This window comes from Aurantimonas sp. DM33-3 (genome assembly GCF_014334315.1).
GTDB classification, from domain to species: Bacteria; Pseudomonadota; Alphaproteobacteria; order Rhizobiales; family Rhizobiaceae; genus Aurantimonas; species Aurantimonas coralicida.
The window spans coordinates 1-205,296 of record NZ_JACSGS010000008.1 but is presented as its reverse complement, the minus strand read 5'-3'; the positions used below and the strand labels follow the sequence as shown (position 1 = coordinate 205,296).

Sequence of the window (205,296 nt, the reverse complement as noted above, 5' to 3'; positions counted from 1 at the left end):
ACTTCGCCCGGCGCCTCAAGACCCTGAAGGGCCTCACGCCCTACGAGTTCATCTGCAAACGATGGACTTCAGAACCAGAACGATTCACGCTCGATCCAATCCACCAAATGCCGGGACTAAACACCTAAGGGGAGCCAAAGGCAAACGTGAAGACTGATTGAACGTTCGAAATTGGCTTGAAGCCGCCCCCTGTCCCGGGCCGTCCCATCCCCTATGATGTCGCGAAACCGGAGACATCATGGTCAAGCTGAACAAGATCTACACGCGCACCGGCGATGCCGGGGAGACGGGGCTCGGCAGTGGCGAGCGGCGGTTGAAGAGTGATCTGCGGGTCGAGACCTACGGCACGATCGACGAGCTCAACGCCGTTCTCGGGCTGGTGCGGCTGCATGCCGAGGGCGAGCTCGACGCCATGCTGGCGCGCATCCAGAACGAGCTGTTCGATCTCGGCGCGGAACTGGCGACGCCGGAGACCGGCGAGCCCTTGCCCTACGAGCCGCTGAAGATCGTCGCCTCGCAGGTCGACGCGCTGGAGCGCGAGATCGACGCCATGAACGCGCGGCTGGAGCCGCTGAAGAGCTTCACCCTGCCGGCCGGCTCGCCCGCCGCCACCCATCTGCACCATGCCCGCACAGTGGCGCGGCGGGCCGAGCGGCTGATGGTCGCCCTGGCGAAGAAGGACGGCGAGTCGGTCGCCGACGTCGCGCTGCGCTACGTCAACCGCCTGTCCGACCATCTGTTCGTCGCCGGCCGAATTGCCAATGACGACGGCAAAGCGGATGTTCTGTGGGTGCCCGGCGCCAGCCGCTGAGGCGGCGGGATCGCCGACGCGGGGCGCACGGCCGGGACGGTTCGCGGCCCGGCGGCGTCTCCGGGTGAGGGGCGGCGTGGCGCGGCGGACCGGGCGCCGGCCGTGACAGGGGGTCGCAGACAGTCGCGGGGGCAGGGGTTTCGGCTCACGCTTTGGCCGGGAGCCTCGGTCAGGAGCCCTCCGGTCGAAAGCCGTTGGCCAAAAGCCTTTGGTCAAGAGCCCGGCCAGAAGTCCACGGCCAGAAGTCCGGCCGAAAGCCTCCGGCCAGGAGAGCCCCCGGCCAAAAGCCTGAAAGGTCTGCCGTGTTCGTCCCCTTCTACGACGCCAACCGCCTGCGTCATATCCGCTTCCAGTATGTGACGGTGGGGCTGATCGCGGCCAATGCGCTGGTCTATCTGTTCGCCAAGGCGAGCGGCGAGACCGGGGCGTTCCTGTCGGCCTTCGAGATCTCCTACGGCTTCATCCCGGCGGTGGTGAACGGCTATGCCGAGCTGCCGCCGGCCTATGTGGCTGTGCCGGGCTGGCTGAACTTCCTGACCTATTCCTTCCTGCATCTCGACATCTGGCATATCGGCGGCAACATGCTGTTCCTCTGGGTGTTCGGCGACAATGTCGAGGACGCCTTCGGCCATGTGAAGTTCCTGGTCTTCTACCTGGCCTGCGCGGCGGCGGGGGCGGGGCTGCATGCGCTGATGTTCCCGGGCTCGGAGGCGACGCTGATCGGCGCGTCCGGCGCGGTGTCGGGTGTCGCGGCGGCCTATCTGATGCTGCATCCCAGGGTGTGGGTCTGGGTGCTGGCCTTCGGGCGCATCCCCCTGAACCTGCCGGCCTGGCTGCTGCTGATCGTGTGGATCGGCCTGCAGTTCGTGCTGTTCGCGTCGGGCGCCGAGGACGTGTCCTATGCCGCCCATGCCGGCGGCATCCTGGCCGGGGCGGCGCTGACGCTGGTCCTGCGCCGGCGCGGCGTGGTGCTGTTCGACCGGCAGATCCAGACGCCGCGGGCGGTGGAGCTGGAGCCGGGCGACACCGGGCGATCGTGACCCGGCACTTGCAAGATCGGCGCGGGAACCGCACAAGGCCGCTACGAGACCGCGAAATTTTGACCATTACGTAAAAGTCAGATATCGCTCGCGGCCAATCGGCTCCGGTCGCCTGCGCGGATATCGCGAGGGCGACGCCGGGCCGGGCAGGACATGAGGCTTTCGGGCGCTCGGCGCCCAAAAAGGGAGAGACACGACCGATGAAGGTTCTCGTCGCAGTCAAGCGCGTCGTCGACTACAACGTGAAGATCCGGGTCAAGCCGGACGGCACGGGCGTCGACCTCGCCAACGTCAAGATGAGCATGAACCCCTTCGACGAGATCGCCGTCGAGGAGGCGATCCGCCTGAAGGAAGCCGGCACGGTGACGGAGATCGTCGCGGTGTCCGTCGGCCCGCAGCAGGCGCAGGAGACGATCCGCACGGCGCTCGCCATGGGCGCCGACCGCGGCATCCTGGTCAAGACCGACCAGCCGACCGAGCCGCTGGCCGTCGCCAAGATCCTCAAGGGCGTCGTCGAGGCCGAGAGCCCGGACCTCGTCATCCTCGGCAAGCAGGCGATCGACGACGATTGCAACCAGACCGGCCAGATGCTGGCGGCGCTGCTCGGCTGGAGCCAGGGCACCTTCGCCAACAAGATCGAGCTGACCGACGGCAAGGCGACCGTGACCCGCGAGGTCGATGGCGGCCTGCAGACCGTGGCGCTCAAGATGCCGGCGATCGTGACGACGGATCTGCGCCTCAACGAGCCGCGCTACGCCTCGCTGCCGAACATCATGAAGGCCAAGAAGAAGCCGCTCGAGGAGAAGTCGCCGGACGATTTCGGCGTCGACATCGCGCCGCGGCTGGAAATCCTGAAGACCGCCGAGCCGGGCAAGCGCGAGGCCGGCATCAAGGTCGAGAGCGTCGACGTGCTGGTCGACAAGCTGAAGAACGAAGCCGGCGTGCTCTGAGCACGCGCCTTGAAGGATTGGATGCCCGCCGGCCGCGCGCGTGACGCGCAGGCGACCGCCGGATGCCAGGGAGACCCGCGATCATGACCACGCTTCTCATCGCCGAACACGACAACCAGACCCTGTCCGAGCAGACCGCCAAGGCGCTGACCGCCGCCGCCCAGATGGGCGGTGACGTGCATGTGCTCGTCGCCGGCTCGGGCGCTTCCGCCGTCGCCGAGGCCGCCGGCCAGCTGGGCGGCGTCGCCAAGGTGCTGCATGCCGATGCCGAGGCCTATGCCCACGGCCTCGCCGAGCCTCTGGCCGACCTCGTCGTCAGGCTCGCCGAGGGCTATGACGCCATCGTCGCGCCGGCCACCACCGCCGGCAAGAATGTCGCGCCGCGCATCGCCGCGCTGCTCGACGTGATGCAGATCTCCGACGTCGTCGTCGTCGAGGGCGCCGACACCTTCCAGCGGCCGATCTATGCCGGCAACGCCATCCAGACGGTGAAGTCGACCGACGCCAAGAAGGTGATTACCGTGCGCACCTCCGGCTTCCAGGCCGCCGGCACCGGCGGTTCGGCAACTGTCGAGGCGGTGGACGCGGCCGGCGATCCGGGCCTGTCGACCTTCGTCGAGGAAAAGCTCGCCCACAGCGAGCGGCCGGAACTGACCAGCGCCAAGATCATCCTGTCGGGTGGCCGCGCGCTGGGCTCCAAGGAGAAGTTCGACGAGGTGCTCCTGCCCGTCGCCGACAAGCTGGGCGCGGCGATCGGCGCCTCGCGGGCGGCGGTCGATGCCGGCTACGCCCCGAACGACTGGCAGGTCGGCCAGACCGGCAAGGTCGTGGCGCCCGATCTCTACATCGCCGTCGGCATCTCCGGCGCCATCCAGCATCTGGCCGGCATGAAGGATTCCAAGATCATCGTCGCCATCAACAAGGACGAGGAGGCGCCGATCTTCCAGGTCGCCGATTACGGCCTCGTCGGCGATCTGTTCCAGATCCTGCCCGAGCTGAAGGACAAGCTCTGAGCGTCCGGCGCGCGGCTTTGACGAAGCCGCGCGCCGCCGCTAGGTTCGCGACGCAACATCCAAGGTGAGCGAAGGCGCGATGGCGGACAGTATCAAGCACGTTGGCATCGTCGGCGCGGGGCAGATGGGCTCCGGCATTGCCCATGTCTCGGCCCTCGCCGGCTACGGCGTGACGCTCTACGACATCGCCGAGGACCGCACGAGCGCCGGCCGCGACAAGATCGCCGCCACCCTCGACCGCCAGCTCGCCTCCCAGAAGATCACACCGGCCGACCGCGACGCGGCGATGGCGCGGATCGCCACCACCACCGACACGGCGGCGCTCGGCACCGCCGACCTCGTCATCGAGGCGGCGACCGAGGACGAGACGGTCAAGCGCAAGATCTACCGCGAGATCTGCCCGCATCTGGCGCCCGGCGCGATTCTGGCCACCAACACCTCATCGATCTCCATCACCCGGCTGGCCTCGGCCACCGACCGGCCCGAGCGGTTCATGGGCATCCACTTCATGAACCCGGTGCCGGTGATGAAGCTGGTCGAGCTGGTGCGCGGCATCGCCACCGAGGACGCGACCTTCGAATCGGCGCGCCACTACGTCACCGCCCTCGACAAGACGATCAGCGTCTCGGAGGATTTTCCGGCCTTTATCGTCAACCGCATCCTGTTGCCGATGATCAACGAGGCGATCTACGTCCTTTACGAGGGCGTCGGCTCGGTCGAATCCATCGACACCGCCATGAAGCTGGGCGCCAACCATCCGATGGGCCCGCTGCAACTGGCCGACTTCATCGGCCTCGATACCTGCCTGTCGATCATGCAGGTGCTGCATGACGGGCTGGCCGATTCCAAATACCGCCCCTGTCCGCTGCTGGTGAAATATGTCGAAGCCGGCTGGCTCGGCCGCAAGGCCGGCCGCGGCTTCTACGACTATCGCGGCGAGATGCCGGTCCCGACGCGGTAGGACTGCGGAAACAGGACTGACTAGGCCGCTAGCCGTCGGAATTCGGTTACAGAGGCTGACAAATCGATGAGTTTGGCTGTCCGATTGAGGATTGCAATCTGATCGGCTTTGAACGCATTCCGTCGCGCGAGGGCCGCGACGGTCCGAGGAGGAGCGTCAAGCCTGCGAATATCATCCAACTTAACGTATGTTGATGAGATGGACGCAGGTACAGGATTGACGACCGAGACGGCAATATCAGCTCGATCGGATGCGACCAGTGCATCAACCGTCCAAGCATGAGTGGACGCACCTGAAAGTGAAACGTCAGCCGCCACTTTCCCGCTGCCAAAGGCCTCGACCAGCAGATCGAACACTGAGGCCTTCGTATCGCTATGGAGCCGGTCTGCGAGCCGCTCGGTTGTGACTTCGATCGATCGCCGCGCAGCATCAGCCACGATAGCGATCAGACCAGATGCGGTGTCCGGACTGGCGTCGATTTCGAAAATCTCAAAATCGTTGAAACGAATGCCGGCAGCCTCCGCAACACGTCGGGCGGCTCTGCGGAATATTGGGAGAGCGCCCATCATATCAGCTTCCGCATAAGCTGCGCCATCATCAGTAATGAGGCATCGATCTCCATCGAACGTAATCCGGACGGTGACGCTTGATCCTGAGGGAAAGAGGACTGGCGTCGAGATCAATCCTCCATTCACGAGCGGGCGGACGCGCACGAGATCGTCCGCGATACGCTCAAGGAGGGTATCGGGCGATTCGGTGCTAGTTAGAAGAGTTGCGGCGACCATGGCGGGACAGGGATCTCGGTGGCATTGTCAAGCCTGAACGTATCACGAAGGTAGGTTAAGACCTCAGTAAATTCGCTCGGCTCAGACTCAATCGGTTTCGCTACCGCTAGATTTCTGAGTTGCATCTCTCCCAGCCCGAGAGCCGCATTCTCCGGGAAATCATGAATGCTCGTCAAGACCGTGCGCCCACGAAGACTGGGCGGCCCAAACTTGTTGATGTGCGGTTGACGGGGCCGCCAATCGATCCGCGCAACTCGGAAATCAGTTCCTCCGATATCAATCTTGAGCTGGAAGGATACACGTTTCTCAGGTTCATCCGCCCAAGCTGTGCCTTCAATCGATACGCCGATCACATCCGGCGCGTCGCAGTCGCATACTATGGGGATTCGCAAATACTGTCTTCGTTGTATGTCAGGTCGCCAATCTAAAGGGGGAACCGCACGTTTCCTCGCTTCATAGGCGCGGGCCATCTGGCGGAGTATTTGTTCATCCCTTGGCACAAAATCTCACATCATCACTCCGACCCTGCTTATTGATGCCGTGGTCGTCAGTAGCGTCAGTTGAGGAAGCGTACGAAGTAGCGCGCTTGTCGACAAGTCGTGTTGTCGAACGATTTGCGTCTCACGCCCCCGTATTCGTCCGATTTGTCGATCTCAGGGATCTTTCCTTCGCGGACGTTACGTCTATCGTTCCGAAGACAGTCGAACTAGCGGGCGGCGCCGGCAGGATAGCGGCGCCAATGATAATCGAGCGGATGCCGTCAGTTGACCTGGATCTGCAGTCCGCCGATTGGGTCAGCCGTTCGGCTGAGTTCAAGGCGACGATCTCTTAGCAGCTCAGCCGATACTGATCCCGATCTGCGGGCCGTTCATCGCACGGGCATAGCCCGAACGGTTCCCGCTGGCGGCCGCGGCGGCGCCGCTCACCGCCGTCCGGCTGGGCCAAGCGGCGCCGGAGCAGCCGGCGCAGATGGGATATGCCGGCTGAGGCGCTGGCCGACACCTTCCGGAAGGGCCGTCGCGCCGGTCACACCGTCCCACCGCTGGCCCCTTCACAGCGTCGATCAGGCGGATGGCATCGGGGCTGGCCCATGCGGCCAGGCCGTTGATCGCGGCGCGGGCGCGGTCGTCGGGGCCGACGACGAGGGAGATCGGCAGGCCTAAGGCGAAGCTGGCGCGCTACAGTTCGTTGAGCACACCTGGGCATCCCGGTGAGGCCGCCTCCGCGCGCCAGTCGCTCGCCGCTCAGCTGACCTGTCCGTGTTCGGCGAGGAAGTCGAGCAGGGCGCGGGCGCGGGCGGGGAGGCTGGCGGACTGGCCGATGAAGACGGCGTGAAACGCCTCCTCGTCGCCCGGATTGGCGTCTTCCAGGAGCGGCACCAGCCGGCCTTCGGCGATGTCGGCGCGGATGGCGAAGGCCGCGAGCCGCGCCGGTCCGACGCCGGCGAGCGCCAGGCGCCGCAGGCCTTCGCCGTCATTGATCTGGACGCGCCCGACCGTCGGCAGGGTGACGTCCTCGCCGGCGCCGCTCCTGAGCGGCCAGCCCTTCATCGCCCGCGCATAGCCGAAGCCCAGCCGTTCATGCGCTTCCAGATCCGCGATCGTGCGCGGCAGGCCGTGCCGGGCCACCCAGCCGGGCGCGGCGACGATCATCATGCGCGTCTGGCCGAGCTTGCGCGCCATCAGGTTGGAGCTCGGCATGGGGCCGGCGCGAATGGCGATGTCGGTGCGCTCGGCGACGAGGTCGACGACCTGATCGGTCTGCACGATGTCGAGGCCGATCTCGGGATAGCGGGCGAGGAAATCCGGCAGGATCGGCGCCAGGACATGGCTGATATAGGAGGCGCTGGAATTGAGCCGCACGCGGCCGGCGGGCCGTTCGCCGGCTCCTGCCGCCCGTTCGGCGTCGGAGAGATCGGCGAGGATCGCCACGGCCCGCTCGTAGAAGCCCTGGCCCTCCGGCGTGAGCTGGAAACGCCGGGTGGTGCGATGGACGAGCCGCGTGCCGAGCCGCGCTTCCAGGCGCGCGACGAGCTTGGAGACCGCCGAGGCCGACATGCCGGAAACCCGCGCCGCCGCCGAGAAGCCGCCGCGCTCGACCACCGTGGCGAACACCTCCATCTCGGCAAAGCGATTGGCGTCGGGGCGCGGCATTTGTGACCTGAAGTCCTGAATGTTGTTCCTGGCGGCAGTCTACTTCATCAAAGCACAAGCTGTCATCTGACGGCCCTGTTCATCATCAGGGATTTCGTCATGCCTCTTGCTCTCTACGCGTTGACCGCCGGTGCCTTCGGCATCGGGGTCACCGAATTCGTCATCATGGGCCTGCTGCTCGATGTCGGCGCCGATCTCGGCGTCTCGACCAGCGCCGCCGGCTTCCTGATCTCCGGCTATGCCATCGGCGTCGTCGTCGGCGCGCCGCTCCTGACCATCCTGACCAGCCGCTGGCCGCGCAAGACCGTGCTCCTGGCGCTGATGGCGATCTTCATCGCCGGCAATGTCGCCTGTGCGCTGGCGCCCACCTACGGCCTCCTCATGGCCGCACGGGTGCTGACGGCCTTTGCCCACGGCACCTTCTTCGGCGTCGGCTCGGTCGTCGCCACGAAGCTGGTGCCCGCCGACAAGCGCGCCTCGGCCATTGCGCTGATGTTCACGGGCCTGACCGTGGCCAATATCCTCGGCGTGCCGCTGGGCACCTGGCTCGGGCAGGCGGCCGGCTGGCGCGCCACCTTCTGGGCCGTCGCCATCGTCGGCATTCTCGCCGCGGCCGTCATCGCCTGGGCCGTGCCCCGGGACGGCAAGCCGGAGACCGCCGACGACTGGCGCGCCGACCTCAAGGCGCTGGGCCGTCGCCCCGTGCTGCTCGGTCTCCTGACGACGGTTCTCGGCTATGCCGGCGTCTTCGCGGTCTTCACCTATATCGCACCGCTCCTGACCGGCATCACCGGCTTCGGCGAGGCGGCGATCTCGCCGATCCTGCTGCTGTTCGGCGGCGGGCTGGTGGCCGGCAACCTGCTCGGCGGTCGTCTGGCCGACAGGGCACTGGTGCCCGCGATGGTCGGCAGCCTCGTCGTTCTGTTTGTGGTGCTCGTTCTGATGGGGCCGGCGCTGCAGGGCACGGTGACCGCGCTCGTCGCCGTGACGCTCCTCGGGGCGGCGGCCTTTGCCACCGTGCCGCCGCTGCAGATGTGGGTGCTGTCCAAGGCGGACGGCGCCGGCGAAAGCCTCGCCTCGTCCTTCAACATCGCCGCCTTCAATCTCGGCAATGCCGTGGGTGCCTTCGCCGGTGGCCTGGTCATCGATTCCGGTCCGGGCCTCGGCTACGTCACCTGGACCGCGGCGCTGTTCCCGCTGGCGGCCCTGGCGGTGGCGCTCACCGCCGTCCGGCTGGACCGGGCGGCCCCGGAGCCGCAGCCGGCACAGATGGGCTATGCCGGCTGAGCCGCTGGCCGACTGTCGGAAGGGACGTCGTGCCGGTCAGGCCGACGTCCCGCTCGCCTTCACCGCTTCGATCAGGCGGATGGCGTCGGGGCTGGCCCATTCGGCCGGCCCGTTGATCGCGGCGCGGGCGCAGCCGTCGGGGCCGACGACGAGGGAGATCGGCAGGCCGAAGGCGACGCCGGCGCGCTTCAGGTCGTTGAACACGCCCATGGTCTCGTCGCGATAGAAGGGCAGGGCGGTCAGATCGGTCTCGGCGTAGAAAGTCTTCGGCTTCTCGATGTCGCCCATGTCGACATTGATCGGCACCACGGCGAAGTCGTCGCCGCCTTCCTGGCGCTCCAGCTCGTCCAGCGCCGGCATTTCCTGGCGGCACGGCACGCACCAGGTGGCCCACAGATTGACCAGCAGCGTCCTGCCGGAGAAGTCGGCGAGGGTCACGGCGGCGCCGTCACCATCCGAAAAGGCGATGGCCGAGACGTCGAAGGGCGTTTCCAGCGCCTGCACCGCGGCGACCTCGCCGCGCGCCTCGGCATCCACCGCCGCGGTGATCGCCGCATCGGCCGGACAGGCGCTGGCGGTTTCGTTGCCAGACCCGCTCTCGCTCACGTATAGGACGACACCACCCGCCGCGATGCCGCAGACCAGTGCGACCGCGGCGATGAGACCGAGCCGCCGCCCGTTCGAAGTCGATCGTTTTGCTTCGGACATGTCGTCAAGAGCCCTTTCGAGTGTCCATGAGCCAGAATCCCGACAACGTCCCCGGTGCCGCCAACGCGATGTGGGGCGGACGCTTCGCCTCGGGTCCCGACGCGATCATGGAAGAAATCAACGCGTCGATCGATTTCGATCGCCGGCTTTATGAAGAGGATATCGCCGGTTCGAAAGCCCATGCCGCCATGCTGGCGCAACAGGGCATCATCACGGCGGATGACGCAGAGAGTATCATTGCGGGTCTGGAGGAGATCCGCGGCGAGATACAGGCCGGCCGGTTCAATTTCTCGCGAGAGCGCGAGGACATTCACATGAACATCGAGGCGCGGCTGGCCGAACTGATCGGCCCCGCCGCCGGCCGCCTGCACACGGCGCGCTCGCGCAACGACCAGGTGGCGCTGGACTTCCGCCTGCACGTCAAGACCGCGTTCCTCTCCCTCGACCGGGCGCTGACCGGCTTCATCGAGGCGCTGCTCGCCAAGGCCGAGGCACACGCCGACACGGTGATGCCGGGCTTCACCCATCTGCAGGTCGCCCAGCCGGTGACCTTCGGCCATCACTGCCTCGCCTATGTGGAGATGGCGGCCCGCGACCTGTCGCGCTGCCGCGACGCGGTGAACCGGCTGGACGAATGCCCGCTGGGCGCCGCCGCTCTGGCCGGCACCGGCTTCGACATCGACCGCCACATGACGGCGAAGGCTCTCGGTTTTCGCGAGCCGACCCGCAATTCGCTGGATTCGGTGTCGGACCGCGACTTCGCGCTGGAGTTCCTGTCGGTGGCGGCGATCTGCGGCACCCATCTGTCGCGGCTGGCCGAGGAGATCGTCATCTGGTCGACGCCGCAATTCGGCTTCGTGCGCCTGTCCGACGCCTTCTCCACCGGCTCGTCGATCATGCCGCAGAAGAAGAACCCGGACGCCGCCGAACTGGTGCGCGCCAAGCCGGGCCGCATCAACGGCGCGCTGATCTCGCTGCTGACCGTGATGAAGGGCCTGCCGCTGAGCTATTCCAAAGACATGCAGGAAGACAAGGAACAGGTCTTCGACGCCATCGATTCGCTGGCCCTGGCGCTGGCGGCGGCCACCGGCATGGTGCGCGACATGACCATCCAGACCGAGGCGATGCGCAAGGCGGCCGGCCACGGCTTCTCCACCGCGACGGACCTGGCCGACTGGCTGGTGCGCGAGCTCGGCATGCCGTTCCGCGAGGCCCATCACGTCACCGGCCGGGCAGTTGCCCTTGCTGAAGCGCGCGGCGTCGGGCTGGAGGAACTGCCGCTGGACAGCCTGCGGGAGCTGGATGCGCGGATCGGCGAGGCGGTGTTCTCGGTGCTCGGCGTCGACGCCTCGGTCAACAGCCGCACCAGCTTCGGCGGTACCGCGCCGGCGAATGTGCGGGCGCAGGTCGCCTATTGGCGCGAGCGGATGGCAAGCGACGCGCGATGACGATCGCGGCGGTGGTGATTTTCCGCCGGGAAATCGCTATGACCGCTGACGGGGAAGCTGACGCCGGGACGCGGCGAGGGGTGACGACATGACCATTCGATCGAGCCGGACCTATCTGCCGCTGCTGCTCGCCGCCGCAACGGCGATGCTGGCGGGCTGCGGCATCAAGAACAATCCGGTGGCGCCGTCCTCGGGGCAGACCGGGGCCTCGGCCGGTGCCGACGCGGTCGCCGCCAACAACGCCAGCAGCGGCTTCGGCACGGCGGGCTCGGCGGCGGGCGCCGTGCGCGTCTCGCGCATCCAGGACGACACCGCCATCGGACCGGCCGAGGTGAGCCGCAACAAGGGCGCCACCAGCAGCGGCTTCATCCTCGATCCGCTGCTGAACTGAGCCGTTTCCGCCCCTCTACCGAGTGCCGTCTGACCTGCCATGAACCATTTCGAAATCCGCGACGGCGTCCTGCATGCCGAGGACGTCTCCGTCGAAACGATCGCCCATGACGTGGGCACGCCCTTCTATTGCTATTCGACCGCGACGCTGACGCGCCACTACACGGTGTTCGCCGAGGCCTTCGCTGATATCGACGCGCTGGTCTGCTACGCCATGAAGGCGAATTCCAACCAGGCGGTGCTGAAGACGCTGGCGGCGCTCGGCGCCGGCGCCGACGTCGTGTCGGGCGGCGAATTGCTGCGGGCGCTGCGCGCCGGCATCCCGGCCGAGAAGATCATGTTCTCGGGCGTCGGCAAGAGCGTGCCGGAGATCGACCTGGCGCTCGCCTCGGGCATCTTCTGCTTCAACATCGAATCGGAGCCGGAGCTCGAGATGATCTCGGCCCGGGCCGTGGCGGCCGGGCGCACGGCGCATGTCTCGTTCCGCATCAATCCCGACGTCGATGCGCGCACCCACGCCAAGATCTCCACCGGCAAGAAGTCCGACAAGTTCGGCATCGCCTATGAGCGGGCCGAGGCGGTGTACGATAGGGCCCGCGCCCTGCCGGGCATCGCGGTGTCGGGCATCGATATGCATATCGGCAGCCAGATCGTCGAGCTGGAGCCCTTCGACCAGGCCTTCGAGCGGCTGGCGGGCCTGGTGCGGCGGCTGCGCGGCGCCGGCCACGACATCGCTCATGTCGATCTCGGCGGCGGCCTCGGCGTGCCCTACAGCCGCACCAACACCCCGCCGCCGGCGCCGCCGGCCTATGCCGAGATCGTCAAGCGCCATGTCCGCGACCTCGACTGCAAGGTGGTGTTCGAGCCCGGCCGGCTGATCGCCGCCAATGCCGGCATCCTGGTCACCCGGGTGGTCTATGTGAAGGAAGCCGAGGGCAAGACCTTCGTCATCGTCGATGCGGGCATGAACGACCTGATCCGCCCGACCCTGTACGACGCCTGGCACGACATCCATCCGGTGCTCGACGACCCGGACGCGCCGCGCCTCGTCGCCGACGTGGTCGGCCCGGTCTGCGAGAGCGGCGACTATTTCGCCCGCGCCCGCGACATTCCGGCGGTGAAGGCCGGCGACCTCGTCTACCTGTCGTCGGCCGGCGCCTACGGGGCGGTCCAGTCGGGCACCTACAATTCCCGGCCGCTGATCGCCGAGGTGCTGGTCAAGGGCGATGCCTTCCACGCCATCCGGCCGCGCCAGACCATCGACGAGATGATTGCGCTGGACCGTCTGCCCCCCTGGCTGGGCGGCGACGACTGAGGCCATTGGCCGCTTCACAGCTGCGTCACCCGCCTCGTCTTCGCCGCAAAAACTGTTACGCTCCCTGAAACTTGCGACGAACGAGGCTGGCCCCATGGCGCGACACGAGCGGCAGAGCGACTGGACCGCGTCCGGGCGTGTCGCGGCGACGCGGCGCCTGGCCTGGGCGGCGCTCCTGATCGAGCGCGCTTGGCCGCTGGTGCTGGCGCTCGCCTGCCTCGTCGCGGTGTTCCTGATCCTCGCCTGGTTCGGCCTATTCGCCGCGCTGCCCTTCTTGGCCCGCGTCGCGGTGATCGCGATTCTCGCCGGGCTCGGCCTTGCGGCACTGTGGCGCAACCGCGGCCTGCGGCTGCCGAGCGCGGCCGCAGTGGATGCGCGCATCGAGGGGGCGAGCCGGCTGGACCACCAGCCGCTGCAGGCGCAGGACCAGCGCGCCGTCGGCGCCGACCCGTTTGCCGCCGCGCTCTGGCGCGCCCATCAGCGCCGCATGGCCGAGCGGCTGCGCGATCTCAGCGGCGGGGCGCCCGCCACCCGCACCGAACGGATCGACCCCTATGGCCTGCGCGCGCTGGTGGCGCTGCTGCTGGTCACTGCCTTCGCCTTTTCCTTTGGTCCCGGCGGCGGCCGCGTCGTCGATGCGCTGGCGCCGGACGCGGCCGACAGCGTCGCCTCGGCGCGGGTCGACGCCTGGGTGACGCCGCCGGCCTATACCGGCCGCGCGCCGATCTTCCTGACCGATGTCGGCGCCTCGGACGCGCCCGTCACCGTGCCCGAGGGCAGCGAGCTGGAGGTGCGGATTTCCGACGGCTCCAACGCCGAACTGAGCTTCACCCCGGCCGGCGCCGAGCCGATCGCGATCGCACCGGTCACCGAGAACGAGGGCGAGGTCGCCGACGCCGCGGCCGGCGATGCGGAGACAGAGGCCGACGCCCCTGCCGGCCCGCGCGAATATGCCTATGCCCTTGACATGCCGGGCGAGGCGGCGCTGACCACCACTTTCACCACCCTCGGTCGCTGGCGCTTCGACGTCACACCCGATCTCGACCCGGAGATCGCCTTCGAGGGCGAGCCGGGCGTCGCACGCAACGGCGCGCTGCAGCTGACCTACAAGGTCACCGACGATTACGGCGTGCGGCAGGCCAATGCCGCGATCGCCGTCACCGACGACATCGTGCCGGCCGATGCGCGGCCGCTGATCGCGCCGCCGGAGATCCGGCTGGCGTTGCCGCGCCGCACCAAGGGCACGGCCGAGGGCCGCACCAGCGCCGACCTGACCGAGAGCCCCTATGCCGGGGCCGAGGTGGCGATGACCCTCGTCGCGGTGGACGATGCCGGGCAGGAGGGCCGCTCCGAGGCGCTGACCCTGACGCTGCCCGAGCGGCGCTTCTCCAACCCGCTGGCCCGCGCCGTGGTCGAGCAGCGGCGCATCCTGGCGCTGGACGCCGACAGCACGACCCGCGTCGTCCAGATGCTCGACGCGGTGACCCTGCGCGGCGACGAATTCATCGAGAGCCCGGCGACCTATCTGGCGCTGAAGGCCGTGCGCACCCGCATCGCCACAGCCTATGACGACGCCGCGCTGGTCTCGGCGGTGGACTTCATGTGGGAGATCGCGCTGGGCATCGAGGACGGCAATCTGTCGCTCGCCGAACGGCGGCTGCGCGATGCCCGCGAGCAGCTCTCCGAGGCGCTGGAGAACGGCGCGTCGGATGCCGAGATCGACCAGCTGATGCAGGAACTGCGCGAGGCGATGCAGGAATACATGCAGGCGCTGGCCGAGGCGATGCGCAACCAGCCGCCGATGAACCAGGACCAGATGCAGGCCGGCGACATGCAGGAGCTGCGGCCGCAGGACCTGCAGCGCATGATGGACCGCATCGAGGATCTGGCGAAGTCCGGCTCCAAGGAGGCGGCCCAGCAGCTTCTCTCGGAACTGCAGCAGATGATGGACAATCTGCAGGCCATGCGCCCCGGCCAGCAGCCGCAGAATGGCGAACAGAACGCCATGCAGCAGCAGATGAACAAGATGGGCGAATTGCTGCAGCGCCAGCAGCAGCTCATGGACGAGACCTTCGATCTCGGCCGCCGCCAGATCGAGCGCGAGCAGCAGCAGGGGCAGCAGGGCGAACAGGGGCAGCAAGGCCAGCAGGGCGAACAGGGCGAGCCGCTGACGGCCGAACAGCTGCGCGAGATGATGAAGCAGCTGCAGGAGCAGCAGGGCCAGCTTCAGGAAGAGCTGCAGGCGCTGCAGGAGCAGATGCAGGGCATGGGCATGGAGCCTTCCGAGGGCTTCGGTGAGGCCGGCGAGGCGATGGGCAAGGCCGAGGGCGCGCTGGGCGAGGGCGAGGACGGGGAGGCGGTCGGCCAGCAGGGCCGCGCCATGGAAGCCATGCGCCGCGGCGCCCAGGACATGATGCAGCAGATGCAGGAGGCCATGCAGCAGGGGCAGGGCCAGCCGGGCATGCAGGGACAGGGCGGCCAGATGGGGCAGGGCTTCAACGGCGCCCAGCAGCGTTCCGGCCGCGACCCGCTGGGCCGCCAGCGCCAGACCCAGGGTCCCGATTTCGGGCAGGATGTCGGCGTGCCGGACGAGATAGACACCGAACGGGCCCGCGAGATCCTTGACGCGATCCGCAACCGGCTCGGCGACGCGCTGTCGCCGCAGATGGAGCGGGACTATCTGGAGCGGCTGCTCGAGACGCCCTGAGGCGGACCGGCCGTCAGGCGACATCGCCGCTGCGACGCCTCAGCGTCGCGGCGGTGTTTTTTCATCGAATGTCAGGGATAGAGCCCGGCTGTATTCGCGGCGGCGTCAGGCGCAGCGGCGGATATGCGGTGCGGTGGGGGCGTCGGTGGCGTCGCCCTTTTGGGCGCGCTCGGCCAGGATGCGGGCGACCTCGCGGCGCAGTTCGGCGATCGAGAACGGCTTTTCCACCACGCCCTCGATGATCGCGGTCAGATCCTCGGCCGCTTCCATCTGTTCGGCATAGCCAGTCATCAGGAGCACCGGCAGATGCGGCCAGGAGGCGGCGATCTCGTGGGCGAGTTCGATGCCGGTGAGGCAGGGCATGCGGATGTCGGACAGCACGAAATCGAAGGCGCCGTCCCGTTCGACCAGGACGTCCAGCGCCATTTCGCCGTCTTCGGCGACGGTCACCTCGTGACCTTCCAGCCCGAGCGCCCGCGAAACCAGGAGGCGAACGCCGGCGTCGTCTTCCGCGATCAGAATCCTCGCCAAGAGGGGCCTCCCATCGTCTGCCTACGCAACACCAAATTGCGCTTCTAAGGCACAATCCTTGCGCAAAGCTTGCGTGTCGAGGCTTGCGATCGTCGCAGCCCGAGGGCGGCGGTCGCTGGGGCGGTCGTCCGGCAGGCGAGAACGGGCGTCGTCAGTCGACGACGCGGCCGACGAAAGGCAGTTCGCGAAAGGCGTGGCCGACATCCATGCCGTAGCCGACGACGAACTGGTCGGGGCAGGAAAAGCCGACATAATCGGCCTCGATATCCGCCTTGCGGCGCATCGGCTTGTCGAGCAGGACGGCGATCGGCACCTCGGCGGCGCCGCGCGACAGCATCAGGTCGCGGGCGAATTTCACCGTGCGGCCCGATTCCAGAATGTCGTCGATGAGCAGCACCGTGCGGCCGGCGACCTCGCTCTCCACGTCGCGCAGGACGCGGATCTCGCCGGGTTCGGTGCCGGCGCCGTAGCTCGACAGGGAGATAAACTCGACCTCGGGCGCGAGCCCGGCATGGTGCAGGGCGCGGATCAGGTCGGCGGCGAAGACGAAGGAGCCCTTCAGCACCGAGATGACCAGAAGGTCCTTGGCCGGCACGGCTGCGATCTCGCCGGCGACTCGGTCGACGGTCTTCGCGATCTCCTCGACGCTGTAGAGCGGCTCGATCTGTTTGCCGCGGACGGTAATCACCGGTCAGCCGCTCCTGTGTCTTCGAATTCGACGCTGATGTCGCCCGCTGTATCATCCGCGACCGCCAGTGCCGAGAGGAATCGCACCGATTGTCCGGCCGGCAGGGCGGAAATCTGCGCGTTCAGCGGCTTGCTGCGGGTGATGCCGCCGGCATCGGTCAGGGCGATGCGGAGCGTCGGGACGGTCAGCGGGTCGGCGGTGTCGTTGGCGATGACGCCGGCGACCGACAGGACGGCGCCGCTGCCGCGCGGCACGACGCTGGCATCGACATTGCGCAGGACGAGGCCCGAGGCACTGGTGACCGCATAGGGCGCGGCGACCGGCGAATCGGGCATCGACAGGAGGAGGACCGGCGCGGCGAGAAGGCCGACCAGGAAGCCGCCGACGACGAGGACGGCGCGGCCGGGACTGAGCCGCCGGGCGCGCGCGGCAAGCGAGGAGCGGGCCGGGGCCTCCTGCGCGGGCCGCGAGGCGTGGCGCGACAAAAGGAACGCCTGGCGCAGCAGGTCGCGCTCCTCGGCGGCGGCGTCGGGAAAGCTGCCATGGCCATGGCCGCTCGCCCGGCGTCCGAAGGGCCGTCCGCCTGGTGCGGGCATCGGCTCGCCTACCGTCGGCTCGTGGGCGATCTGGCGGAGCGTCGAGGCATGGCGCGGCAGCGCCTGGCGGCCGACGATCTCGGCCTCGCCGTCGATGGTGATGACGCGGCGGGGAGCCCGGCGCGTGTCAGCGTTGGTGCGAAAGTCGGTCATCGCATCCTCTGTGCTTCGGCGTTCAGCAATCGGTAAGGATTTATGCTTAACAAACCGTGAATCCGGCTGCGGGGTGGCCGTCGCGGCGCTTGCCGGTTAGGACGGCCAACATTCACCACAAGTCCGGTGCATCTGGACGATCGAGGGCGACAAGACGGGGGCTTTGCGCAGTGATTCGGTTCGAGAATGTCGGGCTTCGATACGACATGGGGCCGGAAGTGCTGCGCGATCTGTCCTTCGAGGTGAAGCGCCAGTCCTTTCAGTTCCTGACCGGCCCGTCGGGCGCCGGCAAGACCAGCTTGCTGCGCATGCTGTTCCTGGCGCTGAAGCCGACCCGCGGCCTGATCACGGTTCTCGGCCGCGACGCCTCGACCCTGTCGCGCACCGACCTGCCCTCGATCCGCCGGCGCATCGGCGTCGTCTTCCAGGATTTCCGCCTGCTGGAACATCTGTCGACCTACGAGAACGTCGCGCTGCCGCTGCGGGTGCGCGGCCGCGAGGAAGCCTCCTACCGGCAGGATGTGATCGACCTGATCAAATGGGTCGGGCTGGGCGAACGGCTGCATGCCTCGCCGGTGGTGCTGTCGGGCGGCGAGAAGCAGCGCGCCGCCATCGCCCGGGCGCTGATCGACCAGCCGGACATCCTTCTGGCCGACGAGCCGACCGGCAATGTCGATCCGCCGCTCGCCCGCCGGCTGCTGCGACTGTTCATGGAGCTCAACCGCACCGGCACCGCGGTGGTCATCGCCACCCACGATCTCGACCTGATGGAGCAGGTGGCCGCGCGCCGCCTGGTCCTCTCGGACGGACGCCTCGACATCTATGATTGATCTCGCCGACCACTGGATCGACCTGCGCGAATATGTGCTGCGGCTCGTCGGCCGGACCGGCGAGGACAGGCCGGCGCCGATCGTGCCGCGCGCCAATGTCGCAGGCCGCGCGCTGATGACGGTGATCGCCATCATGACCTTCCTGGCGAGCCTGACCGTCGGCGCGGTGACGCTGGTCTCCGACACGGCGTCCCAGTGGCAGAACGACATCTCCCGCGAGATCACCGTGCAGGTGCTGCCCGACGACGGCGTCGACATGGCCGCAGCGCTGGCCGACGTGCGGCGCATCGCGCTGACGACGCCCGGGGTCACCGGCGCGACCATTCTCGACGACGCGGCCACCGGCCGGCTGCTGGAGCCCTGGCTCGGCGACGGGCTCAATCTCGACGATCTGCCGGTGCCGCGGCTGGTGATCATCTCCATCGACCAGGATTCGCCGCCCGACTTCGTCGCCCTCGTGGCACGCCTGCAGAGCGAGGTGCCGGCCTCCGAGCTCGACGATCACCGCGCCTGGGTGTCGCGGCTGGTGACCATGGCGCGGGCGACGGTGCTGGTCGGCGTCGGCGTCCTGACGCTGGTGCTGGTGGCCACGACCCTGACCGTGGTCTTCGCCACGCGCGGTGCGATGTCCGGCAACCGCCACATCATCGAGGTGCTGCATTTCGTCGGCGCCCGCTCGTCCTTCATCGCCCGCGAGTTCGAGCGGCATTTCCTGCGGCTCGGCCTCGTCGGCGCGGTGATCGGCGGCGCGACGGCATTGGTCCTCTTCGCGATGATGGGGTTCTGGACGGCCAGCAACACCGCGACGCCCGAGGCCGACCAGATCAGCGCCCTGTTCGGGTCCTTCTCGATCGGCTGGATCGGCTATGTCGGCGTCGTCGCCCTGGTTGCAACCGTAGGAGGGCTGACGGCGTTTACATCTCGCCTTACTGTGGTCCGTCATCTCGCGGAGATCGACATGATCTCGCCGGTCGAGCGGTAAGGTCCGGTTAACCCTGGACTGGAAAGACTGCGTCTGAGGACGAGGACACGGACAAAGCGATGTCGCATTCCGAGAGGAACATGATCCGATGATCCTAGCGTCATCGGCCCACCCCCATTCTTCCGGCCCCGGCCGCGACGCGCCCGGCGACAAACCGGTGCGCCGGTCGCATCGCTGGATGCCGAGGGGCGTACGGCGGCTGTGCCTTGCGGCAATCCTCGTCGGCGTGCTTCTGGGCGGCTATCTGGCCGGCGGCTTCGTGCGCTTTGCCGAGGAGGTGAGCCTCTTGGCCAAGCCGGCGCCGATCGGCGCGGCGGACGGCATCGTCGTTTTGACCGGCGGCGCGCTGCGCATCGACCAGGCGATCGACCTGTTGAAGGAGGGCCGTGGCCGGCGGCTCCTGATCAGCGGCGTCAATCCGGGCACCAGCGCCGCGACCCTGGCCCGCATGACCGACACCGACCGCGATCTCTTCGCCTGCTGCGTCGATCTCGACTATGCCGCGCTGAACACGGTGGGCAATGCCGAGATCGCCCGCAACTGGGCGCGCGAGCAGGGCTTTCGCGACCTCATCCTGGTGACCAGCGACTATCACATGCCGCGCTCGCTGCGCGAGTTCGACCGCATCGGCGAGCTGCGCTCCGTGACCCCCTATGCCGTGCGCCGCGACGACCTCTGGTCGGCCGAGCTGATGCCCAACACCGCCGGGCTGCGCGTGCTCCTGACCGAATATGCCAAGCTGATCGCTGCCCGGGTGCGGCTGGTCTTCGGCGTCGCCCAGACCGACAGCGTCGCCACCGAACTCGCCGGTCTCGATCCCTGAGGCCGGCCGCCGACCAGCCCCTCGATTCTCGCCGCCCGACGTCGTATGGCGTCGGCACGTCGCCGGCCTGCCATCCTGTCCGTCCCTGCCGCGCCGACCCATGCCGGAGGCGCTTCCAGCCATGATCTTCGTCCGCTCGCTCGCCTTCAACGTCTTGTTCTACGTCAATCTGATCGTCCAGATGATCGTGCTCGGGCCGCTGATGTTCTTCGGCTCGGAGGCGACGGGCTGGTGGGTCGTCAAGAACTGGGCCCGCTCCAGCGTCTGGCTGCTGGAGCATGTCGGTGGCGTGCGCTCGAAGATCACCGGCACCGAGCATGTGCCGGCGGGCCCGTCGATCATCGCCGCCAAGCACCAGTCCTTCTGGGACGTCTTCGCCATCATTCCCGATCTCGACCGGCCGACCTTCATCCTGAAGAAGGAGCTGATGCGCATTCCGCTGTTCGGCTGGCTGGCCGGCCATATGGGCATGATCCCGGTGGACCGGGCCAAGCGCGGCGGCGCCGTCGCCTCGATGATCGAGGGCGCCCGCAAGGCCGTCGCCGAGGGCCGGCAGATCGTCATCTTCCCGGAAGGCACGCGCACCGCGCCCGGCGCGATCGCCGATTATCGCCAGGGCGTGTTCCGGCTGTACGAGGATGTCGGCGTGCCGGTCGTGCCGGTGGCGCTGAATTCCGGCCTGTACTGGCCGCGCCACGCCTTCCTGCGCCGTCCCGGCACGATCCGGGCCGACTATCTGCCGATCATTGAACCGGGGCTGAACCGCTCCGATTTCCTGTCGCATCTGCGCGATTCCATCGAGACGCGGTCCGCCGACCTGATGGCCGAGGCCTATGCCAGCGACGGCCATCTGCCGGCGTCGCAGGGCCCGCGCGACGTCTGAGGCGCGTGTGGCGGAGCTAGCGGTGGAGGTGCGCGACCACCTGTTCGAGCCAGGAATCCCGCAAGCCCATCTCGTGGATGTGGTCGAGGGCGCTGGTCACATAGTCGACATTGGCGCCGGACTGGCCGTGCGAGCGCTGCACAACCGTGGCGGCATGCTCCACCGTGACCCGGCCGGCATACTGGCTGTGGCCGCGATCGACCACATAGGTCAGGGCCCGCACGCTGCGGCCGTCGGTGAGGCGGACCGGCAGGGTCATCTCGCGATAGACATGGGTGACGAGCTCGCGCTCGCGCAGATAGGCGATGGTCGGGTCCCGCTCGGCGGCCGGCACCCGGAACGCCATGCCGACGCAGGAGCCGCCCCGGTCGAGGCCGAAGACCAGCCCCGGCTTTTCCGGCGTGCCGCGATGGACGTGGGAGCGCACGCACAGGGCCCGGTGGTAGCCGCCGAGCCGCGCCTGCAGGCGTTCGGTGAAGTCGAAGCCCGGCCGCCAGATCAGCGAGCCGTAGCCAAATACCCACAAATCGTCCATTGCCCTCGAAATGCCCCGCCCGTCCGCGATATCGGTCGGGCCCTCAAAGGATAACGCCATGGCGACGTCAAGCGGCGGACCCGGGAAAGCCGGTCGCGCCTATCTCTGGATCATCGCGATCGTCGTGCTTCTGGCGGCGGGCCTGTCGGGCGCCTGGTACTATCTGGCGAACCAGCTCGACACGCGCGTCGCCCGGGTGATCGAGGATGCGCGGGCGCGCGGCACCGCGATCGACTGCGCCAATCAGGCGGTCTTCGGCTATCCGTTCCGGCTCGGCCTGCGCTGCGACGCGGTGACGCTGGATGCGCCGCGCGACGGCGTGCGGGCGACGTCCGGCGCGCTGCGCACCGCCGCCCAGATCTACCAGCCCAACCGCGTCGTCGCCGAACTCGACGCGCCGCTGATCGTCGATACGGCGGACGCGCCGCCGCTGGAGCTGCGCTGGCAATTGGCGCAGGCGAGCGCGTCCTTCTGGACCGAGGGGCTGGACCGGGCGGCGCTGACGATCGAGGCGCCGGTGGTGGCGCTCACCCAGCCGGCCGCCGACCGCCTGCCGCTGGCCGAGGCCGTGCAGGTCGAGGCGCATCTGCGCCGACGCGACGGCGATCTCGACGTCGCCCTGTCGAGCCGCGACACCCGCAGCCTGGCACCGCAATTGTCCGAGGTGCCGCCTGCGACGGCCGGGCTCGACCTGACGATCCGCGGCGCGGCGGACTGGCTCGGCGGGCGGGCCGCCGGGGCGACACTGGGCGAACTCATGGCCGGCCGCGAGGGCGCGCTGCGGATGCTGTCGATCGATTTCGGCGACGCGGAAATGGCGCTGTCGGGCGAGTTCTCGGTGGGCGTCGACGGCCTCCTGAGCGGTGATTTCGAGCTCGCGGTCCAGGACCCCGCGCGCATCGCGGCGCTGGTCGCGGCGGCCGCGCCGGATTTGGCATCGCCGGCCCAGACCATCGCCACGGCACTGTCCTTTGCCGGTCGCAGCGAGAACGGCCGCAGCGTCATCGGCCTCAATGTGCGCAACGGCAATGTCGCCGCCGGCGTCGTTCCGCTCGGCCGGATCCCGCCGCTGCGGTGATCAGTCCTTCGGCGTCTGGGTGGGCGCTGCTGTCGGGGCAGCAGAATGGTCGCGGCCGAAATCGGGCTTGGCGGTGTCCTGGCCGGCCTCGATGACGCCGCGCCGGATCGCCCGGGTGCGGGTGAACAGGTCGAACAGCGTCTCGCCGTCGCCCCAGCGGATCGCCCGCTGCAGGGAGGCGAGATCCTCGGAAAACCGCGCCAGCATCTCCAGCACCGCGTCGCGATTGGTCAGGAAGACGTCGCGCCACATGGTCGGGTCGGAGGCGGCGATGCGGGTGAAGTCGCGAAAGCCCGAGGCCGAGAACTTCACCACTTCCGACTGGGTCACCGTCTCCAGATCGGCGGCGGTGCCGACGATGTTGTAGGCGATGAGATGCGGCACGTGGCTGACGATCGCCAGCACCAGATCGTGGTGCTCCGGCGTCATGATCTCGACGTCCGAACCGCAGGCCTCCCAGAAGGCGCGCAGCCTGGCGACGGCGTCCGCGTCGGTGCCCTCGACCGGGGTGAGGATGCACCAGCGATTGTCGAACAGTTCGAGGAAGCCGGCATCCGGTCCCGACTGCTCAGTGCCGGCGATCGGATGCGCCGGGACGAAATGCACATGATCGGGCAGATGCGGCTGCATCTGCTGGACGATGGCGCCCTTCACCGAGCCGACATCGCTGACGATGGCGCCGGGCTTCAGCGCGCCGGCGATCTCCTTGGTGACCGCGCCGCAGGAGCCGACGGGCACGCACAGGATGACGAGGTCGGCATCGCGGACCGCGTCCGAGGCGTCGAGATGGTAGCTGTCGCCCAGCCCCAGTTCCTCGGCCCGCGTGAGCGTCGCGGCGCGGCGGGTGGTGATGGCGACATGGCCGGCGAGCTTGCGGGCGCGGATATTGTGCGCCAGCGACGAGCCGATCAGGCCGATACCGATCAGCGCGACGCGCTGAAACAGCGGCTCGCTCATGGCTGCCCCCGGCCGAGGAAATCTGCAAGGGCGGCGACGGCGCCGCGATTGGCCTCTTCGGTGCCGATGGTCATGCGCAGCGCATTGGGAAAGCCGTAGCCGGCAACGCGGCGCAGGATGAAGCCCTTCGACGTCAGGAAGGCGTCGGCGTCGGCAGCGGTGCGGCCGGGCTCGTCGGGGAAATGCACGAGAACGAAATTGCCGACGCTCGGCGTCACGGTGAGGCCGAGACCTTCCAGCGCGCCGGTCGTCCATTCCAGCCAGCGGGCATTGTGGTCGACGGCGCTTTCGACGAAGGCGCGCTCGCGGATGGCGGCGGCGCCCGCGGCGATGGCGGCGGCGTTGAGGTTGAAGGGTCCACGCACCCGGTCGAGGGCGTCGACGATCGCCTCCGGCCCGTACATCCAGCCGATCCGCAGACCCGCAAGGCCGTAGATCTTGGAGAAGGTGCGGGTCATCACGACGTTTTCGGACGACGAGACCAGTTCGATACCGGCGCCGTAGTCATTGCGCCGGACATATTCGGCATAGGCCGCGTCGAGGACGAGGATGACGTTGCCGGGCAGGCCGGCATGCAGCCGCCGCACCTCGTCGAAGGGCAGATAGGTGCCGGTCGGATTGTTCGGATTGGCGAGGAAGACCAGCTTCGTCTTCTCGGTGACAGCGGCGAGGATCGCGTCGACATCGGCGGTGGCGTCGGTCTCCTTCACCGCGACCGGCGTCGCGCCGCGCGCCAGGATCTGGATGCGGTAGACCAGGAAGCCGTGCTCGGTGTGGATCGCCTCGTCGCCGGGCGCCAGATAGCACTGGCACAGAAGCCCCAGCAGCTCGTCCGAACCGTTGCCGCACAGGATATGGCGGCCGTCGAGACCGTGCACCTCGGCGATGGCGTCCTTGAGGGCGGAGGACTGGCCGTCGGGATAGACCTCGAGCTGCGTCAGCGCGGACACGGCCGCCTCGCGCGCCGCCGGCGGCGGTCCGAGCGGCGTCTCGTTCGACGACAGCTTGTGCAGCGTCACGCCGGCCGGCGCCTTGCTCTTGCCGGGGACATAGGCCTCGATGTCGAGGACGCCCTTGGTCGGAACGGGTCTCATCGTCCGCACTCTTTCGCTGCGGCGTCGGCCCCTGGCGCCGGATCAGCTCCGGCGGGCCCGACGCGTCAATTCAACGACCCGGAGGACGCCCCGTCAGGAGGCGCCGCGATCCGGGGATCGGTCCGGCCGTCCCGGGCGGCCCGGGCGCGTGGGCGCGATGGTCGTCAGGATGGCAGCCGGAAAGGAGCCGCATAGCCCCCGACCGGCCGGATGTCGAGACCGTCGCCCATCGCCGCCTTCACCGCTTCCTCGCCGCCGGTCGTGGCGACCAGCGCGCTGAAGCGGTCGGCGCCGTAGGGCGCCTCGGCGATCACCGTCACCCCGTCGCCGGGCGTCGCCATGCCGGTCAGGCCGTCGACGCAGTAACAGGCGATTTCCGGCTGCACCGGATCGGCCAGCGGCGGCGCGACGACGAGGCAGGGCGTGCCGGCGGGACGGCCCGGCGCGTCGAAGAAGGGCAGCCGTGCGACGATCTGCGCCGAGCGGAAGCCCTGCCACCAGGGCCGGCCGGCCGCGCCGATCGGCACGATGCCGAGACGGTCGCCGCCGTCCTCGATCGCCGCGATCACGTCCTGGCTGGAGCCGTCGATGGTCATCGGCACGGAGAAGCCGAAATAGAAGCGCGCCGTCTCGACCGCCGCGACCAGATCGCCCTCGTCGGCGACATGCACGGCGAACGGCGCCTGCAGGGCGGTGAAGGTGGAGATGATCTCGCGCCACAGATGCTCGATGGCGGTCAGCGGCAGATGGCCCTGGTGGCGGCCGGCCAGCCGGCGCATCATCTCGGCCTCGCGGCCGGGCCGGAAGGCGGCGCCGTTGCGGGCCGTGCCCTTCACCTCGATCAGCTCGTCGATGACGGTCGCACGCTGCATCAGAAGCCGGTGCACGGACTCGTCGATGGCGTCGATCTTGGCTCTCAGTTCGGCAAGCCGCGACGGGTCGGCCTTGGCGGGTCCGTTCATCTGTTTGGCACTCCCCTCCGGCGCCCCTCGCGCGCCATTCTTCACGATCTGCCGGCTTGTATCGGGCCGCCGCGCACTTGGCAAAGTCATCCCGCGACGGGCTAACGGGCACGGCCGCCGCGTCGCCGCGATTGCCGCGACGCCTCCCAGTGCGTATCTGTGGCAGCGAACGACGCGCCGGCACCACGAGACGTGCCGGACAGCCCGCCCTTTCGCGCCAGCGATCAAGCAGCCGGTAAGACCCATGAGCGCCGAACCTTCCCGCGAACAGCTCGACTATTCCCTCGGCAGCCGCGAGGCCAACGAACCCTCGAGCCCGGTCGCCCGTTTCGGCCCCGACGAGCCGCTGCATCTGGACGCCGGCCGCGATCTGTCGCCCTTCCAGATCGCCTACAACACCTACGGCACGCTGAACGCCGACAAGTCGAACGCCATCCTTGTCTGCCACGCTTTGACCGGCGACCATTATCCGGCCAGCCGCTCGCCGGTGACCGGCAAGCCCGGCTGGTGGTCCTCGATCATCGGCGAGGGCAAGCCGATCGACACGTCGAAATACTTCGTCATCTGCTCCAACGTGATCGGCGGCTGCATGGGCTCGACCGGCCCGGCCTCGATCGACCCGGCGACGGGCAAGCCCTACGGCCTCGGCCTGCCGGTGATCACCATTCGCGACATGGTGCGGGCGCAGGCGATGCTGGTGACGCGGCTGGGCATCGACACGCTGTTCGCCGTCATCGGCGGCTCGATGGGCGGCATGCAGGTGCTGCAATGGACGGTGAGCTACCCGGAGCGGGTCTTCGCCGCTTTGCCGATCGCCACCGGCGCCCGCCATTCGTCGCAGAACATCGCCTTCCACGAGGTTGGCCGGCAGGCGGTGATGGCCGACCCGGACTGGCAGGGCGGGCGCTATTTCGAGTTCGGCAAGCGGCCCCACAAGGGGCTCGCCGTGGCGCGCATGACCGCCCATGTCACCTATCTGTCGGAGATGGCCCTGCAGCGGAAATTCGGCCGCAACCTGCAGGACCGCGACCAGCTCGGCTTCGGCTTCGACGCCGACTTCCAGATCGAGAGCTATCTGCGCCACCAGGGCATGACCTTCGTCGACCGCTTCGACGCCAATTCCTATCTCTACATGACCCGCGCCATGGATTATTTCGACATTGCCGGAGACTATGAGGGCCGGCTGGCCAATGCCTTCCGCGGGTCGAAGACAAGGTTCTGCATGGTCTCCTTCTCGTCCGACTGGCTGTTTCCGACCGAGGAGAACCGCGCCGTGGTGCATGCCCTGAACGCCGCCGCCGCCTCGGTCTCCTTCGTCGAGATCGACACCGACCGCGGCCACGACGCGTTCCTTTTGGACGAGCCGGAATTCTTCGCGGCCATCGACGGCTTCGTGTCGTCGGCCGCAACGGCGCGGGGGCTTTGACCATGGCGCTTGCCGACGCACCCCTGCCGACCAGCGAGAGCGTGTCGAAGGACGCCGCGACCCGCGTCGACCTGGAGATCATCGCCGACCTCGTCACGCCGGGCAGCCGGGTGCTCGACATCGGCTGCGGCGACGGCGCGCTGCTGGCGCTCCTGGAGCAACGCCGGCAGGTCGACGGCCGCGGCATGGAGCTGAGCCAGCCCGGCGTCAACGAATGCGTCGCGCGCGGCCTGTCGGTGATCCAGGGCGACGCCGACCGCGATCTCGTCCACTATCCGGACGACGCCTTCGACTATGTCATCCTGTCCCAGACCATCCAGGCGACGCGCAATCCCAAGCTCGTCCTGTCGGAGCTCCTGCGCATCGGCAACCGGGCGATCGTCTCCTTCCCGAATTTCGGCCATTGGTCGATCCGCTACTGGGTGGCGCTGCGCGGCCGCATGCCGGTGACCCGCAATCTGCACCAGGCCTGGTACGACACCTCCAACATCCATTTCTGCACCATCCGCGACTTCGTCGCTTTGGCCGAGGAGGTCGGCGCGACGGTGGAGACGGCGATGGCGCTGAACTCCACCGGCCAGCGCATCGGCATGAAGCTGCCCTGGGCGTTCTGGAACCTGTTCGGCCAGCAGGCAGTGTTCGTCCTGAAGCGCTAGGGTGAGAATGGGGGCCGGTCGATGGTGAGGCGGGGACAGGCAGGCGCATGACCCGTTACGATTCGCGCCGCTGGTTCCTGGCCGCCTGCCTTGCGGCGCTCGCCGGCTATGTCGACGCGATCGGCTTTTTAAAGCTCGGCGGGCTGTTCGTCTCCTTCATGAGCGGCAATTCGACCCGGCTGGCGGTGGGGCTCGCCGAGCTCTCCGGCATTGCCGGGCTGGCGCTGGCGATCGTCGCGGCCTTTGTCGGCGGCGTGGTCGCCGGCTCGCTGACGGCGCATATGGCGGGGACCGCGCGCAAGGCCGCCGTGCTGATCCAGGTGGCGGTGCTCCTGGCGGTGGCCGCCGGCCTCGACGCGACCGTCGGGCGGCCCTACGCCTCGCTGACGCTGGCGGCGGCGATGGGCACGGTGAACTGCGTCTTCCAGCGCAATGGCGAGGTCAGCATCGGCGTCAGCTACATGACCGGCACGCTGGTCAAGCTGGGCCAGCACATCGCCAATGCCTGCCTCGGCGGCAAACGCTTCGGCTGGGTGCCGTATCTCCTGCTGTGGACCGGACTTCTGGCAGGCGCCACGCTGGGCGCGCTGGCGCATGGCGCCTTCGAGGCGGTCAGCCTCGTCCCGGCCGTCGCCGTCGCCGCACTCCTCGCCTGGCTCGCCCATCGCATGGGGCCGGCCGAGCCGCTGCGCGACATGATCCGGCCGGCCGGCTGAGCGGCATTGCCGCGACGGCCGGAACCGGGGCGTCGCCCCGGTTCCTGTGTCCTTGTGAAGGCTGCTTCAGTTCGTGATGGCCGGCGGCGTGTCGGCGTCGAGACCCAGGAAGCCCGCGATGAGGGCGGCGATCTCGGCATGGGCACGGGCCCGGTCGGTGCTGGCGGGTTCGTCGCAGATCGGGTCCTCGCCCTCGGCGATGAGCAGGGCCGGCGCCTCCGGCTTGCATTCGGCGAGGAAGGTGAAGTGGTTGCCCGGCGCGACCGCCGCATAGCTGGCGTCGGGCAGGCGAGCGACGAGGTCGCTGCCCGCGGCGCTGACGTCGATGGCGGGCCAGCGGGTCTCGTCGCCGAGATTGACCAGCAGCACCGGCAGGGTCATCGCCGCGATGCTGTCGGGCGTGATCGCATAGCTCATGCCCGGATCGACAGCGACCGCCGCGGCGATCCGCGCGTCGCGCATGTCGCGCTCCCAGTCCTCGGGCAGGGCGGCGAGATCCACCCCGCCTTTGGCGAAGAACACGCAATCGGCCGCGCGGTCGCCGAGCCGGGCGCAATAGTCGCGATAGGCCTGGCGATCGAGCCGCGCGCCGGCAAGGTTCAGCGCCGTCGCGCCGCCGAGGGAAAAGCCCAGCGAGGCGATCCGCGCCGCGTCGACATGCGGTGCGAAGGCCGGGTCGGCGAGGATGGCGTCGAGCGCGGCCGTCAGATCGGCGGCGCGCTCGCTGAGCCGGATCGACCGGCGCGGCGAGGAATCGCCGGTGGTGCTGCCGGGATGGTTGACCGCCAGCACCATGGCGCCGCGGGCGGCGAGCTGCGCCGACAGCCAGGACAGATTGTCCATGTTGCCGCCCGATCCGTGCGACAGGAGGACGAGGGGGAAGCGGCCCTTGGCGATGGCCGCGCCGACATAGGCTTCGGTGCCCTCGAACACCGCGTTCTCGCCGACGATGCCGCGATAGGTCGGGGTGCCGAGCGGGTACCAGAGCGAGGCGGCGAGCGGGGCCGGGCGATGCGGCGCCGCGACGGTCAGCCGGTCGTAGCCGGCCAGCGGTTCGGCGATGGCGGAAGCGGTGAGGCCGGCGAGGAGGGCGGCGGCGACGAGTGAGCGGGACATGGGGTGATCCTTTCGGGGTGGAACTGACCCGTTCTGCATGGACGGCGCGCCCCCGATCGGCGTCCGAAAACCGGTTTCAGGTCGAGCCGAACCGGTTTTTGGTCTAGGTCGCGGTGAACCGAGGTCGTTTCGCCATGCTCGTTCTGCCGATCCCGCTGATCGTTTCCCTGATCCTGGGCTTCCTGCTGCTGCACGCCGCCCTGAAGAAGGACCGGCCGTGGCTGTTCCTGCTGCTTTTGGCCGCCTGCGCGCTGCAGGGCGTGGTGATCTCGCTGGCGCAATATTACGGGCTGACGGGTCTGCGCCTCGTCCAGCCGGTGACCGCGACGATCATTCCGCCGCTGGCCTTCGCCACCTTCCAGGCGACGGCGGTGCGGCGCTTCGATCCAAGGCGCGCGCTGCCGCATCTGGCCGGGCCGGTCTTCACCGCCTTCTGCGTCGCCTTTGCGCCCGTCCTCCTCGACCTGGTCGTGCCGGGGCTCTTCCTGGCCTATGGCGCCGCGATCCTCGTCGCGGTGCGGGCCGGCGCCGACAGCCTGCCGCTGACCCGGCTGGAGACCGCCGACCGGCCGGGCCGCGTGTGGAGCGTCATCGCCCTGGCGCTGATCCTGTCCGCCGTCAGCGACGGGCTGATCGGGATGCTGCAATTCTCGGGCGCCGGATGGGCGCAGCCGCTGATCATCAGCCTGTTCTCCTCGCTCTCGCTCGGCCTCGTCGGCGCCCTGTGCCTGTCGCAGAGCCTTGCGGGCGGCGAGGCGTCGGCAGCGACGGAAGAGAAGCCGGTGGCCGGCCCGACATCGGAGGATGTCCGGCAGGATGCCGAGATCATGGCGCGGCTCGACGCGCTGGTCGCCGAGGGGGCGCTCTATCTCGACGCCGATCTCACCCTCGAGCGCCTGTCGCGGCGGCTGCTGGTGCCGGCCAAGCGGCTGTCGACGGCGATCAACCGGACCACCGGTGAGAATGTCTCGCGCTACGTCAACGGCTTCCGCATCCGCCATGCCTGCGCGCGCCTGACGGCCGGGGAGAGCGTGACCGCCGCCATGCTGGACAGCGGCTTCAACACCAAGTCGAACTTCAACCGCGAGTTCCTGCGGGTGACCGGGATGGCGCCGGGGGCGTGGCAGGCAGCCAACGCGCCGGACGCGCCACGGCGGGTGACGGCGCCGGCCTGAGAGCGCGCGGCGTGGTGCCTAGCGGAACAGCCGGGCGCCCGCGCCGGCGCCGGCCGGCACCAGCACCGGCTTGATCGCCCGGCGGCGTTCTCTCGCCATCGAGGTCACCGGCACGCCGCGATAGAGCTGCTTGGTCGCCTCGATGATCACCGCGCCGGCAAAGACCGGCCACAGATCGCGGCCGATCCGCTCCAGCGGGGTGGCGAAGCCCAGCATGGACCGGCGCTGGAAGGGCGGGAAGAGCAGCGCCTGCGACCAGGCGGTGGGCGTGAACATGGTGGCACGCAGAAGGCGGGTGAGCTGGCCGCGCGACCACGGCCGGCCCGAGCCGAAGGGCGTATGCTCGAAGCGCGCCCAGATGCCGCGGCGGTGGGGGGCGACGATGACGATGCGCCCGCCCGGCGCCAGCACCCGCCAGGCCTCGGCCAGCATCGCCTCGGGGCTTTCGGCGAATTCCAGCGCATGGACGATGAGGACCCGGTCGACCGAAGCGTCGCCCAGCGGCAGATCCTCGATGCCGATCAGCGCGGTGAGCGACGCGGCGCCGGCCGGCCAGACCTGTGCCCCCTGGGCCCCCGGCATGAAGGCCAGCGCCCGCTCGGCATCGGCGGCGAAGCGGTCGATATAGGGCACCGCATAGCCGAGGCCGACCAGCCGCTCCTGCGAGATTGGCCGCCACAAGGGCGTCAGCGCCAGCGAGACGGCCCGCGCAGCCGCTGCGCCCAGGGGCGAGGCGTAGAAGTCGCGCAGGTCGACGATGTCGGCATTGGTCGTCAGTGTGTGCTCTCCGGTTCGGCGTCCGTCCCGCCAGCGATCCAGCGATCCTTACATAGAACGATTGCAAGCTGGCTCGAAACTCCCGTCGCGCGATCGGCGCGTGGGAGCGACGCCGGATGGCGGCTGACATCGCGCTATGCTGCCCTAACTCGCAGGGCAGCATCAATCAGAGGGGGACGAGTGCTTATGGCTTCGATCGAGATCCGCCAGTTCGGCTGCCGGAGCGACAATTTCGGCGTGCTGGTGCACGACGGGGACACCGGCACCACGATCGCCATCGACGCGCCGGAGGAACAGCCGATCCTCGATGCGCTGGAGGCGGCCGGCTGGACGCTGACCCACATCCTGACGACCCATCATCACGGCGACCATGTCGAGGCGAATCAGGCGCTGAAGGCGCGCTTCCAGGTCGAGATCATCGGCCCGGCCAAGGAGCGCGACCGCATTCCCGGCATCGACCGCACGGCCTCGGGCGGCGACTCGCTCGATGTCGGCGGTATCCGCGTCGAGGCGATCGACACGCCGGGCCACACGCTGGGCGAGGTCTCCTACTACATGCCCGACGCCAAGGCGCTGTTTGCCGCCGACGCGCTGTTCTCGCTCGGCTGCGGCCGCCTGTTCGAGGGCGATGCCGCGATGATGTGGGACTCGCTGCAGCGGCTGCGCGCCCTGCCGGACGACACGATGCTCTATTGCGGCCACGAATACACCGCCACCAACGCCCGCTGCGCCATCGACATCGATCCGCAGAACCTGGCGCTGCAGGAGCGGGTAAAGGAGGTCGAGCATCTGCGGGTCGAGGGCAAGCCGACCCTGCCGGTGTCGCTCGGACGCGAGAAGAAGACCAATCCGTTCCTGCGGGCCGACGATCCGGAGCTGAAGGCGGCCATGGGCATGGAAGACGCACAACCGGCGGAGGTCTTCGCGGCCATCCGCAAGAAGCGGGATGGTTACTGATGAGCCTGAAAGCGCTGCACCTGGTCCGCACGCTCGACCTGAAGCCGCATCCCGAGGGCGGCTGGTATCGCGAGACCTTTCGCGACGAGGCCACCGGGGAGGGCGGCCGCGCCGCCTCCACGGCGATCTACTATCTCCTGGAAGCCGGCGAGACCTCGGAATGGCACCGGGTGACCGACGCCGCCGAGGTCTGGCACTGGTATGGCGGCGCGCCGCTGGTGATCACCATCTCGCAGAACGGCCACGACGCCTCGGCGCACCGGCTGGGCCCCGATGTCGAGGCCGGCGAGCGGCCGCAATTCGTCGTGCCGGCCGGCTGCTGGCAGACCGCGACGAGCCTTGGCGAATACACCCTCGTCGGCTGCACCGTGGCGCCGGGCTTCGATTTCGCCTCCTTCGAGATGGCGCCGGAGAACTGGCGGCCGACGCCGCGCAAGCCCTCCGGGAACTAGCGCACTACCGCTTCGCCGCGCCGTAGCAGCCGCCGGAACAGCGGCAGCGCGGCAAGGCAGGCCCCCAGGGTGATCAGGATCGCCGAGACGACGATGGTGCCCGACAGCGCCGCCTCGCCCGCCGCGATCAGCACCAGCGTCGACAGGAGCGGCGCGGCATAGCTCGCCGCGCCGATCACCTGAATGTCGCCGTGCTTGACCCCGTAGTCCCAGACATAGAAGGCGCCGCCGACCGGCAGCAGGCCAAGCAGCAGCACCGCGATCCACTCGCCGCCCGTCTGCGGCCAGACCGTGGTCTCGAAGGCGAGATGGGCGAGGAGCGACAGCACCGCCGTCACCGCGCAGAAGCCGGTGACCACGTCGCTGGGCACGTCGCCGAAGCGCCGCGACAGGAGCGAGTAGCTGGACCATGTGAGGGCGCAGAGGCCGGCAAGGCCGTAGCCCAGCGCATAGTCGGGGGAGAAGGCCAGCGCCCCGCCGCCGGTGACAATCAGCGCCGCGCCGGCAAGGCCGCAGAGGGCGCCGAGGATGTGGAACCAGCGCAGGCGTTCGCCGGGCAGGGCGGCCGATCCGAGCACGATCAGCAGCGGCCAGAGATAGGCGATCAGGCCGGCCTGGGCCGCCGGCGCGTTGCGCAGGGCGGCGAAGTACAGGGCGTGGTAGCCGAACAGGCCGCCGACCCCGAGGAGCCACACGGCCGGCCGCTGGCGGAAGACGGCGAGGCTGCCGCCGCGCAGCTTGAGGGCGACGACGCCGATCACGGCGGCGATGGGGAAGGTCATGGCCGCCAGCTGGAACGGCGGGACGGCGCCGCTGCGCGCCGTCAGAAGCGCCAGGACGGCCCACATCAGCACCGCCGCAAAACCCAGTATCGTGCCCATGTCCCGCTCCCGCTTGCCGCGGCGATCTATGCTCGCCCCGTGCGTGGCGGGTCAATGGCGCGGACGCGAATCCGACCGGCCGAATGGCGCGGCGGGGCCGCGCCCCGGACGCCTCAATCGACGGAGACCGACAGGGCGGAGAGGGTCAGCGGGCCGACGGTGGTGGGGATATGGGCATAGACCGGGACGTAGACGTCCTCGCGGGCGATCGGCGCGAACCACAGTTCCAGCGTCTGGCCTTTCAGGAACTTCAGCCCCTTGGAGGATTTGTCGTAGCCGCTGACCGGGTCGATCCGTAGCTTGCAGACCGCGGCATTGCCCGAAAAGCCCGGCATGTCGAAGCGTCGGGTGCCGGCCGGCGACAGCTTCAGGTCGAGGCGCGACCAGCCGTCATAGAGCGGCAGGGTCCGGCGGCACACCGAGGCGGCATCGCCGGTCTTGATCATCAGCCCGCTCAGGGGATCGACCACCGAGCGAAGCTGGGCGCGCTGCACCGGCACGTAGTCGGGCTTGGCCTTGGCGCGCTTCGGGCCGACCTTAGCCGAGGTCACGCGGCCGCCGCTGAAGGCGACGTCGCTCGACCAGCGCTTGGCGTCGCTGGTATAGTCGAGGCCGTAGCTTTCGGCCGCAAAGCCGCGGCTGGTGACCTTGCCGGCGACCCGGCTGGTGCCGCGGGTGTTGGAGACGAGGCTGCCGAGCCCGGCCGAGGACAGGGTGCCCTTCACCGAGAATCGGCTGCCGTCGATGGTGGTGTCGAAGCTCGCCTTGCCGACCGGCAGGCCGATGATCGAGACGCCGTAGCGCGTCGTGACCGTCTGCTCGGCCCGGGCCGGAGCGAGGCCGGCGGCGAGCGTTGCCGCGACGGCGACAAGGGCGAGAATCGGTCTGGACATCATGGGGCGAAGGCCTCTCGCGGCGAAGGGGAACGGGCAGCTTTCGGGCAGACGGGACAAACGGCGCGAATTTGTGGCGATCGGACGGGCACGTCGCCGCGCCGCGCGGCTTGACGCATCGTCCCGCCCGGACTATAGACCCGTTCGAATTTCCGGTCATACCCGATGTCGATGATCGCGCCTGTTGCGGTGGCGCGTCTCGGTCGGGCGTTACGTTAATCTGAAAGGTGATCCGATGTCACGCGCCTGCGAACTCACTGGCAAGGCTGTCCAGTCCGGCAACAATGTCAGCCACGCGAACAACAGGACGCGTCGCAAGTTTCTGCCGAATCTGTGCCAGGTCACGCTGATCTCCGACGCGATGGGCCAGCGCTATCGTCTGCGCATCTCGGCGCATGCGCTGCGTTCGGTCGAGCACCGCGGTGGTCTCGACGCGTTTCTGGCGAAGGCCGACGCGGCCGAGCTGTCGCAGCGCGCCCGCCTGCTGAAGCGCCAGATCGCCAAGAAGATCGCCGAGACGGCAGCCGCCTGATCAGGCCGTGCTGACGGGGGCGCGCAAGCGCCCCTGATATCCGACATATCCGGGCCGGTCGCCTTCCGGCGTCCGGCACAAACTGGTTCCATCACCCAGGTTAAAAAAATGCAGCTCCTGCGTATCTATCTGCTTCCCGTCATCGCCATGACGGCAATCGTGCTCGCGTCGAACGTCGCGGTGCAGTTCCCGGTCTTCGCCCAGATCGGCTCGCTGCAGCTGGCCGACATCCTGACCTACGGCGCCTTCACCTACGCCTTCGCGTTTCTCGTTACCGACCTGACCAACCGTCGCTATGGCCCGGCCATCGCCCGGCGCGTGGTCTATATCGGCTTTGCCGCCGCGGTCGCCTGCTCGATCGTCGTGCCGCCGGTGCTCTACGATCTCGGCTTCCTGGAATATGCGACGGCTGCCGAGCGGCTGCTGCGAATCGCCATCGCCTCGGGCGGGGCGTTCCTCGCCGCGCAACTCCTCGACATCGCGGTGTTCAACCGCCTGCGCCAGGAAAGCTGGTGGCGGGCGCCGGCGGCGTCGTCGCTGTCGGGCTCGGTGGTCGACACGATCACCTTCTTCACCGTCGCCTTCGCGCCGTTCTTCCTGTTCCTCGGCCCCAATGACGGCTTCGCGCTGGAAAGCGCGCCGCTGCTCGGCCTGATGGCCGTGGAGGCCCCGCGCTGGGTGTCCTGGGCGATCGGCGATTTCACGGTGAAGCTGTTCATCGCGGTGTTCGCGCTGGTGCCCTACCGGATCATCATGCAGCATTTCATGCCAGCCCGGCCGGTGGCGGCCGCCGGCATCTGACACCCCCTCAGTGGGTGCGCGCCTCGTCGTCGGCGAGGCGGAATTCCAGCACCATGTTGCGCTGGAAATACGAGCCGTTGTCGTCCGACATGAGCGTCAGCCGGGTCGCGCCGGTATCGTCGGTCCAGGCGTCGATCGCTTCCATGTTGTCGATCTCCTGGCCGAGATCGAAGGACGCGATCACCGGCCCGTCGACGAGGGCGCCGGGACGGATGCCTTCCGACGCCACCCGCCGGATCCGGATGCCCAGCCCGCCGACCCAGCCATTGTAGCGCCGCTCCAGGAGCAGGAGGTCGCCGCCGGCGAGGAACGTGCCGTCCGAGACCTCCCAGTCGGTATCCTTGCGCACGGTGAAGAGGCCCGATCGCGGGCCGTCGAGAACGGCGGCGAAGAGATTGCCGGCGCGGTCGATGGAATGCTCGCTCACCGTCACCAGTGCGCCGGCGAGCGGCCCCAAGGCCGGTGCGGCCGCCAGCATCTCCAGCCCCTTGTTGCTGCGCAATTCGCGCCGCGGGATCGGCAAGGCGAGCGGCGCAGGCCGGCTTGCCGCCATGCTGGGAGCCGCAGCGAAGGCGGCGATGCGGTGATCGCTCTCGAAGGACACCACGACCCTGTCGCCATCGATCGCCAGCCCTTCGGCGTCGGCATCGCCCTTGCGGCGATGGGCCTGGCCGTCGGAGGCGAGGATCGGGTCGAGCGTCGCCTCGGCGATCCCCACCGGCCGGCCGTCGGCGTCGCGTGCGATGCGCCCGCCCAGCCAGTAGCCGGTGTCGGAGACCGCAAGGAAGCGGCTGCCGCCGTCGCGGAAGCGGAAGGCGGAGAGGCCCATCAGGCGGCTGTCATCGGACCAGAAGGAAAAGCCGCCGACGAAGTCGAGGGCGCCGAAGCGGATGCGGTCGGAGTTCTTGTCGAACTGCGCGACGGGCCTGGCGGCGATGTCGAGGCCGCTGCCCGCGGCGACGGGTGCGGTGGTGGCCAGGAGGAGGGCGCAGAGCGCCGTGGCACCGAAGCGCCGGCTGCGCCCGCCCATCAGCGTCCGGCGCCGCCTGCGCGGCGTCGCTGTCCGCGCCGGCCGCCGGCCTTCTCGTCCTCGAAGAGATCGGCGAGTTGCTCGGTCATGGCGCCGGCCAGTTCCTCGGCATCGACGATGGTCACGGCGCGCCGGTAGTAGCGGGTGACGTCGTGGCCGATGCCGATGGCGAGGAGTTCGACCGGCGAGCGGGTCTCGATCTGCTCGATGACTGCCCGCAGATGGCGTTCGAGATAATTGCCAGGATTCACCGACAGGGTCGAATCGTCCACCGGCGCGCCGTCGGAGATCATCATCAGGATGCGGCGCTGCTCGGGCCGGGCGAGAAGCCGGTTGTGGGCCCAGATCAGCGCCTCGCCGTCGATGTTTTCCTTCAGCAGGCCCTCGCGCATCATCAGGCCGAGATTGCGCCGCGAGCGGCGCCACGGCGAATCGGCGGATTTGTAGATGATGTGGCGCAGATCGTTGAGGCGGCCGGGCTTCTGCGGCTTGCCGGCCTTCAACCAGGCCTCGCGCGCCTGCCCGCCCTTCCAGGCGCGGGTGGTGAAGCCCAGCACCTCGACCTTGACCCCGCAGCGCTCCAGCGTGCGCGCTAGGATGTCGGCGCAGGTGGCCGCGACGGTGATCGGGCGGCCGCGCATGGAGCCGGAATTGTCGATCACCAGCGTCACGATCGTGTCGCGGAAATCGGTGTCGCGCTCCATCTTGAAGGACAAAGGCTGCATCGGGTCAATGACCATCCGGCTGAGCCGGGCGGGATCGAGATAGCCTTCCTCCAGGTCGAAGTCCCAGGAACGGTTCTGCTGGGCCATCAGGCGGCGCTGCAGCCGGTTGGCAAGGCGACCGACGACGCCCTGCAGGGTCGAGAGCTGCTTGTCGAGAAAGGCGCGCAGCCGGTCGAGCTCGGCCTCGTCGCACAGTTCCTCGGCGCCGATGGTCTCGTCGAAGGCCTGGGTGAAGACCTTGTAGTCGCTGTCGAGATTGAAGCCGTGCTGCGACTGGTTGGGGCGGCGCGACTCGCCCGTCGTCTCGGTGTCCTGGCTGTCCTCGTCGGACGGATCGTCGGCGGTCGCCTCGGAGGATTCGGCCTCGGCCGCCTCCTGATTCTCGCCTTCGCTCTCGTTCTCCTGGGCCTCGGCCTCGTCGGTGCCGCTCTCCTTCTCGGAGCCGCCCTCGTCGGAATCGCGGGTCTGGTTGTCGCCCTGCTCTTCCTCGCTGTCGGTGTCGTCGCTCTCGTCCTCGTCGCCGAGGCTCTCGGCCATCTCCAGCGAGACCAGCATGTCGCGCATCGCCCGCGCAAAGGCCTGCTGGTCGCCGACGGTCTCGCTGAGGCGGTCGAACTTCGCGCCGGCCTTCTCGTCGATGAAGTCGCGCCACACGTCGACCAGCGCCTCGGCGCTGGGCGGGATCGGGCGGCCGGTCAGCTTCTCGCGCACCATCAGCGCCACCGCGTCCTCGATCGGCGCCTCGGCGCGGTCGGTGACGTCAGCGAGGTTGGAGCGGAAATACTTGTCCTCGAGCATCGTCGCGAGATTGTCGCCGACGCCGCGCATGGCATTGGCGCCGATCGCCTCGCAGCGGGCCTGCTCGACGGCGTCGTAGACGGCGCGGGCGCTGCGGCCGTCGGGCGACAGGCTGGAATGCAGGCGCGAATCGTGGCGCGCCTTGCGCAGCGCCATGGCGTCGGACAGGCCGCGGGTGACGCCGAGATCGGTCCTGGAGACGCGCTTGGGCAGGTCGGGCAGGCGGGCGCGCTGGCCGCTGAGGCCCGGACGCTCGGAGGCGTAGGTGACCTCGAGCTCGGCATCGCCGGCGATCGCCCGCAGGCAGCCGGCGACGGCGCGCCGGAACGGCTCGCTGTCGGCCGGCTTGCGGTCCGCGGGACGCGTATTGTCGCCGATCTTGGCCATGGCCGCCTAGTCCAGAACGAGGTTGGCGGCGCTCTCCGGCAGTTCCTCGCCAAAGGCGCGCTGGTAGAACTCGGCGACGAGCGGGCGCTCCAGATCATCGCACTTGTTCAGGAAGGTGAGCCGGAAGGCAAAGCCCAGATCGCCGAAGATCTCGGCGTTCTCGGCCCACGTGATCACCGTGCGCGGGCTCATCACAGTCGACAGGTCGCCATTGACGAAGGCCGAGCGGGTGAGATCGGCAACGCGCACCATCTGGGAGACGGTCTCGCGGCCTTCCTTGGTGGCGTAGGTCTTGGCCTTGGACACGACGATCCCGACCTCGTGGTCGTGGGGCAGATAGTTCAGCGTCGTGACGATGGACCAGCGGTCCATCTGCGCCTGGTTGATCTGCTGGGTGCCGTGATAGAGGCCGGTCGTGTCGCCGAGGCCGACGGTGTTGGCCGTGGCGAACAGGCGGAAGGCCGGATGCGGGCGGATGACGCGGCTCTGGTCGAGCAGGGTCAGCCGGCCGGAGGATTCCAGCACGCGCTGGATGACGAACATCACGTCCGGGCGACCGGCGTCGTATTCGTCGAACACCAGCGCGACGTTGTTCTGGTAGGCCCAGGGCAGGATGCCGTCCTTGAACTCGGTGACCTGCATGCCGTCGCGCACGACGATGGCATCCTTGCCGACGAGGTCGATGCGGCTGACATGGCTGTCGAGATTGACGCGCACGCAGGGCCAGTTGAGGCGGGCCGCGACCTGCTCGATGTGGGTCGACTTGCCGGTGCCGTGATAGCCCGAGACCATGACGCGCCGGTTCTTGGCGAAGCCGGCGAGGATCGCCAGCGTCGTCGGCTTGTCGAACAGATAGTCCGGGTCGATCTCGGGAACGTGCGGGTCGGACGCGGAAAAGGCCGGGACCGTCAGGTCGCTGTCGAACCCGAAGGTGTCACGCACCGAGACCGTGGTATCGGGCAGGGGGGCCACGTGATGTTCCGCTGCACTCATACTACCTCCAACGGTCCGGCGGCTCTCCGGCGAGCCTCGGGGACCAAGTCATCACTGTCGGTTTGCAGGCGAGAGGGCGGGGCCTCGACGGGCTCCGCGATCATCGCCGCATGGCGTTTGCGCACGCTGGTTTTCGGGGTGGCCGGCGCGTTCCCCTCGCGCTTAGCAAAAACCTGACTGTTTCAAAAGTTTGTAGGCCTGGATCACTTCGCGCAGCTTGTCCTCGGTGCCGCGGTCGCCGCCATTGGCATCGGGATGCAGTTGCTTGACGAGTTGTTTGTAGCGCGTGCGGATCGCTTCGCCACTCGCCTCGTCGGTGAGGTCCAGCGTCTCGAACGCCTTGTGCTCCAGCGACCGGACCTTGGGGCGCCGCGGCTGCGGGCGCCCGCCGCCCTCCTCCGGGAACAGGTCGAACGGGTCGCGCATGCGGCTGTTCCAGCGCTTGGCCCGCGCGGCGCTGGCCGCCTTGGCGCCGTTGCCGGCGGCCGTGCCATTATGCCCCATGGTCCATGTCGGCCGGTGGCCGGTCATGGAATCCTTGAGGTGCTGCTGGATGTCCTTGTCGTTCAGGCCGGAGAAATAATTGTAGGACTTGTTGTACTGGCGCACGTGATCGACGCAGAAATGCAGGTACTGCCCTTCGTGATCACGCCCCATCGGCGCCTTGTAGGAGCCCGGCTCGTTACAGCCTTCCCACGCGCAGACTTCGGCCCGGCGTGGCTCCGCCTTGCCCTTGGTCTTGCGCTTCCCCTTGACGCGGATCGCATCGAAATATTCGGAGTCGAGTTTCATCGCGTCCAATAATGGTGCCCGGGACCGGTGCGGACAAGAATTGACATCCCGGAAAAAGCCCGAAAATGCAGAGGGTCCGCCTGCTTCGCGCAAGCTTCGCTTGGCGCGGTGCGGCGACCGCTACTACAGGAGAGTGACTGCCATGAACACCAGGGCGACAATCGAGACCAAGCTGGCCGAGGCGTTTGCGCCGGAGCATCTGGAGATCATCGACGAGAGCCATCTGCATGCCGGTCACCACCACGCCGACAGCGACCATCACGCGACATTCGACGGATCGGGCGAGACCCATTTCCGGGTGCGACTCGTGAGCGCGGCCTTTGCCGGCCAGAGCCGGGTGGCGCGCCACCGCGCGATCAACCGGGTGCTGCAGGACGAACTGGACGCCGGCGTCCATGCCCTTGCCATCGAGGTTTCGGCGCCGGGCGAGGCGCGTCGCCGCTAGCGCGCGTCGGCAAAGCAGAAAGCGCGACGCCTGACGGGACACCCGCCGCCGGGCGCGCCCGCCTGATACCGGAAGGCTGCGCCGCTCAGTCGCGGCGCGTCGTCCCGGGGTCGGAGACCGTATCGGCGGTGTCGGACGATGCGGGCATGTCGTCGGTGTTCGTCAGGTCGGTGTCGACCGGGCGCGGACCGGGCGACCATTCGTCCCGATCCGCCGTTTCGGACCCGACCTCGCCGGTCTCGAAATCGGTCGCGTCCGGCTCGATCGTCTCGATGCCGTAGTCGTAATCGTCGATCTCCGGCTCCAGCACGGGCGCGACCTCGCCGCTCGCCAGGGCATGATGGCCGCCCTTCTTGGGCGGAACCAGGATCGTGGCCGGCCGGATGCGCAGCTTGGCGATGCGGTTCTTCTCGCGCTTCAGGACGGTGAAGCGTTTGTGGAAGAAGGTGAAGGCCTGCCGCTCTTCCGGGATCGTCTGGGTCTCGTGGATGACCAGCCCGGCGATCGTCACGGCTTCCTCGTCCGGCAGGTTCCAGTCCAGCGCCCGGTTGAGGTCGCGGATCGGCACCTGACCGTCGACGATGACCGAGCCGTCCGCCTCGATCTTGACGCCCTGCATGTCGACATCGTGCTCGTCGGCGATGTTGCCGACGATCTCCTCGAGAATGTCCTCCAGGGTGATCAGGCCTTCGACCTCGCCATATTCGTCGACGACGATGGCGAAGTGGGTCTTTCGGCGCAGGAAGGCGTTGAGCTGGTCCTGCAGCGTCGTCGTCTCGGGCACGAACCAGGGCTGGGCGCAGATCTTGAGGATGTCGACCTTGGCCGGGTCGTTGTCGACCTCGTGCAGCGCCCGCAGGATGTCCTTGGCATGCACCACGCCGACGATGTTGTCGTAATGGGTCCGCCAGACCGGCATGCGGGTATAGGGGCTTTCCAGGATCTGCCGCACCACCTCGATCGGCCCGTCATCGACATTGACCTGCCGCATGGCGGTGCGGTGGACCATGACGTCGGAGACCTCCAGCTCGTGCAGGTCGAGCAGGCCGCCGAGCCGGTTGCGGTCGGCATTGACCAGCGAACCCTCGCGGTGGAGCACCTCGACGGCGCCGCGCAGTTCCTCGTGGGCGGTCAGGAGCGAGGCGCCGGATTCGAGACTCACCCCGAACAGCGCCAGGATGCGGCGGACGATCCAGTTGACCACCCGGGTCAGCGGGCCGAGCAGCGCCACCACCCAGCTCACCGGCCGCGAGACGGCCAGCGAGAAGCCGTCGGGCCGGGCGATCGCCGCGGACTTCGGCAGCACCTCGCCGAAGATGACCACGATCACCGTCATGCCGATCGTCGCGTAGACGACGCCGGCCTGGCCGAACAGGCCGAGAAAGGCCGTGGTCGCCAGCGACGAGGCGAGGATGTTGACGAGGTTGTTGCCGATGAGAAGGGCGCCGATCAGCCGGTCCTTCTTCTCGATCAGCGTCTGGACGAGCGTGGCGCGGGCGTCGCCATTCTTCTCGTAGCTCATCAGCCGGGCCCGCGAGACCGCCGTCAGCGCCGTCTCCGAGCCCGAGAAGAAGGCGGAGATGGAGACGAGGACCAGGACGATGCCGAGGAGAATCCAGAGGGTCACGCTCATCGGGTCAACTCTTCAGTCAGGAAGGCCTCGACGGCGGCCGGGTCGACGTCGTTAGCGATGAAGGCCTGGCCGATGCCGCGGGTGAGGATGAAGGTGAGGCTGCCGCGCCGGACCTTCTTGTCCTGACCTATGCCGGCCATCAGCGTCGCCACGTCGAGCGGCGCGCCGGGGATCTCGGAAATGCGTGTGGGCAGGCCGACGGCGGCGAAATGCGCTTCGCAGCGCTCGGCATCGGCGGGCGGGCAGAGGCCGAGCCGGGCCGAGAACCGATGCGCAAGGACGGTGCCGATGGCGACGCCCTCGCCATGGACGAGGCGCTGCGCGTCGTAGCCGACCGCTGCTTCCAGCGCGTGGCCGAAGGTGTGTCCGAGATTGAGCAGCGCGCGGCTGCCTTCCTCGCGCTCGTCGGCGGCGACGACGGCGGCCTTGGCGATGCAGCTCTGGCGCACCGATTCGACCCGCTCGGGCCCGCCGGTGAAGATCGCCTCGCGGTTGGCGTCGAGCCAGTCGAAGAAGTCCGGCCGGTCGATCAGCGCCATCTTGGCGATCTCCGCGTAGCCGGCGGCGAATTCGCGCGGGCGCAGCGTGTCGAGGAGGGCGGTGTCGGAGAGGACGAGGGCCGGCTGGTGGAAGGCGCCGATCAGGTTCTTGCCGCGCGGCGAATTGATGCCGGTCTTGCCGCCGACGGAGGAATCCACCTGCGCCAGCAGCGTCGTCGGCATCTGCACGAAGCCCATGCCGCGGCGCACGATGGCGCTGGCGAAACCGGCAAGGTCGCCGATCACGCCGCCGCCGAGCGCGATGACCACGTCGCCGCGCTCGAGGCGGGCGCCGATGATCTGGTCGACGACATCGGTGAGCTGCGCGAAGGACTTGGACGTTTCGCCGGGCGGCACGACGATCTGCACATGGTCGATGCCGGCGGCCCTGAGCGCGATGGACAGCCGCTCGTAATGCAGGCCGGCGACCGTCGCGTCAGTGAGGACGGCGGCACGCACGCCGGGCAGGCGCCGGGCGATCTCCTCGCCGGCCGCATCGATCAGGCCGGGGCCGATGACGATGTCGTAGCCGCGGTCGCCGAGCTCGACCCTGACGTGGCTGCGCGGTGCGGCCGGCGTATCGGCGGTGGCAGGGGCGGCGGGAACACTGCTCATCGGTCGGTCTCCGTGGCGAGGTGGCGGTCCAGCGCCTCGATGATTTCCTGGGCGATCACGTCCCGCTTCACGTTGCGCGTCGGGATGGTGATGTCGGCTTCGGCATAGATGGGATAGCGCTGCTCGATCAGGCCGCGCATCACCGCGCGCGGATCGTCCTGCTTGAGCAGCGGGCGGTTGGCCCGGCGCCGGACGCGATCCATCAGCGTGTCGAGATCGGCCTTCAGCCAGACGGTGATCGCCGACTGCTTGAGAAGGCTGCGGGTCTCCTCGTGCATGTAGGCGCCGCCGCCGGTGGCCACGACCTGCGGGCCTTCGCCGGTGAGGCGGCCGACGACGCGGGCCTCCAGCGCCCGGAACTCCGGCTCGCCATAGGCCTCGAACAGCTCCGGGATCGACATGCGCGAAACCAGCTCGATCTCGTGGTCGGTGTCGTGGAAGGGCAGGTCGAGAAGCGCCGCGACCCGGCGTCCGACCGTGGTCTTGCCGGCGCCCATCAGGCCGACGAGGGTGACGGAACGCGTGCCCAGGCGGTCCTGGATGGTGTCGGTTCCGCCCGATGGCAATTCGCTTCTCATTGCGCCTTTCGCAGCCGTCCCACCCTTGCCGTATGCAAACATGAGGAAATCTTAAAGTTCGCCGTTTACCCCGTCAGGGGCTGCCCGTCTCGCTTGCGTTGCGTCCCGTTCGCGTTAGAAGCGGGCGATTGCAAGGGACGCCCACACCAAGGTGAGTTCGCCAGACCGCGATGCCGACACTCGTCCGCCTCCTGACGACGCTCCTGATCCTTGCGGCCATCATCTACGGCATCATGGCGGCGCTCGTCTACTTCGTCGATCCGACCCGCCGGGAAACCACCGTCGAGATTCCGATGCCGTCCACCGAGCCCGCCGGCACGGGCGGCGGCGCGCGGCCATGAGCCCGGCGCCGGCCCCCGGCGCGCCCGCCGCCACGGGGCTTTCGGCCCGCGAGGGCGCGGACATCGAGACCTTCCTGGAGATGATGGCGGTCGAGCGCGGCGCGGCCAACAACACCGTCGCCGCCTATCGCCGCGATCTGGAGGACGCCAGCGGCTTCATGGCCGGGCAGGGCGGCTCGCTGATGACCGCCACCACCGAGGACATCCGCGCCTATGTCGGCCGGCTCGCCGCCCGCGGCTTTGCCGAGACCAGCCGCTCGCGCCGGCTGTCGGCGCTGCGCCAGTACTACCGCTTCCTCTATGTGGAGGGCCGGCGCGGCGACGATCCGACCGGTCCGATCGAGGGCGCCCGCCGCAAGCGGCCGCTGCCCAAGGTGATGAGCGAGGACGAGGTCGACCGGCTGCTCGACCGGGCCGCCGCCGAGGCGGTCGATCCCGAACAGTCGCCCGCCCGGCTGGTGCGGGCCGCGCGCATGCATGCGCTGGTCGAACTGCTCTACGCCACCGGCATGCGCGTCTCCGAACTGGTCAGCCTGCCGCGGGCCGTGCTGCGCGGCCGCCAGCGCATGATCGTCGTGCGCGGCAAGGGCGACAAGGAGCGCATGGTGCCGATCGGCGAGGCCGCTCGCGATGCGCTGACCCGCTTTGCCGAGGCGATGAAACTTGCCGGCGTCTCCGAAGAGGGGCGCTGGCTGTTCCCGGCCCTGTCGGAGACCGGCCATCTGACCCGCCAGGCCTTCGCCCGCGACCTGAAGGCGCTGGCCGCCCGCGTCGGCATTCCCGCCGAACGGATCTCGCCGCATGTGCTGCGCCACGCCTTCGCCAGCCATCTCCTGCAGAACGGCGCCGATCTGCGGGCGGTGCAGGAGCTGCTCGGCCATGCCGACATCTCGACCACACAGATCTACACCCATGTGCTGGAAGAGCGGCTGATCCGGCTGGTCACCGACCATCATCCCCTGTCGGACGAGAGCCGGCATTGATGCGCCGCACGGTTTTCTTGACAAGGGTGCGGCGCATGGCCAGTTTCCGCCGCAACACAGACGTTGCGCCGCGGGCGGGGCGCATGCGGGCCAGACCCTCGTGCGCCGCGCGCCCTGCGGTCAGTCGGCCGTCGCGTCCGGTCGCCAAAATCTCGAAGGACGGCTCGACGCCGCGCACCCATGCATAATTATCTCGATTTCGAAAAACCGGTCGCCGATCTCGAAGGCCAGATCCTGGAACTCAAGAAGATCGAGGGCAAGGACGCCGTCGACGTCACCGACGAGATCCAGCGGCTGGAGAAGCGCTCCCGCGAGGCGCTGGCGGATCTCTATCGCAAGCTGACGCCGTGGCAGAAGACCCAGGTGGCGCGCCATCCCGACCGGCCGCACTGCCTCGACTACATCGCCGCCCTGATCACCGATTTCGTGCCGCTGGCCGGCGACCGCTTCTATGCCGAAGACCACGCCATCATCAGCGGCTTCGGCCGCTTCGACGGCCAGTCCGTCGCGGTCATCGGCCAGGAGAAGGGCTCCGACACCCAGACCCGCCTGAAGCACAATTTCGGCATGGCCCGGCCCGAGGGCTACCGCAAGGCGGTGCGGGTGATGGAGCTCGCCGAGCGCTTCCAGATCCCGGTGCTGACCTTCGTCGACACCGCCGGCGCCTATCCGGGCATCGGCGCCGAGGAGCGCGGCCAGGCCGAGGCGATCGCCCGCTCCACCGAGGCCTGCCTCAATCTGCGCGTGCCGATGGTCTCGCTGGTCATCGGCGAGGGCGGTTCGGGCGGCGCCATCGCCATCGCCACCGCCAACAAGGTGCTGATGCTCGAGCACGCCATCTATTCGGTGATCTCGCCGGAGGCCGGCGCCTCGATCCTGTGGCGGGACGCGACCCGCGCCCGCGATGTGGCGCAGGCGATGAAGATCACCGCGCAGGATCTCGCCGGCTTCGGCATCATCGACGGCATCGTCGAGGAGCCGCTGGGCGGCATCCACCGGGCGCCCGCCGAGGGCATCGCGGCCGCCGCCGAGCGCGTGCGCGCCGCCTTCGCCGAACTGGCCGAGCTCGACGGCGACGGCCTGCGCCGCCAGCGTCGCGAAAAGTTCCTCGCCATCGGGCGGAATCTCTAAAGCCTGTTGCCGGGCGGCAACGCCCTCCCGTTCCCTTGGGCTTCAAGCTCTGCAAGGATGCTCCCGGACGACGTAAGGTGAGGGGCGCAATCAACGCAGCCTGTCGTCGTCCGGCCTGTCGCCGGCAATCGATCTAATTTTGAACATTAACGATTGCTTAACGACGGTTGCGGCAGAACGGGGAAAGGCATGCGACGGGATATCCGACTGGGATATGGCCGCCGCGATGGTCCGGACGCTTCGCAGGCGCCGGTCCGAGTGGGGACGGCCAAAGTGCCGTCAATGCGATGGGGATGAGGGGATGTTGTTTCGACGCCTCGTGACGGCCGCCGCGCTTGCGGCAGCCATGTTCGCAGTTTCCGCCTGCCAGTACGAAGATCTGCTGCCCGCCGAAGCGCCGCTGCCGGCCGCTCTCGTGCAGGCGATCAAGTCCAACGGAATGGGCGTCAAGTCGCCGATCCTCGTCCGCCTCTACAAAGAAGAGTCGGACCTCGAGGTCTGGAAGCAGAAGACCGACGGCACCTACGCGCTTTTGAAGACCTACGAGATCTGCGCCTGGTCCGGAAAGCTCGGCCCGAAGAAGAAGGAAGGCGACCGTCAGGCGCCGGAGGGCTTCTACACGGTGACCCCGGCCCAGCTGAACCCGAATTCCAATTACCATCTCGCCCTGAACATGGGCTATCCGAACACCTATGACCGAGCCAATGGCCGGACCGGTTCGCATCTGATGATCCACGGCTCGTGCAACTCGTCCGGCTGCTACGCCATGGACGACGAGCAGGTGCAGGAAATCTATTCGCTCGCCCGCCATTCCTTCGAGGGCGGCCAGCGGGCCTTCCAGATCCAGGCCTATCCCTTCCGCATGACGCCGAAGAACATGGCGCGGCACCGCAATTCCGAGCATTACGACTTCTGGAAGATGCTGAAGAAGGGCTCGGACTATTTCGAGATGACCCGCCAGCAGCCCAATGTCGGCGTCTGCGACCGCCGCTACGTCTTCGACCAGAGCGCCGAGACGGTCGCCGGCCTGTCGGCCACGGGCGCCTGCCCGGACTTCTCCCTGCCGGCGCAGGTCGTCGCCAAGGTGGAAGCCGACCATGCCGAGGAAGAGAAGATCGCCTCGAGCTTCTCGCCGAGCGACTTCGCCGAGACCTCGACCTTCAGCTATCGCACCGGCCAGCCGATCACGCCCGAGGCCTATGCCCAGGAGCAGCATCGCCGCGAGGGCTATGACCGCGAAGGCAACCGCGTCGGCGGTGGCGGCGGCTCGATCTTCTCGAGCTTCCTGAAATAGCGCAGCCGGACGGCGGCGGGGCGAGCAGGCCCTGCCGAACCATCCGGTTTAGGAAAAGCCCGCGGCCTCCGTCGCGGGCTTTTTCGTGTCCGGGCGGGAGCCGCAGGGCCATTCGGAGGCGCGGCCACGGTCGGTGAGAGCGGGCTGCCTGGTGGGGTCTGTACCGCGACCCTCACGGCGACGCGCGCCCCAGCGCAAGACACACAAGCCACGAAAAAGGCCGCCGGACCTTTCGGATCCGGCGGCCTCGATGTTGTCGCTGCGGTCTGCCTCAGACGAAGGCGCCGTGGCAGTGCTTGAACTTCTTGCCGGACCCGCAGGGGCAGGGCTCGTTGCGGCCGACCTGGCCCCAGCTGTCCGGGTTCTCCGGATCGCGGCGCAGGCCGTCGGCGGCGGCCGGGGTGAAGTTGGCGGTCAGCCGCGCGGCGCCGTCGCCCATCTCGTCCACGCCGGTCGTGGCGTCGACATGATGCGCTTCCATCGCCGGGACCTGCGGTGCCGGCTGGCGCTGCTCCGGCTGGACGATCTCGACCCGGGTGAGCTGCGAGGTGGTGCGCTCGCGCAGATTGCCCAGCATCGCCTCGAACAGCTCGAAGGATTCCGACTTGTACTCGTTCAGCGGATCGCGCTGGGCGTAGCCGCGGAAGCCGACGACCGAACGCAGATGGTCGAGATTGACCAGATGCTCGCGCCACAGGGCGTCCAGCGTCTGCAGGACGATGTTGCGCTGGACATAGGTCATCACCTGCGGGCCGAAGCGCTCGGCCTTCTCGGCGGCGGCGCGGTCGGCATGCTCGCGGATGCGCTCGCGGATGTCGTCCTCGGCGATGCCTTCCTCGTTCGCCCAATCCGTGATCGGCAGGTCGAGATTGAGGTATTCCAGCGTCTCCGCCTTCAGCGCCTCGGTCTCCCACTGCTCGGGATAGGCCTTTTCCGGAATGTGCCGCGACACGATGCCCTCGATCGTGGCGTGGCGCATGTCCGCCACGGCCTCGTCAAGCTCCTCGGAATCCATCAGCTCGATGCGCTGCTCGAAGATGACGCGACGCTGGTCGTTCATCACGTCGTCGTACTTCAGAAGGTTCTTGCGGATGTCGAAATTGCGGGCCTCAACCTTCTTCTGGGCCTTCTCCAGCGCCTTGTTGATCCACGGATGGACGATCGCCTCGTCCTCCTTGAGACCCAGCTTGGTCAGCATCGAATCCATGCGGTCGGACCCGAAGATGCGCATCAGGTCGTCCTGCAGGGACAAATAGAACTTGGAGCGGCCCGGATCGCCCTGGCGGCCGGAGCGGCCACGCAGCTGGTTGTCGATGCGCCGGCTTTCATGGCGCTCGGTGGCCAGCACGTAGAGGCCGCCGGCCTCGATGGCGATTTCCTTCAGCCGCTTGATGTCGGCCTTGATGGCCTCTTCCCTGGCGGTGCGCTCCGGTCCCTCGGCCATGTCGGCGAGTTCGCGGTCGATGCGCATCTCGGCATTGCCGCCGAGCTGGATGTCGGTGCCGCGGCCGGCCATGTTGGTGGCGATCGTCACCGCGCCCGGCACGCCGGCCTGGCTGACGATATAGGCCTCCTGCTCGTGGTAGCGGGCGTTGAGGACCTGGAAGTCCTTCAGCCCGTCCTTGCGCAGGCGCTCGGCCAGAAGCTCGGATTTCTCGATCGAGGTCGTGCCGACGAGGATCGGCTGGCCGCGCTTGGCGCAGTCCTGGATCTCGCGGCTGATGGCCCGGAACTTCTCCTCGACCGTGCGATAGACCTCGTCGTCCTCGTCGATGCGCTGGATCGGCAGGTTGGTCGGGATCTCGATGACGTCCAGGCCGTAGATGTCGCCGAATTCGGCGGCTTCCGTCTGGGCCGTACCGGTCATGCCGGCCAGCTTGTCGTACATGCGGAAATAGTTCTGGAAGGTGATCGAGGCCAGCGTCTGGTTCTCTGGCTGGACGGTGACGCCTTCCTTGGCTTCCAGCGCCTGGTGCAGGCCTTCCGAGAAGCGGCGGCCCGGCATCATGCGGCCGGTGAACTCGTCGATGATGACCACTTCGTCATTGCGCACGATGTAGTCCTTGTCGCGCTGGAACAGCGCGTGGGCCTTCAATGCGTTGTTGACGTGGTGGACAATGGCGACGTTCTCGATGTCGTAGAGCGAATCGCCGACGAGATGGCCGGCGGCCTCCAGGAGCCGCTCCAGCTTCTCGGTGCCGTCCTCGGTGAAGGTCACCGTGCGCTGCTTCTCGTCGATGTCGTAGTCGCTCTTGTCGAGCTGCGGGATGAACCCGTCGATCGTCATGTAGAGCTCGGACCGGTCGTCGAGCGGACCGGAGATGATCAGCGGCGTGCGCGCCTCGTCGATGAGGATCGAATCGACCTCGTCGACGATGGCGTAGCGATGGCCGCGCTGGACCATCTGGCTGCGCTCGTACTTCATGTTGTCGCGCAGATAGTCGAAGCCGAGCTCGTTGTTCGTCGCGTAGGTGACGTCGCAGGCATAGGCCGCGCGGCGCTCCTCGTCGGACATGCCGTGGACGATGATGCCGACGGTCAGGCCGAGGAAGCGGTAGAGACGCCCCATCCATTCCGCGTCGCGGCGGGCGAGGTAGTCGTTGACGGTGACGACGTGGACGCCCTTGCCCTCGAGCGCGTTCAGATAGACGGCGAGGGTGGCGACGAGGGTCTTGCCTTCGCCGGTCTTCATCTCGGCGATGGCGCCCGAATTGAGCACCATGCCGCCGATCATCTGGACGTCGAAATGGCGCATGCCGAGGGCACGCTTGGCGCCCTCGCGCACCACGGCGAAGGCCTCGATCAACAGATCGTCGACGGTCTTGCCGGCGGCGATTTCGCTGCGGAACGTCTCGGTCCGCGCCCGCAGCTCGTCGTCGGTGAGGGCGGCGATGTCGGCTTCGCGTGCCGCGACCGCCTTGACCCGGGCGTCGTAGCGTCGAACGACCCGGTCGTTCGCCGAACCCAACAACTTACGGGCGAGCCCGCCAATACTGACCATAACCGGTCCTTCCAAAAGATATCGCACCGTCGATGCCGTGGCCGGCTTGCAGGCCGATGCCACCGATCCTACCAACTTGCAGAATTTCGGGAGGCTTCAAACTTTGCGGAAGTCGGCTGGACTTTCGGTTGGCGCGAGAGATAAGAGGGGGCCAAACCGATGTCAACGGCGCGCCCGGGAGGCGACCGCGCCGTCGAGGCGGGACGAACAGAAGCGGCTGCATCTCTTGCCGCAGGCACCTTCGGCCCTCTCTCCCGTTCCCTCGGACTGCCCATCCAACGCTATCGCAAGGACGTTCTTTGCCATGAACACCGCTTTTCGTTCGACCCTTCTGGCCGGCGCGCTGGTCTTCGCCGCTTTCGGCACCACTGCCCGTGCCGCCGACGAGGACGTCGTCGCCCGGGTCGGATCGGAAGAGATCACCGAGCGCGACCTGAAGGCGGCCGCGGCCGAGGTCGGCGAGCAGTTCGCCCGCCTGCCGGCCGACCAGCGCAAGCTCGCCGTCCTGTCGGCGCTGATCGACATCAAGGTACTGGCGCGCCAGGCCGAGGCCGAGACGCTGCAGGACGACCCCGAGGTCGCCGCGCAGATCGACTTCCTGCGCGAGCGCACGCTGCACAACGCCTATTTCGCCCGCAACGGCGTCGCCAACATCACCGAGGAAGAGCTGAAGGCGCGCTTCGACAAGGAAGTCGCGGCGATGCCGGCGACCGAAGAGGTCCATGCCCGCCACATCCTCCTGAAGACCGAGGAAGAGGCCAAGGCGGTGATCGGCAAGCTCGACGGCGGCGCCGACTTCGTCGAGCTCGCCAAGGAAAGCTCCACCGGTCCCTCGGGCCCCGAGGGCGGTGACCTGGGCTTCTTCAGCGCCGGCCAGATGGTGCCGGAATTCGAGAAGGTGGCCTTCACCATGGAGCCGGGCACCTACACCAAGGAGCCGGTCCAGACCCAGTTCGGCTGGCACGTGATCAAGGTCGAGGAGAAGCGCGAGGCGCCGAAGCCCGAATTCGACGCGGTGAAGGACCAGGTCCGCCAGGTCGTGCTGCGCGAGAAATATATGGGCCTCGTCCAGAAGGCCCGCGACGAGCTGCCGGTCGAATATGTCGACCCGGCGATGAAGAGCCAGGTCGAGGCGCTGGAGAAGTCGATGGATCCCGCGGCCGCTCCGGCCGCGCCCGCCGAGCAGTAAGCGGTCGGCGATCCCCATGGCCCAGCCCACCACGGTCTCGCCTCTCGCCCCCACGGAACTGGCCGCGCTGCCGCCGATCGACGGCATGCGCATCGCCACGGCCGCGGCGGGGATCAAGTACAAGGGGCGCACCGACGTCCTGATGATGGTGTTCGACGCGCCGGCCGCGGTCGCGGGCGTCTTCACCACCTCGCGCTGCCCCTCGGCCCCGGTCGACCATTGCCGGGCAAGCCTTTCCGGCGGCACGGCGCGGGCCGTCGTGGTCAATTCCGGCAATGCCAACGCCTTCACCGGCCGGCGCGGCCGGCAGGCGACCGAAGCCACCGCCGAGGCCGCCGCCGACGCCGTCGGTGCGACGCCGCGCGAGGTGTTCCTCGCCTCGACCGGGGTGATCGGCGAGCCGCTCGACGCCCACAAGTTCACCGGTCTCCTGGCCGGCCTTGCGGAAACGGCGGGCGCCGATGGCTGGCGCGCTGCCGCCGACGCGATCATGACCACCGACACCTATCCCAAGCTCGCCACCCGCCAGGTGGCGATCGACGGGGTAACGGTGACGATCAACGGTATCGCCAAGGGCGCCGGCATGATCGCGCCCGACATGGCGACGATGCTGTCCTTCGTGGCGACCGATGCGGCCATCGCCGCGCCGGCCCTGCAGGCGATGCTCACGGAAGCGGTCGCGCCGAGCTTCAATTCGGTGACGGTGGACAGCGACACCTCGACCTCCGACACGCTGCTGCTGTTCGCCACCGGCGCGGCCGCGGCGCGCGGCGGCGCTGCGATCGAGACCGCCGACGATCCGCGGCTCGACGGTTTCCGGGTGGCGCTGAGCGAGCTGCTTCTCGATCTCGCCCGGCAGGTCGCCCGGGACGGCGAGGGCGCCCGCAAGGAAATCCAGGTCACCGTCGAGGGCGCGACCAGCGACGCGGCGGCCAAGCGCATCGCCCTGTCGATCGCCAATTCGCCGCTCGTCAAGACCGCCGTCGCCGGCGAGGATGCCAATTGGGGCCGCGTGGTCATGGCCGTCGGCAAGGCCGGCGAGGAAGCCGACCGCGACCGGCTGGCGATCCATTTCGGCGACATCCGCGTTGCCGTCGACGGCGAGCGCGACCCGGACTATTCCGAAGACGCCGCGGCGGCCTTGATGCGCCATGCCGAAATCCCGATCCGGGTCGATCTCGGCCTCGGGCAGGGGCGCTGGACCGTCTATACCTGCGATCTCACCAAGGAATATGTCGCGATCAATGGCGATTACCGAAGCTGAGAAGATGCGGCAGCTGGCCGTGGTGCGACGCCTGGAGGCGGCGGGCTTTCGCGCCTGGCCCGCCTCCTCGACCGGGTTCGACGGCACCTGGGCGGTGCGCGTCACCGCCTCGTTCCCGGCCAAGCGGCTGAACTCCGTCAATCCGCTCGATCCGTCCGACAATTCCGACATTCCCTCGCGCCTGCAGCGGGCGGCCAAGACCTTTGCCGAGCATGGCCGCTCGATCATGGTCCGCCAGTCGCCGCTGGCCCCGCCCGACCTCGTCGCCCATCTCGACGAGAAGGGCTGGTCGCGCTTCGACGAATCCCTTGTGATGACCGCCGATCTCGACAGTCTCGACCTCGCCGGGCAGGTGGATCGCATCCCGATCCGCGACATGAGCCGCTATGTCGAGGCGAGCCTGGCGGTGCATGAGCGCGCGGCCGCACTGCGCTCGGGCCTGACCGGGGTGCTGGAATCGATCCGGCCTCCGACGGGACTGTTCATCCGCGAGAACAAGGACGGCTCGCCGGTCGCCGTGGCGCTGGCGATCCACGACAACGACCTCGCCGGCCTGCTCGACGTCGCCGTGCATCGCACGGAGCGCCAGCGCGGCGTCGGCCGCGACCTCGTCAAGACGGCGCTGCGCTATACCGCCCACAAGGGCGCCAGGACCGCCTGGGTGCAGGTCGAGGCCGACAATGCGGCCGGCCTGTCGCTCTATCGCTCGCTCGGCTTCAACGAGGCCTATCGCTACGTCTATCGCGCCCCACCGGGCGGCGGCGCGTGAGCGGGCCGGGGCAGCGCCTGCTGCTGGTCGTCGCCTGCGCGCTGGTCGATTCCGACGGCCGCATCCTCATCGCCGAACGGCCCGCCGGCAAGGCGCTGGCCGGCCTGTGGGAGTTTCCCGGCGGCAAGCTCGAGCCGGGCGAGACGCCCGAGGCGACGTTGATCCGCGAATTGCGCGAGGAACTGGGCATCGAGACGAAGGCGGCGTGCCTGGCGCCGCTGACCTTTGCCAGCCATTCCTATGACGACTTCCACCTCCTGATGCCGCTCTATGTCTGCCGGCGCTACGAGGGCATCGCCATGCCGCGCGAGGGCCAGCGGCTGAAATGGGTGCGGCCGGCGCAATTGCGCGACTATCCGATGCCGCCGGCCGACGAGCCGCTGATCCCGCATCTGATCGAGCTGCTCTGAGCCGTCCCGCCGGGGCTTCGGCAGGACGGTCGCGGTGCAAGGCCGCGTGCGCTGTGGCGCGCATCCCCGGCTTAAGGGCTCCTTCACCATCCGCTGGCATCATCGGACCCTCACTTCCGCCTTGCGAGGGGACCATGCGCACGATCGACAGGCACGAGGATCGGATCGAGGAGTCGGCGTCGGACATCCCGGCGGCAGGCACCGGTCTGTTCCGTGCGACACTGCTGTTCGGCGCACTGGCGGTGTTCCTGTCGCTGCTGGTGCCGCCGATCGCCGAGCGCAGCGCCAGCTATGTGGCCGGCGACCATCGTCCCGATCTCGACATGATGGCGACGGGCTCCGTCGCGAAGTCCAGCGAATATACCCTGCGCCGCAGCGTCCTGCAGCCGGTCGATGCCGCGCCCTGCGTGATCTACGCCGACGGCCGCCGCCTCGGCAGCTGCTGAGGGCGCTGGGCGCATACGCATAGGCGCGTCGCAGGGACCGCTGGACGCCTGCGCCGTGCTTCCGATGCGATCCCGGCCGACCCAGGCCCGTACGGCCGATGCCGATCTGTCGCCAAACCGCTTTTTGCCGGGGCGGCAAAGCTGCTATGGCACGGCGGTGACGAAACTTGATCCTTCCCCCTCGCTGCGCAGCGCCGTCTATGGCGCGCCGCTTTCCAGTCTCGTGGACGTGCCGGCCGGCGCCGTGCAGCTCTCGCCGCTGCGGCCCGGCGCCCAGGCGCTGGAGGCCCAGCCCGACGGGGCCTTCGCCGAACTTGTGATCGCCGCGCCCCCCGGCTCCATCGAGCGGCGCTTCGTCTTGGCCCATGCCCTGCGCACGCTGGCGCCCGGCGGCGCGATGACGGTGCTGGCAGCCAAGGACAAGGGCGGCCAGCGCCTGCGTGGCGAGCTGGAAGCCTTCGGATGCGATGTCGCCGAGCATTACAAGTCGCGCCAGCGCGTCTGCTCGCTGGTGCGGCCGGAGACGCTGCACGGCCTGGAGGACGCGATCGCGGCGGGCGCGCCCGTCACGGTCGAGGAGATCGGGCTGCGCTCCCAGCCGGGGATCTTCTCGTGGAACCGGGTCGATCCGGGGACGTCGCTGTTGCTGCGCCATCTGCCGAAGCTCGCCGGCCGCGGTGCCGATCTCGGCGCCGGTCTGGGCGTCCTGTCGCAAGCCGTCCTGGCCTCCCCGGCGGTCGAGGAACTGACGCTGGTCGAGATCGACCGCCGCGCCGTCGAGGCGTCGAAGGTCAACGTCACCGATCCGCGGGCGCGCTTCGTGTGGGCCGACGCCCGCGAAACGGCGCTGAGCGATCTCCATTTCATCGTCTCGAACCCGCCCTTCCACAGCGAGGGCATCGAGGATCGCGGGCTCGGCCAGGCCTTCATCACGGCCGCGGGGCGGATGCTGCGCCGCTCCGGCACGCTGTATCTCGTGGCCAACCGGCACATGCCCTACGAGGAAGTGCTGCGCACCAGCTTCAGGAGCGTGAAGCCGCTGGCCGACGAGGCCGGCTACAAGATCTTCGAGGCGCGCAAGTGAGCAAGACGTCGACAATGCGGCTCGACCGGCTGCTCGCCAATATGGGCTACGCCTCGCGGCGCGAGATCCAGCTGCTGGCGAAGAACGGCCGCATCCGGCTCGACGGCGCCGCCTTCCACGACGCCAACAAACGGATCGCGCTGACGCCCGATCTGGAGACGCGACTGGTGGTCGACGACGAGGCGCTCGATCCCTTGCCCGGCTTCGCGCTGATGCTGCACAAGCCTCTCGGCGTGACCTGCTCGCACAAGGAGGCGGGGCCGCTGGTCTACGATCTTCTGCCGCAGCGCTGGCGCCGGCGCGACCCCGCTATCTCGACGGTCGGCCGGCTCGACAAGGAGACGTCCGGCCTATTGCTGATGACCGATGACGGCAAGCTCCTGCATCGCATCATCTCGCCGAAGCGGCATGTCGCCAAGCGCTATCGCGTGCATCTGGCCCGGCCGATGACCGGCGACGAGGCCGCGCTCTTTGCCGCGGGCACGCTGATGCTGGAGGGCGAGGAGAAGCCGCTGGCCCCGGCGGAGCTGGAGGTCGTCGGCCCGCAGGAGGCACTGCTCGAGGTTCACGAGGGGCGCTACCACCAGGTGCGCCGGATGTTCGCGGCGACGGGGAACCATGTCGAGGCGCTGCACCGCGAATCCGTCGGCGGCCTGAGCCTGCCGGCCGATCTCGTGCCCGGCGCGATCCGCCGGCTGAACGACGCCGATCTGGCCGCGATCTTCGACGGCGGACCCCGAAGCGACGGCTGAGGGCTGCCAGCGAAAACGGACGGGACGGCGCCGCGCCCGCCGCCACGGCGCAGGCAACGCCCGTGATCTCAATGCGCGCTTCGACCCTGGCATGCGAGGACAGCACCGCCGGCAGCGATGCTGTCCCGTCTCGGCCGGCGTCGTCCTGCGTCAGGCGTGTTCGAGCGCGCTCGCGGACTGCATCGCCAGGATGTCGTTGGTGGTGATCGCCTTGCCGCCGATGCCCCATTCGCCGCTGGCCAGCTCCTGGATCCGGACCCAGGTGACGCCGCGCATCGCTTCGCCCTCGATCCTGACCATGGCATCGGTGACCGTTTCGATCATCTCCTTCTTCTGCTCCGGCGTGAAGACGCCCTTGATGAGTTGAATATCGACGAGCGGCATATCCGTTCTCCATTGCTTGAGGTCGGCTGCAGTCGGACCGGGCCGACCCATACGGCTTAGCGCGCGCGGCGGGCCGATGCTGGAAGGCGGCGTGGAGAGCGCCCGGAGATTTCGTGGAGATGTGCTAGGCTCCTGCCGGGTTACGCTGCCCGCAAGGCAGGTCGATGCGATACGTCTTCGAACCGTTCGAACTCGAGCCCATGAAGGGCGAATTGCGGCGCGACGGCCAGCCCGTCGCGGTGGAGCCGCAGGTCTTTGCCCTGCTCCTGCTTCTCGTCGAGAATTCCGAGCGCATGGTCTCCAAGGAGGAGATCGTCGAGAAGATCTGGGAAGGACGGGCCGTCTCCGACGCCGCGGTGTCCAGCCGGATCAAGTCGGCCCGGCGGGCGCTGGGCGACAACGGACGCCAGCAGCGCCTGATCCGCACGCTGCACGGCCGCGGTATCCGCTTCGTCGGCGAGGTGGCGATCGTCGTCGCGCCGCCGGCTGCCGCCGACCCGGTGGACAGCGCGACACGCGGCCTGCCCGCCGGCCGGCCGTCGATCGCCGTGCTGCCGTTCCGCGCGATCGGCACGCCGGGGGCCTATGGAGCCATCGGCGAGGCGGTCGCCCACGATCTCATCGCCTCGCTCTCAAGGCTGCGCTGGCTCGACGTCATCGCCCGCGGCTCGTCCTTCCGGTTCCGCACGCCCAAGGTCGATGTCGACGAGATCGGCCGCCTCCTGAATGTCGGCTATTGCCTGTCGGGGATCGTCGAGATCTTCGGCTCCTCGATCACCATCATCGTCGAACTGGTCGACACGCGCAGCGGCAGCATCCTGTGGGGCGATCACATCGACGCCCGGATCGACGACGTGCATGCCGTGCGGGCGAGGGTGGTGGCGGAGGTGGTCGCCGCCCTGGAGGTCCGGATCCCGCTGAACGAGGCCAGCCTGGCGACCCTTTCGGGCCCGGAGAACCTCGACGCCTGGGCGGCCTACCATCTCGGACTGAAGCATCTCTATCGCTTCAACCGCCAGGACAATGCGGCCGCAACGAGCCTGTTCGCCCTGGCGATCGAGAAGGAGCCGCGCTTTGCACGGGGATATGCGGGTCTCTCCTCCGCCAATTTCCAGGGGGCGTTCCTGCGCTATGGCGACCGCAAGCACGACAGGGCCGAGGCCCGGCGATGTGCCGAGCGCAGCGTCGAGCTGGACCCGGTCGATCCCTTCGCGAATTTCGCCCTGGGCCGGTCGTTCTGGCTGGCGGGCGACATCGACGCCAGCCTGCCCTGGCTCGACCGGTCGACCGAACTCAGCCCGAATTACGCGCAGGGTTTCTATGCGAGGGCATGGGCCGATACGATCACCGAACGCAATCTCGACGGCAGCGACAATGTCGATCGCGCGCTGGCGCTGAGCCCGCTGGACCCGTTCCGCTATGCCATGCTCGGGACCTGGGCGCTGATCTGCCTCAGTCGCAGCCAGACCGCCGAGGCGGCCGTCTGGGGCGATCGGGCGGCGCGGGCGCCGGGGGCCCATGTGCTGATCGCCCTGATTGCGCTGGTGGCGCGCGAGTTGAACGGCGACAGCCGGGAAGCGGCCGCCTGGGCGCGGGATGTCCGCAGCCGGCGCAGCGGCCTCTCCCGTGCGCATTTCTTCGCCGCCTTTCCCTACAAGGAGGGATCGTTGAAGCGTGGCATCGCCCACGCCCTTCGGCAACACGGCTTCTAGAAGGACGCCATCCTCGAAGAGTGTCCGCGCCCGCGACGCCGTCGCCGCCTACAGCTTGTCGGAGCGATCCTTCAGGGCGTCGGCGAGGCTTGCCCTGGCGCTGCCGGGCTTGAGCGGCTTCTGCTGGCTTTCATGCGGACGCCAGCCGGAGAGGTAGATGACGTCGAAGGTTGCGCGGATGCGGCCGTCCGGATCGGAGAAGCGCTCGGCGTAGATTTCGGCGGCGCGCAGGAACAGCCGGCGCGAGGCGGGGCGGCGGGAGCGCTCGACCAGCATGTTGGCCATGCCCATGGCGCGCAGATCGGCCATCAGCTCGAACAGCGAATCGTAGCGCACGGTCAGCCGGTCCTGGTCGGTCACCGGCAGGGCGAAGCCGGCCCGCTGCAAAAGGCCGCCGGCATCGCGCACGTCGGCGAAGGGGGCAACGCGCGGCGACACGCCGCCGAGGAGTTCGGCTTCCGCCGCAAACAGCGAGGCGCGTAATTCGTTGAGGGTGCCGCCGCCCAGAAGCGCGCAGAGGAAGAGCCCGTCGGGCTTCAGCGCACGCCGCAGCTGTACGAGGGCGCCGGGCGTGTCGTTGGTCAGGTGCAGCGACAGGGTCGAGACGATCAGGTCGACGCTCTCGGCGGCCAGCGGCAGCATCTCCTCGTCGCCGACGACGGCCATGGCGCTGTCGCCGAGAAGGGCGGGCAGGCGTTCGATGCGCAGGACGCGGCCGGCCTGGCCGCCCTGTTCCAGAAAGCGCGCCATCTCGCCGGTATGGCCGCCGAGATCGACCGCGGTCTCGAACCTGCGGTCGACCAGCGACAGCCGGTCGGCGAGTTCGGCGGCGATGGCCTTCAGGAGGAAGCGCGGGCTGTCGGAGGTCGCGGCAGCGTGCCAGCGCCGGCGGCGGCGGTCGAGGAGCGCCCGGTCGAAGACGATATGGTCGGGAGCGTCGGGCATGGGGTTCTCGGCTTCGGTCAATCTGGTCGGGCGCGGCGACAGGCGCTTGTAGCTTGTCGCAGGTGGAGTATCGTCAAGCACAGGGAGGCGCGACCGGCTTCGCGTATCGAGGAGGAAGCCGATCCGACCTGCGGGCACTGCGCACCAGGGACGGGCGGAACGATGAGCTTATTCAGGCGCGGTTCGGCGGCGATCACCGGCTCCCTCGGCCGGCTGCTCTTTCCGCCTGTCTGTCCCGGCTGCCAGGCGGCGGTCACCGGTTCCGGCACGGTGTGCTGCGCCTGCTGGCCGAAGCTGCGTTTCATCGAACGTCCCTATTGCGAGGTTCTCGGGCTACCCTTCGCCTATGATCTGGGCAAGGGCTTCCTCTCCGCCGAGGCCATCGCCGAGCCGCCGCCCTTCGCCCGGCTGCGCGCCGCGGTGCTCTACGAGGATCTGGCGGCGCGCCTCGTCAGCTCGCTGAAATATGCCGACCGCACCGATCTGGTGCCGCTGATGGCCGGCTGGATGAGCCGCGCCGGCGCCGAACTGATCGCCGATGCGGAGGTCGTCGTGCCGGTACCGCTGCATCCCGGCCGGCTGTGGCGGCGGCGGTTCAACCAGTCGGCGGAGATCGCCCGGCTGGTGGCGCGCGGCGCCAAGCTGTCCTTCTCGCCGCTGTCGCTGAAGCGGGTGAAGGCGACGCGCAGCCAGGTCGGGCTCGGTCCCGCCCAGCGCCGCGCCAATGTCCGCGGCGCCTTCCAGGTGGTGGAGACCCGCCGCGACGAGCTGGACGGGAAGCGGGTGCTGCTGGTCGACGACGTCTATACGACCGGCGCCACCGTCGCGAGCGCCACCCGGGCGCTGAAGCGGGCCGGGGCCCGCGACGTCGACGTGCTCACCTTCGCAAGGGTTGCGACCGGCACCGAGTGAAGCCATATGCTGGTCCTCAACCAGCTGGGAATGACACTCCATGCCGAATGTGACGATCTACACCCGACAGCTCTGCGGTTTCTGTTCGCGCGCCAAGCAGCTCCTCGACCAGAAGAACGTGGCCTACGAGGAAAAGGACGCCTCGTCCTCGCCGCAGCTGCGCCAGGAAATGCGCGAGCGCGGCAATGGCGCCGCCACCTTCCCACAGATCTTCATCGGCGACACCCATGTCGGCGGCTGCGACGAGCTCTACGCCCTGGAGCGCGCCGGCAAGCTGGACCCGCTGCTGGCCGCCTGACGGGGGCGCACGCCTCGGGAAGGGCCAGCCTCTTGAAGGACATGCCATGACGACGTTTCGCGCCGCGGTTCTGCAGATGCGCTCCGGCCGCGAGCCGGCCGACAACGCCGCGGCGCTGGACGCGCTGGTGGCCGAGGCGGCGGCGGGCGGCGCGCATTACGTCCAGTCGCCGGAAATGACCGGCATGCTGCAACGCGACCGCGCGGCGCTGATGGACCGGCTGCGGACGGAGGACGACGATCTCCTCGTGGCCACCGCCAGCGAACTCGCGCGGCGCTACGGCATCCATCTGCATCTCGGCTCGATCGCCGTGGCGCTCGATGACGGGCGCGTCGCCAACCGGGCGCTGCTCTTCGCGCCGGACGGCCAGCGTGTTGCGCGCTACGACAAGATCCACATGTTCGACGTCGATCTCGACAATGGCGAGAGCTGGCGGGAATCGCGCACCTATCGCCCCGGCGGCGCCGCGGTGCTGGCCGATCTCGCCTTTGCCGACGGGACCGCGCGGCTCGGCTTCGCGATCTGCTACGACATGCGCTTTCCGCATCTCTTCCGCGAGGAGGCGCTGGCCGGCGCCGAGATCCTGACTGCGCCCGCCGCCTTCACTCGCCAGACCGGCGAGGCCCACTGGCATGTGCTGCTGCGCGCCCGCGCCATCGAGAACGGCGCCTTCGTCATCGCCGCCGCGCAAGGCGGCCGCCACGAGGACGGGCGCGAGACCTACGGCCATTCGCTGATCGTCGATCCCTGGGGCGCGGTGATCGCCGAGGTCGAGGGCAACGCGCCGGGCGTGGCCTTCGCCGATATCGACACGGCGGCCGTTGCCGCCGCGCGCGGCAAGGTTCCGAATCTGAAGAATGCCCGCAGCTTCACCGTCGGCGATGCCGAGGTGGCGGTGACCGGTGCCCGCGAGGCGGCCGAGTGATCAGTTTCGCGCTGCGCTGTCAGCCTGCCTCCCATGCCTTCGACGGCTGGTTCCGCTCCGGCGAGGATTTCGAGCGCCAGGCGGCGGGCGGGCTGGTGTGCTGCCCGGTCTGCGGATCGACGGATGTGTCCAAGGCGCTGATGAAGCCGGCGGTCGCCAAATCCGGGCGGCAAAGCGCGGCAGGCGATCGGGCGCAGGCGGTGGCCGAGGGCCCGGCCGCGCCGGCCGAGGCCCGCTATGCCGGCGGCGATGCGGCGGCGGTCTATGCCAAGCTGCAGGCGATCGCGCGGGAGCTGCGCGCCAAGTCGGATTATGTCGGGCCGAAATTCGCCGAGGAAGCGCGCCGCATCCATTACGGCGAGAGCGAGAAGCGCCAGATCTACGGCGAGGCGTCGCCGCAGGAGGTCAAGAGCCTCGGCGAGGAAGGGGTCGCGGCGCTGCCGTTGCCGCCGCTGCCCGAAGACAAGAACTGACCGAAGCCGGGAACGGAAGACCGCCTGTCGGCCTCAGCCGCGTGCGGTCCGCGCCAGGGTCACGCCCTTGTGGCGCCGCGGGCCGCCCTCGCCATCCTCGAACAGACCCTGCTCGGTGGCCTGGCTGTAGAGAAGGTCGCCCTTGGCGCCGGCGATGGTGCGCAAATCGGCCAGTTCGCACAGCGCGGTGATCTGGAAGGCGAGGCCGCGCAGATGCACGCGGTTGTAGCAGAAGAAGGCGAGGCGGGCGCGGGTCGGGCCCGGGATCTCACGGATCAGCGCCTGCTTCGTCGCGTCGTCGGAGCGCAGCAGGAGGGCCAGGATCTCCAGATGGACAGGACAGTTGGCCTCATTGGGAATGCTGTCTGATCTCGGCGATACCATGACGTCCTCTTGGGTCTCTACACGTGCTGGTTCTCAGCTCCATGATGCATGCCTCGGTGCGCTCACGACGCCCGCAGGACGAGCATCGCATTCGAGCCTTGTCTCCAGCTTGAACACGGATCCGTGAGGCCGGCTCCGCGCTCCTCAGGCCGAGGGACGGCGGGCGAGGACCATGTAGTTCACGTCGGTGTCGCGCGAACGCTTCCAGGCGTCGGCGAGCGGGTGGTAGACCACGCCGACCTCGTCGATCATCGACAGCCCTGCCGCCTCGACCGGATCGCCGATCTCCTTCGGCCGCACCAGCCGCTCATATTGATGGGTGCCCTTGGGCAGCCAGCCGAGCACGTATTCCGCGCCGATGATGGCGAAGGTCAGCGCCTTGAAGGTGCGGTTGATGGTGGCGACGAAGAGCAGCCCGCCCGGTTTCACCATCGCCGCGCAGGAGGTCAGGAACAGGTCGACGTCGGAGACGTGTTCGACGATCTCCAGCGCCAGCACCGCGTCGAAGGTCTCGCCGCCTTCGGCGATCGCCTCGGCGGTGGTGGCGCGGTAGTCGATGGCAAGCCCGCTCTCGGCGGCATGCAGCTTGGCGACCTCGATATTCGTCTCCGAGGCGTCGGCGCCGACGACCCTGGCCCCTAGCCTGGCCATCGGCTCGCAGATCAGCCCGCCGCCGCAGCCGATGTCGAGCACCGACAGGCCGTCGAACGGCTTGTCGGCGGACAGGTCCAGGTCGAAATTCATCGCCAGCTGCTCGCGGATATATTCCAGCCGCACCGGGTTGAACTTGTGCAGCGGCTTGAACTTGCCGACCGGGTTCCACCATTCCTGGGCCAGGCGCGAGAATCGCTCGACCTCGGCCGCGTCGATCGTCGTTCCGTCGGGTGCGCTCATCTCGTCCTCGTTGCCTGTCGTGGTGGTTCGGCATGTTCGCTCCGGCCGGCCAAAGTCAAGCGTGGCGGCGCGGCGGAGACGATGCGAGATGGTGTCCGCAAGCCGCGGCGACATTGCGGTTTGAGGTCGCATCGGCTAGGGAACCCCCGCCCGCCGCGTGCTGGGTCCTTCGGACATGTCCGGCCGTTTCGCGACGCCGGACCGTTCGGGGTCAGTTCACCAGACATCTTGTCGAACCACCGAATGCCGATCCCATGGCCCGACTCGTCCTCAAATTCGGCGGCACTTCCGTCGCCGACGTCAACCGCATCCGCAATGTCGCGCGTCATGTGAAACGCGAGGTCGACGCGGGCCACGACGTGGCCGTGGTCGTCTCGGCGATGTCGGGCAAGACCAACGAGCTCGTCGGCTGGTGCCGCGAGGCCTCGCCGATCCACGATGCGCGTGAATACGACGCCGTGGTCGCGTCAGGCGAGCAGGTGACGGCCGGCATCCTGGCGATCACGCTGCAGGCGATGGGCGTCAACGCGCGCTCCTGGCAGGGCTGGCAGGTGCCGATCCGCACCGACGGCGCCCATGGCGCCGCCCGCATCCAGGAGATCGATTCGTCCGAGATCGTGCGGCGCTTCGCCGAGGGCCAGGTGGCGGTGCTCGCCGGCTTTCAGGGCATCGCGCCCGACAACCGCATCGCCACGCTCGGGCGCGGCGGTTCGGACACCTCGGCCGTCGCGGTGGCCGCGGCGATCAAGGCCGATCGCTGCGACATCTACACCGACGTCGACGGCGTCTACACCACCGACCCGCGCATCGAGCCGAAGGCCCGGCGCCTCAGCCGCATCTCCTTCGAGGAAATGCTGGAGATGGCCTCGCTCGGCGCCAAGGTGCTGCAGGTGCGCTCGGTGGAACTGGCCATGGTCCACAAGGTGCGGACCTTCGTGCGTTCTTCTTTCGAGGACCCGGACGCGCCCGGCATGGGCGACTTCGACAACCCGCCGGGGACCCTCATTTGCGACGAGGATGAAATCGTGGAACAGCAGGTCGTCACAGGCATCGCCTACGCCAAGGACGAGGCGCAGATCTCGCTGCGCCGGGTCGAGGACCAGCCGGGCGTCGCCGCGGCCATCTTCGGGCCGCTCGCCGAAGCCGGCGTTAATGTCGACATGATCGTCCAGAACATCTCCGAGGCCGGCACCTCCACCGACATGACCTTCACGGTCCCGGCCGGCGATCTCGACAAGGCGACCGCCGTCCTCGAGAAGGCCAAGACGGAGATGCGCTACGACGCTATCCAGAGCGAGCAGGGTCTGACCAAGGTCTCGGTCATCGGCGTCGGCATGCGCAGCCACACCGGCGTCGCCGCCACCGCCTTCAAGGCGCTGGCCGATCGCGGCGTCAACATCCGCGCCATCACCACGTCGGAGATCAAGATCTCGATCCTGATCGACGGCGACTACACCGAACTGGCCGTGCGGGCGCTGCATTCGGTCTACGGTCTCGACAAGGCATAGACCTTAAGGGTCGCCGGACTGCCCGGCCTTGCGTGCCGGCGTGACGGGCGCGCAACCGGGCCGCGAAGGGGAAAACCTATTGCTGCCTTCCGATTGGGTTCTGTCGGGGCAGCTTTATGTGATCTGATACGGGGAAGGGGATCGCGCGGCCGACCGGAATCATCCGGGCGGGCGTCGGCCACCTGGAACGGGACATCGCGTTGAACAGAAGCGACATGTCAGGGCCGCGCGTTCTCATGCGCCGCATCCGGGAGCTCATGGTCGAGCCTCTCGACCCGCAGTCGCGTCTCGACCAGATTTCCCGCCTGATCGCCCAGAACATGGTGGCCGAGGTCTGCTCGCTCTACGTCCTGCGCGCCGACGGCATTCTGGAACTCTACGCCACCGAGGGTCTGAACCCCGGTTCGGTCCATCTCGCCCAGCTGAAACTCGGCGAGGGCCTCGTCGGCACGATCGCCGCGACGGCGCGGCCGCTGAACCTGCCGGAAGCCCAGAAGCACCCGGCCTTCACCTATCTTCCGGAGACCGGCGAGGAGATCTACCACTCCTTCCTCGGCGTGCCGATCCTGCGCGCAGGCCGCACGCTCGGCGTGCTGGTCGTCCAGAACAAGGCGGCGCGGGTCTATCGCGACGAGGAATCCGAGGCGCTGGAAACCGTCGCCATGGTGGTCGCCGAGATGATCGCCGCCGGCAGCCTGGAAGGCCTGTCGCGGCCCGGCGTCGCCCTCGATCTGTCCCGCTCGGTCTCGTTCACCGGCGTGCCGCTGTCCGACGGCATCGGCCTTGGGCGGGTGATCCTGCACGAGCCGCGCGTCGTCGTGACCAACCTCTTCAACGAGGACATGGAGATCGAGGTCGAGCGCCTGACCAAGGCGCTGGGCGTCCTGCGGCTGTCGATCGAGGACATGCTGTCGCGCCGCGAAGTGGCCGGCGAGGGCGAGCACCGGGCGGTGCTGGAAGCCTATCGCATGTTCGCCCACGACCGCGGCTGGGTGCGGCGGCTGGAAGAGGCGGTGCGCAACGGCCTGACCGCGGAAGCGGCGGTGGAGAAGGTCCAGAGCGACATGCGGGCGCGCATGATGCACATGACCGATCCCTATATCCGCGAGCGGCTGCATGATTTCGACGATCTCGCCAACCGGCTGCTGCGCCAGCTCATCGGCCATGACGGGCAGGCGACGCCCGACGACGCGATCATCGTCGCCCGCTCCATGGGCGCGGCGGAGCTTCTCGACTATCGCCGCGAGCAGATCCGCGGCCTCGTGCTGGAAGAGGGGGCGGCGACCAGCCACGTCGTCATCGTCGCGCGGGCCCTCGGCATTCCCGTCGTCGGCCAGGTCAAGGGCGCGGTTTCCATGTCGGAGAGCGGCGATTCGGTCATCGTCGACGGCGAGGACGGCGGCGTCCACCTGCGCCCGCAGGCCGATCTGGAAGCTTTGTTCTCCGACAAGGCCAAGTTCCGCGAGAAGCGCCAGGAGCGCTACCGGTCGCTGCGCGACATGGCCTCGGTCAGCCGCGACGGGGTCAAGATCGATCTGCAGATGAATGCCGGCCTGCTGGTAGACCTGCCGCAGCTCGACGAGGCCGGCGCCGAGGGCATCGGCCTGTTCCGCACCGAGCTGCAGTTCATGGTCGCCTCCACCATGCCGCGGGCCAGCGACCAGGAGCGGCTGTATTCGGCGGTGCTGGACGCGGCCGGCGGCCGGCCCGTGACCTTCCGCACCCTCGATGTCGGCGGCGACAAGGTGCTGCCCTATCTGAACCAGTTCCCCGAGGATAATCCGGCGCTGGGCTACCGGGCGCTGCGCCTGGCGCTCGACCGGCCTGGCCTGATGCGGACCCAGCTGCGGGCGCTGCTCAAGGCGGCGGCCGGCCGGGAATTGCGGGTCATGTTCCCGATGGTGACCGACGTGTCGGAGCTGCATCTGGCGCGCGACCTGATCAGCCGCGAATACAAGCACCTCACCCGCTTCGGCCATGTCATGCCCGAGCGGCTGAAGATCGGCGCGATGATCGAGGTGCCGGGCATCCTGTTCCAACTCGACGAGGTGATGCAGCTCCTCGACTTCGTTTCGGTCGGCTCGAACGACCTGTTCCAGTTCTTCAACGCCGTCGATCGCGGCAATGCCCGCGTCGCCGACCGCTTCGACGATCTGTCGCCGGCCTTCCTGCGGGCGCTGAAGCTGATCGTCGATGCCGGCATCCGCCATTCGGTGCCGGTGACCCTGTGCGGCGAGATGGCCGGCCGGCCGCTGTCGGCGATGGCGTTGATCGGCCTCGGCTTCCGGTCCATATCCATGGCACCGCCCTCGATCGGGCCGGTGAAGGCGGCGATCGTCGAGATGAATGTCGGCCGGGTGACCGAGCTGGTGACCGCCTATCTCGACGGCAGCCACCCGTCGGATGCGCCGCGGCGGGCACTGGTCGACTTCGCCAAGGCGCAGGGCATTCCGTATTAGCTGACCCGGCCCGCCGACCTGGATCACCGTCGCGACCTCGCGCAAGAGGGCGCATCCTCTTCCCCGCACCTGTTCAGGACCACATGGCGACCCTGCCGAAATCCAGCCTCGACGAAATCCTCAACCGCTTCGCGCTGCTCGAGCACGAGATGTCGAAGGGGCCGGAGCACGAGGTCTATACCAAGCTGGCAGCCGAATATTCCGGGCTGGAGGAAGTGGTCGCGGCCATTCGCACCTATCAGAAGGCCGAGCAGGAACTGGCCGAGGCCCGCGCGATCCTCGACGAGCCGGCGGCCGGGCGCGACATGCGCGAACTGGCGGAAATCGAGATCGACGAGCTGAAGGAACGGCTGGAGACGCTGACCGCCGAGATCCGCATCCTGCTGCTGCCCAAGGACGCCGCCGACGAGAAGGGCGCGATCCTGGAAATCCGCGCCGGCACCGGCGGCTCGGAGGCCGGCCTCTTCGCCGGCGATCTCTTCCGCATGTATCAGCGCTATGCCGAGATGAACCGCTGGAAGGTGGAGATCATCTCGGCCAGCGAGGGCGAAGTCGGCGGCTACCGCGAAGTGATCGCGGCGATCCGCGGCGTCGGCGTGTTCTCGCGGCTGAAGTTCGAATCCGGCGTCCACCGGGTGCAGCGTGTGCCCGAGACCGAATCGGGCGGCCGCATCCACACCTCGGCGGCCACCGTCGCGGTGCTGCCGGAAGCCGAGGACATCGACGTCGAGGTGAAGACCGAGGACATCCGCATCGACACGATGCGCGCCTCCGGCGCCGGCGGCCAGCACGTCAACACCACCGATTCGGCGGTGCGCATCACCCATATTCCCACCGGCATCGTCGTGACGTCGTCGGAAAAGTCCCAGCACCAGAACCGCGCCCGCGCCATGCAGGTGCTGAAGGCCCGGCTGTTCGACATGGAACGCCAGCGCGCCGACGACGAACGCTCGGCCGCCCGCAAGAGCCAGGTCGGCTCCGGCGACCGCTCCGAGCGCATCCGTACCTATAACTTTCCGCAAGGCCGCGTCACCGACCACCGGATCAATCTGACGCTTTACAAGCTCGACCGGGTGATCGAGGGCGAGATGGACGAACTGGTCGATGCGCTGGTCGCCGACCATCAGGCGCATCTGCTGGCCGCCGTCGGCGTCGATGCCTGACGAGCCGGGCGGGCCGACGCTCGGCGACTGCCTGCGCGACGGGCAGGCGCGGCTGCGCGCCGCCGGCTGCGACACGCCCGATCTCGACGCGCGCCTGCTGCTGGCCGAGATCTGCGACCGGCGCCCCGGCGAGGTGCATTCGGCGTCGGGCGCCGTGGTGTCGGCGGCGGATGCGGCCCGCTTCGACGCGGTCCTGGCGCGGCGCGCGGCCGGCGAGCCGGTGCACCGCATCATCGGCCGGCGGGCCTTCTACGAGCATGACTTCCTCCTGTCGCCCGAGACGCTGGAGCCGCGGCCCGACACCGAGGTGCTGGTGGAAGAAGCCCGCAAGGCGATGGCGGCGATCGTCGCGCGGGACGGTCGCTGCGTCTTTGCCGATGTGGGCACCGGCACCGGCGCGATCGCGGTCTCGCTGCTGGCGCTGTTCGCCGAGGCCGAAGCCGTCGCGCTCGACATTTCGGACGGCGCGCTTCAGACCGCGCGGCGCAATGCGATCGCCGCCGGCGTCGCCGCCCGGATGCACACTGTGCGGGCGAACTATCTCGACGCGATCGCGGGACCGCTTGAACTCGTGGTGTCGAATCCCCCATATATTCCCCACGACGATATCGCAGCCCTGTCGCGCGAGGTGCGTGACCACGACCCGCTGCTCGCCCTCGATGGCGGCGCGGACGGGCTCGATGCCTATCGCGCGCTGGCGACGGGCGCCCGCCGGATCGTGCGGTCGCAGGGCCTGGTGATCCTCGAGATCGGCGTCGGCCAGGAAGGCGACGTGGCGGCGATCTTCGCGGCCGAAGGTTTCATCCTCGATGCGGCGACCCGGGACCTTGGCGGCGTGATCCGGGTCCTGACCCTGCGGCTGGCGATCGGCGGCGCGGGTTCGGTGTAACCAAGTTTCCAGCCGGCGCCGCAATCGCAGGGTATGCAGACAAAAAACACTTGTGGCAGTGCGGTTTCCCCTCTAGGGTCTGACGAATACGGAACATCCGAGGGGGACATCCCTCAGGCAGCGCCGCCAGGCGACCCGAGGAATGCTCGTGGTGACCGGTAGGTCGTCCGTACAAGCCGGCGCGAGGGTATCGCCAGCCACAACCGACAAAACCTCTAGTTGGCGGCATTGCTGCGGCAGGCTGCACCTTGAGCAGACGCGTGATCCGCGTCTTTGGGCAACAGCCATACCGGCACGACCGGTGCATCCAAAAAGACAGGAAGTTCATGAGGCCAGGACAGCAGCAGAAAAACCGTATGCGCGGACGCGGTCGCAAGGGCCCGAACCCGCTTTCGCGTGGCTACGAGTCGAATGGCCCGGACGTGAAGATCAGGGGCACCGCCCAGCATATCGCCGAGAAATACTCGACCCTGGCGCGTGACGCCTCGGGAGCCGGCGACCGTGTCATGGCCGAGAACTATCTGCAGCACGCCGAGCACTACAATCGCATCGTGGCGGCGGCACAGGCGCAGTTCCAGCCGCGGGACGATCGCGACAACCGCGACGATTCCAGCGACGACGACGACGACGATCAGCAGGACAATTCCAGCTATCGCGACGACCGGGACGACCGCGACAACGACGCGGATGGCGAGCGCAACCGTGGCAATCGCGACAACCGCGACGGCAACCGGAACCGCGACCGCGACAACAACCGGGATCGCGACGGCAACCGCGACCGCGATGGCAACCGCAATCGCAACCGCGACGACAACAACCGGGGCAACCGGGACAATCGTCAGCAGGACGACAATCGCGGCAATCGCGATCGGCGCGACCGGTCCGAGCCGAACGGCACCGGCCCGCAGCCCATGGTCGCCGAAGAGGCGGACCGCGGGTCCTCGCAGGGCGACGAGCGCCGCGAGCGCCCGGCGCGCGGCGAGGCCAATGGCAGCGACGCCGACGGCCGCCGCAGCGAGACCGTATCCTCCGACGAGCAGAACGAACGGCCGCGTCGCCGCGCCCGCACCCGTCGCCCGCGCGACGAGGATGGCGTGACGAACGAGGCGGCAGCACCCGCCGCACCGGCACAGGCCGCCGATGCAGGCGAGAGCCCCGCCACGGCGGCAGCGCCGTCCGATGCGCCCGAGGCGGATGCCGCACCGGTGAAGCGCCGTCCCGGACGGCCGCGCAAGAAGAAGCCGGAAGACGGTGCCGACGGCGAGACCAAGGCGGGCGGCGACAACGATGCCCTGCCGGACTTCCTGCTGGCCTCCAACGGCTGAGCCGATCGGGCAACCGATCCGCGAACGAGACAAGGGCGCTGCGAGCTTCGCGGCGCCCTTTTTCGTGGGCACTCCCGGGTGCGACGGACCGGCGCCTTGATCTGGCGCATGGCGGCGGGCGAAACATTTTTGCAACAGTCGCGCGTCTGGCCCTTCCGGGTGAGTTGCACCTCACCCATATATTCAGCGGGCGGCCTGCCGGAACGGGGGCCGGACTCCAGGAACGTGCGGACGACGCCTGCGGGGTGGTTCGCCGATAGGAGAAGCGATCCATGAATATCGAGAAATACACCGAGCGCGTTCGCGGCTTCATCCAGGCCGCACAGACCCAGGCGGTCTCGCGCGATCACCAGCAATTCACGCCCGAGCACCTGCTGAAGGTCCTGATCGACGACGAGGAAGGCATGGCGGCCGGCCTCATCGAGAAGGCCGGCGGACGGCCGCAGGAGGTTCGGATCGCCGTCGAGGCGGCCCTCGACGCCATGCCGAAGGTGTCGGGCGGCGGCTCGCAGATGTATCTCGCCCAGCCGCTGGCGAAGATCTTCGCCACCGCCGAGGAAATCGCCAAGAAGGCCGGCGACAGCTATGTCAGCGTCGAGCGCCTGCTTCTGGCCATGACCATCGAGAAGGCCGCCAAGACCGCGACCATCCTCGCCAATGCCGGCGTCACGCCGAACGGGCTGAACGCTGCCATCGAGTCGCTGCGCAAGGGCCGCACCGCCGACAGCGCCTCGGCCGAGAGCGGCTACGACGCCCTGAAGAAATACGCCCGCGACCTGACGGCCGCGGCGCGCGAGGGCAAGCTCGACCCGGTGATCGGCCGTGACGACGAGATCCGCCGCACCATCCAGGTCCTGTCCCGGCGCACCAAGAACAACCCGGTGCTGATCGGCGAGCCCGGCGTCGGCAAGACCGCCATCGCCGAAGGCCTGGCGCTGCGCATCGTCAATGGCGACGTGCCCGAATCCCTGCGCGACAAGCAGCTGATGGCCCTCGACATGGGCTCGCTCATCGCCGGCGCGAAATATCGCGGCGAGTTCGAGGAGCGGCTGAAGGCCGTCCTGTCCGAGGTGACGGCCGAGGCCGGCAACATCATCCTGTTCATCGACGAGATGCACACGCTGGTCGGCGCGGGCAAGGGCGACGGGGCGATGGACGCCTCCAACCTGCTGAAGCCCGCCTTGGCGCGCGGCGAGCTGCACTGCGTCGGCGCGACGACGCTCGACGAATATCGCAAGCATGTCGAGAAGGACCCGGCGCTGGCCCGGCGCTTCCAGCCGGTCTTCGTGAGCGAGCCGACCGTCGAGGACACGATCTCGATCCTGCGCGGCCTGAAGGAGAAATACGAGCAGCACCACCAGGTGCGCATCTCCGACAGCGCCCTGGTGGCGGCGGCCCAGCTGTCGAACCGCTACATCACCGACCGCTTTCTGCCCGACAAGGCGATCGACCTCGTCGACGAGGGCGCGGCGCGGCTGCGCATGCAGGTCGATTCCAAGCCCGAGGCGCTGGACGAGATCGACCGCCGCATCATGCAGCTGAAGATCGAGCGCGAGGCGCTGCGCCGCGAGAGCGACGACGCGTCGAAGGACCGGCTCGAGCGGCTGGAAGGGGAACTGGCCAATCTGGAGGAGGAATCCGACCGGATCACCACGACCTGGCAGGCCGAGAAGTCGAAGCTCGGGCTTGCCGCCGACCTGAAGAAGCGCCTCGACGAGGTCCGCAACGAACTGGCCGTCGCCCAGCGCAAGGGCGAGTTCCAGCGGGCCGGCGAGCTTGCCTATGGCGAGATCCCGCAGCTCGAGGCGCAGCTCAAGGAGGCCGAGGCCCAGGACGGTGCCGGCACCGCCGGCTCGATGGTCGAGGAGACCGTCACCGCCGACCACATCGCCCATGTCGTCTCGCGCTGGTCGGGCATTCCGGTGGACCGGATGCTCGAGGGCGAGCGCGACAAGCTCCTGCGCATGGAAGACGCCCTGCAGACGCGCGTCGTCGGCCAGGGCGAGGCGGTGCAGGCGGTGTCGAAGGCGGTGCGCCGGGCGCGGGCCGGCCTGCAGGACCCGAACCGGCCGATCGGCTCGTTCATCTTCCTCGGGCCCACCGGCGTCGGCAAGACCGAGCTGACCAAGTCGCTGGCCGCCTTCCTGTTCGACGACGAGACCGCCATGGTGCGGCTCGACATGTCGGAGTTCATGGAGAAGCACTCGGTCTCGCGGCTGATCGGCGCGCCTCCGGGCTATGTCGGCTACGAGGAGGGCGGCAGCCTGACCGAGGCGGTGCGGCGGCGGCCCTACCAGGTCGTGCTGTTCGACGAGATCGAGAAGGCCCATCCGGACGTCTTCAACGTGCTTCTGCAGGTGCTCGACGACGGGCGGCTGACGGACGGGCAGGGGCGCACGGTCGACTTCCGCAATACGATCATCATCATGACCTCCAATCTGGGGGCCGAGTTCCTCACGGCCCTGCGCGACGACGAGGATGCCGAGGCGGCGCGCGACCAGGTGATGGACGTGGTGCGGCGGGCCTTCCGGCCGGAGTTCCTCAACCGTGTGGACGAGACCATCCTCTTCCACCGGCTGCATCGCTCGGAGATGGGCGCGATCGTCGACATCCAGATGAAGCGGCTCGACCAGCTTCTGGCGGATCGCAAGATCCGGGTCGAACTCGACGAGACCGGTCGCGAATGGCTGGCCGAGCGGGGCTACGATCCGGCCTATGGCGCACGGCCGCTGAAGCGGGTGATCCAGCGCGAGGTGCAGGATCCGCTGGCCGAGAAGATCCTGCTCGGCGAGGTTCGCGACGAGAGCGTGATCAAGATCGCCGGCGGCGGCGACCACCTGATCTTCCACGTGGTCGGCTCCAAGGCCGGCGCACCGGGAGACCGGGTCGCGGCCTGACGGGCTCCGGAGCGAAGATGAAAAAGGGGCGGCCCGGCGGGCCGCCCCTTGTCGTTTCAGCGTTGGTAAGGCGTCAGATGTAGGCGGGACGCCAGTAATCGTCGATGCGCTGGCCGGTGTCGGGATCGTTCCAGCCCGGCGAAGCGTCCGGGGCGAAGCGCGGTGCGCCTTCGAGCTGCTCGCGGGTGATGCCGACGACATAGCCGCCCTGCCACGCGTCGTATTTCAGGACGTGCCAGGGCAGCGGATGATAGTCCTCGCCGATCCCCAGGAACCCGCCGAAGGACAGGATGGCATATTTCACCTGGCCGTCGCGCTTGCCGATGACGAGGTCCTGGATATGGCCGAGATGGTCGCCGTCGGTGTTGTAGACCGCGGTGCCTTCCACCCGGCTCGCCTCGATATTGTTGATGCCGACCTCGTTGTCGGTCTCCTCGCTGGCCATGATATGGCGGCCTTCCGTCGATGACATGATCGCTCTCCGTGGAAACGTCCTGTCGGCGCAACGGCTTCGCGCAAGGCGCGGTTCCGGGAGGCCGTGCGCCCGGCGCGCCGCCCGGCCGCAAGAGGGACGAAACGCCCGAAGATTGGGACGGCCAGACAAGAATGGCGATCGGGGCCATCTTCCTCGGCGTCATGGCCGGGCGTATGGTGATGGCGGGCGCGTGATCGCCCGCGTACGCCCGCCGGGCGAGGCGCCTCGTCCGTTCAGGATATCCGAAAATGCAGTTCTGTTTCCGTCCCGTCCTCGCTGCGGCCGTCGGCGCCGTTTGTCTTGCCGCCGTATCCGCCCATGCCGAGAACCGTGACGTCACCGTCACCAATGCGACCAGCGTCGCGATGATCGAGTTCTACGCGTCCAACACCGGGACGAATGCCTGGGAGGAAGACATCCTCGGCGTCGACGTTCTGGAGCCGGGCGAGGCGGTGCTGGTGACCGTCGATGACGGGACCGGCGCCTGCATGTTCGACTTCAAGGCCACCTTCAGCGACGGCACCGACGCCACCAAGGCCGGCGTCGACGTCTGCGAGATTTCGGAATTCGATTTCACCGACTGATCGGTCGGGTTTTGGGAGAAACCACGATGTGGACGTCCATACGCAGTCTGACACTGGCCGCCGCGCTTCTGCTCGGCGCGTCACCGGCCCTCGCCGACCCGTCCGGCCACTACACCATCGCCGGCACCAATCCCGACGGTTCGACCTACGATGCCAGCGTTCTGGTGGCCAAGGTGGGGGACACCTTCACCCTGACCTATACGCTGCAGGACGGCACCAAGCTGCAGGGCACGGGGATCGGCGACGATGACGTCATGGCCATCGGCTATCTCCAGGATGGCGAGAGCGGCGTCGCGCTGATGTACCGCGAAGGCGGGAAATGGATGGGCGTGTGGAGCTATATCGGCGCCAAGACGCTCGGGACCGAGGAATGGCAGCCGCAATAGCGAAGGCCACGACACGCTTCGGCGGGACCGTGCATCACTCGTGCGGTCCCGCCGAGCTCATCGCAAAGGGAGTTGCGGGATGACGAAACGGTTCTGGTCCCTGTGCCTTGCCGCGCTGCTGATGACCGCGCCGGCGTTCGCGCAGAGCCACGAAGAGGTCTCCGCCCGCATCGAGGCGCTGCAGGGCGATGCCGCGGGATTTGCCGAGGCCTTCGATCTTCTGACCGAGGCGATGCGGTTCGGCGATCCGGTCACCGTGGCGCAGCTTGCCGATTATCCGCTGACGGTTCGCGCCAATGGCGAGGAATACGAACTGATCGAAGCCCGCGATCTCGTCGACAATTACGACCGGCTGGTCATGGCGGACACGCAGGCGATCGTCGCGGACCAGCGCTTCGCGGACCTGTTCGTCAATGCGGAAGGGGTGATGTTCGGCAACGGCGAGATCTGGATGGCGTCCGTCTGCGACGACAATGCCTGCAGCCGGACCCATTGGGCGATCATCGCCATCAACAACTGACCGGCCGGCGCCGCGCGCCCTGTGGCCCGCGTCGCCCGAGCCGGGTCGGTTGCGGTCAGTCTTCCTTGAGATAGACCTCGACCGGGCCCTTCAGCTTGATGGTCAGCGGCTGGCCGCGGCGGTCCTTCGCCTTGCCGGCCTGGACGCGGATCCAGCCTTCGCTGATGCAATATTCCTCGACATTGGTGCGTTCCTCGCCCTTGAACCGCACGCCCACGCCCCGCGTCAGCAGGTCGGCGTCGTGGAACTCGCTGGACGGGTCGGAAGACAGCCGGTCGGGAAGGGTGTCGCTCATGGTCGTATCCTGATGTTGGCGCTGGCGCGCATGTGATGCCCGCACATAAACGCTTGCGGCCGCGCGCCCAAGTGGGGACCGGCAAAACGGCGCTCCGCGGCGGCCGATCCCGGGGCGAGGGACGCGTTTTCTTCAGAATGACTGACACTTGCGTGAGGTTTCGCCATTTTCATGTCCGGTTCATCCGCCATGTCGGATAGTGCGGGATAAAGGCCTGGAGAGCAGGATCCGCGTCCGGATGGTCGTCCGGCGGTGGATGCGACGGGGCGTCCCGGCGGTGCATGGTGCGCCGGCGGGACCAGGCTGTGCTGGAGAAAGCAAGATGAAGCCTATCGTGGCACTCTGTCTGTCGACGCTTGCGCTGACGACCGCGGCGACCGGGGCGCAGGCCCAGTCGGGCGAGATCCGTCTGGCCCAGGGATACGACCAGTATGGCGACGTCGCCGAGGTCTATGTGGACGAGAGCGGCCGCCGGGTGGTGATCGATTCCACCGGCCGCATCATCGCCATAGAGGAGCCGCGCCGCGAGCGCTTCCGCGAGCGCCGGGCGCGCTTCGGCGAAAGGGGCGGCGCCATCATCGACGCCCCGCCGCCGCCGGGCGTGACGCTGGAAGGCCGCGTCGATTTCGGCCCGCGCTCGGCCGATCCCTATGCCGATGACGGCTATGATCGCGAGCGCGATTACGGTCCCGACCCGGTCTATCGCGACGAGCCCCGCTATGACGGGCCGATCGAGGCCGCGCCGCTGCCGGACGCAGGGAGCGAGCCGCGCCGCGAGGCCGAGCTCCCGCCCGTCCAGGGCCCGGACTACCCGGCCGAGGGCACCGCCGACACCCAGACCAGCGTCGACGATCTGCTGACCGATCCGGGCGCTATCGGTACGGCGCCGGCCGAAGGCCGCACCATCACCGAAACCGATCCGGCCCCGCCGGTCGAGGCGCCGAAAGGCAAGAACGCCGAGGCCGAGATCGCCGCGCTGCAGATCCTGCTCGACCGCGCCGGCATGTCGCCGGGCGTGATCGACGGCCGCATGGGCTCGAACGTCAACAAGGCGGTCGCCGCCTATGAGGAGAAGTTCGGCCGCAGCCTGCCCACCGGCGACGCCAAGGCGCTGGCCGAGGAGCTGGACGCCACCGGCGGGCCGGCGATCACCACCTACGAGATCACCGCCGAGGACGTCGCCGGTCCGTATGTGGCGGCGATCCCGTCCGACTACGGCGAGAAGGCGCAGCTTCCCGAGATGAGCTTCGAGCGCGTCTCCGAACGGCTGGCCGAGCGATTCCATATGGACGAGGAGTTCCTGCGCAAGATCAATCCGGGCGCCGATTTCGATCGCCAGGGCACCCGCATCAAGGTCGCGGCGACCGGCGAGAACGTGAAGGGCGAGGTCACCAAGATCATTGCCGACAAGGGCCGCGAGCAGGTGCGCGCCTATGCGGCCGACGGCAGCCTGATCGCCGCCTATCCCTCGACCATCGGCTCGTCCGACACGCCGTCCCCGTCGGGCGTCGTGCAGGTCAACCGCATCGCCTTCGATCCGAACTACACCTACAATCCGAAGGTCAATTTCAAGCAGGGCTCCAACGACAAGGTGCTGACCATTCCGCCGGGTCCGAACGGTCCGGTCGGCACGATCTGGATCGCGCTGTCGAAGCCGACCTACGGCATTCACGGCACGCCGGAGCCCTCCAAGATCGGCAAGACCAACAGCCATGGCTGCGTCCGCCTGACCAATTGGGACGCGACCGAGCTCGCCAAGATGGTGAAGCCGGGCGTGACGGTGGAGTTCGCCGAATAGGCACGATCCTGACGACGGCGCCGGAGCGGGGCGGTCTGTCGCCGCTCCGGCCGTCCGTCAGCGGGCCTTCGGCATGACGACGATCTCCCTCGACGACACCACCGTATCCGCCGCAGCCATTGCGGCGGACGGCGCGTCCGCGCCGCATGGCAGAGCCGACATCGGCGACATCGCCATCGTCCATGACGATCACCCGGCGCAGGGTGCGGCCGATGGCGTGCCGGTGCTGCTCCTGCATGGCGCGGTGCAGACGCGGGCAGTCTGGGCCGGGCAGGTCGAGGCGCTCGTCGACCGGCATCGCGTCATCGTGCCCGATCTGCGCGGCCATGGCGCAACGCCGCTCGGCGAGGAGCGGCTCACCATCGACCGCATGGCGATGGATAGTCTGGCGCTCATCGACCGCCTCGGCATCGACCGCTTTGCCGTCTGCGGCGTCTCGCTGGGCGGCATGGTGGCGCTGGAGATCGCGGCGCGCGCGCCAGACCGGGTGACCGCGCTGGTTCTCGCCAATACGCCCCGCTCCCTGTCGGGCATCGGCTGGGTGCGCCGGCTCGTCGACTGGCTCGACCCGCAGCGCCTGCTGCACCCGACGTTCCACATCCTCGGCCAGGCCCGCACCGCGCGGATCGGCCTGGCACTCGCCGCCCGCCTCGTCGGGCCGTTCTGGGTCGGGCGGGATGCGCGGTGGCATTTCATCGCCGGCTTCCGGGCGATGTCGCCGGATGCCATCGTCGCCACCTATCGCGCCATCGTCGAAAGCCGGCCGCTGGATCTCGGCCGCATCCGCTGCCCGTGCCTGGTCATCGACACGCTGCATGACGCGACGACGATCCGCGAACAGGCGGCCGACATCGTCGCCGAGGCGCCGAATGCAAGGAGCGTGGTGCTGGAGGCCGGGCATGTCGCCAATCTCGACAATCCGGCCGTCTTCAACCGCGTCCTCGCAGAGTTCCTGGCGGTGCCCGGCCGGAACTGACCGGTGCGGCATAGTGCCCGCCGCCGGCCCTGAAGCTAACGGAAGCGCCGCAATGGCGGGGCGGCGGGGTCGTTGGCCGGCTCGATAGATAAGACGTGATCGTCGTTGTCGGGTCATGGACGAAAGCTAGGTCTTCTCGAACGCGGCTGTCCGGCGGCCTGCCTTCAGGGCGAACCGGCGGCCGGAACCAGTTCGAAGAGGTTCGACATGGCCCATGTATCCCGCAAATCGCTGACTGACGTCTCCGCGCTCGCGGCCCGCTACCGTGCCGTGCGCGAGGACAGCCGCGCCCTCGGCGCGCCGCTGTCGGACGCCGACGCGACCGTCCAGTCGATGCCCGACGCGAGCCCCGCCAAATGGCATCTGGCCCACACGACCTGGTTCTTCGAGACCATGGTGCTGAAGCCGAATCTCGCCGGCTATGAGGTCTTCGACGACAGCTACAACTACCTCTTCAACTCCTATTACGAGACCATCGGCGAGCGGCAGCCGCGACCGCGGCGGGGCATGATCACGCGGCCGGCGCTGGACGAGATCTTCGCCTATCGCGCCCATGTCGACGCGGCGATCGAGACGCTGATGGAGCGCGGCCCGGCGCCGGACGTCGCCGAGCTGATCGAGCTCGGCTGCCACCACGAGCAGCAGCATCAGGAATTGCTGCTGACCGACATCCTGCATCTCTTCGACCAGAGCCCGCTGAAGCCGGCCTATCGCGACCCGCAGCCGCTGAGCGTCGCGGCCGATCCGGGCGAGGCGCGCTTCGTCGGCTTCGACGGCGGCATCATCGAGATCGGCCATGACGGCGAGGGCTTTGCCTTCGACTGCGAGGGACCGCGCCACCGCGCGCTGCTCGAACCCTACCGTCTGGCCGACCGGCTGGTGACCAATGGCGAATATCTCGCCTTCGTCGAGGATGGCGGCTACTGCGATCCGCTGCTGTGGCTGTCGGCCGGCTGGGGGACGATCCTCGGCGAGGGCTGGACCCGGCCCTTCTACTGGCACGAGCGCGACGGCGAGATGTGGACGATGACCCTGCGCGGCGCGCAGCCGCTCGATCTGAACGCGCCGGTGACGCATCTCAGCTATTTCGAGGCCGACGCCTTCGCGACCTGGGCCGGCAAGCGCCTGCCGACCGAATTCGAATGGGAGAATGCTGCGGCGAGCCTGCCGGTCGAGGGCAATTTCGCCGGGTCCGGCCGGCTGCGGCCGAAGCCCGCGGCGCCGGGCGAGGGCCTGCGCCAGATGTATGGCGACGTCTGGGAATGGACCCGCAGCCCGTTCTCGCCCTATCCGCGTTTCAAGCCGGTCGAGGGCGCGGTCGGCGAGTACAACGGCAAGTTCATGTGCGGCCAGTTCGTGCTGCGCGGCGGCTCCTGCGCCACGCCGGAGAACCATATCCGCACGACCTACCGCAACTTCTTCCCGCCGGATGCGCGCTGGCAGTTCTCCGGCCTGCGCCTCGCCGAGGACGCGTGAGCATGCTGGACCGGATCGACACGCTGGCCCAGCAGCGCGAGGCCTTTCGCGCCGATGTTCTCGATGGATTGTCGCGCAAGCCCAAGACCCTGCCGAGCCGCTGGCTCTACGACGACCGTGGCTCGGAGCTCTTCGAGGAGATCACCGCGCTGCCGGAATATTATCCGACGCGGACTGAGACCGGCATCCTGAAGGAAAGGGCCGGGGAGATCGCCGCCGTCTTCGGCCGAGAGGCGGTACTGATCGAGTATGGCGCCGGCGCCGGCATCAAGACCGAGATCGTGCTGGCGGCGCTGGAAGCTCCGCGCCTCTATGTGCCGATCGACATCTCCGGCGATTTTCTGGAAGCCTCGGCCGAACGGATCAGGAAGCGGTTTCCCGGCCTGGCCGTGGAGCCGGTGGTCGCCGACTTCACCGCCGAATTCGACCTGCCCGGGGACCTGCCCCAGGACGGGCGCCGGGGCGGGTTCTTCCCCGGCTCGACCCTCGGCAATCTCGGCCGCAGGGAGGCGTTGGCCTTTCTCGCCCGGATGCGCCGGCATGTCGGAGCGGGCGGCGTTGCCGTGATCGGCGTCGATCTGAAGAAGGACATCGACACGCTGCTCGCCGCCTATGACGACGCGACCGGCGTGACGGCGGCCTTTGACATCAACATACTTGAGCGTATGCAGCGGGAACTGGACGCCGAGCTGCCGCTCGACAATTTCGCCCATGAGGCCCGCTGGAACGGCGAGGCCTCGGCTGTCGAGATGCACCTCGTCGCCCGCGACGCCTGCACGCTGTCGGTCGCCGGCCGCTCCTTCGCCTTCGAGGCAGGCGAGTCGATCCACACCGAAAGCTCGCGCAAATACGATGTCGAGGCCCTGGCCGGGATGGCTGATGAATCGGGCTGGTCGCTGGACAAGGTCTGGACCGATCCGGACGGTCTGTTCGCCCTGGTCAGCCTGTCGGCGGTCTGAACCCCTTTGACGCCTGACCCGCGCCGCCCGTGCTGCGGCGTTCGGCTCCCTGATCGACGCCCGGCTCGACCGCCGGGCGTCTTTCGTCGTAGACCCGCCTCCGGGGACGACCCGTCGGCCGCGTGGTCGTCGGAGTGCCCCTTTGACGAACCATGACAGGACGCGGGACATGAGCGGCGAACGCATCGTCATCGTCGGCAGCGGCCAGGCAGCGATCCAGCTCGCGGCCAGCCTGCGGCAGGAAGGTCATGAGGGGCCGATCACCCTGATCGGCGACGAGCCGGGTCTGCCCTATCAGCGACCGCCTTTGTCCAAGGGCTACATGAAGGAGGGCGATCCCGAGCGCCTGGTCCTGAAGCCGCAGAGCTTCTTCGAGCGCAACGCCATCACTTTGCGCGACGCCACCCGCGTCGCGTCGATCGACCGGACGGCCCGCACGGTGGCCACCGACGACGGCGCCAGCCATGGCTACGATCATCTGGTTCTGGCCACCGGGGCCCGCAATGTGCGCCCGCCGATCGCCGGCGGCACGCACAAAGATGTCGTGGAACTGCGCACGCTCGCCCATGCCGAGACGATCCGCCGGCGCCTGGCCGACACGCGCCACGCCATCGTCGTCGGCGGCGGCTTCATCGGGCTGGAATTTGCCGCCATGGCGCGGCTTGCCGGGGCGCAGGTGACGGTGCTGGAAGCCGCCGACCGGCTGATGGCCCGCGCCGTTTCGCCGGCGATCTCGGATTTCGTGCTGGAGCACCACCGCGCCGCGGGCATCGCCATCCGGCTCGGCGCCAGGGTGGCCCGCATCGACGACGACGAGGCCGAGAGGGTCGTCGGCGTGACCCTGGCGGACGGGACGGGCATCGAGGGCGACCTCGTTCTCGTCGCCACCGGCGTCGCGCCGAATGGCGAACTCGCGGCCGCGGCCGGGCTTGCGGTTGCGAACGGCATCGTCGTCGACGAGACGCTGGCCACCGGCGATCCGGCGATCTCGGCCATCGGCGACTGCGCCTCGGTGCCGGGGCCGCTGGGCACCCATCTGCGGCTGGAATCGGTGCAGGCCGCGATGGACCAGGCGCGCCATCTGGCGAAGCGGATCGTCCATGGCACGGCGGCGGCCTATCATGCGGTGCCGTGGTTCTGGAGCGACCAGGGCGCGCTGAAGCTGCAGATCGCCGGGCTGACCAGCGGCGCCGACCGCTTCGAGACGATCCGGCAGGAAGAGCTGGTCACCGTCATTGTGGGCTATCGCGACGGGCAACTGGCCTCGGTCGAGACCATCAATGCGCCTGGCGAGCACATGGCCGCCCGCAAGCTGCTCGGCCGCGAGGCGCCGGTCAGCGCCGAGGAACTGCGCGACAGCGGCTTCGACCTGCGGGCGCTCGCCAAGGGGCAGGCCGGATCACGCGATCGCAGCGTCGCCTCGGCCTGAACGGCACGGATGGCGCGCCGTGCGCCTACCGGCCTGAGGGCCGCGTCAGGATGTAGACGCTGACGCTGCCCATGATCAGCGCCAGGCTGACGAGGACGAGCGGGTGGCCGACGGTCACCCATGCCAGCACGAAGGACGCCAGCATCGCGGTGATGGCGGCGATCTTGGCCCGGCGCGGAATGATCCGGTGTTCGCGCCAGGCGACCAGCGTCGGCCCGAAGCGCGGATGCGCCTCCAGCCGGCGGGCGAGATCGGGATGCGAGCGGGCAAAGCACCAGACCGCCAGGAGCAGGAAGGGCGTCGTCGGCAGCAGCGGCAGCACGACGCCGAGCCCGCCCAGCACGACGCAGCTATAGCCGAGAACCAGGTAGAAGGGCTTGGCGAAGGGTCGCATGACGGCGCCAGAACAGGATGACCGGGGAGCCGGTTCGCCGACCGCTACGGGCGGTGTGCGTCCCGTGGGCGGGTGATCCGTTGCGAGCTAGCCTCAAGGCGGTGGACGTCAAGATGCGTGCCGCGACCCGTGAAGCCGCCGCGCGCCGTCGTTGCCTGTCGTCGGCGGTCAGCCGGCCCTGGAGCTGCGGACCGCGCCGGAGCCGAGCATGCGGTCGATCTCGGCCGCGTCGTAGCCGGCCTCGCGCAGCACCTCGGCGGTGTGTTCGCCGAGCAGCGGGGCCGGGCGGGTGACGCCGCCGGGCGTGTCGGAGAACTTGATCGGCAGGCCGATCGCCTTCACCCGGCCGGCGGTCGGATGCTCGGTCTCCACCACCATTTCGCGCGATAGGGTCTGCGGGTCCTCGTGCATCTCCGAGATGTCGAGGACCGGGCCGGCCGGCACGCCGGCGGCTTCCAGCTGCGCCAGCCATTCGGCCGAGCTGCGCTGTGAGAAATGCCCGTTGAGGATCTCCTCCAGCGCCGCGAGATTCTGCATGCGGCCGTGATTGTTGGCAAAGCGCGGATCGGATGCCAGTTCCTCGGCGCCGATCACGGCGAGCATGCGCTCCCAGTTCTTCTGGTTCGCCGCGCCGAGATTGATCCAGCCATCGGCGGTCCGGAAGGCCTGATAGGGCGCGTTCAGCGGATGCGCCGAGCCGAGCGGGCCGGGCGAGGCGCCGGTGGCGAAGGCGATGGCCGACTGCCAGTAGGTGTGGGTGATGCCGGCCTCGAACAGCGAGGTGTCGACCTTCTGGCCCTCGCCGGTCTGCAGCTTGCGGGCATAGGCAGCGGCGCAGCCGAGCGCGCCGAGAATGCCGGCGGTGATGTCGGAGACCGGGGCGCCGGACTTGACCGGCGGGCGGCCGGGGCCTTCGCCGGTGATCGACATCAGCCCGCTCATGCCCTGGGCGATCAGGTCGAAGCCGCCGCGATTGGCATAGGGGCCGGTGCGGCCGAAGCCGGAGATCTCGCAATAGATCAGGCCGGGATTGACCGCCTTCAGATCCTCGTAGCCAAGCCCGAGCTTCTCCATCGTGCCCATGCGGTAATTCTCGATGACGACGTCCGCCGTCTCCAGCATGCGCCGCAGCACCGCCTTGCCGTCTTCGGACTTCAGGTCGAGGACGATGCCGCGCTTGTTGCGGTTCATCATCATGTAGGCGGCGGATTCGCCGTTGATGTCGGGCGGCAGGAAGCGCCGCGTGTCGTCGCCGTCGGGCTTCTCGACCTTGATCACGTCGGCGCCCATGTCGGCCAGCATCATGCCGCAGACCGGGCCGGCCATGATATGCGCGAGCTCGATGACCTTCATGCCATCGAGCGGGCCTTTCACCTGTGCCATTACTGGCCTTTCCATTCCGGTGTGCGCTTGCCGAGGAAGGCTTCCATGCCCTCCTTGAAGTCCTCGCTCATATAGGCCTGCACCACGAGGTCGCGGTCGTCGGCCTCGGCGCCCTGGACCCGCAGGCGGCGCAGGGCCTCCTTGGTAGTCGAGAGCGTCAGCGGCGCATGGGTGGCGAGCAGCGCCGCCAGTTCCTGCGTGCGGGCGATCAGCGCCGCGTGGTCGGGCACGATCTCGGCGATCAGCCCGGCATTCAACGCCTCTTCCGCGCCGACGAGGCGGGCGGTGAAGATGATCTCCTTGACCCGGCCGGCGCCCATCAGCGTCGACAGCCGCGACAGATTGGCGATGGACAGGCAATTGCCCAGCGTGCGGGCGATCGGGAAGCCGAACTTCAGGTCGGCGGTGGCGATACGGATGTCGCAGGCCGCCGCGATGCCGGCACCGCCGCCGGTGCAGGCCCGCGCGATCGCCGCGATGGTGGGGACCGGGCAGGCCTCCACCGCGCCGAGGACGACGTCCATGCGGTGCTCGTAGTCGAGGGCGTCCTGCTCCGTGTCGAAGCCGCGGAACTGGGTCATGTCGGTGCCGGCGGCGAAGGCTTTGTCGCCGGCGCCGGTGACGACGAGACACTTCACCTCGCCGCCCAGCTTCGTCTCGCGGCAGATCTCCGCGAGACGGTCGTACATGACGAAGGTCAGGGCGTTGCGAGCCTGGGGCCGGTTCAGCGTGATCCAGCCGATCCCGTCGCGGACCTCGTAGAGGAGTTCGTCGGTGCTCATGGGTCTACCTGTAGAAATATTCGACGAGGAACATCGGGACTGCCGGCACATAGGTGCACAGGAGCAGGACGAACAGCAGCACCCCGACAAAGGGCAGGTTCGCCTTCGACACCTCCCATATGTTGGCCTTGGCGATCGAACAGGCGGTGATCAGCACCGAGGCGACCGGTGGCGTCTGCTGGCCGATGGCGAGGTTCAACGTCACCACGAGGCCGAAATGCACCGGGTCGATGCCGGCCTGCTGGATCAGTGGGACGATCACCGGGACGACCAGGATGATCGCCGCGGCGGAGTGCAGGAAGAACCCGATGACCAGGAAGAAGACGTTCAGGATCAGAAGGATCAGGTACTGGTTCGAGGTGATGTCGAGGATGCCCTCGGCCAGTTGCTGGGGCACGCGCGCCTGGGTGAGATAGCTGCCCATCAGGATCGACGCGGCGACCAGGAGCATGACCACGGCGGTCTGGATGCCGCCTTCCAGCATCGCCTGCTTGAGCTGTCCCCAGTCGACCTCGCGGTACCAGATGCCGACCAGGATGGCCGCGACGACGGCGATGCCGGCGCCCTCGGTGGCGGTGACGAAGCCGCCGAAGATGCCGCCCAGGATGATGACCGGCAGGGAGAAGGTCGGCAGCGCCTCGACGAAGGTCGTGCGCAGCCGGCGCAGGTTGAAGGCCTCCTCCATCGGGAGGTTGTATTTCACCGCATAATAATAAGCGACGCCCATCAGGCCGGCGGCCCCGATCAGGCCGGGGACGACGCCCGCGACGAACATCTGCTCGATGCTGGTGCCGGCGGCGACCGCATAGAGGATCATCGGGATCGAGGGCGGGATGATGATGGCGAGCGAAGCCGACGACGAGGTGATCGCCGCCGCGAAGGGGGCCGGATAGCCGCGCTTCTTCATCTCAGGAATGATGATGGAGCCCATCGCCGCGACGTCGGCCACGGCGGAGCCGGAGATCTCGGCAAAGAACAGCGAGACGCCGACATTGACCATGGCGAGGCCGCCGCGCACGAAGCCGATGACGGCCGAGACGAAGGCGATCAGCCGCCGCGTGATGCCGGTGGCGTTCATGATGGCGCCAGCCAGGACGAACATCGGAATGGCGATCAGCGAGAAGGAGCGGGCGCCGTTGTACATGTCGAGGGCGATGGTCACCAGCGCGGCGCCGCCGTCGCTGATGAAGATCGCCAGGACGGCCGCCAGCGCCAGCGCGACGGCGATCGGCACGTTGATGCACACCATCGCGACCAGCGCGAGGAAAATGACGAACATCATCATGGATGCTGGCCCTTCTCAGGAGTTTCACCATGCGCCAGGGGCGCATGCTCAACGGAGCGTCCGGCCATGACGTCGCGCCAGTAGTCGGGGAAGCTGAGCAGTTCGGCGACGATGAAGAGGATGGCGCCGATCGGGATGATCGACTGGGTGAGGGCGACCGGCACCCAGGTCAGGCTGACCAGGGATTCACCCTCGAGAATGTTGAGGACCTCGAGACCCGACCAGGCGAGGAGCACGAAGAACAGCAGCACAAGCCCCTCGGCAAGAAGCATGGCGACCTTGCGCGCCGATGGCGGCAGCGACAGCAGCACGTCGTCGAAACCGATATGGCTGCGCTTCAGCGCCGCCAGCGCGGCTCCGTAATAGGTGATCCAGGCCAGCAGGACGCCGGCGATCTCATCGTACCAGGAGAGCGAGGCGCCCATCTTGCGGTAGATCACCGCCGCGACCACGACGGTCGTCAGCCCGACCATCAGCGCGATGACCACCCATGTCAGGAACTCGCCGAGGATTCTCGCCAACTGGCGCATAGGGCCTCCCGCGTCGCGCGGACGCAGCTTTCATCGTCGATTTCAGGGAGAAGGGTGCCGGCCGAGGGTTCGACCGGCACCTGTCAGGATGATCGCAAGCCGGTGAAGGCTCAGGACCCGGAGGCGAGGGCCTGGATGTCTTCGACCAGCTTCTGGCCGCCTTCGACCTGCGTGCCGAATTCCTCGTAGATCGCCTTGGATGCGGCGATGAACGCGTCCTTGTCGGCCTCGTTCACGGTGACGCCGGCTTCCTCGATCTTGCTGATCAGCTCGTCGTCCATCTGCTGCGAACGCTCATAGGCGAAGTCGCTGGACTGCGTGGCGCAATCCTGGATGGCCGTCTTCAGCTCCTCGTCCCAGCCGTCCCAGTTGCGCGAGGAGGTGGCGAGGTAGGCGGGCGAATAGACGTGCCCGGTCATCGACAGGTACTTCTGCACTTCCTGGAACCGGCCCGAATAGATCTGGGCGAGCGGGTTCTCCTGGCCGTCGATGACGCCGGTCTGCAGGGCGGTGAACACCTCCGAGAAGGCCATCGGCGTCGGGTTGGCGCCGTAGCTCTGGAACATCTTCACGCGCCACTCGCCCTTGGGGACGCGCAGCTTGATGCCTTCCAGATCGGCCGGGACGTTGATCGGCTTGACGTTGTTGGTCACGTGGCGGAAGCCGTTTTCCCAGAATCCGAGGATCTGGTAGCCGCGGCCGGCGGCGGCATCGACGAAGGTGTCGCGCATCCCGTCGCGGACCTTCTTCATGTGGTCGCGGCTCTTGATCAGATACGGCATCTCGAAGACGCCGAAGGTCGGCGACACCGAGCTCATCACCGAGGAGGGGATGGAGAAGTCGATCTGGCCGAGCTTCAGCTTCTGCAGCATCTCCTCGTCATTGCCGAGCTGCGAGGAGCCGTAGACCTCGACGGTGGCCTTGCCGGACGCGGCGACGCATTCGGCGAACTTCTCCGCCGTCGCCTCGTAGAGCGAGCCGGGGTCGCCGACATGGCCCAGATCGAGGGATTCCTGTGCGCCGGCCGCGGAGCCCATCAGGGCCACGGCGGCGACACCGAGCATCAAGGTGCGAATGTTCATTGGTTTCCTCCCAGTTTTCGTTTTGGGCGGCTCCTCAACCGCCCGGTGGTCGTTCTGCGTACCGCCTATTCCGCGGCCTGTCTCGCTTCGGCTGCGCCGGACTGTGCCAGCACGGCCATCGCAGCCTGAACGCCGCCTGCCTTGTGCGCCACCCCGGCGACCTGCAGACCCATCTCGACGCCTCCCAGCGTGCCGATCAGGGTCAGGTCGTTGTAGTCGCCGAGGTGGCCGATACGGAAGATCTTGTCGGCAAGCTTCGAGAGGCCGGCTCCCAACGACATGTCGAAGCGCTCGAGAATGACCTTCCGCAATGCGTCGGCGCCCTTGCCCTCCGGCATCAGGACGGCGGTGAGCGCGCCCGAATGCTGGGCCGGATCGGCGCAGAGGACTTCCAGCCCCCAGGCCTCGACGGCGGCGCGCGTCGCCGCGGCATGGCGCTGGTGCCGGGCAAAGACGTTGTCCAGCCCTTCCTCGTGCAGCATCTCGATCGCGGCATCGAGGCCGTAGAGAAGGTTGGTCGCCGGGGTGGAGGGGAAGAACCCGTTGGGGTTCATCGCCAGCATCTCGTCCCAGGCCCAGTAGGAGCGCGGCAGCTTGGCCGAAGCCTGTGCCGCGATCGCCTTGTCGGAGAGCGCGTTGAAGGACAGGCCCGGCGGCAGCATCAGGCCCTTCTGCGAACCGCCGACGGTGACGTCGACGCCCCATTCGTCGTGCCGGTAGTCGACCGAGCCGAGCGAGGAGATGGTGTCGACGAGAAGCAGCGCCGGATGGCCGGCGGCGTCGATCGCCTTGCGGACGTCGCCGACCGGCGTCACGCAGCCGGTCGAGGTCTCGTTGTGGACGACGCAGACGGCCTTGATCTCGTGGCCGCTATCGGCCTTCAGCCGCTCGCCGATGGCCGCCGCGTCGGCGCCATGGCGCCAGTCGCCGGCGATGAACTCGGTGCGCAGGCCAAGCCGCTCGGCCAGCTTCTTCCACAGCGAGGCGAAATGGCCGGTCTCGTACATCAGGACGAGGTCGCCGGGGGACAGCGTGTTGACCAGCGCCGCTTCCCAGGCGCCGGTGCCCGAGCCCGGATAGATGACCACCGGGTTCTTGGTCTGGAAGATCGTGCGGATGCCGGTCAGGACGCGCTTGGCCATCTCCTGAAACTCGGGACCGCGATGATCCATCGTCGGCATGTCCATGGCCCGCAGCACCCGGTCGGGCACATTGGTCGGTCCTGGAATCTGAAGAAAATGCCGGCCGGCTTTGTAGGTCACGATGGCGTCTCCCGGGGACCGCGGCGCTTTGTCCGCCGGTCCGTTTCCTCGTCGCACGCTCTTGCCGACGTGCCTGTTTTCAGGTCCAATTGGATTATGAATTCATTATGCGTGTCAAGCGGCATTCTGCAGATCGCCGCCGGGAGGGGTCGACACAGATGGGGGAAATGATCCGGCCGGGCCTGAGCCGCCGGCTTGAGCGGGAAATTGCCGGCGACGTTTATTTCGACCGCTTCAACCGGGGGCGTTACGCCACCGACGCCTCGATCTACCAGATCATGCCCGCCGGCGTGGTCGTCGCCCGCACCGGCGACGACGTGGCGGCGGCGCTCGACGCCTGCCGCGAGGAGGGCCTGCCGCTGACCATGCGCGGCGGCGGCACGTCGCAATGCGGCCAGACGGTCAATTCCGGCCTGATCGTCGACACGTCGAAGCATCTGAACAAGCTGCTGGAGCTGGACGTCGCCGGCCGGCGCGCGGTGGTCGAGCCGGGCATCGTCCTCGACGATCTCAACCGGCTTCTGAAGCCGCACGGCCTGTGGTTTCCCGTAGACGTCTCCACCGCCTCGCGGGCGACGATCGGCGGCATGGCCGGCAACAATTCCTGCGGCTCGCGCTCGCTGCGCTACGGCACGATGCGCGACAATGTCATCGCCATCGACGCGATCCTCGCCGACGGCACCGCCGGCCGCTTCGCCCAGCTCGACCAGAACGCCGCCAACGAGCCGCCGCGCGAACTCGTTGCCGCCATGCTGGCGCTGGGGCGCCGCGAGGCCGGCGAGATCGCGGCGCGCTTTCCCAGGGTGCAGCGCCGGGTCGGCGGCTACAATCTCGACGCGCTGGTGCCCTCCGACGACCCGATCAATCTCGCCCATCTGCTGGTCGGCTCGGAAGGCACGCTGGGCATTTCGACCGCCATCGAGATCCGGCTGTCGCCGCTGCCCAAGGCGACCAAGATCCTCGGCGCCTGCCACTTCCCGACCTTCCGCGCGGCGATGGAGGCGGCCCAGCATATCGTCGCCCTGAAGCCGACCTCGGTCGAGCTGGTGGATGCAACCATGATCGGGCTCGCCCGCCGGATCGACATGTTCGTGCCGACGCTGGAGGCCTTCGTCGAGGGCGATCCGGCGGCGCTGCTGCTGGTCGAGTTTGCCGACGCGGCGGATCAGAACGCGGCCAGCATCGCGGCGCTGAAGGACGTGATGAGCGATCTCGGCTACGGCTTCGGTCGCGGCGGCGATCACGAGGGCGGCGTCGTGCCGGTCACCGATCTGAAGCTGCAGTCGGCGATTGCCGAGCTGCGCGCCGCCGGCCTCAACATCATGATGTCGATGAAGGAGGAGCGCAAACCGGTCTCCTTCGTCGAGGATTGCGCCGTGCCGCTGGAGCATCTGGCCGACTACACCGACCGGCTGACGGCGATCTTCGAGAAGCATGGCACCCGCGGCACCTGGTACGCCCATGCCTCCGAGGGCTGCCTGCACGTGCGGCCGGTCCTCAACGTCAAGCTCGACAAGGACGTGAAGACCATGCGGGCGATCGCCGAGGAGGCCTTCGCCATGGTCCGCGAATACAAGGGCTCGCATTCCGGCGAACACGGCGACGGGCTGGTGCGCTCGGAATTCCACACCCAGATGTTCGGCGAGCGCATCGTCGCCGCCTTCGAAGAGGTAAAGACCGCCTTCGATCCGCACACGCGCCTCAACCCCGGCAAGATCGTCGCGCCGCCGAAGATGGATGACCGCAGCTTGCTGCGCTATCCGCCCGGCTACGCGGTGGACGAGATCCGGACGGCCTTCGACTGGTCGGCCTGGCCCGGGGCCTCCGGCGGCCTGCAGGGCGCCGTCGAGATGTGCAACAACAACGGCGCCTGCCGCAAATCGGCCGGGGCGGTGATGTGCCCGAGCTACCGGGTGACCCGCAACGAGCGCGACGTCACCCGCGGGCGGGCGAACACGCTGCGCCTGGCGATCTCCGGCCAGCTCGGCCCGGACGCGCTTGCCTCCGACGAGATGGCCGAGACGCTGAAACTGTGCGTCTCCTGCAAGGCCTGCCGCCGCGAATGCCCGACCGGCGTCGACATGGCCAAGATGAAGGCCGAGGTGCTCTACCAGCGCGGCAAGACCAACGGCTTCTCGCTGAAGGACCGGCTGATCGCCGACCTGCCGCGCTATGCGCCGGCCGCCGCCCGGATGGGCTGGCTGATGGGCCTGCGCGACCGCGTCCCGGCCTTCGCGGCCCTGTCGGAGAAGATGGCCGGGTTTTCCGCCCGGCGCTCGCTCCCGTCCTTCCGGAAGGACTGGTTCCGCGATGCCGAGGGTGATGTCGCGGGCGCGGCGTCCGGGGCCGGAGCATCCGCCCGTCAGGGCGCGGCGGCTTCGACGAAGAATATTGGCGGGGCAGGGGACGGGATCGTCCTCAACCCGGAGGGCGCTGGTGGTGACACGGCGACGGCGAACCGCGAGGATCGGCGCGGCATCGAGCGCACCGGCCCGGCGCCGCATCCGGGCCGGGTGACCGGTGTCGTCCTCTTCGCCGACACGTTCGACCGCTGGTTCGACCCGCAGGTGCTGCGCGCCGCGGTCAAGGTGCTGAAGGCGGGCGGCTACCAGGTCGAAACCGCCAGCCTCGGCCGCAACGAGCGGCCCCTGTGCTGTGGGCGGACCTATCTCGCCGCCGGCATGGCCGATCGCGCTAAGGCGGAAGCGCAGCGCACCATCGACGCGCTGCTGCCGCATGTGCGGGCCGGCAAGGCGATCGTCGGGCTGGAGCCCTCCTGCATCCTGACCCTGCGCGACGAGTTCCTGGCGCTGGTGCCCGGCGAGGCCGCGGAAGCGGTGGCCGCGTCGGCCATGCTGTTCGAGGAGTTCCTGATGCGCGAGGACAAGGCCGGGCACCTGTCCCTGCCTCTCGACGGCATCGGCCGCGAGGCCTATCTGCATGGTCACTGCCACCAGAAAGCCTTCGGCGCCATGTCGGCCGTCGAGGGCGCGCTGCGGATGATCCCCGGCCTCGATCTGAAGGTGATCGAATCGTCGTGTTGTGGCATGGCGGGCGCCTTCGGCTATGATGCCGAGACCATCGACGTGTCACTGGCCATGGGCGAGCTGTCGCTGCTGCCGGCGGTGCGCGCGGCACCTGCCGATGCGGTGATCGTCGCCGACGGGACCTCCTGCCGGCACCAGATCGCCGACGGCGCCGCACGCCGCGCCGTGCATGTGGCGGAAGTGCTGGCGGGCGCGCTCCATGGAGCTGCGCCGTAATGGCGCCGGTTCGGGTTGGCTCCCGGTCGCCGGCGCTCGATGCGGCCCGTCTCCGCCGGGCCGGTCATTCCACGACGGGACACGACGCATGAGCCTTGCCGATACCGATTTCGACGCGCCGCTCTCGCGCCCCGCGCTGGCCGTGGAACTGACCGACCGGATGCGCCGGATGATCATGGAGGGCGAACTCCAGGCCGGCGAGAAGGTGCCCGAAAAGGCGCTGACGGAGCGCTTCGGCGTCTCCCGCACGCCGGTGCGCGAGGCCCTGAAGGTGCTCGCTCACGAAGGCTTCGTGCAGCTGGTGCCGAACCGCGGGGCCATCGTCTCGGGCGAGACGATGAACGAATTGACCGAGCTGTTTCCGCTGGTCGCGGCGCTGGAGGGCCTGGCCGGCGAACTGGCGGCCGAGCGCGCCTCCGACGCCGAGGTCGCGGCGATCGCCGATCTCACCCGCCGGCTTGGGGCCGCCTACGAGGCGCGGGACCGGCCGGCCTATTTCGAGATCAACCAGGCGATCCACAGCGCCATCCTCGCCGCCGCGGCCAATCCGACGCTCTCCCAGCACCATGCCATGGTGGCGCGGCGGGTCTACCGGGCGCGCTACCAGGCCAATCTGACGCCCGAGCGCTGGCTGACCGCGACCCGCGAGCACGAGGGTATTCAGGCCGCGCTGGAGGCGCGCGACGGACCGCTGCTGGGCAGCCTGATGAAGGCGCATCTGACCCACAAGCTGGAATCGCTGCTCGCCCATGCCGAGGCCGAGGCGGCCGCCGGCTAGGACCCCGTCACTGCCACGCTTCGGACCTGCCGGTCAGTCGCCCACGTAATCGGCGTCGGCTGCGGGCTGCGCGGCCGGCCGACGTGGCTTGCGCATGGCCAACACCACCGCGATGAGCAGGAAGCAGCCGGTGATCGTGTAGAGCCCGATCGAGATCCAGCTCGACACGAGGATGCCGGCATCGCCGCCGGAGATCGCCAGCGCGCGACGCAGCATGCTTTCCATCTCGCCGCCGAGCAGCAGTCCCAGCACCACCGGCACCACCGAGATCTCCAGCTTGCGCAAAACGAAGCCGAGCACGCCGAAGCCGACCATGACCTGCAGGTCGAAGGTGGAATGGCTGATCGAATAGATGCCGACGAAGGAGATCATCACCACGAAGGGCATCAGCGCCCACATCGGGATGGAGAGCATCCGGGTGAACAGGCCGACCAGCGGCAGGTTGAGGATCAACAGGAAGACGTTGGCCATGAACAGCGCCGCGATCAGCCCCCAGACGATGTCCGGCTGGTTCTGGAAGAGCAGCGGCCCCGGCGTGATGTTCAGCGAGATGAGCAGCGCCAGGAGCACCGCCGTCGTGCCCGAGCCCGGCACACCGAGCGCCAGCATCGGCACCAGCGCGCCGCCGGCCGCTGCGTTGTTGCCGGCCTCCGGCGCCGCGACGCCGCGGGGGTCGCCCTTGCCGAAGGTGTCGTTGTTGTTCGAGTAGCGCTTTTCCAGCGTGTAGGCGATGAACGAGCCGAGCGACGCCCCGGCGCCGGGCAGGATGCCGGAGATGAAGCCGAGGCCCGAGCCGCGGAACATCGCCCCCAGCGACTTGCGGATATCGGGCCAGCGGGCAAAGGCGCGGTTGACCGGCACCGCGCCGGAATGGCCGCCGATCCCGTGTTCCAGAAGGATCAGCGCTTCGGAGATGGCGAACAGGCCGACAATGGCGACGATGGCGTGGAAGCCGTCATAGAGATGGAAGCTGCCGAAGGTGTAGCGCGGCACGGCGCTCTGCGGATCGATCCCGACCGTGCCCAGCGCCAGGCCGATGCCGGCCGCCAAGAGCGTCTTGGCCGGATTGGCGCCGGTGATACCGCCGATCGTCGCGAAGGCCATGACATAGAGCGCGAAATACTCCGCCGGGCCGAAGCGGATGGCGAACTGCACCAAGAGCGGGGCGAACAGCACCAGGCCGATGGTCGCGGTCACGGCGCCGACGAAGGACGCGATGCCGGAGATCGCCAGCGCCTCGGGCGCCTTGCCCTGCTGGGCCATCGGGTAGCCGTCGAGGCAGGTCATCATCGCCGGCTCGTCGCCGGGGATGTTGAGCATGATCGACGAGATGCGGCCGCCATACATGCAGCCGTAATAGACGCAGGCGAGCAGGATCAGCGCCGAGCCCGCGGGCAGCTGCAGCGAGAAGGCCAGCGGGATGAGGATCGCCACGCCGTTGACCGGGCCGAGGCCGGGCAGCGCGCCGATGATCGTGCCAATGAAGCAGCCGAACAACGCCAGCCCGATATTGGTCGGGGTGAGCGCGGTGGCGAAACCGTCGGCGAGAAAACCAAGAATTTCCACGTGATCTCCTTGGCACCGGCCAGGCGGTGACTAACCGAAGAGCGGTCCCGTCGGCAGGGGCAGGCCGAACACGCCGTCGAAGAGGAAGAACAGCCCGAAACCGATCACCAGTCCGGTGATGACGGCCTGCAGCCAGCTGGCACCGAGGATGCGGGCCAAAAGAAGCGCCGCAACGCTCGTCGACAGCGGAAAGCCCGCCGGTTCGAGGATGATCGGATAGACGATGAGGACCGCCAGCATGGCGATCTGGCCCCAGACATGCGGCCAGCGAAACCAGACCGGATCGGGATCCGGCTTGACGATCAGGAAGGCCGCGAACAGCCCCAGCGGCACCGCGACCATGCGCGGAAACAGGCTCGGGCCGGCCGGATCGCCGTAGGCGACGCTGTAGCCGCCGGCGGCGATCCAGTACCAGATCGCGAGGGCGAGCAGAATCGCCCCCGCGATACGGTCACTGAGACGCAGGCTCGGGGTCGGTCTAGTTGATGACACCGATGGCCTTCGAAATCTCGGCTGCCTTCTTCTCGGACTCGCGGACGAAGGTGTTGAACTCCTCGCCACCGCGCCAGATCGGCGTCAGGCCGGATTCGGTCGCGGCCGTCTGCCAGCTTTCCGAATCGTAGAGCGCGTTCATCTTCTCGACCCAGAAATCATAGGCGTCGTCGGGGACTTCGCCGCCCATGTAGAAGCCGCGCCAGTTGTAGCCGACCGCGTCGACGCCCTGTTCCTTGGCGGTGGCGATGTCCGGATAGGCCGGCAGCCGCTCGTCGGACATGACCGCGAGGGCCTTGGCGTCGCCGGACTGGATGAAGCCGCCGATCTCGCCGATGTCGGTGAGGACGACGTCGATATGGCCGCCGAGCAACTGGGTGACGGCGTCACCGCCACCGGAGAACTCGACCCAGCGGATGTCCTTGAGCTGGTCGGTCGGAACGCCGGCTTCCTGCGCGAGGATCAGGAACCGCAGATGGTCCCAGCCGCCGATCGAGGAGGAGCCGCCGACCACGACGCCGGCCGGGTCTTCCTTGACCGCGGCGAGAACGGCGTCGAGCGAATCGTATTCGGAGTCCTTGTTGACCAGCATCGTGCCGACATCGGCGCCGAGCATGCCCAGCCAGCGCATCTGGTCGATGCCAGCCGGATACTTGCCCTGGGCGATCTGGGTGATACCGACGGTCGAGGTCGCGACGATCAGATTGGGGTCGTCATTGCGCTTGGACGCGACATTGGCGAAGGCCACCGCGCCGACGGCGCCCGGCATGTTGGTCACCTGCACGGCGCCCGGCACAAGACCCTCGTCCTGCAGGATGCGGCCGACGGTGCGGCAGGTGAAGTCCCAGCCGCCGCCCGGATTGGCCGGTGCGATGCATTCGACATTCGACGGCTCGAATGCGGCAGCGGGCATGGCGATCGCCGCCACGGCCGCGGCCATCAACAAACGTTTCAGAAACATGACTTCCCTCCCTCAGGCGGCAGTTCTTGCGTCCCCGCCATTTTGTCGGCCGTGGGAGATCGTGCCGACAGCGGCATTCTCCCGTGTGCCTTCCCTAGTGGATGACACCGAAGCATTCGGGCGGTCAAGGCTGGCGCGATGCTCAGTTGTGCTGCAACGCGGAAGAAACCCGTGCTGCGATGCAGCATGTGATTTCGAAATTTACTTTCGACGGGCCCGTCGCGTATGGGAACCGTAATGCCAGCGAAACAAATGGGAGGGGGCGATGGCCGACGCAGGCAAGATGCTGCCGATGCCGGTGCGCGCGGGACGCCGGATCGCCGTCGCCACGGCGAGGCGTTGACCCGTATGGACCAGCCGCTCGCCGGTATCCGCGTCGTCGACCTGACGCGCATCCTGTCCGGCCCGTTCTGCTCGATGCTGCTCGGCGATCTCGGCGCCGACGTCATCAAGGTCGAGGCGCCGGGACAGGGCGATCATGTCCGCGGCCTCGGGGCGATCGTCGACGGCATGTCCTGGTACTTCGCCGGCTTCAACCGCAACAAGCGCTCCCTGACGCTCGACCTGAAGAGCGACGCCGGCAAGGCGGTGCTGCGCCGGCTTCTCGCCGACGCCGATGTGCTGGTGGAAAACTACCGGCCCGGCGTCCTGGCCGCGATGGGCTTCGACCGGGAGACTCTCGACGCCATCAACCCGCGGCTCGTCGTCGGATCGGTCAATGGCTACGGCTCCACCGGCCCCTATCGCGACCGCCCGGCCTTCGACTTCATCACCCAGGCGATGTCGGGCTTCATGTCGGTGAACGGCTCGCAGGAGAGCGGGCCGATGCGCGCCGCGCCGCCGCTGACCGACCTGATCGCCGGGCTCTACACGGCCTTCGCCATCGTCGCGGCGCTGCGGGTGCGCGATCGCGACGGCGAGGGGCAGGCGGTCGAGGCCTCGATGATGGGCGGCATGATGTCGATGCTGGCCTATCTGTCGGCGGCGCAGCTGGCGACCGGCAAGACGCCGCCGGCGACCGGCAACGACCATCCCATCGCCTCGCCCTACGGGCTGTTTCGCGCCGCCGACGGCCATGTCGCGGTGGCGCCCTCGACTGCCCCGACCCTGCGCCGCTTTCTGGAGGCGATCGGGCTGATCGGGCTTCTCGACGAGCCGCGCTTCGCCACCAATGCCGACCGGGTGGCCAACCGCGCGGCGCTGAACGCCCTGATCGACGACGCCATGTGCCACGAGATCCAGGATGTCTGGATCGAGAGGCTCAATGCGGCGGGCGTGCCCTGCGGCCGGGTCCAGACCCTCGGCGAGGTGTTCGCGGATCCGCAGGTCGCCGCGCAGGAGATGGTGCTCGACGTTCCCCATCCCGGCCACGGCACCGTGCGGATGACCGGCTTCCCGATGAAATTCGCCAAGACGCCCTCGCAGCTGCGCCATCCGGCGCCCGATCTCGGGCAGGACACCGAGGCGGTGCTGGCGGAAGCCGGCTATGATGCCGCCGACATCGCACAATTGCGGGCGGACGGCATCGTCTGAACGCCGGCTGCCGAGGCGGTCGCTGGTCGCCCTCCGGCGAACGCTCGCCTGATCGAACAACTCTGGAGGACCATGCCATGACGACGATCCCGACGATTCCCCTGTTCAGCGGCGGACCGGAGGTGGCGCGCCTCTGCCTCGGCACGATGATGTTTGCCGACCGGACCGACGAGGCCGAGGCGGCGCGGATGCTGGACCGTTATTTCGAGGCCGGCGGCAATTTCATCGACACCGCCGATTCCTATACCGGCGGCAAGTCCGAGGCGATGCTGGGGCGGCTCCTGAAGGAGCGCCGCGCCGATTGCGTGCTGGCGACCAAGGTCGGCAACCCGGTCACCGATGTCGAGGGATCGGGCGGGCTGTCGCCGGCATGGATCGCCCGGGCCGCAGAGATGTCGCGCGAGCGCCTGCAGACCGAAACGATCGACCTCTACTACCTGCATCTCGACGACGAGGCGACGCCGCTGGACGAGGTGATCGGTGCGCTGGGCGAGCTGATCGCCAAGGGCACCATCCGCCATTGGGGCTTTTCCAATTTCCGCGGCTGGAAGATCGCCGACATGGTCCGCATCGCCGACAATCTGGGGGTGGCGCGGCCGGTCGTTGCGCAGCCCTACTATCACATGCTCAACCGCACGGCCGAGACCGACTATCTGCCGGCCTGCCACCATTTCGGCATCGGGGTCGTGCCCTATTCGCCGCTCGGTCGCGGCATCCTGACCGGCAAGTATCGCGGCGGCGTGCCGGACGATTCCCGCGCCGCGCGCGGCGACAAGCGCATGCTGGAGGCGGAGTTCCTGCCGGGCACGATCGAGGCGGCCAACAAGGCGGCGGACTACGCCGAGCAGTCCGGCCGCGATCCGGGCGCCATGGCGCTGAACTGGCTCCTGGCGAATGCCGCCGTGTCGAGCATCCTGATGGGACCGCGCAGCCTCGCGCAGCTCGACGGCTATCTCGGCGCGGTGGGCGCCCGCTACGACGCGGAGGACGAGGCGTTTCTCAGCGGGCTCTGTGCGTCGGGCCATACGCCCGTCGTCGGCCACAGCGATCCGCGTTATCCGTATCGCGGCCGCGTGCTGCGCTTCTAGCGGCGAGGCTGCCGGCGGCGGGTGCCCTGCCGGGCATCGCCGCTGTCACCCTGCGCCGGGCACGGCAGTCCGGCGGGCCGGCTGATGGCAACGGGAGCGCGGACGGGGCAGGGCGCGGCGAGGCCGCGATCGATGCGGGAAGAGGGAGGGGTCAGGCGGCCTGCTGGCTCTGCCGGCCGCCGCGGCGTGGCGGCTGCCATGCCGCCAGGCCCGTCGCGATCGCCGCACAGGCAAGGCCGACGGTGCCCGGCGCCCCCTCACGTTCGAAAGCGGCGATCTGTTCGGCAGGAAGGCCGAGGCGTGACGCGGCATCGTCGTGGGAGAACCACATATGGTCCAGCCACGCACCAAATTCCTGGGCGGTCATCCGAGTTACCTCCGACTGGGACATTTCTATTTGGCCCACGAAGATCGACCGGAGTCAATTCCATCGCCGCCATTCTTATAGTTCATAAGCGGCGGTTATTTGTTTCAGATGACAGGGTCGTTGCTATACGCAACCATCGAGTGGCCGGTGGGGCCGGATGCGCCAGCCGGCCCGGCGCGCCGCGACGCCAGCCGGGCATTTCGGCGCTTGATGCGCGTCGGGCAGGCTTCTAGACCAGTTGGGGAGGAGTCCGCCGCAAGGCGGCCGACGGCCACGGGCCGGGATTTCGGGAGGAATCGTCTTGGATTTTGCGCTCACCGACGAGCAGAGCCAGATCTTCACCATGGCGCGGGATTTCGCTACCGAGAAGATGGCGCCCCATGCCGCCCGCTGGGAAGACGAGAAGGCGCTGCCGCGCGAGGTGCTGACCGAACTGGCCGGGCTCGGCATGGCGGCGATCTATGTGCGCGACGATTACGGCTCCGGCCTGTCGCGGCTCGACGCGGCGCTGATCTTCGAGGCCCTGTCCTATGGCGACCCATCGGTGTCGGCCTTCCTGTCGATCCACAACATGGTCGCCTGGATGATCGACAGTTTCGGCAGCGAGGAGCAGCGGGCCGAATGGCTGCCGAAGCTCGCATCGATGGAGAAGGTCGCGAGCTACTGCCTGACCGAGCCGGGCTCGGGCTCCGACGCCGCCGCACTGCGCACCAGCGCGAAGCCGGACGGTAACGGTTACGTGCTCAACGGCACCAAGAGCTTCATTTCCGGCGCCGGCTTCTCGGACCTCTATGTCGTGATGGCGCGGACCGGCGATGCGGGCCCGAAGGGCATTTCCGCCATTCTGGTAGAGAACGGCACCGAGGGCCTGTCCTTCGGCGCGCTGGAGAAGAAGATGGGCTGGGTCGCCCAGCCGACCGCCGAGGTCCGCCTCGACGGCTGCAGCGTGCCCGGCGGCAATCTCCTCGGCGAAGAGGGCAAGGGCTTTGCCTATGCCATGATGGGCCTCGATGGCGGCCGGTTGAACATCTCGGCCTGCGCGCTGGGCGCGGCCCAGGCGGCGCTCGACAAGTCGGTCGCCTACATGCAGGACCGCCAGGCCTTCGGGAAAAGCCTCACCGAATTCCAGGCGCTGCAGTTCCGGCTGGCCGACATGGAGACCGAGCTGCAGGCGGCGCGCATCTTCCTGCGCCAGGCGGCGTGGAAGCTGGACACCAAGGCGCCCGACGCGCCCAAGCATTGCGCCATGGCCAAGCGCTTCGTCACCGACACCAGCTTCAACGTCGCCAACATGGCCCTGCAGCTGCATGGCGGCTACGGCTACCTCGCCGATTACGGCATCGAAAAGATCGTGCGCGATCTCCGGGTTCACCAGATCCTGGAAGGCACCAACGAGATCATGCGGATGATTACCGCACGCGCACTCCTGGCGGAGCATTCATGAGCATCGACACCAACGCAGCCAATGACGACGTCCTGATCCGCGCCGAGGGGCGGGCGGGGCGCATCACCCTCAACCGGCCGAAATCCCTGAACGCCCTGTCCCATGCCATGTCGCTGGCGATCGAGGCGGCGATGGACGGCTGGGCCACGGACCCGGCCATCGATCTCGTGATCATGGACGCGGCCGGCGACCGGGCCTTCTGCGCCGGCGGCGACATCCAGAAGATCTATCACGACAGCCGCGCCGGGGACCTGTCGGCCGCGCGCCGCTTCTGGGCCGAGGAATACCGGCTGAACGCCAAGATCGCCCGCTATCCCAAGCCGGTCGTGGCACTGATGGACGGCATCGTCATGGGCGGCGGCGTCGGCCTCGGCGGCCATACCAGCCACCGTGTCGTCACCGAGCGCTCGATGGTCGCCATGCCCGAATGCGCCATCGGCCTCGTACCCGATGTCGGGGCGACGCTGATCCTCGCCAACGCGCCCGGCCGGCTCGGCGAATATCTGGCGCTGACCGGTTTCCGCATGGGGCCGGGCGAGGCGATCGCCGCCGGCTTCGCCGATACCTGCATCCGCTCCGATGATCTCGCCGGACTGACCGCGGCCCTGGTCGAAAGCGGCGATCCGCAGGTGATCGCGCGCTTTGCCGACGCGCCGCCCCCCTCGACGCTGGCCGAGCAGACCGAGGCGATCGACGCGGCGTTCTCGGGCGTCGACGCGGCCGACATCCTGCAGCGGCTCGCCCTCGATGGCGGGGAATGGGCGCAGCGCACGGCCGCGCTGATCCGCAAGGGCTCGCCGATCTCGGTCGGCGCGACGCTGGAGCTGGTGCGGGCGGCGCGCGCCGAGCCGACCATCGAGGCGGCGTTGCGCAACGAATACCGCTTCACCTACCGCTCGATCGACGAGGGCGAATTGCTGGAGGGCATTCGCGCCGCGGTGATCGACAAGGACCGCGCGCCGAAATGGTCGCCGTCGCGGATCGAGGACCTGCCGCGGGAGCGGGTCGCCGCGATGCTGGCGCCGCTGGGCGAACACGAACTGACATTCGACCAACAGGCAGGGGAGGAACGGCCATGAAGATCGGTTTCGTCGGTCTCGGCAACATGGGCGCGCCGATGGCGGCCAATCTGGCGAAGGCCGGCCATGCGGTGAGCGGCTACGACGCGGCCGGCGTGACTGCCGAGGGTGTCGCCCCCGCCGCAACGCTCGCCGAGGCCGTGACGGGCATGGAGGCGGTGATCACCATGCTGCCGAATGGCGACATCGTGCGGGCCGTCCATGCCGACATCGTGCGCCAGGCCGAAGCCGGGGCATTGCTCATCGACTGCTCGACGGTGGACGTGGACAGCGCACGCGCCGCCCACGAGATGGCGCGCGAGGCGGGGCTCCTGTCGCTGGACGCGCCGGTCTCCGGCGGCACCGGCGGCGCGGCGGCCGGCACGCTGACCTTCATGGTCGGCGGCAGCGACGAAGCCTTCGCCAGGGGCAAGCCGCTCTTCGACATCATGGGCCAGAAGGCGGTGCATTGCGGCGAGGCCGGTGCCGGCCAGGCGGCGAAAATCTGCAATAACATGATCCTCGGCATCTCGATGATCGGCGTCTGCGAGGCGTTTCACCTCGCCGACAAGCTCGGCCTCGACCGCCAGGCGATGTTCGACGTGGCCTCGACCTCGTCGGGCTCCTGCTGGTCGATCAACACCTATTGCCCGGCACCGGGCATCGGCCCGAAGAGCCCGGCCGACAACGACTACAAGCCGGGCTTCGCCGCCGATCTGATGCTCAAGGACCTCAACCTGTCGCAGACGGCGGCAGAAACCACCGGCGCGACCACCGAGCTCGGCCGCCACGCCCGCGACATCTACGCGGCCTTCGTGGAGTCCGGCGGCGGCAAGGGCCGCGACTTCTCGGCGATCCTCGACAAGCTGGCGAAGCAGTAGCGCCGTAGCGCGGCAGGTCCCTTGGTCAGGCCTGCCGCTACACCTGTACCTCAGGCCGGCGTCACAGCTTGAGCGTGCGCAGCCGCAGCGCGTTGCCGATCACCGAGACGGAGGAGAGGCTCATCGCCGCCGCCGCCAGCATTGGCGAGAGCAGCACGCCGAAGACAGGGTAGAGGACGCCGGCCGCGACCGGCACGCCGACGGTGTTGTAGACGAAGGCGAAGAACAGGTTCTGCTTGATGTTGCGGATCGTGGCGCGGGCCAAGTGGCGCGCCCGCACGATGCCGTTGAGATCGCCCTTCACCAGCGTCATGCCGGCGCTTTCCACGGCGACGTCCGCGCCGGTGCCCATGGCGATGCCGACATCGGCCGCCGCCAGCGCCGGTGCGTCGTTGACGCCGTCGCCGGCGACCGCGACCTTCGCACCGCCATTGCGCAGCTCCTCCACCAGCGCCTGCTTGTCCTGCGGCGACAGGCCGGCCCGCACCTCGTCGATGCCGAGCGCCGACGCGACGGCCTTGGCCGTGCGCTCATTGTCGCCGGTCGCCATGACGATCCGCATGCCGCTCTCGTGCAGGGCGCGGATGGCAGCCTCCGTCGTCGGCTTGATCGGGTCGGAGACGGCGATGAGCCCCGCCGCCCGGCCGTCGATGGCGACGAACATCACCGTCTTGCCGTCGGTCTCCCGGGTCCGGGCTTCGGCGTCGAGGGCGGCGGCATCGATGCCCTCCGCCGCGAGCATCGCCCGGTTGCCGAGAACGACGGCCGAGCCGCGTACCTCGCCCCGCACGCCCTTGCCGGTGACCGCGTCGAAGCCGGAGGCCTCCGAAAGCTCCGCGCCGCGTTCCTGCGCCCCGGCGACGATCGCCTCGGCCAGCGGATGTTCCGAGCCGCGCTCGAGGCTCGCCGCGGCCGAGAGAAACGCCGTCTCGTCACCCTCGATCACGACCACGTCGGTCAGTTGCGGCCGGCCCTCGGTCAGCGTGCCGGTCTTGTCGACCACCAGCGTATCGACCTTGGCGAAGCGCTCCAGCGCCTCGGCGTCCTTGATCAGGACGCCGGCCGAGGCGCCGCGCCCGGTGGCCGTCATGATCGACATGGGCGTCGCGAGCCCGAGCGCGCAGGGGCAGGCGATGATCAGCACCGAGACGGCGGCGACCAGCCCGTGCACCATGGCCGGCTGCGGCCCGACCAGGGCCCAGACGACGAAGGCGACGATCGCCGACAGCACCACGGCGGGGACGAAGTAGCCCGCGACCCGGTCGGCCAGCCCCTGGATCGGAGCGCGCGAGCGCTGCGCCTTGGCGACCATCTCGACGATCCGCGACAGGGTCGTGTCGGCGCCGACCGCCTCGGCCTCCATGACGAAGCCGCCATTGCGGTTGAGCGTGCCGCCGGTGACCGTGTCGCCGGGGTTCTTCTCGACCGGCACCGGCTCGCCGGTGATCATCGATTCGTCCACCGAGGAGCGGCCCTCGACCAGCGTGCCGTCCACCGGCACGCTCTCGCCGGGGCGCACCCGCAGGCGGTCGCCGGACGCCAGGGCATCGAGCGGCACGTCGTCCTCGGTTCCGTCGGCCGCAATGCGGCGGGCGGTCTTCGGCGCCAGGTCCATCAGCGCGCGGATCGCCGAGCCGGTGCGCTCGCGCGCCTTCAGCTCCAGCACCTGGCCGACGAAGATCAGCGCGACGATCACCGCCGAGGCCTCGAAATAGACCGGCACGACGCCGTGCTGGCGGAAGGATGCGGGGAACAGGCCGGGCAGGAGGGTGGCCACCACGCTGTAGCCATAGGCTGCGCCGACGCCGATGGCGATCAGCGTCCACATGTTGGGCGAGCGATTGACGATCGACGCCCAGCCCCGCTTGAAGAAGGGCAGGGCCGCCCACAGCACCACCGGCGTCGCCAGCGCGAATTCCAGCCAGACCGCCAGCTCCTCGCCGATCCAGTCGCGGATCGGCAGCCCGACCATCGGGCCCATCGAGATGATGAACAGCGGGATGGTGCAGAGCGCGCTGACCCAGAGCCGGCGGGTGAAGTCGATCAGTTCGGGATTGGGGCCTTCCTCGCCGGTCGGCACGCCCATCGGCTCCAGCGCCATGCCGCATTTCGGGCAGTCGCCGGGATGGTCCTGGACGATCTCCGGATGCATGGGGCAGGTGTACTGCGTGCCTTCCGGCATCGGTTCGGGGGCCGGGCGGTCGCCGAGAAAGGCGTCGGGATCGGCCTCGAACCGCGTCTTGCAGCCGGCCGAGCAGAAATAGAACCGCTCGCCGCCATGCTTGGCCATGTGGCGGGCATCGATGCGTTCGACGCTCATGCCGCAGACCGGGTCCTTCGCCGTCAGATAATCCTGCGGCGCGGCGACGAATCGGTCGTGGCACCCCTGCGAGCAGAAATGCACCGTGCGGCCGTCATGCTCCGCCTTCGGCTTGCCCGCCTCGGGATCGACCAGCATGCCGCAGACCGGATCGCGGGGGACAGCCCCGCTGTCGTCGTCATGGCTGTGACCGTGATCGTGATGCGGGTGATGACAGGCGGTGCTGGTCTCGGACATGGGAGGGCTCGCTGCGAAAGGATGGCCGCCCGCAGGCGGATTGCCCGCAAGATGGAGATTCCAGCCACTGGAAGGTCAAGGGCAGCGGGCGACCGATCGAAGCCGCGTCCCGCCGCCGGCGTCGGCGCCTCCCGATCCCCATAGGATCGGGGCCGCCTGTTCCTGCACGCGATATTTCTGCGCGACGGTCTTTGAACGGCGCGGCGGCTTACCCACCTAGCGGCGACGCACGGTGCTCGCTGCGCGAGCGGTGACGCATGTCTGCCGCCCGCCGCAACGCCACCGGCAGCTTGCCCACGCCGGCGGACGACGTTGGCGAAAGACAATTCGAGACCGGGACATCCGACGCCCGGATAGGAACATTCTGGTGGATTCGACTGCGATTGGCGGCATGGTGGCCGAGGAAATACCGTTCTGGATCTGGGCGGCGACGATCGGCGGCATTGCCGGCCTGTTCATCTTCGATTTCCTCTCCCACGTCCGCAAGGCGCATGAGCCGAGCTTCAAGGAAGCGGCGGCCTGGTCGATCTTCTACATCGCGTTGGCGATCCTCTTCGGATTCGGCGTCTGGTATTTCTGGGACAAGACCCACGGGGTCGAGTTCTTCGCCGGCTTCATCACCGAGAAGAGCCTGTCGGTCGACAATCTCTTCGTCTTCGTCATCATCATGAAGAGTTTCGCGGTGCCGCGGGTGCACCAGCAGAAGGCACTGCTGATCGGCATCGTGCTGGCGCTGATCATGCGCGGCATCTTCATCGCCGTGGGCGCGGCGGCGATCGAGCGCTTCTCCTGGGTGTTCTACCTGTTCGGCGCCTTCCTCCTGTGGACGGCGTACAAGCTGGCGGTGGAGAGCTTCTCCCACAGCCACAGCACCGACGAGGAATACGAGCCCAACGCGGTGGTGAAGTGGTTCCAGCGCAATGTGCGCACGACCACGGAGTTCGCCGGCGGTGCGCTGACGATTCGCCGCGACGGCCTGCGCTATTTCACCCCGATGTTCGTCGTCATCGTTGCCCTCGGCATGACCGACCTGCTCTTCGCCCTCGATTCGATCCCGGCGATCTACGGCCTGACCGACGCGCCCTACATCGTCTTCACGGCCAACGCCTTCGCGCTTCTGGGGCTGTTGCAGCTCTACTTCCTGCTGGGCGGACTGCTCGACCGGCTGGTCTATCTGGGCTTCGGCTTGGCGCTCGTCCTCGGCTTCATCGGCGCCAAGCTGATCGTCCATGCGATGGAGGCCAATACGCTGGGCTTCATCAATGACGGCCAGCCCATCGAGGGCCTGCCGCATATCTCGACCAGCTTCTCGCTGGCGGTCATCGTCGGGATTCTCGTGGTCACGACCGTGGCCAGCCTGATACGCTCGGGCATGGTCGCCAACCGGGCGGCCGACCGGCCGGGCGAGGAGCATTGAGCTTGGCCGTCCGCCGCGGCTCCAAGAAGGGAACGGCGTCCGATGGATGATCCGAAACACGGCCAGGCCGCCGAGCCGGCCGACGCGGCGCGGCCTGCGGTCGCAGCCGGTCCCGGCGCGGCCGATCTCGACGCCCGCAGCGCGGCGCTGGCCCGGCGCCTGGCCGAGCAGCGCCAGCGCATGCCGCAGCTGCGCGACGAGCCCGCCGACCGCACCAGCGGTATGCAGGGCGTCGCCCAGGGCCTCAAGATCGCCAGCGAGTTCGTCGCCGGCATCCTCGTGGGCGTCGGCATCGGCTATCTGATCGACCAGCTGGCCGGCACGACGCCCTTCGGCCTGATCGTCTTCCTGATGATCGGATTCGCCGCCGGCGTGCTCAATGTGATCCGTGGCGTTTCGGGCACAACGCCGCCCCATGGCCGCGGCCCGGCCTGAACCGGCCCCTTCGCGCTCGTTCCGCGTGCGTTTGCAGTGGTCAATCTGACAACGGGGTGTTGCGAAGCGCAGTCCGGGACGCTATGGGCAGGACGGCCCGCGCCAGGGCCTGCCACGAGATGACGAAGGACCAGTGAGTTTGGCGACGAACCCGACAGATCCAATCCACCAGTTCCAGATTTCCAACATCGTTCCGATCGAGATCGGCGGGTTGGACTTCTCGTTCACGAACTCCGCCCTGTTCATGGTGGTGACGGTCGCTGTGGCGACCGCATTCCTGTACTATTCGACCCGCGGGCGCGGCCTCGTGCCGAGCCGCATGCAGTCGGTGAGCGAGCTCTCCTACGAGTTCGTTGCCAACATGCTGCGCGACGCGGCGGGCTCCGGCGGCATGCGGTTCTTCCCGTTCGTCTTCTCGCTGTTCATGTTCATCCTGGTCGCCAACCTTCTCGGCATGGTCCCGTATTTCTTCACGGTGACCAGCCATCTGATCGTGACCTTCGCGCTGGCCCTCCTGGTGATGGGCGTCGTGGTGGTCTACGGCCTGATGAAGCACGGCCTGCACTTCTTCAAACTCTTCGTGCCCGAGGGCGTGCCGGCCGCCGTGCTGCCGCTCGTCGTGGTGATCGAGGTGGTTTCGTTCCTGTCGCGGCCGGTGTCGCTCTCGGTTCGTCTCTTCGCCAACATGCTGGCGGGCCACATCACGCTGAAGGTCTTCGCCGGCTTCGTGGTGTCGCTGAGCGCCTTCGGTGCGCTCGGGATTGCCGGTGCGATCCTTCCGCTGCTCATGACCGTCGCTTTGACGGCACTCGAATTCCTGGTCGCCGCACTGCAGGCCTACGTCTTTGCGGTTCTGACCTGCATGTATCTCAACGACGCGATCCATCCAGGCCACTAAGACAAGTTCCAGGATACAACGGGGCGGCGTGGAAGCCGCCGCAACCACCCGCAATCGAACAGTTTCAAAAGGAGTTTCGACATGGAAGCGGAAGCAGCAAAGTTCATCGGTGCCGGCCTCGCCTGTTTCGGTATGGGCATGACCGCCCTCGGTCTGGGCAACATGTTCGCGAACTACCTCGCCGGCGCGCTGCGCAACCCGTCGGCTGCCGACGGCCAGTTCGGCCGCCTGATCTTCGGCTTCGCCGTCACGGAAGCCCTGGGCATCTTCTCGCTGCTCATCGCCCTGCTGCTGCTCTTCGCCGTCTAATCGGCGTCCAGCGCAGGTAAGAAGACCGGCCGGCGGCAGCTTCTGTCGCCGGTCCCCTATGCCGGGAGCCCTCGATGTTCGTCACCCAAGCCTTCGCACAGGCCGATTCGCTCGATGCCGTGGAACTGCCGCCTGCGAGCGACACCGCCGAGATGCATGGCGAAACGATCCATGTAGAAGGCGAGCATGGCGGCTTCCCGCCTTTCAATGCCGAATATTTCCCGTCGCAGATCCTCTGGCTCGCGATCACCTTCGGAATCTTCTACCTGGTTCTGAAGAAGGTGATCCTGCCGCGGATCGCCGGAACGCTCGAGAACCGCCGCGACCGGATCGCCCTCGATCTGGAAGCCGCCGAGCGGATGAAGTCCGATTCGGACGAGGCCAAGGCAGCCTACGAGCAGGAGCTCGCCGAGGCCCGCGACCGCGCCCACAAGATCGGCCACGATGCTCGTGAAGCAGCGCGCAGCGACGCCGAGGCCGAGCGCCAGCGTCTCGACGCAGAGCTCGACGAGAAGCTGGAAGCCGCGCAGTTGCGCATCGCCGCCGTCCGCGACGAGGCGATGAAGGATGTCGGCCAGATCGCCGAGACCACCGCCGACGCCATTCTGCGCGACGTCATTCGCCTGGAGGTCTCCCGCGAGGAGGTCGCCAGCGCCGTGACCGCCGTTCGCAGCTGAGGAGCCGACCATGGACAACTCATTCTGGGCCTTTGCCGCCCTCATCATCTTCCTGGCCATCGTCTGGTATCTGAAGGCGCCGGCCAAGGTCGGTGCCACGCTCGACCAGCGGGCCGACCGGATCCGCAACGAGATCGAGGAAGCGCGCGAACTGAAGGAAGAGGCCAAGCAGCAGCTGGCCGAGTATCAGCGCCGCCGCCAGGAGGCCGAGGAGGAGGCGAAGGAGATCGTCGCCGCCGCCAAACGCGAGGCCGAGCTGATGCTCGCCGACACGCGCCGCAAGAACGAGGAATATGTCGAGCGTCGCACGGCCATGGCCGAGACGAAGATCTCGCAGGCCGAGACCGACGCCATCGCCGAAGTCCGCGCGACGGCGATCAACGTGGCGGTGGCCGCCGCGGCCAAGATCATCTCCGACCGCAATTCGGGCGGCAATGCCGGCCAGTCCACCGAATCCTCCATCGCCGAGGTTCGCAGCCGGCTCAACTGAGCCTGGCGGCGGTCCCGATCCGGGACCAGCATCGCGACGTGACGTTCAAAGGGCTGCCATTGGCGGCCCTTTTTCGTTGTTCGGGCATGGAAGGCTGAGCGGAGCGGGCGGCGTCCGGCCTATTCGGCGGCGTCGAGGAGGTCGCGGCGCAGCGGACTGAAGCTCATCCGGTGGATCGGCGTCGGGCCGAGCCTTGCGATGGCGCCGAGATGCTCGGGTGTGCCGTAGCCCATATGGCGGGAAAAGCCGTAACCCTCATAGGCCCGGCAGGCCCGCGCCATGATCCGGTCCCGCGTCACCTTGGCGACGATCGAGGCGGCCGCGATGCTGAGGCTGAGGGCGTCGCCTGAGATGACCGCCGTGCCGGCGCAGCGCAGCGCCGGCGGCACGTCGCGCCCATCGACGAGCACATGGCAGGGCGCTTCGGGCAGGGCATGCAGCGCCCGCCGCATGGCGAGGAGGGTGGCGCCGCGGATGTTGAAGCGGTCGATCTCGTCGGCGCTGGCCGAGGCGATCCCCACCCAGCCCTTGGCGACGATCTCGGCGAACAGCCGCTCGCGGTCCTCGGCGGTCAGCTTCTTGGAATCGTTCAGTCCGTCGGGAAAGTCGCGGGTGGGAAAGATCACCGCGGCGGTGACCACCGGTCCGGCCAAGGGCCCGCGTCCGGCCTCGTCGATGCCGGCGATGAAGCGCTTGCCGTCGGCCAGAAGCCCGGCCTCGCGCGAGAAGTCGGGCCCGGCCGCGATGGCGGGGCGGCGCGCGGGTTTCTTTGCGCGAACGGGAGAATCGGAGGAACGGCGAGCCATGTTGCGGCGAGACTCGCGCATTCTCCGATTCTCCACAAGCCTCGCCGTGTTCGGGGTGGCAAACCGGCGAGACCATCCGGCCGAGGGGGAGGCCGGACGATGGGGTATCCCTGGCGTCAGAGCAGAGCGAGCTGGACGCCTGCGCCGCGCGGCGGGGTGAACAGGTCGCAGCGCAACTGCGTGCGGCTCTCGTTCAGGCCGAGCCGGCGCGCCGCCATTTCGAAACGCCGGCGGATCTGGAAGGCATAGGGCCCGGTGCCGCGCATCCGCTTGCCCCATTCTGCGTCGTAATCCTTGCCGTCGCGCATCGAGCGCAGCAGCGACAGGACATGCCGGTAGCGGTTCGGGTAGTGGCGCAGCAGCCAGTCCTTGAACAGCGGCGAGACTTCCAGCGGCATGCGCAGGAGGACGTAGCCGACCTCCCTTGCGCCGGCGGTCTGCGCCGCTTCCAGGAGCCGCTCGATCTCCGAATCGGTGAGGCCGGGAATGATCGGCGCGGTCATCACCATGGTCGGCACGCCGGCCTCGCTGAGCGCCTTGACCGCCTCCAGCCGCTTGGTCGGGGTCGCCGCCCGCGGCTCCATCGCCCGCGCCAGCGTCCGGTCGAGGGTGGTCACCGACAGCGCCACCTTGGCCAGTCCCTTGGCCGCCATGCGCGACAGGATGTCGATGTCGCGCAGGACCAGCGCCGACTTGGTGACGATGCCGACCGGATGGTTGGCCGCCTCCAGCACCTCGAGGATCTCGCGCATCACCCGCCAGCTTTTCTCGATCGGCTGGTAGGGATCGGTGTTGGTGCCGATCGCGATCGACTTCACCTGGTAGCCGGGCTTGGACAATTCGCGTTCCAGGAGCTCGGCGGCATTCGGCTTGGCGAAGAGCTTGGATTCGAAATCGAGGCCGGCCGACAGGCCCATATAGGCGTGCGACGGCCGGGCGAAGCAGTAGACGCAGCCATGCTCGCAGCCCCGATACGGATTGATCGAGCGATCGAAGGAGATGTCCGGCGAGGTGTTGCGGCTGATGATGGTCTTGGGCTTTTCGACCTGCACGTCGGTCTTGAAGGCCGGCAGCTCGTCCAGCGTGTTCCAGCCATCGTCGACGGCCTGCCGCTTGAACGGCTCGAAGCGTCCGCTGGGGTTGAGCCCGGCGCCGCGACCGCGCCGCCGCTCGAAGCCGATGCGCAGCCCGGCCTCGCCGATGATGTGGTTGGCGATGTCGACGCCGTCCGGCGCGGAGAAGGCGGCCTGATCGGCCTTGGCGATGTCCTGCATGACGTTGCTCTCCCCGTGTTCCGGCTGCGTTCTGTGACTGATGTCCTAAACCTGTTATGAGAACAAGACAAGAACAAAAACGTTCCGATCTGGTCAGGGTCGTTGGGCTCGGCTAGACGAAAGGGATGCTGAGCGTTTTCATCGACTGTGGACCCGAGGATCACTGGCTGGCGGCGACCCTCGCGCCGTTGATACCCGGCGCCGTCGAGGGGCTGGTGCGCGAGGTCGTGCTGGTCGATCGCGGCATGGGGGACAATGCCCGCAAGGTCTCCGACCATGCCGGATGCCGGATCGTCGCGGCGGAGGATTTCCGCGACGCCATCGAGACGGCGCGGGGCGACTGGCTGCTGCTGCTGGAACCGGGCGCGCGGCTTCTGCCCGGCTGGATGGAGGCCGTGGTCGAGCATGCCGACATGGTGGGCGCGGGACGGGCGAAGACGCAGGCGGCGCGCTTCCGCCGGGCGCCGAACGACCAGCCCGGCTTCTTTGCGAGGCTGCGCCAGATCCGCACGGCGATGGCAGAAGGGTTCCTCGTCCAGAAGCGCCAGGCAATCGGCCTGTCGAAGCTCGCCTTCAGCCTCGAGGAGGTCGCCAAGGGCGTCGCGGTGACCCGGATGCGGGCCTTCATCCGCCCGGCGGTCCGGGGCCGGCCCGCGAGCTGACCGTGCGGTTCAGGCGGTCCGGCCGCCGCGGCGCAGATGCTCGTCCAGACGCGGCATGATCTCGACGAAATTGCAGGGCTTGTGGCGATAGTCGAGCTGCGCCTTGAGAATATGATCCCAGGCATCGCGGCAGGCGCCGGGCGAGCCGGGCAGGGCGAAGACGAAGGTGGCATCGATGACGCCGCCCGTCGCCCGCGACTGGATCGTCGAGACGCCGATCTTGTCGTAGGAGATGCGGTGGAAGACCGCCGAGAAGCCGTCCATGCGCTTCTCGAACAGCGGCTCCAGCGCCTCGGGGGTCACGTCGCGGCCGGTGAAGCCGGTGCCGCCTGTGGTGATCACCACATCCACGTCGTCGCGCTTGCACCAGCCCTGGACGACCGCCTGTATCGCCGGCACGTCGTCGGTGACGATCTGCCGGTCCGCGACCCGGTGGCCGGCCTCGGTCAGCCGTTCCACCAGCAGCGAGCCGGAGCGGTCCTCGTCGAGGCTGCGGGTGTCGGAGACGGTGAGGATCGCGATGGACAGCGCGATGAAGGAGCGTTCGTCGCTCATGGGGCCTCCCTTGGCGTGTCTGTGGACTCGTCGCGGTGCTCGGCACCGGAGAGCCACCATTCGGGATGGGACGCGGCGATCCGGCCGCGGGCGCGGGCAAGTTCGGCGGCGTCCTCGAACAATCCGTAGACGGTCGCGCCGGAGCCCGACATGCGGGCGATCAGCGCGCCTTCGCCAGACAGCGCGTCGCGCACGGAGACGATCTGCGGTGCGAGCCCTTCCGCCGGTGCGGCGAGATCGTTGCGGGTGCCATCGAGCCAGGCGACCAGTTCGGCGGCGGTGGCAAAACCCTCGGCCGGGACCGGCGGCAATGGCGCGTTGTCACGCTGTTCGAGCGCGGCGAAGACCGCGGGTGTCGAGACCGGCATGCCTGGATTGACCAGCAGCATGTGCAAGGCCGGCAGGTTCGCGAGGGGCTGGATCTCCTCGCCGATGCCGGAGACGCGCGCGGCACGGCCCGCAACGCACATGGGAACGTCCGCCCCGAGCGTGGTGGCCTTGGCGACGAGGGCGTCGCGAACGGTCGGCACCGCGTCGCCGATCATCCGCAAAAGCGCCGCCGCATCGGCCGAGCCACCGCCGATCCCGGCCGCGACGGGCAGGCGCTTGTCCAGCGTGACGGACAGGGGCGGGAGCCGCAGGCCGGCATCGGCCAGCACCTGCCGGGCGACGGCGATGGCGCGGTGAAGGATGTTGTCCGCGTCGGCCGGCAGGCCCGAACCGAACGGCCCGGTCATGACGAGGCGGTCGGCACCCTCGGGTGCTGCGGCGACCGTCAGGACGTCGCCGGCATCGCCGGCAAAGGCGATCAGGCTTTCCAGGCGATGATAGCCGTCAGGGCGCCGTCCGACGACATGCAGGGCAAGATTGACCTTGGCCGGCGCCGTCAGGCGCAGCGGCTCTGTCAGAGCGAACGTCATGTCCGCCGGGCTGTCGCTCACTCGACCTTGGTGGCGGGCGCGTCGCCCGTCGGTGCCGGGGCCTCGGCGGACGCGGCCTTGCGGGTATCGTCGCCATCCTCGGCCTCGGCCCGCTCGTTGGCCGCGGTCAGGCCGTCCTCGATCTTGGCGCGGATCGTCGCCTTGACGTCCTCTTCCAGCTCGGGCTGGCCGATCAGGGCGCGCTCCCACTGGAAGCGGGCCTCGCGGTTGCGGCCGACATGCCAGTAGGCGTCGCCGAGATGGTCGTTGATGGTCGGGTCCATCGGCGTGATCAGGACGGCGCGCTCGAGCTGCTCGACGGCCTCGTCGTAACGGCCGAGACGGTAATAGGCCCAGCCGAGGGAATCGATGATGTAGCCGTCATTCGGCCGCAGCTCGACCGCCTTGCGGATCATGTCGAGACCTTCCTGGAGGTTCTCGTTCTTGTCGACCCAGGAATAGCCGAGATAGTTCAACACCTGCGGCTGGTCGGGCGACAGTTCCAGCGCCTTGCGGAAATCCTTCTCCGCCTTGTCCCACTGGTCGGTCCGCTCGAAGGCGATGCCGCGCTGGTAATAGAGGTTCCAGCTGGCTTCGCCGGTCGCCTCGGTCAGCTCGATCGCCGTGTCCAGCGCCTTGGCGGCCGGAGCGTAGTCCTTGTCGGCGGCGAGCACGTCGGCCAGCGCGGTGTGGGCCTTCGGGTCCTCCGGATAGCTGCGCACGGCGCGCTCCAGATGCGCCTTGGCCTCCTCCTTCTGGTCCGAATACCAGAGGTCGAGGCCGATCTGCAGCTCGGCGGTGCGGCGATAGGCGGAGTTTTCCGGGATCTCGCGGTAGAAGGCGATCGCCTGTTCCAGCCGCTCCGAGCGTTCGGCAATGCCGCCGAGCGCGGTGAGCAGCGACGGGTTCCGCGGCGCCAGCGCCCGCGCCATCTGGAAATACAGGAGTGCGACCTGCTGGCCGTCGCCGCGATTGATCGCCTGGCCGAGAATGTACAGCGTTTCGGCCGCGCCCTCCTGCACGCTGGCCACGGCGGGCTCGATGGTCTCGCCCTTCTCGATGCGGCCCTTCAGATGCAGCAGCGGGTCGTAGGTCGGCACGAGGTCGAGGCCGGTCTGGAGCGCCGCCAGCGCGGCGTCCGTCTTGCCGTCGCGCACTTCCAGGCGCGCCAGCGCCTCGGCGGCGCCGAGATAGGCGTCGGGCGAGGTGCGGGCGTTGTTCTGGTCGTCGACGACGAGATGCAGCGCGCGGCGGGCGACGTCGTCGCGCCCGGCGACGACCGCGATCAGGCCCTTCTGATAGGCGTTGAAGACCGCGAACCAGGGCGCGCCCTGCAGATTGTCGATGCGCAGCAGAGCCTCGTCGACGCGGCCCGCGCCGACATCGGCCCAGGCCATCAGCTCGCCGAGCAGCAGCGCGTCGAGGTCGCTGGGGTCGACCACATCGAATTCGGCGATCGCGGCGTCGAAGGCGCCCTTCGACAGAGCATCGACGCCGAGCGCGATCCGCGCGACCTTGCCGGCCTCGGGCACGTCGCGCAGCTTCGATGCGATGTCGACGGCGTCCTTGAAGCGGCCATCGGCGAGGAAGGCGAACATCGCGTCCTGCTGGAGCAGCTGCGAGGTCGGGTCCATCGACAGGGCCTGGACGAAGAGATCGCTGGCCGTCGCCATGTCGCCGCCGATCTGGGCGGATTTGGCGGCCAGATAGGCGCCGGACAGGGACTGGGCGGTGATCGGGGCCGGTTCGCTCGCTGCCGTATCCGCCGCGGCCAGGGCAGGCGCCGCGGTGGCGCCGGCCAGAAGCGTGACGGTGAGAAGTCTCAGAAGCCGCATTCTGTGCACGTGAAATCCTCTTCCCGGGGCACGCCCGCAGACGATCGAACGCCGCGTTTCGTGGTCGAATGTGATGCCGGTCACCTGTCTGGCCGATTCGCCGAGGTGAAGCCAAGCCACACGGCAATGCAAGTCCCGCCCGTTCTGGACGCAGAGATTGTCGGGAATGCGACCCGCGGCAGGAGTCTCGCCCCTGCGCCGATGGGTCAGCTCACCCGGTCGATGCAGAATTCCACGACGCCCAGCATCGCGTCGCGGCTGGGGCTCTGCGGCAGGCCGCTGGCGGCGGCGTAGGCGGCCTCGCCATACTGGCGCGCGCGCTGGACGGTCTCCTCGAGCGCCCCGTGCTGATGGATCAGCGCGGTGGCGCGGGCCAGCGCCTCGTCGTCGTTGCGGCCGCCCTCCATCGCGTCGCGCCAGAACGCCTTCTCGGTGTCGTCGCCGGCCTGATAGGCGAGGATGACGGGCAGGGTGATCTTGCCTTCGCGGAAATCGTCGCCGGTGTTCTTGCCGAGCGCGGCGGCGGTGCCGCCATAGTCGAGGACGTCGTCGACGAGCTGGAAGGCAAGGCCGAGGCTGCGGCCATAATCGCGCATGGCGGTGCGTTCGGCCTCGCCGGCGCCGGCGATGACCGGGCCGACTTCGGCGGCCGCCGCGAACAGCGCCGCCGTCTTGGCGTCGATCACGGCAAGGTAATCGGCCTCGCTGGTGGTCATGTGCTTGGCGGCCGACAACTGCCAGACCTCGCCCTCGGCGATCACCGAGGAGGCCGTGGACAGGATGTCGAGGGCGGTCAGCGAGCCGACCTCCACCATGGTCTTGAAGGCCTGGCCGAGCAGGAAGTCGCCGACCAGCACGCTGGCCTGGTTGCCCCAGATGGTGCGCGCCGTCTTCTTGCCGCGCCGCAGGTCGCTCTCGTCGACCACGTCGTCGTGCAGCAGCGTCGCCGTGTGCATGAACTCGACGCTGGCCGCGAGCTTCACATGGGCGTCGCCGCGATAATCATGGGCCAGGGCGGACGCGATGGTCAGCATCGGCCGCAGCCGCTTGCCGCCCGACGAGATCAGATGCTCGGCGATTTCCGGGATCAGCTCGACGTTGGATCCGGCCATGGCGAGGATCAGGTCATTGACGCGAGCCATGTCCGGCGCCGTGACCGCGATCATCGGCTCGATCGAGGCGCGGCTGTCGGTCCGCTCGACGGGGCTGGCCAGGCTCACAATGCTACTCCGTGGGTTTGCGTCGCTGCGCTCGCACGGGCGAGGCGGCTTGTCGAGGGCACAGATGGCGTCCCGATCGCGGTTATAAAGGCCGCGCGACGGTGCGTCGCCTGCGGCGCGGCGGCTTCGCGGTTCGAGCGCTTGCTATGGCCGGCGCTCTTCAGGCACTTAAGGGGCGTTGCGGTCGTCATCGGCCGTCCCGTTCGTCGGCTTCGGTCGTCAAGATTCGCGGAGCCATTCATGCAGGAACTCATGCGGTCCAACGATGCGGTGCTGCTGTCCTTCGTCGATGCACTGCTGAAGGATGCGGACATTCCGCATTTCCTCGCAGATGTCCATATGAGTATCCTCGATGGATCGATCGGCGTCCTGCCGCGGCGCGTGCTGGTGGACACCGATCGCATGGATCAGGCCCGCCGCATCCTCAAGGATGCCGACCTCGGTCATGAACTCTCCTGAGCCGGAAGCACCCGCGTCCTGCGGGGCCGACATGGCGACCCGCTGCGACCGCTTCTATGGCGGCCGGTTCGCGCTGCTGCAGCCGCAGGGCCGCGGCTATCGCTCCGGCCTCGACGCGCTGCTGCTGGCTGCGACGCTGCCGGCGACGGCGACGGGGCGCTTGGCCGACATCGGCGCGGGGGCCGGCGCCGTCGGGCTGGCGGCGGCCTGCCGCAACGCCTCCATCGACGTCACGCTGGTGGAAAACAGCCCCGTCATGGCCGATCTCGCCCGCCGCGGACTGGAGCTGCCGGCCAATCGCGACCTGACCGGGCGCCTGCGGCTCGTCGAGGCCGACATCCTGGCCGGCGGCGCGGCGCGCGCGGCGGCGGGGCTCGGCGACGGCACCTTCGGCCATGTCCTGACCAATCCGCCCTACCATCCGCACGACCACCGGATCTCGCCCGATCCGCTGCGCGCCGCGGCGATGAGCGCGGCGGACGGCGATTTCCTCGCCCGCTGGGTGCGCGCCTGTGCCGCGCTGCTCTCCCATGGCGGCCGCTTCGCCACCATCGTGCGCACCGACGCGCTGCCGACGCTGCTGGCGGCCTGCGACGGGCGGATCGGGGCGCTGCGGCTGCTGGCGATCCATGCGCGCGCCGACGCGCCGGCGCCGCGGCTGCTGGTGCTCGGCCGCAAGGGATCGCGGGCGCCGCTGAGCCTCCTGCCGGCGCGCATCCTGCACCGGCAGGACGGCGCGCTGACCGAGTTCGCGACGGCGGTGGCGGAGGGGACCGCCGATCTCGGCTGCTAGTCGCGACCGGCGCTGCACGCCCGCGTTGCGAAGCGGTGCGGGACGCTTACATGAAGGGCATCCTGTTCTGCGACAAAGGCCCATCCTCTTGGCGAACCGTCTGACCAAACTCGTTCCCGCCCGCCTTCGCCCGGATCACACGGTCATTCCCGTGGTGCGGCTCAGCGGCATGATCTCCTCGGGCGGCACGGCGCTGCGGCCGTCCCTGTCCCTGGCCTCGGCCGCGCCGCTGCTGGCCAAGGCCTTCGCCCACAAGAAGGCGCCGGCGGTGGCGATCGTCATCAATTCGCCCGGCGGATCGCCCGTCCAGTCGCGGCTGATCTACCAGCGCATCCGCGATCTGGCCGAGGAGAAGGACAAGCAGGTGCTGGTCTTCGTCGAGGACGTGGCGGCCTCCGGCGGCTACATGATCGCCTGCGCCGGCGACGAGATCATCGCCGATCCGTCCTCCATCGTCGGCTCGATCGGCGTCGTCTCCGGCTCGTTCGGCTTCGTCGAGGCGATAGCCAAGCTGGGCATCGAGCGCCGCGTCCACACCGCAGGCAGCAACAAGGCGACCCTCGACCCGTTCCAGCCCGAGCGGCCGGAGGATGTCGAGCATCTGAAGACGCTGCAGCTGGAGGTGCACAAGACCTTCATCGATCTGGTCAAGGAGAGCCGCGGGACGAAGCTCGCCGACCACGACGACCTCTTCACAGGCCTGTTCTGGTCCGGCCTGCGCGGCCTCGAACTCGGCCTCGTCGACCGGCTGGGCGATCTGCGCGGCACGCTGCGGGCCCGCTTCGGCAATAAGGTGAAGCTGGAACTGGTGCAGGCCAAGCGCACCCTGTTCGGGCGTCCGCAGCCTGGCGTGCACGCCGGCATGGCGGCGGGCGAGGGGATGGCCGGGATCGGCGCCGGCTTTGCCCGCGAGGTGATGGGCGTCGCCGAGGAGCGGGCGCTCTGGGCCCGTTTCGGCCTGTGAACAGGCATCGGGCGGCGCGACCCAGCGATCACGGCCGCCTCGCCGCGAATGTGAAGGGCCGGCCGCTGTGATCCTGCCGCTTTTGGTTGCCAAGGTCGTGGCCACGGCGCATAATTGTCGGGGAACGGAGCGATGATCGCCTACATGCCGCAGTTACTACTTCTGGGTCTCGTGGGGGCCGCCGCGCTGTTTGGCTACAAGCAGATGAAGCGCGATGCCGAACGGGTGTCGGAGAACAATCGCCGCTCGGAGGCCGAGAGCCGCACGGGCGCGCAGGGCACGCTGGTGCGTGGCCCCGACGGCGTCTATCGCATCAAGAAGGACTGAGATCCGCGCCAGCGCGGGTCCTGGCATCGCGTGGCGCCCTCCGGCGCCGCGACCCGCGATGACGCGTCCCTGCCTTTCAGGTCCGACCCGGTCCGCTGATCCCTTATGAACCGCCGGTTGCGTAGGCGGCTGCCTATTCGCAGGACGCAGGTGTCGGAACTTGGCGCGCTTTGCGGGGATTACCCGGTCATCCCACGAACGCGATGATCCCGGAGTTCCGCCATGAAAGCCATTACCTGGCACGGCAAGCACGACATGCGCTGCGAGACGGTGCCCGATCCCGAAATCGAGCATGGCCGCGACGCCATCATCAAGATGTCGGCCTGCGCCATCTGCGGCTCCGACCTGCATTTCTACGACGGCTTCATGCCCGGCATGGAATCCGGCGACATTGTCGGCCATGAATTCATGGGCGAGGTGGTCGAGGTCGGCAAGGACAACAAGAAGCTAGCGGTCGGCGACCGGGTCGTCGTGCCCTTCACCATCGTCTGCGGCGAATGCGACCAGTGCCGGCGCGGTAATTTCTCCGTCTGCGAGCGCTCCAACCGCAATGCCGAGACGGCGGCCAAGATGTTCGGCCACACCACCGCCGGCCTGTTCGGCTACTCGCATCTGACCGGCGGCTATTCCGGCGGCCAGGCGGAATATGTCCGCGTGCCCTTCGCCGACTTCGGCCCCGTGAAGGTGCCGGAAGGCCTCAGCGACGAGGAGGTCCTGTTCCTCGGCGACATCCTGCCGACCGGCTGGCAGGGCGCCAAGAACTGCGACATCCAGCCCACCGACACGGTGGCCATCTGGGGTGCCGGCCCGGTCGGCCTCTTCGCCCTGCAGAGCGCCATCATCCAGGGCGCCAAGCAGGTGGTGGTGATCGACGAGGTGCCCGAGCGCCTGGCGATCGCCGCGCGGATGGGCGCCATCACCATCAACTTCCAGGAAGAAAGCACCGTCGAGCGGCTGAACGACCTGACTGAGGGCAAGGGCCCGGAATGCTGCATCGACTGCGTCGGCATGGAGGCCCATTCGGGCTACGAGGCCGAGCATCTGTTCGACCGCGCCAAGCAGGCGATCATGGCCGAGACCGATCGCCCGCATGTCCTGCGCGAGATGATCTATGTCTGCCGTCCGGGCGGCACGATCTCGGTGCCGGGCGTCTATGGCGGCCTCGTCGACAAGATCCCCTTCGGCGCGGCGATGAACAAGTCGCTGAGCTTCAAGATGGGCCAGACCCACGTCAACAAATGGGCCGACGACCTGCTCGGGCGCATCCAGCAGGGGCAGTTCGACACCACCTCCTTCATCTCCCATCGCGGGACGCTGGAGGATGGTCCGGAGCTCTACAAGACCTTCCGCGACAAGACCGACAATTGCACCAAGGTGGTGCTGACGCCGTAAGGCGCGGGCGCGGAACCGACCGATCGCAGACGGGGCGGATCTCGATGATCCGCCCCGTTGTCATTCAGGCCGCTGGCGACGCCTCGCCACGGCCCCGTCCGGCCCGGCGAAACGCGCCGTGCCTTGACCGCTTCGCGGCGCTCGTGGCAACTCGCGGCCAATTCCCGCCTCCTTCGAGGGGCCGCAAGCCGGATTCCGCGAAATGTCTGACCTTCCCCCGCACATGGACCCGCGCCGTTCCTTCCAGGCGCTGATCCTGACGCTGCACCGCTACTGGGCCGATTACGGCTGCGTGGTGCTGCAGCCCTACGACATGGAAGTCGGGGCCGGCACCTTCCATCCGGCGACGACCCTGCGCGCGCTCGGCCCCAAGCCCTGGAACGCCGCCTATGTGCAGCCCTCGCGTCGGCCCAAGGACGGCCGCTATGGCGAGAACCCCAACCGGCTGCAGCATTATTACCAGTATCAGGTGATCCTGAAGCCGAACCCGTCGAACCTGCAGGAGCTCTATCTCGGCTCGCTGCAGGCCATCGGCATCGATACCGACCTGCACGACATCCGCTTCGTCGAGGACGACTGGGAAAGCCCGACGCTGGGCGCGTGGGGTCTTGGCTGGGAGTGCTGGTGCGACGGCATGGAAGTGTCGCAGTTCACCTATTTCCAGCAGGTCTGCGGCATCGAATGCGCCCCGGTGGCTGGCGAGCTGACCTACGGCCTCGAGCGGCTGGCCATGTATGTGCAGAATGTCGACAACGTCTACGACCTGAACTTCAACGGCCGCGAGGGCGACGAGAAGGTCACCTATGGCGACGTCTTCCTGCAGGCCGAGCAGGAATATTCCCGCTACAATTTCGAGATCGCCAACACGGCGGTGCTGTTGAAGCATTTCGAGGACGCCGAGGCCGAATGCCTCGCGGTGCTCGCCGCCGGCGCGCCGGAGGGCGCGAGCCCGCTGCATCGCTGCGTGCTGCCGGCCTACGACCAGTGCATCAAGGCCTCCCACGTCTTCAACCTGCTCGACGCGCGCGGCGTGATCTCGGTCACCGAGCGCCAGAGCTACATTTTGCGGGTGCGCACCCTCGCCAAGGCCTGCGGCGAGGCGTTTCTGCTGACCGAAGCGGGCGGAGCGTCTGCGGCGATCGCCGCCGCCTGATCCTCTTTTCCGAGGTCACGCGTGTTTGGGCCCTATATTATGCGGGAAACCGACGCCGAGGTGCTGAGGAACTGCCTGCGGCTTGCCGCCGGCTCCAGCGTGATCGAGTTGGTCGAATGGCGCCTCGCCATGGTGTCCCCGGATGAAGGCAGCTCCTGATGAGTGATCTTCTCTACGTCTTTTCCGCTCTGCTCGTGGGCGCCGGTCTGCTGGCCGTCGCCGCAATGTTCGTCGCCGGAACATGGGGCATCTGGCACCAGATGGCGGCCGACCGCCGGGCGCGTCGGCAGGGCGACGCGGAGATCCGGCGCATGGGCCGCGAGCTTCGCCTCGGCCATTGAGGCTCGGCGCGATCCGGGCCGCGAGCCATCATTCTTCCGCCTGACGCTGTAACATCGCGCGCCGCGCCTTAAGTGCTCGCCTTCCATCGGACGAGAGGTCGATCGCATGCAGTGGCGCGGACGCAGGCAATCCAGCAATATTGAGGACAGGCGCGGCTCGGGCGGCGGCTTCGGCGGACGTGGCGGCGGCATGCGCCTGCCGGTGCGGGCCGGCGGTGGCGGCACCATCGGCATCATCATCGTCGCGCTGGTCCTGTGGCTGGGCTTCGGCATCAACCCGATGCAGCTGCTCGGCATGGCCGGCGGCGGCGGGGGTGGCGGCAGCGTCCAGACCACCCGGTCCGGCCCCGGCGTCGCCGGCACGGCGGACGAGACCGACGATTTCGTCGCCACGGTTCTGGCCGACACCGAGGATGTGTGGAGCCAGCGCTTCCAGGCGGTCGGCGAGACCTATCCGGCGCCTACACTTGTCTTGTTCGAGAACCGGGTCCAATCGGCCTGCGGCATCGCCGGCTCGGCCAGCGGCCCGTTCTACTGCCCGTCGGACCGCAAGCTCTATATCGACCTCAGCTTCTTCGACCAGCTGCGCAACCAGCTGAACGCGCCGGGCGACTTCGCCCAGGCCTATGTGATCGCCCACGAGGTCGGCCACCACATCCAGAACATCACCGGCGTGCTGCCACGCTTCAACCAGGCCCGCCAGAATATGAGCGAGGCCGAGGCCAACGCCATGTCGGTGCGGGTCGAGCTGCAGGCCGACTGCTATGCCGGCGTCTGGGGCCACGACACGCGCCAGGCCGGCTATATCGAGGATGGCGATATCGACGAGGCGCTGAACGCCGCCCGGCAGATCGGCGACGACACGTTGCAGAAGCGCGGGCAGGGCACGGTGGTGCCGGACAGCTTCACCCACGGCACCTCCGAGCAGCGCCAGACCTGGTTCCGCCGCGGCTTCGAGACCGGCGATTTCGGCGCCTGCGACACGCTGGACGGCGCGATCTGAGGACGGCTGCGTTCGCAACTGACGGCTCGCCGCCATGGCGATGACGCGGCTTGAGGCGAAGGCGCATCGCGCGCGCCGCGCCATCGCTTCGCAGACCACCGCGCTGGAGGAGAGCCTCTGGCGCGGTATCCGGGCGATTCCGGGCGAGGGCGGGCACTTCCAAAGGCAGGTGGTGATCGGGCCGTATCTCGCCGACTTCGTCTCCCATCGCCTGCGCCTGGTCATCGAGGTCGACGGGGCCCAGCATGCGTGTCCCGAACAGGCGGCGAAGGACGCCGTGCGGGACGCCTGGCTGGCGGACCGTGGCTATCTCGTGCTGCGCTTTGCCAACAGCGCCGTGCGGGCCGATGCCGCGGCGGTGCTGGACAGCATCCGCGCAACCGTTGCGGAGCGGATGCTGCTGCCCCACGGCGAGGAACCGCCCAAGCCGGCGCGTGTCGGCAAGCCGCGTCCGCGGCCGAAGCCCGGCAGCTCCTGACAGCGACGCGCGCACGCATTGCCATCCTTGACACGATCCGAGCCGTGGTCGAAGAGCGACGCCGAACGTGGGACGATCGATGATCTTGCCCCCAGCCTCCTCTTGCGGGGGCCGCGCAGGCGGCAGATGGGGACCGGTCGTTCCTGCCACCCCCACCCCGGCGCACACGCGCCGACCCTCCCCATCGAGGGGAGGGCGAGGATAAGCCGAGCCCATGCCCGACCTTCTGCTCGAACTTCGCTCCGAGGAAATCCCCGCGCGCATGCAGCGCAAGGCGGCGGGCGATCTCAGGAAACTCGTCACAGACGCGCTGGTCGAGGCGGGGCTGACCTATGAGGGCGCCCGCGAATACTGGACGCCGCGGCGGCTGACACTGGACGTGCGCGGCGTCGATGCCCGCTCGAGGGACGTGGTCGACGAGCGCAAGGGCCCGCGCACCGACGCGCCGGAAAAGGCCATCCAGGGCTTCCTGCGCGGCGCCGGCCTCGCCTCGATCGACGAGGCGACGATCCAGTCCGATCCCAAGAAGGGCGATTTCTACGTCGCCACCATCCGCAAGCCCGGCCGGCCGGCGGAAGAGATCATCGCCGAGGTCATGCCCGGCATCGTCCGGGGCTTCCCCTGGCCGAAATCCATGCGCTGGGGCCCGGCCTCGCGTGCGCCCGGCAGCCTGCGCTGGGTGCGCCCGCTGCAGTCGATCCTGTGTACCTTCGGGCCCGAGACCGAGGAGCCGGTGGTCGTCGATTTCGAGGTCGACGGCATCCGGGCCGGCAATGTCACGCGCGGCCACCGCTTCCATGCGGCCGACGAGTTCCGCGTGCGCCGCTTCGACGATTATGTCGCCGGGCTGGAAAAGGCCTTCGTGGTCCTGGACGCCGAGCGGCGCAAGGACATGATCCGCCACGACGCGGAGAACCTCGCCTTTGCCCGCGGGCTGGAAGTGGTGCCCGACGAGGCGCTGCTGGAAGAGGTCTCCGGCCTGGTCGAATGGCCGGTGACACTGATGGGCGAGTTCGAGGAAACCTTCCTGCAGATCCCGCCCGAGGTCATCCAGCTGACCATCAAGGTCAACCAGAAGTGCTTCGTGACCCGCCGGCAGGGCGGCGACGGCACGCTGTCGAACCAGTTCGTGCTGGTCTCCAACATCGCTGCCAGCGACGGCGGTGCCGAGATTGCCCGCGGCAACGGCAAGGTCGTCCGCGCACGGCTCTCCGACGCGCTGTATTTCTGGCAGACCGACCAGGCCGACCTGCCGGGCCGCGACGCGCTGGCCCCCGCGGCCGAAAAGTTCGGGCTCGATCTGGCGAAGCCGCTCGACCAGCGCATGGCCAAGCTCGATGCGCTGGGCGTGACCTTCCACGCCAGGCTCGGCACCCAGGGCGAACGCGTCGGCCGCATTGCGGCGCTGGCGCAGGAGATCGCCGCCACCGCCTATCCGGATGGCGCGACGCTCGCCGGCGCGAAGGTGTCGGCGGACGAACTCAAGACACTGGTGAAGCGCGCGGCCGTGCTCGCCAAGGCGGATCTGACCACCGAGGCGGTGGGCGAGTTTCCCGAGCTGCAGGGGCTGATGGGTCGCTATTACGCCGCGCTGCAGGGCGAACATCCGTCGGTGCAGGCGGCGCTGGAAGAGCATTACAAGCCGCTCGGGCCGACGGATTCGGTGCCGACCGATCCGGTGGCGATCTGCGTGGCGCTGGCCGACAAGCTCGACATGCTGGTCGGCTTCTGGGCGATCGACGAGAAGCCGACGGGCTCCAAGGACCCCTACGCGCTGCGCCGTGCGGCGCTGGGCGTGATCCGGCTGGTGCTGGACAACGACCTGGTCATGGCGCTCGGCGGCTTCATGCCGGCCAGCGACCTTCTCGCCTTCTTCCATGACCGGCTGAAGGTGCAGCTGCGCGAATCCGGCGCCCGCCACGATCTGGTCGATGCGGTGCTGTCCGGCGGATCGGGCGGCGATCGCGGCGACGACCTTCTCGACGTCACCCGCCGCGTGACCGCGCTTGGCGCCTTCCTCGACACAGAGGACGGCCAGAACCTTCTCGCCGGCACCCGCCGCGCCGCCAACATCCTCGCCGCCGAGGAGAAGAAGGGCACCCGCGTCGCCGACGGCGTGTCGCTCGATCTCCTCAGCGAGCACGAGGAAAAGGTGCTGGCCGGCGCCATCGACCGGGCCGAGATGGAACTCGACGCCGCGCTCGCGGTCGAGAACTACGCCCACGCCATGACAGCGCTCGCCGAATTGCGTATTCCGGTCGACGCCTTCTTTGAGACGGTGCTGGTCAATGCCGAGGACGAGGCGGTGCGCGCCAACCGTCTGGCGCTGCTTCACCGCATCCGTGCGGCAACACGTCGCGTCGCCGACTTTTCGCGCATCTCCGGCTGACCCACTTCGCCGCTTGAGGCGTCTCTCAAGGCCTGACACGACAGCAGACGGCGTCCGCAACACCATGCGGGCGCCGTTTTGCGTTGCGCCTCGCGCTGCGCGTCATCGGCTGATCGAACAGCGGGTTTCAGGCCCGCCGGGCCGGGCGCGCCCGCGCCGTTAACCCTCGGGTAAACATAAGCTTCGATAACATGAAGACTTGTGTCAAATTGCTTGCATTCCCGCAGCAATTCGGACAGCGCGCCGCAGGCTGTAACATTTCGTGATCGGGATGCCCGGAACCTGCCAGAATTCGATGAGAAGGGTCTGACAGTGCCGATTGGCGGATTGGAGCGGATGCTCAGGGGATCGCCTCCCGGCCCATTCGACTGCAAGAGACTTCGAGGGGAAACCACCGAATGACGAAGACGAGCGCCGCCTTTGCGGCTGCCCTGAAATTCGCCTGTACTCTTGCTGCCGGCGTCATGCTGGTCAGCGCGACGCCTGCACAGGCAGAATGGAATGCGCCTTGGAAATCCGAGGACAACGCTCTCGTCATCGACGCCTACGAGTTCAATCCCATCAACTGGCAGGAACTCGCCTCCGACAAGCGCATCGCCGGCTTCATCAACAAGGCCTCGGACGGTCTGCCGCCCGAATGGAGCTGCGGCAAGTCCAGCGGTGACGATTACAAGCTCTGCAAGAACCGGTGGTGGAAGTACTCCGTCACCAAGGAACTCTACATGACCCGTCGCGAGATGGCGAAGATGAAGGGGCTCCTGTGGGGCGCCTACCATCTCGGCCGTCCGGGCAATCCGCGCGAGCAGGCGGACCATTTCGTCGATTTCGCCGAGCCGGCCGAGGACGATCTGATCGCCCTCGACATCGAGGACAACAGCGACGAGTGGATGAGCCTGTCGGACGCCGAGATCTTCGCCGACCAGATCAAGATCCGCACCGGCCGCTATCCCGTCCTCTACACCAACGGTTCGACGGCGCGTTACATCTCCCAGAACAAGGCAGAATATCCGCTGCTGTCGCGCCTGCCGCTCTGGTACGCCCGCTACCGCGAGGACATCACCGGCAAGTTCCCGGAAGAGACCTGGCCGAGCTACGCGCTGTGGCAGTTCTCCTCCATGCACAATTGCAACAGCCGCAGCTGCCCCTACCGGGTGAAGGGCGCCAAGACCGACATCGACGTCAATGTCTCGTCGCTCGACGTCGCCGGCCTGAAGGCCGCCTGGCCCTTCGCCGAACTGATCGACGAGCCGAAGCAGGAGACCGATCCCGCCATGCTGGTGGCCTCGCTCGACGAAGGCACCAAGGCCGAGATCGCCAAGGCGGCCAAGCCGCGCAGCGAGGCTGCGAAGGCCAAGGGCACCCCGTCCGCGCCGGTCGTCGGGACCGTGGCGGCGGCCTACGGCCCGAGCGAGGTTCATGCCACGCTCGATCCGCTGAAGATCCTGACTGAGGTCGCTCGCAAAGAGCATGCCGGTCCCAAGCGCGTCGTCGCCGAGCCGGGCGCTGCGCTGGCCGGTGCCGTTCTCGATACGGCTGCCGTGGAGCAGCTGGGCGACCATGTCGAGACGCTGAAGGGCGCGATCGCCTATGCGGCGAACGAGATCGACCGCCTGTTCATCGGCCGTGCCGAAGCGGCGACGCGCCCGGAAGGGGCGTCCGCGCCGCAGCTCGACGAGATGCCGAACGCCGATCGCCGCGCCGGGCTCGATGTCAGGCAGCGCTCGCGCTTCCTCGCCATCGTCGAATCGGCCGCTGCCGCCCAGCGGGCCAACGCCCTGCCGATGCCGGCGCGGGTTCTCTCGCAGCTCGGCCCCGACACCTCCGAGCGCGGCAGCCGCGTCGTGCCGCAGGCCCAGCGCCATGCCGGCCTGGAGCGCCCCGAGCGCCGCATCCTGAGCGCCTTCGCCGCCACCCGCTGAGACCGGCTTCGGGCCGCCAGCACCGACGAGGGGCGGCCGGACCGGTGCCGGAATTGCTGCTCGACGCCCAGCCCTGCCAGCCTGAACTTTACAGCAGCGCGCCGCACGACACCGAGCTGTCCGCGCAGTATCGGCGCCGCCTGATCGGGCCCGCGCCTCTTTCCTTTCCGCTCCGCTTCTGCAATCGGTCCTGACCGTGAAGACCGAACTCCTCTCCGCCGATGCGCCCGATGCGGCGCGCCGTGCCGTCGCGCTGCTGGCGGCGGGCGAACTCGTGGGCATTCCGACCGAGACCGTCTATGGCCTTGCCGCCGACGCGACCGACGGGGCCGCCGTCGCGCGGATCTTCGAGGCCAAGGGGCGGCCGCGCTTCAACCCGTTGATCTGCCACGTGCCGGACCTCGCCATGGCTGCGACGCTGGCCGAGATCGACCCGGTCGTCGAGGCCCTTGCCGAGGCCTTCTGGCCGGGGCCGCTGACCATGGTCTTGGCCCTGAAAGAGGGTTCGCCCGTGCATCCGCTGGCAACGGCGGGCCTTGCCACGGTCGCCATCCGGGCGCCGCAGGGCATTGCCGGCCGGCTGGCCGCCGCGCTCGGACGGCCGCTCGCCGCGCCCAGCGCCAATCCGTCCGGCCGGGTCAGTCCGACCAATGCGGGCCAGGTGCTGCGCGGCCTCGGCGGACGCCTGCCGTTGATCCTCGACGGCGGCCCCTGCGAGGTCGGGGTCGAATCGACCATCGTCATGCCCGAGGCCGATCGGCTGGTCCTGCTGCGGGCCGGCGGCGTCGGCCGGGCGGAACTGGCGCGGGCGACGGGCCTGCCGGTCGTCGATCCGGCCGGCAATGCGGCGATCAACGCGCCGGGCCAGCTCACCTCGCATTACGCGCCCGCCGGCCGGGTCCGGCTCGACGCGACCGAGGTGGTGCCGGGCGAATATCTGATCGCCTTCGGGCCGGCGCCGGTCGCCGGCCAGGACCAGGCGGCGGCGATCGTCAATCTCAGCCCCTCCGGCGATCTGCGCGAGGCGGCAGCCGGGCTTTTCGCGGCGCTGGCGGGTTTCGACGCGCCGGAGATCACCGCCATCGCCGTGGCGCCGATCCCGCAATCGGGTCTCGGCGAGGCGATCAACGACCGCCTGCGTAGGGCCGCCGCGCCGCGCGGCTGACGGCGGGACACTGCGATCCCTGTCTCCCCTGGCGCCACGGCGACCCCGTCTCGACGGATCACGCCGTGCGGGCTATTCACATGGGCATGACCGAGATCGATACCGCCCTTCCCGAAGCCCTTCTTGCCCGGTTCGCCGCCATTGTCGGCGACGCCAACGCGCTGCGCGCGCCGGACATGGTGGCGCCCTATCTGCAAGAACCCCGCGACCTGTATGCCGGCCAGACGGCTCTCGTCCTGCGCCCCGGTAGCGTCGAGGAGGTGTCGGCCATCCTGCGCCTGGCCAACGAGACCGGCACGGCCATCGTGCCCCAGGGTGGCAATACCGGCCTCGTCGGCGCCCAGTCGCCGCGCTCGAAGCGCGAGGTGGTGGTCAATCTCTCCCGGCTCGACCGGATCCGCGACGTCGACCCGGTCGGGCGGACCCTGACGGTGGAGGCGGGCGTCGTCCTGAAGCGCGCCCAGGAGGCGGCCGACGATGCCGGGCTGCTGTTCCCGCTGTCGCTCGGCTCGGAAGGCTCCTGCCAGATCGGCGGCAATCTGTCGTCCAATGCCGGCGGCACAGGGGTGCTCGCCTATGGCAATGCCCGCGAACTCTGCCTCGGCGTCGAGGCGGTGCTGGCGTCCGGCGAGGTTATCCACGGCCTGCGGCGCCTGAAGAAGGACAATCGCGGCTACGATCTGCGCCATCTGTTCATTGGCGGCGAGGGCACGCTCGGCATCATCACCGCGGCGGTGCTGAAGCTGTTTCCCAAGCCCGCCGGACGCGAAGTGGCCTATGTCGGCCTCGCCTCGCCGGCGGCGGCGCTGGACCTTCTGAAGCTCGCCGAGCGGCAGGCCGGCCAGCAGCTCACCGCCTTCGAGCTGATTCCGCGGATCGGCCTCGACTTCACGCTGCGCCACACGCAGGGCGCCCGCGATCCGCTGGAATCGCAGCATCCCTGGTACGTGCTGATGGAGGTCTCCTCGGGCCGGTCGCAGGAGGAGGCGGCCGCGACGCTGGAGGGCGTCCTGACCGCGGCCTTCGAGGCGGAGATCATCGCCGATGCCGCCATCGCCCAGTCGCTGGCCCAGGCCGAGAATTTCTGGATGATGCGCGAGGAGATGAGCTGGGCGCAGAAGCCGGAAGGCGGCTCGATCAAGCACGACGTGGCCGTGCCGGTGGCGAAGGTGCCGGACTTCATCGCCGCCGCCGACGCAGCCGTCCTGGACGCCATTCCCGGCGCGCGGATCGTTGCCTTCGGCCATCTCGGCGACGGCAACATCCACTACAACATCTCGCAGCCGGTCGGCGCCGACGCCGATGCCTTCCTCGCCCGCTGGCACGAGATGAACGACCTCGTCCATGGCATCGTCGCCGAGATGGACGGCACGTTTTCGGCCGAGCACGGGATCGGCCAGCTGAAGCGCGACGAGCTGGCCCGCACCAAGGCGGGCGCCGAGATCGAGCTGATGCGGCGGCTCAAGACCGTCTTCGATCCTAACAACATCTTGAACCCCGGCAAGCTCGTTCAGGTTTGATTCAAGTTTTCGTCTTGGTAACCCTCGTCGGAGTGAGGAACACTTAACCGCCTTTCTTAGCGCGACTTCAAGATGCGCATCCTACTGTCGTCATATCAAAGCCGGGAGACATCGGCTGACAGGGAGAGACCGAAACATCGGCTCTCGACAGAGGCAGAAGGCGTCAATCCATGAGCATCGCTCCGAACACAGCAGCCCGGCCCAATTGGGCCACCGTTCCGGTCCGCCTCGATCCCGCTGCCTCAGACCGTCGCCAGACGATCGAGATGGTCGAGGACGGGGAAATGGTCACCTACAAGGTCGATCGCCGGGGCGCTGTCGTCCATCGCAAGCTCGATCAGTCCGGCATTCCGGTGTCCATCGCGCTGCCGGCCCGCGCCTTCAAGGGCGTCGCGGCCCGCGCCATGGAGAATGGCGACGGCGAGGTGACCGTCACCCTCGAGCTGCATCACCACGACCCCAAATGCACCGTGCCGCTTCTGGTGGCCAGCGACCTTTACGACGTGGCCGCCGACTGGCGCGGCTGGGCTGATCTGTTCGGCCTGCCGATGCTGATGGTCGAGGCCGACGGCACCATCCAGAGTCTCGAAGAGACGCTGGGGAAGATCAAGGCGGCTGCTCCGGCGCCGCGTCGGCGCTCGCCGAACCGCCAGCGCCGGCCGCGCTTCCTTGCCCGCCGCAAGCCGGGTCTCGGCATCCGCATGATCGTCAGCGGCGAGGAGATCATCGCCCGCCACTGATCGTTGGCGGACGACGGCATGAGATCGAGCGCCGCGCATCCTGTGAGGGATGCGCGGCGTTTCAGCTTGCCGGGATCGGGAAGGACAGCGACCAGAGCGCCGAGACGATCAGGCTGAAGAAGACGATCCAGCCGAAGATCGTGTTCGACTTGAACAGGCCGAGGCACTGGTCCGGATCGTCGATGTCGAGGGTGCGGATCTGCCAGATCATCTGGAAGGCGCCGATCGCCAAGCCCGCATAGGCCGGCCACGTGACGCCGCCGCCGCTGGCCTGCCCGGTGGAGACGAAGGCGGCGAGGAACAGCGCCAGCGTGCCCAGGTAGAGGATCGTCAGCGCGCCCTTGGTGCGCTCGCCGAACAGCCTTGCGGTGGAGCGCACGCCGACCAGCGCGTCGTCCTCCTTGTCCTGATGGGCATAGATCGTGTCGTAGCCGATCACCCACAGGATGCTGCCGGCATAGAGCAGCACCGGCGCCAGCGACAGCGTGCCCCAATAGCCGGCCCAGCCCATGAGTGCGCCCCAGGAAAAGGCGAGGCCGAGGCCGAGCTGCGGCCAGTCGGTGAACCGCTTCAGGAACGGGTAGATGGCGACCGTGCCCAGCGACGCGATGCCGAGCAGGATGGCGAAATTGTTGAACTGAATCAGCACCAGGAAGCCGACGGCGGCCTGCAGGGCGAGGAAGATCTTCGCCTGGCGCCGCGAGACCCGGCCGGAGGGCAGGGGGCGCGAGCGGGTGCGCGCGACCATGTCGTCGATTTTCTGGTCGACGAGGTCGTTATAGGTGCAGCCGGCGCCGCGCATGGCGATGGCGCCGATCAGGAACAGCGCCAGATGCCACAGGCTCGGCAGACCCGTATGCACCGCGCCGGCGGCCACCGCCTGCGGTGCCAGCGCGGCCGACCACCAGCACGGCCACAGGAGAAGCTGCCAGCCGATGGGACGGTCCCAGCGAGCGAGCTGCGCGTAGGGCCAGGCGCCGCGCGGCAGCGTGCGATAGACCCAGTTGTTCGACGGCGCGTCGGCAACGCGATCAGCCTTGTCGACGAGGGTGCCTTTGAGATTCGACATGCTTCCGACCATGTCCGCAAAAATGCCGCAGTCAAGTTTTTTCGACGAAGAACCGTGCGACTTTCTCGCGTCGGGAACTTGACCGCAGGGCGGACTGAAACGTAATCGGCAGCGTCGGCTGTCGGGCGCGGCCGGAACGGACAGGTCTGCCAAGATCAAAGACCGTCCGTCCGCCGTGAAATCTCGTGGAAATTCATCGCGTCCGGTGCGGGGACTTGCCGATCTCCGCCCGCGCGACAAAGACGCTGGCAGGATTGCATGACGATCAATGTTCTTCTCATCGGATCGGGTGGCCGCGAGCATGCGCTCGCCTGGAAGATCGCCCAGTCGCCGGAGCTGGGAAAACTGTTCGCCGCGCCGGGCAATCCCGGCGTTGCCGAACATGCCGAGATCGTCGCCCTGGACGTCGCCGATGCGGCCGCCGTCACCGGCTTTTGCCGCAAGCATGAGATCGGCCTCGTCGTGGTCGGTCCCGAGCAGCCGCTGGTCGACGGTCTGGCCGATGCGCTGAACGAGGCCGGCATCAAAGTGTTCGGCCCCTCCAAGGCCGCCGCGCGGCTCGAGGGCTCGAAGGGCTTCACCAAGGATCTCTGCACGCTGCACGACATCCCGACCGCCCGCTACCGGCGCTTTTCCGATGCCGCCGCGGCCCGCGACTACATCAATGCCGGCGGCGTGCCGATCGTCGTGAAGGCCGATGGCCTGGCGGCCGGCAAGGGCGTGACCGTCGCAGAAACCAAGGAAGAGGCGATCGCCGCCGTCGACGCCTGCTTCGAGGGCGATTTCGGCGGGCCGGGCGCCGAAGTGGTGGTCGAGGAATTCCTCGAGGGCGAGGAGGCGAGCCTCTTCTGCATCTGCGACGGCGAGCAGGCGCTGTTCTTCGGCACGGCCCAGGACCACAAGCGCGCCTTCGACCGCGACCGCGGCCCGAACACCGGCGGCATGGGCGCCTATTCGCCGGCCCTGCCGATGACCGACGCGGTGACCAAGCGCGTCATGCGCGAGATCGTCGAGCCGACACTGGCCGGCATGACGGCCGCCGGAACGCCGTTCCGGGGCGTCCTCTATGTCGGCCTGATGCTGACCGAGACCGGCCCGAAGCTGATCGAATACAATGTCCGCTTCGGCGATCCGGAGTGCCAGGTGCTGATGATGCGTCTGGAAAGCGACGTCCTGCCGATCCTGCTGGCCGCCGCCGAGGGCGACGTCTCCGGTGTGCGCCCCGAATGGTCCGATGCGCGGGCGCTGACGGTGGTCATGGCCGCCGACGGCTATCCCGGCACCTATGCCAAGGGCACGGCGATCCGCAGCCTGCCGGCGCCGGACGCCTCAATGCGGGTCTTCCAGGCCGGCACGTCCCTGACCGACGGCGGATTGGTCGCCACGGGCGGGCGCGTCCTCAACGTCACCGCCACCGGCGACACGGTGAAGGAAGCGGCCCGCCGCGCCTATGAGGCGGTCGAGGCGGTGGACTGGACCGAGGGCTTCTGGCGCTCCGACATCGGCCACCGCGCCATCATGACCGAGGCCTGAGGCGAGGCCGCGGTCGCCGCTGAATTCTCCCGCACATCCCGTGCATCCCCGTCGCCGCGCCTGTCGAAGGGCGCGATGACGCGTCGCCGTGCGTCCGCGCATGCGTCAATGGACATCCATGGCTGGGAAACCATCGGCGCGACCATACATTAGGCGCACAGGAGTTTCGAACCGGGAGCGCACCCCATGTCCTTTCGTCAGGAAAAGCTGACGCGGCCGATCTTCAAATGGGCGAAGACGGTGATGCCGCCGATTTCGGCCACGGAACGCGAGGCCATCGACGCCGGCACCGTCTGGTGGGACGGGGAGCTCTTCACCGGCAATCCCGACTGGGACAAGCTGGTCGCCATGCCGCCGGCGCGGCTGTCGCCCGATGAGCAAGCCTTCCTCGATGGCCCGGTCAACGAACTCTGCGCCATGATCGACGAATGGAAGCTGGTCTGGGAGGACCGCGACCTGCCGCCGGAAGTCTGGGACTTCATGCGCCGCATGAAGTTCTTCGGCATGATCATCCCGAAGGAATATGGCGGCCTCGGCTTTTCCAACACCGCCCATTCGGAAGTCGTGCGCAAGGTTTCCTCGGCCAGCGTCGTCGCCGGCGTCACGGTGATGGTGCCCAACTCGCTCGGACCCGGCGAGCTGATGCTGCATTTCGGCACGCAGGAGCAGCGCGATCACTGGCTGCCGCGGCTGGCCGACGGCCGCGAGATCCCCTGCTTCGGCCTGACCTCGCCGGAAGCCGGCTCCGACGCGGCGGCGATGACCGACAGCGGCGTCGTCGAATATGGCGAGCACGAGGGCGAGCGCAAACTCGGCATCCGGCTGAACTTCCACAAGCGCTACATCACCCTCGGCCCGGTCGCGACGGTGATGGGCCTCGCCTTCAAGATGTTCGATCCCGAGAACCATCTGGGACGCGGCGAGGAGCTCGGCATCACGGTGGCGCTGATCCCGACCGACACGCCCGGGGTGCGCACCGGCGACCGCCACATCCCCGCCTTCACCTATTTCCAGAACGGCCCGCTCTACGGCGAGGACGTGTTCATCCCGCTCGACTGGATCCTCGGCGGCGCCGAGCAGATCGGCCAGGGCTGGACCATGCTGATGACGGCGCTGGCCGCCGGGCGCGGCATTTCGCTGCCGTCGCAATCGGCCGCGGCAGCTGCCTTCTGTGCCCGCACCACCGGCGCCTATGCCCGCGTGCGCACCCAGTTCAACGTGCCGATCGGCATGTTCGAGGGCATCCAGCAGCCGCTCGCCGAGATCGCCGCCAACGCCTATCTCATCGACGCCGCGCGCCGGCTGACCGTGGCGGCGCTCGACGAGGGTCACAAGCCCTCGGTCGTGTCGGCGATCATGAAGGCCCACGCCACCTACCGCATGCGCGAATCCGTCGAGCGGGCCATGGACATCCATGGCGGCAAGGGCATCATCGACGGGCCGAAGAACTATCTCGGCGCCCAGTACAAGTCGGTGCCCATCGGCATCACCGTCGAGGGCGCCAACATCCTGACCCGCAACCTGATGATCTTCGGGCAGGGCGCCATCCGTGCCCATCCCTACATGCTGAAGGAATTGCTGGCCCTGTCCGACGAGGACGAGGATCGCGGGCTGAAGGAGTTCGACACGCATTTCTGGAAGCATGTCGGCCATTCGCTGACCAATGCGTTCCGCTGCTTCGTGCGCGGCTGGACGGGCGGCATGGCCGCGCCGGCGCCGAAGAACGCCGCCTTCATCGGCCATTGGCGCCAGCTCTCGCGCTTCGCCTCGGCCTTCGCGCTGGTCGCCGACCTGTCGCTGCTGACGCTGGGCGGAGCCCTGAAGCGCAAGGAGATGCTGTCGGCCCGGCTCGGCGACATCCTGTCCGAGCTGTATCTGCTCGGCGCCGTCCTGAAGCGCTTCGAGGTGGAGGGCCGCCCGGAGGTGGACCGTCCGATTGTCGAGTTCATCATGCAGAAGGGCTACAACCGCATGTCGCTCGCCTTCGAGGGCGTGCTCGACAATCTGCCGGCCCGCTGGGCCGCGGCGGTGACCCGCGTTCTGGCCTTCCCGCTGGGCGTGCCCTTCCAGGAGCCATCGGACGAGCTGACCGGCGAGGTCGCCGCGATCCTGATGCGGCCGTCCTCGCAGCGCGATCGCCTGACGCCGGACATCTATCTCGGCGAGGGCCATGCCGAGCATCCGGTCAAGGACCTGGAACTCGCCTTCGAGCTCGTCACCGAGGCGGCGCCCATCGAGAAGAAGATGCGCGAGGCGAAGATGCGCGATCCGGCCGAGGCGCGGGACGCCGGCATCATCACCGATGCCGAGTTCGACCGTCTGGCCGAGGCCAAGGCGGCGGTCGACAAGGTCGTGGCCGTCGATGCCTTCCCGATGGCCGACGTGTCCCCGATCGCCTCCCAGCACGACCGCAACCGCACCGGAGGCGACGAAACCCATCGCGAGGCAGCCGAATAATGACCAGACCCGTCTATCTCGTCGACGGCGCGCGCACGCCCTTCATCAAGGCGCGGGGCAAGCCGGGACCGTTCTCTCCCGTTGATCTCGCGGTCCAGTGCGGGCGGCCCCTGATGCTGCGCCAGCCCTTCGGCCCGGATGCCATCGACCTCGTCATCCTCGGCTGCGTCAATGTCGTGGCCGACGAGATGAACCCGGCGCGCGTGGCTGCCCTGCGGCTCGGCCTGTCGGAAGAGATCCCGGCTTTCACCGTGCAGATCAATTGCGGCTCGGGCATGCAGTCGATCGACACGGCGTTCCGGACCATCGAGCTCGGCAAGGCCGACATGGTGCTGGCCGGCGGCGCCGAGGCGCTGAGCCATTCGCCGCTGGTGCTGCGCCGCGGCGCGGTGGACTGGTTCGCCAGGCTGAACGGCGCCCGCTCGACCACCGATCGGCTGAAGGCCTTCACCGGCCTGAAGCCCGAATTCCTGAAGCCGGTGATCGGGCTGGAGCGCGGCCTGACCGACCCGATCTCCGATCTCAACATGGGCCAGACCGCCGAGATCCTGGCGCATCTCTTCGACATCTCGCGGCGCGACGCCGACAGCTACGCCGCCGAGAGCCACAACCGGCTGGCCCACGCCACCAGGGAAGGCTGGCTGAAGGACGAGATGCTGCCCGCCTTCTCGCGCGACGGCGAGGTCTTCGACCATGACGACGGCGTGCGGCCGGGCTCCACCGCCAAGAGCCTTGCGAAGCTGAAGCCGGTCTTCGAGCGCCCCTATGGCAAGGTGACGGCGGGCAACGCCTCGCAGATCACCGATGGCGCGTCCTGGACGATCCTCGCCTCGGAAGAAGCCGTCGAACGCCATGGCCTGACGCCGCTGGCGCGGATCGTCGATTCCGAATGGGGCGCGCTCGATCCGTCGATCATGGGGCTCGGCCCGGTGGTCTCGACCGCGCCGATCCTCAAGCGGCAGGGTATGGGCGTGGCCGACGTCGATCTGTGGGAGCTGAACGAGGCCTTCGCGGCGCAGGTGCTGGCCTGCATCGCCGCCTTCGACGACCCGAAGGTCGCCGACGGCGTTCTCGGCCTCGACGGGCGCGGCGGCCGCATCGACCACGCCAACATCAATGTCGATGGCGGCGCCATCTCGCTCGGCCACCCGGTGGGCACCAGCGGCAACCGCATCACCCTGCATCTGGCCAATGCCATGCGCCGGCTCGGCCGCCGACGCGGCATCGCCACCGAGTGCATCGGCGGTGGCCTCGGCGGCGCCATGCTTCTGGAAGCGGCCTGACCCGCCCCGCCGCCGGACCGCGAACCGGTCCGGGCGCCTGACCTTCGACGAAAGACGAGAGCACATCCATGGGCAGAATGCTGAAGGCACTATCCGAACGCGCCCTCGAACTCGGGCCGGTGCGTGACGCGGAGCAGACCGGCAACTGGCGCGCCGCCACGGACGACGACTACGTCTACTGGCTGGTGCTCGACCGCCCGGGCAAGACGGTCAACACCATCGACCGCAGCGTGATCGAGGAGTTGTCGCACCACGTCGACCAGATCATCGACCAGCGCCCCTCGGCCGTCGTCATCCGCTCGGCCAAGCCGTCGGGCTTTGCCGCCGGCGCCGACATCCAGCAATTCGCCGGCGCCTCGACCGGCGAGATCCGCGGCATGCTCAAGGAAGCCCATCTCGTCCTCGACCGGCTGTCGAAGGTGAAGGCCAAGACCATCGCAGTCATCCACGGCCACTGCCTCGGTGCGGGGCTCGAACTGGCGCTGGCCTGCGACCGGCGCATCGCCGTCGCCGACGCCAGCCTCGGCTTTCCCGAAGTCATGCTCGGCCTGCATCCGGGGCTTGGCGGAACCTACCGCTCGACCGCCATCGCCGATCCGGTCGAGGCGATGACCATGATGCTGACCGGCAAGTCGATGCCGGCGAAGAAGGCGAAGTCGATCGGCCTCGTCGATGCCGTGGTCGAGGAGCGCCACGTCGCCTCGGCCGTGCAGGCCGCGCTCTACAACGACCTGCCGACCGCGAGCCGCAGCCTGAAGGGACACGCCTTCTCGGTGAAGCCGGCGCGCTCGCTGGCCGCCAAGCAGATGCGCAAGAGCGCCGCCGCCAAGGCGCCGCAGGAGCACTATCCGGCGCCCTACCGGCTGATCGATTTGTGGGAGGCCCATGGCGGCGACGCCAAGGCCATGCAGGAGGGCGAGATCGACAGCTTTGCCGAGCTGATCGAGACCGACACGGCCCAGAACCTCGTGCGGGTGTTCTTCCTGCGCGAGACCATGCGCGGCCTGAAGGAGGGGACATCCGGGATCCGGCACGTCCATGTGGTGGGCGCCGGCGCCATGGGCGGCGACATTGCCGCCTGGGCGGCGCGCGAGGGCTTTTCCGTGACGCTGGGCGACATCGCCACGGCGCCGATCGGCAAGGCGATCAGGGCGGCCCAGGAGATGCTGAAGGCGACCCTGAAGGACCCGCTGAAGGTGCGCGACGCGCTGGACAGGCTGGTGCCGGACCCGATGGGCTACGGCATCGGCCGCGCCGACATCGTCATCGAGGCGGCGCCCGAGAAGATCGAGCTGAAGCGCAACATCTATGCGGAGATCGAGCCGCAGCTGAAGGAGGGGGCGCTGCTGGCGACCAACACCTCGGCGCTGCCACTGGCCGACCTCGCCGCCGGTCTCGCCGATCCGTCGCGCCTCGTCGGACTGCATTTCTTCAACCCGGTGTCGCGCATGCAGCTGATCGAGATCGTCAGCCACGATGCGATCAGCTCCGAGACGGCGCGCCGGGCGACCGCCTTCGCGGTGGAGCTGTCGCGCCTGCCGGCCCCGGTCACCTCGGCGCCGGGCTTCCTCGTCAACCGCTCGCTGACGCCGTACATGGCCGAGGCGCTGATCATGGTCGACGAGGGCATTCCGAAGGAGCGCATCGACGCCTGCGCCGAACGATTCGGCATGCCCATGGGCCCGGTCGAGCTGACCGACCAGGTCGGGCTCGACATCGCCCTCGACGTCTCCGCCTCCCTGCGCGAACGCCTCGACACGGCGTTTCCGGATTCGCCCGGCTGGCTGCAGACCATGGTCGACGAGGGCAAGCTCGGCCGCAAGACCGGCGCGGGGCTCTATGCCTATGACGAGGACGGCAAGCCGCAGAAGCAGCGCCTCGACGCGCTGCCGGACGGCTCGAAGGACGATCCGGACATGCTCGACCGGCTGATCCTGCCGATGCTGAATGCGGTCGTGGCGTGCCTGCGCGAGGGCGTGGTGGAGAGCGAGGACGTCGCCGACGGCGCGATGATTTTCGGCACCGGTTTTGCGCCGTTCCGCGGCGGCCCGATCCATTACGCGAAGCAGCGCGGCGTCGACGAGATCGTCGCCCGGATGAACGAACTGGCCGACAAGCATGGGCCGCGCTTTGCGCCGGACGAGGGCTGGCAGCGCCTGAAGAGCTGATGACGCAACGCTTCACCGAGGCCGATGCGCTGGCCGACGCGGTGATCGCGGCGGTCGGCAAGACGATCGTCCTGGCGCTGCCGCTCGGCCTCGGCAAGGCGAACCATGTCGCCAATGCGCTCTACCGCCGGGCGCTGCGCGACCCGCAGGTCGACCTGACCATCCAGACGGCCCTGTCCCTCGACCCGCCCTCGGGCGGCGAGGGGCTGGAAGGCCGCTTTGCCGGGCCGCTGGCGAAGCGCCTCTACGACGGCGTGACCCGCCTCGACTATGTCGCGGACCGCCGGAACGATGCGCTGCCGCCGAATGTCCGGGTGGTCGAGTTCTTCCTCCAGGCCGGCGCGCTTCTGGGCAATCGCCACGCCCAGGAGAACTACGTCACGGCGAACTACACCCATGCCGCCGGTTACATCCTGGCCAGCGGCGTCAATGTCATCGGCCAGATGGTCGCGCCGTCGGCCGACCGCAGCCAATGGTCGCTGTCCTCCAACACCGACATGACGCTCGATCTCCTGCCGGCGCTCGACGCCGCGCGCGAGCGGGGCCAGCCGATCCTTCTCATTGGCGAGGCCAATGCGAACCTGCCCTTCATGGGCGGTCCGGCGGCCCTGCCGACCGAGCGCTTCGACTGTCTGCTGGAGGGCGAGGACGTCGAAGCGGCGCGCCTGTTCTCCGTGCCCAAGCAGCCGATCGGCCCGGTCGAATACGCCATCGGCCTCTACAGCGCGGCGCTGGTGAAGGATGGCGGCACCATCCAGATCGGCATTGGCGGGATCGGCGACGCGCTCACCCATGCGCTCATCCTGCGCCATCGCGATCCGGCGACGTTCCGGGCCATGCTGGCGGCCCTCGGCAACTGGCCGGAGAGCCTCGAGCCCCAGACCGAGCCGTTCCGCGAAGGGCTTTACGGCCTGTCGGAGATGTTCGTCGACGGGCTGCTGGAACTGTTCGAGGCCGGCATCCTCCGGCGCCCGGCCAGCGACGGCAAGGTCCTGCATGGCGGCTTCTTCGTCGGCCCGCAGAGTTTCTACGCCCGGCTGCGGGAGATGGCCCCGGAGCGCCGGGCGCTCCTGTCGATGCGCGAGATCTCCTTCGTCAACGCAGTGCCGGCCGAAGACCGCGCAACCCACGCCGCCGATCGCCGCAACGCGCGCTTCTTCAACGCCGCGATGCTGGCGACGCCGCTGGGCGACATCTGCTCCGACCAGATCGACGACGGCCGGGTCGTCTCCGGCGTCGGCGGCCAGTACAATTTCGTCGCCCAGGCCTTTGAGCTGCCCGATGCCCGCTCGGTCATCGGCCTGCCGTCCACCCGCGGCGCGAACGGGCAATCGAACATCCTCTGGGCCTATGGCCACACCACCATCCCCCGGCATCTGAAGGACATCGTCGTCACCGAATATGGCGTCGCCGACCTGCGCGGCCGCACCGACCGCGACACCGTGGCGGCGATGATCGGGCTGGCCGACGGGCGGTTCCAGGCCGGGCTGGCCAAGGCGGCGATCGCCGCGACGAAGCTGGAGGCCGGCTTCGCGCCGCCACGGCGCAACAGGCGTGCGGCTGTGGTGGAGGCCCTGCGGCCCTATGCCGACAGGCTGCCGGCCTATCCGTTCGGCACCGCGCTGACCGCCGAAGAGCGGCGGCTGGTGCCGGCACTGAAGCTGCTGAAGGCGGCCAAGTCCGATCGCCTCGCCCTGGTGCGCCTGGCGTTCGCCGGCTGGCGCATGACGCCCGATCCGCGGGAGGAGGCGGCGCTGGAACGGATGGGGCTGGACGACCCGTCAGGGTGGCGGGAGAGGGGGCTATCGGCGGTCCTGGCCGGCGCGCTGCGCGCAACGCGCGACGACCCGCTGGGCCGGCCCTGGTCGTGATGGCATTGGCTTACGCGTCAGACCGCCACGCAGAGCGAGGACTGGCTGCCGAGGCCGGTGCCGCCGACGGTGACGCGGTCGCCGGCCTTCAGGAAGCGCGGCGGGTCGTAGGACAGGCCGACGCCGCCCGGCGTGCCCGTCAGGATGACGTCGCCCGGCTCCAGCCGCATGAAGCGGGAGATGTAGGAGATCAGATACGGCACCTTGAAGATCATGCCGGCGGTGCTGGCGCTCTGCTGGCGTTCGCCGTTGACGTCGAGCCAGAGATCGATCGCGTCATGGTCGCCGATCGCATCCGGGGTCACCAGCCAAGGCCCGAGCGGCGCGAAGGTGTCGTGGCTCTTGCCCTTCGACCACTGGCCGCCGCGCTGCAGCTGGAAGCTGCGCTCGGTGACGTCGTTGGCGAGGGTGAAGCCGGCGACATGCCGCATGGCCTCCTCGACGCTGACATATTTGGCCGTGCGACCGATCACCACGGCCAGCTCGACGCCCCAGTCGACGCGGCTCGCCAGCTTCGGCAGTTCGATCCGGTCGTTCGGCCCGCAGGCCGCCGTCGCCGCCTTCAGGAACAGCGTCGGTTCGGGATTGACCTTGAAGCCGGCCTGGGCGGCCGCGTCGTGATAGTTCGGGCCGACGCCGATGATCTTGCCGATGCGCCGCACGGGCTTGCACAGCCGCACGCCTTCGGCCACCAGTGGGAGCGACGCGGGATCGAGCCGACCGGCCGCGGCGAGGCGGTCGGGATCGAGAGACTCGCTGGTCTGGGAGGAGAGATGCTCGGAGAGGTCGCGGATACGGTCGTCGTTGTCGAGCAGACCGGGCCGTTCAGAGCCCCGGTCACCATACCGCACGAACCGCATGCAAATCTCCCTTCGAGTGATGCCAGTAGAATGGTTCGGGCGGCTTTCGGTTCCGCTCCTGTTGATTGACGATTACGTAAAAGGTAATTGCGTCGTGAGCCCTGCCTCCGTCGCAATCCGCTCGGTTCGAGCATGAGGAGATCTACCATGTACAAGGCACCGGTCGATGACATCGCCTTCGCGCTGAAAAAGGTCGCGGGACTGGAAGCGGCGATGGAACAGGGCCTCCTGGGCGAACTGACCCCCGACCTGCTCGACGCGGTGCTGGAAGAGGCCGGCCGCTTCGCCGGCGAGGAGATCGCGCCGCTGGCGGATGTCGGTGACCGCGAGGGGACATCGGTGAAGGACGGCGTGGTGACGACGCCGACCGGCTGGAAGGCGCTCTACGAGAACTGGTCGGCCGGCGGCTGGAACGCTCTGACCGGGCCGGAGGAATATGGCGGCCAGGGCCTGCCGACCTCGCTGTCGGCCGCCGTCTTCGAGATGTGGAACTCCGCCTCGATGGGCTTTGCCATTGGACCCACGCTGACCGTCGGGGCGGTCGAGGCGCTGGAGGCCCACGGCTCGGACGAGTTGAAGGCGACCTATCTGGAAAAGCTGGTCACCGGCGCCTGGATGGGCACGATGAACCTGACCGAGCCCCAGGCTGGATCGGATCTCTCGGCGCTGAAGACCAAGGCCGAACGGGCCGATGACGGCAGCTACCGGATCTTCGGCCAGAAGATCTACATCACCTATGGCGAGCACGACTTCACCGACAACATCGTCCATCTGGTGCTGGCGCGCCTGCCCGACGCACCGGCCGGCGTGAAGGGCATCTCGCTGTTCCTGGTGCCGAAGTTCCTGGTCAACGCCGACGGCTCGCTCGGGCGCCGCAACGACGCCTTCTGCCATTCGGTCGAGCACAAGCTCGGCATCCACGGCTCGCCCACCTGCACGATGATCTACGGCGACGGCAGCGTCGACGGCGAGGAGGCCGGCGCGGTCGGCTATCTGATCGGCGAGGAGAACCGCGGTCTCGCCTGCATGTTCACGATGATGAACAATGCCCGGCTGCTGGTCGGCGTGCAGGGCATCGGCGTCGCCGAAGCGGCCTTCCAGAAGGCGCTCGACTACGCCCGCGAGCGTCGCCAAGGCCGTGCGACCCGGCTGGCCAGGAATCCTGAAGCCGGCGGCCAGATGAGCCCCATTCTCGACCATCCCGACGTCGCCCGCATGCTGCTGACGATGAAGTCGCTGACCAGCGCGGTGCGGGCGATCACCTATGCCTGCGGCCATGCGACCGACATGGCGAAGGCGCATCGCGGCGATGCCGAGGCGTCAGCGGCATGGAAGGAGCGCGCCAACCTCCTGACGCCGATCGCCAAGGCATTCTCCACCGATGTCGGCGTCGAGGTCGCCTCGCTCGGCATCCAGGTGCATGGCGGCATGGGCTTCGTCGAGGAGACAGGCGCCGCCCGGCTGCTGCGCGACGCGCGGATCGCGCCGATCTACGAGGGCACCAACGGCATCCAGGCGATCGATCTCGTCGCGCGCAAGATCGGCCAGTCCGGCGGCGAGGCGGTGCGCCGCTATTTCGCCGAGCTGGACGAGACGGTCGACGCGGTGCGCGGCCAGAACGAGGCGGCCTTCGGCGAGACCGGCGACGCGCTGGCCGCGGCGATGGCCGATCTGCGCGAGACGACGGAGTTCCTGTCGAACGCCACGGCCGCCAAGGACATGGACACCGCCCTTGCCGGTGCGACGCCCTATCTGCGGCTGTTCGGCCTGACCGCCGGCGCGGTCTACCTCGCCAAGGCGGCGCTGGCCGACACGACCCGCACCGAGCGCGCCCATCTGGCCCGCTTCATGGCGGAGAACCTCCTGTCGGAGACCGGTGCCCTGAAGCGGCAGGTCGTCGGCGGCGCCGCCAGCCTCGCGGCTGCCCATTCGATCCTGCAGTAGGACCGCGACCATGACCGACCTGATCCAGACGACGACCGAAAACGGCGTGCTGACCATCCGGCTGAACCGGCCGGACAAGAAGAACGCCATCACGCTGGACATGTACCGCACGATCACCGCCGCGCTTCAGGGCGCGGCCGGCGACGAGGCGGTGCGGGTGATCCTGATCTGCGGCGTGCCCGGCGCCTTTTCGGCCGGCAACGACATCAAGGATTTCCTGACGCTGGCGCAGGGCGGGCTGCAGCGCACCGAGATCCACGAATTCCTGACGACGGTCGCGACCGCGCCGAAGCCGATGATCGCCGCCGTCGACGGTCTGGCGATCGGCATCGGCACGACGCTGCTGATGCATTGCGACATGGCCTTCGCCTCGTCGCGCTCGGTCTTCCGCACGCCCTTCATCGATCTCGGCCTGACGCCGGAGGCCGGGTCCAGCCTGATCGGCCCGCGCATCATGGGCGACCAGCGGGCTTTCGCGCTGCTGGCGCTGGGCGACACCTTCGATGCGGAAGCCGCCCGCGAGGCGGGGATCGTCTACAAGGTCGTGGAGGACGATGTCGAGGCGGTGGCGCGCGAGACCGCCGAGCGGCTGGCCCAAAAGCCGCCCAGGGCCGTGGCCATCGCGCGCGAGCTTCTGCGCGGCGACCGCAAGGACATCGTGGCGCGGATCGAGCGGGAGATCGAGCATTTCTCCGAGCGGCTGACCTCGGACGAGGCCCGGGCCGCCTTCATGGCCTTCATGTCGCGCTGACGGGTCGGCGCCCCGCCGGGCGGGGCGTGGCCGCGGGTTCCGTCAGGACTTGCCGCGCAGTGGGGAATCGTCGGCCGTGCTGGCTTCCTTGGCCGGCGTCTCGTCGTCCTCTTCGGCAAACAGGAACTTGTAGGTTCCCACCATGCCGATGACGCAGACGAGGGCCGCGATGACGAAGATCGGCCAGGTCGAATAGGCCTCGAAGAAGTGCCGGAAGGCGGAGCCGAACAGATAGGCGCCGGCACCGTAGGCGGCGCTCCACAGGGCGGCGCTGATGCAGTTGTAGAACAGGAAGATCGGCCAGCTCATCCGCATCGTGCCGGCGACGAAGCCGTTGAGCTGGCGCAGGATGATGACGAAGCGGGCGACCAGCACGACGGCGAAGCCGTAATTCTTGAACCGCTCCTCGACCATGGCGAAGCGCTTCTCGCCGAGGCCGAAGCGCGAGCCCCAGCGCACGACGATCCGCCGCCCGTAGCGCCGGCCGACGACATAGCCGAGATTGTCGCCGACGATCGATCCGGCAAAGGCGGCGAACAGCACCGCCCAGATGTTCAGCGTGCCTTCGCCGGCCAGCATGCCGGAAGCGACCAGAATGCTCTCGCCCGGCAGCGGAATGCCGGTGGATTCGAACAGCACGACCACGAACAGGAAGGCGTAGCCATACTGGGTGAGATATCCGGTCATGGCAGGGGCTTAGTCGCTCGGTCGCGGAGAATCAAAGGGATCGCGGCGGGCGCGCGGGGCCGGTCAGCGCTCCAAGAGCGCGACCGCCTCGACATGGCGTGACCACAGGAACTGGTCCACCGGCGTCACCTCGACGAGGCGGAAGCCGCCATCGACGAGAATGCGCAGGTCGCGGGCCATCGTGACCGGGTTGCAGGACACGGCGGCGACGCGGGTGATCTTCGACGCCGCGATCTCCTGCGACACCGCTTCGGCACCGGCGCGCGGCGGATCGAAGACCAAGCCGTCATAGGCCTTCAGTTCCTTCGCCGGGATTGGCCGGCGATAGAGGTCGCGGCGTTCGGTCGTCAGCGGCTTCAGGCCGGGCCGGGTGCGCCAGGCGGCCGTCATCGCGGCGAGCGGCGCGGCCTCCGATTCGACCGCATGGACCCGCGACTGGACGGCGAGACGCAGCGCGAAGGTGCCCGAGCCAGAGAAGAGATCGGCGACGTGCTTGGCGCCGGCCAGATGTTTCGTCACCCGCGACGCCATCGCGGTTTCGGCCGCCGCAACGGCCTGGACGAAGGCGCCGGGTGGCAGTTCGACGGTGATGCCATCGAAGCTGATCGAGGGCGGCCGCGTCATGACGAGGATCTCCCCGTCGACGGTGAGCCGCGCGAAGCTCTCGCTGACGGCCAGGGCGATGGCCTGACGCCGCTTGCCTTCGGCCAGCTTGGGCGCTGCGGTCGCGGCGACGTCGAGGCCGGTATCGGTGACGGTCACGGTGAGTTTCAGCGGTGTCCTGCGATCGGCCAGCAGAGCGGCGAGCCGCTGCAGGGCGGGCAGGGCGCGCTGGATGGCGGGCAGGGCGATCGGGCAGACCTCGATCGGCACGATCTGGTCCGAATGGGCCGCATTGAAGCCGAGATGCACGGATTTGCCGGCGCCGACCGCCGACAGCGCCACCCGGCGACGCGACGCCGGCGGGCAGGCCACCAGCGGCGCAATCTCGGTTTCGAGGCCGGCACGCGCCAGGGCATCGACCACCACGTCGCGCTTGAAGGCGGTGTAGAGCGCATCGTCGGCATGCTGCAGGTCGCAACCGCCGCAGGTGCCGAAATGCGGGCAGGGCGGCGTCTGGCGCTGCGGCGAGGGGGTGAGGATAGTGTCGAGCCGGAAGCGGCGCCCGGCTTCGGTCGCCTCGACCCGCTCGCCCGGTAGGGTGAGCGGCACGAAGGCCGGCCCGGTGGCCGTGTCGGCGACCCCGTCGCCCTGTGCCCCGAGCCGGTCGATGGTCAGTTCCAGGCTCATGATTTTTCGGCGATCAGCAGGAATTCGTGATTGCCGTCGCCGCCGGGGATCGGCGAGGGGGCGAGCCCCTTCACCTGCCAGTCGGTCTGGGCAGCGAGCCAGTCGCGCACGGCCTCGGCCACCTGCGGCGCGCTGTCGGGATCGCGCAAGAGGCCGTTCTTGGCGATCGCCTCGCGCCCGGCCTCGAATTGCGGCTTCACCAGGAAGACACCGGTCGTGCCGGGCTCGGCCAGCTCCAGCGCCGGCGGCAGGGCCAGCCGCAGGGTGATGAAGCTGACATCGGCGACGAGCAGATCGAAGGTGCGGCCGCCGATATCCTCGCGGGTCAGGTCGCGGGCGTTGAGGCCCTCGATCGGGGTGACGCGGGGATCGGCGGCGATGCGCGGATGCATCTGGCCGTGGCCGACATCGATAGAGACGACATGGGCGACGCCGCGGCGCAGCAGCGCCTCGGTGAAGCCGCCGGTCGAGGCGCCGAGATCGACCGCAGTGCGGCCTTCGACGGCGATGGCGAACTGGTCGAGTGCGGCTTCCAGCTTCAGCCCGGCGCGCGAGACATAGTCGGCGGCCGGATCGTCCAGCGTGATCTCGCTCTCGGGTGGCACGTTGAGGCTCGGCTTGGTGACGGTCTGCCCGTCGACCTTGACGTGACCGCGCATGATCGCGTCGCGCGCACGGGCGCGGCTGGCGGCAAGACCGCGGTCGCTGACGAGGACGTCGAGCCGGACGCGCGACAGATGTTGTTCTTCGGTGGAGGCCATCGGCAGGTCATGCGGCCAGCGGCGGCAAATGGCAAGCAGTAACGCGCGCGAAGCCCTTTATCGAGGAGGAGGTTACGCCTGCAGGACGCGGCTGGCTTCGGTGCCAAGGGCGCGGAAGACGGTGTCGACGATGCCCTGCCTGTCGAGTGCCGCCTGGCGGATCATCGTCTCCGGCGCGGCGTGGTCGAGGAAGCGATCGGGCATGATCAGCGGCCGGATCTTCAGGCCGTGGTCGAGCAGGCCGCGGGCCGCCAGATGCTCCAGCACCTGCGAGGCGAAGCCGCCGCTGGCGCCTTCCTCGACGGTGATCAGCACCTCGTGGTTGCGGGCGAGGCGACCGATCAGCTCGGTGTCGAGGGGTTTGGCGAAACGCGCATCGGCCACGGTGGTCGACAGGCCGAAGGTTTCCAGCTCTTCGGCCGCGGCGACGCTGTCGGCAAGGCGCGTGCCGAAGGACAGGATGGCGACCTTGGTGCCTTCCCTGACGATGCGGCCCTTGCCGATCTCCAGTGCCTCGCCGCGTTCCGGCATGTCGACGCCGGTGCCGTTGCCGCGCGGATAGCGGAAGGAGATCGGGCCCTCGTCGTAGACAGCGGCGGTGCGCACCATATGGCGCAGCTCGGCCTCGTCGGCGGCGGCCATCACCACCATGCCCGGCAGCGGGCACAGGAAGCCGGTGTCGAAGGAGCCGGCATGGGTCGGCCCGTCGGCGCCGACATAGCCGGCCCGGTCGATGGCGAAGCGCACCGGCAGCTTCTGGATCGCCACGTCGTGGACGATCTGGTCGTAGGCGCGCTGCAGGAAGGTCGAGTAGATCGCGGCGAAGGGCTTGTAGCCCTCGCTGGCGAGCCCGGCGCAGAATGTGACGGCATGCTGCTCGGCGATGCCGACGTCGAAGGTGCGCTTGGGGAAAATCTCGCCGAACTTGTCGAGGCCCGTGCCGCTGGGCATGGCGGCGTTGACGGCGACGATCCTGTCGTCGTCCTGCGCTTCCTGGATCAGGCTGTCGGCGAAGACGCCGGTATAGCTCGGCGCATTGCCCTTGGACTTGGCCTGCGCGCCGGTGATGACGTCGAACTTCGACACGCCGTGATACTTGTCGGCAGAGTTTTCGGCCGGGCCGTAGCCCTTGCCCTTCTTGGTGACGACATGGACGAGGATCGGGCCGGTCTTGGCATCGCGGACATTCTTGAGGACGGGCAGGAGATGGTCGAGGTCGTGGCCGTCGATCGGCCCGACATAGTAGAAGCCGAGCTCCTCGAACATCGTGCCGCCGGTGAAGAAGCCGCGGGTATATTCCTCGGTCCGCCGGGCGCCCTCGCGGAAGAAGCCGGGCAGGTGCTGGCTGATCGACTTCGCCTGGTCGCGCAGGCTGCGATAGGTCTTGCCGGAGACGAGGCGGGCCAGATAGGCGCTCATCGCGCCGGTCGGCGGGGCGATCGACATGTCGTTGTCGTTGAGGATGACGATCAGCCGCGCGTCGAGCGCGCCGGCGTTGTTCATCGCCTCATAGGCCATGCCGGCGCTCATCGCGCCGTCGCCGATCACCGCGATGACGTTGTTCTTGCCGCCGGACAGGTCGCGCGCCACGGCCATGCCGAGGCCGGCGGAGATCGAGGTCGAGGAATGGCCGGCGCCGAACGGGTCGTATTCGCTCTCGGTGCGCTTGGCGAAGCCCGACAGGCCGCCTTCCTGGCGCACGGTGCGCATGCCGTCCCGGCGCCCGGTGAGCAGCTTGTGGGGATAGGCCTGGTGTCCGACGTCCCAAATCAGCCGGTCGTCGGGCGTGTTGAAGACGTGATGGATCGCCACGGTCAGTTCGACCACGCCGAGCCCGGCGCCCAGATGCCCGCCGGTCTTGGAGACCGCGTCGATCAGGTCGGTGCGCAGCTCGTCGGCCACCTGCCGGAGTTGGCTTTCCTTCAGGGTCCGCAGATCGGCGGGGGAGGAAATCTGGTCGAGCAGTGGCGTTACCGACTTCGAAGACACTGGCGGGACCTTTCACTGCCTGTCAGATGCACGCGCCAGCGGCGCGAAACACTTTACATCGGTTCCAAAACGCGAGGTTCAACCCGCTGGCCGCAAACACGAACGGACAACGGCCGGAGGGAACGTCCGGTTGCCTTGCCTTTCGGGGAAGCGTCTCAATCGGGGTCGAGCGGCTCCGTGCCGACCGGCTTGCCGGCGCGGTTGAGCTTGATCTTCTCGACCTTGTCCTCGGCCACGGAGAGCAGCCGGTCGCAATGGTTCTTCAGCTTCTCGCCGCGCTCGTAGATGCGGATCGAGCGGTCCAGCGGCACATCGCCGCGTTCGAGATCCGAGACGATCCGCTCCAGTGCCGCGAGGGCATTCTCGAAGCTCATCTCGGCAATGTCGGAATCGTCGGTCGGGAGCGGGGCGTCGTCGCGTTCGGGCATGGTGTCCGTCTGTCTGGTGTTTCCGAATGTCCGGTGCCGGGCCTCTCGTCGAAGAGAGGTCGTGGTCAGCCGGTCATCATCCGCTTGACATGGGCAGTCGTGGAGACCGCGAGGCCGTGCAGGTCGTAACCGCCTTCGAGAAGGCTCACAAGCCGGCCGTCGCAGGCCCGGTCGGCCAGCGCCATCAGTTCGGCGGTGGCCCAGTCGAAATCCGCCTCGGTCAGCTTGAGATTGGCCAGCGGATCGCGGTGATGGGCGTCGAAGCCGGCCGAGATGATGACGAGGTCGGGGTGGAAGTCCCGCAGCGCCGGCAGCACCCGCGAGCGGAACGCGTCCTTGAAGACGTCACTGCCGTCGCCGGCCGACAGCGGCGCGTTGACGATGTTGCCCTGGCCGGTCTCGCCCTTGGCGCCGGTGCCCGGATAGAGCGGCATCTGGTGGGTCGAGCAGTACATGACCGACGAATCCTCCCAGAAGATGTCCTGGGTGCCGTTGCCGTGGTGGACGTCCCAGTCGACGATGGCGACGCGGTCGAGGCCGTGCACCGTCTGGGCGTGGCGCGCGGCGATGGCGGCGTTGTTGAACAGGCAGAAGCCCATCGCCGTCTGGCGCTCGGCATGGTGGCCGGGCGGCCGTGCCGCGACGAAGACATTGTCGCATTCGTCCGTCATGACGTCGTCGACGGCCGCGGTCGCCGCGCCGACGCCGTGCAGCGCCGCGGTGAAGCTCTTCGGGCTGACGATGGTGTCGTTGTCGACGCGCACCAGCCCTTCCTCGGGAATCGTCGTCGCGACCTTGCGGACGTAATCCTCCGGATGGCAGCGATAGATCGCCTCCAGCGCGCCTTCCGGCGCCTCGGCCCGGTCCAGATGCTGGAACGCCTCGTCCTCGAGCGCGGCCGTGACCGCCTGCATGCGCTCGGGGCGCTCGGGATGGCCGGGACCGGTCAGATGCTCGGCGAAGATGGGGTGATGGTAGAGACGTGTCCGCATGGGGCGACCTTAGCGTCCTCGCGGACCTGTTCAACGATTTGTTTGACGATCCGGCCCGTGCCGGAGGCGGCGAGGGGCGTCAGCCCCGCCCGGTCTGGCCGCGATGGCGCAGATAATGGTCGGCCACCGCGCAGGCGACCATCGCCTCGCCGATCGGCACGGCGCGGATGCCGACGCAGGGATCGTGGCGGCCCTTGGTCATCACGTCGACCTCCTGGCCGTCCGCATCGACCGAGCGGGTCGGGGTGAGGATCGACGAGGTCGGCTTGACGGCGAAACGCGCCACGACCGGCTGGCCGGTGGAGATGCCGCCCAGAATGCCGCCGGCATGGTTGGTCAGGAATTGCGGCGCGCCGTCGGGCCCGATGCGGATCTCGTCGGCATTCTCCTCGCCCGACAGCGTGGCGGCGGCGAAGCCATCGCCGATCTCGACGCCCTTCACGGCGTTGATCGACATCAGATTGGCGGCAATGTCGCCGTCGAGCTTGGCGTAGATCGGCGCGCCGAGGCCTCCGGGCACGCCCTCGGCGACCACCTCGACGATGGCGCCGACCGACGAGCCGCTCTTGCGCACGGCGTCCAGATGCTCGGCCCAGCGTTCGGCGGTCTGGGCGTCGGGGCAGAAGAACGGGTTGCGGTCAACCTCGTCCCAGTCCCAGCGGCTGCGGTCGATGGCGATGGTGCCGATCTGGACGAGGGCCGCGCGGACCGTCAGGCCCGGCACGATCTGCCGGGCGATGGCGCCGGCCGCCACGCGGGTGGCGGTCTCGCGGGCCGAGGAGCGGCCGCCGCCGCGATAGTCCCGCACGCCGTATTTCATGTCGTAGGTGATGTCGGCATGGCCGGGCCGATAGCGCCGGGCGATGTCGGAATAGTCCTTCGAGCGCTGGTCGGTGTTCTGGATCTCCAGCGCGATCGGCGTGCCGGTGGCGACGAGTTCGCCCTCGGCCTCGCCGGGCATCACGCCGGACAGCACCCGCACCTGGTCGGGCTCCTGGCGCTGGGTGGTGTAGCGCGACTGGCCGGGGCGGCGCTTGTCGAGATAGGCCTGGATGCCGGCTTCCGAGAACCGGGTTCCCGGGGGCGTCCCGTCGACCACGCAGCCGATCGCGATCCCGTGGCTCTCGCCCCAGGTGGTGACGCGAAAGAGATGACCGAAGCTGTTGTGGGACATGGAATTCCGCCGAAAGGAGAAGAGGCCTGGAGGAAGCCTCGCTTACGTTAGCTTAACCAAATCCGTCAAATGCAACGGATCGAAACGAATTGTAATTTTCGCGCACGAGAATTGACACAATCGGGGCCAAACATCGCAGCTGACAGACGCCCCGGAGAGGGGCAGCGAGAACGCCGCGTGCCATGATGGCGGTCGCGGCGGAGGTGGAAGGACCATACAGTGACCAGGCAGATTCTCGCATTCTTCGCGACGTCCTTTCTCACCGTGGCGATGACGATCCCGGCCATGGCGGAAGAAGTCGACGGCACCATCGAGGCGATCGACCGCGAGCACGCCCAGTTGCGCCTCAGCGACGGCGTCACCTACCGGCTGCCGGAGAATTTCGACTACGACGTCGTCGAGCCCGGCATGGACGTGGTGCTGATTTTCGGCGAGACCGAGACCCTGCGCATCGTCGACGCCGGCTGAGCAGCTCTCAGACCCAGGTCAGCCCGCCGTCGAGCCAGTGCAGGATGCGGTCCTGTGCGATGTCGCCGCGGGCGGCCGCCCGGTCGTCGAAGCCGCCATACATGCGCAGGATGCAGCGCGACACGCCGCCATGGGCGGTCACGATGGTCGGCCGCGAAAGGCTTTCGAAGACGGGGCGCACCCGTTCGGCCAGAAGCGCATAGGATTCGGCCTTCTCGCCCGGCGGCACGAAGTTCCACTTGTCGGCCTTGCGCCGCTTCGGCCCGTCGGGATCGCTCTTGCGGACCTCGTCGAGGGTGGAGCCCTGCCAGTCGCCGAAATGCAGCTCCACCAGGCGCGGATCGGTCTCGAAATCGTCCGGGGGAAGGTCCAGTTCGGTGCGGATGATCCGCATCGTCTCGACGGCACGGCCGAGCGGGCTCGACAGGAAGCTGAAGCCGGAGGCGCCGGCGCCGAGGATGTTGCGCAGGCACAGGCCGTTGCGCCGGGCCTGCTCGCGGCCGAGGGCGTTGAGCGGAATGTCTTCCTGGCCCTGCAGCCGGCCTTCGGCGTTCCAGTCGGTCTGGCCGTGGCGGCAGAGATAGAGTTCGGTCGAAATCATCGCAGCATCCGCCATGGCGTCGGAGAGAGGGACCGGCTTACGGCAGGTCCTTGACCACCGAGATGTCGGGCGCGTCGACGGCCTTCATGCCGACCACGTGGTAGCCCGAATCGGCATGGTGGATTTCACCGGTCACCGAGCGCGACAGATCCGACAGGAAGTAGAGGCCGACATCGCCCACCTCGTCGATGGTCACGGTGCGGCGCAGCGGCGCGTTGTACTCGTTCCATTTGAGGATGTAGCGAAAATCGCCGATGCCGGAGGCCGCCAGCGTCTTGATCGGGCCGGCGGAGATGGCGTTGACGCGGATGTTCTTCGGGCCGAGATCGACCGCCAGATACTGGACGCTCGCCTCGAGCGCGGCCTTGGCGACACCCATGACATTGTAGTTCGGCATCACCTTCTCGGCGCCGTAATACGACATGGTCAGCATCGAGCCGCCGTCGGTCATCAGCTTCTCGGCGCGCTGGGCGACAGCCGTGAAGGAATAGACCGAGATCAGCATGGTCTTGGAGAAATTCGCCTCGCTCGTGTCGACATAGCGACCGGTCAGCTCGTCCTTGTCGGAAAAGCCGATGGCGTGGACGAGGAAGTCGAGCTTGCCCCATTCGTCCTCGATGGTCTTGAAGCAGGCATCGATGGAGGCGGCGTCGCTGACGTCGCAATGGCCGACGACCAGGGCATCGAGCTCCTTGGCCAGCGGTTCGACCCGCTTGCGCAACGCGTCGCCCTGATAGGTGAAGGCGAGTTCCGCACCGGCCTCGCGGGCCGCCTTGGCGATGCCCCAGGCGATCGAGCGGTTGTTCGCGACGCCCATCACGAGGCCACGCTTGCCGGTCATCAGACCCTTCGATTCGGCCATGGCGCGACTCCCTCAAGACAGCGTGCAAACAATGCTTTGGCGGCGGCGGGTATGGCATAGCCCCGCCGGGCCTTCAAGCACGCTTGCGCCGCCCTGTCGGGCAGGGGCGTCGTTTGCCGGGCGACCGTGGCCGATCAGCCGATGGCGTCTTCGCGCTCGGCCTGTTTCTGGAACAGCGCGGCGAGATCGGCGTCGCCCTCGGGCAGCATGATGCGCACCGACGCCATCAGGTCGCCGCGTCCACCCGCCTTCGTCGTCAGCCCCTTTCCGCGCAGGCGGAAGGTCTTGCCGGAGTTCGTCCAGGCCGGAATGGTCAGTGCGATGCGGCCGTCAAGGGTCTCGACCTCGACCTTGCCGCCGAGCACCGCGGTCTTCAGCGGGACGGGCAGATCGTGGATCAGGTCGCGGCCATCGATGCGAAAGCGCGGATGGGGCGCGAACTGCACGGTGACCAGCGCGTCCCCCGGCTTGCCGCCCGGCACCGGGGCCGGCTGACCCTGGCCCTTGAGACGGATCGTCTGGCCGTCCTCGACGCCTTCCGGCAGCCGGATCGCCAGCCGCTTGCCGGTCGGGAAGATCGCCTCGACCTTGGCGCCGGACACGACGTCGGCCAGCTTGACCTTCAGATTGGCGTTGATGTCCTCGCCCTTCGTGCTGGCGTTGCGGGCACCGGCAAAGCCGGGTCCGGCCGAGCGACGGCCACCGGCTGCGCCGGCAAAGGCCTGCTCGAAGAAGTCCGAGAACAGCCCCTCGGCGCCCATGTCTTCCGGGCCGCCCGTCGAGCGGAAGTCGAAACCGCCGGGCCGCTGGCCGCGGCCGCCGCCGAAGCCGCCGGCACCGAACGGGCTGCCGCCGCCGCCGAAGCCCTGGAACTTCGCCTTGCCCTCGGCATCGATCTCGCCCCGGTCGAACTGCGCGCGCTTGTCCTTGTCACCGAGAATTTCATAGGCCTGATTGGCCTCGTTGAAACGCGCCGCAGCCTTCGGATCGCTGGCATTGGCATCCGGGTGATACTGCTTGGCGAGCTTGCGAAAGGCGGATTTGATCTCCTTTTCGCTCGCTGTCTTGGCAACGCCGAGGACGGCGTAAGGGTCGCGCATGACGCAATGGGTCCTTCACGAATGATGGCTGGGCGAATGTGACGCGGAGGGTCCGCGCCCTGCGCCTATATGGTGGATGCCGCCATGGAATTTAAGGGTCGAGGGCCCGGATCGGCGCCAGGATCGCCTCAGCCGTTCTCGTCGAAGCGCACCAGGGCCCATTCGCCGGCACCGGTGGTGCAGGCCTCGCCATTGTAGAGCGCGACGCCGTCGAAGCGCTGGCGCGAGGTCTGGAAGGTCCGGCAGATGCGCGATCCGTTGCGCACTTCCTGCAGGGCGCTGATCACGCCGTTGGTGCCGGTCTGCGGATTGGCCCAGGGGTAGCTCTTGGCCGCCGCCTCGATGTCGGCGGCCGACACGGCGTTGCGGACCGTGCGCCGGTCAGACAGGCGCTCGAGATCGGGGATCGCCGAATTGTCGCTCGAGGCCGCGGGGGCAGGGGGCGGCGCGATCGAGCCGGTGATCAGCGTGTCGTCGATCATGTCGCCCGCATTCGGGCCCGCGACCACGCATCCGCCGAGCGCGAGCGCGAGCAGGCCGGCCAGGAGGATTTGGAACGATGCCATCGATCTCTTATCTGTTACGGCGCCGCGCCGCGAATCGTTGCGACGATGTCATATGCAAAGGATCATGACGATAATGGCTAGCGAAGCCTTAACTCTTGGTGAAAGACCCGTCGGCGACGATCCGATCGCGCTGTTTTCGGCCTGGCTGGAAGACGCCGAGGCGAGCGAGCCCAACGATCCCGGCGCAGTGGCGCTGGCGACGGTGGACGCGGCCGGCCTGCCGGATGTGCGCATGGTCCTGTTGAAGGAGTTCGATGCGCGCGGTTTCGTCTTCTACACGAATTTCGAGAGCGCCAAAGGGGCCCAGCTCCTGGCCAGCCGAAAGGCGGCCATGTGCTTCCACTGGAAGTCGCTGCGCCGGCAGGTGCGCGTGCGCGGTCCGGTCGAGATCGTCTCGGACGCCGAGGCCGACGCCTATTTCGCCTCGCGCCCCCAGGGCAGCCGCATCGGCGCCTGGGCATCCCACCAGTCGCGGCCACTGGCAAGCCGGGTAGTCCTGGAGGAGAAGGTCGCCGCGCTCGGCGCCGAATATGGCGACGGCCCGGTGCCGCGCCCGCCGCACTGGTCGGGCTTCCGGCTGATGCCGACCCAGATCGAGTTCTGGCACGACGGCCAGTTCCGCCTGCACGACCGCGCCATCTTCACGCCGCGCGGCGAGCCGGGCACCGGCTGGGACGTGGAGCGGCTCTACCCGTAAGGGCGAACGCTGCGGCTCAGCGCCGCGCCAGCATCTCGTCGACGAAGTCGGGCACGAGGCGGCTGGCTGGCCCGTGCCGCGCTTCGGAAAACAGCGTGGTGCCGGCCGAGGGCTCGAGATTGAGTTCCAGCGTGCGGCTGCCATTGGCCCGCGCGTCCTCGACGAAGCCGGCGGCGGGATAGACCGCGCCGCTGGTGCCGATCGACACGAACAGGTCGGCCGCGGCCAGCCGGTCGTAGATCATGTCCATGTGGTACGGCATCTCGCCGAACCAGACGACGTCCGGCCGCATGCCCGCCAGACTGCCGCACTGGCGGCAGGCCAGTTCCGTCGACAACTGATCGGGCGACGGGCCGCGTGTGCCGCAGCGGGCGCAGAGCGCCTTGGCCAGCTCGCCATGCATGTGGATCACGCCGCGCGAGCCGGCCCGCTCGTGCAGATCGTCGATGTTCTGGGTGACCACCGTGACGCTGCCGGAAAACTCCCGCTCGAGCCGCGCCAGGGCGAGATGGGCCGGGTTGGGTTTCACGCCGGCGAGCCCCGCCCGCCGCTGGTTGTAGAAATCGTGGACCATGGCCGGGTCGCGGGCAAAGCCCTCCGGCGTCGCCACGTCCTCCAGCCGGACCTTCGACCAGATCCCGCCGACGTCGCGAAACGTGTCGACGCCGGATTCGGCCGAGATGCCGGCGCCTGTCAGGATGAGGATCGACTGGAACTGCATGGCACTCGTCCGGCTGTCGGGGCGCGATCGGGAGGGGCTTGCGGGACGGCGGCGGCTCAGGTCTCGGTGCCGCCCACCGTCATGCGGTCCATGCGCAGATGTGGCTGGCCGACGCCGACCGGCACGCCCTGGCCGTTCTTGCCGCACATGCCGATGCCGGTATCCAGCGCCACGTCGTTGCCGACCATCGAGACCCGGTGCATCGCCTCCGGGCCGTTGCCGATCAGCATGGCGCCCTTCACCGGCTCGGCCACCTTGCCGTCGCGGATGCGGTAGGCCTCGGTGCAGCCGAAGACGAACTTGCCCGAGGTGATGTCGACCTGCCCGCCGCCGAAGGAGACGGCATAGATGCCGTCCTTCACCGAAGCGAGGATCTCTTCCGGCGTATGCGGACCGTCCAGCATCATCGTGTTGGTCATGCGCGGCATCGGCACATGGGCATAGGACTGGCGCCGGCCATTGCCGGTGGAGGCCATACCCATCAGCCGGCCGTTCTGACGGTCCTGCATGTAGCCGACGAGCTTGCCGTCCTCAATCAGCACCGTGCGGTTGGACGGCGTGCCTTCGTCATCGATGGTCAGCGAGCCACGGCGCTCGGCCACCGTCCCGTCGTCGACGACGGTGATGCCCTTCGCGGCGACCTGCTGGCCCATCAGGCCGGAGAAGGCGGAGGTCTTCTTGCGGTTGAAGTCGCCTTCCAGCCCATGGCCGACCGCCTCGTGCAGCATGACGCCCGGCCAGCCCGAAGCCAGCACGATGTCGAAGGTGCCGGCAGGGGCTGCGACCGCCCGCAGATTGACGCGGGCCTGGGCGATCGCCTTGTCTGCGATGGCCTGCCAGTTCTCGGTGACGAAGAATTCGGAGAAGCCGGTCCGCCCGCCGGCGCCGAAGGAACCCGATTCCTGGCGGTCGCCTTCGCCGCAAACGACGGAGACATTGATGCGGACGAGCGGGCGCACGTCCTTCACCAGCCGGCCGTCGGCGCGCAGGATCTCGACATTCTGCCATTGCGAGCCGAGCGTGACGGAGACCTGGCGCACATCGTCGCCCTGGCCGCGCAGATAGGCGTCGATGTCCTGGAGCAGCCTGACCTTCGCCTCGAAGCCGGGCGAGGGGATCGGGTTCTCGTCGCCATAGACCTTGTGGTTGGTGCCGGCCGGCGCTTCGGCATAGGCGCCGTTCCGACCGGTCTTCACGGCGGAGACCGCCATTGCGGCGCGCTTCAGCGCGGCGTCGGAAAAGTCGCCGGCATGGGCGTAGCCGACGGCCTCGCCGGCCACGGCTCTCAGGCCGAAGCCCTGGTCGGTGGAGAAATTGCCGGCCTTCAGGCGGCCATTGTCGAAGACCAGCGATTCCGATTCGCGGTATTCGAGGAACAGCTCGCCATCATCGGCACCGGACAGGGTTTCCCCGAGAATCGCGTCGATCTCGGCGCGTGAGATGTCGAAGCGCTCGATCAGCGACGCGGACATGGCAGGACTCCTCTGGCAACAGGCCCCGCAGATAAGCGTCGCGGCGCCGCCTGCCAACAGGGGCGCCGCCCGATGCGATGGCCGACGGTCCCGCGCCGGGGCGCAAACCGTCTCCGCAGGGTGTCAGGGGAGGGCGGCGAAACCGTCCGCAAAACCGTTGAGATCGACCGGGATGCCGATGCCCTGTTCGGGGGTCTGGAAGACGATGAAGGTGGCGGTGGCGCCGCCCGACAGCGTCTTCAGGAGTTCGTCGGCGAGGATCACCTCGGCATAGCAGCCGTCGTCGAAGCACCGCACGAACTGCGCGCGGCCGATATCCTTGCCGTCGACATAGAGGCCGAGACCGTTCGGCAGGAGAATGCCCAGCGGCGCCAGGACGCGCAGGATCCGGGCCTGCTGGTCGGCCGTCTTCAGGGCGACGATCGACAGGCCGATTTCCGGACGGTCCTCGGCGACGACATTCTGCAGCAGCGCGCACTGGTCGCCCGAGGCGCCTGCCGGCTGGTCGCAGACGATGGCCCAGGCGCCGTGCTGTGACTTGACGGTGCCGGTTGCGCCCGACTGGGCGAAGGCAGGGTGAAGGCTGGCGGCGCAAAGGGCGAGGGCCGCAGCCGCCGTCTGAAGGGTTCTGATCATCGGGTCATCCGGTTCGAGACTGGATTGGAATGTGCCGGCGTTATAGCAAACAAATGGTTACCGGACAGCGTCCGTCGAACAGAACGGGCCGGAGCGGCGGCAAACGGGCCCGGTCGCGGCAATGCGAATCGTCCGCGGGGCGATGCCGTGGAGGCGCCGGAATGCCGGTCCCGGCGCAAAAATGCCGCAAGCTTGCGATGGTTCTAAGATGTTGCGGCGCGCCGGGTTTCGTGGTTTTAAGCGGCGAGCCGAAGATTCTTCCGATTTCGCGGGATGCCGGTGCTGGCGCCGGATGGCGGCAGGCGCTATTCGTCCCCGAAACGCCGGTTCCCACCACTGACGCACGAGCGCGCAGGGAGACAATGCGAGTGAAACGATCGATCTTTGCCGCGATGGCATCCATGGGGACCGCCGGTTCGGCTGTCGCACAGGAGAGTGACCTGCTTCCGGGTCAGCCGCACCCCTGGCAGATGGGCCTGCAGGAAGCGCTGTCCCCCATCGAGGCGCAGATCCACTGGTTCAGCGACTACACGCTCGCCTTCATCATTCCGATCACCATCCTGGTCGCCGTGCTTCTGGCCTGGGTGGTGTTCCGCTATCGCGCCTCGCGCAACCCGGTCCCCTCGCGCACCAGCCACAACACCATGATCGAGGTGGTCTGGACGCTCGCCCCGGTGATCGTTCTTCTCTTCCTGGCGGTGCCGTCCTTCCAGCTTCTGACGGCGCAGTACAATCCGCCGAGCGAGCCGGAGCTGACCGTCAAGGCGACCGGCTACCAGTGGTACTGGGGTTACGAATACCAGCCGTCCGAAGTGTCGGCCGAGGCGGAGGCCGAGCCGGTCTCCTTCGAATCCTACCCGCTGATCGAGGATGATCGCGACGCGAGCGGCAAGGCCGATCGCAACGTCTATCCGCACCTTCTCGCCGTCGACAACGAGATGGTCGTGCCGGTCGATACCGTCATCCGCCTGATCTCGACCTCGGGCGACGTCATCCATTCCTTCGCCCTGCCGTCGCTGGGCGTGAAGGTCGATGCCGTGCCGGGTCGCCTCAACGAATACTGGTTCGAGGCGCAGCGCGAGGGCATCTTCTACGGCCAGTGCTCCGAGCTCTGCGGCCAGGCTCACTACAACATGCCGATCGCCGTGCGCGTCGTGTCCAAGGAGCAGTTCGCCGCGTGGTACTCCGCCGCGTCGGGCAGCCTCGAGGACGCCAATGCACAGCTGACGGCGCGGATCCAGTCCGGCGACTCCGTCGCCGTGGCCGGCCGCTAACACGAACAGGGTTTGAGGGAGCTCGATATGGCATATGGTGCCACTCACGATGCCCACGACGCGCACATGCCGTCCGGCTGGCGGCGTTGGGTCTATTCGACCAACCACAAGGACATCGGGACGCTCTACCTGATCTTCTCGATCTGCGCGGGCATCATCGGCGGTGCGCTGTCGATCGCCATGCGCATGGAGCTTCAGGAGCCGGGTCTGCAGATCTTCGGCGACCCGCAGCTCTACAACGTGTTCACGACGGGCCACGGCCTGATCATGATCTTCTTCATGGTCATGCCGGCGCTGATCGGCGGCTTCGCCAACTGGATGGTGCCGATCATGATCGGCGCGCCGGACATGGCGTTCCCGCGTCTGAACAACATCTCCTTCTGGCTGCTCGCCTTCTCCTTCCCGCTGCTGATCCTGTCGATGTTCGTCGAGGGTGCGCCGGGTTCGAACGGCGCCGGCACGGGCTGGACGATGTATCCGCCGCTGTCGACCTCGGGTCACCCCGGGCCGGCCGTCGATCTGGCGATCTTCTCGCTGCACGTGGCGGGCGCCTCGTCGATCCTCGGTGCGATCAACTTCATCACCACGATCCTCAACATGCGCGCTCCCGGCATGACGCTGCACAAGATGCCGCTGTTCGCCTGGTCCGTGCTGGTGACGGCGTTCCTGCTGCTGCTCTCGCTCCCGGTTCTGGCCGGCGCGATCACCATGCTCCTGACCGACCGCAATTTCGGCACGACGTTCTTCTCGCCGGCCGGCGGTGGTGACCCGATCCTGTACCAGCACCTGTTCTGGTTCTTCGGCCACCCGGAAGTGTACATCCTGATCCTGCCGGGCTTCGGCATCATCAGCCACATCATCTCGACCTTCTCCAAGAAGCCGGTCTTCGGCTATCTCGGCATGGCCTACGCCATGGTCGCGATCGGTGTCGTCGGCTTCGTCGTGTGGGCCCACCACATGTACACCACCGGCATCTCGCTCAACACGCAGCGCTACTTCGTCTTTGCGACGATGGTCATCGCGGTTCCCACCGGCATCAAGATCTTCTCCTGGATCGCGACGATGTGGGGCGGCTCGCTGAGCTTCAAGACGCCGATGCTCTGGGCAATCGGCTTCATCTTCCTGTTCACCGTCGGCGGTGTGACGGGTGTGAAGCTGGCCAATGCCGGCATGGACCGTGTGCTGCACGACACCTATTACGTCGTCGCCCACTTCCACTACGTGCTGTCGCTGGGTGCGGTGTTCGCGATCTTCGCGGCCTGGTACTACTGGTTCCCGAAGATGTCCGGCTACATGTACAACGAGACGATCGGCAAGCTGCACTTCTGGCTGACCTTCGTGGGCGTGAACATCGTGTTCTTCCCGCAGCATTTCCTGGGTGCAGCCGGCATGCCCCGCCGCTATGTCGACTATCCGGAAGCCTACGCCGGCTGGAACTACGTGTCCTCGATGGGCTCCTATCTCTCGGGCTTCGCCGTCCTGGTGTTCCTGTACGGTGTCTTCGAGGCCTTCTCCAAGAAGCGCATCGCCGGTCCGAGCCCGTGGGGCGAGGGTGCGACGACGCTGGAATGGCAGCTGCCTTCGCCGCCGCCGTACCACCAGTGGGAAGAGCTGCCGCGGGTCCGCTGAGGCCCATCGCAGGCGGTCTCCCGCAAATCAATCGGCATCCCGGATCCCCGTATCCGGGATGCCTGATCGTCTGACGGTTCCGCAGTCCGGGAACCGCGACTGCAAGCCACGGCGCGGCATCCCGACGGATGTGGAACAAGGCCGATGGCGGAACGACGCAACGGTTCGCATGACGACCGGCTCCAGGCGGGGCCAGGATCGCGCCGAACGGGTTCGAGGTTCGACTTGACGCTTCTCGACGCAAATCACACCAACGCGATGCCGGCGATCAGCCTGGCGGAGCCGCGTGACTACATCGCCCTGCTGAAGCCGCGGGTGATGTCGCTCGTGGTGCTGACCGCGATCACCGGCATGGCGCTGGCGCCCGGCGCCATCCACCCGACGCTGGCGGTGATCTCGATCCTGTCGATCGCCATCGGGGCAGGCGCCTCGGGCGCGCTGAACATGTGGTACGATTCCGACATCGACGCGGTGATGACGCGCACCGCCAACCGGCCGATCCCGGCGGGCCGCATCGACCGGGAGGCGGCACTCGCCTTCGGCCTGATCCTGTCGCTGCTCGCCGTCTCCATGCTGGGACTGGCGTCCAACTGGTTCGCCGCCGGGCTTCTGGCCTTCACCATCTTCTTCTACGCCGTGATCTACACGATGGGTCTGAAGCGCTCGACGCCGCAGAACATCGTCATCGGCGGTGCGGCCGGGGCGTTTCCGCCGATGGTCGGCTGGGCCGCCGTCACCGGTGGCGTGGCGATCGAGAGCATTGTCCTGTTCCTGATCATCTTCCTCTGGACGCCGCCGCATTTTTGGGCGCTGGCCATGTTCAAGCTGAAGGATTACGGCAGCGTCGGCGTGCCGATGCTCCCGAACGTCGCCGGCGAGCGGGCGACGCGCCTCCAGATCTTCCTCTATTCGCTGGTCCTCGTGCCGGTCGGGGTCGCCCCCTGGCTGCTCGGCTTTGCCGGTCCGGTCTATGGTGTCGCCTCGGTGCTGCTGGGCGCAAACTTCCTGCGCCACGCCTATGCGACGTTCCGGATGCCGGATGGCGACGAGAAGATGCTGCCGGCCAAGAAGCTGTTCGCCTTCTCGATCGTCTATCTGTTCGCGCTCTTCGTGATCCTGCTCGGCGAAGCCGTCGCACGGTCGCTGCTGCCGGCAGGGTGGTACTGAGATGGACGATGATCGCATCCGCCTGACCGAGGCGCAGCAGCGTGCCCGGCGCAATCGCTCCATCGCCATCGGCGTCGTTTTGATCGCGCTGGTGGTGATCTTCTATTTCGTCACTCTCGCGAAGCTGTCGACATGACCGACACCCAGCCCAACGCAACCGCGCAGCCGGCACGGCGCCGCGGCCTCGTCATCGCCGTTGCCTGCGCCGCCTTCGCGGTGGGCATGGTCGGCGCCGCCTACGCCTCGGTGCCGCTCTACTACCTGTTCTGCCAGGTCACCGGCTATGGCGGCACCACCCAGCGCGCCGAGACCGCGCCGAGCCAGGTGATCGACCGGACGGTGCTGGTGCGCTTCGACGGCAATGTCGCGCCGGGGCTGCCCTGGAAGTTCGGTCCGAACGACCGCGAGGTCACCGTCAAGCTGGGCGAGACCCGCGAGACCAGCTTCCACGTCAAGAACCTGTCGGACAAGCCGGTGCGGGCCCAGGCGACCTTCAACGTCACCCCGGTGGCCGCCGGCGTCTACTTCAACAAGATCGCCTGCTTCTGCTTCGACAACCAGACCCTGCAGCCGGGCGAAGAGATCGACATGCCCATCGTCTTCTATGTCGATGCCGACATGCTGGAGGCCGAGGAGCTCAAGGACGCACCGGGGATCACCCTGTCCTACACCTTCTTCCCGCTCGACGAAGCGGAGGCCCCGGTGGCCGCCAGCAAGGGCGAGACGACGAGAACACCGACGACCGATCAACTCTAGAGAGCCGCGAGCGATCGCGGTGACTGTCGAAAACACCAATCAGATGCTGGAGTTGCCGAGCGAGTTTCGCTAAGCAGACCGCAGGGCATTCAGAAGAGACCGGGGACCCGCGATGGCCGACACGCACGCCAAGCATGACTATCACATCATCGATCCGAGCCCGTGGCCGTTCCTAGCCTCGGCCGGGGCCTTCATCATGATGATCGGTCTCGTCGGCTTTATGCGCTATGCGGCGGGCGGTCAGTTCGTCATGTTCGGCGTCGATCTCGCCGGCCCTTGGATCTTCTATCTCGGCCTCGCGCTGGTTCTCTACGTCATGTATGCGTGGTGGTCTGACACCATCAAGGAAGGCCAGGAAGGCGCCCATACCCGCGTCGTCTCGCTGCACCTGCGCTACGGCATGATCATGTTCATCGCCTCGGAGGTGATGTTCTTCGTGGCGTGGTTCTGGGCCTTCTTCGACGCCAGCCTGTTCCCGAACGAGGCGATCCAGGCGGCCCGCACCGAGGTGCTGGGCGGTCAGTGGCCGCCGCAGGGCATCGAGGTTCTCGACCCGCTGCATCTGCCGCTGTTCAACACGGTCACGCTGCTCCTGTCGGGCACGACGGTGACCTGGGCGCACCATGCGCTGCTGCACAACGACCGCAAGGGCCTGATCTGGGGCCTCACGCTCACCGTCGTGCTCGGCGTGATCTTCTCCTACGTCCAGTATTACGAATACGCCCACGCGCCCTTCGCCTTCGGCGGGTCGATCTACGGCTCGACCTTCTACATGGCGACCGGCTTCCACGGCTTCCATGTCCTGGTCGGCACCATCTTCCTGGCGGTCTGCCTGCTGCGTGCCATGAAGGGCCAGTTCACCCCGCAGAAGCATTTTGGCTTTGAGGCGGCGGCCTGGTACTGGCACTTCGTCGACGTTGTCTGGCTGTTCCTCTTCTTCTGCATCTATATCTGGGGCAGCTGGGGCGCCGCGATCCACGTCGAATAGGCGGCGGACAAACGGAAATTGCGAGGGCGGCGCAGCGATGTGCCGCCTTCTTCGTTTCGGGACCATGCGCGCGCCTACGGCCTGCGCGGCGGGTTCCGGCCAGCCATGACGGAGTGAGCATTTGAGCGACACAGGCGGACGCCCTCAGAGAGCAGCCGACCCGGTGAAGGCCGGTGTCCTCGGTCGCTGCCCGCGCTGCGGCGAGGGCAAGCTGTTCGCCGGCTTCCTGACGGTGGCGCCGCGCTGCGCGAACTGCGACCTCGACTACAGCTTCATCGATTCGGGCGACGGCCCGGCGGTCTTCGTGATCCTGATCGTCGGCTTCATCGTCGTCGGCATGGCGCTGTGGGTGGAGGTCGCCTTCGATCCGCCGCTCTGGGTGCATTTCCTCCTGTGGCTGCCGCTGATCCTCGGGCTGGCCCTGCCGCTCCTGCGTGCGCTCAAGGGCCTGATGATCGCCATGCAGTACCGCCACAACGCCTCGGAAGGGCGGCTTCGCGATGACGTCTGATTCCGCTTCGTCCATCGGCGCAGGCGGCGCCGGATACGTTCCCCGGCGCATGTCGCGGGGCAAGTTCTGGTTCGCGCTTCTCGCCTGCCTCGTCGGGATCGCGATCCTGCTCGGGCTGGGCTCGTGGCAGGTCGAGCGGATGCAGTGGAAGCAGGCGATGCTGGAGCGCATCGACGCCCGCATCCATGCCGAGCCGATCGATCTCGCAGCCCTGCGCGCCCGCTTCGCGGACACCGGAGACGTGGACTACACGCCGGTGACCGTGACCGGCCGGTTCCTGCATGACGGCGAGCGCTTCATGCTGACCACCTTCGAGGGCAAACCCGGCTGGAACGTCTTCACGCCGCTGCTTACCGATGCGGACGCCGTCGTCTTCGTCAATCGCGGCTACGTGCCCTACGAGATGCGTGACCCGGCAGGCCGCGCCGAGGGCCAGAGCGAGGGCGTGGTGTCCGTAACGGGGCTCGCCCGCGACGCGCCGCGCGAGACGCCTGGCTATTTCGTGCCGGACAACGAGCCGGGCAACGACACCTTCTTCTGGCGCGACATCGACGCCATGGCCGAGGGGCTGACGCTGGATGGCGGCGTCACAGTGCTGCCGTTCTTCGTCGATGCCGGACGGGCCGTTACCCCGGATGGCGGGCCCATCGGCGGCACGACCGTCATCGACATCCCGAACAATCACCTGCAATACGCCATTACCTGGTACGGGCTGGCGCTGGTGCTGATCGTCATGACCGGGATGCTGATCGTCGGCGACCGCCGTGCCGCCAGGCGCGAAGCGCGCTGAGCCGCACCGCCGGCGGCGTTGTGCCGGCGGCGTCCCGCCCGGCCATCGTCTGCGTGCCGCAATGCTGCGCCACAAGCGCCGCGAGGCTTGACACCCATGCGTCGCATCCCTTCATTCGGCGCGACATTCGCCCTGCCGAACAGCCCGGAGCTCTTCTTGTCCGCAACAGCCACCAAACCGAAGCTGACGATCCGCATGTGCGAGCCGCGCGGCTTCTGCGCCGGCGTCGACCGGGCCATCCAGATCGTCGTGCTGGCGCTGAAGAAATACGGCGCGCCGGTCTATGTGCGGCACGAGATCGTCCACAACCGCTATGTCGTGGAAGGCTTGCGCAGCAAGGGCGCGGTCTTCGTCGAGGAGCTGGATTCGGTCCCCGATGACGGCCAGCCGGTGGTGTTCTCCGCCCATGGCGTGCCGAAATCGGTTCCGGCCGCCGCCGAGGCCCGCGACCTGCTCTATCTCGACGCCACCTGTCCGCTGGTCTCCAAGGTCCACAAGCAGGCCATGCGCCACACGCGGCTCGGCCGCCATGTGCTGCTGATCGGCCATCGCGGCCATCCGGAGGTCATCGGCACGATGGGGCAATTGCCCGAGGGCAGCGTCACGCTGATCGAGACCGAGGCCGACGCGGCCGAATATGTGCCGGCCGATCCGGAGGCGCTGGGCTTCGTGACCCAGACCACCCTCTCGGTCGGCGACACCGCGGGGATCATCGCGGTGTTGCAGGCGCGTTTCCCGCAGATGCAGGCGCCCTCGTCGGAATCGATCTGCTACGCCACGACCAACCGCCAGGACGCCGTGAAGGCGGCCGCTCCCGGCGCCGACCTGTTTCTCATCGTCGGCGCGCCGAACTCGTCGAACTCGCTCCGCCTCGTCGAGGTCGCCGAGCGCTCCGGCGCGATGCAGGGTGCGCTGGTAGAGGGGCCGCAGGACCTGCCCTGGGACTGCGTGAAGCCCGGCGGGGTGGTGGCGATGTCGGCCGGAGCCTCGGCGCCGGAGATCCTCGTCGACGCCATCGTCGATTCCTTCCGCGACCGCTACGACGTGACCATCGAGCTCGTGCGCACGGCGGAGGAGAACGAGAACTTCCCGGTGATGCGCAGCCTGCGCCAGACGCCGCTGACGCCCGTCGACATGGCCTTCGTCAACGGGCAGGGCTGACCATGGCTGTCTATACGGACGTCTCCGAGCCGCAGCTCGCCGACTTCATCGGCGCCTACGACATCGGCGAATTGCTGAGCTACAAGGGCATCGCCGAGGGGGTGGAGAATTCCAACTTCCTGCTGCGCACCACGGCGGGCACCTACATCCTCACGCTGTACGAGAAGCGGGTGAACCCGTCGGACCTGCCGTTCTTCGTCGGGCTGATGGAGCATCTGGCCGAGCGGGGCCTGTCCTGTCCGCTGCCGGTCCACACGCGCGCCGGCGAGTCCCTCGGCGAATTGTCGGGCCGCCCGGCGGCGATCTTCACCTTTCTCGAAGGCATGTGGACCCGGCGTCCCGCGCCCCAGCATTGCCGCGCCGTCGGCGAGGCGCTGGCCGGCATGCACGGCAAGGCCGCCGATTTCCCGCTGCACCGCCGAAACGGCCTCGCCGTTGCCGACTGGCGGCCGCTGTTCGAAAGCTGCGGCGACCGGGTCGACGGCATCGAGGCGGGGCTCGCCGCCGAGATCGGCGCGGAGCTCGATTTCGTCGAGGCGAACTGGCCGGCCGATCTGCCGACGGGCGTCATCCACGCCGATCTCTTCCCCGACAACGTCTTTTTCCTGTCGGGCGAATTGTCCGGCCTGATCGACTTCTATTTCGCCTGCAACGACCTTCTCGCCTACGATCTGGCGATCGCCGTCTGCGCCTGGTGCTTCGAGCAGGACGGCAGCTTCAACATCACCAAGGGCCGGGCGCTGATCGGCGGCTATGCCAGCGTGCGGCCGCTGAGCGCGGCGGAGCTGGCGGCCTTGCCGGTGCTGTGCCGGGGAGCGGCGCTGCGCTTCCTGCTGACCCGGCTCTACGACTGGCTGACGGTGCCCGACGATTCCTTCGTGACCAAGAAGGATCCGATGGAATATCTCGGCAAGCTGCGCTTCCACCGGTCGGTGAAGAGCGTTTCGGACTATGGCTATGACGACGAGCGGGTGACGGCATGAGCGCCGAGGGACGGGTCGAGATCCACACCGACGGCGCCTGTTCGGGCAATCCGGGACCGGGCGGCTGGGGCGCGATCCTGCGCTTCAACGGCAATGAGAAGGAACTGAAGGGCGGCGAGGAGCACACCACCAACAACCGGATGGAACTGCTCGCGGTGATCCAGGCGCTGACGGCCCTGACGCGGTCCTGCCCGGTCGATATCTATTCCGACTCGCAATATATGCGCGACGGCATCACCAAGTGGATCCACGGCTGGAAGCGCAATGGCTGGAAGACCGCCGACAAGAAGCCGGTGAAGAACGCCGAGCTCTGGCAGAAGCTGGAGGAGGAGAAGGGGCGCCACGACGTCACCTTCCACTGGGTGAAAGGCCATGCCGGCGACGAGATGAACGAGCGCGCCGACCAGCTGGCCCGCGACGGCATGGAGCCGTTCAAGCGCCGCAAGCGCAGCGCATAGGCGCGCCTTGGAAAGTCCGCGCCCGTCCCCGCAGCACTGGCCGCGGGGACGGAATTATCCGGATCAGAGCTGCTCGAGAACGGCCTCGGCGGTCGAGCGCTCGGCCTGGCCCGGCGATTCCTCGACGTTCAGCGACTTCACGACGCCGTCCTCGACGATCATCGAATAGCGCTTGGAGCGCAGGCCGAGGCCGGCGACCGAGAGGTCGATGTCGAGGCCGAGGGCCTTGGTGAACTCGCCATTGCCGTCGGACAGGAACAGGATCTTGCCGGCCGCGTCGTTGGCCTTCTCCCAGGCGCCCATCACGAAGATGTCGTTGACCGCGACGACGGCGATGGTGTCGACGCCCTTGGCGCGGATCTCGTCATTGTGGGTCAGGAAGCCCGGCAGGTGATTCATCGAGCAGGTCGGCGTGAAGGCGCCGGGCACGGCGAACAGCACGACCTTCTTGCCGGCGAAGATCTCGTCGGTGGACAGGTCTGCCGGACCGTCGGAGGTCTTGGTCTTCAGTGTCGCGTTCGGAAGCTTGTCGCCGATACCGATGGTCATCTGGTCGTTCCCTTCGTGAAATGCGTGGCGTTACGGCCCGGCGCCATATGAGGCGAGGCGGAGGGCTTTGTCGAGCCGTTCAGCCGGGCGTGTCGGTGGTGACCGGTACCGCATCGGCGGCAAAGTCGCCGCGCGCGCCGGTGACCACCATGTCGACCGTCGCCGGCCCGTCCGTCGCGCCGCGCGGGCGCCCGACGACGGGCACGCGGAATTCCAGGCTGTCGCCGTTGCGCACCGGCGTTGCCGGCTCGTCGAAATACCACCCGTCCGGCCCGCGCACGAAGAGATCGGCGTCCTGTGCGTCGAGCACCGTCTCCACGGCGACGGTCAGCACGTCGCCGCCGGCGGGCAGAACGGCCGAGCTGATCCGCCCGAGCGGGCCGTCGCGGGCGGGCAGGGCGGCGAAGGTTGCCGCGATGGTCTCGGTCGCCGCCGCGTCGCCGGTGTCGGCCGCAAGCTCCGCCTGCACCGGAATGCAGATGTCCTGGCACACGCCGATGGCGAGGCTGGCCGTCACCGTGTCGAGCGTGGTGCCGGGCCGCGGGGTCAGCGCGTAGCCGATGGCGACGGCGTTCTCGTAGCCATTGGCCCGGGCGATGCCCTCGCCGAAACGCAGCGGCGCCGGAAATTTCAGATCGGCGGCCGCCAGATTGTCCGTGGCCGTGAAGTCGATGTGCGGGGGGATGCCCGAGGCGCCCGGATCGAGCCAGTAGGTGTGCCAGCCCGGCGCGAGATCGACCAGCAGCGCGCCGCGAACCGTGCCGTCCGGCGCGGCTTCACCGGCAACGAGCCGCAGCGTCACCTGCTCGCTGGCATAGGTCGATGCCGGCTCTGCCTGGGCCGCTCCCGCTCCCATCGCCATCGCGGCGATGCCGCCGGCGATCCGCGCAATCCATCTCATCTGCGGTGTCCTCTGCCCTGAAACGATCTGCGGCGCATGGCCCGCCCGCCCTCGTGGTTAGCGCGGGCAAGGGCCGCTGGCCATTCAACAAGCCGCGACGCCGGCCGGCAAATCGGGCCGCGCGGCGCGCTCTGGTTTTGACATCGCCGCGATGCCATCTATCGTGAAAGCCCCGCAAGCATCTGGATGCCATGGATCTCGAAACCGAAATCGGCAGAAATTCGACGGACTCTTCCCTGGAAGGGCATTTCCTCATCGCCATGCCGGGCATGGGCGACGAGCGCTTCGCGCGCGCCGTGATCTATGTCTGCGCCCATTCGCCGAGCGGCGCGATGGGCTTCATCATCAACAAGCCGCAGCCGGTCGGCTTCGGCGAACTCCTGACCCAGCTCGGCATCGTCGCCAGCGAGCGCGATATCCGCATGCCCAGATCGGGACAGGAGATCTGCGTCTGCATGGGCGGACCGGTCGAGAAGGGGCGGGGCTTCGTCCTGCATTCGGACGACTATGATTCCGAATCCACCGTGGCCGTCGCCGACAACATCTCGCTGACCCCGACCATCGACATCCTCAAGGCGATCTCGAAGGGCGTCGGGCCGACGACGGCGATCATGGCGCTCGGCTATGCCGGCTGGTCGCCGGGCCAGCTCGAGAGCGAGATCGCGGCGAATGGCTGGCTGACCTGCAAGGCCGATCTCGACATCGTCTTCGACGTAGAGCTGGACAGCAAATACGACCGTGCGCTGGGCCTGCTGGGCATCGAGCCGGCGTTCCTGGCCAGCGAGGCCGGCCACGCCTGAGCCGGGCGCGCCCTAGCTGGCGCGCTTCAGGCCCATCGCCCGGTCGTCGAGGATCTTGCGCACCTGATCGGAGCCGAGCGGCGGCGAGAACTTGAAGCTCTGGGCGAATTCGCAGCCGAGCTGGCGCAGCTGCATGACGTCGGCGTCGCTCTCGATTCCCTCCGCCACGACCTTCAGTCCCAGATCGTGGGCCATGGTGACGATCGAATGCAGGATGATCGGCCGCTGCGGCTGGCTGTTGTTCTTCAGGAAGGACTGGTCGATCTTCAGCGTGTCGAAGGGAAAGCCCATCAGATAGGCGAGCGACGAATAGCCGGTGCCGAAATCGTCCAGCGACAGGCCGACGCCGAGCGCCTTCAAGCGGGTCAGGAGCTGTGCCGAGCGCTCCGGATTGTCCATCACCAGCGATTCCGTCAGCTCCAGCTTGAGGCTGTTCGGCGAGATCCGGTAGCGCTCGATGACGGTCTTCACGTCGCCGATCAGATCCTGGCGGATGAGCTGCCGGCTGGAGATGTTGACCGAGACGAACAGGTTCTCGTCGCCGGTCATGCGCTGCCAGTCGCCGAGCCGGCGGCAGGCCTCCTCCAGCGCAAACTGGCCGAGCTGGACGATCAGGCCGGTGCTCTCGGCGATGGGCACGAATTCCGCCGGCGAGATCGCGCCGCGCCGCGGATGCTCCCAGCGCAACAGCGCCTCGAAGCCGGCGATGTCTTCGGTTTCCAGCGTGACGATCGGCTGGAAGGCAAGCGACAGCTCGTTGCGCTCGAAGGCCCGGCGCAGATCCGATTCCAGCTCCAGGCGGCCATAGCCGACGCTGCGATAGGCCGGCCGGAACGGCTCGATGCTGTCGCCGCCATTGCGCTTGGCCTGGTACATGGCCAGTTCGGCTTCCTTGAGCGCCTCGTCCGAGGTCGAGGCATCGGTCCAGCCGGTGAGGCCGATCGAGCCGGTCAGGACGATCTCGCGGTTGGCGAAGGCGATCGGCGCCTTGATGGCGTTGCGCAGGCCCTCGGCGAAATCGGCCACCGCGGTGACCTCGGTCTCCGACAGGAGGATCAGGCCGAACTGGTCGCTGCCGAGCCGGGCCAGAGAATCCTGCGGTTTCAAAAGGCGCTTCAGGCGGCGTCCGATGGTCAGGAGGATGGTGTCGCCGGTGGCGATGCCGAAATCGTCGTTGACCTGTTTGAAGCGGTCGAGGTCGATGACGATGATCGTCGGCTGCACGTCGGCCCGCGTCATGGCGAGGACGCCGATGGCCTCCAGCCGGTCGCGGAACAATTCGCGGTTCGGCAGGCCGGTCAGCTGGTCGTGCAGCGCATCGTGCAGCAGCCGCTCCTCGGCCTTCTTGGCATCGGTGACGTCCTTGAGCGTGCCGACGCAGCGCACCACCTCGCCGTCGCTGCCCAGCACCGGGCGGGCGCGCAGCGAGACCCAGTGATAGTGGCCGTCCTCGTCGCGCAGGCGGAAATCCTGGATGATGCGGCCGCGGCGATGTTCGAGGATGGTGTCGAGCGTGACCTTGAAGCGGTCGCGGTCGTCCGGATGCAGGACCGGCAGCCAGTCGCGCGCCGGCCCGTTCATGGTGCCGACCGGCATGCCGGCCAGGGTGTCGCCGTCGGCGCCGGCGAAGATGCGGTCGCGGCTGACGTCCCAGTCGAAGATCGCGTCGCCGGTGCCGGCAAGCGCCAGCGAGCGGCGCTCGAGGTCCGACAGGAGCCCCTGCGCGAAGCCGCCGCCGGCAAAGGCGTGCTGCATGACCGTGAAGCCGATCAGGAGGACGATGAGCACCAGGCCGCCACCCAGCGCCGGCTGGATGATGTCGTTGTCGATGCGGCCGGTCACGGTAGACCAGCCGGCGAACACCCACAGGATGACGAGGCACCAGGTGGGGATCAGCATGATCGCCCGGTCGGAGCGCTGCACGGCGAGCGTGCCGATGATGCCGAGGCCGAGGGCGGCCGTCGCGGCCAGCGAGATGCGGGCGATGCCCGAGGCGACCACCGGGTCGAAGGCGGCGACGACGCCGACCGTGCCCAGCGCCGCCAGCCACATGATGGTGAAGATCGACAGCACGCCGTGCCAGCGATTGAGGTTGAGATAGGCGAAGAGGAACAGGACCAGCGTGAAGGCGAGCGACACCTCGGTGCCGGCTCGCCAGACCCGTTCCTGCCCGGGCAGGATCGGCACCAGTTTCTGCCAGAAGTCGAAATCGATGCAGATATAGGCCAGCACCGCCCAGGCCAGCGACGCGGTGGCGGGGAACATCGCCGATCCCTTGACGACGAACAGGATGGTCAGGAACACCGCCAGAAGGCCGGCAATGCCGAGGACGATGCCGCGATAGAGCGTGAAGGCGTTGACCGTGTCCTTGTAGGCGTTCGGCTCCCACAGGCGCAGATCCGGCAGGTTCGGCGAGGCCAGTTCGGCGACGAAGGTGACGATCGCGCCGGGGTCGAGGGTCACCAGGAAGACATCGGCGTCGGTGCTCGGCTGGCGCTCCAGCGCAAAGCCCTGGCTGGGCGTGATCGAGGCGATGCGCTGGGAGCCGAGATCGGGCCAGACGACGCCGGAGCCCACCAGCCGGAAATGCGGCGCGACGACGAGCCGGTCGATCTGCTTGTCGGTGTTGTTGGCGAGGGCGAACACGGCCCAGTCGCCGGAGGCCTGCGCCGACTGCGCCTCGATCTCGATGCGGCGCACGATGCCGTCGGCGCCGGGCACGGTCGCGACCTGGAAGGCGCGGCCCTTGCCGCGATAGACGTCGACGGCGGGCAGCATGTCGATGGCGGTGTCGCCGCGCGAGATGCTGACGGCTTCGAGCGCCAGGGACTGCGGCGCCGAGACGACGAGCGCAACGAGGACGAAGGCCAGCGACAGGAACCACCGCGCGGCCAGACCGATCGGCCCGACGCCGCTTTTCCGATTGCTGATGGCTTTCGCCTTCACGTTGTGCCCCAACCTTGCATTCCGACTCACCCCCGCCCGCGCTTCGCGTTTATTGCACCACGGCCGCGCCCATGCGAGCCTTGGGCTGCGAAGACGACCATTCTTCGGCCAGAAGCGAATAGAGATAATGGTCTTCCCAGCGTCCGGCGATCTTCAGATAGCTTCGCAGATGACCCTCGCGGACGAAACCGCATTTCTCCAGAAGCCCGATGGAGCGCTTGTTGCGCGGCAGGCAGGCCGCCTCGATGCGGTGCAGGCGGTGCACGTCGAAGGCGAACAGCTTCATCTGCTCGACCGCCCGCGCCATCAGGCCGGCGCCGGCATGGCGCTCGCCCATCCAGTAGCCGAGCGTGCCCGACTGGGCGACGCCGCGCCGGATCTGGCTGAGCGTCGTGCCGCCATAGAGCGTGCGGCCGGTCGCGTCGAACAGGAAGAAGGTGTAGCTGACGCCGTCACGCGCATCGTGCGCATAGCGGCGCAGGCGCTGGCGATAGGCCTCCCAGGAGAGTTCGTCCGCGGCCCAGAGCGGCTCCCAGGGTTTCAGGAAGTTGCGGCTTTCGCCGCGCAGGTCCCGCCACGCCGCATAGTCGCTGCGCCGGGGCATGCGCAGAAGGATGCCCTCGCCGTGCAGCGCGGGGACGGGCGGCCCGGCGAGATGCTCCAGGATCCTCATCGGCGGATCAGTGGCTGGTCGCGAGCCTCGCCTCGGCGCCGGACGACGCGCCGGCAAGCCGTTCGGCAAGGACGTCGCGGCTCGGCAGACGGGACACCGGTCCGATGGCGGCGAGGGTGGGCACGGTGCCCACGAACGTACGCTCGGCGAGATCGGCGAGCCGCGGCGCGGTGATCGCCTCCAGCCGCGCGATCAGTTCCTCGTTGGTGATGGTCGCGCCATTGAACAGCATCTGCCGGGCGATCTGCGCCGCGCGGGCGGCCGGGCTTTCCTGCGACATCAGCAGGCTGGCGCGCATCTGCGCCCGGGCGCGATTGACCTCGGGCTCGGAGATGCCGGCCGCGGCCCGCGTCAGCTCGTCGGCGATGACCGGCGCCAGTTCCGCCAGCTCCTCCTCGCCGGTCGCCGCATGGATGCCGAAGATGCCGGAATCGGAGAAGCTCCAGTGAAAGGCGTAGATCGCGTAGCACAGGCCCCGGCGCTCGCGGATCTCCTGGAACAGACGCGAGGACATGCCGCCGCCGAGGATCAGCGACAGCACCTGCGAGGCGTAGAAGTCGCGGGCGTAATAGGCGCGGCCCTCGAAGCCGAGCACCATCTGCGCGTCCATCAGGTCGCGCTCCTGGCGGAACTCGCCGCCCGTATAGGACGCCGCCTGGCGCGGCGAGGATTCCAGCGGCAGCGGCGACACGGAGGCCGTTCCGCCGAAGGCCGCCTCGATCTGGTCGACGATGGCGCGGTGCGACACGGCGCCAGCCGCCGAGACGATCATCTTGTCGGGCGAATAGTGCCGGGCGAGATAGCCGCGCAGATCGTCGGGCGAGAAGGACTTCACCGTCTCGCGGGTGCCCAGGATCGGCCGGCCGATGATCTGCTTGTGAAAGGCGGCTTCCTGGAAATGGTCGAAGACGATGTCGTCGGGCGTGTCTTCCGCCGCGCCGATCTCCTGCAGGATGACCTGCTGCTCGCGTTCCAGCTCCTGCTCGTCGAAGCGCGAATCGATCAGGATGTCGGTCAGGATGTCGAGCGCCAGCGGCACGTCGTTCTTCAGGACGCGAGCATAGTAGGAGGTGGTCTCGACGCTGGTGGCGGCGTTCATCTCGCCACCGACATCCTCGATCTCCTCGGCGATCTGCCGGGCGCTGCGCCGGCTCGTCCCCTTGAACGCCATGTGCTCCAGAAGATGGGCGATGCCATGCTCCCGGGGCGCCTCGTCGCGGGCGCCGGCCTTCACCCAGATGCCGAGACAGGCGCTCTCCAGATGCGGCATCGTCTCGGTCGCAATGGTCAGTCCGTTCGAAAGCTTGGTGACCTCGACGCTCATGCTTCGGCTCCCTGGTCGACGGCGCGCGTGCGCGCGAGGATGTAGGATTCCACGGCGCCGATCTCGTTCGGCAGGCGATCCATGGTCTCGCGCTTCTGCATCAGGTCGCCGTGGCTGGGCGGTAATGCGGGGGTGATCTGGACGGCCTTCTCGATCGCGTCGGGGAACTTCGCCGGATGGGCGGTGCCGAGCGTGATCATCGCCTCGCGGCCGAGCCGGCTCTCCGCCACGCCGACGCCGACGGCGGTGTGCGGATCGAGGAGATAGGCCGTGCCGGTGAGGGTGCGGCGGATGATGTCGGCGGTCGCGGTCTGGTCCGTCGCGCCGGCATCGAACTCGGCCCGGATCGCGGCCAGAACCCCCTCGGGCAGGGTGAAGGAGCCGGATTGGGCCAGCTGCTGCATCAGCCCGCGCACCATGTCGCCGTCGCGTCCGCTCGCCTCGAAGATCAGCCGTTCGAAATTCGACGACACCTGGATGTCCATCGAGGGCGAGGTGGTGGCGTGGACGCCGGTGGTCTCGTAGCGGCCGCGATCGAGGGTGCGCACGAGGATGTCGTTCTCGTTCGTGGCGATCACCAGCCGCTCGACCGGCAGGCCCATGCGCTTGGCGGCGTAGCCGGCGAAGATGTCGCCGAAATTGCCGGTCGGCACGGTGAAGGAGACGGCCCGCTCCGGCGCGCCGAGGCTGGCGGCGGCGGTGAAGTAGTAGACGATCTGGGCCATGATCCGGCCCCAGTTGATCGAGTTCACGCCGGACAGCGCCGCTTTTTCGCGGAAGGCGGCGTGATTGAACATCGCCTTCACCAGCGCCTGGCAGTCGTCGAAGGTGCCGTCGACGGCGACCGCATGGACGTTGTCCGCCCCCGAGGTCGTCATCTGGCGCTGCTGCACCGGCGAGACGCGGCCATGCGGGAACAGGATGAACATGTCGGTGCGCTGGCTGGCGGCGAAGGCCGCGATGGCGGCGCCGCCCGTGTCGCCCGAGGTGGCGCCGACGATGGTGGCGCGGCGGCCGCGCTGGGCGAGGACATGGTCCATCAGCCGGGCGATGAGCTGCATCGCCACGTCCTTGAAGGCCAGGGTCGGGCCGTGGAAGAGCTCCAGCACGAAATGCGACGGGCCGAGCTGGACGAGGGGGGCGACGGCCGGATGCGGGAAGGTCGCATAGGCCTCGTCGACCATGCGCTTCAGATCGTCCGGGGCGATGTCCTCGCCGACGTAGGGCAGGAGGATCTCGAAGGCGACTTCGGCATAGGGCCGGCCGGCGAATCCGCGGATCGTTTCCGCCGAGATCTGCGGCCAGGTCTCCGGGAGATACAGCCCGCCGTCATTCGCGAGACCTGCCAGAAGTGTGTCGGCAAAACCGAGGACAGGAGCCTCTCCCCGCGAACTCACATATCTCACTTCGTCTCCACTTCGCTTCGGACCGGGATCGCTCCCGGCATTCTGTTCGGCCGCGAGCGCACCGTGTGCCGGTCGGCGCTCCGCCATGTTCCGATGTCGGTCGCCTAACCGACGGGCGGCTGATATAGAACGGCGCGCCACGATAACGGAAGGACCGAGCGATGCATATGGTAGTGCCCCCCATAGCGACCAATGGTGAACGCAACGCCATCGACGAGGGCATTTCCGTGCAGGGTCCCGGCACCGCGATCAGCCGCCGTCTTCCCGCGCTGCGCCGGCTGGCCGGCGGCCTCGCCCTGGGCGGTGCGCTGGCACTGCTCGCCGCCTGCAATTCCACCACCCCAGAGGCCGATCTCGGCAATGCCGGAGCGCTGGCCATTCCGCCGTCCTCGGTCACCGCGTCGAGCCAGTTCGACCAGGGCGGCGAGGCCCGCTACTGCCCGAAGGTGACCCTTCGCGAAGGCACCGCGATCCTGCGCAAGACCATCGGTTCCGAGGTCGACTACGTCGCCAACATCGCCGAGACGACCCGCGACTGCCGCATCGTCGACGGCAAGCTCCTGATGAAGATCGGCGTCCTCGGCCGCATCACCCCCGGGGCCGTCGCCCAGGACCGCAGCGTGCGCCTGCCGATCCGCGTCGCGGTGCTGCGGGGCAATGACGTGGTTTATTCCGAGCTCGGCCAGCAGACCGTCGCGATCACCCGCAATGGCGGCGCCCAGACCTTCACCTATGTCGACGAGTCGGTGCTCATCGACCCGGCGCCGACCGCCGGCATCGTGATCTTCGCCGGCTTCGACGAGGGCGCGCCGGAATAGCGCGCCTGCCGTTCAGGCGTCCTGCCAGCTGACAAAGGCCTCGACGACGGCGGGAAAGTCGGCAAGCCGGCTGATCACCGTCTCGGCGCCCGCCTCGGTCAGGGCGTCGGCATGGCCCGGAAAGCTGTGGCCGGCGCCGGTGAAGCCGACGACGCGGCAGCCGGCGGCGACGGCCGCGGTCACGCCATGGACCGAATCCTCGATGACGATGGCGGCCTGCGGCGCCACGCCGAACTGCTCGCAGGCATGGACGAACACGTCCGGCGCCGGCTTCACCTTCTGCGTGCCGACCTCGGGCGCGCTGAAGACATGCGGGAAGAAATAATCCCACAGTCCGACATGCTCGAGCTCCAGCTCGAGACGCTGCGACGTCGAGTTCGAGCAGATGCAGCGCGGCAGGGTCAGCTGGTCCAGCGCCATACGGGCGCCGGCGATCTCTTCCACGTCGGATTCCAGCCGCCGGTCCACCTCGGCATTGACGCGGGCGATAAGATCCTCGGGGAAGCTGCGGCCCAGCTCGTCCGACAGTCGCTTCAGGATCATCGGCCAGGTCAGCCCGGCAAAACGGATGGCGAGTTCGCCGGCATCGATCTCGACGCCGTGCTCGGCGAGGATCTCGGCCTGCACCTGCGCGGCGATCACCTCCGAATCGACGAGGACACCGTCGCAGTCGAAGATCACGAGCAGGGGTTCGGACATGGGGGGCTCCGAAGAAAGTTTTTGGCGAAGGGGCGACGGCGCGAAGGCCGACTGCGTCGAAGGTTGCGCGGGGCGCAGATGGTGCGAGGGGTCCGGTAGCACGAGCACGAGGGCGCGACAAAGGCAGGATTTCACCGATTGTTTACGTCGTTCGGTAACCATGACGCCGGTTCAATGTCCTGCGTAGTCCGGTGGTGAAGATGGCTTACAAGCGTTCCGCGTCCCTCAAGGTGGTTAATTGCGAAGCGGAAAAACCCGCCTGGCTGGACCGGATCCACAAGGGGCACTGCGTGTCGCAGATGGCCGCGCTGCCCGAGAATTCGGTCGACGTGATCTTCGCCGACCCGCCCTACAATCTGCAGCTCGGCGGCGATCTGCACCGGCCCGACCAGTCCAAGGTCGATGCGGTGGACGATCACTGGGACCAGTTCGAGAGCTTCCAGGCCTATGACGCCTTCACCCGCGCCTGGCTCTTGGCCGCGCGCCGGGTGCTCAAGCCGAACGGCACGATCTGGGTGATCGGCTCGTATCACAACATCTTCCGCGTCGGCGCGATGATGCAGGATCTGGGCTTCTGGATGCTGAACGACGTCGTGTGGCGCAAGACCAACCCGATGCCGAACTTCCGCGGCCGCCGGTTCCAGAACGCCCACGAGACGATGATCTGGGCGTCGCGCGACGCCAATGCCAAGGGCTATACCTTCAATTACGATGCCATGAAGTCGGCCAATGACGACGTGCAGATGCGCTCGGACTGGCTGTTCCCGATCTGCTCGGGCGGCGAGCGGCTGAAGGATGCCGAGGGCCGCAAGACGCATCCGACCCAGAAGCCCGAAGCGCTGCTCGCCCGCGTGCTCCTTTCCTCGACCAAGCCCGGCGACGTGGTGCTCGACCCGTTCTTCGGCACCGGCACGACCGGCGCCGTCGCCAAGCGTCTCGGCCGCCACTATGTCGGCATCGAGCGCGAGGACGTCTATATCGAGGCGGCCGAAGCCCGCATCGCCGCGGTGGAAGCGCTCGACCCGGCGGTGCTGAAGGTCTCGGCCGGCAAGCGCGCCGAGCCGCGCATTCCCTTTGCCAGCCTCCTGGAAGCCGGCCTGGTGAAGCCGGGCACCGAGCTGACCGACGCCAAGCGCCGCTGGACGGCGCGGGTGCGGGCTGACGGCACCATCGCCATTGGCGAGGACGCTGCTTCGATCCACCGCATCGGCGCCAAGGTGCAGGGGCTCGACGCCTGCAATGGCTGGACCTTCTGGCACATCGATTCCAAGAAGGGCCTGACCCCGATCGACACGCTGCGCCAGACCATGCGCGAACAGATGGCCGTCGAGGCGGTCTGACCGCCCCGACGCAGTTTCCCGATCAGTGACGTTTCAGGGCCTGCCGGCCGCTTCGACCGGCAGGCCTTCTGCTGCCAGATCCCAGGCAAGCTGGTCCGGATCGATGAAGTGGATGGCGCTCCAGCCGGCGGCGCGGGCGGCGTCGACATTCGCGCGATTGTCGTCGATGAACAGGGTGCGCTCCGGGGCCAGGCCGAAGCTGCGCGCATGGTGCTCGTAGATCGCCGGGTCCGGCTTGATCAGGCGGATGTCGCCGGACACGGTCACGCCGCGGGTTGCCGTCAGGAACGGGAACTTCGCCTGCGCCTCGCGAAACGTGTCGGAGGCGAAATTGGTCAGCAGCGTCACGTCGACGCCGGCGTCGATCAGCGCATGAAGCAGCGCCACGCTGCCCTCATAGGCATGTGGCACCATCCGGTGCCAGTTGCGCCGGAAGGCGCGGATCTCCTCGGCCATCTGCGGATGGCGGGAGATGGCCTCGGCCTCCGCGTCCTCCCACGGCCGGCCGCGATCCTGCTCCAGGTTCCAGTCGTGCGAGCAGACCTCGTCGAGGAAGAACTGCCGGCGTTCGTCGGACGGGATGATGTCGCGGAAGGGGATATGCGGGTCGTAATGGATCAGCACCTTGCCGATGTCGAAGACGACATGCTGGTGGGTCATCGGTTCTGTCTCCGTTTCGGTGTCTCGGCGGGGTCCGGCGGGCTGGCCTCGGCGCGCACCAGCACCTTCTGCATCAGGGTCGGCAAGGCCTCGGCGCCGCGGGCTTCCGGCGGGCACCACCAGCCTTCGGCCGGCGGATCGTCGGTGAGTTCGGCCCGGTAGACCTCGAGTTCGAGACGGAAATGCGTGAAGCTGTGCGCCACCGTGCCGCAGAAGCGCCAGTCGGCCGCAAATGGCGCGGCGTCGGCGCCGGTCGCGCCGTCGGCCTTGGCGTGCCAGCCGGTGCCCGGCGGCTCGCTCATGCCCTGCAGCATGCCGGGCGCCTCGCGCCGGCGCAGCCAGACCGCGCCGTCCGCCGGCCGCGTCGCGACAAAGGCCGCGCCCTTGCGTTCGGGAACCGCCGCCTTCGGCTTCTTCACCGGAAAGTCTTCCGCACGCCCCTCGGCGCTGGCGCGGCACATGGGACGCACGGGGCAGACCATGCAGCTCGGCCGTTTCGGCGTGCAGACCGTCGCGCCGAGATCCATCATCGCCTGGGCGAAGTCGCCGGGCCGCTGTTGCGGGGTCAGTTCCGCGGTGCGCAGCCGGATGTCTTTGCGGGCCTGGGGCAGGGGCGTCGCGATGGAAAACAGCCGGGTGACGACCCGCTCGACATTGCCGTCCACCACGGCCGCCGGCTCGTCGAAGGCGATCGCCGCGATCGCCGCGGAGGTATAGTCGCCGATGCCCGGCAGGGTCCGCAGCGCAGCCGCCGTCTGGGGAAAGGCGCCGCCGAATTCCTCGGTGACGCGGATCGCGCAGGCATGCAGATTGCGGGCGCGGGCGTAATAGCCAAGGCCGGCCCATTCGCCCAGAACCGCCGGCTGCGGCGCGGCGGCGAGATCGGCGACATGCGGCCAGCGCGTCGTGAACTTGGCGAAATACGCCTTCACCGCCGCCACCGTCGTCTGCTGCAGCATGATCTCCGACAGCCAGACACGGTAGGGCTCCGGCCGGATGCCGCGCGCCCTGTCCTGCGGCGACACGCGCCAGGGCAGCACCCGCGCATGGCGGTCGTACCAGGCAAGGAGATGATCCGCGAACGGACGGAGATCGGCGGGCATGGGCAGGAGACGCTCTGTCTGGATGGGGGGGCCGGAAGATCGGCGGCAAGGCCCGATGCGGGCCGCGCTCTTCGCGATGTAACGGCCCCGCGCGGCGAATGCGAGCCGGCCGTCTGTCGCAAGCAGGACGGCGTCCGCTCTGGCGACGTCCACGCCGTTTCATGCTATCCGTGCGGCGCGCGGTCCCGTGCCGGCAACATACCCTGTTGCCCCGTGTCGGACCCGCGCAGACATCGATCCGGAAAGGTCGTCCCGTGACATCGCCCTATGACCCGCGCGCCAGGCGCCGCACCGGCACCCCGCAGCCGGTCGCCGATCTCGTCGGCGGCCTGATGGACCCGATCCTGCGCCGCAAGGCCGGCATGACCACCGGGCTGGTCGCCGCCTGGGGCGAGATCACCGGGCCGGGCCTGCGCGATCTGACACGGCCGGAAAAGCTGGTCTGGCCGGCCCGGCGCGACGAGGGCGACCCCTTCGAGCCGGCGACGCTGGTCATCGCCTGCGAGGCGGCGGCGGCGCTGCGGCTGCAGCACCAGACCGGCGAATTGCTGGCGCGGGTCAACGCCTTCTTCGGCTTTGCCGCCGTGGCGCGGATCAAGATCGTTCAAAAAGCCGTCAACCAGCACCGGCCGGACCGCAAGCCGAAGCTGCGCGATCTCGCCCCCGTCGAGCATCAGCGCGTCGCCGAGATGGTCGCCCGGATCGAGGATCCCCGGCTGCAGAAGGCGCTGCGCGACTTCGCCGAGACCACCCTGCGCCGCTCGAAGGGCTGAGCATCGCGCGGTTCGGCGACCGCGGCCCGGCGGCCGCCTGAGACCCGCAGGCATTGGAAATGCCGCATTTCTCCCGTACATCCCGGTGAGAACGCGTTTCCTTCTGCAAGCGAGGCTCCATCGATGACTCATCCGCTGACCGCCCGTACCCGCCTGGCGAAGGCGCCCCGAATTGCCGCCTTCCTCGCCGGAGCCGGGCTGCTCGCGATCGCCGGCTGCACGGACGAGGCGGAGAGCACCGCGGCCAGCGCCGTTCTGCCCAATTCGGATGCCGTGCTGATGGCCCAGGCCGACACCGCACCGGCAACCCCCGCGACGCCGGCCGTCGAGGCGCCCGAATCCAGCGGTTCGGTGGATGTCGCCGATCTGATGGCCGAGGGCCCGCTGCCCGACGTGGTGATCGGCGATGCCGATGCGCCGGTGACGATCGTCGAATACGCGTCGATGACCTGCAGCCACTGCGCCGACTTCCACGAGAATTCCTATCCGCAGATCAAGACGGACTTCCTGGACACCGGCAAGGCCAAGCTGATCATCCGCGAATTCCCCTTCGATCCGCGCGCGCTCGCCGGCTTCATGCTGGCCCGCTGCACCGGCGACGACGCCAAGCGTACGGCAATGATCGATGTCCTGTTCAGCCAGCAGGACGACTGGGCCCGCGCCGACAACGCCTCGGCCGCGCTTCTGAAGATCGCCAAGCTCGCCGGCATGAGCCAGGACGAGTTCACCAGCTGCCTGAATGACAAGGAGATGCAGGAGAAGATCGTCGAGATCCAGCAGAAGGGTCAGAACGAATTCGGCGTCAACGCGACCCCGACCTTCTTCATCAACGGCGACAAGTTCTCCGGCGCGCTCAGCGCCGAGCAGATGGCCGCCGCCATCCGCGCCCGCATGTAGACCATGTACCGTCCAGCCTCGCTGGACCTCGCCTGACCGGCCCGCCACGGCATCCCCGCCGTGGCGGGCTTTTTTGCGTCGCAGCAATTGGCGGGGCATTGGATTTCTTCTAGACATGAAGGAAGGTTCGCGGGAGGGGTGCGAACCGGCGGGATTGCCGCTCCCGCTTTGCGGCGCGCGATGGCGGGACGGACGTCGTCTCCCGGCAGGCGCAGACGCCGCGCCGACCAGAAAAATGACGCGGTCCGCAAAGGACCCGTCGAGCTCGAGGGGGACGGTCGACCGCATTCGATGCCCAAACGGATCTTCACATTCCGGCGCGGAGCGGCCGATCGCACGGCCGACGCGTCCGAGGCCCTGGGGCTGAAGGGTGCCAATCTGGCGCTGCTGGCGTCGCTGGACGTGCCGGTGCCGCCGGGCTTCACCCTCGCCACCTCGGTCTGGCGCGAGGTGCAGAGTGGCGGCGACGGCCTGCCGCAGGAACTGCGCGCCGATCTGCGCATGGCGATCGAATGGCTCGAGGGCGTCACCGGCCGCGGCTTCGACGGCGACACGCGCCCGCTGCTGCTGGCCGTGCGCACCAGCGCCCGCGCCCAGATGCCGGGGCTGGCCGAATCGGTTCTCGATGTCGGCCTCAACGACCGCACGGTGGATATCCTTGCGGCCGAGCTGGACGACCCGGCCTTCGCCTATCGCAGCTATCGCCGCTTCATCGAAAGCTACGCCCATCTGGTGCTGTCGGTCGATCCGGCCGAGTTCGAGGACATCGCCGACGCGGAAGCGGCCGAGGCGGGCTGGACCGAGGAGCCGGGCGACCGGGCCGGCTGGCGCGCGCTGATCGCGCGCTACCAGACCTATCTCGACGCCGAGATCGGCGCCGTCGTGCCGCAGACCCCGCTCGAACAGCTCTCCGCCGTCATCGAGGCGGCCTATGCGACCTGGCGCAGCCCGTTGGCGACCTCGCACCGGCTGATCCAGGGCATCCCGGAGAATGCCGGCCTGGCGATCACCGCCCATGCGATGATCTTCAACGAGCATGACCACAATTCCGGTACCGGCCGGGCCGTCTCCCGCGACCTGACCACCGGCGAATCCCGCCTGTCGGGCGAATTCGGGCTGGTGGCGCCGCGGGCGCGCGAGATCGGCGAGAAGCCGCCGGTGCTGGATCTGGGAACCCTGTCGGATGGCGACGCGGCCCGCTTTCCCGCCGATCTCGCCGAGCTGACCGAGCATGTGCGCCGCATCGAGGCGCATGTCGGCGATGTCGTCGAGGTCGACTTCATGGTCGGCGACGGCGAACTCTTCCTGATGCAGTCGCGGGTGGCGCGGCGCACAGCAGGGGAGGCGATCCGCATCGCCGTCCAGTTCGTCGACGAGGGGCTGATCGACGAGGCCGAGGCGATCCTGCGCATCGATCCGAATTCACTCGACGAATTGCTGCATCCGACCTTCGAACGGACCGCCGACCTCGTCGTCCTGGGCCGGGGCATGCCCGCCTCGCCGGGCGCGGCGACGGGCGAGATCGTCTTCACCTCCGAGCGCGCCCAGGAACTGGCCAACGAGGAACGGCCGGTCATCCTCGTGCGCAACGAGACCTATCCGGAAGACATCCACGGCATGCATGTGGCCGAGGGCGTCCTGACGATCCGCGGCGGCACCACCAGCCACGCGGCGGTCGTCGCCCGCGGCATCGGCCGGCCTTGCGTGACCGGCGCCGGCGCGCTGCGCATCAATGCCGGCACGGCCACGCTGCATGCCGCCGGCAAGGTGCTGCGCGAGGGCGACACCATCACCATCGACGGCACCTCCGGCGAGGTGATCGAGGGGGCCGTCCCGCTGTTGCGGCCGGCGCTCACCGGCGATTTCGCCATGCTGATGGACTATGCCGACCGGGCCCGCCGCATGCGGGTCAGGGCCAATACCGAGACCCCGATCGAGGCCCGCTCGGCGCGCGCCTTCGGGGCCGAGGGGATCGGGCTCTGCCGCACCGAGCACATGTTCTTCGAGGGCGACCGGGTGCGCTCGATGCGCGAGATGATCCTCGCCTCCGACGAGACCGGCCGGCGCGCGGCGCTGGAAAAGCTGCTGCCGATCCAGCGCTCCGACTTCACCGAACTGTTCGAGATCATGGCCGGCCTGCCGGTGACGATCCGCCTGCTCGATCCGCCGCTGCACGAATTCCTGCCCCAGAGCGACGGCGAGATCGCCGAGACGGCCGCGATGCTGGGCGTCGACGAATCCGTCGTGCGCCAGCGCATCGCCGCCCTGCAGGAGTTCAATCCGATGCTCGGCCATCGCGGCTGCCGGCTGGCTATCTCCTATCCGGAGATCGTCGAGACCCAGGCGCGGGCGATCTTCGAGGCGGCCATCGAGGCCGGCGAGAAGGCCGGCGAGGCGGTGGTGCCGGAAATCATGGTGCCGCTGGTGAGCCTTCGCAAGGAACTCGACTTCGTGAAGGGGCGCATCGACAAGGTCGCGGCCCTCGTCATGGACGAGCGCGGCTGCGAGATCACCTATTCGGTCGGCACGATGATCGAGCTGCCCCGCGCCATCGTGCGCGCCGACACCATCGCGGAGATCGCCGACTTCTTCTCCTTCGGCACCAACGATCTGACCCAGACGGTCTACGGCATCTCGCGCGACGACGCCGGCAATTTCCTGTCGACCTATGTCCGGCAGGGCATCATCGAGCGCGATCCCTTCCAGACCATCGACGTCGAGGGCGTCGGCGAGCTGATCGCGCTGGCCGTGGAGAAGGCGCGGCGCACCCGGCCGGACATCTCGCTCGGCGTCTGCGGCGAGCAGGGCGGCGATCCGGCCTCCATCGCCTTCTTCGAGCAGACCGGGCTCGACTACGTCTCCTGTTCGCCCTTCCGCGTGCCGATCGCGCGGCTCGCCGCGGCCCAGGCGACCATCCGCGACGAGCGCTCGCGACGTGGCCGGGCCCGCCGCTAGACGCCGTAGTAGAAGTAGATCGCCACGCAGCTGACAAAGCCGACGATGACGTTCATCGGCACGCCGATCTTCACGAAGTCGGTGAAGCGGTAGTTTCCGGCCGCATAGACCAGCGTGTTGGTCTGGTAGCCGATCGGCGTGGCGAAGGATGCCGAGGCGCTGAACATCACCGCCACCACCGCCGCACGCGGGTCCATGCCCAGCGATGTCGCCAGGCTGATCGCCACCGGCGTGACGACGACGGCGACCGCGTTGTTGGTGACGATCTCGGTGAGGATCGACGAGATCGCGTAGATGATCAGCAGCACCAGGAAGGGCGAGGCGCCCTGCAGCAGCGGCTCGACCAGCTCGACCAGAAGCTCGACCGCACCGGCGTTCTGCATGCCGAGGCCGATCGCCAGCATGGCGAAGATCAGGATCAGGATGTCGCCGTGGATCGAGCGCCAGGCTTCGTCGGCATCCAGCACCCGGACCAGCAGCAGCGTCGCGATGGCGACGAAGGCGAGGATCTGGATGCTGGCGATGCCCATGGCGGCGAGGACCACGACTGCCAGAAGCGCGCCGATGGCCAGCGGCGCCTTGCGCCGGCGATAGGGCCGGGCCTCGCTGAGATCGACGCCGATCAGGTCGTTGGATTCGGCGATGCGGGCGATCGCGTCGGGCCGGCCTTCCAGAAGCAGCCGGTCGGCCGGGCGCAGCTTGGTGTCGTGCAGCGAGGGGCCGGGGACGTGGCGATGGCGCTGCACGCCGAGAATGTGCACGCCGGAGCCGGAGATATCGACGAGCTCGGAAATCTTGCGGCCGATGCCGCGGCGATGCGGCGCGACGGTCGCCTCTACGACGACCCGTTCCTCGTCGCCAGCCGCCGCGGCGGAGACCCGCGCGACGCGGAAATTCTCGTTGGAATGCAGGGTCAGCAATTCCTCGGGCGAGGCGAAGAGGATCACCCGGTCGGCCTTCTGGATCACCACCTCGGCGATCCCCTTGCGGATGGTCTCCGAGCCGCGCCGGATCGCCACCGGGCGGATGCCCCGCGCCGAGAAGGAGGCCGATTCGCCCAGCGTCTTGCCGATGGTGCTGGCGCCCTCGCGCACGACGATCTCGGTGAAATACATGTCGGCATCGGAGCCGCCGAGAACGTCTTCGGCGGAGGTGCGGTCCGGCAGCAGCCTGGGGCCGACGAACAGAAGGTAGAGGATGCCGGTGATCGCGGTCACGATTCCGATCGGGGTGATCTCGAAGATCGAGAACGCTTCCAGGCCCTGGCCGCGCGCGACGCCGTCGACCAGGAGGTTGGTCGAGGTACCGATCAGCGAGCAGGTGCCGCCGAGAATGGTCATGAAGGACAGCGGGATCAGCAGCTTCGTCGAGCCGACGCCCATCTTGCGCGCCAGCTCGGTCATGATCGGGATGAAGACGATGACCACCGGCGTGTTGTTCATGAAGGCGGAGGCAACGAGGACGCCGATGCCCATGATCGCCAGCGTGATGCGCGGCCGCTTCTCCGCGCTGGTGACCAGCCAGCCGGCGGCCCCCTCGAGCGTGCCGGTCCGCACCAGCGCGCCGGACAGGACGAACATCGCGGCGATGGTGATCGGCGCCGGGTTCTGGAAGACCGAGGTGAACTCGTCGTCCTTGATGTAGCCGAGGACGAGGAAGGACACGGCTCCGCCCGTGGCGATGACCTCCGGCGGATAGAGTTCGAGCGCGAACGCCACGAAGACCAATGCGACGATCGCAAGGGCGATGAATGCGGAATAATCCGTCAGGAAGGCGTCCATGTAACCCATGCAATATTGGTTCAGGAACGCTGATCTGCAGGAGCCCAAGGCTTTTGCAAGGGGCGCGTATGATCAGTCTGGCGATATACTGATCACGCGGTCATCCTGGCCCGCGCAAAGCCCGCCGATGATCGGCCGAGACCCGCCCGAAACGCCGCGGCGCGATCCCGCGGCGGTCGCCGGAGCGCCGGGTCAGGCCGTGCCTTCGGGCCTGACCGAGCCGAAGGGCAGGTCGTCGCGGATGCGGGTCAGGACGCCGACAAAGGCACGGGCAAATCCGCGCAGGCGCTCGTCCACCTCGTCGTCGTCCGGGACCCGGATCTCGGTGCCCTCGTCGTTGAGGACCGCGAAGGCGATGCGGTCGCGGTTGGGGCCCTCGACCCGGACCGCGGCGATGCGCGAGACGTTGTCGAGCGTCCCGTCGGCCGGCATGTCGAAGAGAAATTCCCCGCCGACGCTGCCGGCGGCCGCGCGCACGCAGTCGGCGAAGTCGATCTCGGTCAGGTCCTGCATGTCGAGCGCCAGCTCGAACTCCACGGCGCTGAAGCTGTCGCCGTCGACGTCCGGCACGGCGACGGTCTGTTCTGCAATCTGCATGGCACCACCACTCAATCCGTTCGTCCCTTGCCGGTAATGGTCACGCGGCGAGACGGCTGAACTATGGCAGGGCGCCTTTTGCATGCTGGACATCGGGCCCGGCTTTTCCGATTGTCGCGCGGGTCCAAGTCTCGGCCCGCAGTCAGGGAGGACGGAATGCAGGGTTTGATGCAGCAGTGGCCGCTGCTTTGTTCGAAGGTGATCGACCACGCCGCGACCTATCATCCGCTACGCGAGGTGGTGAGCCGCTCGGTCGAAGGGCCGATGCATCGGACCAATTACCGCGAGGTGCGGGCCCGCGCCATGAAGCTGGCCCAGCGGCTCGACCGCGAGGGGATCAAGCTCGGCGACCGCGTCGCGACGCTGGCGTGGAACACCTGGCGCCATCTGGAATGCTGGTACGGCATCGTCGGCATCGGCGCGATCTACCACACGCTGAATCCGCGGCTGTTCCCCGAGCAGATCGCCTGGATCATGAACGATGCCGAAGACCGCATCATCTTCGCCGACGTCACCTTCATGCCGATTCTCGAGGCCATCGCGCCGAATGTGCCGAGCCTCGAGAAGATCGTCGTCCTGACCGACGCCGCGAACATGCCCGAGACGAAGCTCGCCAATGTCGTCGCCTATGAGGAGTGGCTCGCCGAGGCCGACGGCGATTTCGCCTGGAAGGAGTTCGACGAGAACACCGCCGCGGGCATGTGCTACACCTCCGGCACGACGGGCAATCCGAAGGGCGTTCTCTACTCCCATCGCTCCAACCTGCTGCATTCGATGATCGCCCAGCAGCCCGACGCCATGGGCCTGTCGTCGCGCGACCGGGTGCTGCCGATCGTGCCGCTGTTCCACGCCAATGGCTGGGGTCTCGCCTTTTCCTGCCCGATGGCCGGCGCCGCGATGATCATGCCGGGCGCCAGGATGGATGGCGCTTCGGTCTACGAGATCCTGACCACCGAGAAGGTGACCTTCAGCGCCGCCGTGCCGACGGTCTGGCTGATGCTGTTGCAGCATCTGGAGAAGGTCGGCGGCGAACTGCCGGACCTCAAGAAGGTCGTCATCGGCGGGTCGGCCTGTCCGCGCGCCGTGACCCAGAAGTTCCAGGAAGTCTACGGCGTGCAGGTCATCCACGCCTGGGGCATGACCGAGATGAGCCCGCTCGGCTCGCTCTGCACCATCAAGCCGGAATATCAGGACCTGACCGGCGACGCGCTGCTCGACATCGAGGAGAAGCAGGGGCATCCGCCCTTCGCCGTGGAGATGAAGGTCACCGACGACGAGAATGTCGAGCGGCCCTGGGACGGCAAGACCTTCGGCCGCCTCAAGGTGCGCGGCCCGGCGGTCGCCTCGTCCTACTACAAGGGCACCGGCGCGGAGGCCTTCGACGAGGACGGCTGGTTCGACACGGGCGACGTCGCCCATATGGACCAGCATGGTTACATGCAGATCACCGACCGCGCCAAGGACGTCATCAAGTCCGGCGGCGAGTGGATCTCGACCATCGACCTGGAAAACCTCGCCGTCGGCCATCCGGACGTCGCCGAGGCCGCGGTGATCGGTCTCGCCCATCCCAAATGGGACGAGCGCCCGCTGATGGTCATCGTGCGCAAGGAAGGTCGCAATGTTTCCCGGGAGGACATCCTCGCCTATCTGGAAGGCAAGATCGCCAAATGGTGGATGCCCGACGACGTCGCCTTCGTCGACGAGATCCCGCATACGGCGACCGGCAAGATCCAGAAGATGACGCTGCGCGACCAGTTCCGCGACTATCGTCTGCCGACCATCTGATCGGGTGAGAGCGGCCCGGGCGGTCTTTCTGCCGCCCGGGCTTTCCTCTATGTTCGCGGAACCCCTGCCAAGGTCCCGCCCATGAATTCGATCTACGGACGCCTGCCGGTTTCCGGCCACTATCTTCAGAAGCGGCTGCGCTTCGCCGGGCTCGCCCGCGGGCTCGCCGCCTTCGCCATCGCGCTGATGGTGGCGGCGGTGGTGTTCTATCGTCTCGGCTGGATCGTGCCCCAGGCGCTGATCGGTCTGCTGCTGCTGGTCGGCGGGCTTGCCGCCCTCGCTCTGCTGGTGGCCTGCTACGGCCTGCTGCGCGTCTGGTTCGCCGGCGTGCGCGGCGGACACAAGGTGTTCGCCGGCTTCGTCCTGTCGCTGATCGCGCTGTCCCCCTTCGCCACCGGCGCCTATCTCGCCCGCGTCAATCCGCAGGCCAATGCCGCCTATACGGACGGCTTCGCCCCCGAGGCCACCGCCGCGCCGGCGCCGGCGACCGCCCCCGCATCGGCCTTCGCCGCACCGACGGAGATGCCCAGCGTGGTGCCCGGCCGGCGTTATCTCGCCGACGCCCCGCGGGTCTACCAGGCCGCGCGCACCGTCCTGGCCGATCATGGCTGGACGGTGGGGGAGGTCATCGTCGGCGACCCGGCTCTTGCGGGAGCGGAGGCGGAGCGGCAATCCGACGATCTCGGCGTCACCACCGGCGCGGTCCCGCTGCCGACGCCGCGGGCCGGCATCGACGCGATGGTCGCCGATGACGGGCTCGACCGGCCCGACAGCGACCAGTACCGCGTCGCCGCGGTGGCGCGCGACCGCCTGTTCGCCCTGCCGAGCGACGTGACGATCCGGCTGGTGCAGGAGGGCGGCGAGACCTTCGTCGACCTGCGCGCCGTCTCGCGCGCCACCGGGCTGGATCTCGGCCAGAACCGCCGCTTCATCGAGGCCTTCCTGGCCGATCTCGATCTCGCCATGTCGGGTCTGGAAACCATCGACGCCGGCTGAGCGGGACCGCAGGACGCCGCCCCGGCGGTCTCAGGCGGCGGTGTAGGTCGTCGCCAGTGTCGGCGGCCCGTCGCAGGCCACGACGCCGCGCGCGACCAGGTCCTCCAGATGCGCCAGCACCGACAGGCCGGCCGCCCCGTGCAGGCGGATATCCACCGTCTTGTAGAGCGCCGCGACGATCTCCGGGATCGTCCGGTCGCCATCGGCGAGGCGCCTGACGATGGCGGTCTCGCGCATGCGGCGATGGCCGATCAGCCCGCGCACGAAGGGCTTTGGCGCGGCGATGACGCCGCCATGACCGGGCAGATAGAGCCGGTCGTCGCGCGCCGTGAGGCGCTCGAGCGACGCCATGTAGTCGCGCATCGCCCCGTCGGGCGGCGCGACGATGGAGGTCGACCAGCCCATGACGTGATCGCCGGAGAGAAGCACGCCCTCCTCGCCCACGGCAAAGGCCAGATGATTGGCGCAATGGCCCGGCGTCGCCACGACGGAAACCGGCAGGCCGCCGAGCGTCAGCTGCTCGCCGTCGGACAGGATCCGGTCGAAGGCGAGATCGGTGTCGCCGGCCGCTTCCAGCCGGTGGGCTTCGCCGTCGCGCAGCGGGCGCGAGGCACGGTGCGGTCCGCCGCCGACGATCGGCGCCCCGGTGAGGGCGGCCAGCCGCTGCACGAGGCCGGTATGGTCGCGATGGGTATGGGTCAGCAGGATCGCCTCGACCGGCCGGCCGGCAATCGCCGCGACCAGGGCGTCCAGATGGGCGTCGTCGTCCGGGCCGGGATCGACCACGAAGCAGCCCGTCCGCCCGGCCACGTAGCTGTTGGTGCCGGCAAAGGTGAAGGCGCTGGGATTGTTGGCCGTCACCCGGCCGATATGGGCGGCGACCGGGACCAGCCGGCCATAGGCGGGATCGAAATCCGTCTGGAACTCAGGCATGTTGGCGCGATCGGGCCTTTCGCTTCTTGCCGCCCTTTTTCGCCGCCGGGGCAGGGCGATCGGATTGCGCCGCCGCTTCGGCGATCTCGAACAGATCCGTCGTCAGGCGGCGCAGGGCGGCGTCGGTCCGCGTTTCGTGCGGCGAGTCGTACGCCACCAGCAGCCTGTCCTGCCCGTCGATCCCGATCGTGGCAAGGCCTTCGGCATGGTCGGAGCCGCGGATCACCGGCAGGTCGAGGATCCGTGCCAGCAGCCCGGCCTGGTAGACCGGCCGGCCCGGATCATAGTCGTCGATGACCACCACCGACTGCATCGCCTCCAGATCGGTCGTCGCGCCGGTGAGGATCAGCAGCCGGTCGTCGCGCCATTCGAGGTCGCGGATCGCCTGTCCGTCGAGATCGACGGCCTGCAACTGGTAGCGTTGGCCGTTCTCCAGCTTGCGGGGCTTGAGGGCGCCGGACCTGGTTTCCTTCATCTCCAGCCGCACGATCATCGCATGGCCGCCGATCACCGGCCCGCGCAGGCCGAGCAGCACCGTGTCGCCCTGCACCGCCAGGCCCTCGATGTCGAGGCCGTTCTCCTTGCAGGGATGGTCGACGAAGGGGCCGATCAGCGCATCCTTCGACAGCATCTTGCGGATCGACGTCCTGGACGATTTCGACATCTTCACCATCGCCGCGCGCCGGCCCGGCACGCCGTCCAGCGCATCGATGGCCGCGACCGGCTCGAACACCCCATCGCCTCGGTCGATCAGCGGCACCCGGCCGAGAAAGCCGCGGTTGGGATCCCAGTCGATGTCCTCCATATCCGCCAGGCCGCCCTCTTCAGGATCGTCGCGCTTCAGCGAATGGGAGCCGCAGATCCACAGATATCCGTCGGCGATCGCCAGGCCTTCGATGTCCATCTCCCCGGACGGCCCGTCGGGCAGGTCGAAGGCTTCGCCGAGCGGGAAATTCGTGTGCCCGGCGGCGTTCGTCCCGGCCTCGTCGAGCACCACGCGCTCGATCGTCGCGGTCTCGTCGCAGGTGCAGAAGATCGACCGGCCGATGACCGCCAGCGCCGAGACGTCCTCCCAGATCGGGTCGTGGACATGGGCCAGCTCGTCGATCGCCCGAAACGTGAGATCGACGGTGCCGGACCGCGACCGGTCGAGGGCCATGGACTTGTCGATCGCGGTTGCCTCGGCGGCGGGCAGGCGGGGGCGCCGGTTCTTGGCCATGACAGCGTCTCGTCGTTGCGGATGCTCGAGGACATCGCGCGGGGAGCGCCGCAAGCAAGGGCGCAGGCGATCATCGCCGCAGGACGGCGGTCGGCAAAGAGGCTGCAGGCTTCGGCCACCGGGCCGCGGGCATGGCGCCACGCCCGCCATCACCGCACGCCCGAAACGGCCCTGATCGCCCGGCGACAATCCGGCGTGTCACACCGCATCCGAACCCGGCCACGGGTCGTTGCAAGGACGCCGGCCAGAGGCTATAGGACCGCCATGCGCCTTGGGGCGTCGCCAAGTGGTAAGGCAGCGGCTTTTGGTGCCGCCATTCGCAGGTTCGAATCCTGCCGCCCCAGCCATGACCTAATTTTCCATGCAAATTAATGACATAGGCACAGGCCGTTTCAGGCGTGTGTTACAACTCTGCGGATGAGCCACGTGGGGTCAGCGTCGAACCGGGAGACGCTGAACAATGAGAAAGCCCACTGATGTAGCATCCAAGTCGACAACATGCGCGTCGAGCGCGGAACAAATAAAGAACGCGATTAGTTGCCCATCAGTGAACTAGTGTTATATTGGCTATCGGTGAAGCTATGGAATCAGATCAATGATCGACCTCGAATTACCAGCTAGTCTTCCTGACGATAAACACATCGCATTCTTGAGGTTTGAGAGGCATAAATCTGAAATTTTGGAAAAAGATGCAAGTCATCGTAACCATACAGCGGAGCATGAGTATATAGCTGCTATAAATGCATTTGCCGAACATTACGGTTTCGCAGAGTTGGAGGCCGCGACAGAAAACTACCTTAACACGATCGGGGATCAGGAAAACTTCGACCATTTTGCATATTGTCGCGGTATCATACTGCGAGCAAAGAATGCGTCCGCTTTCAAAGCGGCGGCATAAAGCACATCGAAGACACACTAAATAAGCTGGATTTGCCTGATCCGAAGAGAGAGGCGATCTTCGGTGCTTTGCGGCGCCTTCAATTCGAAATCGATGCAAATCGCACACCGTTCGAAAGTGTGGCCGATATCGCGATCCAGCTCGCGGATCTTGCTGGACGATACCGGGAAGCGTTGAAGCCGACGCAATCGATTTGGGAAAAAGCTCTCAGGCTCATTGAATCCATTCGGAAGGAGGGAAAAACCTTATCCTCGCCCGAGCCGCAAGGCCAAATCGAGGACCACGCATCAAGTGGAATCGAGGAAGTAGATGATGAAGTCCCATTCTGATGAATAACGTCTTAGGTCGGATATATGTTGATAATAAAAGGGAGGCCGGCGGCCTCCTTCTAACAAGCTCAGTTCGGAATGCGGGAATGTGTGATTGTCAGAAGACTTCGCTATGTCGCTTTAAGCGCGACGCCTTGATACTAGCGAGGCGGTTGCAGTCGCGTTGGTAGTGCTTCAATCTCAATGTTCGGGACGTCAGCTTGTGGGTATAGGCCACGAGCAAATTCGGCGGTCAAGGCAGTAGCGACGGCGCGTTACGCTGAAACGGTAATCCACGCTCCCTGACATCTTCCTCGCCGCCATGCCTTGACGTGAGCCGTTAGAGGAATGCTTTGATAAAGCATGCGAGCGACCTTGGCGGGTCCGTTTAACTCGCTGATGGCTCTGCCCAGCGCCGGTGAGGGCCAATCAGTCCTTCTCGGATGGGAAGGTATCCGCCGGGACCGCAACCATCGCTTCGAGGTCTTCGGGGATCGAGGCGGGCGAGATGCCGCCGATTAGGCCGAGACTGGTCTTGAAGTCGGATTCGAGGCATCCGATGAACGGCGAAGGGCCCTCCCGGTAGATGCGGACCAGGTCGGCGATGATCCGGTCGTGAACGGCTGTTGGCACGAAGTGATCGGAAAACCGGCTGCGCCGTAAGTCCAAGGCCGTACGAGCGCCGGCAAAACCGGCCGGTGGCGTCGCGGCCCCTTGCACGGCAGCGGGTGGGATGGTTTGAGGCGGCTCCTCCCTCGCTCCGACCTGGAATCTCCGCATGATCCGCCTTGAAAGCCTCGGCAAGCAGAACGGCAAGCAGATCGTCTTCATCGAGGCGTCGGCCGCATTACAGCGCGGCGAGAAGGTCGGCCTTGTCGGCCCGAACGGCGCGGGCAAGACGACGTTGTTTCGCATGATTACCGGCGAGGAACTGCCGGACGAAGGGCAGGTCTCGGTCGATCGTGGCGTGACCATCGGCTATTTCAGCCAGGATGTCGGCGACATGGCGGGCCGCAGCGCGGTGGTCGAGGTGATCGACGGGGTGGGACCGGTCAGCGCCCTCGCAGCCGAGATGGCGGAGCTGGAAGCGGCCATGGCCGATCCGGACCGCGTCGACGAGATGGACGAAATCATCACCCGCTACGGGGACGCGCAGGAGCGTTACGACGAACTCGACGGCTATGCGCTGGACGGGCGTGCCCGCGAGGTGCTGGACGGTCTCGGCTTCAGCCAGACGATGATGGATGGCGATGTCGGTGAGCTGTCCGGCGGGTGGAAAATGCGCGTGGCTCTGGCGAAGATCCTGCTCATGCGGCCCGACATCATGCTGCTCGACGAACCGTCGAACCATCTCGATATCGAAAGCCTGATCTGGCTCGAAACCTTCCTGAAGGGCTTCGACGGCGCCGTCCTGATGACCTCGCACGATCGCGAATTCATGAACCGCATCGTCAACAAGATCATCGAGATCGACGGCGGCGCGCTGAATTCCTATTCGGGCGACTACGAGTTCTATCGCCAGCAGCGCGCCATCGCCGAGGTGCAGCAGCAGGCGCAGTTCGAGCGGCAACAGGCGATGCTGGCGAAGGAAGTGGCCTTCATCGAGCGCTTCAAGGCGCGCGCCAGCCATGCCGCGCAGGTGCAGAGCCGGGTCAAGAAGCTCGACAAGATCGAGCGCGTCGAGCCGCCCAAGCGCCAGCAGACGGTGCGCTTCGAGTTCCAGCCGGCGCCGCGCTCGGGCGAGGACGTCGCAACCGTCAGGGGCGTCCACAAGAGCTACGGCGATCGCACCATCTATCATGGCCTCGACTTCCAGGTGCGCCGGCGCGAGCGCTGGTGCGTCATGGGCGTCAACGGTGCCGGCAAATCGACGCTGCTCAAGCTGGTCGCCGGTGCTTCGGAGCCGGATACCGGCCACGTGACCCGGGGGCCGAGCGTCAAGACGGGCTATTTCGCCCAGCACGCGATGGAACTGCTCGAAGGCGACCGCACCGTTCTGCAGACGCTGGAAGACAGCTTTCCGCAGGCAGGCCAGGCGCCTTTGCGTTCGCTGGCGGGCTGCTTCGGCTTCTACGGCGACGAGATCGAGAAGAAGTGCCGCGTGCTGTCAGGCGGCGAGAAGGCTCGGCTGGTCATGGCCAGGATGCTGTTCGACCCGCCGAACTTCCTCGTCCTGGACGAGCCCACCAACCATCTCGACATCGCCACCAAGCAGATGCTGGTCGAGGCGCTGTCGCGCTACGAAGGCGCGATGCTCTTCGTCAGCCATGACCGCCATTTCCTGGCGGCGCTCTCCAACCGCGTGCTGGAGCTGACGCCGGAGGGGCCGCATCTTTATGGCGGCGGCTATGCCGAATATGTCGAACGCACCGGCCAGGAGGCGCCGGGGCTGCGGAGCTGAACCCCGCGGTGCCCTGAGACTCCCTCAGCCTGGATCGCGGGACAAGCGGCGGGCGCGGAGCACAGTTGGGCGCCGCAACAGGTATGGGCGATCCGCTTTCGGCAGGTGCGCGATCGTGCTGGTTCGGTGCCGCGAGCGAGAGCGGCGGCGTCCCTGGAGCCGCTCCCGCTCTCCGGGTGGTCAGACGACGACGACCACCTTGCCGATCGCCTTGCCGCTGGCGAGATGGCGGTGGGCGTCTTCGACTTCGGCAAGCCTGAACCGCCGCTCGTCCACCACCGGCTTCAGCGCACCCTCGTCGCAGAGACGGGCCAGTTCGGCGAGGATCGCCCCATGGGCGCTCCGATCCTTGTCGTGCAGCATCGGGATCAGCATGAAGACGACATGCAGGGACGCGCCCTTCAGATGTGCGGGCGTCAGATCCAGCTCGGCCATCGCCAGCGTGGTCGCGACATGCCCGTTCAGCGCAACGGCCGCGAAGGAGTTCGTCAGATTGGCCCCGCCCACGGTGTCGAGGACGACGTCGAACCCGGCCCCGCCGGTATGGGCGGCGACGTAATCCGCGACCGCTTCGGTCCTGAAGTCGATCGGCTCCGCGCCAAGTTCCTTCACGACGGCAATTCGCTCAGCGCCGCTATCGGTCGCGTAGGCCTTCGCTCCGAAGGCTCTTGCGAGCTGCACGCCGACATGACCGACGCCGCCGGACCCGCCGTGCACCAGGACCTTCTGTCCCTTGGTGACGCCCGCACGGGTGAGACCCTCATAGGCCGTGATGCCAACGAGCGGCAGGGCGGCGGCCTCCCGCATGGACAGGGATTTCGGCTTGTGGGCGATCAGTCTCGCGTCGGCCGGCATATATTCCGCCAGCGCCCCCTGCAGGTCGGCAAGGCCGCCGGCGCAGCCATAGACCTCGTCCCCGACCGCGAAATCCGTGACCCCGGCGCCGACTTCCTCGATCGTACCTGCGAAATCCATGCCGAGGATCGCCGGAAGCGCGGGCGCGAAGCCCAGATCGGATCCCATGTTGCGGATCATCATGTCGATCGTGTTGACGCTGGTCGCCGCGATGCGAACCACGACATGCCCTTCGGACGCCGACGGCCTGGCCTGCTCCCGGGGGCGAAATGCAGCGGCCTGCCCGTATTCTTCAAGGATCATCGTCTGCATGGTCATGCTCCATTGGCTGGTTTCCCATGAAGATACACCGCCCGAAAAAGCGATAAACGGCGGATTTCAGAGTTCAGTTTTCGTATAAGGGATATAATCGCCTACGTCCGCCGAATGGCGACGGCCGCTATGCCTGCAGCCAGGGCGGGTTGCGGCCGATCCGGTCAACCAGGAAGTCGATCAGCACCCGCACCTTGGGCGAGAGCACATTCGACTTCGGATAGACCAGCCACAGGACGGAGCCATCGTCGATCTCGTGGTCGGCCAGAACCCGGACCAGCGTGCCCTCCGCCAGTTCGCGGTGAATGCACCAGAGCGAATTCATCGAGATACCCGCGCCAGCCAGCGTCGCGGCTTTCTGGCTCGCTCCATCGTCAACGATCAGCCGGCAGTTCGTCGCCCCCGGATCGAAGGTCTGGTCGGTCCCCTGCGGCCCGCGCAGCGGTCGGGGCAGGGCGTTTCGAAAGCCGATGAGACGATGGTCCCTGAGGTCCGAGGCCTTTGTCGGCGTCCCGTTCCGGGCGAGATAGGCCGGCGCGGCGACAAGGACGCGCGTATCGTCCGCCAAGCGACGCGCCTTCAGCGAGGAATCCGCCAGCGGGGCGCTGCGGAGCGCCAGGTCGAACGATCCCTCGATGAGATCGAAGGGCGCATCCGACAGCCGCAGATCGAGCTTCAGATGCGGGTAGCTGTCGAGGAAGTCGGGGACCAGCGGTGCGATATATTCGACCGCGAAGGTCGACGAGGCGGCAAAGCGCAGCGTGCCCGTGATGGTCGGGTTGCCCCGCCCCAGCGCGGCAAGGCCCGCATCCTGCTGGGCGAGGATCTCGCGCGCAAAGGGCAGGAACTCCATCCCTTCGATCGACACCGACACCTTGCGCGTCGATCGGTGAAGCAGTTCCGCGCCGAGCGAATGTTCCAGCTTGGCGAGCCGGGTGCTGGCCGCCGCCGGCGTCATCCCGAGAGCGCGCCCCGCCGCGCTGATGTTCAGCCGCTCCGCAGCGAGGACGAACAAACGCAGATTGTCGGTATCCATCATTATATCCGTATCGCAAATACTAAATCACAGTATGCGCGATTTACTCAGCTTTCGGAAATAGCGATCTTCCCTAGTGTCAGCACGGAGACGGATGCCCCGCGGGTTGCCGACATGCTCGGCAGTTCAGCGTGTAGATCCGCATCGGAATGCCGTCGCACGCAGCATCCAGGACATGAACCGAGCCGCATCGGACAGGCGTCCGCCGTCCGCAATCCAGGAGATGAGGCCATGACCGCTTATTCCGTACTCGAAGTGACGCCCACGAACGCAGACTGGGTCGAGGACTATCTGCCCACCGCGAACAAGGTGATCGCGCGCCACGGCGGCAGGTATCTCGCCCGCACGCAGTCGCACGAGCAGATCGAGGGGGAGCCGTATGACGTTGCGCTGCGGATCATCATCGAATGGCCGTCGGTCGCAGCGGCGAAAGCCTTCGAGAGTGATCCGGAATATGCGCCGCATCTCCAGCAGCGCCTGGCGAACTCGCGAAGTGTTCAGGCCGTCGTTGACGGCAAGGACGATTTCGCCTGAGGCCGCCACCGATCCATTCCGTCACGCTTCACCAGGGAAACGAACTATGAAGACACTCATCCTCGCATCCGTGCTGGCTTCGGCCATCTCCACGGCTGCCGCCCAGGAATCCACCCCCTACTATTCCATCCTGTCGGTTACGCCGACGACGGATGAGTGGGTCGCCGACTATCTTCCCGTCGCAAACCAGCGGGTCGCGGCCCATGGCGGGAAATTCCTCGCGCGCACCTCGAACCACGAGCGTCTGGAAGGCGACCGGGACGATGCCGCCCTCCAGATCGTCATCGAGTGGCCGTCGAAAGAAGCCGCCGAGGCGTTCGTCAGCGATCCGGAATACAGCCCGCATCTGGAGGCGCGGACCGAGGGCTCGGTGAGCCATCACGTGCTGGTCGAAGGCAAGGACGCCCTGGCCAACTGAGCGTCGGAGGGGGCGCCACCGTCGGCCTGACGGCGAGACGGGGCGCCTTCTCTTGCTGTGGCGAGAGCCGAACATGGGTGAGAGAGCGAAAGCCTGACATGCTGGACCGCGCCGCAAGCCGGAACTTTCCAACGATCAACCGCGCCTACAATACGGTGTTCCAGCCGAACCGGCTCACCCTGGGGCTCGTCGTGCCGCTGGAAACCTACGCGACGGGGGCGGTGCCCTCGATGACGCGGCATCTCGAGCGGGTACGGCTGGCCGACGATCTGGGCTTTGCCGCGCTGTGGCTGCGCGACGTGCCGTTCAACGTTCCGTCCTTCGGCGATGCAGGCCAGACCTACGATCCGTTCGTTTATCTCGGCCTTCTGGCCGGGATGACGGAGCGGATTGCTCTTGGCGTGGCCAGCGTGGTTTTGCCGCTGCGCCATCCCGCGCATGTCGCGAAGGCGGCGGCCAGCGTCGATGTGCTGTCGGGAGGCAGGCTCATTCTCGGTATCGCATCGGGCGACCGGCCCGACGAGTTTCCGGCGACCGGCACGTCTTTCGCCGACCGGGGCATGCGGTTTCGCGAGAGCTACGACTATATCCGCCACATGGGCGCCGACGTCCCGGCCTTCGACAGCCCGTTCGGCAGTCTGGACGGCGGCATCGACATGCTGCCCAAGCCGGTCGGCGGGCGGCTGCCGCTTCTCGTCACCGGCGGCAGTCAGCAGGATCCGGAATGGATCGCACGCCATGGGGATGGCTGGATGCTCTATCCGCGCGACGCGGCCACGCAGGCGCGGATCATCGGCGACTGGCGAACCCGGACAGAGAATGCGGGCGGCGCTGCGAAACCGGCGATGGAGCCGCTCTACCTCGACCTGGAGGACGATCCCGACGCACCGCCCCGGCCGATCCATCTCGGCCTGCGACTGGGGATGCACCATCTGGCACGCTACCTGAAGGCGCGCGAGGCGATCGGCGTGAACCATGTGGCGCTGAACCTGCGCATCAATCGTGCGGATACCGAAACCACCATGAAACGCCTGGCCGACGAGCTGTTGCCAGCCTTCTCGAACTGAGGATGTCCACCATGTCCAAGACCATTCTGATCACCGGTTCGACCGATGGTATCGGGCTGGAAACGGCGAAGAAGCTCGCCGCCGACGGCCATGCGATCCTCTTGCACGGCCGCAGCGCCGACAGACTGGCGGCAGCCGCGAACGCCATGCCCGACGGCGCGTCGGTCGAGACCTACAGGGCCGATTTGTCCCGACCGGACGCGGTGCGATCCTTGGCGAAGGCGGTCCGGGACCGGCACGACAGGCTCGACGTGCTGATCAACAATGCCGGCGTCTACGGGACGGCGGAGACGGTGACCGCCGAGGGGCTCGACATGCGCTTCGCGGTCAACACGATCGCCCCTTACGTGCTGACCCGCGAGCTTCTGCCGATCATGGGACGGGAATCGCGGATCGTGAATCTCTCCTCCGCGGCCCAGGCGCCCGTCGACCTTGAGGCCCTGACGGGCGGCAAGCGCCTGTCCGACGGGGCAGCCTATGCCCAGAGCAAGCTGGCGCTGACCATGTGGTCGCGATCGCTGGCCGACGAACTGGGCGAGGACGGCCCGGTCGTCGTCGCCGTCAATCCGGGATCGCTGCTGGGCACCAAGATGGTCAAGGCCGCCTTCGGCACGAGCGGAAACGACATCGGTATCGGCGTCGACATTCTCTCGCGCGCCGCCACGTCGGACGAGTTCGCCGACGCATCTGGCCGATACTACGACAATGACGGCCGCCGCTTCGCCTTCCCCCATGCCGATGCGCAGGACGCCGACAAGCGCGAAGCCCTCATGCGCACGATCAACGGTCTCGTCTAGGAGAGGGAAGGGCTGCCGGTCTCCGGCCCGGGGAAGTGTTGCGTGAAACGCGGCATTTGGGGCTATAAGCTCTCTGCCCGACCTGCGACCGTTTCGCGACCGGCGGCCTTCGACCCTGAACCCGGCGAGGTCGTCTTCGAACCACGAGCAGACCCGAACGCCATGATCATCCGCATGCGTTGGCCCCTGAACGGGAACATGAAACCGGTTTCGGGCAAGAGCCAGCGACGAGAGCACTGCACATGATGGACGAAACGCAGGCCTGGGATCGCCGCACCGGCATGGACCGGATCACCAGCTATCTCTACGGCGAGATCGTCTCGTTGCGTCTCCTGCCGGGTGCCAAGATCTCCGAAACCGAGATCGCCGCCCGTTTCGGCGTGTCCCGCCAACCGGTCCGGGACGCGTTCAACCGGCTGGCCAATCTCGATCTCCTGCTGATCCGCCCGCAGCGATCGACCGAGGTGAAGCGCTTCTCGAACAAGGGCATCGAGAAGGCGCGTTTCGTGCGCGCCTCGGTGGAGTCCGAGGTGCTGCGGCGGGCCGCCCGCTTCTGCCGGGACGCGGATGCCCGGCGGCTGGATCTCAGTCTCGAAGAGCAGCGCAGCGCCCTGAGCCGGTCGGACTCGCAAGGCTTCATCACGCTCGACTACGAGTTCCACAGAACGCTCTGCGAGATCGCCGGCGTCGACTATGCGTTCGACGTCATCGCGACGGAGAAAGCCAAGGTCGATCGGCTCTGCATGCTGTCGCTGTCCAAGGAATACCGCATGCCGCAGCTCGTCGAGGATCACCAGCAGATCGCCGATATGGTCAAGGCGCAGCGCCCCGAGGAGGCCGTCGCTGCGGGCATGCTGCATCTGACACGCCTCGACTCGACGATCGAACTGATCAAGCAGCAGCACGCATCCTATTTCGACGACGTGGACTGAACGCGTCGCTGGCGAGACGCACCGCCGGTAGCTGGTTCCCGGGTGTCGGCCGGGCCGCCGCGCGATGGCCGTCCGCCTCCTCCCGAAGGACTACTCATCGCCTCATAGGCGACGCGTTTGCTGCCGTCTCTGCCGCCCGACCGTTTGCGCGCCGCGGCCCTGCAGGCCTTTGCGAACGGGCTTCCACTCATACCGGCCCGCTCATGAACTGACCGCTTTAATGTACGGGTAGTTGCAAAGGGACCGGATGCGGCTTGGATCTCTGGTGGCGCGGTTCCAGGCATCGCAGCAAGCGTCGATGATGGCTTGCCT

At 68.1% G+C, this 205,296-nt stretch carries 195 protein-coding genes, 1 tRNA gene and 2 pseudogenes; 120 read left to right on the top strand and 78 right to left on the bottom strand.

What is annotated here, in order from left to right; translation table 11 throughout:
• The 6 genes and pseudogenes from H9Q09_RS13215 to H9Q09_RS13190 all read left to right on the top strand — a co-directional run.
• A pseudogene (locus H9Q09_RS13215) lies at positions 1-128 on the top strand (IS481 family transposase); the annotation flags it as partial.
• 110 nt (positions 129-238) lie between these two features.
• Positions 239-811 (top strand): cob(I)yrinic acid a,c-diamide adenosyltransferase, encoded by a 573-nt coding sequence (locus H9Q09_RS13210; protein WP_187391419.1) that lies wholly within the window; start codon positions 239-241, stop codon positions 809-811.
• A gap of 302 nt (positions 812-1,113) precedes the next feature.
• Positions 1,114-1,851 carry a rhomboid family intramembrane serine protease gene (locus H9Q09_RS13205; RefSeq protein WP_187391418.1) on the top strand — a complete coding sequence of 246 codons (738 nt, stop codon included), beginning with the start codon at positions 1,114-1,116 and terminating at the stop codon, positions 1,849-1,851.
• Between the two features lie 200 nt (positions 1,852-2,051).
• A complete protein-coding gene (locus H9Q09_RS13200; protein ID WP_024349844.1) occupies positions 2,052-2,801 on the top strand; it encodes an electron transfer flavoprotein subunit beta/FixA family protein in 750 nt (249 codons plus the stop codon).
• Between the two features lie 83 nt (positions 2,802-2,884).
• A complete protein-coding gene (locus H9Q09_RS13195; protein WP_187391417.1) occupies positions 2,885-3,814 on the top strand; it encodes an electron transfer flavoprotein subunit alpha/FixB family protein in 930 nt (309 codons plus the stop codon).
• A gap of 79 nt (positions 3,815-3,893) precedes the next feature.
• A complete protein-coding gene (locus tag H9Q09_RS13190) occupies positions 3,894-4,775 on the top strand; it encodes a 3-hydroxybutyryl-CoA dehydrogenase (RefSeq protein ID WP_187391416.1) in 882 nt (293 codons plus the stop codon).
• Between the two features lie 20 nt (positions 4,776-4,795).
• On the opposite strand, the gene H9Q09_RS13185 is transcribed toward H9Q09_RS13190, so the two are convergent.
• Entirely contained in the window at positions 4,796-5,560 is a 765-nt protein-coding gene (locus tag H9Q09_RS13185; protein ID WP_187391415.1) for a hypothetical protein, read from the bottom strand.
• Between the two features lie 1,244 nt (positions 5,561-6,804).
• Positions 6,805-7,713 (bottom strand): LysR family transcriptional regulator, encoded by a 909-nt coding sequence (locus H9Q09_RS13180; protein ID WP_187391414.1) that lies wholly within the window; start codon positions 7,711-7,713, stop codon positions 6,805-6,807.
• Positions 7,714-7,812: 99 nt separating this feature from the next.
• Between H9Q09_RS13180 and H9Q09_RS13175 the strand changes: the two genes are divergently transcribed.
• Complete coding sequence (locus H9Q09_RS13175; RefSeq protein ID WP_187391413.1) at positions 7,813-9,000, top strand: MFS transporter; 1,188 nt, start codon at positions 7,813-7,815, stop codon at positions 8,998-9,000.
• Between the two features lie 36 nt (positions 9,001-9,036).
• Here H9Q09_RS13175 and H9Q09_RS13170 read toward each other — a convergent pair whose 3' ends face one another.
• Positions 9,037-9,708, bottom strand: a complete 672-nt coding sequence (locus H9Q09_RS13170) for a TlpA disulfide reductase family protein (RefSeq protein WP_024349852.1) — start codon at positions 9,706-9,708, stop codon at positions 9,037-9,039.
• A 26-nt stretch (positions 9,709-9,734) separates the two neighbouring features.
• Here H9Q09_RS13170 and argH point away from each other — a divergent pair, with 26 nt between their 5' ends.
• From argH to H9Q09_RS13150, 4 genes are all read left to right on the top strand, one after another.
• Positions 9,735-11,156, top strand: a complete 1,422-nt coding sequence (gene argH, locus H9Q09_RS13165) for an argininosuccinate lyase (protein ID WP_187391412.1) — start codon at positions 9,735-9,737, stop codon at positions 11,154-11,156.
• Positions 11,157-11,244: 88 nt separating this feature from the next.
• Positions 11,245-11,547, top strand: coding sequence for a hypothetical protein (locus H9Q09_RS13160; RefSeq protein ID WP_187391411.1), 303 nt, complete (start codon positions 11,245-11,247; stop codon positions 11,545-11,547).
• A 39-nt stretch (positions 11,548-11,586) separates the two neighbouring features.
• Positions 11,587-12,861, top strand: coding sequence for a diaminopimelate decarboxylase (gene lysA / locus H9Q09_RS13155; protein ID WP_024349855.1), 1,275 nt, complete (start codon positions 11,587-11,589; stop codon positions 12,859-12,861).
• A 94-nt stretch (positions 12,862-12,955) separates the two neighbouring features.
• Positions 12,956-15,568, top strand: a complete 2,613-nt coding sequence (locus tag H9Q09_RS13150; protein WP_187391410.1) for a TIGR02302 family protein — start codon at positions 12,956-12,958, stop codon at positions 15,566-15,568.
• A 105-nt stretch (positions 15,569-15,673) separates the two neighbouring features.
• On the opposite strand, the gene H9Q09_RS13145 is transcribed toward H9Q09_RS13150, so the two are convergent.
• The 3 genes from H9Q09_RS13145 to H9Q09_RS13135 all read right to left on the bottom strand — a co-directional run bounded on the left by H9Q09_RS13145 (position 15,674) and on the right by H9Q09_RS13135 (position 17,536).
• Positions 15,674-16,099: a response regulator gene (locus H9Q09_RS13145; protein WP_187391409.1), complete on the bottom strand. Its 426-nt coding sequence runs from the start codon at positions 16,097-16,099 to the stop codon at positions 15,674-15,676.
• A gap of 151 nt (positions 16,100-16,250) precedes the next feature.
• Entirely contained in the window at positions 16,251-16,787 is a 537-nt protein-coding gene (gene hpt / locus H9Q09_RS13140) for a hypoxanthine phosphoribosyltransferase (protein ID WP_009210746.1), read from the bottom strand.
• Positions 16,784-17,536 carry a hypothetical protein gene (locus H9Q09_RS13135; RefSeq protein ID WP_187391408.1) on the bottom strand — a complete coding sequence of 251 codons (753 nt, stop codon included), beginning with the start codon at positions 17,534-17,536 and terminating at the stop codon, positions 16,784-16,786. The genes hpt and H9Q09_RS13135 overlap by 4 nt, the downstream gene beginning before the upstream one ends.
• A gap of 170 nt (positions 17,537-17,706) precedes the next feature.
• Here H9Q09_RS13135 and ftsE point away from each other — a divergent pair, with 170 nt between their 5' ends.
• The 4 genes from ftsE to H9Q09_RS13115 all read left to right on the top strand — a co-directional run bounded on the left by ftsE (position 17,707) and on the right by H9Q09_RS13115 (position 21,054).
• Positions 17,707-18,366, top strand: a complete 660-nt coding sequence (gene ftsE / locus H9Q09_RS13130) for a cell division ATP-binding protein FtsE (protein WP_024349859.1) — start codon at positions 17,707-17,709, stop codon at positions 18,364-18,366.
• Positions 18,359-19,348, top strand: a complete 990-nt coding sequence (locus H9Q09_RS13125) for an ABC transporter permease (RefSeq protein ID WP_187391407.1) — start codon at positions 18,359-18,361, stop codon at positions 19,346-19,348. The genes ftsE and H9Q09_RS13125 overlap by 8 nt, the downstream gene beginning before the upstream one ends.
• Before the next feature lie 88 nt (positions 19,349-19,436).
• Positions 19,437-20,171, top strand: a complete 735-nt coding sequence (locus H9Q09_RS13120) for a YdcF family protein (RefSeq protein WP_187391406.1) — start codon at positions 19,437-19,439, stop codon at positions 20,169-20,171.
• 121 nt (positions 20,172-20,292) lie between these two features.
• Positions 20,293-21,054, top strand: coding sequence for a lysophospholipid acyltransferase family protein (locus H9Q09_RS13115; protein WP_187391405.1), 762 nt, complete (start codon positions 20,293-20,295; stop codon positions 21,052-21,054).
• A 16-nt stretch (positions 21,055-21,070) separates the two neighbouring features.
• Here the strand turns inward: H9Q09_RS13115 and H9Q09_RS13110 are convergent, their stop codons facing one another.
• Entirely contained in the window at positions 21,071-21,649 is a 579-nt protein-coding gene (locus H9Q09_RS13110; RefSeq protein WP_081651870.1) for a gamma-glutamylcyclotransferase, read from the bottom strand.
• On the opposite strand from H9Q09_RS13110, the gene H9Q09_RS13105 reads away from it, so the two are divergent.
• Positions 21,648-22,667: a DUF2125 domain-containing protein gene (locus tag H9Q09_RS13105; RefSeq protein ID WP_187391404.1), complete on the top strand. Its 1,020-nt coding sequence runs from the start codon at positions 21,648-21,650 to the stop codon at positions 22,665-22,667. The genes H9Q09_RS13110 and H9Q09_RS13105 overlap by 2 nt on opposite strands.
• Here H9Q09_RS13105 and H9Q09_RS13100 read toward each other — a convergent pair whose 3' ends face one another.
• The 3 genes from H9Q09_RS13100 to pheA form a co-directional block, all read right to left on the bottom strand.
• Positions 22,668-23,624 (bottom strand): prephenate/arogenate dehydrogenase family protein, encoded by a 957-nt coding sequence (locus H9Q09_RS13100; protein ID WP_187391403.1) that lies wholly within the window; start codon positions 23,622-23,624, stop codon positions 22,668-22,670.
• Complete coding sequence (gene hisC / locus H9Q09_RS13095) at positions 23,621-24,718, bottom strand: histidinol-phosphate transaminase (protein WP_187391402.1); 1,098 nt, start codon at positions 24,716-24,718, stop codon at positions 23,621-23,623. The genes H9Q09_RS13100 and hisC overlap by 4 nt, the downstream gene beginning before the upstream one ends.
• Positions 24,719-24,882: 164 nt before the next feature.
• Positions 24,883-25,680 carry a chorismate mutase gene (gene pheA / locus H9Q09_RS13090; protein ID WP_187391401.1) on the bottom strand — a complete coding sequence of 266 codons (798 nt, stop codon included), beginning with the start codon at positions 25,678-25,680 and terminating at the stop codon, positions 24,883-24,885.
• Positions 25,681-25,924: 244 nt separating this feature from the next.
• On the opposite strand from pheA, the gene H9Q09_RS13085 reads away from it, so the two are divergent.
• Genes H9Q09_RS13085 through H9Q09_RS13075 form a run of 3 tightly spaced genes read left to right on the top strand, consistent with a single transcriptional unit; the run spans position 25,925 to position 28,478 of the window.
• The gene (locus H9Q09_RS13085) at positions 25,925-27,106 is read left to right on the top strand and encodes a homoserine O-acetyltransferase (protein WP_024349867.1); all 1,182 of its coding nucleotides are present in this window, start codon (positions 25,925-25,927) and stop codon (positions 27,104-27,106) included.
• A 2-nt stretch (positions 27,107-27,108) separates the two neighbouring features.
• On the top strand, positions 27,109-27,762 hold the full coding sequence (metW, locus tag H9Q09_RS13080; protein WP_155898416.1) for a methionine biosynthesis protein MetW: 654 nt from the start codon (positions 27,109-27,111) through the stop codon (positions 27,760-27,762).
• A gap of 47 nt (positions 27,763-27,809) precedes the next feature.
• Complete coding sequence (locus tag H9Q09_RS13075; RefSeq protein ID WP_187391400.1) at positions 27,810-28,478, top strand: YoaK family protein; 669 nt, start codon at positions 27,810-27,812, stop codon at positions 28,476-28,478.
• Positions 28,479-28,544: 66 nt separating this feature from the next.
• Here the strand turns inward: H9Q09_RS13075 and H9Q09_RS13070 are convergent, their stop codons facing one another.
• Positions 28,545-29,594 (bottom strand): alpha/beta fold hydrolase, encoded by a 1,050-nt coding sequence (locus H9Q09_RS13070; protein ID WP_187391399.1) that lies wholly within the window; start codon positions 29,592-29,594, stop codon positions 28,545-28,547.
• Between the two features lie 134 nt (positions 29,595-29,728).
• On the opposite strand from H9Q09_RS13070, the gene H9Q09_RS13065 reads away from it, so the two are divergent.
• Complete coding sequence (locus H9Q09_RS13065; protein ID WP_187391398.1) at positions 29,729-30,769, top strand: AraC family transcriptional regulator; 1,041 nt, start codon at positions 29,729-29,731, stop codon at positions 30,767-30,769.
• Positions 30,770-30,787: 18 nt separating this feature from the next.
• Here H9Q09_RS13065 and H9Q09_RS13060 read toward each other — a convergent pair whose 3' ends face one another.
• Positions 30,788-31,402: a class I SAM-dependent methyltransferase gene (locus tag H9Q09_RS13060; RefSeq protein ID WP_187391431.1), complete on the bottom strand. Its 615-nt coding sequence runs from the start codon at positions 31,400-31,402 to the stop codon at positions 30,788-30,790.
• 330 nt (positions 31,403-31,732) lie between these two features.
• Between H9Q09_RS13060 and gloB the strand changes: the two genes are divergently transcribed.
• Together gloB and H9Q09_RS13050 are read left to right on the top strand one after the other, a co-directional pair.
• Positions 31,733-32,503 (top strand): hydroxyacylglutathione hydrolase, encoded by a 771-nt coding sequence (gloB, locus tag H9Q09_RS13055; protein ID WP_187391397.1) that lies wholly within the window; start codon positions 31,733-31,735, stop codon positions 32,501-32,503.
• Entirely contained in the window at positions 32,503-32,955 is a 453-nt protein-coding gene (locus H9Q09_RS13050; protein ID WP_187391396.1) for a cupin domain-containing protein, read from the top strand. Before gloB ends, H9Q09_RS13050 begins: the two co-directional genes overlap by 1 nt.
• Here H9Q09_RS13050 and H9Q09_RS13045 read toward each other — a convergent pair.
• Both H9Q09_RS13045 and H9Q09_RS13040 read right to left on the bottom strand, forming a co-directional pair.
• The gene (locus tag H9Q09_RS13045) at positions 32,952-33,836 is read right to left on the bottom strand and encodes an EamA family transporter (protein WP_187391395.1); all 885 of its coding nucleotides are present in this window, start codon (positions 33,834-33,836) and stop codon (positions 32,952-32,954) included. The genes H9Q09_RS13050 and H9Q09_RS13045 overlap by 4 nt on opposite strands.
• A 113-nt stretch (positions 33,837-33,949) precedes the next feature.
• The gene (locus H9Q09_RS13040) at positions 33,950-34,732 is read right to left on the bottom strand and encodes a DUF3108 domain-containing protein (protein WP_246716131.1); all 783 of its coding nucleotides are present in this window, start codon (positions 34,730-34,732) and stop codon (positions 33,950-33,952) included.
• A gap of 232 nt (positions 34,733-34,964) precedes the next feature.
• Between H9Q09_RS13040 and rpmB the strand changes: the two genes are divergently transcribed.
• Positions 34,965-35,261 carry a 50S ribosomal protein L28 gene (rpmB, locus tag H9Q09_RS13035; RefSeq protein WP_009210727.1) on the top strand — a complete coding sequence of 99 codons (297 nt, stop codon included), beginning with the start codon at positions 34,965-34,967 and terminating at the stop codon, positions 35,259-35,261.
• Positions 35,262-35,369: 108 nt separating this feature from the next.
• On the top strand, positions 35,370-36,062 hold the full coding sequence (locus H9Q09_RS13030) for a queuosine precursor transporter (protein WP_187391393.1): 693 nt from the start codon (positions 35,370-35,372) through the stop codon (positions 36,060-36,062).
• Positions 36,063-36,069: 7 nt separating this feature from the next.
• On the opposite strand, the gene H9Q09_RS13025 is transcribed toward H9Q09_RS13030, so the two are convergent.
• The 4 genes from H9Q09_RS13025 to H9Q09_RS13010 all read right to left on the bottom strand — a co-directional run bounded on the left by H9Q09_RS13025 (position 36,070) and on the right by H9Q09_RS13010 (position 40,787).
• Complete coding sequence (locus H9Q09_RS13025; RefSeq protein ID WP_187391392.1) at positions 36,070-37,092, bottom strand: esterase-like activity of phytase family protein; 1,023 nt, start codon at positions 37,090-37,092, stop codon at positions 36,070-36,072.
• Positions 37,092-39,002 carry a cobaltochelatase subunit CobT gene (gene cobT, locus H9Q09_RS13020; RefSeq protein WP_187391391.1) on the bottom strand — a complete coding sequence of 637 codons (1,911 nt, stop codon included), beginning with the start codon at positions 39,000-39,002 and terminating at the stop codon, positions 37,092-37,094. Before cobT ends, H9Q09_RS13025 begins: the two co-directional genes overlap by 1 nt.
• 6 nt (positions 39,003-39,008) lie before the next feature.
• Complete coding sequence (gene cobS, locus H9Q09_RS13015) at positions 39,009-39,995, bottom strand: cobaltochelatase subunit CobS (RefSeq protein WP_024349880.1); 987 nt, start codon at positions 39,993-39,995, stop codon at positions 39,009-39,011.
• A gap of 162 nt (positions 39,996-40,157) precedes the next feature.
• Positions 40,158-40,787: a J domain-containing protein gene (locus tag H9Q09_RS13010; RefSeq protein WP_009210722.1), complete on the bottom strand. Its 630-nt coding sequence runs from the start codon at positions 40,785-40,787 to the stop codon at positions 40,158-40,160.
• A gap of 142 nt (positions 40,788-40,929) precedes the next feature.
• Here H9Q09_RS13010 and H9Q09_RS13005 point away from each other — a divergent pair, with 142 nt between their 5' ends.
• Positions 40,930-41,232 carry a BolA family protein gene (locus H9Q09_RS13005; protein ID WP_024349881.1) on the top strand — a complete coding sequence of 101 codons (303 nt, stop codon included), beginning with the start codon at positions 40,930-40,932 and terminating at the stop codon, positions 41,230-41,232.
• Positions 41,233-41,614: 382 nt separating this feature from the next.
• Here H9Q09_RS13005 and H9Q09_RS13000 read toward each other — a convergent pair.
• The 3 genes and pseudogenes from H9Q09_RS13000 to H9Q09_RS12990 form a co-directional block, all read right to left on the bottom strand.
• Positions 41,615-42,865 (bottom strand): annotated as a pseudogene (locus tag H9Q09_RS13000) (HlyC/CorC family transporter); the annotation flags it as partial.
• Complete coding sequence (gene aroB, locus H9Q09_RS12995; RefSeq protein ID WP_187391389.1) at positions 42,862-44,019, bottom strand: 3-dehydroquinate synthase; 1,158 nt, start codon at positions 44,017-44,019, stop codon at positions 42,862-42,864. The gene aroB and the pseudogene H9Q09_RS13000, both read right to left, overlap by 4 nt.
• The gene (locus H9Q09_RS12990; protein ID WP_187391388.1) at positions 44,016-44,597 is read right to left on the bottom strand and encodes a shikimate kinase; all 582 of its coding nucleotides are present in this window, start codon (positions 44,595-44,597) and stop codon (positions 44,016-44,018) included. The genes aroB and H9Q09_RS12990 overlap by 4 nt, the downstream gene beginning before the upstream one ends.
• Positions 44,598-44,767: 170 nt before the next feature.
• Between H9Q09_RS12990 and H9Q09_RS12985 the strand changes: the two genes are divergently transcribed.
• From H9Q09_RS12985 to H9Q09_RS12970, 4 genes are all read left to right on the top strand, one after another.
• A complete protein-coding gene (locus H9Q09_RS12985) occupies positions 44,768-44,938 on the top strand; it encodes a hypothetical protein (protein WP_187391387.1) in 171 nt (56 codons plus the stop codon).
• On the top strand, positions 44,935-45,921 hold the full coding sequence (locus H9Q09_RS12980) for a site-specific tyrosine recombinase XerD (RefSeq protein WP_187391386.1): 987 nt from the start codon (positions 44,935-44,937) through the stop codon (positions 45,919-45,921). Before H9Q09_RS12985 ends, H9Q09_RS12980 begins: the two co-directional genes overlap by 4 nt.
• 180 nt (positions 45,922-46,101) lie before the next feature.
• Positions 46,102-47,052 carry an acetyl-CoA carboxylase carboxyltransferase subunit alpha gene (locus H9Q09_RS12975; RefSeq protein WP_024349886.1) on the top strand — a complete coding sequence of 317 codons (951 nt, stop codon included), beginning with the start codon at positions 46,102-46,104 and terminating at the stop codon, positions 47,050-47,052.
• Between the two features lie 301 nt (positions 47,053-47,353).
• A complete protein-coding gene (locus H9Q09_RS12970; RefSeq protein WP_187391385.1) occupies positions 47,354-48,346 on the top strand; it encodes a murein L,D-transpeptidase family protein in 993 nt (330 codons plus the stop codon).
• A gap of 271 nt (positions 48,347-48,617) precedes the next feature.
• Here the strand turns inward: H9Q09_RS12970 and secA are convergent, their stop codons facing one another.
• The gene (gene secA / locus H9Q09_RS12965) at positions 48,618-51,347 is read right to left on the bottom strand and encodes a preprotein translocase subunit SecA (RefSeq protein WP_187391384.1); all 2,730 of its coding nucleotides are present in this window, start codon (positions 51,345-51,347) and stop codon (positions 48,618-48,620) included.
• 304 nt (positions 51,348-51,651) lie between these two features.
• On the opposite strand from secA, the gene H9Q09_RS12960 reads away from it, so the two are divergent.
• The 7 genes from H9Q09_RS12960 to H9Q09_RS12930 all read left to right on the top strand — a co-directional run bounded on the left by H9Q09_RS12960 (position 51,652) and on the right by H9Q09_RS12930 (position 57,261).
• Positions 51,652-52,536: a peptidylprolyl isomerase gene (locus tag H9Q09_RS12960; protein ID WP_228240066.1), complete on the top strand. Its 885-nt coding sequence runs from the start codon at positions 51,652-51,654 to the stop codon at positions 52,534-52,536.
• Positions 52,537-52,552: 16 nt separating this feature from the next.
• Positions 52,553-53,800 (top strand): bifunctional glutamate N-acetyltransferase/amino-acid acetyltransferase ArgJ, encoded by a 1,248-nt coding sequence (gene argJ, locus H9Q09_RS12955; protein WP_187391382.1) that lies wholly within the window; start codon positions 52,553-52,555, stop codon positions 53,798-53,800.
• Positions 53,769-54,569: a GNAT family N-acetyltransferase gene (locus tag H9Q09_RS12950; protein WP_187391381.1), complete on the top strand. Its 801-nt coding sequence runs from the start codon at positions 53,769-53,771 to the stop codon at positions 54,567-54,569. The genes argJ and H9Q09_RS12950 overlap by 32 nt, the downstream gene beginning before the upstream one ends.
• On the top strand, positions 54,566-54,979 hold the full coding sequence (locus H9Q09_RS12945; protein WP_009210710.1) for a (deoxy)nucleoside triphosphate pyrophosphohydrolase: 414 nt from the start codon (positions 54,566-54,568) through the stop codon (positions 54,977-54,979). The genes H9Q09_RS12950 and H9Q09_RS12945 overlap by 4 nt, the downstream gene beginning before the upstream one ends.
• Before the next feature lie 134 nt (positions 54,980-55,113).
• Positions 55,114-55,425 carry a hypothetical protein gene (locus tag H9Q09_RS12940; protein WP_187391380.1) on the top strand — a complete coding sequence of 104 codons (312 nt, stop codon included), beginning with the start codon at positions 55,114-55,116 and terminating at the stop codon, positions 55,423-55,425.
• Between the two features lie 157 nt (positions 55,426-55,582).
• Complete coding sequence (locus tag H9Q09_RS12935) at positions 55,583-56,509, top strand: methyltransferase (RefSeq protein WP_187391379.1); 927 nt, start codon at positions 55,583-55,585, stop codon at positions 56,507-56,509.
• Positions 56,506-57,261 carry a 16S rRNA pseudouridine(516) synthase gene (locus H9Q09_RS12930; protein WP_187391378.1) on the top strand — a complete coding sequence of 252 codons (756 nt, stop codon included), beginning with the start codon at positions 56,506-56,508 and terminating at the stop codon, positions 57,259-57,261. The genes H9Q09_RS12935 and H9Q09_RS12930 overlap by 4 nt, the downstream gene beginning before the upstream one ends.
• 150 nt (positions 57,262-57,411) lie before the next feature.
• Here H9Q09_RS12930 and H9Q09_RS12925 read toward each other — a convergent pair whose 3' ends face one another.
• Positions 57,412-57,645, bottom strand: coding sequence for a tautomerase family protein (locus H9Q09_RS12925; RefSeq protein ID WP_024349895.1), 234 nt, complete (start codon positions 57,643-57,645; stop codon positions 57,412-57,414).
• 164 nt (positions 57,646-57,809) lie between these two features.
• Between H9Q09_RS12925 and H9Q09_RS12920 the strand changes: the two genes are divergently transcribed.
• Positions 57,810-59,357 (top strand): winged helix-turn-helix domain-containing protein, encoded by a 1,548-nt coding sequence (locus H9Q09_RS12920; protein WP_187391377.1) that lies wholly within the window; start codon positions 57,810-57,812, stop codon positions 59,355-59,357.
• Positions 59,358-59,405: 48 nt separating this feature from the next.
• Here H9Q09_RS12920 and H9Q09_RS12915 read toward each other — a convergent pair whose 3' ends face one another.
• A complete protein-coding gene (locus H9Q09_RS12915) occupies positions 59,406-60,302 on the bottom strand; it encodes a methyltransferase domain-containing protein (RefSeq protein WP_187391376.1) in 897 nt (298 codons plus the stop codon).
• A gap of 162 nt (positions 60,303-60,464) precedes the next feature.
• Between H9Q09_RS12915 and H9Q09_RS12910 the strand changes: the two genes are divergently transcribed.
• Genes H9Q09_RS12910 through H9Q09_RS12895 form a run of 4 tightly spaced genes read left to right on the top strand, consistent with a single transcriptional unit; the run spans position 60,465 to position 62,910 of the window.
• Positions 60,465-61,214 (top strand): ComF family protein, encoded by a 750-nt coding sequence (locus H9Q09_RS12910; protein WP_187391375.1) that lies wholly within the window; start codon positions 60,465-60,467, stop codon positions 61,212-61,214.
• Positions 61,215-61,254: 40 nt separating this feature from the next.
• Positions 61,255-61,512, top strand: coding sequence for a glutaredoxin 3 (gene grxC / locus H9Q09_RS12905; RefSeq protein WP_024349899.1), 258 nt, complete (start codon positions 61,255-61,257; stop codon positions 61,510-61,512).
• A gap of 46 nt (positions 61,513-61,558) precedes the next feature.
• Positions 61,559-62,437, top strand: coding sequence for a carbon-nitrogen hydrolase family protein (locus H9Q09_RS12900; RefSeq protein WP_187391374.1), 879 nt, complete (start codon positions 61,559-61,561; stop codon positions 62,435-62,437).
• Complete coding sequence (locus H9Q09_RS12895; RefSeq protein ID WP_187391373.1) at positions 62,434-62,910, top strand: DUF1178 family protein; 477 nt, start codon at positions 62,434-62,436, stop codon at positions 62,908-62,910. The genes H9Q09_RS12900 and H9Q09_RS12895 overlap by 4 nt, the downstream gene beginning before the upstream one ends.
• 33 nt (positions 62,911-62,943) lie before the next feature.
• Here H9Q09_RS12895 and H9Q09_RS12890 read toward each other — a convergent pair whose 3' ends face one another.
• Entirely contained in the window at positions 62,944-63,294 is a 351-nt protein-coding gene (locus H9Q09_RS12890) for a hypothetical protein (RefSeq protein WP_009210701.1), read from the bottom strand.
• A gap of 144 nt (positions 63,295-63,438) precedes the next feature.
• Positions 63,439-64,188, bottom strand: a complete 750-nt coding sequence (gene ubiG / locus H9Q09_RS12885; RefSeq protein ID WP_187391372.1) for a bifunctional 2-polyprenyl-6-hydroxyphenol methylase/3-demethylubiquinol 3-O-methyltransferase UbiG — start codon at positions 64,186-64,188, stop codon at positions 63,439-63,441.
• Positions 64,189-64,442: 254 nt separating this feature from the next.
• Between ubiG and H9Q09_RS12880 the strand changes: the two genes are divergently transcribed.
• The 6 genes from H9Q09_RS12880 to clpB all read left to right on the top strand — a co-directional run bounded on the left by H9Q09_RS12880 (position 64,443) and on the right by clpB (position 74,429).
• Entirely contained in the window at positions 64,443-65,696 is a 1,254-nt protein-coding gene (locus H9Q09_RS12880; RefSeq protein ID WP_024349903.1) for an aspartate kinase, read from the top strand.
• A 215-nt stretch (positions 65,697-65,911) separates the two neighbouring features.
• Positions 65,912-68,155 carry a phosphoenolpyruvate--protein phosphotransferase gene (gene ptsP / locus H9Q09_RS12875; protein WP_187391371.1) on the top strand — a complete coding sequence of 748 codons (2,244 nt, stop codon included), beginning with the start codon at positions 65,912-65,914 and terminating at the stop codon, positions 68,153-68,155.
• An 83-nt stretch (positions 68,156-68,238) separates the two neighbouring features.
• Positions 68,239-69,318: a peptide chain release factor 1 gene (gene prfA, locus H9Q09_RS12870; protein ID WP_187391370.1), complete on the top strand. Its 1,080-nt coding sequence runs from the start codon at positions 68,239-68,241 to the stop codon at positions 69,316-69,318.
• Positions 69,311-70,207, top strand: coding sequence for a peptide chain release factor N(5)-glutamine methyltransferase (prmC, locus tag H9Q09_RS12865; protein WP_187391369.1), 897 nt, complete (start codon positions 69,311-69,313; stop codon positions 70,205-70,207). Before prfA ends, prmC begins: the two co-directional genes overlap by 8 nt.
• 356 nt (positions 70,208-70,563) lie before the next feature.
• A complete protein-coding gene (locus H9Q09_RS12860) occupies positions 70,564-71,532 on the top strand; it encodes a DUF4167 domain-containing protein (protein WP_246716130.1) in 969 nt (322 codons plus the stop codon).
• Positions 71,533-71,804: 272 nt separating this feature from the next.
• A complete protein-coding gene (gene clpB, locus H9Q09_RS12855) occupies positions 71,805-74,429 on the top strand; it encodes an ATP-dependent chaperone ClpB (RefSeq protein ID WP_024349908.1) in 2,625 nt (874 codons plus the stop codon).
• A gap of 73 nt (positions 74,430-74,502) precedes the next feature.
• On the opposite strand, the gene H9Q09_RS12850 is transcribed toward clpB, so the two are convergent.
• Positions 74,503-74,874: a PRC-barrel domain-containing protein gene (locus tag H9Q09_RS12850; RefSeq protein ID WP_187391430.1), complete on the bottom strand. Its 372-nt coding sequence runs from the start codon at positions 74,872-74,874 to the stop codon at positions 74,503-74,505.
• A 278-nt stretch (positions 74,875-75,152) separates the two neighbouring features.
• Between H9Q09_RS12850 and H9Q09_RS12845 the strand changes: the two genes are divergently transcribed.
• From H9Q09_RS12845 to H9Q09_RS12835, 3 genes are all read left to right on the top strand, one after another.
• Complete coding sequence (locus H9Q09_RS12845) at positions 75,153-75,488, top strand: hypothetical protein (protein ID WP_024349910.1); 336 nt, start codon at positions 75,153-75,155, stop codon at positions 75,486-75,488.
• Between the two features lie 26 nt (positions 75,489-75,514).
• Positions 75,515-75,874 (top strand): hypothetical protein, encoded by a 360-nt coding sequence (locus H9Q09_RS12840; RefSeq protein WP_187391367.1) that lies wholly within the window; start codon positions 75,515-75,517, stop codon positions 75,872-75,874.
• A gap of 79 nt (positions 75,875-75,953) precedes the next feature.
• A complete protein-coding gene (locus H9Q09_RS12835) occupies positions 75,954-76,394 on the top strand; it encodes a hypothetical protein (protein ID WP_187391366.1) in 441 nt (146 codons plus the stop codon).
• A gap of 55 nt (positions 76,395-76,449) precedes the next feature.
• On the opposite strand, the gene H9Q09_RS12830 is transcribed toward H9Q09_RS12835, so the two are convergent.
• Positions 76,450-76,689: a DUF3297 family protein gene (locus tag H9Q09_RS12830; RefSeq protein WP_024349913.1), complete on the bottom strand. Its 240-nt coding sequence runs from the start codon at positions 76,687-76,689 to the stop codon at positions 76,450-76,452.
• Between the two features lie 334 nt (positions 76,690-77,023).
• Here H9Q09_RS12830 and H9Q09_RS12825 point away from each other — a divergent pair, with 334 nt between their 5' ends.
• From H9Q09_RS12825 to H9Q09_RS12805, 5 genes are all read left to right on the top strand, one after another.
• Complete coding sequence (locus tag H9Q09_RS12825; protein WP_348646304.1) at positions 77,024-78,487, top strand: L,D-transpeptidase family protein; 1,464 nt, start codon at positions 77,024-77,026, stop codon at positions 78,485-78,487.
• A 73-nt stretch (positions 78,488-78,560) separates the two neighbouring features.
• Entirely contained in the window at positions 78,561-79,463 is a 903-nt protein-coding gene (locus H9Q09_RS12820) for an alpha/beta fold hydrolase (protein WP_246716129.1), read from the top strand.
• A gap of 207 nt (positions 79,464-79,670) precedes the next feature.
• A complete protein-coding gene (gene egtB, locus H9Q09_RS12815; protein ID WP_187391365.1) occupies positions 79,671-80,939 on the top strand; it encodes an ergothioneine biosynthesis protein EgtB in 1,269 nt (422 codons plus the stop codon).
• Between the two features lie 2 nt (positions 80,940-80,941).
• The gene (gene egtD / locus H9Q09_RS12810; protein WP_187391364.1) at positions 80,942-81,898 is read left to right on the top strand and encodes an L-histidine N(alpha)-methyltransferase; all 957 of its coding nucleotides are present in this window, start codon (positions 80,942-80,944) and stop codon (positions 81,896-81,898) included.
• A 169-nt stretch (positions 81,899-82,067) separates the two neighbouring features.
• Positions 82,068-83,327: an FAD-dependent oxidoreductase gene (locus tag H9Q09_RS12805; protein WP_187391363.1), complete on the top strand. Its 1,260-nt coding sequence runs from the start codon at positions 82,068-82,070 to the stop codon at positions 83,325-83,327.
• Positions 83,328-83,352: 25 nt separating this feature from the next.
• Here the strand turns inward: H9Q09_RS12805 and H9Q09_RS12800 are convergent, their stop codons facing one another.
• From H9Q09_RS12800 to H9Q09_RS12770, 7 genes are all read right to left on the bottom strand, one after another.
• Positions 83,353-83,721 (bottom strand): YbaN family protein, encoded by a 369-nt coding sequence (locus H9Q09_RS12800; protein ID WP_187391362.1) that lies wholly within the window; start codon positions 83,719-83,721, stop codon positions 83,353-83,355.
• Positions 83,722-83,889: 168 nt separating this feature from the next.
• Positions 83,890-85,104 carry a CoA transferase gene (locus H9Q09_RS12795; RefSeq protein WP_187391361.1) on the bottom strand — a complete coding sequence of 405 codons (1,215 nt, stop codon included), beginning with the start codon at positions 85,102-85,104 and terminating at the stop codon, positions 83,890-83,892.
• Positions 85,104-85,886 carry an enoyl-CoA hydratase/isomerase family protein gene (locus H9Q09_RS12790; protein ID WP_187391360.1) on the bottom strand — a complete coding sequence of 261 codons (783 nt, stop codon included), beginning with the start codon at positions 85,884-85,886 and terminating at the stop codon, positions 85,104-85,106. The genes H9Q09_RS12795 and H9Q09_RS12790 overlap by 1 nt, the downstream gene beginning before the upstream one ends.
• 4 nt (positions 85,887-85,890) lie before the next feature.
• Complete coding sequence (locus H9Q09_RS12785; RefSeq protein WP_187391359.1) at positions 85,891-87,171, bottom strand: TRAP transporter large permease; 1,281 nt, start codon at positions 87,169-87,171, stop codon at positions 85,891-85,893.
• Entirely contained in the window at positions 87,168-87,701 is a 534-nt protein-coding gene (locus H9Q09_RS12780) for a TRAP transporter small permease subunit (RefSeq protein WP_187391358.1), read from the bottom strand. The genes H9Q09_RS12785 and H9Q09_RS12780 overlap by 4 nt, the downstream gene beginning before the upstream one ends.
• A 110-nt stretch (positions 87,702-87,811) precedes the next feature.
• Positions 87,812-88,783 (bottom strand): TRAP transporter substrate-binding protein, encoded by a 972-nt coding sequence (locus H9Q09_RS12775; RefSeq protein ID WP_187391357.1) that lies wholly within the window; start codon positions 88,781-88,783, stop codon positions 87,812-87,814.
• Between the two features lie 65 nt (positions 88,784-88,848).
• Positions 88,849-90,045, bottom strand: a complete 1,197-nt coding sequence (locus tag H9Q09_RS12770) for an aminotransferase class V-fold PLP-dependent enzyme (protein WP_024349925.1) — start codon at positions 90,043-90,045, stop codon at positions 88,849-88,851.
• A gap of 158 nt (positions 90,046-90,203) precedes the next feature.
• On the opposite strand from H9Q09_RS12770, the gene H9Q09_RS12765 reads away from it, so the two are divergent.
• Positions 90,204-93,308 carry an FAD-binding and (Fe-S)-binding domain-containing protein gene (locus H9Q09_RS12765; RefSeq protein WP_246716128.1) on the top strand — a complete coding sequence of 1,035 codons (3,105 nt, stop codon included), beginning with the start codon at positions 90,204-90,206 and terminating at the stop codon, positions 93,306-93,308.
• Between the two features lie 88 nt (positions 93,309-93,396).
• Positions 93,397-94,086, top strand: a complete 690-nt coding sequence (locus tag H9Q09_RS12760) for a GntR family transcriptional regulator (RefSeq protein ID WP_187391356.1) — start codon at positions 93,397-93,399, stop codon at positions 94,084-94,086.
• Positions 94,087-94,119: 33 nt separating this feature from the next.
• On the opposite strand, the gene H9Q09_RS12755 is transcribed toward H9Q09_RS12760, so the two are convergent.
• The 3 genes from H9Q09_RS12755 to H9Q09_RS12745 are packed head-to-tail and all read right to left on the bottom strand — an operon-like array spanning position 94,120 to position 97,105.
• Positions 94,120-95,652 (bottom strand): tripartite tricarboxylate transporter permease, encoded by a 1,533-nt coding sequence (locus tag H9Q09_RS12755; RefSeq protein ID WP_024349928.1) that lies wholly within the window; start codon positions 95,650-95,652, stop codon positions 94,120-94,122.
• A 30-nt stretch (positions 95,653-95,682) separates the two neighbouring features.
• Complete coding sequence (locus tag H9Q09_RS12750; protein WP_187391355.1) at positions 95,683-96,144, bottom strand: tripartite tricarboxylate transporter TctB family protein; 462 nt, start codon at positions 96,142-96,144, stop codon at positions 95,683-95,685.
• A complete protein-coding gene (locus tag H9Q09_RS12745) occupies positions 96,131-97,105 on the bottom strand; it encodes a tripartite tricarboxylate transporter substrate-binding protein (RefSeq protein ID WP_187391354.1) in 975 nt (324 codons plus the stop codon). Before H9Q09_RS12745 ends, H9Q09_RS12750 begins: the two co-directional genes overlap by 14 nt.
• 348 nt (positions 97,106-97,453) lie before the next feature.
• Between H9Q09_RS12745 and H9Q09_RS12740 the strand changes: the two genes are divergently transcribed.
• Positions 97,454-98,638 (top strand): CoA transferase, encoded by a 1,185-nt coding sequence (locus H9Q09_RS12740; protein WP_187391353.1) that lies wholly within the window; start codon positions 97,454-97,456, stop codon positions 98,636-98,638.
• Between the two features lie 77 nt (positions 98,639-98,715).
• A complete protein-coding gene (locus H9Q09_RS12735; RefSeq protein WP_187391352.1) occupies positions 98,716-99,726 on the top strand; it encodes an aldo/keto reductase in 1,011 nt (336 codons plus the stop codon).
• Positions 99,727-99,877: 151 nt separating this feature from the next.
• On the opposite strand, the gene H9Q09_RS12730 is transcribed toward H9Q09_RS12735, so the two are convergent.
• A complete protein-coding gene (locus tag H9Q09_RS12730) occupies positions 99,878-100,093 on the bottom strand; it encodes a hypothetical protein (protein ID WP_187391351.1) in 216 nt (71 codons plus the stop codon).
• 301 nt (positions 100,094-100,394) lie between these two features.
• Here H9Q09_RS12730 and H9Q09_RS12725 point away from each other — a divergent pair, with 301 nt between their 5' ends.
• The 3 genes from H9Q09_RS12725 to mmsB are packed head-to-tail and all read left to right on the top strand — an operon-like array spanning position 100,395 to position 103,476.
• Positions 100,395-101,537 carry an acyl-CoA dehydrogenase family protein gene (locus H9Q09_RS12725; protein ID WP_187391350.1) on the top strand — a complete coding sequence of 381 codons (1,143 nt, stop codon included), beginning with the start codon at positions 100,395-100,397 and terminating at the stop codon, positions 101,535-101,537.
• Complete coding sequence (locus H9Q09_RS12720; RefSeq protein WP_187391349.1) at positions 101,534-102,616, top strand: enoyl-CoA hydratase/isomerase family protein; 1,083 nt, start codon at positions 101,534-101,536, stop codon at positions 102,614-102,616. The genes H9Q09_RS12725 and H9Q09_RS12720 overlap by 4 nt, the downstream gene beginning before the upstream one ends.
• On the top strand, positions 102,613-103,476 hold the full coding sequence (mmsB, locus tag H9Q09_RS12715) for a 3-hydroxyisobutyrate dehydrogenase (protein ID WP_187391348.1): 864 nt from the start codon (positions 102,613-102,615) through the stop codon (positions 103,474-103,476). The genes H9Q09_RS12720 and mmsB overlap by 4 nt, the downstream gene beginning before the upstream one ends.
• Before the next feature lie 61 nt (positions 103,477-103,537).
• Here the strand turns inward: mmsB and H9Q09_RS12710 are convergent, their stop codons facing one another.
• Positions 103,538-106,033 (bottom strand): heavy metal translocating P-type ATPase, encoded by a 2,496-nt coding sequence (locus H9Q09_RS12710; protein WP_187391347.1) that lies wholly within the window; start codon positions 106,031-106,033, stop codon positions 103,538-103,540.
• 367 nt (positions 106,034-106,400) lie between these two features.
• On the opposite strand from H9Q09_RS12710, the gene H9Q09_RS12705 reads away from it, so the two are divergent.
• The 6 genes from H9Q09_RS12705 to H9Q09_RS12680 all read left to right on the top strand — a co-directional run bounded on the left by H9Q09_RS12705 (position 106,401) and on the right by H9Q09_RS12680 (position 110,259).
• Positions 106,401-107,450 (top strand): TerC/Alx family metal homeostasis membrane protein, encoded by a 1,050-nt coding sequence (locus H9Q09_RS12705; RefSeq protein ID WP_348646303.1) that lies wholly within the window; start codon positions 106,401-106,403, stop codon positions 107,448-107,450.
• A 42-nt stretch (positions 107,451-107,492) separates the two neighbouring features.
• Positions 107,493-107,885: an AtpZ/AtpI family protein gene (locus H9Q09_RS12700; protein WP_187391346.1), complete on the top strand. Its 393-nt coding sequence runs from the start codon at positions 107,493-107,495 to the stop codon at positions 107,883-107,885.
• A 139-nt stretch (positions 107,886-108,024) separates the two neighbouring features.
• Positions 108,025-108,783, top strand: a complete 759-nt coding sequence (locus tag H9Q09_RS12695; protein ID WP_024349940.1) for a F0F1 ATP synthase subunit A — start codon at positions 108,025-108,027, stop codon at positions 108,781-108,783.
• A gap of 81 nt (positions 108,784-108,864) precedes the next feature.
• Positions 108,865-109,092 (top strand): F0F1 ATP synthase subunit C, encoded by a 228-nt coding sequence (locus tag H9Q09_RS12690; RefSeq protein ID WP_024349941.1) that lies wholly within the window; start codon positions 108,865-108,867, stop codon positions 109,090-109,092.
• A 74-nt stretch (positions 109,093-109,166) separates the two neighbouring features.
• On the top strand, positions 109,167-109,769 hold the full coding sequence (locus H9Q09_RS12685; RefSeq protein ID WP_024349942.1) for a F0F1 ATP synthase subunit B: 603 nt from the start codon (positions 109,167-109,169) through the stop codon (positions 109,767-109,769).
• A 10-nt stretch (positions 109,770-109,779) separates the two neighbouring features.
• Positions 109,780-110,259, top strand: coding sequence for a F0F1 ATP synthase subunit B (locus H9Q09_RS12680; RefSeq protein ID WP_187391345.1), 480 nt, complete (start codon positions 109,780-109,782; stop codon positions 110,257-110,259).
• A 119-nt stretch (positions 110,260-110,378) separates the two neighbouring features.
• Here H9Q09_RS12680 and H9Q09_RS12675 read toward each other — a convergent pair whose 3' ends face one another.
• Complete coding sequence (locus H9Q09_RS12675; RefSeq protein WP_246716127.1) at positions 110,379-111,086, bottom strand: ribonuclease HII; 708 nt, start codon at positions 111,084-111,086, stop codon at positions 110,379-110,381.
• Positions 111,087-111,181: 95 nt separating this feature from the next.
• Positions 111,182-112,339, bottom strand: coding sequence for a PA0069 family radical SAM protein (locus H9Q09_RS12670; protein WP_024349944.1), 1,158 nt, complete (start codon positions 112,337-112,339; stop codon positions 111,182-111,184).
• A 125-nt stretch (positions 112,340-112,464) separates the two neighbouring features.
• On the opposite strand from H9Q09_RS12670, the gene H9Q09_RS12665 reads away from it, so the two are divergent.
• Positions 112,465-113,001 carry a hypothetical protein gene (locus H9Q09_RS12665; RefSeq protein ID WP_024349945.1) on the top strand — a complete coding sequence of 179 codons (537 nt, stop codon included), beginning with the start codon at positions 112,465-112,467 and terminating at the stop codon, positions 112,999-113,001.
• A 9-nt stretch (positions 113,002-113,010) separates the two neighbouring features.
• Here H9Q09_RS12665 and moaB read toward each other — a convergent pair whose 3' ends face one another.
• The 4 genes from moaB to H9Q09_RS12645 form a co-directional block, all read right to left on the bottom strand.
• Complete coding sequence (gene moaB / locus H9Q09_RS12660) at positions 113,011-113,556, bottom strand: molybdenum cofactor biosynthesis protein B (protein ID WP_187391344.1); 546 nt, start codon at positions 113,554-113,556, stop codon at positions 113,011-113,013.
• Complete coding sequence (locus H9Q09_RS12655; RefSeq protein WP_187391343.1) at positions 113,553-114,476, bottom strand: 4-(cytidine 5'-diphospho)-2-C-methyl-D-erythritol kinase; 924 nt, start codon at positions 114,474-114,476, stop codon at positions 113,553-113,555. The genes moaB and H9Q09_RS12655 overlap by 4 nt, the downstream gene beginning before the upstream one ends.
• A gap of 17 nt (positions 114,477-114,493) precedes the next feature.
• A complete protein-coding gene (locus tag H9Q09_RS12650) occupies positions 114,494-116,311 on the bottom strand; it encodes a tetratricopeptide repeat protein (RefSeq protein WP_246716136.1) in 1,818 nt (605 codons plus the stop codon).
• A 206-nt stretch (positions 116,312-116,517) separates the two neighbouring features.
• Entirely contained in the window at positions 116,518-117,477 is a 960-nt protein-coding gene (locus H9Q09_RS12645) for a polyprenyl synthetase family protein (protein ID WP_246716135.1), read from the bottom strand.
• A gap of 294 nt (positions 117,478-117,771) precedes the next feature.
• Here H9Q09_RS12645 and H9Q09_RS12640 point away from each other — a divergent pair, with 294 nt between their 5' ends.
• The 14 genes from H9Q09_RS12640 (at position 117,772) to H9Q09_RS12575 (ending at position 132,174) form a co-directional block, all read left to right on the top strand.
• On the top strand, positions 117,772-117,990 hold the full coding sequence (locus H9Q09_RS12640) for a DUF2007 domain-containing protein (protein WP_024349950.1): 219 nt from the start codon (positions 117,772-117,774) through the stop codon (positions 117,988-117,990).
• On the top strand, positions 117,977-118,783 hold the full coding sequence (locus tag H9Q09_RS12635) for a methyltransferase (RefSeq protein WP_187391340.1): 807 nt from the start codon (positions 117,977-117,979) through the stop codon (positions 118,781-118,783). Before H9Q09_RS12640 ends, H9Q09_RS12635 begins: the two co-directional genes overlap by 14 nt.
• Positions 118,784-118,871: 88 nt before the next feature.
• Positions 118,872-119,747, top strand: coding sequence for a S49 family peptidase (locus tag H9Q09_RS12630; RefSeq protein WP_187391339.1), 876 nt, complete (start codon positions 118,872-118,874; stop codon positions 119,745-119,747).
• A gap of 132 nt (positions 119,748-119,879) precedes the next feature.
• Entirely contained in the window at positions 119,880-120,074 is a 195-nt protein-coding gene (locus H9Q09_RS12625) for a hypothetical protein (RefSeq protein ID WP_228240113.1), read from the top strand.
• Positions 120,075-120,296: 222 nt separating this feature from the next.
• Positions 120,297-121,466 (top strand): zinc-dependent alcohol dehydrogenase, encoded by a 1,170-nt coding sequence (locus H9Q09_RS12620; RefSeq protein WP_024349954.1) that lies wholly within the window; start codon positions 120,297-120,299, stop codon positions 121,464-121,466.
• 202 nt (positions 121,467-121,668) lie between these two features.
• Complete coding sequence (locus H9Q09_RS12615; RefSeq protein WP_187391338.1) at positions 121,669-122,619, top strand: glycine--tRNA ligase subunit alpha; 951 nt, start codon at positions 121,669-121,671, stop codon at positions 122,617-122,619.
• 158 nt (positions 122,620-122,777) lie between these two features.
• A complete protein-coding gene (locus H9Q09_RS12610; RefSeq protein WP_187391337.1) occupies positions 122,778-122,960 on the top strand; it encodes a hypothetical protein in 183 nt (60 codons plus the stop codon).
• Between the two features lie 106 nt (positions 122,961-123,066).
• The gene (locus H9Q09_RS12605) at positions 123,067-123,963 is read left to right on the top strand and encodes a neutral zinc metallopeptidase (RefSeq protein WP_187391336.1); all 897 of its coding nucleotides are present in this window, start codon (positions 123,067-123,069) and stop codon (positions 123,961-123,963) included.
• A gap of 34 nt (positions 123,964-123,997) precedes the next feature.
• Positions 123,998-124,441, top strand: coding sequence for a DUF559 domain-containing protein (locus H9Q09_RS12600; protein WP_187391335.1), 444 nt, complete (start codon positions 123,998-124,000; stop codon positions 124,439-124,441).
• A 214-nt stretch (positions 124,442-124,655) separates the two neighbouring features.
• Positions 124,656-126,830: a glycine--tRNA ligase subunit beta gene (gene glyS / locus H9Q09_RS12595; RefSeq protein ID WP_187391334.1), complete on the top strand. Its 2,175-nt coding sequence runs from the start codon at positions 124,656-124,658 to the stop codon at positions 126,828-126,830.
• 398 nt (positions 126,831-127,228) lie between these two features.
• Positions 127,229-128,749 (top strand): glycoside hydrolase family 25 protein, encoded by a 1,521-nt coding sequence (locus H9Q09_RS12590; RefSeq protein WP_246716126.1) that lies wholly within the window; start codon positions 127,229-127,231, stop codon positions 128,747-128,749.
• Between the two features lie 196 nt (positions 128,750-128,945).
• Positions 128,946-129,914 (top strand): L-threonylcarbamoyladenylate synthase, encoded by a 969-nt coding sequence (locus H9Q09_RS12585; RefSeq protein ID WP_187391333.1) that lies wholly within the window; start codon positions 128,946-128,948, stop codon positions 129,912-129,914.
• Positions 129,915-130,000: 86 nt separating this feature from the next.
• On the top strand, positions 130,001-131,434 hold the full coding sequence (locus H9Q09_RS12580; protein ID WP_187391423.1) for an FAD-binding oxidoreductase: 1,434 nt from the start codon (positions 130,001-130,003) through the stop codon (positions 131,432-131,434).
• 170 nt (positions 131,435-131,604) lie between these two features.
• Positions 131,605-132,174 (top strand): DUF6101 family protein, encoded by a 570-nt coding sequence (locus tag H9Q09_RS12575; RefSeq protein WP_009210645.1) that lies wholly within the window; start codon positions 131,605-131,607, stop codon positions 132,172-132,174.
• 61 nt (positions 132,175-132,235) lie between these two features.
• On the opposite strand, the gene ubiA is transcribed toward H9Q09_RS12575, so the two are convergent.
• Entirely contained in the window at positions 132,236-133,243 is a 1,008-nt protein-coding gene (ubiA, locus tag H9Q09_RS12570) for a 4-hydroxybenzoate octaprenyltransferase (RefSeq protein WP_246716125.1), read from the bottom strand.
• 264 nt (positions 133,244-133,507) lie between these two features.
• Here ubiA and purD point away from each other — a divergent pair, with 264 nt between their 5' ends.
• The 5 genes from purD to H9Q09_RS12545 all read left to right on the top strand — a co-directional run bounded on the left by purD (position 133,508) and on the right by H9Q09_RS12545 (position 142,555).
• Positions 133,508-134,776, top strand: a complete 1,269-nt coding sequence (gene purD, locus H9Q09_RS12565) for a phosphoribosylamine--glycine ligase (RefSeq protein WP_187391422.1) — start codon at positions 133,508-133,510, stop codon at positions 134,774-134,776.
• A gap of 186 nt (positions 134,777-134,962) precedes the next feature.
• Entirely contained in the window at positions 134,963-137,233 is a 2,271-nt protein-coding gene (locus H9Q09_RS12560) for an acyl-CoA dehydrogenase (RefSeq protein ID WP_187391331.1), read from the top strand.
• Positions 137,233-138,516: an acetyl-CoA C-acetyltransferase gene (locus H9Q09_RS12555; protein ID WP_187391330.1), complete on the top strand. Its 1,284-nt coding sequence runs from the start codon at positions 137,233-137,235 to the stop codon at positions 138,514-138,516. The genes H9Q09_RS12560 and H9Q09_RS12555 overlap by 1 nt, the downstream gene beginning before the upstream one ends.
• Before the next feature lie 68 nt (positions 138,517-138,584).
• Entirely contained in the window at positions 138,585-140,684 is a 2,100-nt protein-coding gene (locus H9Q09_RS12550; protein ID WP_187391329.1) for a 3-hydroxyacyl-CoA dehydrogenase NAD-binding domain-containing protein, read from the top strand.
• Positions 140,684-142,555, top strand: a complete 1,872-nt coding sequence (locus H9Q09_RS12545; RefSeq protein ID WP_187391328.1) for an acetyl-CoA hydrolase/transferase C-terminal domain-containing protein — start codon at positions 140,684-140,686, stop codon at positions 142,553-142,555. The genes H9Q09_RS12550 and H9Q09_RS12545 overlap by 1 nt, the downstream gene beginning before the upstream one ends.
• A 17-nt stretch (positions 142,556-142,572) precedes the next feature.
• On the opposite strand, the gene H9Q09_RS12540 is transcribed toward H9Q09_RS12545, so the two are convergent.
• Complete coding sequence (locus tag H9Q09_RS12540; RefSeq protein ID WP_187391327.1) at positions 142,573-143,415, bottom strand: fumarylacetoacetate hydrolase family protein; 843 nt, start codon at positions 143,413-143,415, stop codon at positions 142,573-142,575.
• A gap of 147 nt (positions 143,416-143,562) precedes the next feature.
• Here H9Q09_RS12540 and H9Q09_RS12535 point away from each other — a divergent pair, with 147 nt between their 5' ends.
• Positions 143,563-145,359 carry an acyl-CoA dehydrogenase gene (locus H9Q09_RS12535; protein ID WP_187391326.1) on the top strand — a complete coding sequence of 599 codons (1,797 nt, stop codon included), beginning with the start codon at positions 143,563-143,565 and terminating at the stop codon, positions 145,357-145,359.
• Positions 145,360-145,369: 10 nt separating this feature from the next.
• Entirely contained in the window at positions 145,370-146,110 is a 741-nt protein-coding gene (locus tag H9Q09_RS12530) for a crotonase/enoyl-CoA hydratase family protein (protein ID WP_009210636.1), read from the top strand.
• A gap of 42 nt (positions 146,111-146,152) precedes the next feature.
• On the opposite strand, the gene H9Q09_RS12525 is transcribed toward H9Q09_RS12530, so the two are convergent.
• The 7 genes from H9Q09_RS12525 to aroC form a co-directional block, all read right to left on the bottom strand.
• Complete coding sequence (locus H9Q09_RS12525; RefSeq protein WP_187391325.1) at positions 146,153-146,797, bottom strand: DedA family protein; 645 nt, start codon at positions 146,795-146,797, stop codon at positions 146,153-146,155.
• Positions 146,798-146,860: 63 nt separating this feature from the next.
• Complete coding sequence (locus H9Q09_RS12520; RefSeq protein WP_187391324.1) at positions 146,861-148,087, bottom strand: class I SAM-dependent RNA methyltransferase; 1,227 nt, start codon at positions 148,085-148,087, stop codon at positions 146,861-146,863.
• Positions 148,084-148,848, bottom strand: a complete 765-nt coding sequence (locus H9Q09_RS12515; protein ID WP_187391323.1) for a TlyA family RNA methyltransferase — start codon at positions 148,846-148,848, stop codon at positions 148,084-148,086. Before H9Q09_RS12515 ends, H9Q09_RS12520 begins: the two co-directional genes overlap by 4 nt.
• A 72-nt stretch (positions 148,849-148,920) precedes the next feature.
• A complete protein-coding gene (gene dxs, locus H9Q09_RS12510; protein ID WP_187391322.1) occupies positions 148,921-150,837 on the bottom strand; it encodes a 1-deoxy-D-xylulose-5-phosphate synthase in 1,917 nt (638 codons plus the stop codon).
• Positions 150,838-150,992: 155 nt separating this feature from the next.
• Positions 150,993-151,265: an exodeoxyribonuclease VII small subunit gene (locus tag H9Q09_RS12505; RefSeq protein ID WP_009210630.1), complete on the bottom strand. Its 273-nt coding sequence runs from the start codon at positions 151,263-151,265 to the stop codon at positions 150,993-150,995.
• A gap of 65 nt (positions 151,266-151,330) precedes the next feature.
• A complete protein-coding gene (locus H9Q09_RS12500) occupies positions 151,331-152,257 on the bottom strand; it encodes a histone deacetylase family protein (protein WP_187391321.1) in 927 nt (308 codons plus the stop codon).
• A gap of 79 nt (positions 152,258-152,336) precedes the next feature.
• Entirely contained in the window at positions 152,337-153,431 is a 1,095-nt protein-coding gene (gene aroC / locus H9Q09_RS12495; RefSeq protein ID WP_187391320.1) for a chorismate synthase, read from the bottom strand.
• Between the two features lie 219 nt (positions 153,432-153,650).
• Between aroC and H9Q09_RS12490 the strand changes: the two genes are divergently transcribed.
• Positions 153,651-153,899 (top strand): DUF1344 domain-containing protein, encoded by a 249-nt coding sequence (locus H9Q09_RS12490; RefSeq protein ID WP_040325888.1) that lies wholly within the window; start codon positions 153,651-153,653, stop codon positions 153,897-153,899.
• A gap of 7 nt (positions 153,900-153,906) precedes the next feature.
• Here H9Q09_RS12490 and H9Q09_RS12485 read toward each other — a convergent pair whose 3' ends face one another.
• From H9Q09_RS12485 to H9Q09_RS12470, 4 genes are all read right to left on the bottom strand, one after another.
• Positions 153,907-154,500 (bottom strand): histidine phosphatase family protein, encoded by a 594-nt coding sequence (locus H9Q09_RS12485; protein WP_187391319.1) that lies wholly within the window; start codon positions 154,498-154,500, stop codon positions 153,907-153,909.
• 37 nt (positions 154,501-154,537) lie between these two features.
• Complete coding sequence (gene fabI, locus H9Q09_RS12480) at positions 154,538-155,362, bottom strand: enoyl-ACP reductase FabI (protein WP_009210626.1); 825 nt, start codon at positions 155,360-155,362, stop codon at positions 154,538-154,540.
• A gap of 134 nt (positions 155,363-155,496) precedes the next feature.
• Positions 155,497-156,462, bottom strand: coding sequence for a J domain-containing protein (locus H9Q09_RS12475; protein WP_187391318.1), 966 nt, complete (start codon positions 156,460-156,462; stop codon positions 155,497-155,499).
• Between the two features lie 128 nt (positions 156,463-156,590).
• Entirely contained in the window at positions 156,591-157,028 is a 438-nt protein-coding gene (locus H9Q09_RS12470) for an RT0821/Lpp0805 family surface protein (protein ID WP_187391317.1), read from the bottom strand.
• Positions 157,029-157,101: 73 nt separating this feature from the next.
• On the opposite strand from H9Q09_RS12470, the gene pdxH reads away from it, so the two are divergent.
• A complete protein-coding gene (gene pdxH, locus H9Q09_RS12465; protein ID WP_187391316.1) occupies positions 157,102-157,725 on the top strand; it encodes a pyridoxamine 5'-phosphate oxidase in 624 nt (207 codons plus the stop codon).
• 16 nt (positions 157,726-157,741) lie between these two features.
• Here pdxH and H9Q09_RS12460 read toward each other — a convergent pair whose 3' ends face one another.
• The 3 genes from H9Q09_RS12460 to H9Q09_RS12450 form a co-directional block, all read right to left on the bottom strand.
• Positions 157,742-158,446: an NAD-dependent deacylase gene (locus H9Q09_RS12460; protein WP_024349984.1), complete on the bottom strand. Its 705-nt coding sequence runs from the start codon at positions 158,444-158,446 to the stop codon at positions 157,742-157,744.
• Positions 158,447-158,502: 56 nt separating this feature from the next.
• A complete protein-coding gene (gene tldD / locus H9Q09_RS12455; RefSeq protein ID WP_187391315.1) occupies positions 158,503-159,918 on the bottom strand; it encodes a metalloprotease TldD in 1,416 nt (471 codons plus the stop codon).
• A gap of 123 nt (positions 159,919-160,041) precedes the next feature.
• On the bottom strand, positions 160,042-160,554 hold the full coding sequence (locus H9Q09_RS12450) for an invasion associated locus B family protein (protein WP_009210621.1): 513 nt from the start codon (positions 160,552-160,554) through the stop codon (positions 160,042-160,044).
• A gap of 401 nt (positions 160,555-160,955) precedes the next feature.
• Between H9Q09_RS12450 and coxB the strand changes: the two genes are divergently transcribed.
• The 11 genes from coxB to rnhA all read left to right on the top strand — a co-directional run bounded on the left by coxB (position 160,956) and on the right by rnhA (position 170,271).
• Positions 160,956-161,828, top strand: a complete 873-nt coding sequence (coxB, locus tag H9Q09_RS12445; protein ID WP_228240182.1) for a cytochrome c oxidase subunit II — start codon at positions 160,956-160,958, stop codon at positions 161,826-161,828.
• A gap of 27 nt (positions 161,829-161,855) precedes the next feature.
• Complete coding sequence (gene ctaD / locus H9Q09_RS12440) at positions 161,856-163,457, top strand: cytochrome c oxidase subunit I (protein ID WP_024349987.1); 1,602 nt, start codon at positions 161,856-161,858, stop codon at positions 163,455-163,457.
• Between the two features lie 258 nt (positions 163,458-163,715).
• The gene (locus tag H9Q09_RS12435; RefSeq protein WP_051141555.1) at positions 163,716-164,624 is read left to right on the top strand and encodes a heme o synthase; all 909 of its coding nucleotides are present in this window, start codon (positions 163,716-163,718) and stop codon (positions 164,622-164,624) included.
• Position 164,625: 1 nt separating this feature from the next.
• A complete protein-coding gene (locus H9Q09_RS22680) occupies positions 164,626-164,760 on the top strand; it encodes a hypothetical protein (protein ID WP_281414919.1) in 135 nt (44 codons plus the stop codon).
• Positions 164,757-165,380 (top strand): cytochrome c oxidase assembly protein, encoded by a 624-nt coding sequence (locus H9Q09_RS12430; protein WP_187391314.1) that lies wholly within the window; start codon positions 164,757-164,759, stop codon positions 165,378-165,380. Before H9Q09_RS22680 ends, H9Q09_RS12430 begins: the two co-directional genes overlap by 4 nt.
• A 112-nt stretch (positions 165,381-165,492) precedes the next feature.
• Positions 165,493-166,368 (top strand): cytochrome c oxidase subunit 3, encoded by an 876-nt coding sequence (locus H9Q09_RS12425; RefSeq protein ID WP_024349991.1) that lies wholly within the window; start codon positions 165,493-165,495, stop codon positions 166,366-166,368.
• Positions 166,369-166,489: 121 nt separating this feature from the next.
• Positions 166,490-166,879, top strand: coding sequence for a DUF983 domain-containing protein (locus tag H9Q09_RS12420; protein ID WP_187391313.1), 390 nt, complete (start codon positions 166,490-166,492; stop codon positions 166,877-166,879).
• Positions 166,869-167,669, top strand: coding sequence for an SURF1 family protein (locus tag H9Q09_RS12415; RefSeq protein WP_187391312.1), 801 nt, complete (start codon positions 166,869-166,871; stop codon positions 167,667-167,669). Before H9Q09_RS12420 ends, H9Q09_RS12415 begins: the two co-directional genes overlap by 11 nt.
• 156 nt (positions 167,670-167,825) lie before the next feature.
• Positions 167,826-168,830 carry a 4-hydroxy-3-methylbut-2-enyl diphosphate reductase gene (ispH, locus tag H9Q09_RS12410; RefSeq protein WP_187391311.1) on the top strand — a complete coding sequence of 335 codons (1,005 nt, stop codon included), beginning with the start codon at positions 167,826-167,828 and terminating at the stop codon, positions 168,828-168,830.
• Positions 168,831-168,832: 2 nt separating this feature from the next.
• Positions 168,833-169,813, top strand: coding sequence for a homoserine kinase (locus H9Q09_RS12405; RefSeq protein WP_187391310.1), 981 nt, complete (start codon positions 168,833-168,835; stop codon positions 169,811-169,813).
• Positions 169,810-170,271 carry a ribonuclease HI gene (rnhA, locus tag H9Q09_RS12400; protein WP_187391309.1) on the top strand — a complete coding sequence of 154 codons (462 nt, stop codon included), beginning with the start codon at positions 169,810-169,812 and terminating at the stop codon, positions 170,269-170,271. Before H9Q09_RS12405 ends, rnhA begins: the two co-directional genes overlap by 4 nt.
• Before the next feature lie 63 nt (positions 170,272-170,334).
• On the opposite strand, the gene H9Q09_RS12395 is transcribed toward rnhA, so the two are convergent.
• Both H9Q09_RS12395 and H9Q09_RS12390 read right to left on the bottom strand, forming a co-directional pair.
• Positions 170,335-170,820 carry a peroxiredoxin gene (locus tag H9Q09_RS12395; RefSeq protein ID WP_024349997.1) on the bottom strand — a complete coding sequence of 162 codons (486 nt, stop codon included), beginning with the start codon at positions 170,818-170,820 and terminating at the stop codon, positions 170,335-170,337.
• A gap of 79 nt (positions 170,821-170,899) precedes the next feature.
• On the bottom strand, positions 170,900-171,721 hold the full coding sequence (locus H9Q09_RS12390) for a protein-disulfide reductase DsbD domain-containing protein (RefSeq protein WP_187391308.1): 822 nt from the start codon (positions 171,719-171,721) through the stop codon (positions 170,900-170,902).
• 191 nt (positions 171,722-171,912) lie between these two features.
• Here H9Q09_RS12390 and H9Q09_RS12385 point away from each other — a divergent pair, with 191 nt between their 5' ends.
• Positions 171,913-172,521, top strand: coding sequence for a YqgE/AlgH family protein (locus H9Q09_RS12385; RefSeq protein ID WP_187391307.1), 609 nt, complete (start codon positions 171,913-171,915; stop codon positions 172,519-172,521).
• A gap of 12 nt (positions 172,522-172,533) precedes the next feature.
• Here H9Q09_RS12385 and H9Q09_RS12380 read toward each other — a convergent pair whose 3' ends face one another.
• From H9Q09_RS12380 to thrC, 4 genes are all read right to left on the bottom strand, one after another.
• The gene (locus H9Q09_RS12380; RefSeq protein WP_187391421.1) at positions 172,534-175,422 is read right to left on the bottom strand and encodes an EAL domain-containing protein; all 2,889 of its coding nucleotides are present in this window, start codon (positions 175,420-175,422) and stop codon (positions 172,534-172,536) included.
• 94 nt (positions 175,423-175,516) lie between these two features.
• The gene (locus H9Q09_RS12375; protein WP_187391306.1) at positions 175,517-176,140 is read right to left on the bottom strand and encodes a GNAT family protein; all 624 of its coding nucleotides are present in this window, start codon (positions 176,138-176,140) and stop codon (positions 175,517-175,519) included.
• Positions 176,141-176,147: 7 nt separating this feature from the next.
• Positions 176,148-177,464, bottom strand: coding sequence for a pitrilysin family protein (locus tag H9Q09_RS12370; protein WP_024350002.1), 1,317 nt, complete (start codon positions 177,462-177,464; stop codon positions 176,148-176,150).
• Positions 177,461-178,870 (bottom strand): threonine synthase, encoded by a 1,410-nt coding sequence (gene thrC / locus H9Q09_RS12365; RefSeq protein ID WP_187391305.1) that lies wholly within the window; start codon positions 178,868-178,870, stop codon positions 177,461-177,463. The genes H9Q09_RS12370 and thrC overlap by 4 nt, the downstream gene beginning before the upstream one ends.
• A 161-nt stretch (positions 178,871-179,031) precedes the next feature.
• Here thrC and H9Q09_RS12360 point away from each other — a divergent pair, with 161 nt between their 5' ends.
• The gene (locus H9Q09_RS12360; RefSeq protein WP_187391304.1) at positions 179,032-179,688 is read left to right on the top strand and encodes a hypothetical protein; all 657 of its coding nucleotides are present in this window, start codon (positions 179,032-179,034) and stop codon (positions 179,686-179,688) included.
• 12 nt (positions 179,689-179,700) lie between these two features.
• Here H9Q09_RS12360 and H9Q09_RS12355 read toward each other — a convergent pair whose 3' ends face one another.
• Positions 179,701-180,387, bottom strand: a complete 687-nt coding sequence (locus tag H9Q09_RS12355; RefSeq protein WP_187391303.1) for an HAD family hydrolase — start codon at positions 180,385-180,387, stop codon at positions 179,701-179,703.
• 200 nt (positions 180,388-180,587) lie between these two features.
• Here H9Q09_RS12355 and H9Q09_RS12350 point away from each other — a divergent pair, with 200 nt between their 5' ends.
• Entirely contained in the window at positions 180,588-181,727 is a 1,140-nt protein-coding gene (locus tag H9Q09_RS12350) for a site-specific DNA-methyltransferase (RefSeq protein WP_187391302.1), read from the top strand.
• Positions 181,728-181,760: 33 nt separating this feature from the next.
• On the opposite strand, the gene H9Q09_RS12345 is transcribed toward H9Q09_RS12350, so the two are convergent.
• A complete protein-coding gene (locus tag H9Q09_RS12345; protein WP_187391301.1) occupies positions 181,761-182,387 on the bottom strand; it encodes an HAD family phosphatase in 627 nt (208 codons plus the stop codon).
• Complete coding sequence (gene mutY / locus H9Q09_RS12340; protein WP_187391300.1) at positions 182,384-183,490, bottom strand: A/G-specific adenine glycosylase; 1,107 nt, start codon at positions 183,488-183,490, stop codon at positions 182,384-182,386. Before mutY ends, H9Q09_RS12345 begins: the two co-directional genes overlap by 4 nt.
• Positions 183,491-183,744: 254 nt before the next feature.
• Here mutY and H9Q09_RS12335 point away from each other — a divergent pair, with 254 nt between their 5' ends.
• The 3 genes from H9Q09_RS12335 to ppdK all read left to right on the top strand — a co-directional run bounded on the left by H9Q09_RS12335 (position 183,745) and on the right by ppdK (position 188,115).
• Positions 183,745-184,263, top strand: a complete 519-nt coding sequence (locus tag H9Q09_RS12335; RefSeq protein WP_024350009.1) for a DciA family protein — start codon at positions 183,745-183,747, stop codon at positions 184,261-184,263.
• A gap of 123 nt (positions 184,264-184,386) precedes the next feature.
• Entirely contained in the window at positions 184,387-185,160 is a 774-nt protein-coding gene (locus tag H9Q09_RS12330) for a DsbA family protein (protein WP_187391298.1), read from the top strand.
• A gap of 291 nt (positions 185,161-185,451) precedes the next feature.
• Positions 185,452-188,115 (top strand): pyruvate, phosphate dikinase, encoded by a 2,664-nt coding sequence (gene ppdK, locus H9Q09_RS12325; RefSeq protein WP_187391297.1) that lies wholly within the window; start codon positions 185,452-185,454, stop codon positions 188,113-188,115.
• Here ppdK and H9Q09_RS12320 read toward each other — a convergent pair.
• Positions 188,112-189,905 carry an SLC13 family permease gene (locus H9Q09_RS12320; RefSeq protein ID WP_187391296.1) on the bottom strand — a complete coding sequence of 598 codons (1,794 nt, stop codon included), beginning with the start codon at positions 189,903-189,905 and terminating at the stop codon, positions 188,112-188,114. The two genes, ppdK and H9Q09_RS12320, sit on opposite strands and share 4 nt — an antisense overlap.
• Positions 189,906-190,088: 183 nt before the next feature.
• Positions 190,089-190,493 carry a hypothetical protein gene (locus tag H9Q09_RS12315; protein ID WP_187391295.1) on the bottom strand — a complete coding sequence of 135 codons (405 nt, stop codon included), beginning with the start codon at positions 190,491-190,493 and terminating at the stop codon, positions 190,089-190,091.
• A 156-nt stretch (positions 190,494-190,649) separates the two neighbouring features.
• Between H9Q09_RS12315 and H9Q09_RS12310 the strand changes: the two genes are divergently transcribed.
• Both H9Q09_RS12310 and H9Q09_RS12305 read left to right on the top strand, forming a co-directional pair.
• Positions 190,650-192,278 (top strand): fatty-acid--CoA ligase, encoded by a 1,629-nt coding sequence (locus tag H9Q09_RS12310; protein ID WP_187391294.1) that lies wholly within the window; start codon positions 190,650-190,652, stop codon positions 192,276-192,278.
• Positions 192,279-192,359: 81 nt separating this feature from the next.
• Positions 192,360-193,274: a DUF1499 domain-containing protein gene (locus H9Q09_RS12305; protein ID WP_187391293.1), complete on the top strand. Its 915-nt coding sequence runs from the start codon at positions 192,360-192,362 to the stop codon at positions 193,272-193,274.
• A gap of 30 nt (positions 193,275-193,304) precedes the next feature.
• Here H9Q09_RS12305 and H9Q09_RS12300 read toward each other — a convergent pair whose 3' ends face one another.
• Both H9Q09_RS12300 and H9Q09_RS12295 read right to left on the bottom strand, forming a co-directional pair.
• Complete coding sequence (locus tag H9Q09_RS12300; RefSeq protein WP_187391292.1) at positions 193,305-194,207, bottom strand: MBL fold metallo-hydrolase; 903 nt, start codon at positions 194,205-194,207, stop codon at positions 193,305-193,307.
• Positions 194,200-195,426: a DUF3616 domain-containing protein gene (locus H9Q09_RS12295; RefSeq protein WP_187391291.1), complete on the bottom strand. Its 1,227-nt coding sequence runs from the start codon at positions 195,424-195,426 to the stop codon at positions 194,200-194,202. The genes H9Q09_RS12300 and H9Q09_RS12295 overlap by 8 nt, the downstream gene beginning before the upstream one ends.
• Positions 195,427-195,698: 272 nt before the next feature.
• Here H9Q09_RS12295 and H9Q09_RS12290 point away from each other — a divergent pair.
• The 3 genes from H9Q09_RS12290 (at position 195,699) to H9Q09_RS12280 (ending at position 196,653) form a co-directional block, all read left to right on the top strand.
• Positions 195,699-195,773 (top strand) — tRNA-Gln (locus H9Q09_RS12290).
• 248 nt (positions 195,774-196,021) lie between these two features.
• A complete protein-coding gene (locus tag H9Q09_RS12285) occupies positions 196,022-196,324 on the top strand; it encodes a hypothetical protein (RefSeq protein WP_187391290.1) in 303 nt (100 codons plus the stop codon).
• 32 nt (positions 196,325-196,356) lie between these two features.
• A complete protein-coding gene (locus tag H9Q09_RS12280) occupies positions 196,357-196,653 on the top strand; it encodes a hypothetical protein (RefSeq protein WP_187391289.1) in 297 nt (98 codons plus the stop codon).
• Between the two features lie 408 nt (positions 196,654-197,061).
• Here the strand turns inward: H9Q09_RS12280 and H9Q09_RS12275 are convergent, their stop codons facing one another.
• Entirely contained in the window at positions 197,062-197,412 is a 351-nt protein-coding gene (locus tag H9Q09_RS12275; protein WP_187391288.1) for a hypothetical protein, read from the bottom strand.
• Here H9Q09_RS12275 and H9Q09_RS12270 point away from each other — a divergent pair.
• Positions 197,411-199,033: an ABC-F family ATP-binding cassette domain-containing protein gene (locus tag H9Q09_RS12270; protein WP_187391287.1), complete on the top strand. Its 1,623-nt coding sequence runs from the start codon at positions 197,411-197,413 to the stop codon at positions 199,031-199,033. The two genes, H9Q09_RS12275 and H9Q09_RS12270, sit on opposite strands and share 2 nt — an antisense overlap.
• Positions 199,034-199,213: 180 nt before the next feature.
• Here H9Q09_RS12270 and H9Q09_RS12265 read toward each other — a convergent pair whose 3' ends face one another.
• The gene (locus tag H9Q09_RS12265) at positions 199,214-200,200 is read right to left on the bottom strand and encodes a zinc-dependent alcohol dehydrogenase family protein (RefSeq protein WP_187391286.1); all 987 of its coding nucleotides are present in this window, start codon (positions 200,198-200,200) and stop codon (positions 199,214-199,216) included.
• Between the two features lie 127 nt (positions 200,201-200,327).
• Positions 200,328-201,239, bottom strand: coding sequence for a LysR family transcriptional regulator (locus tag H9Q09_RS12260; protein WP_210315339.1), 912 nt, complete (start codon positions 201,237-201,239; stop codon positions 200,328-200,330).
• A gap of 228 nt (positions 201,240-201,467) precedes the next feature.
• Between H9Q09_RS12260 and H9Q09_RS12255 the strand changes: the two genes are divergently transcribed.
• The 5 genes from H9Q09_RS12255 to H9Q09_RS12235 all read left to right on the top strand — a co-directional run bounded on the left by H9Q09_RS12255 (position 201,468) and on the right by H9Q09_RS12235 (position 204,984).
• Complete coding sequence (locus H9Q09_RS12255) at positions 201,468-201,770, top strand: DUF1330 domain-containing protein (protein ID WP_187391285.1); 303 nt, start codon at positions 201,468-201,470, stop codon at positions 201,768-201,770.
• Between the two features lie 46 nt (positions 201,771-201,816).
• Complete coding sequence (locus H9Q09_RS12250) at positions 201,817-202,188, top strand: DUF1330 domain-containing protein (RefSeq protein ID WP_187391284.1); 372 nt, start codon at positions 201,817-201,819, stop codon at positions 202,186-202,188.
• 98 nt (positions 202,189-202,286) lie between these two features.
• Entirely contained in the window at positions 202,287-203,255 is a 969-nt protein-coding gene (locus H9Q09_RS12245; protein WP_187391283.1) for an LLM class oxidoreductase, read from the top strand.
• 11 nt (positions 203,256-203,266) lie between these two features.
• On the top strand, positions 203,267-204,052 hold the full coding sequence (locus tag H9Q09_RS12240; RefSeq protein ID WP_187391282.1) for an SDR family NAD(P)-dependent oxidoreductase: 786 nt from the start codon (positions 203,267-203,269) through the stop codon (positions 204,050-204,052).
• A gap of 242 nt (positions 204,053-204,294) precedes the next feature.
• The gene (locus tag H9Q09_RS12235) at positions 204,295-204,984 is read left to right on the top strand and encodes a GntR family transcriptional regulator (RefSeq protein WP_187391281.1); all 690 of its coding nucleotides are present in this window, start codon (positions 204,295-204,297) and stop codon (positions 204,982-204,984) included.
• Positions 204,985-205,296 lie beyond the last annotated feature (312 nt).

Coding starts and splice junctions, on each gene's coding strand:
- moaB (WP_187391344.1), bottom strand. CDS start 113,556: ATGAGCGACGAACGCTCCTTCATCGCGCTGTCCATCGCGATCCTCACC.
- H9Q09_RS12700 (WP_187391346.1), top strand. CDS start 107,493: ATGGATGATCCGAAACACGGCCAGGCCGCCGAGCCGGCCGACGCGGCG.
- ubiG (WP_187391372.1), bottom strand. CDS start 64,188: ATGAGCGCACCCGACGGAACGACGATCGACGCGGCCGAGGTCGAGCGA.
- H9Q09_RS12470 (WP_187391317.1), bottom strand. CDS start 157,028: ATGGCATCGTTCCAAATCCTCCTGGCCGGCCTGCTCGCGCTCGCGCTC.
- H9Q09_RS12920 (WP_187391377.1), top strand. CDS start 57,810: ATGCGATACGTCTTCGAACCGTTCGAACTCGAGCCCATGAAGGGCGAA.
- H9Q09_RS12760 (WP_187391356.1), top strand. CDS start 93,397: ATGAGCCTTGCCGATACCGATTTCGACGCGCCGCTCTCGCGCCCCGCG.
- H9Q09_RS13070 (WP_187391399.1), bottom strand. CDS start 29,594: ATGTCCCGCTCACTCGTCGCCGCCGCCCTCCTCGCCGGCCTCACCGCT.
- H9Q09_RS13160 (WP_187391411.1), top strand. CDS start 11,245: ATGACCATTCGATCGAGCCGGACCTATCTGCCGCTGCTGCTCGCCGCC.
- H9Q09_RS12985 (WP_187391387.1), top strand. CDS start 44,768: ATGCCGACACTCGTCCGCCTCCTGACGACGCTCCTGATCCTTGCGGCC.
- lysA (WP_024349855.1), top strand. CDS start 11,587: ATGAACCATTTCGAAATCCGCGACGGCGTCCTGCATGCCGAGGACGTC.
- H9Q09_RS12710 (WP_187391347.1), bottom strand. CDS start 106,033: ATGTCCGAGACCAGCACCGCCTGTCATCACCCGCATCACGATCACGGT.
- H9Q09_RS13110 (WP_081651870.1), bottom strand. CDS start 21,649: ATGGCGTTATCCTTTGAGGGCCCGACCGATATCGCGGACGGGCGGGGC.
- H9Q09_RS12505 (WP_009210630.1), bottom strand. CDS start 151,265: ATGCCCGAACGCGACGACGCCCCGCTCCCGACCGACGATTCCGACATT.
- argJ (WP_187391382.1), top strand. CDS start 52,553: ATGGCCCAGCCCACCACGGTCTCGCCTCTCGCCCCCACGGAACTGGCC.
- H9Q09_RS12530 (WP_009210636.1), top strand. CDS start 145,370: ATGACCGACCTGATCCAGACGACGACCGAAAACGGCGTGCTGACCATC.
- mutY (WP_187391300.1), bottom strand. CDS start 183,490: ATGCCCGCCGATCTCCGTCCGTTCGCGGATCATCTCCTTGCCTGGTAC.
- aroB (WP_187391389.1), bottom strand. CDS start 44,019: ATGAGCAGTGTTCCCGCCGCCCCTGCCACCGCCGATACGCCGGCCGCA.
- H9Q09_RS12460 (WP_024349984.1), bottom strand. CDS start 158,446: ATGCAGTTCCAGTCGATCCTCATCCTGACAGGCGCCGGCATCTCGGCC.
- ubiA (WP_246716125.1), bottom strand. CDS start 133,243: ATGTCGAATCTCAAAGGCACCCTCGTCGACAAGGCTGATCGCGTTGCC.
- H9Q09_RS12880 (WP_024349903.1), top strand. CDS start 64,443: ATGGCCCGACTCGTCCTCAAATTCGGCGGCACTTCCGTCGCCGACGTC.
- metW (WP_155898416.1), top strand. CDS start 27,109: ATGGCGCTTGCCGACGCACCCCTGCCGACCAGCGAGAGCGTGTCGAAG.
- cobT (WP_187391391.1), bottom strand. CDS start 39,002: ATGGCCAAGATCGGCGACAATACGCGTCCCGCGGACCGCAAGCCGGCC.
- H9Q09_RS12305 (WP_187391293.1), top strand. CDS start 192,360: ATGAATTCGATCTACGGACGCCTGCCGGTTTCCGGCCACTATCTTCAG.
- H9Q09_RS13125 (WP_187391407.1), top strand. CDS start 18,359: ATGATTGATCTCGCCGACCACTGGATCGACCTGCGCGAATATGTGCTG.
- H9Q09_RS12805 (WP_187391363.1), top strand. CDS start 82,068: ATGAGCGGCGAACGCATCGTCATCGTCGGCAGCGGCCAGGCAGCGATC.
- H9Q09_RS12560 (WP_187391331.1), top strand. CDS start 134,963: ATGTCCTTTCGTCAGGAAAAGCTGACGCGGCCGATCTTCAAATGGGCG.
- H9Q09_RS12775 (WP_187391357.1), bottom strand. CDS start 88,783: ATGAACATTCGCACCTTGATGCTCGGTGTCGCCGCCGTGGCCCTGATG.
- ptsP (WP_187391371.1), top strand. CDS start 65,912: ATGTCAGGGCCGCGCGTTCTCATGCGCCGCATCCGGGAGCTCATGGTC.
- H9Q09_RS12590 (WP_246716126.1), top strand. CDS start 127,229: ATGACGAAGACGAGCGCCGCCTTTGCGGCTGCCCTGAAATTCGCCTGT.
- H9Q09_RS12260 (WP_210315339.1), bottom strand. CDS start 201,239: ATGATGGATACCGACAATCTGCGTTTGTTCGTCCTCGCTGCGGAGCGG.
- H9Q09_RS13045 (WP_187391395.1), bottom strand. CDS start 33,836: ATGGGCACGATACTGGGTTTTGCGGCGGTGCTGATGTGGGCCGTCCTG.
- H9Q09_RS12670 (WP_024349944.1), bottom strand. CDS start 112,339: ATGCAGGACATCGCCAAGGCCGATCAGGCCGCCTTCTCCGCGCCGGAC.
- H9Q09_RS12645 (WP_246716135.1), bottom strand. CDS start 117,477: ATGATCGCGGTCACGGCGCCGGACATGGCTCGCGTCAATGACCTGATC.
- H9Q09_RS12405 (WP_187391310.1), top strand. CDS start 168,833: ATGGCTGTCTATACGGACGTCTCCGAGCCGCAGCTCGCCGACTTCATC.
- H9Q09_RS12360 (WP_187391304.1), top strand. CDS start 179,032: ATGCATATGGTAGTGCCCCCCATAGCGACCAATGGTGAACGCAACGCC.
- glyS (WP_187391334.1), top strand. CDS start 124,656: ATGCCCGACCTTCTGCTCGAACTTCGCTCCGAGGAAATCCCCGCGCGC.
- H9Q09_RS13195 (WP_187391417.1), top strand. CDS start 2,885: ATGACCACGCTTCTCATCGCCGAACACGACAACCAGACCCTGTCCGAG.
- mmsB (WP_187391348.1), top strand. CDS start 102,613: ATGAAGATCGGTTTCGTCGGTCTCGGCAACATGGGCGCGCCGATGGCG.
- H9Q09_RS12430 (WP_187391314.1), top strand. CDS start 164,757: ATGACCGACACCCAGCCCAACGCAACCGCGCAGCCGGCACGGCGCCGC.
- H9Q09_RS13040 (WP_246716131.1), bottom strand. CDS start 34,732: ATGATGTCCAGACCGATTCTCGCCCTTGTCGCCGTCGCGGCAACGCTC.
- H9Q09_RS12375 (WP_187391306.1), bottom strand. CDS start 176,140: ATGAGGATCCTGGAGCATCTCGCCGGGCCGCCCGTCCCCGCGCTGCAC.
- H9Q09_RS12835 (WP_187391366.1), top strand. CDS start 75,954: ATGACGAAACGGTTCTGGTCCCTGTGCCTTGCCGCGCTGCTGATGACC.
- H9Q09_RS12665 (WP_024349945.1), top strand. CDS start 112,465: ATGCTGAGCGTTTTCATCGACTGTGGACCCGAGGATCACTGGCTGGCG.
- H9Q09_RS12550 (WP_187391329.1), top strand. CDS start 138,585: ATGGGCAGAATGCTGAAGGCACTATCCGAACGCGCCCTCGAACTCGGG.
- H9Q09_RS12605 (WP_187391336.1), top strand. CDS start 123,067: ATGCAGTGGCGCGGACGCAGGCAATCCAGCAATATTGAGGACAGGCGC.
- H9Q09_RS12545 (WP_187391328.1), top strand. CDS start 140,684: ATGACGCAACGCTTCACCGAGGCCGATGCGCTGGCCGACGCGGTGATC.
- H9Q09_RS12265 (WP_187391286.1), bottom strand. CDS start 200,200: ATGCAGACGATGATCCTTGAAGAATACGGGCAGGCCGCTGCATTTCGC.
- hisC (WP_187391402.1), bottom strand. CDS start 24,718: ATGAGACCCGTTCCGACCAAGGGCGTCCTCGACATCGAGGCCTATGTC.
- H9Q09_RS12795 (WP_187391361.1), bottom strand. CDS start 85,104: ATGGCACAGGTGAAAGGCCCGCTCGATGGCATGAAGGTCATCGAGCTC.
- H9Q09_RS12720 (WP_187391349.1), top strand. CDS start 101,534: ATGAGCATCGACACCAACGCAGCCAATGACGACGTCCTGATCCGCGCC.
- H9Q09_RS13050 (WP_187391396.1), top strand. CDS start 32,503: ATGAGCCTGAAAGCGCTGCACCTGGTCCGCACGCTCGACCTGAAGCCG.
- H9Q09_RS13025 (WP_187391392.1), bottom strand. CDS start 37,092: ATGGGCGGGCGCAGCCGGCGCTTCGGTGCCACGGCGCTCTGCGCCCTC.
- H9Q09_RS12535 (WP_187391326.1), top strand. CDS start 143,563: ATGTACAAGGCACCGGTCGATGACATCGCCTTCGCGCTGAAAAAGGTC.
- clpB (WP_024349908.1), top strand. CDS start 71,805: ATGAATATCGAGAAATACACCGAGCGCGTTCGCGGCTTCATCCAGGCC.
- H9Q09_RS12925 (WP_024349895.1), bottom strand. CDS start 57,645: ATGCCGCTCGTCGATATTCAACTCATCAAGGGCGTCTTCACGCCGGAG.
- H9Q09_RS12450 (WP_009210621.1), bottom strand. CDS start 160,554: ATGATCAGAACCCTTCAGACGGCGGCTGCGGCCCTCGCCCTTTGCGCC.
- pdxH (WP_187391316.1), top strand. CDS start 157,102: ATGGCTAGCGAAGCCTTAACTCTTGGTGAAAGACCCGTCGGCGACGAT.
- ctaD (WP_024349987.1), top strand. CDS start 161,856: ATGGCATATGGTGCCACTCACGATGCCCACGACGCGCACATGCCGTCC.
- H9Q09_RS12650 (WP_246716136.1), bottom strand. CDS start 116,311: ATGCGGCTTCTGAGACTTCTCACCGTCACGCTTCTGGCCGGCGCCACC.
- H9Q09_RS12275 (WP_187391288.1), bottom strand. CDS start 197,412: ATGCGGAGATTCCAGGTCGGAGCGAGGGAGGAGCCGCCTCAAACCATC.
- H9Q09_RS12780 (WP_187391358.1), bottom strand. CDS start 87,701: ATGCGCCAGTTGGCGAGAATCCTCGGCGAGTTCCTGACATGGGTGGTC.
- H9Q09_RS12765 (WP_246716128.1), top strand. CDS start 90,204: ATGGGGGAAATGATCCGGCCGGGCCTGAGCCGCCGGCTTGAGCGGGAA.
- H9Q09_RS12330 (WP_187391298.1), top strand. CDS start 184,387: ATGACTCATCCGCTGACCGCCCGTACCCGCCTGGCGAAGGCGCCCCGA.
- H9Q09_RS13210 (WP_187391419.1), top strand. CDS start 239: ATGGTCAAGCTGAACAAGATCTACACGCGCACCGGCGATGCCGGGGAG.
- H9Q09_RS12675 (WP_246716127.1), bottom strand. CDS start 111,086: ATGCGCGAGTCTCGCCGCAACATGGCTCGCCGTTCCTCCGATTCTCCC.
- pheA (WP_187391401.1), bottom strand. CDS start 25,680: ATGAACGGACCCGCCAAGGCCGACCCGTCGCGGCTTGCCGAACTGAGA.
- H9Q09_RS12655 (WP_187391343.1), bottom strand. CDS start 114,476: ATGACGTTCGCTCTGACAGAGCCGCTGCGCCTGACGGCGCCGGCCAAG.
- H9Q09_RS12245 (WP_187391283.1), top strand. CDS start 202,287: ATGCTGGACCGCGCCGCAAGCCGGAACTTTCCAACGATCAACCGCGCC.
- cobS (WP_024349880.1), bottom strand. CDS start 39,995: ATGAGTGCAGCGGAACATCACGTGGCCCCCCTGCCCGATACCACGGTC.
- H9Q09_RS12575 (WP_009210645.1), top strand. CDS start 131,605: ATGAGCATCGCTCCGAACACAGCAGCCCGGCCCAATTGGGCCACCGTT.
- H9Q09_RS12790 (WP_187391360.1), bottom strand. CDS start 85,886: ATGAGCACCGACGAACTCCTCTACGAGGTCCGCGACGGGATCGGCTGG.
- H9Q09_RS12425 (WP_024349991.1), top strand. CDS start 165,493: ATGGCCGACACGCACGCCAAGCATGACTATCACATCATCGATCCGAGC.
- H9Q09_RS12950 (WP_187391381.1), top strand. CDS start 53,769: ATGTCGCGATCAATGGCGATTACCGAAGCTGAGAAGATGCGGCAGCTG.
- H9Q09_RS12800 (WP_187391362.1), bottom strand. CDS start 83,721: ATGCGACCCTTCGCCAAGCCCTTCTACCTGGTTCTCGGCTATAGCTGC.
- H9Q09_RS12840 (WP_187391367.1), top strand. CDS start 75,515: ATGTGGACGTCCATACGCAGTCTGACACTGGCCGCCGCGCTTCTGCTC.
- H9Q09_RS12320 (WP_187391296.1), bottom strand. CDS start 189,905: ATGGGTTACATGGACGCCTTCCTGACGGATTATTCCGCATTCATCGCC.
- H9Q09_RS12735 (WP_187391352.1), top strand. CDS start 98,716: ATGACGACGATCCCGACGATTCCCCTGTTCAGCGGCGGACCGGAGGTG.
- H9Q09_RS12960 (WP_228240066.1), top strand. CDS start 51,652: ATGAACACCGCTTTTCGTTCGACCCTTCTGGCCGGCGCGCTGGTCTTC.
- H9Q09_RS12555 (WP_187391330.1), top strand. CDS start 137,233: ATGACCAGACCCGTCTATCTCGTCGACGGCGCGCGCACGCCCTTCATC.
- H9Q09_RS13005 (WP_024349881.1), top strand. CDS start 40,930: ATGAACACCAGGGCGACAATCGAGACCAAGCTGGCCGAGGCGTTTGCG.
- H9Q09_RS12520 (WP_187391324.1), bottom strand. CDS start 148,087: ATGAGCCTGGAACTGACCATCGACCGGCTCGGGGCACAGGGCGACGGG.
- H9Q09_RS13175 (WP_187391413.1), top strand. CDS start 7,813: ATGCCTCTTGCTCTCTACGCGTTGACCGCCGGTGCCTTCGGCATCGGG.
- H9Q09_RS12640 (WP_024349950.1), top strand. CDS start 117,772: ATGCAGGAACTCATGCGGTCCAACGATGCGGTGCTGCTGTCCTTCGTC.
- H9Q09_RS12975 (WP_024349886.1), top strand. CDS start 46,102: ATGCATAATTATCTCGATTTCGAAAAACCGGTCGCCGATCTCGAAGGC.
- H9Q09_RS12285 (WP_187391290.1), top strand. CDS start 196,022: ATGATCGACCTCGAATTACCAGCTAGTCTTCCTGACGATAAACACATC.
- H9Q09_RS12415 (WP_187391312.1), top strand. CDS start 166,869: ATGACGTCTGATTCCGCTTCGTCCATCGGCGCAGGCGGCGCCGGATAC.
- H9Q09_RS13010 (WP_009210722.1), bottom strand. CDS start 40,787: ATGAAACTCGACTCCGAATATTTCGATGCGATCCGCGTCAAGGGGAAG.
- H9Q09_RS13200 (WP_024349844.1), top strand. CDS start 2,052: ATGAAGGTTCTCGTCGCAGTCAAGCGCGTCGTCGACTACAACGTGAAG.
- H9Q09_RS12500 (WP_187391321.1), bottom strand. CDS start 152,257: ATGCGGACACGTCTCTACCATCACCCCATCTTCGCCGAGCATCTGACC.
- H9Q09_RS12580 (WP_187391423.1), top strand. CDS start 130,001: ATGACCGAGATCGATACCGCCCTTCCCGAAGCCCTTCTTGCCCGGTTC.
- H9Q09_RS12350 (WP_187391302.1), top strand. CDS start 180,588: ATGGCTTACAAGCGTTCCGCGTCCCTCAAGGTGGTTAATTGCGAAGCG.
- H9Q09_RS13185 (WP_187391415.1), bottom strand. CDS start 5,560: ATGGTCGCCGCAACTCTTCTAACTAGCACCGAATCGCCCGATACCCTC.
- H9Q09_RS12300 (WP_187391292.1), bottom strand. CDS start 194,207: ATGCCTGAGTTCCAGACGGATTTCGATCCCGCCTATGGCCGGCTGGTC.
- H9Q09_RS12250 (WP_187391284.1), top strand. CDS start 201,817: ATGAAGACACTCATCCTCGCATCCGTGCTGGCTTCGGCCATCTCCACG.
- H9Q09_RS12485 (WP_187391319.1), bottom strand. CDS start 154,500: ATGATTTCGACCGAACTCTATCTCTGCCGCCACGGCCAGACCGACTGG.
- H9Q09_RS13190 (WP_187391416.1), top strand. CDS start 3,894: ATGGCGGACAGTATCAAGCACGTTGGCATCGTCGGCGCGGGGCAGATG.
- H9Q09_RS12740 (WP_187391353.1), top strand. CDS start 97,454: ATGGACCAGCCGCTCGCCGGTATCCGCGTCGTCGACCTGACGCGCATC.
- H9Q09_RS12370 (WP_024350002.1), bottom strand. CDS start 177,464: ATGAGCGTCGAGGTCACCAAGCTTTCGAACGGACTGACCATTGCGACC.
- H9Q09_RS12915 (WP_187391376.1), bottom strand. CDS start 60,302: ATGCCCGACGCTCCCGACCATATCGTCTTCGACCGGGCGCTCCTCGAC.
- rpmB (WP_009210727.1), top strand. CDS start 34,965: ATGTCACGCGCCTGCGAACTCACTGGCAAGGCTGTCCAGTCCGGCAAC.
- H9Q09_RS12475 (WP_187391318.1), bottom strand. CDS start 156,462: ATGCGCGACCCTTACGCCGTCCTCGGCGTTGCCAAGACAGCGAGCGAA.
- H9Q09_RS12295 (WP_187391291.1), bottom strand. CDS start 195,426: ATGGCCAAGAACCGGCGCCCCCGCCTGCCCGCCGCCGAGGCAACCGCG.
- H9Q09_RS12730 (WP_187391351.1), bottom strand. CDS start 100,093: ATGACCGCCCAGGAATTTGGTGCGTGGCTGGACCATATGTGGTTCTCC.
- gloB (WP_187391397.1), top strand. CDS start 31,733: ATGGCTTCGATCGAGATCCGCCAGTTCGGCTGCCGGAGCGACAATTTC.
- H9Q09_RS12525 (WP_187391325.1), bottom strand. CDS start 146,797: ATGACCGGATATCTCACCCAGTATGGCTACGCCTTCCTGTTCGTGGTC.
- grxC (WP_024349899.1), top strand. CDS start 61,255: ATGCCGAATGTGACGATCTACACCCGACAGCTCTGCGGTTTCTGTTCG.
- tldD (WP_187391315.1), bottom strand. CDS start 159,918: ATGTCCGCGTCGCTGATCGAGCGCTTCGACATCTCACGCGCCGAGATC.
- H9Q09_RS12845 (WP_024349910.1), top strand. CDS start 75,153: ATGCAGTTCTGTTTCCGTCCCGTCCTCGCTGCGGCCGTCGGCGCCGTT.
- aroC (WP_187391320.1), bottom strand. CDS start 153,431: ATGTCCCACAACAGCTTCGGTCATCTCTTTCGCGTCACCACCTGGGGC.
- H9Q09_RS12390 (WP_187391308.1), bottom strand. CDS start 171,721: ATGAGATGGATTGCGCGGATCGCCGGCGGCATCGCCGCGATGGCGATG.
- H9Q09_RS12235 (WP_187391281.1), top strand. CDS start 204,295: ATGATGGACGAAACGCAGGCCTGGGATCGCCGCACCGGCATGGACCGG.
- H9Q09_RS13150 (WP_187391410.1), top strand. CDS start 12,956: ATGGCGCGACACGAGCGGCAGAGCGACTGGACCGCGTCCGGGCGTGTC.
- H9Q09_RS12540 (WP_187391327.1), bottom strand. CDS start 143,415: ATGCGGTTCGTGCGGTATGGTGACCGGGGCTCTGAACGGCCCGGTCTG.
- H9Q09_RS13170 (WP_024349852.1), bottom strand. CDS start 9,708: ATGTCCGAAGCAAAACGATCGACTTCGAACGGGCGGCGGCTCGGTCTC.
- H9Q09_RS12385 (WP_187391307.1), top strand. CDS start 171,913: ATGGATCTCGAAACCGAAATCGGCAGAAATTCGACGGACTCTTCCCTG.
- H9Q09_RS12980 (WP_187391386.1), top strand. CDS start 44,935: ATGAGCCCGGCGCCGGCCCCCGGCGCGCCCGCCGCCACGGGGCTTTCG.
- H9Q09_RS12745 (WP_187391354.1), bottom strand. CDS start 97,105: ATGTTTCTGAAACGTTTGTTGATGGCCGCGGCCGTGGCGGCGATCGCC.
- H9Q09_RS12240 (WP_187391282.1), top strand. CDS start 203,267: ATGTCCAAGACCATTCTGATCACCGGTTCGACCGATGGTATCGGGCTG.
- H9Q09_RS12685 (WP_024349942.1), top strand. CDS start 109,167: ATGTTCGTCACCCAAGCCTTCGCACAGGCCGATTCGCTCGATGCCGTG.
- H9Q09_RS12680 (WP_187391345.1), top strand. CDS start 109,780: ATGGACAACTCATTCTGGGCCTTTGCCGCCCTCATCATCTTCCTGGCC.
- argH (WP_187391412.1), top strand. CDS start 9,735: ATGAGCCAGAATCCCGACAACGTCCCCGGTGCCGCCAACGCGATGTGG.
- H9Q09_RS13180 (WP_187391414.1), bottom strand. CDS start 7,713: ATGCCGCGCCCCGACGCCAATCGCTTTGCCGAGATGGAGGTGTTCGCC.
- H9Q09_RS13115 (WP_187391405.1), top strand. CDS start 20,293: ATGATCTTCGTCCGCTCGCTCGCCTTCAACGTCTTGTTCTACGTCAAT.
- H9Q09_RS12615 (WP_187391338.1), top strand. CDS start 121,669: ATGTCTGACCTTCCCCCGCACATGGACCCGCGCCGTTCCTTCCAGGCG.
- H9Q09_RS13120 (WP_187391406.1), top strand. CDS start 19,437: ATGATCCTAGCGTCATCGGCCCACCCCCATTCTTCCGGCCCCGGCCGC.
- H9Q09_RS12830 (WP_024349913.1), bottom strand. CDS start 76,689: ATGAGCGACACCCTTCCCGACCGGCTGTCTTCCGACCCGTCCAGCGAG.
- prmC (WP_187391369.1), top strand. CDS start 69,311: ATGCCTGACGAGCCGGGCGGGCCGACGCTCGGCGACTGCCTGCGCGAC.
- fabI (WP_009210626.1), bottom strand. CDS start 155,362: ATGGCCGAATCGAAGGGTCTGATGACCGGCAAGCGTGGCCTCGTGATG.
- H9Q09_RS13135 (WP_187391408.1), bottom strand. CDS start 17,536: ATGACCGACTTTCGCACCAACGCTGACACGCGCCGGGCTCCCCGCCGC.
- H9Q09_RS12270 (WP_187391287.1), top strand. CDS start 197,411: ATGATCCGCCTTGAAAGCCTCGGCAAGCAGAACGGCAAGCAGATCGTC.
- H9Q09_RS12690 (WP_024349941.1), top strand. CDS start 108,865: ATGGAAGCGGAAGCAGCAAAGTTCATCGGTGCCGGCCTCGCCTGTTTC.
- H9Q09_RS12990 (WP_187391388.1), bottom strand. CDS start 44,597: ATGAGAAGCGAATTGCCATCGGGCGGAACCGACACCATCCAGGACCGC.
- H9Q09_RS12515 (WP_187391323.1), bottom strand. CDS start 148,848: ATGGCCTCCACCGAAGAACAACATCTGTCGCGCGTCCGGCTCGACGTC.
- H9Q09_RS13065 (WP_187391398.1), top strand. CDS start 29,729: ATGCTCGTTCTGCCGATCCCGCTGATCGTTTCCCTGATCCTGGGCTTC.
- H9Q09_RS13105 (WP_187391404.1), top strand. CDS start 21,648: ATGGCGACGTCAAGCGGCGGACCCGGGAAAGCCGGTCGCGCCTATCTC.
- H9Q09_RS12610 (WP_187391337.1), top strand. CDS start 122,778: ATGAGTGATCTTCTCTACGTCTTTTCCGCTCTGCTCGTGGGCGCCGGT.
- H9Q09_RS12820 (WP_246716129.1), top strand. CDS start 78,561: ATGACGACGATCTCCCTCGACGACACCACCGTATCCGCCGCAGCCATT.
- egtD (WP_187391364.1), top strand. CDS start 80,942: ATGCTGGACCGGATCGACACGCTGGCCCAGCAGCGCGAGGCCTTTCGC.
- H9Q09_RS22680 (WP_281414919.1), top strand. CDS start 164,626: ATGGACGATGATCGCATCCGCCTGACCGAGGCGCAGCAGCGTGCCCGG.
- coxB (WP_228240182.1), top strand. CDS start 160,956: ATGGGGACCGCCGGTTCGGCTGTCGCACAGGAGAGTGACCTGCTTCCG.
- H9Q09_RS13100 (WP_187391403.1), bottom strand. CDS start 23,624: ATGAGCGAGCCGCTGTTTCAGCGCGTCGCGCTGATCGGTATCGGCCTG.
- H9Q09_RS13030 (WP_187391393.1), top strand. CDS start 35,370: ATGCAGCTCCTGCGTATCTATCTGCTTCCCGTCATCGCCATGACGGCA.
- egtB (WP_187391365.1), top strand. CDS start 79,671: ATGGCCCATGTATCCCGCAAATCGCTGACTGACGTCTCCGCGCTCGCG.
- prfA (WP_187391370.1), top strand. CDS start 68,239: ATGGCGACCCTGCCGAAATCCAGCCTCGACGAAATCCTCAACCGCTTC.
- H9Q09_RS12940 (WP_187391380.1), top strand. CDS start 55,114: ATGCGCACGATCGACAGGCACGAGGATCGGATCGAGGAGTCGGCGTCG.
- H9Q09_RS12625 (WP_228240113.1), top strand. CDS start 119,880: ATGATCGCCTACATGCCGCAGTTACTACTTCTGGGTCTCGTGGGGGCC.
- H9Q09_RS12255 (WP_187391285.1), top strand. CDS start 201,468: ATGACCGCTTATTCCGTACTCGAAGTGACGCCCACGAACGCAGACTGG.
- H9Q09_RS12785 (WP_187391359.1), bottom strand. CDS start 87,171: ATGATGATGTTCGTCATTTTCCTCGCGCTGGTCGCGATGGTGTGCATC.
- H9Q09_RS12310 (WP_187391294.1), top strand. CDS start 190,650: ATGCAGGGTTTGATGCAGCAGTGGCCGCTGCTTTGTTCGAAGGTGATC.
- H9Q09_RS12345 (WP_187391301.1), bottom strand. CDS start 182,387: ATGACCCACCAGCATGTCGTCTTCGACATCGGCAAGGTGCTGATCCAT.
- H9Q09_RS12900 (WP_187391374.1), top strand. CDS start 61,559: ATGACGACGTTTCGCGCCGCGGTTCTGCAGATGCGCTCCGGCCGCGAG.
- secA (WP_187391384.1), bottom strand. CDS start 51,347: ATGGTCAGTATTGGCGGGCTCGCCCGTAAGTTGTTGGGTTCGGCGAAC.
- H9Q09_RS12395 (WP_024349997.1), bottom strand. CDS start 170,820: ATGACCATCGGTATCGGCGACAAGCTTCCGAACGCGACACTGAAGACC.
- H9Q09_RS12910 (WP_187391375.1), top strand. CDS start 60,465: ATGAGCTTATTCAGGCGCGGTTCGGCGGCGATCACCGGCTCCCTCGGC.
- H9Q09_RS12355 (WP_187391303.1), bottom strand. CDS start 180,387: ATGTCCGAACCCCTGCTCGTGATCTTCGACTGCGACGGTGTCCTCGTC.
- H9Q09_RS12435 (WP_051141555.1), top strand. CDS start 163,716: ATGCCGGCGATCAGCCTGGCGGAGCCGCGTGACTACATCGCCCTGCTG.
- H9Q09_RS12890 (WP_009210701.1), bottom strand. CDS start 63,294: ATGGTATCGCCGAGATCAGACAGCATTCCCAATGAGGCCAACTGTCCT.
- H9Q09_RS12315 (WP_187391295.1), bottom strand. CDS start 190,493: ATGCAGATTGCAGAACAGACCGTCGCCGTGCCGGACGTCGACGGCGAC.
- H9Q09_RS13075 (WP_187391400.1), top strand. CDS start 27,810: ATGACCCGTTACGATTCGCGCCGCTGGTTCCTGGCCGCCTGCCTTGCG.
- H9Q09_RS12600 (WP_187391335.1), top strand. CDS start 123,998: ATGGCGATGACGCGGCTTGAGGCGAAGGCGCATCGCGCGCGCCGCGCC.
- H9Q09_RS12620 (WP_024349954.1), top strand. CDS start 120,297: ATGAAAGCCATTACCTGGCACGGCAAGCACGACATGCGCTGCGAGACG.
- H9Q09_RS13085 (WP_024349867.1), top strand. CDS start 25,925: ATGAGCGCCGAACCTTCCCGCGAACAGCTCGACTATTCCCTCGGCAGC.
- H9Q09_RS12970 (WP_187391385.1), top strand. CDS start 47,354: ATGTTGTTTCGACGCCTCGTGACGGCCGCCGCGCTTGCGGCAGCCATG.
- ppdK (WP_187391297.1), top strand. CDS start 185,452: ATGCCCAAACGGATCTTCACATTCCGGCGCGGAGCGGCCGATCGCACG.
- H9Q09_RS12635 (WP_187391340.1), top strand. CDS start 117,977: ATGAACTCTCCTGAGCCGGAAGCACCCGCGTCCTGCGGGGCCGACATG.
- H9Q09_RS12860 (WP_246716130.1), top strand. CDS start 70,564: ATGCGCGGACGCGGTCGCAAGGGCCCGAACCCGCTTTCGCGTGGCTAC.
- rnhA (WP_187391309.1), top strand. CDS start 169,810: ATGAGCGCCGAGGGACGGGTCGAGATCCACACCGACGGCGCCTGTTCG.
- H9Q09_RS12850 (WP_187391430.1), bottom strand. CDS start 74,874: ATGGCCAGCGAGGAGACCGACAACGAGGTCGGCATCAACAATATCGAG.